General features: G+C 70.4%; 199 protein-coding genes and 2 pseudogenes (2 of these 201 cut by a window edge). 120 read left to right on the top strand and 81 right to left on the bottom strand.

The genetic code is table 11. From position 1 onward, the window contains the following. From HNR07_RS20190 to HNR07_RS20160, 7 genes are all read right to left on the bottom strand, one after another. On the bottom strand, positions 1–1,053 hold the start of the coding sequence (locus HNR07_RS20190; RefSeq protein WP_184366334.1) for a ThuA domain-containing protein. 3,288 nt of this gene lie to the left of the window's left edge; the window shows 1,053 of its 4,341 coding nt (coding positions 1–1,053); its start codon is at positions 1,051–1,053; its stop codon lies off the left edge, out of view. Positions 1,054–1,224: 171 nt separating this feature from the next. Continuing rightward, on the bottom strand, positions 1,225–2,109 hold the full coding sequence (locus HNR07_RS20185; protein ID WP_184366333.1) for a sugar phosphate isomerase/epimerase family protein: 885 nt from the start codon (positions 2,107–2,109) through the stop codon (positions 1,225–1,227). Beyond that, positions 2,110–3,330 carry a substrate-binding domain-containing protein gene (locus HNR07_RS20180; protein WP_184366332.1) on the bottom strand — a complete coding sequence of 407 codons (1,221 nt, stop codon included), beginning with the start codon at positions 3,328–3,330 and terminating at the stop codon, positions 2,110–2,112. A gap of 5 nt (positions 3,331–3,335) precedes the next feature. Beyond that, the gene (locus HNR07_RS20175) at positions 3,336–4,406 is read right to left on the bottom strand and encodes an ABC transporter permease (protein ID WP_184366331.1); all 1,071 of its coding nucleotides are present in this window, start codon (positions 4,404–4,406) and stop codon (positions 3,336–3,338) included. Continuing rightward, entirely contained in the window at positions 4,403–5,512 is a 1,110-nt protein-coding gene (locus HNR07_RS20170) for an ABC transporter permease (protein ID WP_184366330.1), read from the bottom strand. Before HNR07_RS20170 ends, HNR07_RS20175 begins: the two co-directional genes overlap by 4 nt. Further along, entirely contained in the window at positions 5,509–7,134 is a 1,626-nt protein-coding gene (locus HNR07_RS20165; protein WP_184366329.1) for a sugar ABC transporter ATP-binding protein, read from the bottom strand. The genes HNR07_RS20170 and HNR07_RS20165 overlap by 4 nt, the downstream gene beginning before the upstream one ends. Then, positions 7,131–8,333 (bottom strand): Gfo/Idh/MocA family protein, encoded by a 1,203-nt coding sequence (locus HNR07_RS20160; protein WP_184372366.1) that lies wholly within the window; start codon positions 8,331–8,333, stop codon positions 7,131–7,133. Before HNR07_RS20160 ends, HNR07_RS20165 begins: the two co-directional genes overlap by 4 nt. Positions 8,334–8,448: 115 nt before the next feature. Between HNR07_RS20160 and HNR07_RS20155 the strand changes: the two genes are divergently transcribed. Next, entirely contained in the window at positions 8,449–9,681 is a 1,233-nt protein-coding gene (locus tag HNR07_RS20155; protein WP_184366328.1) for an ROK family transcriptional regulator, read from the top strand. A gap of 47 nt (positions 9,682–9,728) precedes the next feature. On the opposite strand, the gene HNR07_RS20150 is transcribed toward HNR07_RS20155, so the two are convergent. Both HNR07_RS20150 and HNR07_RS20145 read right to left on the bottom strand, forming a co-directional pair. Further along, positions 9,729–10,868, bottom strand: a complete 1,140-nt coding sequence (locus HNR07_RS20150; RefSeq protein WP_184366327.1) for a DUF4365 domain-containing protein — start codon at positions 10,866–10,868, stop codon at positions 9,729–9,731. A gap of 159 nt (positions 10,869–11,027) precedes the next feature. Beyond that, positions 11,028–11,660: a DUF6069 family protein gene (locus tag HNR07_RS20145; RefSeq protein WP_184366326.1), complete on the bottom strand. Its 633-nt coding sequence runs from the start codon at positions 11,658–11,660 to the stop codon at positions 11,028–11,030. Positions 11,661–11,750: 90 nt separating this feature from the next. On the opposite strand from HNR07_RS20145, the gene alr reads away from it, so the two are divergent. From alr to tsaD, 5 genes are all read left to right on the top strand, one after another. Further along, complete coding sequence (gene alr / locus HNR07_RS20140) at positions 11,751–12,878, top strand: alanine racemase (RefSeq protein WP_184366325.1); 1,128 nt, start codon at positions 11,751–11,753, stop codon at positions 12,876–12,878. 114 nt (positions 12,879–12,992) lie between these two features. Then, positions 12,993–13,505, top strand: coding sequence for a tRNA (adenosine(37)-N6)-threonylcarbamoyltransferase complex ATPase subunit type 1 TsaE (tsaE, locus tag HNR07_RS20135; protein ID WP_184366324.1), 513 nt, complete (start codon positions 12,993–12,995; stop codon positions 13,503–13,505). Between the two features lie 13 nt (positions 13,506–13,518). Beyond that, positions 13,519–14,214, top strand: coding sequence for a tRNA (adenosine(37)-N6)-threonylcarbamoyltransferase complex dimerization subunit type 1 TsaB (gene tsaB, locus HNR07_RS20130; protein WP_184366323.1), 696 nt, complete (start codon positions 13,519–13,521; stop codon positions 14,212–14,214). Beyond that, positions 14,211–14,726: a ribosomal protein S18-alanine N-acetyltransferase gene (gene rimI / locus HNR07_RS20125; protein ID WP_184372363.1), complete on the top strand. Its 516-nt coding sequence runs from the start codon at positions 14,211–14,213 to the stop codon at positions 14,724–14,726. Before tsaB ends, rimI begins: the two co-directional genes overlap by 4 nt. Beyond that, positions 14,723–15,754, top strand: a complete 1,032-nt coding sequence (gene tsaD / locus HNR07_RS20120; RefSeq protein ID WP_184366322.1) for a tRNA (adenosine(37)-N6)-threonylcarbamoyltransferase complex transferase subunit TsaD — start codon at positions 14,723–14,725, stop codon at positions 15,752–15,754. The genes rimI and tsaD overlap by 4 nt, the downstream gene beginning before the upstream one ends. Positions 15,755–15,814: 60 nt before the next feature. Here tsaD and HNR07_RS20115 read toward each other — a convergent pair whose 3' ends face one another. Together HNR07_RS20115 and HNR07_RS20110 are read right to left on the bottom strand one after the other, a co-directional pair. Further along, on the bottom strand, positions 15,815–17,032 hold the full coding sequence (locus HNR07_RS20115) for a hypothetical protein (protein ID WP_184366321.1): 1,218 nt from the start codon (positions 17,030–17,032) through the stop codon (positions 15,815–15,817). Between the two features lie 101 nt (positions 17,033–17,133). Continuing rightward, on the bottom strand, positions 17,134–17,886 hold the full coding sequence (locus HNR07_RS20110; protein WP_184366320.1) for a hypothetical protein: 753 nt from the start codon (positions 17,884–17,886) through the stop codon (positions 17,134–17,136). A 273-nt stretch (positions 17,887–18,159) separates the two neighbouring features. Here HNR07_RS20110 and HNR07_RS20105 point away from each other — a divergent pair, with 273 nt between their 5' ends. The 3 genes from HNR07_RS20105 to HNR07_RS20095 all read left to right on the top strand — a co-directional run bounded on the left by HNR07_RS20105 (position 18,160) and on the right by HNR07_RS20095 (position 20,449). Continuing rightward, on the top strand, positions 18,160–19,116 hold the full coding sequence (locus HNR07_RS20105) for a zinc-binding dehydrogenase (RefSeq protein WP_184366319.1): 957 nt from the start codon (positions 18,160–18,162) through the stop codon (positions 19,114–19,116). A gap of 139 nt (positions 19,117–19,255) precedes the next feature. Next, positions 19,256–19,651: a hypothetical protein gene (locus HNR07_RS20100; RefSeq protein ID WP_184366318.1), complete on the top strand. Its 396-nt coding sequence runs from the start codon at positions 19,256–19,258 to the stop codon at positions 19,649–19,651. A gap of 36 nt (positions 19,652–19,687) precedes the next feature. Next, positions 19,688–20,449: a hypothetical protein gene (locus HNR07_RS20095; RefSeq protein ID WP_184366317.1), complete on the top strand. Its 762-nt coding sequence runs from the start codon at positions 19,688–19,690 to the stop codon at positions 20,447–20,449. Positions 20,450–20,591: 142 nt separating this feature from the next. Here HNR07_RS20095 and HNR07_RS20090 read toward each other — a convergent pair whose 3' ends face one another. Together HNR07_RS20090 and HNR07_RS20085 are read right to left on the bottom strand one after the other, a co-directional pair. Next, positions 20,592–22,739 carry an apolipoprotein A-IV repeat region-like domain-containing protein gene (locus HNR07_RS20090; RefSeq protein ID WP_184366316.1) on the bottom strand — a complete coding sequence of 716 codons (2,148 nt, stop codon included), beginning with the start codon at positions 22,737–22,739 and terminating at the stop codon, positions 20,592–20,594. A 338-nt stretch (positions 22,740–23,077) separates the two neighbouring features. Beyond that, positions 23,078–24,379 (bottom strand): class I SAM-dependent methyltransferase, encoded by a 1,302-nt coding sequence (locus HNR07_RS20085; RefSeq protein WP_184366315.1) that lies wholly within the window; start codon positions 24,377–24,379, stop codon positions 23,078–23,080. 226 nt (positions 24,380–24,605) lie between these two features. On the opposite strand from HNR07_RS20085, the gene groES reads away from it, so the two are divergent. From groES to HNR07_RS20055, 6 genes are all read left to right on the top strand, one after another. Further along, on the top strand, positions 24,606–24,914 hold the full coding sequence (gene groES, locus HNR07_RS20080; RefSeq protein ID WP_017582507.1) for a co-chaperone GroES: 309 nt from the start codon (positions 24,606–24,608) through the stop codon (positions 24,912–24,914). A 118-nt stretch (positions 24,915–25,032) separates the two neighbouring features. Continuing rightward, entirely contained in the window at positions 25,033–26,643 is a 1,611-nt protein-coding gene (groL, locus tag HNR07_RS20075; RefSeq protein ID WP_184366314.1) for a chaperonin GroEL, read from the top strand. 218 nt (positions 26,644–26,861) lie between these two features. Continuing rightward, positions 26,862–27,521: an RNA polymerase sigma factor ShbA gene (shbA, locus tag HNR07_RS20070; RefSeq protein ID WP_083926815.1), complete on the top strand. Its 660-nt coding sequence runs from the start codon at positions 26,862–26,864 to the stop codon at positions 27,519–27,521. A gap of 286 nt (positions 27,522–27,807) precedes the next feature. Beyond that, positions 27,808–29,298 carry an IMP dehydrogenase gene (guaB, locus tag HNR07_RS20065; RefSeq protein ID WP_184366313.1) on the top strand — a complete coding sequence of 497 codons (1,491 nt, stop codon included), beginning with the start codon at positions 27,808–27,810 and terminating at the stop codon, positions 29,296–29,298. Positions 29,299–29,533: 235 nt separating this feature from the next. Then, positions 29,534–30,640, top strand: coding sequence for a GuaB3 family IMP dehydrogenase-related protein (locus HNR07_RS20060; RefSeq protein ID WP_184372360.1), 1,107 nt, complete (start codon positions 29,534–29,536; stop codon positions 30,638–30,640). A 179-nt stretch (positions 30,641–30,819) separates the two neighbouring features. Next, positions 30,820–31,716: a lytic transglycosylase domain-containing protein gene (locus HNR07_RS20055; RefSeq protein ID WP_184366312.1), complete on the top strand. Its 897-nt coding sequence runs from the start codon at positions 30,820–30,822 to the stop codon at positions 31,714–31,716. 10 nt (positions 31,717–31,726) lie between these two features. Here HNR07_RS20055 and HNR07_RS20050 read toward each other — a convergent pair whose 3' ends face one another. The 4 genes from HNR07_RS20050 to HNR07_RS20035 all read right to left on the bottom strand — a co-directional run bounded on the left by HNR07_RS20050 (position 31,727) and on the right by HNR07_RS20035 (position 33,419). Continuing rightward, positions 31,727–32,086, bottom strand: coding sequence for a SpoIIAA family protein (locus HNR07_RS20050; protein ID WP_184366311.1), 360 nt, complete (start codon positions 32,084–32,086; stop codon positions 31,727–31,729). Positions 32,087–32,187: 101 nt separating this feature from the next. Continuing rightward, on the bottom strand, positions 32,188–32,571 hold the full coding sequence (locus tag HNR07_RS20045; RefSeq protein ID WP_184366310.1) for a SpoIIAA family protein: 384 nt from the start codon (positions 32,569–32,571) through the stop codon (positions 32,188–32,190). 53 nt (positions 32,572–32,624) lie between these two features. After that, positions 32,625–32,948, bottom strand: coding sequence for a SpoIIAA family protein (locus tag HNR07_RS20040; protein ID WP_221318882.1), 324 nt, complete (start codon positions 32,946–32,948; stop codon positions 32,625–32,627). 183 nt (positions 32,949–33,131) lie between these two features. After that, positions 33,132–33,419, bottom strand: a complete 288-nt coding sequence (locus tag HNR07_RS20035) for a hypothetical protein (RefSeq protein ID WP_184366308.1) — start codon at positions 33,417–33,419, stop codon at positions 33,132–33,134. A 623-nt stretch (positions 33,420–34,042) separates the two neighbouring features. Between HNR07_RS20035 and HNR07_RS20025 the strand changes: the two genes are divergently transcribed. After that, positions 34,043–37,519: a LamG domain-containing protein gene (locus HNR07_RS20025; RefSeq protein WP_184366307.1), complete on the top strand. Its 3,477-nt coding sequence runs from the start codon at positions 34,043–34,045 to the stop codon at positions 37,517–37,519. An 81-nt stretch (positions 37,520–37,600) separates the two neighbouring features. After that, on the top strand, positions 37,601–43,303 hold the full coding sequence (locus HNR07_RS35920) for an RHS repeat-associated core domain-containing protein (protein ID WP_312893908.1): 5,703 nt from the start codon (positions 37,601–37,603) through the stop codon (positions 43,301–43,303). An 8-nt stretch (positions 43,304–43,311) separates the two neighbouring features. On the opposite strand, the gene HNR07_RS20015 is transcribed toward HNR07_RS35920, so the two are convergent. The 4 genes and pseudogenes from HNR07_RS20015 to HNR07_RS20000 all read right to left on the bottom strand — a co-directional run bounded on the left by HNR07_RS20015 (position 43,312) and on the right by HNR07_RS20000 (position 45,894). Then, positions 43,312–44,108 (bottom strand): IS5 family transposase gene (locus HNR07_RS20015; protein ID WP_246420400.1). Its coding sequence is split into 2 segments (ribosomal slippage): positions 43,312–43,772 and positions 43,772–44,108, totalling 798 coding nucleotides; the frame shifts between segments, so codons are not numbered across the junction. An 85-nt stretch (positions 44,109–44,193) separates the two neighbouring features. After that, positions 44,194–44,592: pseudogene (locus HNR07_RS20010) on the bottom strand (DUF5753 domain-containing protein); the annotation flags it as partial. Positions 44,593–44,641: 49 nt separating this feature from the next. Further along, positions 44,642–45,034 carry a DUF397 domain-containing protein gene (locus tag HNR07_RS20005; protein WP_184366305.1) on the bottom strand — a complete coding sequence of 131 codons (393 nt, stop codon included), beginning with the start codon at positions 45,032–45,034 and terminating at the stop codon, positions 44,642–44,644. Further along, positions 45,031–45,894: a helix-turn-helix domain-containing protein gene (locus tag HNR07_RS20000; RefSeq protein WP_017582520.1), complete on the bottom strand. Its 864-nt coding sequence runs from the start codon at positions 45,892–45,894 to the stop codon at positions 45,031–45,033. Before HNR07_RS20000 ends, HNR07_RS20005 begins: the two co-directional genes overlap by 4 nt. 338 nt (positions 45,895–46,232) lie before the next feature. Between HNR07_RS20000 and HNR07_RS19995 the strand changes: the two genes are divergently transcribed. The 7 genes from HNR07_RS19995 (at position 46,233) to HNR07_RS19965 (ending at position 54,847) form a co-directional block, all read left to right on the top strand. Then, a complete protein-coding gene (locus tag HNR07_RS19995) occupies positions 46,233–46,643 on the top strand; it encodes an ATP-binding protein (RefSeq protein ID WP_184366304.1) in 411 nt (136 codons plus the stop codon). Between the two features lie 227 nt (positions 46,644–46,870). Next, positions 46,871–47,131 carry a hypothetical protein gene (locus tag HNR07_RS19990; RefSeq protein WP_239646170.1) on the top strand — a complete coding sequence of 87 codons (261 nt, stop codon included), beginning with the start codon at positions 46,871–46,873 and terminating at the stop codon, positions 47,129–47,131. A 161-nt stretch (positions 47,132–47,292) separates the two neighbouring features. After that, positions 47,293–49,026 (top strand): glycerol-3-phosphate dehydrogenase, encoded by a 1,734-nt coding sequence (gene glpD / locus HNR07_RS19985; protein ID WP_184366303.1) that lies wholly within the window; start codon positions 47,293–47,295, stop codon positions 49,024–49,026. A gap of 155 nt (positions 49,027–49,181) precedes the next feature. Next, entirely contained in the window at positions 49,182–49,874 is a 693-nt protein-coding gene (locus tag HNR07_RS19980) for a response regulator transcription factor (protein ID WP_184366302.1), read from the top strand. A gap of 73 nt (positions 49,875–49,947) precedes the next feature. Further along, positions 49,948–51,414 carry a sensor histidine kinase gene (locus HNR07_RS19975; RefSeq protein WP_184366301.1) on the top strand — a complete coding sequence of 489 codons (1,467 nt, stop codon included), beginning with the start codon at positions 49,948–49,950 and terminating at the stop codon, positions 51,412–51,414. Between the two features lie 57 nt (positions 51,415–51,471). Then, positions 51,472–52,167: a TetR/AcrR family transcriptional regulator gene (locus tag HNR07_RS19970; RefSeq protein WP_184366300.1), complete on the top strand. Its 696-nt coding sequence runs from the start codon at positions 51,472–51,474 to the stop codon at positions 52,165–52,167. Positions 52,168–52,252: 85 nt separating this feature from the next. Further along, entirely contained in the window at positions 52,253–54,847 is a 2,595-nt protein-coding gene (locus HNR07_RS19965) for an MMPL family transporter (RefSeq protein WP_184366299.1), read from the top strand. A gap of 111 nt (positions 54,848–54,958) precedes the next feature. Here HNR07_RS19965 and HNR07_RS19960 read toward each other — a convergent pair whose 3' ends face one another. Then, positions 54,959–55,990, bottom strand: a complete 1,032-nt coding sequence (locus HNR07_RS19960) for a TAXI family TRAP transporter solute-binding subunit (protein ID WP_184366298.1) — start codon at positions 55,988–55,990, stop codon at positions 54,959–54,961. 218 nt (positions 55,991–56,208) lie between these two features. Between HNR07_RS19960 and HNR07_RS19955 the strand changes: the two genes are divergently transcribed. The 11 genes from HNR07_RS19955 to guaA all read left to right on the top strand — a co-directional run bounded on the left by HNR07_RS19955 (position 56,209) and on the right by guaA (position 73,601). Then, positions 56,209–57,252, top strand: a complete 1,044-nt coding sequence (locus HNR07_RS19955; RefSeq protein WP_184366297.1) for a TAXI family TRAP transporter solute-binding subunit — start codon at positions 56,209–56,211, stop codon at positions 57,250–57,252. Positions 57,253–57,265: 13 nt separating this feature from the next. Then, a complete protein-coding gene (locus tag HNR07_RS19950; RefSeq protein ID WP_184366296.1) occupies positions 57,266–57,811 on the top strand; it encodes a DUF1850 domain-containing protein in 546 nt (181 codons plus the stop codon). 47 nt (positions 57,812–57,858) lie between these two features. Then, on the top strand, positions 57,859–60,072 hold the full coding sequence (locus HNR07_RS19945; protein ID WP_184366295.1) for a TRAP transporter permease: 2,214 nt from the start codon (positions 57,859–57,861) through the stop codon (positions 60,070–60,072). Between the two features lie 84 nt (positions 60,073–60,156). After that, a complete protein-coding gene (locus tag HNR07_RS19940; protein WP_184366294.1) occupies positions 60,157–61,176 on the top strand; it encodes a hypothetical protein in 1,020 nt (339 codons plus the stop codon). A 48-nt stretch (positions 61,177–61,224) separates the two neighbouring features. After that, on the top strand, positions 61,225–61,704 hold the full coding sequence (locus HNR07_RS19935; RefSeq protein ID WP_184366293.1) for a hypothetical protein: 480 nt from the start codon (positions 61,225–61,227) through the stop codon (positions 61,702–61,704). Positions 61,705–61,727: 23 nt separating this feature from the next. After that, entirely contained in the window at positions 61,728–63,260 is a 1,533-nt protein-coding gene (locus HNR07_RS19930) for a 3' terminal RNA ribose 2'-O-methyltransferase Hen1 (RefSeq protein WP_184366292.1), read from the top strand. Beyond that, the gene (locus HNR07_RS19925) at positions 63,257–65,851 is read left to right on the top strand and encodes a polynucleotide kinase-phosphatase (protein WP_184366291.1); all 2,595 of its coding nucleotides are present in this window, start codon (positions 63,257–63,259) and stop codon (positions 65,849–65,851) included. Before HNR07_RS19930 ends, HNR07_RS19925 begins: the two co-directional genes overlap by 4 nt. A 179-nt stretch (positions 65,852–66,030) precedes the next feature. After that, a complete protein-coding gene (locus tag HNR07_RS19920) occupies positions 66,031–68,004 on the top strand; it encodes an elongation factor G (RefSeq protein ID WP_184366290.1) in 1,974 nt (657 codons plus the stop codon). 247 nt (positions 68,005–68,251) lie between these two features. Continuing rightward, positions 68,252–70,729, top strand: a complete 2,478-nt coding sequence (locus HNR07_RS19915) for an endonuclease/exonuclease/phosphatase family protein (RefSeq protein WP_184366289.1) — start codon at positions 68,252–68,254, stop codon at positions 70,727–70,729. 165 nt (positions 70,730–70,894) lie between these two features. Continuing rightward, positions 70,895–71,908, top strand: a complete 1,014-nt coding sequence (gene galE / locus HNR07_RS19910; protein WP_184366288.1) for a UDP-glucose 4-epimerase GalE — start codon at positions 70,895–70,897, stop codon at positions 71,906–71,908. A gap of 112 nt (positions 71,909–72,020) precedes the next feature. Next, positions 72,021–73,601: a glutamine-hydrolyzing GMP synthase gene (gene guaA, locus HNR07_RS19905; RefSeq protein ID WP_184366287.1), complete on the top strand. Its 1,581-nt coding sequence runs from the start codon at positions 72,021–72,023 to the stop codon at positions 73,599–73,601. A gap of 122 nt (positions 73,602–73,723) precedes the next feature. Here the strand turns inward: guaA and HNR07_RS19900 are convergent, their stop codons facing one another. Beyond that, positions 73,724–75,634: a serine/threonine-protein kinase gene (locus HNR07_RS19900; RefSeq protein WP_184366286.1), complete on the bottom strand. Its 1,911-nt coding sequence runs from the start codon at positions 75,632–75,634 to the stop codon at positions 73,724–73,726. A 259-nt stretch (positions 75,635–75,893) separates the two neighbouring features. On the opposite strand from HNR07_RS19900, the gene HNR07_RS19895 reads away from it, so the two are divergent. From HNR07_RS19895 to HNR07_RS19885, 3 genes are all read left to right on the top strand, one after another. Beyond that, entirely contained in the window at positions 75,894–76,844 is a 951-nt protein-coding gene (locus tag HNR07_RS19895) for a 4-(cytidine 5'-diphospho)-2-C-methyl-D-erythritol kinase (protein ID WP_184366285.1), read from the top strand. Between the two features lie 96 nt (positions 76,845–76,940). Beyond that, positions 76,941–77,651, top strand: coding sequence for a thiamine pyrophosphate-dependent enzyme (locus tag HNR07_RS19890; protein WP_184366284.1), 711 nt, complete (start codon positions 76,941–76,943; stop codon positions 77,649–77,651). Between the two features lie 14 nt (positions 77,652–77,665). Then, a complete protein-coding gene (locus HNR07_RS19885) occupies positions 77,666–78,565 on the top strand; it encodes a transketolase family protein (RefSeq protein WP_184366283.1) in 900 nt (299 codons plus the stop codon). 159 nt (positions 78,566–78,724) lie between these two features. On the opposite strand, the gene HNR07_RS19880 is transcribed toward HNR07_RS19885, so the two are convergent. Then, complete coding sequence (locus HNR07_RS19880; RefSeq protein WP_184366282.1) at positions 78,725–79,234, bottom strand: lamin tail domain-containing protein; 510 nt, start codon at positions 79,232–79,234, stop codon at positions 78,725–78,727. 210 nt (positions 79,235–79,444) lie between these two features. On the opposite strand from HNR07_RS19880, the gene HNR07_RS19875 reads away from it, so the two are divergent. Then, entirely contained in the window at positions 79,445–81,229 is a 1,785-nt protein-coding gene (locus HNR07_RS19875) for an ABC-F family ATP-binding cassette domain-containing protein (protein WP_184366281.1), read from the top strand. A gap of 9 nt (positions 81,230–81,238) precedes the next feature. Here the strand turns inward: HNR07_RS19875 and HNR07_RS19870 are convergent, their stop codons facing one another. Beyond that, the gene (locus tag HNR07_RS19870) at positions 81,239–82,039 is read right to left on the bottom strand and encodes a S41 family peptidase (protein ID WP_184366280.1); all 801 of its coding nucleotides are present in this window, start codon (positions 82,037–82,039) and stop codon (positions 81,239–81,241) included. 245 nt (positions 82,040–82,284) lie between these two features. Here HNR07_RS19870 and HNR07_RS19865 point away from each other — a divergent pair, with 245 nt between their 5' ends. Then, positions 82,285–82,770 carry a glutathione peroxidase gene (locus HNR07_RS19865; protein WP_184366279.1) on the top strand — a complete coding sequence of 162 codons (486 nt, stop codon included), beginning with the start codon at positions 82,285–82,287 and terminating at the stop codon, positions 82,768–82,770. Between the two features lie 106 nt (positions 82,771–82,876). Here the strand turns inward: HNR07_RS19865 and HNR07_RS19860 are convergent, their stop codons facing one another. Then, the gene (locus HNR07_RS19860) at positions 82,877–84,049 is read right to left on the bottom strand and encodes an epoxide hydrolase family protein (RefSeq protein ID WP_184366278.1); all 1,173 of its coding nucleotides are present in this window, start codon (positions 84,047–84,049) and stop codon (positions 82,877–82,879) included. 82 nt (positions 84,050–84,131) lie between these two features. Here HNR07_RS19860 and HNR07_RS19855 point away from each other — a divergent pair, with 82 nt between their 5' ends. Next, positions 84,132–84,707 carry a CGNR zinc finger domain-containing protein gene (locus tag HNR07_RS19855; protein WP_184366277.1) on the top strand — a complete coding sequence of 192 codons (576 nt, stop codon included), beginning with the start codon at positions 84,132–84,134 and terminating at the stop codon, positions 84,705–84,707. A 352-nt stretch (positions 84,708–85,059) separates the two neighbouring features. Here HNR07_RS19855 and HNR07_RS19850 read toward each other — a convergent pair whose 3' ends face one another. The 4 genes from HNR07_RS19850 to HNR07_RS19835 form a co-directional block, all read right to left on the bottom strand. Beyond that, positions 85,060–86,025, bottom strand: a complete 966-nt coding sequence (locus HNR07_RS19850; protein WP_184366276.1) for a GDSL-type esterase/lipase family protein — start codon at positions 86,023–86,025, stop codon at positions 85,060–85,062. A gap of 99 nt (positions 86,026–86,124) precedes the next feature. Beyond that, positions 86,125–86,634, bottom strand: coding sequence for a MarR family winged helix-turn-helix transcriptional regulator (locus HNR07_RS19845; RefSeq protein WP_184366275.1), 510 nt, complete (start codon positions 86,632–86,634; stop codon positions 86,125–86,127). Between the two features lie 129 nt (positions 86,635–86,763). Then, positions 86,764–87,420: a TetR/AcrR family transcriptional regulator gene (locus tag HNR07_RS19840; RefSeq protein ID WP_184366274.1), complete on the bottom strand. Its 657-nt coding sequence runs from the start codon at positions 87,418–87,420 to the stop codon at positions 86,764–86,766. Positions 87,421–87,434: 14 nt separating this feature from the next. Then, positions 87,435–88,421 (bottom strand): acyl-CoA desaturase, encoded by a 987-nt coding sequence (locus HNR07_RS19835; protein WP_184366273.1) that lies wholly within the window; start codon positions 88,419–88,421, stop codon positions 87,435–87,437. Between the two features lie 490 nt (positions 88,422–88,911). On the opposite strand from HNR07_RS19835, the gene glmU reads away from it, so the two are divergent. From glmU to pth, 4 genes are all read left to right on the top strand, one after another. Beyond that, positions 88,912–90,378, top strand: coding sequence for a bifunctional UDP-N-acetylglucosamine diphosphorylase/glucosamine-1-phosphate N-acetyltransferase GlmU (gene glmU, locus HNR07_RS19830; RefSeq protein WP_184366272.1), 1,467 nt, complete (start codon positions 88,912–88,914; stop codon positions 90,376–90,378). A 17-nt stretch (positions 90,379–90,395) separates the two neighbouring features. After that, on the top strand, positions 90,396–91,364 hold the full coding sequence (locus HNR07_RS19825) for a ribose-phosphate diphosphokinase (RefSeq protein WP_184366271.1): 969 nt from the start codon (positions 90,396–90,398) through the stop codon (positions 91,362–91,364). 414 nt (positions 91,365–91,778) lie between these two features. Then, positions 91,779–92,378: a 50S ribosomal protein L25/general stress protein Ctc gene (locus HNR07_RS19820; protein ID WP_184366270.1), complete on the top strand. Its 600-nt coding sequence runs from the start codon at positions 91,779–91,781 to the stop codon at positions 92,376–92,378. A gap of 101 nt (positions 92,379–92,479) precedes the next feature. Further along, the gene (gene pth / locus HNR07_RS19815; RefSeq protein ID WP_184366269.1) at positions 92,480–93,148 is read left to right on the top strand and encodes an aminoacyl-tRNA hydrolase; all 669 of its coding nucleotides are present in this window, start codon (positions 92,480–92,482) and stop codon (positions 93,146–93,148) included. A 56-nt stretch (positions 93,149–93,204) separates the two neighbouring features. Here pth and HNR07_RS19810 read toward each other — a convergent pair whose 3' ends face one another. Next, positions 93,205–94,317: an endo-1,4-beta-xylanase gene (locus tag HNR07_RS19810; protein WP_184366268.1), complete on the bottom strand. Its 1,113-nt coding sequence runs from the start codon at positions 94,315–94,317 to the stop codon at positions 93,205–93,207. A gap of 145 nt (positions 94,318–94,462) precedes the next feature. Between HNR07_RS19810 and HNR07_RS19805 the strand changes: the two genes are divergently transcribed. Then, positions 94,463–95,479 carry a LacI family DNA-binding transcriptional regulator gene (locus tag HNR07_RS19805; protein WP_184366267.1) on the top strand — a complete coding sequence of 339 codons (1,017 nt, stop codon included), beginning with the start codon at positions 94,463–94,465 and terminating at the stop codon, positions 95,477–95,479. Here the strand turns inward: HNR07_RS19805 and HNR07_RS19800 are convergent. Continuing rightward, positions 95,476–96,033, bottom strand: coding sequence for a TetR/AcrR family transcriptional regulator (locus HNR07_RS19800; protein ID WP_184366266.1), 558 nt, complete (start codon positions 96,031–96,033; stop codon positions 95,476–95,478). The genes HNR07_RS19805 and HNR07_RS19800 overlap by 4 nt on opposite strands. Before the next feature lie 74 nt (positions 96,034–96,107). On the opposite strand from HNR07_RS19800, the gene HNR07_RS19795 reads away from it, so the two are divergent. From HNR07_RS19795 to HNR07_RS19740, 12 genes are all read left to right on the top strand, one after another. Then, on the top strand, positions 96,108–97,082 hold the full coding sequence (locus HNR07_RS19795; protein ID WP_184366265.1) for a DsbA family oxidoreductase: 975 nt from the start codon (positions 96,108–96,110) through the stop codon (positions 97,080–97,082). Between the two features lie 338 nt (positions 97,083–97,420). Further along, the gene (locus HNR07_RS19790; protein ID WP_184366264.1) at positions 97,421–98,947 is read left to right on the top strand and encodes a sugar transferase; all 1,527 of its coding nucleotides are present in this window, start codon (positions 97,421–97,423) and stop codon (positions 98,945–98,947) included. 3 nt (positions 98,948–98,950) lie between these two features. Further along, positions 98,951–99,742 carry a 3'(2'),5'-bisphosphate nucleotidase CysQ gene (locus HNR07_RS19785; RefSeq protein WP_184366263.1) on the top strand — a complete coding sequence of 264 codons (792 nt, stop codon included), beginning with the start codon at positions 98,951–98,953 and terminating at the stop codon, positions 99,740–99,742. A gap of 61 nt (positions 99,743–99,803) precedes the next feature. Beyond that, the gene (gene cysD / locus HNR07_RS19780; protein WP_184366262.1) at positions 99,804–100,736 is read left to right on the top strand and encodes a sulfate adenylyltransferase subunit CysD; all 933 of its coding nucleotides are present in this window, start codon (positions 99,804–99,806) and stop codon (positions 100,734–100,736) included. 77 nt (positions 100,737–100,813) lie between these two features. After that, positions 100,814–102,082 (top strand): sulfate adenylyltransferase subunit CysN, encoded by a 1,269-nt coding sequence (cysN, locus tag HNR07_RS19775; RefSeq protein WP_184366261.1) that lies wholly within the window; start codon positions 100,814–100,816, stop codon positions 102,080–102,082. A 465-nt stretch (positions 102,083–102,547) separates the two neighbouring features. After that, a complete protein-coding gene (locus HNR07_RS19770) occupies positions 102,548–103,708 on the top strand; it encodes a S8 family peptidase (protein WP_184366260.1) in 1,161 nt (386 codons plus the stop codon). Between the two features lie 147 nt (positions 103,709–103,855). Further along, positions 103,856–105,241 (top strand): IS30 family transposase, encoded by a 1,386-nt coding sequence (locus HNR07_RS19765; RefSeq protein WP_449406846.1) that lies wholly within the window; start codon positions 103,856–103,858, stop codon positions 105,239–105,241. A 149-nt stretch (positions 105,242–105,390) separates the two neighbouring features. Beyond that, positions 105,391–106,299: a sulfotransferase gene (locus tag HNR07_RS19760; RefSeq protein WP_312894072.1), complete on the top strand. Its 909-nt coding sequence runs from the start codon at positions 105,391–105,393 to the stop codon at positions 106,297–106,299. A 137-nt stretch (positions 106,300–106,436) separates the two neighbouring features. Further along, the gene (locus HNR07_RS19755) at positions 106,437–107,564 is read left to right on the top strand and encodes a glycoside hydrolase family 26 protein (RefSeq protein ID WP_312893903.1); all 1,128 of its coding nucleotides are present in this window, start codon (positions 106,437–106,439) and stop codon (positions 107,562–107,564) included. A 136-nt stretch (positions 107,565–107,700) separates the two neighbouring features. Continuing rightward, the gene (locus tag HNR07_RS19750; RefSeq protein WP_184366259.1) at positions 107,701–108,312 is read left to right on the top strand and encodes a TetR/AcrR family transcriptional regulator; all 612 of its coding nucleotides are present in this window, start codon (positions 107,701–107,703) and stop codon (positions 108,310–108,312) included. Beyond that, positions 108,305–109,234, top strand: coding sequence for an ABC transporter ATP-binding protein (locus HNR07_RS19745; RefSeq protein ID WP_184366258.1), 930 nt, complete (start codon positions 108,305–108,307; stop codon positions 109,232–109,234). The genes HNR07_RS19750 and HNR07_RS19745 overlap by 8 nt, the downstream gene beginning before the upstream one ends. Next, on the top strand, positions 109,231–110,028 hold the full coding sequence (locus tag HNR07_RS19740) for an ABC transporter permease (RefSeq protein ID WP_184366257.1): 798 nt from the start codon (positions 109,231–109,233) through the stop codon (positions 110,026–110,028). The genes HNR07_RS19745 and HNR07_RS19740 overlap by 4 nt, the downstream gene beginning before the upstream one ends. Before the next feature lie 29 nt (positions 110,029–110,057). Here HNR07_RS19740 and HNR07_RS19735 read toward each other — a convergent pair whose 3' ends face one another. From HNR07_RS19735 to HNR07_RS19700, 8 genes are all read right to left on the bottom strand, one after another. After that, on the bottom strand, positions 110,058–111,599 hold the full coding sequence (locus HNR07_RS19735; RefSeq protein WP_184366256.1) for a glycosyltransferase: 1,542 nt from the start codon (positions 111,597–111,599) through the stop codon (positions 110,058–110,060). Further along, positions 111,596–112,054 carry a glycosyltransferase family 28 protein gene (locus HNR07_RS19730; RefSeq protein ID WP_184366255.1) on the bottom strand — a complete coding sequence of 153 codons (459 nt, stop codon included), beginning with the start codon at positions 112,052–112,054 and terminating at the stop codon, positions 111,596–111,598. Before HNR07_RS19730 ends, HNR07_RS19735 begins: the two co-directional genes overlap by 4 nt. A gap of 89 nt (positions 112,055–112,143) precedes the next feature. Next, entirely contained in the window at positions 112,144–113,682 is a 1,539-nt protein-coding gene (locus HNR07_RS19725) for a lipopolysaccharide biosynthesis protein (RefSeq protein WP_184366254.1), read from the bottom strand. Next, the gene (locus HNR07_RS19720; RefSeq protein ID WP_184366253.1) at positions 113,652–114,527 is read right to left on the bottom strand and encodes a sulfotransferase family protein; all 876 of its coding nucleotides are present in this window, start codon (positions 114,525–114,527) and stop codon (positions 113,652–113,654) included. The genes HNR07_RS19725 and HNR07_RS19720 overlap by 31 nt, the downstream gene beginning before the upstream one ends. 91 nt (positions 114,528–114,618) lie before the next feature. Continuing rightward, positions 114,619–115,845, bottom strand: coding sequence for a phosphotransferase (locus HNR07_RS19715; protein ID WP_184366252.1), 1,227 nt, complete (start codon positions 115,843–115,845; stop codon positions 114,619–114,621). Beyond that, complete coding sequence (locus HNR07_RS19710) at positions 115,842–117,215, bottom strand: O-antigen ligase family protein (RefSeq protein ID WP_184366251.1); 1,374 nt, start codon at positions 117,213–117,215, stop codon at positions 115,842–115,844. The genes HNR07_RS19715 and HNR07_RS19710 overlap by 4 nt, the downstream gene beginning before the upstream one ends. A gap of 47 nt (positions 117,216–117,262) precedes the next feature. After that, positions 117,263–118,969 (bottom strand): chain length determinant family protein, encoded by a 1,707-nt coding sequence (locus tag HNR07_RS19705; RefSeq protein WP_184366250.1) that lies wholly within the window; start codon positions 118,967–118,969, stop codon positions 117,263–117,265. Between the two features lie 242 nt (positions 118,970–119,211). Beyond that, complete coding sequence (locus HNR07_RS19700; RefSeq protein WP_184366249.1) at positions 119,212–119,604, bottom strand: DUF4190 domain-containing protein; 393 nt, start codon at positions 119,602–119,604, stop codon at positions 119,212–119,214. 331 nt (positions 119,605–119,935) lie between these two features. Here HNR07_RS19700 and purN point away from each other — a divergent pair, with 331 nt between their 5' ends. Genes purN through HNR07_RS19685 form a run of 3 tightly spaced genes read left to right on the top strand, consistent with a single transcriptional unit; the run spans position 119,936 to position 123,011 of the window. Beyond that, complete coding sequence (purN, locus tag HNR07_RS19695; protein WP_017584062.1) at positions 119,936–120,547, top strand: phosphoribosylglycinamide formyltransferase; 612 nt, start codon at positions 119,936–119,938, stop codon at positions 120,545–120,547. Then, a complete protein-coding gene (gene purH / locus HNR07_RS19690) occupies positions 120,544–122,112 on the top strand; it encodes a bifunctional phosphoribosylaminoimidazolecarboxamide formyltransferase/IMP cyclohydrolase (RefSeq protein ID WP_184366248.1) in 1,569 nt (522 codons plus the stop codon). Before purN ends, purH begins: the two co-directional genes overlap by 4 nt. Before the next feature lie 38 nt (positions 122,113–122,150). Further along, the gene (locus HNR07_RS19685; RefSeq protein WP_184366247.1) at positions 122,151–123,011 is read left to right on the top strand and encodes a bifunctional methylenetetrahydrofolate dehydrogenase/methenyltetrahydrofolate cyclohydrolase; all 861 of its coding nucleotides are present in this window, start codon (positions 122,151–122,153) and stop codon (positions 123,009–123,011) included. 98 nt (positions 123,012–123,109) lie between these two features. Here the strand turns inward: HNR07_RS19685 and HNR07_RS19680 are convergent, their stop codons facing one another. Beyond that, entirely contained in the window at positions 123,110–123,259 is a 150-nt protein-coding gene (locus tag HNR07_RS19680; protein ID WP_184366246.1) for a hypothetical protein, read from the bottom strand. An 812-nt stretch (positions 123,260–124,071) separates the two neighbouring features. Further along, on the bottom strand, positions 124,072–124,677 hold the full coding sequence (locus HNR07_RS19675; RefSeq protein ID WP_184366245.1) for an FHA domain-containing protein: 606 nt from the start codon (positions 124,675–124,677) through the stop codon (positions 124,072–124,074). Positions 124,678–125,204: 527 nt separating this feature from the next. On the opposite strand from HNR07_RS19675, the gene HNR07_RS19670 reads away from it, so the two are divergent. Together HNR07_RS19670 and HNR07_RS19665 are read left to right on the top strand one after the other, a co-directional pair. Continuing rightward, complete coding sequence (locus tag HNR07_RS19670) at positions 125,205–125,576, top strand: DUF3017 domain-containing protein (RefSeq protein ID WP_184366244.1); 372 nt, start codon at positions 125,205–125,207, stop codon at positions 125,574–125,576. Positions 125,577–125,758: 182 nt separating this feature from the next. Then, positions 125,759–126,976 carry an NADP-dependent isocitrate dehydrogenase gene (locus HNR07_RS19665; RefSeq protein ID WP_184366243.1) on the top strand — a complete coding sequence of 406 codons (1,218 nt, stop codon included), beginning with the start codon at positions 125,759–125,761 and terminating at the stop codon, positions 126,974–126,976. A 584-nt stretch (positions 126,977–127,560) separates the two neighbouring features. On the opposite strand, the gene HNR07_RS19660 is transcribed toward HNR07_RS19665, so the two are convergent. Beyond that, positions 127,561–128,814 carry an LCP family protein gene (locus tag HNR07_RS19660; RefSeq protein ID WP_184366242.1) on the bottom strand — a complete coding sequence of 418 codons (1,254 nt, stop codon included), beginning with the start codon at positions 128,812–128,814 and terminating at the stop codon, positions 127,561–127,563. A gap of 192 nt (positions 128,815–129,006) precedes the next feature. Then, entirely contained in the window at positions 129,007–130,125 is a 1,119-nt protein-coding gene (locus tag HNR07_RS19655) for a galactokinase (protein ID WP_184366241.1), read from the bottom strand. A gap of 147 nt (positions 130,126–130,272) precedes the next feature. On the opposite strand from HNR07_RS19655, the gene HNR07_RS19650 reads away from it, so the two are divergent. The 5 genes from HNR07_RS19650 to HNR07_RS19630 all read left to right on the top strand — a co-directional run bounded on the left by HNR07_RS19650 (position 130,273) and on the right by HNR07_RS19630 (position 135,908). Continuing rightward, complete coding sequence (locus HNR07_RS19650; RefSeq protein ID WP_184366240.1) at positions 130,273–131,391, top strand: YihY/virulence factor BrkB family protein; 1,119 nt, start codon at positions 130,273–130,275, stop codon at positions 131,389–131,391. A gap of 206 nt (positions 131,392–131,597) precedes the next feature. Beyond that, positions 131,598–132,770, top strand: coding sequence for a glutamate--cysteine ligase (locus HNR07_RS19645; protein WP_184366239.1), 1,173 nt, complete (start codon positions 131,598–131,600; stop codon positions 132,768–132,770). Between the two features lie 27 nt (positions 132,771–132,797). Further along, a complete protein-coding gene (locus tag HNR07_RS19640) occupies positions 132,798–134,033 on the top strand; it encodes a M20 family metallopeptidase (protein WP_184366238.1) in 1,236 nt (411 codons plus the stop codon). A 142-nt stretch (positions 134,034–134,175) separates the two neighbouring features. After that, positions 134,176–135,273 carry an adenosine deaminase gene (locus tag HNR07_RS19635; protein ID WP_184366237.1) on the top strand — a complete coding sequence of 366 codons (1,098 nt, stop codon included), beginning with the start codon at positions 134,176–134,178 and terminating at the stop codon, positions 135,271–135,273. Continuing rightward, positions 135,273–135,908, top strand: a complete 636-nt coding sequence (locus HNR07_RS19630) for a PH domain-containing protein (RefSeq protein ID WP_184366236.1) — start codon at positions 135,273–135,275, stop codon at positions 135,906–135,908. The genes HNR07_RS19635 and HNR07_RS19630 overlap by 1 nt, the downstream gene beginning before the upstream one ends. Positions 135,909–136,455: 547 nt before the next feature. Here HNR07_RS19630 and HNR07_RS19625 read toward each other — a convergent pair. Beyond that, complete coding sequence (locus HNR07_RS19625; protein ID WP_184366235.1) at positions 136,456–137,289, bottom strand: purine-nucleoside phosphorylase; 834 nt, start codon at positions 137,287–137,289, stop codon at positions 136,456–136,458. Between the two features lie 323 nt (positions 137,290–137,612). On the opposite strand from HNR07_RS19625, the gene HNR07_RS19620 reads away from it, so the two are divergent. The 3 genes from HNR07_RS19620 (at position 137,613) to HNR07_RS19610 (ending at position 140,094) form a co-directional block, all read left to right on the top strand. Further along, positions 137,613–138,995: an NAD(P)H-quinone dehydrogenase gene (locus tag HNR07_RS19620; protein WP_017584075.1), complete on the top strand. Its 1,383-nt coding sequence runs from the start codon at positions 137,613–137,615 to the stop codon at positions 138,993–138,995. Positions 138,996–139,124: 129 nt separating this feature from the next. Then, positions 139,125–139,421: a TFIIB-type zinc ribbon-containing protein gene (locus HNR07_RS19615; RefSeq protein ID WP_312893901.1), complete on the top strand. Its 297-nt coding sequence runs from the start codon at positions 139,125–139,127 to the stop codon at positions 139,419–139,421. Positions 139,422–139,437: 16 nt separating this feature from the next. Continuing rightward, positions 139,438–140,094, top strand: coding sequence for an AAA family ATPase (locus HNR07_RS19610; RefSeq protein WP_184366233.1), 657 nt, complete (start codon positions 139,438–139,440; stop codon positions 140,092–140,094). 88 nt (positions 140,095–140,182) lie between these two features. On the opposite strand, the gene HNR07_RS19605 is transcribed toward HNR07_RS19610, so the two are convergent. Both HNR07_RS19605 and HNR07_RS19600 read right to left on the bottom strand, forming a co-directional pair. After that, positions 140,183–141,427 (bottom strand): chemotaxis protein CheA, encoded by a 1,245-nt coding sequence (locus HNR07_RS19605; protein ID WP_184372348.1) that lies wholly within the window; start codon positions 141,425–141,427, stop codon positions 140,183–140,185. Positions 141,428–141,626: 199 nt separating this feature from the next. Next, positions 141,627–143,087, bottom strand: a complete 1,461-nt coding sequence (locus HNR07_RS19600; protein ID WP_184366232.1) for a dicarboxylate/amino acid:cation symporter — start codon at positions 143,085–143,087, stop codon at positions 141,627–141,629. 532 nt (positions 143,088–143,619) lie between these two features. Here HNR07_RS19600 and HNR07_RS19595 point away from each other — a divergent pair. Next, entirely contained in the window at positions 143,620–144,231 is a 612-nt protein-coding gene (locus tag HNR07_RS19595) for a Uma2 family endonuclease (RefSeq protein WP_184372345.1), read from the top strand. Positions 144,232–144,283: 52 nt separating this feature from the next. On the opposite strand, the gene HNR07_RS19590 is transcribed toward HNR07_RS19595, so the two are convergent. The 3 genes from HNR07_RS19590 to HNR07_RS19580 form a co-directional block, all read right to left on the bottom strand. Beyond that, positions 144,284–146,050 (bottom strand): acetyl/propionyl/methylcrotonyl-CoA carboxylase subunit alpha, encoded by a 1,767-nt coding sequence (locus HNR07_RS19590; RefSeq protein WP_184366231.1) that lies wholly within the window; start codon positions 146,048–146,050, stop codon positions 144,284–144,286. A gap of 88 nt (positions 146,051–146,138) precedes the next feature. Then, positions 146,139–146,378, bottom strand: coding sequence for an acyl-CoA carboxylase subunit epsilon (locus HNR07_RS19585; protein ID WP_184366230.1), 240 nt, complete (start codon positions 146,376–146,378; stop codon positions 146,139–146,141). Then, entirely contained in the window at positions 146,375–147,985 is a 1,611-nt protein-coding gene (locus HNR07_RS19580) for an acyl-CoA carboxylase subunit beta (RefSeq protein ID WP_184366229.1), read from the bottom strand. Before HNR07_RS19580 ends, HNR07_RS19585 begins: the two co-directional genes overlap by 4 nt. A 263-nt stretch (positions 147,986–148,248) precedes the next feature. On the opposite strand from HNR07_RS19580, the gene HNR07_RS19575 reads away from it, so the two are divergent. Further along, positions 148,249–150,894: a phosphoenolpyruvate carboxylase gene (locus HNR07_RS19575; protein ID WP_221318874.1), complete on the top strand. Its 2,646-nt coding sequence runs from the start codon at positions 148,249–148,251 to the stop codon at positions 150,892–150,894. A 64-nt stretch (positions 150,895–150,958) separates the two neighbouring features. On the opposite strand, the gene HNR07_RS35915 is transcribed toward HNR07_RS19575, so the two are convergent. Together HNR07_RS35915 and HNR07_RS35910 are read right to left on the bottom strand one after the other, a co-directional pair. Next, complete coding sequence (locus HNR07_RS35915; RefSeq protein WP_312893898.1) at positions 150,959–151,258, bottom strand: Uma2 family endonuclease; 300 nt, start codon at positions 151,256–151,258, stop codon at positions 150,959–150,961. 137 nt (positions 151,259–151,395) lie between these two features. Beyond that, on the bottom strand, positions 151,396–151,566 hold the full coding sequence (locus HNR07_RS35910; protein ID WP_312893897.1) for a hypothetical protein: 171 nt from the start codon (positions 151,564–151,566) through the stop codon (positions 151,396–151,398). 126 nt (positions 151,567–151,692) lie between these two features. Between HNR07_RS35910 and HNR07_RS19565 the strand changes: the two genes are divergently transcribed. The 4 genes from HNR07_RS19565 to HNR07_RS19550 all read left to right on the top strand — a co-directional run bounded on the left by HNR07_RS19565 (position 151,693) and on the right by HNR07_RS19550 (position 154,917). After that, positions 151,693–152,523 (top strand): biotin--[acetyl-CoA-carboxylase] ligase, encoded by an 831-nt coding sequence (locus HNR07_RS19565; protein WP_184366228.1) that lies wholly within the window; start codon positions 151,693–151,695, stop codon positions 152,521–152,523. Positions 152,524–152,595: 72 nt separating this feature from the next. Beyond that, positions 152,596–153,117 carry a PH domain-containing protein gene (locus HNR07_RS19560; RefSeq protein WP_184366227.1) on the top strand — a complete coding sequence of 174 codons (522 nt, stop codon included), beginning with the start codon at positions 152,596–152,598 and terminating at the stop codon, positions 153,115–153,117. Between the two features lie 109 nt (positions 153,118–153,226). Beyond that, positions 153,227–154,210 carry an adenylate/guanylate cyclase domain-containing protein gene (locus HNR07_RS19555; protein WP_017582799.1) on the top strand — a complete coding sequence of 328 codons (984 nt, stop codon included), beginning with the start codon at positions 153,227–153,229 and terminating at the stop codon, positions 154,208–154,210. 71 nt (positions 154,211–154,281) lie between these two features. Continuing rightward, positions 154,282–154,917, top strand: coding sequence for an MBL fold metallo-hydrolase (locus tag HNR07_RS19550; RefSeq protein WP_184366226.1), 636 nt, complete (start codon positions 154,282–154,284; stop codon positions 154,915–154,917). An 80-nt stretch (positions 154,918–154,997) separates the two neighbouring features. Here HNR07_RS19550 and HNR07_RS19545 read toward each other — a convergent pair whose 3' ends face one another. From HNR07_RS19545 to HNR07_RS19520, 6 genes are all read right to left on the bottom strand, one after another. Further along, on the bottom strand, positions 154,998–156,116 hold the full coding sequence (locus HNR07_RS19545; protein WP_184366225.1) for a DNA alkylation repair protein: 1,119 nt from the start codon (positions 156,114–156,116) through the stop codon (positions 154,998–155,000). Positions 156,117–156,332: 216 nt separating this feature from the next. Then, on the bottom strand, positions 156,333–157,124 hold the full coding sequence (locus HNR07_RS19540; RefSeq protein ID WP_184366224.1) for a succinate dehydrogenase/fumarate reductase iron-sulfur subunit: 792 nt from the start codon (positions 157,122–157,124) through the stop codon (positions 156,333–156,335). Beyond that, positions 157,121–159,094, bottom strand: coding sequence for a fumarate reductase/succinate dehydrogenase flavoprotein subunit (locus tag HNR07_RS19535; RefSeq protein ID WP_184366223.1), 1,974 nt, complete (start codon positions 159,092–159,094; stop codon positions 157,121–157,123). Before HNR07_RS19535 ends, HNR07_RS19540 begins: the two co-directional genes overlap by 4 nt. Positions 159,095–159,173: 79 nt before the next feature. Beyond that, positions 159,174–160,019 carry a hypothetical protein gene (locus HNR07_RS19530; protein ID WP_425572596.1) on the bottom strand — a complete coding sequence of 282 codons (846 nt, stop codon included), beginning with the start codon at positions 160,017–160,019 and terminating at the stop codon, positions 159,174–159,176. A 203-nt stretch (positions 160,020–160,222) separates the two neighbouring features. Then, complete coding sequence (locus HNR07_RS19525) at positions 160,223–162,052, bottom strand: glycosyltransferase family 1 protein (RefSeq protein ID WP_184372339.1); 1,830 nt, start codon at positions 162,050–162,052, stop codon at positions 160,223–160,225. 231 nt (positions 162,053–162,283) lie between these two features. Further along, positions 162,284–163,273 carry a LysR family transcriptional regulator gene (locus HNR07_RS19520; RefSeq protein WP_184366221.1) on the bottom strand — a complete coding sequence of 330 codons (990 nt, stop codon included), beginning with the start codon at positions 163,271–163,273 and terminating at the stop codon, positions 162,284–162,286. A 131-nt stretch (positions 163,274–163,404) separates the two neighbouring features. Between HNR07_RS19520 and HNR07_RS19515 the strand changes: the two genes are divergently transcribed. From HNR07_RS19515 to HNR07_RS19505, 3 genes are read left to right on the top strand one after another with little or no spacing between them, the layout of a single operon-like run. Next, on the top strand, positions 163,405–164,055 hold the full coding sequence (locus HNR07_RS19515) for a succinate dehydrogenase cytochrome b subunit (RefSeq protein ID WP_312894071.1): 651 nt from the start codon (positions 163,405–163,407) through the stop codon (positions 164,053–164,055). Further along, on the top strand, positions 164,056–166,002 hold the full coding sequence (locus tag HNR07_RS19510; RefSeq protein WP_184366219.1) for a fumarate reductase/succinate dehydrogenase flavoprotein subunit: 1,947 nt from the start codon (positions 164,056–164,058) through the stop codon (positions 166,000–166,002). Then, entirely contained in the window at positions 165,999–166,745 is a 747-nt protein-coding gene (locus tag HNR07_RS19505) for a succinate dehydrogenase/fumarate reductase iron-sulfur subunit (RefSeq protein ID WP_184366218.1), read from the top strand. Before HNR07_RS19510 ends, HNR07_RS19505 begins: the two co-directional genes overlap by 4 nt. A gap of 68 nt (positions 166,746–166,813) precedes the next feature. Here HNR07_RS19505 and HNR07_RS19500 read toward each other — a convergent pair whose 3' ends face one another. From HNR07_RS19500 to HNR07_RS19475, 6 genes are all read right to left on the bottom strand, one after another. Continuing rightward, on the bottom strand, positions 166,814–167,389 hold the full coding sequence (locus HNR07_RS19500) for an AAA family ATPase (protein ID WP_184366217.1): 576 nt from the start codon (positions 167,387–167,389) through the stop codon (positions 166,814–166,816). A gap of 46 nt (positions 167,390–167,435) precedes the next feature. Further along, complete coding sequence (locus HNR07_RS19495) at positions 167,436–168,071, bottom strand: GNAT family N-acetyltransferase (RefSeq protein WP_184366216.1); 636 nt, start codon at positions 168,069–168,071, stop codon at positions 167,436–167,438. Between the two features lie 88 nt (positions 168,072–168,159). After that, positions 168,160–168,795 carry a GNAT family N-acetyltransferase gene (locus HNR07_RS19490; protein ID WP_184366215.1) on the bottom strand — a complete coding sequence of 212 codons (636 nt, stop codon included), beginning with the start codon at positions 168,793–168,795 and terminating at the stop codon, positions 168,160–168,162. 52 nt (positions 168,796–168,847) lie between these two features. Continuing rightward, a complete protein-coding gene (locus HNR07_RS19485; protein WP_184366214.1) occupies positions 168,848–169,582 on the bottom strand; it encodes a TrmH family RNA methyltransferase in 735 nt (244 codons plus the stop codon). A gap of 43 nt (positions 169,583–169,625) precedes the next feature. Beyond that, complete coding sequence (locus HNR07_RS19480; RefSeq protein WP_184366213.1) at positions 169,626–170,024, bottom strand: hypothetical protein; 399 nt, start codon at positions 170,022–170,024, stop codon at positions 169,626–169,628. A gap of 50 nt (positions 170,025–170,074) precedes the next feature. Next, positions 170,075–170,452, bottom strand: coding sequence for a DUF3054 domain-containing protein (locus HNR07_RS19475; protein ID WP_184366212.1), 378 nt, complete (start codon positions 170,450–170,452; stop codon positions 170,075–170,077). 166 nt (positions 170,453–170,618) lie between these two features. Between HNR07_RS19475 and HNR07_RS19470 the strand changes: the two genes are divergently transcribed. The 5 genes from HNR07_RS19470 (at position 170,619) to HNR07_RS19450 (ending at position 179,251) form a co-directional block, all read left to right on the top strand. Beyond that, the gene (locus HNR07_RS19470) at positions 170,619–170,936 is read left to right on the top strand and encodes a hypothetical protein (RefSeq protein WP_376769931.1); all 318 of its coding nucleotides are present in this window, start codon (positions 170,619–170,621) and stop codon (positions 170,934–170,936) included. A 38-nt stretch (positions 170,937–170,974) separates the two neighbouring features. Then, on the top strand, positions 170,975–172,765 hold the full coding sequence (locus HNR07_RS19465) for a protein kinase family protein (protein ID WP_184366211.1): 1,791 nt from the start codon (positions 170,975–170,977) through the stop codon (positions 172,763–172,765). Between the two features lie 41 nt (positions 172,766–172,806). Then, positions 172,807–174,609: a serine/threonine-protein kinase gene (locus HNR07_RS19460; protein WP_246420393.1), complete on the top strand. Its 1,803-nt coding sequence runs from the start codon at positions 172,807–172,809 to the stop codon at positions 174,607–174,609. Between the two features lie 89 nt (positions 174,610–174,698). Continuing rightward, positions 174,699–176,591 (top strand): serine/threonine-protein kinase, encoded by a 1,893-nt coding sequence (locus HNR07_RS19455; RefSeq protein ID WP_184366210.1) that lies wholly within the window; start codon positions 174,699–174,701, stop codon positions 176,589–176,591. A gap of 494 nt (positions 176,592–177,085) precedes the next feature. Continuing rightward, positions 177,086–179,251 (top strand): serine/threonine-protein kinase, encoded by a 2,166-nt coding sequence (locus HNR07_RS19450; RefSeq protein ID WP_184366209.1) that lies wholly within the window; start codon positions 177,086–177,088, stop codon positions 179,249–179,251. A gap of 89 nt (positions 179,252–179,340) precedes the next feature. Here the strand turns inward: HNR07_RS19450 and HNR07_RS19445 are convergent, their stop codons facing one another. Further along, positions 179,341–181,548 carry a S9 family peptidase gene (locus HNR07_RS19445; RefSeq protein ID WP_184366208.1) on the bottom strand — a complete coding sequence of 736 codons (2,208 nt, stop codon included), beginning with the start codon at positions 181,546–181,548 and terminating at the stop codon, positions 179,341–179,343. Between the two features lie 162 nt (positions 181,549–181,710). Here HNR07_RS19445 and mshB point away from each other — a divergent pair, with 162 nt between their 5' ends. Both mshB and HNR07_RS19435 read left to right on the top strand, forming a co-directional pair. Next, on the top strand, positions 181,711–182,577 hold the full coding sequence (mshB, locus tag HNR07_RS19440; protein WP_184366207.1) for an N-acetyl-1-D-myo-inositol-2-amino-2-deoxy-alpha-D-glucopyranoside deacetylase: 867 nt from the start codon (positions 181,711–181,713) through the stop codon (positions 182,575–182,577). A gap of 51 nt (positions 182,578–182,628) precedes the next feature. Next, entirely contained in the window at positions 182,629–183,102 is a 474-nt protein-coding gene (locus HNR07_RS19435) for a hypothetical protein (protein WP_312893895.1), read from the top strand. A gap of 13 nt (positions 183,103–183,115) precedes the next feature. Here HNR07_RS19435 and HNR07_RS19430 read toward each other — a convergent pair whose 3' ends face one another. From HNR07_RS19430 to HNR07_RS19420, 3 genes are all read right to left on the bottom strand, one after another. Continuing rightward, positions 183,116–184,147 (bottom strand): site-2 protease family protein, encoded by a 1,032-nt coding sequence (locus tag HNR07_RS19430; RefSeq protein WP_184366206.1) that lies wholly within the window; start codon positions 184,145–184,147, stop codon positions 183,116–183,118. Positions 184,148–184,218: 71 nt separating this feature from the next. Further along, entirely contained in the window at positions 184,219–185,580 is a 1,362-nt protein-coding gene (locus HNR07_RS19425) for a hypothetical protein (RefSeq protein ID WP_184366205.1), read from the bottom strand. Positions 185,581–185,895: 315 nt separating this feature from the next. Further along, the gene (locus tag HNR07_RS19420; protein WP_184366204.1) at positions 185,896–186,153 is read right to left on the bottom strand and encodes a putative acetyltransferase; all 258 of its coding nucleotides are present in this window, start codon (positions 186,151–186,153) and stop codon (positions 185,896–185,898) included. A gap of 183 nt (positions 186,154–186,336) precedes the next feature. On the opposite strand from HNR07_RS19420, the gene fdxA reads away from it, so the two are divergent. Continuing rightward, positions 186,337–186,657 carry a ferredoxin gene (fdxA, locus tag HNR07_RS19415; RefSeq protein ID WP_014908468.1) on the top strand — a complete coding sequence of 107 codons (321 nt, stop codon included), beginning with the start codon at positions 186,337–186,339 and terminating at the stop codon, positions 186,655–186,657. Between the two features lie 200 nt (positions 186,658–186,857). Next, positions 186,858–187,967, top strand: a complete 1,110-nt coding sequence (gene dapC / locus HNR07_RS19410) for a succinyldiaminopimelate transaminase (RefSeq protein WP_184366203.1) — start codon at positions 186,858–186,860, stop codon at positions 187,965–187,967. Positions 187,968–188,050: 83 nt separating this feature from the next. On the opposite strand, the gene HNR07_RS19405 is transcribed toward dapC, so the two are convergent. After that, positions 188,051–188,938 (bottom strand): hypothetical protein, encoded by an 888-nt coding sequence (locus HNR07_RS19405; protein WP_184366202.1) that lies wholly within the window; start codon positions 188,936–188,938, stop codon positions 188,051–188,053. Positions 188,939–189,148: 210 nt separating this feature from the next. On the opposite strand from HNR07_RS19405, the gene HNR07_RS19400 reads away from it, so the two are divergent. The 3 genes from HNR07_RS19400 (at position 189,149) to HNR07_RS19390 (ending at position 192,070) form a co-directional block, all read left to right on the top strand. Beyond that, complete coding sequence (locus tag HNR07_RS19400; RefSeq protein ID WP_184366201.1) at positions 189,149–189,985, top strand: 2,3,4,5-tetrahydropyridine-2,6-dicarboxylate N-succinyltransferase; 837 nt, start codon at positions 189,149–189,151, stop codon at positions 189,983–189,985. Positions 189,986–190,117: 132 nt separating this feature from the next. Then, positions 190,118–191,182 (top strand): succinyl-diaminopimelate desuccinylase, encoded by a 1,065-nt coding sequence (gene dapE, locus HNR07_RS19395; RefSeq protein WP_184366200.1) that lies wholly within the window; start codon positions 190,118–190,120, stop codon positions 191,180–191,182. Between the two features lie 111 nt (positions 191,183–191,293). Next, a complete protein-coding gene (locus HNR07_RS19390; RefSeq protein ID WP_184366199.1) occupies positions 191,294–192,070 on the top strand; it encodes an LOG family protein in 777 nt (258 codons plus the stop codon). Positions 192,071–192,089: 19 nt separating this feature from the next. Here the strand turns inward: HNR07_RS19390 and HNR07_RS19385 are convergent, their stop codons facing one another. Beyond that, the gene (locus HNR07_RS19385) at positions 192,090–192,482 is read right to left on the bottom strand and encodes a hypothetical protein (RefSeq protein WP_184366198.1); all 393 of its coding nucleotides are present in this window, start codon (positions 192,480–192,482) and stop codon (positions 192,090–192,092) included. 78 nt (positions 192,483–192,560) lie between these two features. Between HNR07_RS19385 and HNR07_RS19380 the strand changes: the two genes are divergently transcribed. From HNR07_RS19380 to HNR07_RS19365, 4 genes are all read left to right on the top strand, one after another. Continuing rightward, positions 192,561–193,088 (top strand): hypothetical protein, encoded by a 528-nt coding sequence (locus tag HNR07_RS19380; protein WP_184366197.1) that lies wholly within the window; start codon positions 192,561–192,563, stop codon positions 193,086–193,088. 186 nt (positions 193,089–193,274) lie between these two features. Next, the gene (locus HNR07_RS19375; protein ID WP_184366196.1) at positions 193,275–193,859 is read left to right on the top strand and encodes a hypothetical protein; all 585 of its coding nucleotides are present in this window, start codon (positions 193,275–193,277) and stop codon (positions 193,857–193,859) included. 384 nt (positions 193,860–194,243) lie between these two features. Then, the gene (locus HNR07_RS19370; RefSeq protein WP_014909697.1) at positions 194,244–194,411 is read left to right on the top strand and encodes a DUF3117 domain-containing protein; all 168 of its coding nucleotides are present in this window, start codon (positions 194,244–194,246) and stop codon (positions 194,409–194,411) included. Positions 194,412–194,522: 111 nt separating this feature from the next. Next, positions 194,523–196,013 (top strand): leucyl aminopeptidase, encoded by a 1,491-nt coding sequence (locus HNR07_RS19365; RefSeq protein ID WP_184366195.1) that lies wholly within the window; start codon positions 194,523–194,525, stop codon positions 196,011–196,013. 88 nt (positions 196,014–196,101) lie between these two features. Here HNR07_RS19365 and HNR07_RS19360 read toward each other — a convergent pair whose 3' ends face one another. Further along, a complete protein-coding gene (locus tag HNR07_RS19360; protein WP_184372330.1) occupies positions 196,102–196,692 on the bottom strand; it encodes an O-methyltransferase in 591 nt (196 codons plus the stop codon). Between the two features lie 353 nt (positions 196,693–197,045). On the opposite strand from HNR07_RS19360, the gene sigE reads away from it, so the two are divergent. From sigE to HNR07_RS19340, 4 genes are all read left to right on the top strand, one after another. Beyond that, a complete protein-coding gene (gene sigE, locus HNR07_RS19355) occupies positions 197,046–197,678 on the top strand; it encodes an RNA polymerase sigma factor SigE (protein WP_184366194.1) in 633 nt (210 codons plus the stop codon). 2 nt (positions 197,679–197,680) lie between these two features. Next, positions 197,681–198,451, top strand: a complete 771-nt coding sequence (locus HNR07_RS19350; RefSeq protein ID WP_184366193.1) for an anti-sigma factor family protein — start codon at positions 197,681–197,683, stop codon at positions 198,449–198,451. After that, complete coding sequence (locus HNR07_RS19345; RefSeq protein ID WP_184366192.1) at positions 198,448–199,539, top strand: transcriptional regulator; 1,092 nt, start codon at positions 198,448–198,450, stop codon at positions 199,537–199,539. Before HNR07_RS19350 ends, HNR07_RS19345 begins: the two co-directional genes overlap by 4 nt. A gap of 306 nt (positions 199,540–199,845) precedes the next feature. Further along, positions 199,846–201,234 (top strand): S1C family serine protease, encoded by a 1,389-nt coding sequence (locus HNR07_RS19340; RefSeq protein ID WP_246420391.1) that lies wholly within the window; start codon positions 199,846–199,848, stop codon positions 201,232–201,234. A 128-nt stretch (positions 201,235–201,362) separates the two neighbouring features. Here HNR07_RS19340 and HNR07_RS19335 read toward each other — a convergent pair whose 3' ends face one another. Then, positions 201,363–202,502, bottom strand: coding sequence for an Mrp/NBP35 family ATP-binding protein (locus tag HNR07_RS19335; protein WP_184366191.1), 1,140 nt, complete (start codon positions 202,500–202,502; stop codon positions 201,363–201,365). A gap of 437 nt (positions 202,503–202,939) precedes the next feature. On the opposite strand from HNR07_RS19335, the gene HNR07_RS19330 reads away from it, so the two are divergent. Continuing rightward, positions 202,940–203,941 carry a CPBP family intramembrane glutamic endopeptidase gene (locus HNR07_RS19330; protein ID WP_184372324.1) on the top strand — a complete coding sequence of 334 codons (1,002 nt, stop codon included), beginning with the start codon at positions 202,940–202,942 and terminating at the stop codon, positions 203,939–203,941. On the opposite strand, the gene HNR07_RS19325 is transcribed toward HNR07_RS19330, so the two are convergent. Beyond that, positions 203,935–204,435 (bottom strand): GtrA family protein, encoded by a 501-nt coding sequence (locus tag HNR07_RS19325; RefSeq protein WP_184366190.1) that lies wholly within the window; start codon positions 204,433–204,435, stop codon positions 203,935–203,937. The genes HNR07_RS19330 and HNR07_RS19325 overlap by 7 nt on opposite strands. A gap of 195 nt (positions 204,436–204,630) precedes the next feature. Between HNR07_RS19325 and HNR07_RS19320 the strand changes: the two genes are divergently transcribed. Both HNR07_RS19320 and purE read left to right on the top strand, forming a co-directional pair. Continuing rightward, positions 204,631–205,788, top strand: coding sequence for a 5-(carboxyamino)imidazole ribonucleotide synthase (locus tag HNR07_RS19320; protein ID WP_184366189.1), 1,158 nt, complete (start codon positions 204,631–204,633; stop codon positions 205,786–205,788). Then, a complete protein-coding gene (purE, locus tag HNR07_RS19315) occupies positions 205,785–206,318 on the top strand; it encodes a 5-(carboxyamino)imidazole ribonucleotide mutase (protein ID WP_184366188.1) in 534 nt (177 codons plus the stop codon). Before HNR07_RS19320 ends, purE begins: the two co-directional genes overlap by 4 nt. Before the next feature lie 18 nt (positions 206,319–206,336). Here the strand turns inward: purE and HNR07_RS19310 are convergent, their stop codons facing one another. After that, the gene (locus HNR07_RS19310; protein ID WP_184366187.1) at positions 206,337–206,909 is read right to left on the bottom strand and encodes a TetR/AcrR family transcriptional regulator; all 573 of its coding nucleotides are present in this window, start codon (positions 206,907–206,909) and stop codon (positions 206,337–206,339) included. Positions 206,910–207,301: 392 nt separating this feature from the next. Between HNR07_RS19310 and HNR07_RS19305 the strand changes: the two genes are divergently transcribed. Beyond that, positions 207,302–208,966, top strand: a complete 1,665-nt coding sequence (locus HNR07_RS19305) for a transposase (RefSeq protein WP_184366186.1) — start codon at positions 207,302–207,304, stop codon at positions 208,964–208,966. A 393-nt stretch (positions 208,967–209,359) separates the two neighbouring features. Here HNR07_RS19305 and HNR07_RS19300 read toward each other — a convergent pair whose 3' ends face one another. The 4 genes from HNR07_RS19300 to HNR07_RS19285 form a co-directional block, all read right to left on the bottom strand. Further along, positions 209,360–210,058 (bottom strand): TNT domain-containing protein, encoded by a 699-nt coding sequence (locus HNR07_RS19300; protein WP_184366185.1) that lies wholly within the window; start codon positions 210,056–210,058, stop codon positions 209,360–209,362. 107 nt (positions 210,059–210,165) lie between these two features. Then, entirely contained in the window at positions 210,166–211,497 is a 1,332-nt protein-coding gene (locus HNR07_RS19295) for a UDP-glucose dehydrogenase family protein (protein ID WP_184366184.1), read from the bottom strand. A gap of 267 nt (positions 211,498–211,764) precedes the next feature. After that, positions 211,765–212,460 carry a YIP1 family protein gene (locus HNR07_RS19290; protein WP_184366183.1) on the bottom strand — a complete coding sequence of 232 codons (696 nt, stop codon included), beginning with the start codon at positions 212,458–212,460 and terminating at the stop codon, positions 211,765–211,767. 35 nt (positions 212,461–212,495) lie between these two features. Beyond that, complete coding sequence (locus HNR07_RS19285; RefSeq protein WP_184366182.1) at positions 212,496–214,001, bottom strand: LCP family protein; 1,506 nt, start codon at positions 213,999–214,001, stop codon at positions 212,496–212,498. Between the two features lie 294 nt (positions 214,002–214,295). On the opposite strand from HNR07_RS19285, the gene HNR07_RS19280 reads away from it, so the two are divergent. The 3 genes from HNR07_RS19280 to HNR07_RS19270 all read left to right on the top strand — a co-directional run bounded on the left by HNR07_RS19280 (position 214,296) and on the right by HNR07_RS19270 (position 216,909). Next, positions 214,296–214,538, top strand: coding sequence for a TM2 domain-containing protein (locus HNR07_RS19280; RefSeq protein ID WP_184366181.1), 243 nt, complete (start codon positions 214,296–214,298; stop codon positions 214,536–214,538). Between the two features lie 159 nt (positions 214,539–214,697). Next, positions 214,698–215,705, top strand: a complete 1,008-nt coding sequence (locus tag HNR07_RS19275; protein ID WP_184366180.1) for a glycosyltransferase family 2 protein — start codon at positions 214,698–214,700, stop codon at positions 215,703–215,705. 106 nt (positions 215,706–215,811) lie between these two features. Beyond that, a complete protein-coding gene (locus tag HNR07_RS19270; RefSeq protein ID WP_184366179.1) occupies positions 215,812–216,909 on the top strand; it encodes a DUF4429 domain-containing protein in 1,098 nt (365 codons plus the stop codon). A 12-nt stretch (positions 216,910–216,921) separates the two neighbouring features. Here the strand turns inward: HNR07_RS19270 and HNR07_RS19265 are convergent, their stop codons facing one another. Together HNR07_RS19265 and HNR07_RS19260 are read right to left on the bottom strand one after the other, a co-directional pair. Then, a complete protein-coding gene (locus HNR07_RS19265) occupies positions 216,922–217,695 on the bottom strand; it encodes a glycerophosphodiester phosphodiesterase (protein WP_184366178.1) in 774 nt (257 codons plus the stop codon). Then, the gene (locus tag HNR07_RS19260) at positions 217,692–218,444 is read right to left on the bottom strand and encodes an IspD/TarI family cytidylyltransferase (protein WP_184366177.1); all 753 of its coding nucleotides are present in this window, start codon (positions 218,442–218,444) and stop codon (positions 217,692–217,694) included. The genes HNR07_RS19265 and HNR07_RS19260 overlap by 4 nt, the downstream gene beginning before the upstream one ends. Positions 218,445–218,790: 346 nt before the next feature. Here HNR07_RS19260 and HNR07_RS19255 point away from each other — a divergent pair, with 346 nt between their 5' ends. The 8 genes and pseudogenes from HNR07_RS19255 (at position 218,791) to HNR07_RS19220 (ending at position 225,991) form a co-directional block, all read left to right on the top strand. Then, positions 218,791–219,636 carry an ABC transporter permease gene (locus HNR07_RS19255; RefSeq protein WP_184366176.1) on the top strand — a complete coding sequence of 282 codons (846 nt, stop codon included), beginning with the start codon at positions 218,791–218,793 and terminating at the stop codon, positions 219,634–219,636. A gap of 197 nt (positions 219,637–219,833) precedes the next feature. Then, positions 219,834–220,601: pseudogene (locus HNR07_RS19250) on the top strand (ABC transporter ATP-binding protein); the annotation flags it as partial. 230 nt (positions 220,602–220,831) lie between these two features. Beyond that, positions 220,832–221,569 (top strand): hypothetical protein, encoded by a 738-nt coding sequence (locus HNR07_RS19245; RefSeq protein ID WP_184366174.1) that lies wholly within the window; start codon positions 220,832–220,834, stop codon positions 221,567–221,569. Then, positions 221,566–222,297 carry a DUF5941 domain-containing protein gene (locus tag HNR07_RS19240; RefSeq protein WP_184366173.1) on the top strand — a complete coding sequence of 244 codons (732 nt, stop codon included), beginning with the start codon at positions 221,566–221,568 and terminating at the stop codon, positions 222,295–222,297. The genes HNR07_RS19245 and HNR07_RS19240 overlap by 4 nt, the downstream gene beginning before the upstream one ends. 33 nt (positions 222,298–222,330) lie before the next feature. After that, positions 222,331–223,062 carry a phosphocholine cytidylyltransferase family protein gene (locus HNR07_RS19235; RefSeq protein WP_184366172.1) on the top strand — a complete coding sequence of 244 codons (732 nt, stop codon included), beginning with the start codon at positions 222,331–222,333 and terminating at the stop codon, positions 223,060–223,062. Between the two features lie 5 nt (positions 223,063–223,067). Then, on the top strand, positions 223,068–224,117 hold the full coding sequence (locus tag HNR07_RS19230; protein WP_184372321.1) for an iron-containing alcohol dehydrogenase family protein: 1,050 nt from the start codon (positions 223,068–223,070) through the stop codon (positions 224,115–224,117). Beyond that, positions 224,095–224,865 (top strand): CDP-alcohol phosphatidyltransferase family protein, encoded by a 771-nt coding sequence (locus HNR07_RS19225; protein ID WP_184366171.1) that lies wholly within the window; start codon positions 224,095–224,097, stop codon positions 224,863–224,865. Before HNR07_RS19230 ends, HNR07_RS19225 begins: the two co-directional genes overlap by 23 nt. Positions 224,866–225,160: 295 nt before the next feature. Beyond that, a complete protein-coding gene (locus HNR07_RS19220) occupies positions 225,161–225,991 on the top strand; it encodes a glycosyltransferase (RefSeq protein ID WP_184372318.1) in 831 nt (276 codons plus the stop codon). A 199-nt stretch (positions 225,992–226,190) separates the two neighbouring features. Here the strand turns inward: HNR07_RS19220 and HNR07_RS19215 are convergent, their stop codons facing one another. Beyond that, entirely contained in the window at positions 226,191–226,688 is a 498-nt protein-coding gene (locus tag HNR07_RS19215; RefSeq protein ID WP_184366170.1) for a MarR family transcriptional regulator, read from the bottom strand. 169 nt (positions 226,689–226,857) lie between these two features. Between HNR07_RS19215 and HNR07_RS19210 the strand changes: the two genes are divergently transcribed. From HNR07_RS19210 to HNR07_RS19190, 5 genes are all read left to right on the top strand, one after another. Continuing rightward, entirely contained in the window at positions 226,858–228,024 is a 1,167-nt protein-coding gene (locus tag HNR07_RS19210) for a PP2C family protein-serine/threonine phosphatase (protein WP_184372315.1), read from the top strand. A gap of 91 nt (positions 228,025–228,115) precedes the next feature. Further along, positions 228,116–228,991 carry an STAS domain-containing protein gene (locus HNR07_RS19205; RefSeq protein ID WP_184366169.1) on the top strand — a complete coding sequence of 292 codons (876 nt, stop codon included), beginning with the start codon at positions 228,116–228,118 and terminating at the stop codon, positions 228,989–228,991. A gap of 21 nt (positions 228,992–229,012) precedes the next feature. Then, positions 229,013–229,429 (top strand): STAS domain-containing protein, encoded by a 417-nt coding sequence (locus HNR07_RS19200; RefSeq protein WP_184366168.1) that lies wholly within the window; start codon positions 229,013–229,015, stop codon positions 229,427–229,429. After that, positions 229,426–229,863, top strand: coding sequence for an anti-sigma regulatory factor (locus tag HNR07_RS19195; RefSeq protein ID WP_312893892.1), 438 nt, complete (start codon positions 229,426–229,428; stop codon positions 229,861–229,863). The genes HNR07_RS19200 and HNR07_RS19195 overlap by 4 nt, the downstream gene beginning before the upstream one ends. Next, on the top strand, positions 229,860–230,686 hold the 5' portion of the coding sequence (locus HNR07_RS19190) for a SpoIIE family protein phosphatase (protein WP_184366166.1). The gene runs 220 nt beyond the window's last position; the window shows 827 of its 1,047 coding nt (coding positions 1–827); it begins with the start codon at positions 229,860–229,862; its stop codon lies off the right edge, out of view. The genes HNR07_RS19195 and HNR07_RS19190 overlap by 4 nt, the downstream gene beginning before the upstream one ends.

Here is a 230,686-nt window from a genome sequence, read left to right as displayed (position 1 = left end):
GTAGTACAGGTACACCCACCCGTTCTCCGCGAAGTCCGGGTCGAGCGCGATGCCCTGGAGCCCGTCCTCGTCGTGGTCGTAGACCGGCAGGTCCGCCAGCGCGTTGGTGCTGTACGTCTCAGGGGACCACAGGGATACCTGGCCGTCGCGGGAGGTGTGCATGACCCGGCCGTCCGGGAGCACCGCCATGCCCATGGGCTCGCCGACGTTCTCCTCGCCCTGGGCGAGCGTGACCTTCTCGAAGTTGTCCCACTGGGTCGCGCCGCAGTCGCCCTCGGCCTGTCCCGCGGCCCACCGCAGACCGCCGAGCAGGTGGTCGGCGAACTCCGGTTCGGAGTAGGACTCGATGGTGTGGCCGCCGCCGGTGTACCAGGACCGGCCGCCGTCGTAGACCTGGCACCAGGCGATCGGGTGGTCGAAGCCCATCTGGCCGGCCGGGTCGACCTGGTCCTCGTAGGAGGCCTCGTTCAGCCCCGCCAGGACGTGCACGTCACCGCGCGGGCTGGCGTCGAAGTCGTACCACTCGTCCTCCCGCACCCAGCTGGCCGGGAGCATCTCGGTGGAGGGGTGGGCCCGGTCGTTGACCATCACCTGGGCTTCCTGGATGCCGGGCGGGTGGCTGGCGAAGTAGGCGCCGACCAGGTCGCCGTACCACTCCCAGCCGTAGTGCGTGTCGGAGGCGGAGTGCACACCGGCGTAGCCGCCGCCGTCTCGCACGTACTCCTGGAACGCGGCCTGCTGGTCCTCGTCCAGCACGTCGCCGGTGGTGGAGAGCCACACGACCGCGTCGAAGCGGGCGAGGTCCTCCGGGTTGAAGATGTCGGCGTCCTCGGTGTGCTCGGTCTCGAAACCGTGCTCCTCGGCGAGCGCCTCGTAGAGGGCGACGCCGTAGGGGATGGAGTCGTGTCGGAAGCCGGTGGTCTTGGAGAAGATGAGCGCGGTGAACGTGTCCTGTTCAACCGTGTCGGCCTGTGCCGGGACCGACGTCAGCCCGAGGGCCAACGCGATGCTCGCCGTTATGGCGCCCAGCGCTCGTAGGGGTCTCTTGATCACGGGAAACCTCACCTGGGGGTGGGGGGTCGATGAGTCCGTGCGGCGTGCCGGCGCCGACGGCAGGGACGGGAACGTTCGCGTGACCGGCGGGGGCCGGGTAGCGGGTGCGAACCGTCTGGGGGTACCTGCTATCGAGTTCGGAAGCGGGGAGTGGCCGCCTCATCGGTGTGATCAATCCACGGCGGCTCCTTTCTTCTGGGGCAAGGAGGGGGCGAGCGAGCGTAGGAAGGACAGGCCGTCCACCGCGATCGCGTCCTGCGAGGCGGCCAGGGGCCGCCACACGGACGCGGCCGTGGCGATGCTGGCATTATCGGCCGTGAACGACTCGATAACCAAGGGGCCCGAGTAACCTGATTTGCCCAATGAGGTGACTATTCGTAACCAGTCCAGGTGATCGGCGCCGGGGGCGCCTCGGTCGTTCGCACAAACCTGGACGTGGTGAACCCTTCCGGCGGCCCGCTCGATCGCGGCCGCCACATCACGCTCCTCGATGTTCATGTGGTAGACGTCCAGCGCCAGCCCGCAGTGCTCCGCGGGCAGGTCCGCCAGCGCCTCCAAGGCCTGGTCCACCGTGTTGAGCACGCTGGTCTCGTACCGGTTCAGCGGCTCCACGGCGATGCGGACCCCCGCGGCCGAGGCGTGGTCGACCACGGGGGCGAGCGCCTCGGTGAGCTCCGAACGGAGCCCCGCCCGCTCGGACGGGGACATCCGCCACGTACGCCCGACCGAGGCGTAGGCCGGGCCCGCCACGACGGTGGAACCGGCCGTCGCCGCGGCGTCCACGACCCGCCTCAGGTAGTCCTGGGTGGCCGCGCGGGTGGCCGGATCGGTCGCGACCAGCTCCCGACCCGGCCCCATCACCAGCACGGTGCTGGCGGCCAGACCCAGCCCGTCCAACAGGGTCCGGGCGCGCCGGGGGTCCCAGTCGCCGACGTTCTCCACCGGGAGTTCGAGCACGTCGAACCCCCAGTCGGCCACGCGCGGCGCGATCCGCTCCAGTGAGGCGTCGGTGAGCGGCGACGTCCACACCCAGGTGTTGACCCCCAGCGCGCGCATCTAGCGGTCCGTCCAGGCCTCGGGGAAGCCCGGCAGGTCCTCGCCGCCGAACTTCGCGTAGTGCAGGGACGGCATGTCCGAGTTGAGGTCCAGGTAGTCGCCGAGCTCGTCCTGACGGATCGGGTTCTGCGGCAGCACCCACTCGGAGGGCACCTCCTCACCGGCCAGGATCATGCCCGCGGCGATCACCGGGGTGCGCCACTGGAAGTTGGAGTAGACCGGGGCGATCGCCGTCAGGTCCTCCTCCTCCCACTTGCGCATGAAGCTCAGCTCGTCCTCACCGGCGATCACCGGGTAGGGCTGACCGGCGTCCTCGAAGGCCTCCAGGCCGGCGACGGCGCCGTCACCGGCGTCCATCCAGATGCCGTCCACGCTGCCGCGCTGCAGGTGCTGGGAGACCAGGTCCTTGATCGCGGCCCCGTCGCCCCCGGTGAACTCGAAGCCGAGGACCTCCAGCTCGCTGTCGCCGAAGATCTGCTGGGCGGCGGCCCAGCGGTGCTCCAGCACGTCCACACCGGGCAGGATGCGCAGCGCCAGCACCGTCGAGCCCGGCTCCAGGTTCTCGACCAGGAAGTCGGCCGCGTCGGCGCCGTAGGCGTAACCGCCGATCGGGTGGATGAACGTGACCATGCAGTCGGAGTTCACCCCGCGGTCGAAGACGATCACCGGGACGCCGCTGTCGCAGGCGGTCTCCACCGCCGGGGTCAGGGTGGCGGTGGTGGACGGCGAGATGATGATGGCGTCGCAGTCACCGGCGTCCACGAACGCCTGGATGTCGGAGATCTGCTGGTTGTCGTCGTCGGCCGCGTCCGAGACCCGGAAGCCGCCGATCCGGCCCTCGTCGACCAGCGCCTCCACCTGCTGCTCCATGGTGATGAAGCCGGTGACGCGCCAGGGGTTGGACACCGACGCGTTGGAGAAGCAGACGGTGGCGTCCTCCGGGTCGTCGATGGCGAAGTCGGAGGTGTCGATCCAGTCCGGCTCGATCGCCTGCAGCCAGGGCTCCTCGTCGGAGCCCTCGGGGGTGATGTCGCGCTGGGCGAGCTGGGCGTCGAACTCCGCTTGGTCGAACCACTCGGCGTCCGGGGTCAGGGAGCCGTTCCCCTCCCCGTTCCCGCCGTCGGCGGCGTCCGGACCGCCCTCGGGGGCGTCGGTGGTACAGGCGGTGAGCATCAGGGCGAGGCTGGCGGCGCCAGCCAGGAGTACGCGTGTGCCGCGCATGGGGGTTACCTCCTGGAACTTTCGAGCGGTGGCTCGGTCGGGTGGGCCGGTCGCCGTCGCAGGCGCTCCGGTAGTCGTAGGTCGCCGCGGCGCGAGGCGTAGGCGACGGCCGCGATGATGATGAGCCCCTGCGCCGTCGGCTGGATGGTCGACGGCAGGTACAGCTGGTTGAACAGGGTGAAGAGCGCCTCCACGGTGAGGGCGCCGAGCACGGCGGCCACCACGGTGCCGCGGCCGCCGCCCAGCACCACGCCGCCGAGCACGACGGCGGTGATGGCGGTGAACTCCAGCCCCTGCCCGACCTGGGCGGTGACCCCCGCGAAGCCGCCGATGAGGATCGCGGCGACGGTGGCCATCAGGGAGGAGCCGACGAAGGCCAGGGTGCGTACCCGCCACACCCGGACCCCGGAGAAGGCGGCGGCGGTGTCGTTGTCGCCGGTCGCCATCAGGGAGCGCCCGTAGGGCGAGCGCATCAGCGCGATCGCCCCGACGGTGAGGACCGCGGCGATGACCAGCGCCCAGGGCAGCTGGCCGAGCACCGGGACGCCGTCGAGTCCGTGTCGGCCGAACACGCGGAAGTTCTCCGACAGGGCCCCGGTGGGCGCGCCCCCGGTCCAGTAGCGCACGGCACCGAAGAGGATCAGCATCGTGCCGAGCGTGGTGATGATCGACGGCACCTTCAGCAGCGTGGTGACCAGGCCGTTGACCACGCCGACCAGCAGACCGAAGAGCAGCATCAGACCGATCACCGGGAAGGTCATCGCCTCGTCGCCGTCGATGAGGCGGGCGGCGATCACCACCTGTGCGCCCACCAGGGAGCCGACCGAGAGGTCGAACTCGCCGGAGACGATCACCAGGTACTGGCCGATCGCGAGGATCACCAGCGGGGCGGCCTTCTTCGCGAAGGCCATCAGCGGCGGACCCTCGAAGAACGACGGGTTCTGGGTGGCGATGACCGCGAAGATCAGCACCAGCAGCACCGTGACGGTACCGGTCCCGCCGCGCAGCGGGGAGAGGAGGTCGGTGGCGCGGTTGCGCGGGGAGCGCTGGTCGGGAAGGCGGGTTTCGGTGGTCATCGCTTACCTCCCCGGACCAGTGGTTCGGGCGCGGGCGGGAGTGGTGGCGGTTCCGGTGGATCCCCGGGGCCGGAGGAGGCGGGCGGGGTACCGCCGGAGGGGAAGCGGACCCGGACGGCGGTCCGGGAGAGCTGGCCGCGGGCGTAGATGGCCACGGCGGCGATCACGATCGTGCCGCGCAGCACGTCCTTGACGAACGGGTCGACGCCCAGGGTGTTGAACACGGTGTCCAGCGTCGCCAGGATGAACACCCCGGCGACGGTCCCGGCGACCCCGCCGCGACCGCCCAGCAGGTAGGTGCCGCCGAGCACGACCGCCGCGATGGCCTCCAGCTCGTAGCCGTTGTTGTAGACCAGAGTGTTGCCGGTGCCGAAGCGCGAGGCCAGCAGCAGACCGGCCATCCCGGCCATCACCGAGCACAGTACGTGCGCGGTGATCACCGGCAGCTCGGGCCGCACCCCGGACAGGCGCGCCACCTCGGCGTCACCGCCCACGGCGTACATGTGGAAGCCCATCCGGGTGCGCCGCAGGTACAGCACGGCGAGCACGGCCAGGACCAGCATGACCAGGGTGGAGACCGGTAGCACGCCGATCCGGGAGAGACCGAACATCTGGAACTGGGCCGGGATCGACCCGGTCGGCCCCTGGAACTGGGTGTCCAGGTAGCCCTTGATGATCAGGCCGGTGCCCAGGGTGGCGATGAAGGGGTTGACCCGCAGTTTGGTGACCACGAGCCCGTTGGCCAGGCCGATCAGCGCGGCCGCGCCCAGGGTGACGGTGACCCCGAGCACGATCCTGGAGGGGTCCCCGGCCATGGTGGTCCCCGCGATCACCGTGGACAGCGCGGCGACGTAGCCGACCGACAGGTCCAGGGAGCGGCACAGGATGACCAGGGTCATCCCGATGGCGAGGAAGCCGAGCAGGCTGCTGCGGGTGAACAGGTCGACCGTGTTGGCGGCGGTGAAGAGGTTGCCGCCCTGGACGGCCACGAAGACCGAGCTGACCAGCAGGACGCCCACCAGGGCCAGGTAGACCAGGCCGGTGGTGCCCAGCCTGGAGCCCAGGCTCCGGGTGGCGGTGCGTGAGGCGGTGGCGACCCGGGTCACGGCGCGGCCTCCTCGTGGTGGGGGCGGGCGCCGCCGTTGCCGTTGTCGCTGTCGTCGGTGGGGGCGGGGGCCTGGGCGGCCGCCGCGGTGATCCGCGGGTCCGCCACGGCGGAGTCGTCGTGCGCGCGCTCGGGCGGCGCGCCGGTGGCCAGGGCCATCACGGTCTCCTCACTGGAACCGCCGGGGAGCTCTCCGGCCACGCGGCCGTCGTCGAGCACCACCAGGCGGTCGGACATCCCGATCAGTTCGGGGAGCTCGGAGCTGATCAGGACGATCGCCACACCGGCCGCGGCGAGTTCGCGGATCAGCGTGTAGACGGCCTGTTTGGCGCCGACGTCGATCCCGCGCGTGGGCTCGTCGAGCACCATCACCCCGGGGTCGGTGGCCAGCCACTTGGCCAGGACCACCTTCTGCTGGTTGCCGCCGGAGAGGTAGCGCACCTCCTGCTGGTGGCCGCCGCGGGCGACCAGCTCCAGGGAGGAGAGGATGCCGGGGACGCGCTGGGCCCGCTGACGGGAACCGAAGGGCAGCACGGCGTCCAGGACCAGGCGGCTGTTGGCCAGGATCGACTGGTTCAGGGACAGCCCCTGCGCCTTGCGGTCCTCGGTGACCAGGGCCAGCCCGGCGCGGACCGCCTGGCGGGGCGAGCGCACCTCGACCCGCTCGCCGTCCACGCGCACCTCGCCCCGGGTGAAGCGGTCGATCCCGAAGAGCGCGTGCGCGATCTCGGTGCGGCCGCTGCCCTGGAGCCCGGCCAGCCCGACGATCTCGCCGCCGCGCACCCGCAGGTCGATCCCGTCCAGCTGGGTGTTGCCGCCGCCGGAGACCGCCAGGCGGACCTCGCCCACGTGCTCGCCGTGGGGTTCGAGGTGGTCGGGGAAGACCGCGGAGACCGGGCGCCCCACCATCTTGCGGACCAGTTCGGCCGGGCTGGTCTCCTCGGCGGCCACGGTGTCCACCAGGTGCCCGTCCTTGAGCACGGTGATGGTGTCCGCGAGGTCGAAGATCTCCTTGAGCCGGTGTGAGACGTAGAGGATGCCGACCCCGCGCTCGCGCAGGCGCCCGATGATCCGGTAGAGCACCTCGACCTCGTGGTCGGCCAGCGCGGCGGTGGGCTCGTCCATGGAGATGACCCGGGCGTCGTGGGAGAGCGCCTTGACGATCTCCACCACCTGCTGCTCGGCCACGGACAGGTTGCGGACCTTGGACCAGGGGGCGATGCCCTCCAGCCCGAGGTCGGCCAGGAGCTCGGCGGTGGCCCTGTCCATGGCGCGGTCGTCGACCAGGCCGCGGCGGCGGGTCTCCCGGCCGAGGAACACGTTCTGCGCGACCGTGCGCTCGGGCAGGAGGTTGAACTCCTGGAAGACCGTGGCCACCCCGGCGCGCTGCGCCCGCACGGGGTGCTCGAAGGAGACCTCCTGGCCGGCGAGTTCGATCCGGCCGGTGTCGGGGCGGTGCACCCCGGCCAGCACCTTCATCAGGGTGGACTTGCCCGCGCCGTTCTCGCCGACCAGGGCGTGCAGCTCCCCGGCGCGCAGGTCCAGCTCGACCCCGTGCAGGACCCGCACACCCAGGAAGGACTTGCTGATGCCGGTCATCCTGAGCAGGGGTTCGGCGGTCATGCCCCGTCCACCCCCGTGATGGGCGCCCGCGCGGCGCAGGCTTCGGATACGGGGCCCTCGTGTGCGGGCACGTCGACCCAGCGGCGCTCCCGGGCCGAGGCCAGCACGGACTCGGCCAGGACGGCGGCCCGCAGGCCGTCGGCGAAGACCGGCAGCCCTTCGGGTGCCCCGCCCGCGACGGCGGCCCCGGTGTCCGTGACCAGCGCGTTGAAGCAGTCCTGGTAGCCCTGCGGGTGGCCGACCGGGAGGGTGACCATCCTGGAGGCGTCGGGGCTGAGCGCGGGGTCGTCCCGGGAGATGATCCCGGTGCGGCCGCGCCCGCCCGCCCAGAGGGTCTCGGGGTGTTCCTGGTCGAAGCGCAGGGAGCCCTCGGTGCCGGAGACCTCCAGCACCAGCTGGTTCTTGCGGCCGGGGGAGACCTGGCTGATCACCGCGCTGCCGACCGCTCCGCCCGCGGTGGCGAACTGGAAGGTGACCAGGTCCTCGGTGGTGACGGCGCGGCCGCCGTTCTCGCCGCGGCTGTCGTTGATCCGGGAGGTCTGCGCGCTGACCGCGGTGATGCGGTCGCCGGTGACGAACTCCAGCATGTCGCACCAGTGCGAACCGATGTCACCGAAGGCCCGGGTGGGTCCGCCGACCCGCGGGTCGACCCGCCAGTTGTCCTCCTCGGGGTAGAGCAGCCAGTCCTGGAGGTAGCCGCCGTGGGCGAGGCTGACCTTGCCGATGGCGCCCGCGGCTACCTGGGCGCGGGCCTCGCGGGCCATGGGGTGGAAGCGGTAGACGAAGGGGACGACCGCGACCCGGTCGGCCTCGCGTGCGGCCGTGGTGAGGTCGCGTGCGGTTTCGGCGTCGGTGGCCAGCGGCTTCTCACAGACCACGTGCTTTCCGGCGGCCAGGGCGGCCAGACTCAGCGGGGCGTGCATGTGGTTGGGGGTGCACACGTGCACCACGTCCACGTCGGGGCGGTGGATGAGTTCGAGGGCGTCGTCGTGTGCTCGGGCGATGCGGTGGGCGGCGCGGAACTGTTCGGCCTTGGCGGGGGAGGATCCGGCGACGCCGACGACCTCGCCGCCGCCGGCGCGGACGGCGTGGGTGTGGACCCGTCCCATGAAGCCGGTGCCGATCACCGCCGCGCGGTAGGCCTCGGGGGTGGCCGGTCCGGATGATGAGGCCTCGCCCAGACTTGTGACCTTCTTCACTGACATGTCCGAGACGTTACGTCTGACTTATGTCGAGCGTCAAGCATAAGTTGCCGGATCTGGACAAAATAGATGAAGGGAGAACGATCAATAGATCCTGTGCTTCACTGGTCCCATGACGGAAGACGCGCTGACGGCCCCGAGCGGACCGGGGGCGACACCCCTGCGAAACCCGGCCGCCACCACAGCCGCGCCAGGTGCCGGAACCCTGCTCCGGCTGCTGCGCGACGGCCGCCCACGAACCCGCTCCGAACTGGCCGCCGTCACCGGTCTGGCCCGCTCCACGGTCACCCAGCGCGTGGACGCGCTCCTGGCCAGCGGCCTGATCGGCCCGGCAGGCGAGGCCGTCTCCACCGGCGGACGGCCGCCCACGACCTTCTCGTTCCGGCCCGGCGCCCGTGTGGTCCTGGCCGCCGACCTCGGCGCCACCCACGCCCGGCTGGCCCTCACCGACATGTCGGGGACCGTGCTCGCCGAGGACCGCGCCGACATCGACATCGCGACCGGCCCCGAACCCGTCCTGGACTGGGTGGTGGACCACGGTCGCACCCTGCTGGAGTCCGTCGGCCGCCACACCCGGGATCTCCTCGGCGTCGGCGTGGGCCTGCCCGGCCCGGTCCAGCACTCCACGGGGCGCGCGGTCAACCCGCCGATCATGCCCGGCTGGGACCACTTCGACGTCTCCGGCTACGTGGACAGCCGGATCGCGCGGCCCGTGCTCGTGGACAACGACGTCAACATCATGGCCGTCGGCGAACACCACGTCGCCTGGCCCGGTGCCAGCCACCTGCTCTTCGTCAAGGTCGCCACCGGCATCGGCTGCGGGATCATCAGCGAGGGCAGCGTCTACCGCGGCGCCCAGGGGGCGGCTGGCGACATGGGGCACATCTACGTCCCCAGCGGCGCCGACAGGCCCTGCCGCTGCGGCAACACCGGCTGCCTGGAAGCGGTGGCCAGCGGACACGCCCTCGCCGAGGCCCTCACCGCCCAGGGCGTCCCGGCCACGGGCGCCCGCGACGTGGTCGAACTGTCCCGCAACGGCTCCGTGCCCGCCCTACGCGCCCTGCGCCAGGCGGGCCGCGACATCGGCGAGGTCCTGGCCGCCTCGGTGAACATGTTCAACCCGTCGGTGATCGTCATCGGCGGCGCGCTCGCCCAGGCCGGGGACCACCTGCTCGCGGGGGTCCGCGAGATCATCTACCAGCGGTCACTGCCGCTGGCCACGGAGAACCTCAGCATCGTCTCGTCCAAGGCGGGCGAGAGCGCGGGCGTGATCGGCGCGGCCGTCATGGTCATCGAGCACTGCCTGAGCCCCGAACACGTCGAGACCCTGGTCATGGGCGGCTGACCAGGGTCGGAACCAGGAACGCCGGAGCGCTGTCGAGGCGCCGGGTCTCACTGCTTGCCGGGTTCGGGGATCGTCCAGACGATCCTCACATGATCCTCGGCAGGGCCTCCGACGAGAATTCTGTCGACCAGGTAGATGACCAGCAAGCGTCGGCCCTCGTCGGACATCTCGTCCACGTTCGACCGGGCGACGTCCATGACCTCGCGCACGACTTCGGGGTCGGACTCCAGGACCTCCAGGTCCCGCATGAGCTCAGCGGACAGGGTCTGGTCGCGCAGCACCTTCACGGAGCGCTCGACCAGACCGGGTTCGGCCTCGATCCGCTCCAGGATCCGCTCGAAGACGAGTCCGTCGAGGACCTCGGCCCCGATATCGCCGTGCTCGCCCTCCTCTTCGATGTCCCCTTCGCCCTCTTTCTCGGAGGCGGCCAGCAGGCTCGCCGCCTCGGTGGCCTGGAAACACGCCAGGAGCCACATGATCTCGGACGGGTCGAGGATGAGGTCGCCGAAAGCCGGTACCCTTCCGCCGACGAGGGTGAGGGAACCAGGGGTGACGTACTGGGGCTCCCAGTCGAGGTCGCTGTGGAGCAAAGTCGCGCCGTGCTCTCCGAGTCTTCGCCAGAAGACGAGAACCTCGTCGTGCTCGTTGACGAAGTGCATCACCACGTCCGAGGGGGCGAACTCCACTCCGGCCATCTCGCCCAGCCGGGTGTGGATCGCCCGCATGCCCCGGAACCGCCCCACGTAGTCGCGGACCTCGGTGACGAAGGCGTCGAGTGTGCTGGCGTCCAACCGCGCGTTGGCACTGATGCCGATGGTGGCCCGCTCCTCGCCCTCGCGGCGGGCACGGCGGAGTTGCGCCGTGGCATTGGCCCAGTACAGGCCATATGTGTCGGGGTCGTACACCACGCACAGTACCGGGATGTTGCCCTCGGCCCAGGTGTCCGAGTGCTGTCGGACCGGAACGGCGTACCCGTTCGCCCGCTTCCAGCTGGTCCCGCCTTTCACCTGGATCTTGACCACGTCGCCGGTGGTCTGGCCGTCCTCGCTGAAGGTGACGTACAGGTCCTCGCCGAAGTCGTTCTGCCCGTCGATCTCCTGGACGATGTGGTCGTGTTCCTCGAACAGGGCGCGCACCGCGTTGACCGCGGCCCGGCCGACCTTGCGGCCCTCCGGAATGCCTGCCAATTCATCCTCCGCGAGCCGTTTCCGGGTGTTCGTGGTGAAGTCTTCCATCCGGTACAGACAGAGCGGGGCGCCAGGGAGCAGTTCAGGCACGCGAAGGGGGCGGGGTCCCTCTCGGGTCCCCGCCCCCTGGTGTGTCCTGGTGTGCTCTCGGGTGCCTGGTCACTCGTCGCGGGTGCCGTAGCGGGCACGTTCCTCCTCCGCCCTCTGGGCCTCTGCGCGGCCGCGGGCGGCGTCGTACTCGGCGTCCTCCTCCATCGCGCGGTAGCGCGCGGGGTCGTACTCCCGCTGGCTGACGTCGGGCAGGACGCCCTCGTGGCGCAGGGCCCGGCCCGGACGGTGGTCCGGGGTGGCCGGGACCCGGCTGATCACCGCGGTGCGGCCGACCCCGCGCAGCAGCGAGACGATGGCGATACCGCAGACCAGGTTGATCAGGCCCGTGGCGATCTGACTGGAGAGCTCGGCGCCCTGGGTGAAGGGGGTCACCGCCGCGATGGCGGTGGCCAGGCCGACGATCCAGCCGAAGAACGAGAGCGCCCGGGGCGCGGACAGCAGCAACAGGTGCAGCAGCGCCGTCGCCAGGAGCGCGACCACACCCGCCAGGAGCGCGTAACCGACCGTTCCGGCGTCGCCCAGGTGTCCGGCCTCCTCCGGTGCCAGCACCGGGATGCCGAAGACCCCTCGGACGACCAGCGTTCCGGCGAAGATGACCAGGGCGGCGACGACCGCCGTGGCCAGGCCACCGGACCAGAGCCGGGTCACGTTGACGGCCCGTTCACTTCCGTTTTCGTTCATACCGATATCCCCAAAATAGGGCGCGAATTCGGTCGTAGCCCACATACCCGCAGCTCCGAAGCGGTAACCCACGCGTGGAACACTGTGGGCATGGCTCCTTTCGCGCACGCGCGAGTCAATCTCGACGCGATCACCTCCAACGCCCGGCTGCTCCGAGAGCGGGCCGGGGGGACGCCCCTCATGGGCGTGGTCAAGGCCGACGGTTACGGCCACGGCATGCTGCCCGCCGCGCACGCCCTCATCGAGGGCGGGGCCACGTGGCTGGGGACCGCGTTCATCAAGGAGGGGCTGGAGCTGCGCCGGGCCGGGATCACCGTGCCCGTGCTGTCCTGGATCATCCCGCCCGGTGAGCCGGTGGGCGAGGCGATCGGGGCCGACATCGACCTCGGGGTCAGCGACCTCGGCGTCCTGCGGGAGATCGTCGCCGAGGCCCGCCGTCTCGGCCGTCTCGCCCGGGTGCAGCTCAAGGCCGACACCGGCCTGCACCGCGGCGGGGTCAACCGGGCCGACTGGGAGTCGGTGGTCGGGGCCGCCGCGCGCGCCGAGGAGGAAGGGGTGCTGAAGGTCAGCGGGGTGTGGTCGCACTTCGCCTGCGCCGACGAGCCCGGACACCCCTCGATCCAGGCGCAGCTGGACGTCTTCCACGAGGCGCTGGAGATCGCGGAGAAGGCGGGACTCACCCCCGAGGTCCGGCACATCGCCAACTCGGCCGCGCTGCTCACCCTGCCCGAAGCGCGGTTCGATCTGGTCCGCGGCGGAATCGCGAGTTACGGTCTCTGTCCGATTCCCGGTTTTGACGTGCCCGGATTGCGCCCCGCGATGACCCTCGAATCGAAGGTCGCCCTCACCAAGCGCGTCCCCGCGGGCAGCGGCGTCTCCTACGGGCACCGGTACTTCACCCGGAGCGAGACCACGCTGGCCCTGGTGCCGCTGGGCTACGCCGACGGGGTCCCCCGGGCCGCCACCAACAAGGGCCCCGTCCTGCTGGGAGGCACGCCACGCGTCATCGCGGGAACAGTCTGCATGGACCAGTTCGTTGTGGATGTGGGAGACGACCCGGTGGAGGCGGGGGAGTACGCGGTACTGTTCGGCGACCCGGGCGAGTACCAGGCCGTCCCCACCGCGGAGGACTGGGCCGAGGTCCTGGACACCATCCCGTACGAGATCGTCACGCGGGTCGGCGTCCGGGTGCCCCGCGAGTACGTCGGCGGGGCCTGACGCTCTCCCCGATACCGGTCACGAACCCGCTTCACCCGGCCTAACCTGGGTGAAGAGGTACCTTCGGCGCGCTCAGTCGCCGACCGGACCACAACACAGACTATTGCGAGAGCGATGACAGACACCACAGCCACCACCACAGGCGCGTCCCGCGTCCACGCGGTCACCGCCGCGACGGACGAGGCCATGCGCGTTCTGGGCCGTGACCTCGCCGCCCTCTCCCGCCCCGGGGACCTGCTCATCCTCTCCGGGCCGCTGGGCGCGGGCAAGACCACCTTCACCCAGGGCCTCGGACAGGGCCTGGGCGTACGCGGATCGGTCACCTCGCCCACGTTCATCATCTCCAGGATCCACCCCTCCCTGACCGGCGGTCCCGCACTCGTACACGTGGACGCCTACCGGCTGGGCGGTCCGGACGAGATCGACGACATCGACCTGGACATGACCCTCCCCGAGTCCGTCACCGTCGTCGAGTGGGGCGAGGGAGTGGCCGAAGGGCTCTCCGAGGACCGGCTGGAGATCCGGATCGAGCGCCACCCCGACGACACCCGCACCGTCCACCTGCGCCCGGTCGGCGCCCGGTGGGCCGACATCGACCTGCCCGGCACCGCCGCCGGGAACGGATAGGCGGAGAACTCCCGTGCTGCTCCTGGCCTTCGACACAGCGACCCCGGCGGTCACCGCCGCCATCGGGGAGACCAACCCCGACGGCGCCTTCACGCTGCGCGCCAGCGCGAGTTCGGTGGACGCCCGACGCCACGGCGAACTGCTCACCCCGGCCATCCAGGGCCTGCTCGACGAGGCGGACCTGGACCTGGGCGACCTCGACCACATCGCGGTCGGAACCGGCCCCGGCCCCTACACCGGCCTGCGGGTCGGCCTGGCCACCGGGCACGCCCTCGCCGACGCCCTGGGCATCCCCTGCCACGGGGTCACCACCCTGGACGCGCTGGCCTTCGCCACCAAGCGGACCGGACCGTTCCTGGGGATGACCGACGCCCGCCGCAAGGAGGTGTTCTGGGCGCGCTACGAGGACCACCTCACCCGGGTGGGCGAGGTCCGCGTCGACCGGCCCGCCGAGATCGACACCGAAGGGCTGCCGCTGGTCGGCGACGGCGCCCGGATGTACGCCGAGCTGCTGGGCGCCGACCCGGACGCCGCGCCCGGCACCGGGGCCTTCGAGCCGCTCCACCCGGACGCGGCCGCCATGGCCGAGCTCGCCCTGCTGCGCCTGCACCGCGGTGAGCGGCTGCCCGAACCCGCTCCGCTCTACCTGCGCCGCCCCGACGCGGTCGAGCCCGGCGCCCCGAAGAAGGTCCGCCAGTGGGTGAAGTGACCACGCGGGCGCACCTGCGCCAGATGACCGTTGACGACGTGCCGGCCGTCCTGGAACTGGAACGCGCCCTGTTCCCGCTCGACGCCTGGAGCGAGGGCATGCTCCGCGACGAGCTCGCCGAGACCGCCACCCGCCACTACGTGGTGGCGGAGTCGACCGAAACCGACCCCCCGGCCGGGGCCGAAGCCGGGTCCGGCGCCGGGGGCTCGATCCTCGGCTACGCCGGGCTGCGGTTCGTCCCGCCCGAGGGTGACGTGCAGACCATGGCCGTCGCCGAGCCGGCCTGGGGCAGGGGCATCGGCCGGGCACTGCTCACCGAACTCCTCGCCCAGGCCGAGGCGCGCGGAGTCACCCACGTGTTCCTGGAGGTGCGCTCGGACAACCCGCGCGCCCAGGACCTGTACACACGCTTCGGCTTCGAGGCGATCGGCGTGCGCCGGGGCTACTACAAGGGGGCGGACGCGATCGTCATGCGCCGCGTCGCGGATGGAGAAGGGGAGGGCCAGCGATGAGTGAGCCGTTGATCCTGGGGATCGAGACGTCCTGTGACGAGACCGGCGTGGCGCTGGTCCGCGGCTGTGAGCTGCTCGGCGACTCGGTCGCCTCCAGCGTCGACCAGCACGTGCGCTTCGGCGGCGTGGTGCCCGAGGTGGCCAGCCGCGCCCACCTGGAGGCCATGACGCCCACCGTCCGCCGCGCCCTGGACAACGCCGGGGTGAAGCTCGCGGACGTCGACGCCGTCGCGGTCACCGCCGGTCCCGGTCTGGCCGGCGCGCTCCTGGTGGGAGTCTCCGCCGCCAAGGCCTACGCGATGGCGCTCGGCAAACCGCTGTACGGGGTCAACCACCTGGTCGGGCACGTCGCCGTGGACCAGTTGGAGCACGGGCCGCTGCCCAAGCCCTCGATCGCCCTCCTGGTCTCCGGCGGCCACACCTCGCTGCTGCTGGTCAACGACCTGGCCACCGACGTGACCTCGCTCGGCGACACCGTCGACGACGCCGCCGGTGAGGCCTACGACAAGGTCGCGCGGCTGTTGGAGCTGCCCTACCCGGGCGGTCCGCCCATCGACCAGGCCGCCCAGCGGGGCAACCCGAAGTCGATCCGCTTCCCGCGCGGCAAGTGGGGCGACGGCACCTACGACTTCTCCTTCTCCGGGCTCAAGACCGCCGTGGCCCGCCACGTCGAGGACTCCGAACGCCGGGGCGACCCGCTGGTGGTGGCCGACATCGCCGCCGCCTTCCAGGAGTCGGTGGTGGACGTGCTCACCCGCAAGGCGGTCGACGCCTGCGTGGAGCACGGGGTGAGCACCCTGGTGATCAGCGGCGGAGTGGCGGCCAACTCGGCCCTGCGCGCCCTGGCCCAGCAGCGCTGCCAGGAGGCGGGCATCGAACTCCGCGTCCCGCGTCCGCGCCTGTGCACGGACAACGGTGCGATGATCGCCGCCCTGGGCGCCGAGGTGGTCGCCGCCGGGCTGCCGCCCTCAGCGCTGGACCTGGCCACGGACACCTCGCTGCCGGTGGAGTCCCCGCTGGCCGTGTAGCCGTACCGCTGTCCTGAGCCCCGCCGCCCGCCGCCGGGATCCGGCAGCGGGCGGCGGGGCTCAGGCTTGGCCGGTGAGCGGTAGGAAGTCGTAGAGGCCCAGACCGCGCAGGTCCATGGGCAGCGACTTCAGCCCGGAGACGGCGAGCTCGGCGGTCATCTCCCCGCTGGCGGCGTCGTAGGTCTGGAGGGTGGCGTCGTCCTCGTCATCGAAGCTCCGGAAGAAGAGGTGCAGCTCCTCTCCCGACCAGGCCGTGTGCACCTCGTCGGACCCCGCTGCCCGGGGGTCGACGGTGAAGTGCTCGGTTGCCTCGCCGGTCGCGGTGTCGAAGCGGTACACCTGGCCGTTGCCGTCGACGTAGTACAGGAGGCCGCCGATCAGGCGGGTCCTGCGGTCCCCGTAGCGAATCGCCCGCTCCGCGCTGGGCAGGCGGGCCTTCCCCGCGGGCGGCTCGATCCCGTCGTGGTACGTGAAGTAGTCGTCGTAGTAGGTGGCGACCGGGTGGTGCTCCACCGAGCCGTCGGAGAGGTCCACGTCGGTCAGCCGCAGCCCGATCTCCTGCTCATCGATCCCTTCGGCCAGCTTGGAGTACCCCAGCTGGTAGACGTGTCCGTCGTGGACCGTGAGCCCTCCCATGTGCGTGTCGTCCTCGTGCACGGTCCATTCCGCGAGGGGCTCGGGGGTGATCTCGGCTTCCAGCCGTACGGAGGAGACCGTGAGGGAGTGCTCCTCGCCCTCCCACACGTCGGGGACCCCGGTGAGATAGAGGGTGCCGTCCGGGGCCGTGCCCGCCTGCCGGACCTCCGAGCGCACGCTGGCGGTACCCAGGGTTTCCCCGTCGTACCAGTTGACCGAGGACGTGTAGCCGCTCCCGTCATCCCCCGTGTTGAACACGGTGTACAGGGTCCCGTCCGGTAGCGATCCGCCGATGACGGCGCCGTACTCCTCGTTCTCGCGGTCGAACAGCGCGGCTCCGGGGCCGACGATCCGGCTGCTGTGGACCTCGTGGAACATCAGGTCGGTTCCGTTGTAGGCCATGGACTCGTACTGCATGCCCTCGGTCGCCACGTGCTCGATTCCGCCGTCCTCGTCGACGAAGACCACGTAGCCCTTGGTCAGGGAGCTCCAGAAGCCGCTGGAGTAGTACAGGACGGCCACCTTGCCGTCGAGGTAGTCCGCGCGGTCCAGGTCGGGCCCGGTACAGCCGGTCAGGGACAGGGCGAGCGCTCCGCAGCACAGCAGGGGCAGCGGTGTGCGCAGGGGGTGGCGGCGAGACAAGGAGGGCTCCGGAGTGTGGGGCGAAGAGCCGCGGGCCCCGGGGTTCGGGGCCCGCGCCATCGGACTGGATCAGCAAGGCCGGGAACAGGCGAACCCTCGGGTCACCACTTGAGGGTCTTGTAGCTCACCGTGTGGCTGGAGTTCCGGATGTCCCTGGGGTAGACCCCGGCTCCCTTGTCGGAGTCGATGTCCAGCCCGGACTTGAGCAGGTAGGCGCTCCACACGAGCTTGGAGCAGTTCTTGGCCCCGGTGTGCCCGGTCTTGCGGTTGGTGGCGAAGTTGGCCGAGTACTTGTCCTTGCCGACCCGACTGTTCGCCCAGTCGGCGGCCGAGTCGCGCTTCGCCTGCGTGGTCTTGACGTACTGCATCACCGCGTTCTTGTAGACGAGGCGGTTCCTGTGGTGGATCTTCTGCACCTTCGTGCCCGGGATCGATTCCACGATGTAGGTCTTGGAGTGGAAGATGCCGACGTGCCCGGTCTTGATGGTGTTCGGGGTGTAGAAGAGGTCTCCCTTGCGCGTGGCGGCGGGAAGTTTGTTGGCCCCCTTGCCCACCGACATCGTGCCCATCTCACCCCCGGGAAGACCCGCCTCGGCGGCCTCCTCCTCGGCGAGCACCTCCTGGTGGCGGAGTTCGGCGAGGACGATCTCCGAGGCCTCCTCCTCGGTGAGGCCGTCTTCGGCGGCGAAGTCGGAGATCGCCTCGGCCATTTCCTCCGCCGAGACTCCCGGCTGGAGTTCGACGATCTCGGTCAGGTTCTGTTCCGAGACGGTCGCGACGTCGGCCCAGGCGGCGGAGGAGCTGGCTACCACGAGGGCGAGGGCCAGTCCGGCGGAGAAGAGTGCTCTCTTCACTGTGTTGTCTCTCGATCTGTTCGAGCGAGTGGGGAAGGTCCGAGAAACCGCGGCAGAGTTCTGCCCCGTGCTCCTCGACGCGGTGCGCTTGGAGGTTATGGGGGGTCGTTCGTGGGCCGCCAGGCGCGCGGAACCGGTTCGGGCCGCGTTCCCGGGGCTTCGGGGCGCTGAGCATCATCGGGACGCGACGGTTCTGTTTAGGGGTGTCCGAAGCAGGCCACTTCTGCCCGGCTGCACTAGAACGGGGCTCGGTTTCTGTGGTTGGGTACGGGTATGTTCGCCATCACCGCAGCACGCATCTCCTTCGACGACCCCCTGTCCGGGCTGGAGGCGGGTGAGCGGCCCGACCCCGAGCCCCGCGAGGGCTGGACGACCGTCCGGGTGAAGGCCGCCTCGCTCAACCACCACGACCTGTGGAGCCTGCGCGGCATCGCGCTGGGCCAGGACAGGCTGCCGATGATCCTGGGCGGGGACGCCGCCGGGATCGACGAGGACGGCAACGAGGTCATCGTGCACGGCGTGGTGACCGAACCCGCGGCGCCGGGGCGCTCACCGCGGTTCTCCCTGCTCTCGGAGATCCACGACGGCACCCTCGCCGAGAAGGTGCTGGTGCCCAGGGAGAACCTGCTGCCCAAGCCCCCGGAGCTCTCCTTCGAGGAGGCCGCCTGCCTGCCCACCGCCTGGCTGACCGCGTACAGCATGCTCTTCGGCAAGGCCGACCTGCGGCCGGGCTCCACCGTCCTGGTGCAGGGCGCCGGGGGAGGGGTCTCGGCGGCGCTGATCGCCCTTGCCGCCCGGGTCGGCCACCGGGTGTACGTCACCAGCCGTAGCGAGGACAAGCGCGCCAGGGCCCTGGAACTGGGCGCCTACGCCGCGGTGCCCTCCGGGGAGCGTCTGCCCGAGCGGGTGGACGCGGTCTTCGACTCGGTCGGCCAGGCCACCTGGAAGCACTCGGTCCGCTCGCTCAAGCCGGGCGGCGCCATCATCACCTGCGGCGCGACCAGCGGTGACGCCTCCCCCGCCGAGCTCACCCGGGTGTTCTTCCTGCAGTTGCGGGTGCTGGGCTCCACGATGGGCACCAAGGAGGAACTGGCCGCCCTCACCGAGATGTGCGTGCGCACCGGTCTGCGCCCCCGCATCGACCGTGTGCTGCCACTCAAGGACGCCCACGAGGCCTTCCGCGTGATGGCCGCTGGGGAGCAGTTCGGCAAGATCGTGCTGGTGCCCTGAGCCCTGCCTCGACCCGTGGCGGCGCCGGCCCCCGGTACCGCCACGGCCTTTGCTTGGCCACATCCGGCCACGGTCGGAACCAATCGCGGCCGGCACCCGACTCATGCTCGGTATCTCAGGTGAGCGAAAGGGGAGCACCGTGTCGGAACGGGCCCAGGTGGCGGCGGACACGGCGGCGGCGGACAGCGGGGGACAGCAGTCCGAGAACGCCGCGGCCTACCTGCGTGAACTGCCGCAGGACTTCAAGGAGGCCGTGGCCAAGGCGAAGGGCCTGCTCAAACACGATCCCACGATCGCGGGCTGGGACGGCTTCGGCGAGGAGCACGAGACCCACATGGAGAGCGTCAGACGGCACGCGGCGACGCTCGCGGGCAACATCCGCAGCGGTGCGGGGCGGATCGACGAGACGGACGAGGAAGCCGAGGCGGGTTTCGGGGGACAGCGGCGCGAGACCTACCGGGACGGGTTCCAGCACCTCAACCCCAACATCCAGGTGAACCGGACGACCAGCGGCGGCGCGAACAGCCCGTACTAGCCGGGGCCCGTGCCAGCTGAAGCAGAGGGGGAGCGGGTGAGGCGCCGTGTCGCTGCTGAACCACACGGAGCGCGAGTTCGACTCGGCGAAACCCACGGCGCGGCCAAGGAGGAGTTCGAGGCCCCGCACGCCAAGATCAGCGGGCGCTCCGAGGGCTACAGGCCGATCCCCGAGCCCGTGGGCGACGACTTCAGCGATCTGATCGGCGGTGGTCTGCGGGAGCTCGCGGAGAAGAACCAGGCCTTCTGGCAGGACGCACCCATGGCCTGTACGCACGCATTCGGGGGTGCTCGGCAAAGCCGTCACGGACGTGACTGGTACGAGCGGGAGATCGCCAAGCTCAAGACCCAGCTGACCAGTGCCCTGAACACCGTTCCCGCCATGGGCCAGGGCGACTTCGCCCCGGTCAGGGGTGCCCGACAGCCCCCTTCGTCACCAAGGCGCGCGCCCTGTGGACCACGTTCGAGGCGCGCTGCGAGGAGACCGAGGACGTCGACGAGGCCCGTAAGGGGGCCAACGACACGGTGCAGACCGGCTACAACATCCTGCTCGCCAGCACCGTGCAGACCGCGGGGGCAAGTCGACGCCCGCAGGTCTCGCCCCGGAGACCTTCCTCCGGGTGATGGAGCAGCCGGTCAGGGACTGCGCCTCGGGGAGATCGACAGGAAGATCGACTTCGACTACATCGAGGACACGGACGGGCACCTGCTCGGAAACGAGTCGAACATCCGCGACCACGCCAACGGCTGCATCCGGGACTTCCAGGAGCGGTACGAGGAAGGGCTGGACGAGAAGTGACAGGAGAAGTAGGGCGGTAACGGTTCACCCGCCGGGACACACGGGAGCCCGGAGCGGTGGGTTGGTTCGGTTCCACCCCGCTGCTCCGGGCCCCTGGGCTCATCCGGCCGTTCCTCGCACGGGCGGGTGAGGCGGCGCGTGGCTACTCGTCGTCATCGTCGTCGCGGCGGCGCTTCTTCTTGCCCTCGCGGCCCGGGCGCAGCAGCGCCTCGGCCAGGGCGAGCACCGTCTCCTCCAGGGAGGAGAACCGCTTGGTGATGTCGTCGTGCGAGTTCTCGACCGCCTCGGTGACGGTCTCCTCGAACTCGTGGCGGTCCGGGCGCTGCTTCAGCTCGCGCAGGACCGGCTCGACCGCCGAGGTGACGTGCGAGTCGATCTCGTCGAGCTTGCCGGAGTGGTCCAGCTGCGGACGGTCCACCAGCTCGGTGAGGCGGCGGTGCAGCTCGCTGACCTCCATGGTCTGCGGCAGCTGGTTGAGGCGCTGGTTGAGCGCCTCCAGGCGGTCGTCGATGGCCTCCATGCGGCCGTCGACACCCTCGAAGTGGCCGTTGACGCCCTCGAACTGGCCCTCGACGCCGTTGACGCGGCCGTCGATCCCGTCCAGGCGGCCGTTGAGGCCGTCGATCCGGCCGTCGACGCGGTCGATCTTGCCCTCGACGCTCTCGAAGCTCCCCTCGAAGTGGCCCTCGAAGGAGTCGAACCGGTCGGTGAGGCGGCCGAGCTCGTGGTCGACCTTGCCGGTGATCTGCGACAGGTGGTTGTCCACCTTGCCGTTGAGCCCCTCGCGGTGGCGCTCCAGCCTCTCGTCCAGCGCGGTCCGGTGGGTCTCGGCCTGGTCGGTGAGCGCCTCGGTCAGCGTCTGGTGCCGCTCCTCGGCCTCACCGGCCAGCTTGGCGTTGTCCTCCTGGACGAAGGCGCGCAGTTCGGCGAGGTCCGCGGCGACCTTCTCGGCGTCCTCGGCGATCCGGGCGGAGAGGGCGTCGGTGCGCTTGGCCACCGACTCGCGCAGGCCGTCGGCGGTGGCCTCGGCGTGCTCGCGGGTCTCGGTTCGGCCCAGTTCGATCTGCTCGTCGAGCTCGGCCAGGCGCTGGCGCAGGTGCGAACGCAGGTCGTTCAGGGACTTGTCGTGGTTCTCCCGCAGTTTGGCGAGCGAACCGGTGACGTCGGCGACGGCCGCGGTGGCCTCCGCGTGGTTCTCCTCGGCCAGGGTGCTCAGCTGGCCGAAGCTCTCGGTGACCTTGCCGGTGAGCGCCTCGTGGCGCTCCTCGGTGGTGCTGGAGAGGTCCTTCAGCTCCTGGGTGAGGGCGGCGTGGCGCTCACCGGAGGCTGTGGCGAGGGTGCCCAGCTCGTCGGCCAGGGCCGTGGTGCGCTCGCCCAGCTCGCCGGTGTTCTCCTGAAGCTTGGCCAGCAGCGTCTCGTGCTGCTGCGCGGTGCGCTCCTCGACGAAGCCGCGCAGTTCGGCCGTGCGCTCTTCGAGGGAGGCGGTGACCTCCTCGCCGAGCTTGGTGCTCGCGGCCTCCAGGGATTCGCGGCCCTCCTCGACCGCGGTCTCCAGGGCCTCCCGGTTCTGCTGCCCGGCGGTCTCCAGGACCTCCCTGCTCTCCTTGACCGCGGTCTCGAGCGTGCCGCGGCTCTGCTCGATCGCCTCGGCCAGCTCGTCCTTGCCCTCGGTCAGGGTGGTGCGGACCAGGGTGGACAGCTCCTCGTGGCGCTCGCCCAGGGTGGAGTCCAGGGCGGACAGCGAGGCCTCGATGGCCTCGGTCCTCGCGTTGAGGTTCTCCAGGGCCGTGTCCAGGGCGTCCAGGCGGGTCCCGACGGTCTCGCCCAGCGCGGTGACGCGCTCGCCGACCTCGGTGATCTGCTCGGCGGTCCGGTTGCCGGTCTCGGCCATCCGCTGCAGGCGGGTGAGAGCGGTGTCCAGGTGCCCGGCGACACGGTGGGTGTCGGCCCGCAGGGAGGGCATGTCCGACAGCGGCTTGACCTGCTGTCCGACCACCTCTATGTGCTCGGCGAGGGCTTCGGCCCACTCCGGCGGCCTGGCGAGGAAGTCGTCGATCCGGCCGTCGACCGCGGTGATCGACTCGGCGAGGGCGGTGAGCTCCCGCTCGCGCAGCTCGCGGAGCAGCCACTCCATGCCCTCGAGACGCTGGCGCATCTCCTCGCTGACGGCGCCCTGGGACTTCTGTTCGGAGACGTGCTCCTGGGCGGCCTGGGAGAGCAGGTCACGCATCCGGTCGGAGACACCGGCCTGACCTCCCGCGTTGAGGAAGTTGTGATTGGTCTGTTCCACCGAGGTGCTCCTTATGGTTCTGGCGCTCCCGCCCGCCTCGTCGCACGGTGAGTCGCGGAAGGGGGCGGGTTCTCGATGGTCCCCGGGCGGGCGGCGTTCCGCGCCAATTGTGTCCCACTGTGATTGAAGTGTGACTATGCGTATACACAGGGGGTGTGAGCCGGGGCCTGGCCGAACCGCGGGGGCGGATCAAACAAGCACGGCCTTCCGGGGATGCCCATGAGAAGGGAAAGAATTCAGCGGCGCCAGTTTAACGACATCACCCGGTGTGACCCTAGGGGTCCTCGAAAGTTATCGGCGTGGGAGGTAACGATACGGTCTGCGCCCCGCGGGCGCGCTCAGGCCGTCCGGGGCGCCTCGACCTCGCGGCAGAGCAGGGAGAAGGGCCTTTCGCCGATCCGGGTGAGCACGACGGTCACCGATTCCGGTCCGCGGGCCCGCAGGTCCCGGCGGAGTTTCTCGGTGTCCACCGCCGAACCGCGTTTCTTGATCGTTACCGTTCCCGCCTTCCGCGCGCGTACGGCCGCACGCAGCCGCTTCAGGGAGAACGGTGCGAACTCCAGGACCTCCAGCACCCGCCACAGCGGTGAGCGCTCGGCCCGGTCCGAGGTGAAGTAGGCGATGCGCTCGTCCAGCAGGGCGCCGTCCACCCTGGCCGCCGCCTCCGCCACCAGGTGGGAGCGGACCACGGCCGGGTCCGGGTCGTACAGGTAGCGCCGGGCGGCGGCGACCGGCGCGGGGCCCAGGTCCGGCTCCTCGTCCAGATGCGCGACCGGACCCTCGCTCGCCAGCAGGCCCGCGCGCTCGTGCAGCACCGTCGCGCGCCGCGCCGCCGAGGAACCCCCGGCCCCGAAGCCCAGGGTGCCGAACCACAGCGCGGTCTCCTTCAACTCGCCGTCCACCGAGATCCACTCGGCCGAGGCGGCGGGGGACAGGACCTCGTGCGGAATGCCCGGAGCCGCCTTCAGGCAGGCCGCCTCGGCCCGCTCCGCCAGCCGGGTCGCCACGTCCCACGGCGGCGAGTAGGCGGCCGGGTCGAACACCCGGCCCCGGCCGCCGCGCCGGGCCGGATCGCAGAACAGCAGCGGGTAGTCGCCCGCCGTCACCTCGTTCACGTCGCCCTCGCGGACGCGCGCGTGCCCGGACAGCCCCAGCGCCTCGATGTTGGCGCGGGCCACCGCCACGGTCAGCGGGTCGGCGTCCACGCCCTCCACCGAGACGCCGCGTCCGGCCAGCGCCAGCAGGTCAGCGCCGACCCCGCAGCACAGATCCCCCGCACTCGCGCGGCCTCCGCCGCCGCTCACGGCAACAGAGCCGGGCAGGTGCCGGGCGGTCCGCTCCGCGCGGTACTCGGCCACGGTCCGCCGGGTCGACTGCTCCAGGCCGTTCGGGGTGAAGAACATTCGCTCGGCGTTCTCCCCGAATTTGGCCCGGCCCCGCTCGCGCAGGCTTACCTGGGTCATCACCGCGTTGACCAGCTCGGACACCGGAAGGTCGGGGTCGAGTGCGGCCACCTTCGGGTTCTCGCGCAGCTGGGAGGCGGTGACCAGGGGGTCCTTGGCCGCCGCAGTGGGGTCCACCTCCGCGAGGACCTCCCGCCCCGCTTCGGTGAGCAGCGCCGAGAAGGCGGGTACGCGCATGGAACCTCCAGCTGTGGGCACGACGGAGTGGTGGGCCCTCCCCGTGGCCGGGGGCCTCATCACATTTCCATTCTGGCACTCTCGGGGGTAGAGTGCTAAACGCGACGAGGCCGGTCTGGCACCCGCGACGACAGGCCGCCGCGGTCGCCCCTTTTACGCAGTTGGTCCGTGCCTTCGCACGGGCTGACGTCAGTGACACCGAGACTTTGAAGGGGGAGGTCACACAGTGTCGACCGCCACCAAGACCGTGCTGAAGCCGCTCGAGGACCGCGTCGTGGTCAAGACCCTGGAGGCCGAGCAGACCACTGCCTCCGGTCTGGTCATTCCGGACACCGCCAAGGAGAAGCCCCAGGAGGGCGAGATCCTGGCCGTGGGTCCCGGTCGCCTCGACGACAACGGCAAGCGCGTTGCCCTCGACGTCAACGTCGGTGACGTCGTCCTGTACAGCAAGTACGGCGGCACCGAGGTCAAGTACGACGGCCAGGAGTACCTGGTGCTCTCCGCCCGCGACCTCCTCGCGGTCGTCGAGAAGTAGTTCGCGGCCAAGAGCCTTCAGGCGAAAAGCCATCAGCATCCCGCACCGGTCGGCCCTCGAAGCCGGGCGGGGCGGGATGCTCGTTTTTGACCCGAGCCGTTAGAGGAAGCACTCACACATGCCGAAGATCCTTGAGTTCGAGGACGACGCCCGCCGTTCCCTCGAGCGGGGCGTCAACCGCCTCGCCGACGCCGTGAAGGTGACGTTGGGCCCGCGCGGCCGCAACGTCGTCATCGACAAGAAGTTCGGCGCCCCCACCATCACGAACGACGGCGTGACCGTCGCCCGTGAGATCGAGCTGGACGAGCCCTACGAGAACCTGGGCGCACAGCTGGTCAAGGAGGTCGCCACCAAGACCAACGACGCCGCGGGTGACGGCACCACCACCGCCACCGTGCTGGCCCAGGCGCTGGTCCGCGAGGGCATCCGCAGCGTCGCCGCCGGCGCGTCCCCGATGTCCCTCAAGCGGGGCATCGACGCCGCGGCCGGCAAGGTCTCCGAGATCCTGCTCAGCCGCGCCGTGCCGATCAAGGAGCGCGCGGACATCGCCTACGTGGCGACCAACTCCGCCCAGGACGCCCAGATCGGCGACCTGATCGCCGAGGCCTTCGACAAGGTCGGCAAGGACGGCGTCATCACGGTGGAGGAGTCCCCGACCTTCGGTCTGGACCTCGACTTCACCGAGGGCCTGCAGTTCGACAAGGGCTACATCTCGCCCTACTTCGTCACTGACGGGGACCGCCAGGAGGCCGTCCTCGAGGACGCCCAGATCCTCATCAGCCAGGGCAAGATCGGCAACCTGAACGAGCTGTTGCCGCTGCTCGAGCAGATCGTGCAGAACAAGAAGCCGCTGCTGATCATCGCCGAGGACGTCGAGGGCGACGCCCTGGGCGCACTGGTGCTGAACAAGATGCGCGGCACCCTCAACGTCGCCGCGGTCAAGGCGCCCGGCTTCGGCGAGCGCCGCAAGGCCATGCTCCAGGACATCGCCGTGCTGACCGGCGGCCAGGTCATCTCCGAGGAGGTCGGCCTGACCCTGGAGAACGCCGACCTGTCCGCGCTGGGCACCGCCCGTCGCATCACCATCACCAAGGACACCACCACCGTCGTCGACGGCGGCGGCGACCAGTCCGAGGTCGAGGACCGCGTCCGCCAGATCCGCAAGGAGATCGAGGCGAGCGACTCCGACTGGGACCGCGAGAAGCTCCAGGAGCGCCTGGCCAAGCTCGCGGGCGGCGTCTCGGTGCTGAGCGTGGGCGCGGCCACCGAGGTCGAGCTCAAGGAGAAGAAGCACCGTCTCGAGGACGCCATCTCGGCGACCCGTGCGGCCATCGAGGAGGGCATCGTGGCCGGTGGCGGCGCCTCCCTGGTGCACGCTTCGACCGCTCTGGACGACCTCGGCATGACCGGTGACGAGGCCACCGGTGTCTCCATCGTGCGCCGCGCGCTGGTCGAGCCGGCCCGGTGGATCGCGGAGAACGCTGGCGCCGAGGGCTACGTGGTCACGCACCGCGTCTCCGAGATGGAGGTCGGCCACGGCTACAACGCCGCCACCGGCGCCTACGGCGACCTGACCGCCGAGGGCATCATCGACCCGGTGAAGGTCTCCCGCTCGGCCGTCCAGAACGCCGCTTCCATCGCGGGCATGCTGCTGACCACCGAGGTGCTGGTCGCGGACAAGCCCGAGGAGGCCGAGGACGACGGCCACGGCCACGGCCACGCGCACTAGCGGCGTCGGTTCGTACCGCCGCCCGGCCGGTTTCCTGGTCAGGTAGTGCTTGGTTCGGGGGTGGGGCGCCTGAGCGCTCCGCCCCCGCTCACTACCACGGGAGAGCCGTTTCACACCCGCACCTACGTACCGGTTTCGGGCTATTTTTCCAAAATGTGACCATTCCGTAGTTGCTGATTGGAGTGGTTGGGTCCCCAACAGCGGGCATCATTCGTAACGTGACGGATGCAGGCGCCCGGGGGGGCGTTACCGCGCAGCGGACAGGTACGCCAGGTGCGCCCGGAGGGCGTGAGGAGGCGGACCCCGCTACGCGAGACACGGGGTTGAACCATCTGGGGTCTCTCGCCGTCCAGGGCGACGACGGGGCCATGGACTCGCTGCTGCGCGAGGTCAGACCCATGGTGGTGCGCTACTGCCGTACCCGCCTGGCCCGGGTCTCCGGGCTGGCGCACTACTCGGACGACGTGGCGCAGGAAGTATGCATCGCCCTGCTCACGGCGATCCCCCGCTACCAGGACCGGGGCAGGCCCTTCGCCTCCTTCGTGTTCGGCATCGCCGCGCACAAGGTCGCGGACACCCTGCGCGTGGCCGGCCGGGTGGAGACGGTCCCCACCGACACCGTGCCCGAACCCCCGGACGACGGCCCGGGCCCCGAGGAGTCCGCGGTACGCGTGATCGAGGCGCAACGGGCCAGAGAACTCCTCGACGAACTACCCGAACAGCAGCGCAGGCTGCTGGTCATGCGGGTGATCACAGGACTTACAGCAGACGAGACGGGACATCTCCTTGGTATGTCGGCAGGTGCGGTACGGGTTGCCCAGCACCGAGCTATTGCTCGGCTTCGGAAGGTGGCCCTGGCGAACCGCGTCCTCCCATGAGCACGGCCGCGGCCCCCGCCCGGGGCGCCGCTCGTGTCCGGCACGACCCCGCCGCCGGGGCTACTGCCGCTACCCCGGCTGACCCCTCCGGTTGACCCGGACCGCGCCCACACCCGTGGGAGCGGTCCCGTCCGCCTGCCCTCGCCCGCCCCCTTGATCGCTTCGTGACCGAGGTGACGGGGCGAACATCTCATTCCACGGGGCGGGCCGTCGGCGACGACCTAGGATGAGACGACACGCGGGGGCGAACCGCGCAGGTGTTGCCGGGAACAGCGGAGGTTGTGTCATGAGCCAGGACTACAGCGACTACGGGGACAAACTGCTCCCGCCGGGGCTGACCTACGACGACGTCCTGCTGGTACCGGCCTACTCGGACTTGCAGCCGGGCGAGGTGGACACCACCACCAAGCTCTCGCGCAACATCAGCCTCAGCATCCCGCTGCTCTCCGCCGCTATGGACACCGTCACCGAGGCCCGCATGGCCGTGGCGATGGCCCGCCAGGGCGGCGCCGGCGTGCTGCACCGCAACCTCTCCGCTGAGGACCAGGCGGCCCAGATCGACCTCGTGAAGCGCTCCGAGGCCGGAATGGTCACCGACCCGGTCACCTGTAAGCCCGAGGACGACCTCGCCGAGGTGGAGCGCCTGTGCGCCCACTACCGCATCTCCGGTGTCCCGGTCACCGACGGCCAGGGCTCCCTGGTCGGCATCGTCACCAACCGCGACATGCGGTTCGAGACCGACCGCTCCCGGCTGGTCCGCGACGTCATGACCACCGAGAACCTGGTCACCGCACCCGTCGGTGTCAGCCGCGAGCAGGCCTTCGAGCTGCTGCGCAGGCACAAGGTCGAGAAGCTGCCCCTGGTCGACGGCCAGAACCGCCTGCGCGGGCTGATCACCGTCAAGGACTTCATCAAGAGCGAGCAGTTCCCCAACGCCACCAAGGACGCCGACGGCCGTCTCGTGGTCGGCGGCGCGGTCGGCGTGGGCACCGAGGCCGAGGAGCGCGCCAAGCAGCTCATCGACGCCGGGGTGGACTTCATCGTCGTCGACACCGCGCACGGCCACTCCTCCGGCCTCGCCGACATGGTCGCCAAGCTCAAGGCCAACTCCCGCGCGGACATCGTCGCGGGCAACGTCGCCACCCGTGCCGGGGCCCAGCTGCTCATCGACGCCGGTGCCGACGCCGTCAAGGTCGGCGTGGGCCCGGGCTCCATCTGCACCACCCGTGTCGTCGCCGGTGTGGGCGCCCCGCAGCTCACCGCCATCCTCGAGGCGGGCAAGGCCTGCGGTCCCGCGGACGTCCCGCTGATCGCCGACGGCGGCCTCCAGTACTCCGGTGAGATCGCCAAGGCCATCGTGGCCGGTGCCAGCACCGTGATGCTCGGCAGCCTCCTCGCCGGTGTCGAGGAGAGCCCGGGCGAGCTCATCTTCATCAACGGCAAGCAGTTCAAGGCCTACCGCGGCATGGGCTCGCTGGGCGCGATGCGCGGCCGCTCCTTCTCCAAGGACCGCTACGCCCAGGCGGACGTCGCCTCCGAGGACAAGCTGGTCCCCGAGGGCATCGAGGGCCAGGTGCCGTTCCGCGGCCCGCTCTCCGCCGTGGCCCACCAGCTGGTCGGCGGCCTGCACCAGTCCATGTGGTACGCGGGCAGCCGCACCGTGCCGGAGCTGCGCGAACGCGGCCAGCTGATGCGCATCACCAGCGCCGGTCTGCGCGAGAGCCACCCGCACGACATCAAGATGACGGTGGAAGCGCCGAACTACAACGCGCGCTGACGCAGCCGCCCCACCCCGCGTGATCTTGCTACCAGGGGCAAGTTCGGCGCCCAAATCGCTTCTGGTAGCAAGATCATCTCCGGGGAGGGGAGCGAAATCCTTCCGGGGCCGTGGACCGGGGGCCTGGCGCCGCCGCCGACGGCCTGGTCGCGGACCGATAGACTCGCGTCCGCGGTCATGCGCCGGTCGACCGACCGGCGCCGCACGTCAGAGGGGAAGCGAAGAGTTGGCTCAGGTGGAGATCGGGCTGGGCAAGAACGGGCGTCGTGCCTACGAACTCGACGAGATCGGGATCGTGCCCGCGCGACGGACCCGCGACCCGGAGGAGGTGTCGATCGCCTGGCAGATCGACGCCTACCGGTTCGAGACGCCCCTGGTCGTCAGCCCCATGGACAGTGTCGCCTCGCCCCAGACGGTCGTCGCGGTCGGTGAGCAGGGCGGCCTCGGCGTCCTGGACCTCGAGGGTCTGTGGACCCGCTACGAGGACCCGGAGCCGCTGCTCCAGGAGATTCGCGAACTCGACAAGGTCGCCGCGACCAGGCGTCTGCAGGAGATCTACGCGGCGCCGATCCAGGAGGAGCTGATCGGCCGCCGGATCGAGGAGATCCGCGACGCGGGCCTGGTCACGGCCGCGCGGCTGTCGCCGCAGCGCACCGCCCAGTACCACAAGGCGGTCGTGGACGCCGGGGTGGACATCTTCGTCATCCGCGGCACCACGGTCTCGGCCGAGCACGTCTCCGGGCGGGCCGAGCCGCTCAACCTCAAGCAGTTCATCTACGACCTCGACGTCCCCGTCGTGGTCGGCGGCTGCGCCACCTACACCGCGGCCCTGCACCTGATGCGCACCGGCGCCGCCGGTGTGCTGGTCGGTTTCGGCGGCGGCTCCGGCCACACCACCCGCTCGGTGCTGGGTGTGGCGGTCCCGATGGCCAGCGCCATCGGCGACGTCGCCGCGGCCCGCCGCGACTACCTCGACGAGTCCGGCGGCCGCTACGTGCACGTCATCGCCGACGGCGGCATGACCGGCAGCGGTGACATCGCCAAGGCCCTGGCCTGCGGCGCCGACGCCGTCATGGTCGGCTCGCCGCTGGCCCGTGCCGCCGAGGCGCCCGGCGGCGGCTACCACTGGGGCAGCGAGGCCCACCACAACGAGCTGCCGCGCGGCGAGCGGGTCGAGGTGGGCACGATCGGCGACCTGAAGTCGATCCTGCACGGCCCGGCCTCCACCAGCGACGGTTCCATGAACCTCATGGGCGCCCTGCGCCGGACCATGGCGACCTCGGGTTACACGGACCTGAAGGAGTTCCAGCGCGTCGAGGTCGTGGTGAACCCGCACCGCTAGCCGTACGTACCACGCGGTACCGAGGGCGTCCCGGTTGACCGGGGCGCCCTTTGCGCTGCCCGGACAGCTGCTCGAGACCTATTGCCTCAGGGGGGTGCGATCGAGTGGCGACGGTGTGCGACTATGGGGCGTGTTTTGTTGTCCCGTGATCCGACGGTGACTTTCTCTTGGAGGACTGCATGGGTGACAGCGAGTCCGGTGCCCCCGGGCACCGTCGGCGTCGCCGACGCGGACCGGCGGTGGCGGTCAGCCTGACCCTGGTCGTGTGTCTCCTGGTGACGGCGGGGGTCGTGGTCCTGGTCGGGCGGGTGTCCAGCGCGCTCAACAGCTGGGAGCCGCCGAGCGCCGCCGTCGTGGACCCCGGGGACGGGAGCATCGCCACCCCGCCGCACGACGAGCTCACCGGCCCGCCCGCGCTGAGCGGGGTCCAGGCCCAGGGGAACGAGGACGAGAGCGGGAACGAACCGGCCGAGGCCGCCGCGGGCGCGGACGAGCGCTCCCAGCCCGCCGGGGCGCTGCGGCCCAGCGACGAGTGGCTAGACGAGGTCTCCGAGAGCAGCGGTGTACCGCGCCGGGCCCTGGAGGGTTACGCCAGCGCCCAGCTGGTGGTCAACGCCGACCAGCCCGGATGTCAGCTCTCGTGGCCCACGCTGGCGGGAATCGGGTACGTGGAGTCCCGCCACGGTACCTACGCGGGCGGTGAGATCGGCCCGGACGGCAACACGACCGTGGACATCATCGGGATCCCGCTGGACGGCACCAACAACACCCAGGCCATCCCGGACACCGACGGCGGCGAGTTGGACGGCGACACCGAGTGGGACCGGGCGATCGGTCCGATGCAGTTCATCCCCAGTACCTGGGAGCGGTGGGGCGAGTCCCTGGAGGGCGGCAGCCCGGATCCGCACAACATCGACGACGCGGCGCTCTCGGCCGCCCGCTACCTGTGCGCCGACGGCCGCGACCTGATCACGGAGCAGGACTGGGAGGCGGCGATCCTGTCGTACAACCGCTCCGGTTCCTACGTCGCCGACGTCCTGGCCTACGCGCACGCCTACGCCGACGCGTCCGCCTGACCGGAAGGGCTCAGCTCCCTCCGACCCAGGCCCACGCGGCCTCCTCGTCGCTGTGGTCGAAGTGCCGCAGCTCCATGTCGACGACCTTGTCCGTGGCCTCGGTGAGGAACTCGGCGAGCCGGTGGTCACCGACGACGGCGTAGCGGTCGATGTCCCCGAAGTGGTCCTTGGCGAACCTCAGACGTTCGGTGAGGGCGGCGGTCGCGTTCTCGGGCCACCCCCTCATCCGGACGAGGAGACGGATCCTGCCGTGCTCGCCGACCGCCTCGCGCAGCTGGCCGAGTATCTCCCGAACCTCCTCCTCGGTGACGGAATCTCCGATCTCATAGGCGACGACGTTCCCCTGGCCGCGTTCCAAACGCTGGTACATGTCTCCCCCGAAACGTATCTGCGGCTTTCCCCGGGGCCTACCCGAGGAGGGCGCCTCCACGCGGCCGGAGAACTCCCGGACGGCGGCCGTCGCCACCGGGATCACCCCGGGTCCTCGTCAGCGGGTCCGGAGGCGCCCGCCCAGGCCCAGGCGGAGTCCTCCTGATCGAGATCGAAGAAGCGCAGGTCCATGTCGACGAAGGCGTCCGCCAGCGAGGTGAGGGAAGCGAGCGCGTGCTCGTCTGCCACCAACGCGTAGCGTTCGATGCCGGGAAGCTGTTCGCGGGCGAGCCGCAGGCGCCCGCCCACCGTCGGGTTCTCGGTGGTGGGCCAGTCCCGGATCCGGATCAGGAGGCGTACCGCGCCGTATCGGTCGATGGCGGAACGAACCTCTTCGAGGAGATCCCGGAAGGAGTCCTCGGAGACTGTGCCCTCGACCTCGAATCCGAGTACGTTCTCGTGACTGGGTTCCAACCGCGTGTACATGGTCGCTCCCTACTCTGTGTTCCTGCCTCCCCGACGGTGGACTGCCTGGTGCCTCAAGCCTCCACCCACACCCAGGCGACGTCCTCGCCGTCGGGCGGAAAGTGTTTGATGTCGGTGCCGGTCAACTTGTCCGCCGCCCTGACCAGCCACTCCAGTCCCCGGTGTTCGCCGACCACCGCCAGGCGTTCGATACCGCCCAGGTGGTCCCTGACGAAGCGGAACCGGTCGTCGTTCGCGGAGATCTCGGTGCCCGGCAGCCCCGGCATCCGGAGCAGCAGCCGTACGCTTCCGTGCGCGGAGACGGCGGCGCTCACCTCGTGGGAGAGCTCCGCGTACTCGCCGCCGTCGAGGGCGCCCTCGATCTCGTAACCCAGCACTGGTCCGCGGCTTCTGTCCAACCGCCGGTACATGGTCGCTCCCGCAACGCCGACAACGGAACTCCTGGTTGGCTACCCGTTCGCGAACGCCCCAAGCCTTCGGCGCGGCGGCCTGCTTCCTCGGGTCGGACCCTAGAGCCCGGCCCCTTCCCGCCGCCGGGCCTCCTGCTGACGCTGGGCGCCCTACTGGGAGCGCACGTCCTGGCGGGCCAGGGCGTTGCCCGGCGCGAGCCGGGTCACCGGGGGTTCGCTGCTGGTGGTCCTCGGCATCTCACGTTTCCAGGAACTGGGCGCGCTGTCCTGGGGGAGCGGGGTGCGGTCGCGCTCGGTCTCGCGGTCCTTGGCCTGCTGCTCCTGGCGGAGCGCCGCAGCACCGACCCCCTGCTCACACTCCGGCTGCTCACCACGCGTTCCCTGGTGGTCAGCGCGGTGCTGATCTTCGTGGTCATGGGGGTGGTGAACACGCTGCACTTCGTCTACACCACCCACGTCCAGGACGGGCTCGGGCTCAGCCCGATGGCGGCCGGGCTGGAGTTCCTGCCGCAGGGCCTGGCGGCCGTGCTCGGTTCGGCCCTGCTGCCCCCGCTGCTGAACCGCTGGGGTGCTCGGCGCACGCTGCCGCCTTCGTCGCGCTGGCCGCGCGGCGGAGGTAAGGCGACACCCGGTGGGACCGGGGAATCGGTCCGATGCAGTTCATCCCCAGTACCTGGGAGCGTTGGGGCGAGTCCCTGGAGGGCGGCGGCCCGGATCTGGAACGCCCCCAGTGGACGGACGCACCTGGGTGTGTGCAGTGCGGCTGACGGTGCTGATGATTGCGTGTCCGCCCACACAAAGAGCGTCTTGCCATTCGGGAACAAGATGTAGTCCGAGTAACAAACAATCACAAATCGCCCATAATTTATGTTGTCGCATTGTTGCCACGGATCTGTTTAGCCCGAGGTCAAAGCCCCTCTGATGGCTCTCGGGAGCCTTGTTGAACTGGGGATATGCAGGTTGCCTCAAGTCGCGTCCTGTGGATACCGTCGCTCCTCCCCGACACACCGAGCCCAGCTTGCTGGGTGCGGCGCATCCCCGAAACGCGAACAGGTCCACCCATGCGTCACCCCTTGACCCGTGCGACGACGATCGTGACTGCCAGTGCCCTGGCCCTGTCGCTACTCGCTGCTCCCCCTGTGGCCGCTGAGCCCGATCTGCCAGATCCCGCCAGCTCCGAGGAGCAACAGGAGCTGGACGCTCTGGCTTTGGCGGAGCAGACCGGTGAGCCGGTGGAGATCCCCGGGCTCACGGATGAGAAGACCCAGCACTTCGCCCACCCCGACGGGTCCCTGACCGCGGAGATCTCCGCGATCCCGGCCCGGGTGCGCTCCGAGGGCGGTTGGGTGGATGTGGACACCACCCTGGTCCAGACAGAGGACGGGCTGGTGCGGCCCAAGGCGGCGAGCATGGACATCGCCTTCTCCGGCGGTGGCGATGACGCGATGGCCCATATCGGGATCGGCTCCAACAGCGTCGCCCTGGGCTGGGTGAACGACCTCCCCGAACCCGTGATCGATGGCAATCAGGCCACCTATACCGACGTGCTTCCGGACGTGGACCTGGTCCTGACCGCCGGAGCCGAGGGTTTCACCCAGGTCCTGGTCGTACACACCCCAGAGGCAGCCCAGCACTCCGAGCTGGCCGAACTCGACCTGTCACTGTCCACTAACGGTGTGACCATGACCGCCGACGAGCACGGCAACCTCGACGCGACCGGCGACGCAGGTGGCCAGAGCGTCTTCTCCGCTCCGGCCCCGCTGATGTGGGACTCCTCCGGAGACGAAGAAACGGACCCCCTGGTGTCGGCCCCGGCTGGAGCACGGGCCCAACAGATGGAGACCTCGGTGGAGGTGGACCGGCTCCGGCTGGTACCCGACCAGGACATGCTCTCCGACGAAGCCACCCAATATCCGGTCCACATTGACCCCTCGGTGAGCGCGAGCCGCCCCAACTGGGCCTACGTCGACGCCACCTATCCGAATGCCGCCAACTTCAACCCCTCGACCTCTGCCGGGGTGGGCCACTACTCCGGGCCTGAAGGGACCTTCACCCGGCGCTCGTTCTTCCAGTTCACGGTGATGGCCCGCACCAACCACCCGAACACCATCATCAACTCCGCGACGTTGCGCACCGAGGTGGACTGGGCCTACACCTGCGGTAGCACCGCGCACATCGAGTTGCAGCGGGTGTCGGCGTTCAACCGCAACACCACCTGGAACAACCAGCCCGCCACCCGGGGCGGGGTGCTGGACACCCAGAACGTCACCGACGGCTGGGCGGCCTGCCCTTCCGAGCGTGGGACGGAGTTCGACGCCACATCCGCCTACCGGTGGGGGGTCAACAACAACGCCTCGCACATCTACCTGCGTTTGAAGGGGAGCAACGAAACCAGCAGCAGCGCCTGGCGCCGTTTCGACACCAGCGACAACCCGCCGGTGCTGGTGGTGGACTACAACCACCCGCCCGAGCGGCCAGTGACCTCTACCATCTCGGACTCGCTGGGCGGGGCGTGCCAAACCGACCGCACGCAGCCTCGGTTGATCAACGAGACCACGGTCAGGTTCAACGCTCAGATCCGGGACCGGGACTCCTACTGGGTGGGTCAGCAGGTCAAGTCCCAGTTCGAGTGGAAGCTCACCGGGGTGGACGAACGGTTGGGAACCGCCGACTCGGCCTATGTGACCGTGGGCAAATGGCCGGGCGGTTCCTACCGGCCGGTGACAGCGCGAGATCTCCCCGAAGGCGAGTTGATCGCCTACCGGGTACGCGGCCATGACCGCTCCCACTGGGGCCCCTGGTCTTCGTGGTGCTTCATTGAGGCCGACACCACCAAACCCGACTCCGGCCCCGGGGTGACCTCGGACGATTACCCGGCCGGGGACACCGCCCATGGCTCGGTGGGGCGTTCGGGGGAGTTCACCTTCGCCAACAACGGCGTCGAGCAGGCCACCTCCTACCACTACAGCGTCAACGACGCCACGTGTGCCACCGAGCTCGAGCTCGATGCACCGGGGGCGTCGGTGACGGTGCCCATCACGCCGACCCGCGATGGGCCGAACCTGATTCATGCGCGGATCACCGACGCCTTCGGCAACTCTTCCGAATGCGGCCTGGTGTACACCTTCACCGTCGCTCCGCCCGCCGGTCCGGTCTCCTACTTCCCGCTGGACGAAGGCCAAGGCACCACCGCCACCGACGTGATGGAGGCGGGTCGCACCGCGAGTGCCTCGGGCGGCATCGACTGGACCCGCGGCCGGGTCGGCCATCCCAACGCGGACTCCTACCGGTTGGAGGGAACCGCGGTGGATCTCGGCGGTGACAGCCTGTTGAACACCGCTGATCCGGTCATCGACACCACCGGCTCGTTCGCGGTCTCGGCCTGGGTGTACCTGGACGAGATCCCCGAAGGCAACGCCACCGCCGTTTCCCAGGCCGGTGAGTTCCAGTCCGGCTTCCACCTGGGCTACCAGGGGCACAGCACCCAGGCCTGGACCTTCAAGATGGCCCCGCACGACGACGGGCCCACCTCTGGTGCGTCCGGGTGGACCTACGCCAACGCCAGCGACCCGGTCGAACTCGGGGTGTGGACCCACCTGCTGGGCACCTACAGCCCCGACACCGGCGAGCTCGCCCTGTACGTCGACGGGGTGGAGCAATCCCGGGTCCAGCACCCCACGGCATGGAAAGCCGAGGGCGGCCTGGTCATCGGAGGCGGACAGCACCAGGGAAACCTGACCTACCACTGGCCCGGCGGTATCGACGACGTGCGCGTGTGGGACCGCTCGGTCCTGGACGATGCGGTGTACGAGGACGGCGAAGTGCACCCCGAGGTGTGGGAGCTGGCCAACCGTCCCGCCGCGCTGGAAGGGCGTTGGAAGCTGGACGAGACCGAGGGAACAGTCGCAGCCGATGCCTCCGACCACGGGTTGGACGCCACGCTGGAGGCCGACCCGCTCACCGCGTGGAACCAGGCCATGAACGATGTCACCTTCGCTCCCGGCGTCAGCCTGGACATGGACCACAAGGAACACCTGCACACCGACGGTCCCGCGGTGCGCACGGACCGCAGCTACAGCGTGGCGGCCTGGGTGCGGTTGGACGAGGTCGGTCATAACGCGGCCACGGTGGCCCAGAACGGCACCGACCACAGTGCGTTCTATCTCAGCTACCAGTACACCTTCGACTGGGACAACTGGGTGATGAAGCTGCCGCCCGAAGACCGGACCGGGGCCAGCGGTTGGCACCGTTCCCTGTCCGAGCAGGCACCCGAGTTCGGCCGGTGGACGCACCTTGCGGCCACCTACGACCACACCCGGCGTGAGGCCACGCTGTATGTGGACGGGACGGCCCAAGAACCGGTGGCGGTGCCTGACGCCTGGCACGCGAACGGACCGGTGGTGATCGGCGGTTCCCAGTTCGAGTCGAACTTCAACGGTCAGTGGGCCGGTGACATCAGCGACGTCCACCTGTATCAGGGCGTGCTGACCGAGGCCGATATCAGCGACGTCATGTTGGGATACCTGCCCATGTCCTGACGCCTCACCAACCTTCGCTGTTCCCTGAGCCCTTTTGATCTGCCCGGCAGGAGTACATCTGCCGGGCGGGAGGAATCCCCTGTGTCTGACATCCCCCAGACCCCCTCGCCCCGTCGTGGCCGCAAGTCCCTCGTCTCCTTCGTTTCGCTGGTGCTGGTGACCGGGCTGGTCTCGGCGCTTCCCGCCTCCGCTCTGGGCTACAACACCCGCCCGGACGTAGATCTGGGCGAGTCGGTGGATGGAAACCCGGCATCGGTCCCGGTGATCGAGGCCGATGCCGCTGTGGCCGAGGCCGCGGTGACCGCACTGGACCAGGCCGATTGGCCCGAGCCCGCCAAGGTGGTTCTCGACGGGACCGATTTGGCACCCCGGGCCCTCAGCGGCAGCGCTGAGGAAGAGCCGGTGCGGGTGGAAGGCGTGGAAGCCGAGGAGTTCGAGTCTTGGACCTCCCCGTTGCCGGAGGAGAGCGACGAGGCAACAGAGCCTGAAGAGGCCGGGGACGAGCAGGGCCAGGGGACAACCAGCGAGCGCCGGGTCCCGGCCGATCCCCGGGCCGAAGAGGCAGACGAAGAGCCCGGAAGCCCCGAGGGCGAGGCCACGGAGGAGCCTGCCGACACCGAGGCGGAGATCCCCGAGGCCGAGCCGCGGAGTCCGGAGCCCGCGCAGGACAGTGAAACCGAAGCGGCCGAGGACACTGGCCTTGAGGATGTCCCCGAGGAACAGGAAGAGAGGGAGCCTGCCGGGCCGGTGGGCTCCGCTGAGGTCGAGGTGCTTGACCGGGCCGAGGCCGCCGAGCTGGGGCTGTCCGGTCTGGCGTTGCGCGCCACCCGCACCGACGGCGAGGACGAAGCCGGTCCGGTGCGGGTGGAGGTGGACTACTCCGGTTTCGCCTCCGCCTACGGCGCCGACTACGGTTCCAGACTGGACTTGGTTGCGCTCAGCGAGTGTGAGGGCGAAGAAGGCGCGGGGTGCTGGTCCACCCACGAGCTGGATGCGGACAACGACACCACCACCCAGACCTTGACCGCCCTGGCCCCCGCTACTGGTAGCGGGATGCTGTTGGCTGCGGTGGCCTCCGGGGACAGCGAAGAGGGGACCGGGGACTACTCGGCCACCCCGCTCAGCCCTTCCTCCACCTGGAACGTGGGTATCCAGTCCGGGGGGTTCTCCTGGAACTACCCGATCCAGACCCCCAACGTGGCCGGTGGCCTGGCCCCCGAGATCAGCCTGGGTTACTCCTCCCAGTCGGTGGACGGGCGCACCTCGGGCACCAACAACCAGACCTCCTGGATCGGTGAAGGGTTCGACTACCACCCCGGCTACATCGAACGCCGCTACCAGACCTGCCAGGAAGACGGCGACGACACCAAGATCCCCGACCAGTGCTGGTCCCACCACAACGCCACCCTGAACCTGGGCGGCCGGGCCACCGAACTGGTCTACGACGACGGTGAGTGGACCCCCAAGAGCGACGACGGCGCCAAGATCGAACGCCTGACCGGTGCCAGCAACGGCGACAACGACGGTGAGCACTGGAAGGTCACCACCGTCGACGGCACCCAGTACCACTTCGGCCTCAACCAGCTGCCCGGCCACTCCTCGGGCGATGAGACCACCAACTCGGCCTGGACCGTCCCGGTCTTCGGCAACGACCCGGGCGAACCTTGCTACGACTCCGACCTTGACGAGGCCTGGTGCGACCAGGCCTGGCGGTGGAACCTGGACTACGTCGTTGATGTGCAGGGCAACGCCCTGGCCCACTACTACCAGGCCGAGACCAACCACTACGGCCTCAACTTCGACTCCGACCCGGTCGAATACGACCGCGGCGGCTACCTCAAGCGCACCGCCTACGGGCTGCGTGATGACGACGCTCAGGCCACCGCCCCGGCCCAGGTGCTCTACACCGTGGGCGAGCGCTGCGTGGACACCGGCTTCGGGTGCTCTGAGGACGATCGGGACGAGGACAACGCCGAGTACTGGCCCGACACCCCCCTGGACCAGGACTGTGAGAAGGACTGCGCCGGGCAGCACTCCCCGACGTTCTGGACCACCAAGAAGCTGAACAAGATCACCACCCAGCTCCACGACGGCGAGAAGTACACCACCGTGGACTCCTGGGAGCTGGAGCACTCCTTCCCCGCCCCGGGGGACGGCACCGACCCGGCCCTGTGGCTGGACTCCATCACCCACACCGGCCACACCGGCGGCGACTCCGAGACCAAACCGGCCATTACCTTCGCCGGCACCCCGATGCCCAACCGCATCGACTCCACCACCGACGGCCTGGCGCCGATGAACAAGTGGCGCATCACCGCCGTCTACACCGAGACCGGCGCCCAGGTGGACGTGTCCTACGCCGCCCCCGACTGCGAGGAAGGCAAGGAACCCGAGGCGCACACCAACACCCAGCGGTGTTACCCGGTGGTGCGCTCCCACCGTCCCGGGGCCGATGACATCACCGACTGGTTCGCCAAGTACGTGGTCACCGACCTGGTCGAGGTCGACCTGGTCGGCGGAGCCCCGGACGTGATCACCAGCTACGACTACGTCGGAGACCCGGCCTGGGCGTACATGGACGACGACGGATTCGTCGACGAGGACCGACGCACCTGGTCGCAGTGGCGCGGCTTCGACCGGGTGATCGAACGCTCCGGTCACCCGGATGAGACCCGCACCGAGGTCGAGCACCTGTTCTACCAGGGCATGCACGGCGACCACCAACCCTCCGGCACCCGTACCGCCAAGGTGGTCGACTCCACCGGTACTAGCGTCAACGACGATCCGGTCTTCAACGGCCAGACCCGCGAAACCATCGTCCGCGACGGCGTGGACGGGGACGTGGTCTCCAAGACCATCACCACCCCCTGGAAGAAGCGCACCGCCTCCACCTCCCACGACTGGGACCTGGAAGCCCACCTGACCAACACCAAACAGGTGGATGCCTACACTGCCCTGGCCGATGGGTCCTTCCGGCAGACCCGCACAGTCAACACCTTCGACGACTACGGCATGGTCACCTCGGTCCACGACCACGGCGACGTGGACGACGAGGGTGACGATTGGTGCACCAGGACCACCTACGCCCGCAACACCGGGCTGCACCTGCTCAACCCCATCGCACGCACTCAGACCGTGACCGCGGCCTGTGGGCAGGACGCCTCCTACCCCGACGACGTGGTCAAGGACGAGCGCACCCTCTTTGACGGCGGCGATTTCGGGGAAACACCCACCCAGGCCCGCCCCACCCAGACCCAGCGCATCGCCGACTACGACGACGGCCAACCGGTCTACCAGACCATCAGCGAAACCACCTTCGATCAGTTCGGACGCGCCCTTGAGGTGACCGATGCCGAGGGCAACACCACCACGACCGTCTACACCTCCGCGGTCACCGGTGGCCCCAACACCAAGGTGGAGACCACCAACGCCCTGGGGCACACCAGCACGGTCGAGTACGACGAGCGCTCCCAGCCGGTGGCCGAAACCGATGCCAACGGCAACCGCACCGAGTTGGCCTACGACCCGTTGGGCCGCATGACTGACGTGTGGCTGGCCGACCGGCCCCGCGACCGCGGCTTCTCCCCCTCGATGCGGTTCGAATACGCCCTGTCCAAGGACGAACCCACCGTCGTCACCACGCACACGCTGAACGCCTCCGGTGGTTACACCACCAGTCACCAGATCCTGGACGGGCTGCTCCGCGAACGCCAGAGCCAAGCCCCGGCCCCGGGTGGCGGCCGGGTGCTGACCGATGTGTTCTATGACAGCCGGGGTAACACCGTCATCTCCCGCGAGCCCTACTTCAACGAGGACGAGCCGGGCGGGGAGCTGTTCGTGGTGGCCAACCACGACGAGATCCCCCGCTGGATGCGCACCGTCTATGACGGGGCTGGTCGGACCACCGACAAAGTCCAGATGTCACGCGGGGTGGAGCAGTTCCGCACCACCACGCAGCACCAGGGCGACCGTACGTTGGTGAGCGAGCCCGAGGGCGGCACCGGCACCACTGTTATCACCGACGTGCGTGGCAACACCGTCGAGGTGCGCAAGCACCACGGGCCCGCTGCGGAGGGCGACTTCGACTCGACCTTCTACACCTACACCGCCCGCACCGAGCTGGAGACGGTCACCGATCCGGGCGGCAACACCTGGACCTACGACTACGACCTACGCGGCCGCAAGGTCTCCGAGACCGACCCCGACACCGGGGTGAGCCATCTGGGCTATGACGACATGGACCGCCTGGTGCAGACCACCGACGCCCGGGGCCAGAGCCTGGTCACCGTCCATGATGAACTGGGCCGTCAGACCGAGCTGCGCGACGGTGACGGTGATCTGCGGGCCGAGTGGACCTTCGACACCGTGGCCATCGGCCAGCCCACAGCTTCAACCCGGTATGAGGACGGGCAGGCTTACACCACCCGTGTGCTGGGCTATGACCCGGTCAACCGGCCCCGCGCCCACCAGATCAACATTCCCTCCGGGGAGGGCGAGCTCGCGGGCAACTACCTGTTCCGCACCACCTACTACCCCGACGGCAGCGTCCGGGCCACGGACATGCCCGCCGCCGGGGCGTTGCGCGCTGAACCGGTCACCTACGGCTATGACGAGTTGGGCAATCCCACCACACTCTCGGGTGGTGACCACATCGTCACCGAGACCGTCTACTCCAAGGTCGGCAACCTGGTCCAACGCGAGTTCCACCGCGGGGTGTTGGGTGCCAACCGCACCTGGCAGAGCTTCGACTTTGATGAGAAGACCAACCGGCTGGCCTACGCCAGCGTCGTCCCCCAAGCCGGGGAAGGTTCGCTCTCGACCCAGACCTACGGCTACGACGACCGCGGCAACCTGCTCTCGATCAACGACGAGCCCACCGACTCCGAACGTGCCTCCGATGTGCAGTGCTTCGACTACGACCACCTGCGCCGCCTGACCCAGGCCTGGACACCTGACGCCACGGGTGAGCAGGCTTGCACCAGTGAGCCGCAGGTGAGCGAGCTGGGCGGGGCGGCCCCGTACTGGCACGAGTTCACCTACGACGCCATCGGCAACCGCGTCCAGGAGGTTCAGCACGGCCCGGGTGGCGGTATTACCCGTGACTACACGACCCCCGATGAAGGCCAGGGTCCGGCGCACGCCGTCACCCAGGTAGCCGAGGCCGGGAGCACGGGTAACAGCATCCACTCCTACGACTACGACGAGGCTGGCAACATGGTCTCGCGGAACAGCGGCGAGCATGACCAGAGTCTGGAGTGGGGCCCTGAAGGTGAGCTGACCAAGGTCACGGGTGGTTTGTCTACGACCGAGTACGTCTACGATGCCAACGGCGAACGCTTGCTGCGCCGCGCCAACGGGGCCACCACCCTGTACCTTCCGGGGATGGAGGTGACCTGGGATCCGGCCGAGGGAACCGAGGAAGCCACCCGCTACTTCACCCACGCGGGTGAGACCGTGGCGGTGCGTGAGAACGACGGCCGCCTGCACTGGATCACCTCCGACCACCACGGCACAGGCGAGATGAGCATCGCCGCCACCGGCGACGAGGTAACCCAACGCAGGATGACGGTGTTCGGTCAGGACCGCGGCACCACGGGCACGTGGCCGGGGGAGCGCGGGTTCGTCGATGGGATGATCGATGCGTCCACTGGTCTGACCCAACTCGGAGCACGCTCGTATGACGCGGACCTGGGCCGGTTCATCTCGGTCGATCCGCTGATGGATCTGGTTGACGCCCAGTCCATGAACGGGTATGCGTACGCGAACAACAGTCCCGCTACTTAGAACTCGTCTCATTTGGTGAGTCTGCGGAAGCAAATCAACGCGCAGGCGATGCCGGCGAACGCGAGGAAGTGCTCAGCCTTGCGCTCATAGCGGCGGTGCAGCCGGCGGCATCCGGCCAGCCAGGCCATGGTGCGTTCGACCTGCCAACGGTGCCGCCCCAACCGCTTCGAGAATTCCACGCCCTTGCGGGCCAGACGATGGATGATCCCGCGTTCGCGCAGCCATCGGCGCAGGTGGTTGTAGTCGTAGCCCTTGTCGCCGTGGAGCTTTCCGGGTTTGCGCCGCCTGCGGCCTCGCCTGGACCTGATGGGCGGTATCGCACGAATCAGCGGTTGCAGGGCTTGGCTGTCGTGCAGGTTCGCACCCGAGATCGCCATGGAAATCGGAAGCCCGGCCCGATCGGTGATCAAGTGGATCTTGGCGCCCTTCTTGCCCCGATCGACAGGATTCGGACCTGTCAGGTCCCCCCTTTGAGAGCACGCATGTTCACCGAGTCGATCGCGCACCGCGACCAGTCGAGTTCACCGCGGGAGCCGAGTTCGTCCAGGACCAGGCGGTGCGGCTTCGCCCACACGCGGGCCCGGCTCCACTCGGTGAAACGCCGGTGTGCGGTGGGCCCGGAGGGTCCGAAGACCGGTGGAAGCTGGGCCCAAGTGCAGCCGGTGGTCGCCACGAAGATGATCGCGGCCAAGACCTCACGGTCGCCGTGTCTGCGCCGCCCACCACCTTGAGGCCGGGTGGGTGCCTCGGGCACCACCCGCTGGAACAGCTCCCACAGTCCGTCCGGCACCAAACGCTCAATCATCGACACCGGGCCAGGTTATCGAGAATCCAAATGAGATGAGCTCTTACGCCAGTTGTTCCACCCGTTCTCCACGGTCATCTCTTCCCTACTTGTACTTTTCGTCCAGCAATCGCTGAATGAGCTTTCGGGTCTCTTGCTGTTCCAGCGCAGCCCCCTGCACCTTGTGAAACAACCCCTGGTAGTAGGAGGTTTCGGACTCCTGCTCCAGGAACAGGCCACCGATGGCGTACTCGATGTAGACCGCGTCGCCTGAGTTGACCCCTTCGATGAGGTCGGGGAACCGGAGTAGAACGAAGTTCCCCTCGGTCGCGGCGTGAGCTCCGGCAGTGAACGGCACACAACGCAAGTCCACGTTGGGTAGATCAGCCGTCTCCATGAGGTGGATGAGCTGATCTCTCGTCACCTCGGTCCCACCGATCACGCGATGGAGAGCGGACTCATTGAAGACTGCTGAGAAGCGGAGCGGGTTGTCACCGGTGAGACGTTGCTGCCGACGGACCCGAGCGGTGGTGAGGGCTGACCGTTGGTTGTGCTCAGTTGGTGGGGGTGGCGCTGCGGAGTTCTCCGGCTTGGGCGCCGAGCTGGAAGGCGTCCCATTCGGCCTTGTCGTAGACGATGATGGGGGCCTGTGGGTTGGTGGCCTCGGTCAGGGTGAACCCGCCCTCAGGAGTGAAGGCCGCGGTGACCTCGCCGAAGGAGGTCTTCTCGCCTTGGGCGATGCGTGCGCAGAATTCATCCCAGTCGGCGCTGGGGAAGGCCAGGGTGGGGCTGGCCTCGCCGAGTTCGTGCTTGCCGACGATGGTCCAGGGTCCGAACCGCTTGATGCCGACGCAGGAGCCCTGGCCGCCGGAGAACGACGACTTGACGAACGGCAGCTGAGTGATTTCAGCGAGGCTGGGGCGGGAGCCGTTCTGGTGGCGGGTCATGATGGCAGCTCCTCCATGAGCTTTTCGATGTAGCGTGCGGACGCAGCTGTGGGAGTGGCGACATCCACGATGTGGTTCCACAGCTGTTTGTGGCGGCGGATCTCGCGCGGTTTGTCCAGGTACAGGTTCCCGCCCTGGCCTTCGATGTAGATCATCGAGGGCTCGTCCGTCTCGAACTCCAGGATGCTGAACGGGCCGCTCAGGCCCGCGTGCGCACCCACGCTCTCCGGGATGACCTGAACGTTCACGTTGGGTTTGCGAGTGACCGTCAGCAGGTGTTCGAGCTGTGCCCGGTGGACCTGTGGTCCGCCGACCTGTCTGCGTAGGGCGGCTTCGTCCATGAGTACCCACAGGTTCAGCGGGTCGGGGTCGCGGTCCAGGATTCGCTGTCGTCGGGTGCGGAACTCGACAAGGCGTTCGACGTCCTCGGGGGCGTCCTGGGGGTTGGTGGCCGCGAGCAGGGAGCGCATGTGGTCCTGGGTTTGGAGCAGACCCTGGACGAGGTGCGTCTCGTAGACGTAGATGCTGGTGGCGTCCTCTTCGCGCCCGACGTAGATGTCGAACTTGGGCGGCATGACGCTCTCGAAGTCGCTGGTCCAGTGTCGCGACTTCGCGTCCGCTGAGAGCTGGCGTATGAGTTCGCGCTCCTGGGAGTCCTCGACGCCGAAGAGCTCGAAGAGGCGATCGAGTTCCAGCTTGCTGGGGACCGCATGGCCTCCCTCCATGCGGAAGACCTTCGGGTCACCACAGCCGAGTTCGTTCGCGACCTGCTTGCCGGTGAGTCCGGCAGTTGTGCGCTGCTCCTTCAGCCAGAGCCCCAGCTTGCGCTTGCTCCCTGCTGGGCCGCGTGTTCGCGCCACGTTCCTCCCCGTTCCAGCTCTTCGGCGGTTGGGCAACCCGTGCTTGTCGCCGCCCTGATGCTATCGGTAGTTCGCCTGAGAAGCTTTCTAAAAAAGATTTTTGAGAACGCTTGCGAGCGAAGCTTCCCCTGGGCATGATCGTTTGTATCGAAGGAGCGATGGTTCGGCTACACACCGTTTCCAGGGGCAGAGGGTCGAGTGTGTGGTGGGTGGTTCTGGGCTGCCTTCGATGACTGTTCGCGGACTCATCTGAGGAGGGCGTTATGGGTGTTGGTCGGAAAGTTGGGCCTCGGCGACCTGGTGGTGGGGTGGGGCTGTCGTCGGCGGCGTTTTGCTACATGGACGGGAACGAGCAGGCCATCGCGAAGGTGCGGGCGTGGCTGACCCGGGACGAGCGGCTGCGTGGTGAGAAGGGGTTCTGGGTGGCGCTGGTCGGCAGTGAGCTGGCCACCAACGCCGTTCGCCACTCGGCGAGCTGTGAGAAGTACGGGCGGATCGGGGTCTCGATGGAGTTCCTGGGCCACACGACCGTGCTGCTGGGGGTGCTGGACCAGGGCCGTAAGTGGGGTGGGCCCAGGTTGCGGCCCCGGGTGATCGAACCGGAGTCCGGAGAACCGTGCCCGGGTGGGCGCGGGTTGTGGCTGGTGGACCAGGTCGCCGAGTACTGGTGGTGGGAGGGGCGGCCCGACCAGCCGTTGTACATGCGGGCGATGATCCGCCTCGACCGGGAACCCGACCTGGACGGCTAGGGAACACGGGTGCGGATCGCGGCTCAGGCCAGCGCGGCGGGAAGCGCAGCTTCGGTGCACAGGGGCCATTGACACCCGCGCGCACGCTTTCGGCGATCGACGCACCCCCAGAAACGATCGACGCACCCCCAGAAAGCGGTGCGCCCCCAGAAAGCACAGTGCCCGGGTCGGTGCACCAATCACCGGCCCGGGCTGATCGACCACCTGAACGAAGCAGGAGGAAGACCATGCAGAACTCTAGTGGAGGAAGGCACCGCAAGCCCCGTCAGACGATGGCCTCGCGGTTGTGGTGGGTGTTCGCCTCAGCGGTGGCGTGGGCGCTGTGCCAGGTGATCGGCGCTCCGACCAGAACCGCGCCGATCAGGCCCCAGCTCCCTCCGGCCCCTCGGCGGTTGGAGTTGGCGGGCAGTGGCAGGAACTCGGGGGAGTGGGGCCACCCGAACGAAGCAGCCGGTGCCCTGGTCCGGCCCTACCTGCTGAGGGGGTAAGCGGGATCGCCGCCGCCTTCCTGGCCCCGGCGGTCTGGCGGAGGTAAATCGGCGGTATCGCGTGTGGCAACGCACAGCTCCTTCGGGCTCCGGTTAGCCTGGGGCCCCACCGGACCGGGTATGCGCCTTGGTGGGACACCGATCGAGAGGGAGGACCACCGATGGCAACCACCTGGTTGGGGCCGCAGGGGCGCACCGAGGCGCTCGCTTCGATGGCCGATGAGGAGCTGGACGTCCTCGTGGTGGGCGGCGGGATCGTGGGCGCGGGGATCGCGCTCGACGCGGTCTCGCGCGGGCTCTCCACGGGGCTGATCGAGGCGCGCGACTTCGCCTCGGGGACCTCCAGCAGATCCAGCAAACTCATCCACGGCGGGCTCCGCTACCTGGAGCAGTTCGACTTCGAGCTGGTTCGCGAGGCTCTGCACGAGCGCGGGCTGCTGCTCACCACCATCGCCCCGCACCTGGTCCGCCCGGTGCCGTTCCTCTTCCCGTTCGAGCACCACTGGGAACGCTTCTACATCGGCGCGGGCGTCACCCTCTACGACACCCTGGCGCTCACCTCGCGCAACAACCGCGGACTGCCCTCGCACCGGCACCTGTCCAGGTCCGGGGCGCTCAAGGTGTTCCCGGCGCTCAAGCGCAGCGCGCTGGCCGGGGCGGTCCAGTACTGGGACTGCCAGGTCGACGACGCCCGCCTGGTCACCACCGTCCTGCGCACCGCCGCCGGATTGGGCGCCAACATCGCCTCCCGGGTGCAGGCCGTGGAGTTCCTGCGCGAGGGCGAGCACGTGGTCGGCGCGACCGCGGCCGACCTGGAGACCGGGGACAGGAAGCAGATCCGCGCCCGCCAGGTGGTCAACGCCGCCGGGGTGTGGACCGACGACATCCAGGAGATGGTGGGCGGGCGCGGGCAGATCCACGTGAGCGCCTCCAAGGGCGTGCACCTGGTGGTGCCCCGGGACCGCATCCAGGCCTCCTCCGGGATGATCCTGCAGACCGAGAAGAGCGTGCTGTTCGTGATCCCGTGGGGCCGCCACTGGATCATCGGCACCACCGACACCCCCTGGGACCTGGACAAGGAGAACCCGGCGGCCTCCCGGGCCGACATCGACTACGTCCTGGACCACGTCAACCAGGTGCTGCGCACGCCCCTGGGCCGCGACGACGTGGAGGGCGTCTACGCCGGGCTGCGGCCGCTGCTGTCGGGGGAGTCGGAGGAGACCTCCAAGCTGTCCCGCGAGCACACCGTCGCCCACCCGGTGCCCGGGCTGGTGCTCATCGCGGGCGGCAAGTACACCACCTACCGGGTCATGGCCAAGGACGCGGTGGACGCGGTGGCGCACGGGCTGGGCGGGGCGGTCCCGGACTCGGTCACCGACAAGCTGCCGCTGGTGGGCGCGGACGGGTACGCGGCGCTGTACAACCAGCGGCACCGGCTGGCCCGCGACTCGGGGCTGCACGTCTCCCGTGTCACGCACCTGCTGCGCCGGTTCGGCTCGTCCGTGCACGACGTCCTGGACCTGATCAGGGAGCGGCCCGACCTGGGGCAGCCGCTGGCCGGCGGCGAGGACTACCTGCGGGCGGAGGTCGTCTACGCGGTGGCGGCGGAGGGCGCCCGCCACCTGGAGGACGTCCTGTCCCGGCGGACCCGCATCTCCTTCGAGACCTGGGACCGGGGGATCGCCGCGGCCGAGGCGGCGGCCGAGCTCATGGCGGAGCCCCTGGACTGGAACGAGGAGCAGGTCAAGCGCGAGGTGGAGTACTACCGCAAGGGCATCGAGGCCGAACGCGCAGCCCAGGAGCAGGACACCGACCAGGAGGCCGACGCCGTCCAGCACGGTGCCCCGGAGATCGTTCCGGACCTGCGCGTGGGGCGGCCGGGAGACCACCCCTGAAGGGGGTCCCGTGAGCATGACCACCTGACGGGGTCGCTCGGCGGCCGCGGGCAGGGCCGCTGAGCACTGACGACTTCGGTGTGGCCTGGGGCACATTGTCCGGTTAGGGTGCGTGTTAACCCCCTTTTACGTACACCCTTCAAAGGACACCGGTCATGATCAAGGTGCTGCTCGTCGAGGACGACGTCCGCCTCGCGGACGCCCTCGCCGGGGCGCTGGAGGCGCACGGCTACGAGGTCGACCAGGCGAGGACCGCGGGGGGTGCCCTGGCCGCACCCTCCGCGGACATCGTCCTGCTCGACCTCGGGCTGCCCGACATGGACGGCATCGAACTGTGCCAGCGGATCCGGGAGCGCCAGGACTTCGGTGACACCGCGATCATCATGGTCACCGCCCGGCGGCAGCAGCGCGAGCGCATCCTCGGGCTGCGCTCCGGCGCCGACGACTACGTGGTCAAACCACTGGTCATCGAGGAGCTGTGCGCCCGGATGGAGGCGGTGCTGCGCCGCACCACCAGGCGGGTCGACACCGTCCTGCGGACCGGGCCGATCGAGGCGGACCTGGCCACCCGCTCCGTGCTCTGCGAGGGCCGACCGGTCGAACTCACCCGAAAGGAGTTCGACCTGCTCGTGGTCCTGCTCAGGGAGGCGGGCGCGGTGGTCTCCCGGGAGGACCTGCTGCTCAAGGTCTGGCAGACCGCCTGGCCGGGCACCCTGCGCACCCTTGAGGTGCACATCGGAACCCTGCGTTCCAAACTGGGCCTGCCCCGGCTGATCCAGACCGTGCGCGGGGTCGGCTACCGGCTGGTGGCCACCGAGAACGCTGGTGTACCGGCGTCGCGGGCATGAGAGCGTTCGGCCGCCCGGAAGGCTCCGCGGCGGGCCCGGGGGCGGTCACCGCGGCGGCGGAAGGGGGCCGGTGATGCACCGGCGCGTGGTGACCGTGTACGTCACCCTGCTGGTCGCCGCCTGCCTGGCGCTCGCCCTCCCCCTGTGCCAGAGCATCGCCGCCCGGGGCACCTCCGACATGCTCCTGGACCGGATCAACGACACCGCCCGCTTCGCCGGGCTGGCCGAACCCGGGGTGCTGACCGGGACCGAGGACACCCTGTCCGGGCTGACCGGCGAGCTCACCGTCTACGAGCAGGTGTACGGGATCACCGCCGTGGTGGTGGACCGCGACGGCGAGGTGGTGGCCTCCTCCCGGCCCGAGCTCACCCTCGCCGACCTGGACCCCTCCGGCTGGCCGGGCAGCGCCGAGGAGGTCCCCGGTCCGGTCCGCACCGCGCTGGCCGGGAACCGGATGGGCGCGGACAGCGTGGTCTGGCCCTGGCAGGAGGGGCCGCTGATCGTCGCCGAGCCCATCGGCAGCTCCGGCGAGGTGGTCGGGGCCGCCGTCACCGCCTCGCCCACCGACGCCCTGCGCCGCGCCACCCTCGCGCAGTGGTCCGTGGCCCTGCTGGTGGTGGCCGCCCTGATGGTGGCGGGCATCGCGGTGGCCGGGCCGCTCACCCGCTGGATCCTGCGCCCCGTCCACGATCTCGACGAAGCCACCCGGGCGGTGAGCGGCGGCAGCCTGGACGCCCGGGTGCGCACCGCGGCCGGGCCCGCGGAACTGCGCAGGCTCGGCGAGTCCTTCAACCAGATGGCCGACACCATCACCTCCATGCTGGAGAGCCAGCGCACCTTCGTGGCCTACGCCGGGCACCAGGTGCGCAACCCGCTGGCCGCGCTGCGCCTGCGGGTGGGCAGCCTGTCCCGGTACCTGGGGTCCGAGGGCGCACAGGAGCACCGGCTGGCCCTGGACGAGGTGGACCGGCTCTCCCGGATCTGCGACAGCCTGCTCACCCTGGCCCAGGCAGAGGACGCCGAGCACTCCACCGTGTGGGAGGACGCCCGGGAGGTGGCCGAGCAGCGGGTGGACGCCTGGCGGCCGATCGCCGAACGCGCCCGCGCCGCCCTGGAGTGCTCGGGTGCCCGGACCGCGCCGGTGCGCTGCGTGGAGGGCACCCTGGACCAGGCCCTGGACGCGCTCATCGACAACGCCCTGAAGTTCGGCGGGGAGGGCGTGCGCATCACGGTGCACGTGGGGGAACCGGTCAGGGAGGGGGAGGACGGCGGGCACCTGGACGTGCACGTGGTGGACGACGGGCCCGGGCTGCCCGAGGAGCAGCTGGCTCAGGCCACCCGGCCCTTCTGGCGCGACGGCGGGGGGTCGGGCGGTACCGGGCTCGGCCTGTCCATCGTGGTCACCCTGCTCGAGCTCCAGGGTGCGAAGCTGTCCCTGAGCCCCAGGGAACCGACCGGGATCGACGCGCGACTGCGGCTGCGGCTCCAACGGGACCAGCCGGACCAACAGCGGGCGGACCTTCGGGACGAACCGGTGTGACTAGGTGTACTCAGTGCGTCGTTGCACTAAGTGCACGCACTTGCCTAGGCTGAATCCATGGCAGAACAGCGGCGCACGCCCGCGACCGACCGGCGCGAAGCGCTCAAGGCCCGGCACCGGCGTGCCATCGTCGACGCCGCGGCGGAACTCATGACCGAGATCGGCGGCACCGACTTCACCGTCGACCAGCTCGCCGCCCGGGCAGACGTCTCCCGGCGCACCGTCTTCAACCACTTCAAGACGCTGGACGACATCACCCTCGAGGTGTTCCGGGAGATGCTCGGGGCCGTCCTCGACAACGTCGACGCCAACCTCGCCTCGGCGGGCGAGGGGGCCCTGATGTTCGACCGGCTCGCCGCCGCCCTGCGCGCCACCGACCTGGTCACCCCGATCGCCGAGTTCACCCGGATCTTCGAGAGCGAGGGCTGCGGCCCCGCCCAGATCTTCGACCTCGGCGATCACCGGCCGAACCCGCGTCAGGCCGTGCTCTTCGAGCGGGCCATCTCCGACCTGGGCGGCCGGATCGCCGCCACCACCCTGCACCACCACCCCTCGGCCGACCCCTTCGAGGTCGACCTGATGTGCGGTGCGCTCGTGGGCGGGTCACTGGCCGTGGTCCGCCGCTGGGCCCTGGCCACCGGTGGGACCGACACCGCCGAGTCGCGCCGGGTCTGGGCCGAGCTGCTCGACCGCATGATCGGCACCTACCGCACCGGCTTCGGCGCCCTCGGCTCCGACACCGGCACCTCCTGAGCTAACACCTCCCGGGCGCGCGCCCCCGAAGGGGCGCCGACCCAGCCGGTCCGCTCACCACACCCATCTCTCCTGCGGAAGAACCATGGCTGAACTTCTCTACAGACTCGGGCGTGCCTGCGCACGGCGCGCCCGCACCGTCATCGCGATCTGGCTGGCCCTGCTTGTGGCGTCAGCCGGAGCCTTCTTCCTCTTCTCCGGAGAGCTGGAGGACGGCTTCTCCATCCCCGGCACCGCCACCGACGAGGTGAACCAGCGCCTCAAGGCCGAGTTCGACGGCATGGGCGGCGGCGCGGGCACCATCGTCCTGCGGACCGAGGACGGCTCCGCCTTCACCGACGAGCAGCGCGCGGACATCGCCGAGCTCGTCGAGGAGGCCGCCGGGGTCAACGGGGTCGAGGAGGCCGTCGACCCGTTCGCCACCGAGGCGGAGCGCGCCGAACAGGCCGAGCTCCTCGAGGACGGCCGCGAACAGATCGACAGCGCCCGCGCCGAGATCGAGGACGGCCAGGAACAGCTGGACGAGGGCCGCGCCCAGGCCGAGGCCGCAGGGATGCTCGACCAGCTCGAGGAGGGCTTCGACGGCCAGCAGGCCGAGATCGACGCGGGGCTGGAGGCCCTGGAGCCCGAGGAGGAGCAGCTCGCACAGGGCGAGGCCATGCTGGAGATGGCCGCCGGGATCGGCACGGTCTCCGAGGACGAGACCACCGCCCTGGTGATGATCGCCTTCACCGAGGCCCAGGAGGAGGTCTCCCAGGAGACCAAGGACTCCGTCATCTCCGTCTTCGCGGACAACCCGGTGCCCGGCACCACCGTCGACTTCGCCGACGACATCGCCATGGAGCTGCCCAGCCTGGTCAGCAAGGCCGAGGTGATCGGTGTGATCGTCGCGGGCATCGTCCTGCTGGTCATGCTCGGCACCCTCATCGGCGCCGGACTACCGATCCTCACCGCCCTCGTCGGCGTGGGTATCGCGACCCTGATCACCATGTCCCTGTCCGGGGTCCTCGCGATCGCCGACATCACCCCGATCCTGGGCCTCATGCTCGGCCTGGCCGTGGGCATCGACTACGCCCTGTTCATCGTCAACCGGCACCGCCGCCAGCTCAAGGAGGGCGTCGGCCTCGACGAGTCCGTGGGCCTGGCCAACGGAACGGCCGGAAACGCCGTGGTGTTCGCGGGCGCCACCGTGCTCATCGCACTGCTGGGCCTGAACCTGACCGGCATCGGCTTCCTCGGCCTCATGGGCACCGTAGGAGCGTTGGCCATCGCCGTGGCCGTGCTCATCGCGGTCACCCTCATCCCGGCGCTGCTGGCCCTGGTGGGGCCGCGCATCCTGTCCAAGCGCGAACGCGCCCGAATCGACGCCGACCCGACCGACCTCCCGGACAAGACCGCCAAGGCCAAGGCCGAGGCCGCCGCCAGCGGTCGCATGCCCCGGAAGCGGGCGCCCGCGAAGTCGCAGAAGCAGGACGAGCCCCAGCCGATGGGCAACGGCCGGGCGCTCCTGCGGGCCGCCGTCGCCGTCATCGTCCTCGGCGTCATCGCCCTGCCCGCCCTCGACCTGCGCCAGGGCCTGCCGGACGGTTCCTCGCAGCCGGTGGACTCCACCCAGTACGCCGCCTACACCGCCATCACCGACCACTTCGGTGAAGGCCAGAACGGCCCCCTGCTGGTCACCGCCGACATCCCCGGCGGCCCCGACGACGAGTCGGCCCAGGACAACGCCGAGCAGTACCAGTACGAGGTCGCCGACGCCGTCCACGCCCTCGATGACGTCGACGCTATCGCGCCCATCGGTGTCTCCGACGACGGAACCCTGGCCATCTTCCAGGTCAAGCCGGTCGAAGGGCCCTCCAGCGAGTCCACCGAGGAACTCGTGCACACCCTGCGCGCCATGGAGCCGGTCCAGGGCGAGCCCCCGCTCGGCGTCGCCGGTATGGCCAGCGGCAACATCGACATCTCCGAACAGATCGCCAGCGCCCTGCCGGTCTACCTGACGGTGGTCGTGGGTCTGGCCCTGGTCATCCTGCTGCTGGTGTTCCGGTCGATCTTCGTCCCGGTCGTGGCCACGCTCGGGTTCATCCTGTCCTACTTCGCCGCCCTCGGCGGTGTGGTCGCCGTCTACCAGTGGGGCTGGTTCGGCGGTCTCCTCGGACTGGGCGACCCGGGCCCGGTACTGAGCTTCCTGCCCACGATCGTGGTCGGCATCCTGTTCGGCCTGGCCATGGACTACATGCTCTTCATCGGCACCGGCATGCGCGAGGCCTACGTGCACGGCGCCCCCGCCCGGCTCGCCGTGGCGCAGGGCTTCCGGGCCGGGCGTTCGGTGGTCACCGCCGCCGCGATCATCATGATCTCGGTGTTCGGCGGGTTCATCTTCTCCGAGATGACGATGATCAGCTCGATCGGTTTCGCGCTCGCCTTCGGTGTCCTGCTCGACGCGTTCGTGGTGCGCATGCTGCTCGTGCCCGCCGTGATGCACCTGGCCGGGGACGCCGCCTGGTGGCTGCCCGCGTGGCTGGACCGGATCCTGCCCGACATCGACGTCGAGGGCGCGAAGCTGGAGCGCGCCCACACCGGAGCCGCTGACTCCGGTCGGAGCGCCGGGGCCGAAGGCTCCGCTGGCACGGTGCCCGGTTCCGTGCCGGAGCCCGACGTCACCAGCGGCCAGCGCTGACCCGCTCACTCGGTGAACCGCTGACTCACTGACTCACTGAAGAGGCGCTGACCAGTACCAGGGCCCGGTGGGGCCGCTCGCCGGAGCATCTCCGGGAGCGCCCCGCCGGGCTCAGTCGTGTCCGGACGGCGGCCGGTCGTTCGCGTACTTGACCGACTGGTAGTACCGGGCCGCGCCCGGATGGAGGGGGACCGGCAGCGTGGCGATCGCCGAACGAGGATGCAGGTGCAGCGCCACCGGGTGGATCTCGACCAGTTCGGCCTGTGACTCGAAGAGCAGCCGGGTGAACGCCTCGACTCGTTCCTCGGGCATCCGGCTGTTGACCACCAGCAGACTCGGCACCCCGATCGTGCGCACCGCCGGGACTTCCTCGTAGGTCCCGGCCGGGACCGGGAGCTCGGAGAAGTACTCCCCGTACTCCTCGACCAGCCCCGGGACGTGGCCGGACAGGTCCAGCAACCGGATCGGCAACCGCTCTGCCAGGTCACCGACCGCGTGGGTCGGCAGGCCGCCGGACCAGAAGAACGCGTCGATCCGCCCGTTCTCCAAGGCCAGGGCCGAGCTGCCGATGGACAGCTGGAGCCGCCTCACCCCCGCGGGGTGCGACGCGGGGTCCTGGCCCTCGGCGACCGGTTCGAGACCGGCCTGGTCCAGGAGGCGGTCGGCCATCATCTCGGTGCCCGACCCCATCGCGCCCACCGAGACCGTGCCCCCGGCCAGGTCGGAGACGCTCTGGTAGGGCGAGTCCGCCCGCACCACCACGTGGGTGTGGTTGTCGTAGAGGCGGGCCACGGCCGAGATCGGCAGCGGGCCGTCGAAGGGTTCCGCACCGCTCACCGCCAGCGCGGCCACGTCGGCGAGGGTGAAGGCGACGTCCATCGACCCGTCGGCCACCAGCAGGTTGTTCTCCACGCTGGCGGCGGTGGTCAGCGCGGTGATCTCGGTTTCCGGCCGGGCCCCGGCGACCTCCGCCAGCCCGGTTCCGTAGACGTGGTAGACGCCGCCCGCGCCACCGGTGCCGATGGACAGCCGCAGGGGCTCCGAGGGCGGGGGATAGGCCCACGTGAGCGCCGCGACGGCGAGGAAGCCGGCGGTCAGGGATCGGGCCAGGGACCAGAGACGTTGAGGGGCGGTCCACGTCATGGTCGAACAATAGCAACGAGGCGGCAATCTCGGGTGAACCTCAGGAGAGCCTCAAATACCTCCCCGGGGGCTACGGGTTTGCGGTGGATGACAGTTACGTTGCTCACACCCGTAGGTGTCGGAACGCTGCCGGAACCCCGAATCCGGGGAGCTGACCAGCGGATGCCGCCGACCCCTGCGTTCCTGACTCTGAGGCACCCGAGAGGACCCCCACGACCATGCGCCGCACACTGTTGCCCCTGGCCGCCGTCTCCGCCAGCGTCCTGCTGCTGGCCGCCTGCGGGGAACAGCCCGCCGAACAGGCGGCTGAGGAGACCGGCCTCGGCGAGGGCCCGGTCCAGAACAACCTCAGCATCGTCACCGGTGGCACCACCGGTGTCTACTACCCGATCGGCGGTGCCCTGCGCGGCATCATCGGCGACAACCTCGAAGGCCAGACCGCCTCGGTCGAGGCCACCGGCGCCTCCGTGGAGAACATCCGCCTGCTCGGTGCGGGCGACAGCCACCTGGCGATCGTCCAGGGCGACGCCGCCGACCAGGGCTTCACCGGAACCGCCGACTTCGAGGGCTCCCCGGTCGAGACCTACGCGCTCGCGGTGCTGTACCCGAACGTCTTCCACGCCGTGACCCTGGCCGGTATCGCCGAGTCCAACGGCTTCGAGTGCTTCTCGGACGTGGTGGACCACCGCTACTCCGTCGGTGACATCGGCAGCGGCAACGAGGCCACCACCAACCAGGTCTTCGAGTCGCTGGAGATCGCCTCCAGCGACCTGGAGATCCAGCAGCTGGGCTACGCCGAGACCGCCAACGCCCTGACCAACAACCAGCTCGACGCCGGCTCGTGGGTCGTCGGGCAGGGCCACTCGGGCATCACCGAGCTCGGTACCACCGAGGACATCGCGCTCATCGAGATGTGCGACGACGAGCGCGACGCGGTCGTCAGCGGCTACGGCGGCTACACCGAGCACGTCATCCCGGGCGGCACCTACCCGGGTGTCGAGGACGACGTGGCCACCATCGCCGTGTGGAACGCCCTGGTCGTGCCGGGCAGCTTCAACGAGGAGCAGGCCTACGAGATCACCAAGGCCATGTTCGAGAACATCGACGAGGTCGTCGGCGTGTACGCCCCGGGCGAGGAGTACCTGGTCCCGGAGACCATCGAGAACAGCCCGGTCCCGGTCCACCCGGGCGCCGTCCGCTTCTACGAGGAGCAGGGCGTGGACATCCCCGCGGACCGGCTCCCCGAGAGCGCCGACGAGTAGGGCGCCCGACCCGATGGATCCGTCCACCGCGGTCAGGAGACGGGCGGGTACGGCCCTGGCCGCCGTCCTCGCCGCCGTCCTCGTCGCCGGAGCGCTGCTGCCCCTGTGGCCGGCGCTCCGGCTGAGCGTCGACGACGAGCGCCTGGGCCACCTGCCCCTGGCCGAGGGCGAACAGTTCACCCTCTCCTACGTTCACTCGATCGACCACCTGCCGATCGAGGAGAACCTCCGGGTCCGCGACGGTGAGCTGGTCGTCGACTCCACCCGGCTGCGCCAGTTCGGTGCTGGCATGGGCCACATCCCCGGTGAGGGGACCGGCCGGGCCGACGGCGAGTGGTGGGTCATCGAGGACATGAACCGCCCGATCGGTCCGGAGGTCGCGATCCGGGTGGGCACGGCCGCGGTCGACCACCGGCTGAGCACCCCCGACACCGAGGTCCGGCTCTCGCCGTGCCTGACCTCCCGACGGGTGGTCGTCGAACCCGTCCGGATCTCCACGCTCCGTCTGCTGCTGGCCGGTGACCCGCAGCCGTACTGCGACGAACCCTCCCCGGGCTGACCCGTGTCAGACCGACGGTCCGCCCCATCCGAACCCGAGGAAGAACCATGACCGCTGAGAAGACCTCAGACGAGAGGCCCGCGGAGAACCCCGAGGTCGGGTTCGGCAAGGGCGGCCGCAAGACCGGCACCTCCGCCGACGTGCTGCCCGACGTCGACGGGCTCGGCCGGGACGTCCCGCCGCTGTGGCGCAGGATCGCCGCCGAGCGCTGGGGCGAGGGCCGCACCGGGCTCGTCATGGGCGGGCTCATCCTCTTCCTGGGCGTGGCCCTGACCCTCTTCCAGCTCTACATCGCCCTGCGCTCCGGACTGGACGCCCGCCAACAGCGCATCATCCACCTCATGCTGGTGATGCTGCTGGTCTTCATCGTGATGCGGCCCTTCGCGCCGGGCGGGCTCCTCACCCGGCTGATCGCCTCCGCCATCGGGCTGTTCGTCCGCTCCGGCACCCGGGAACAGAGGCTGGAGTCCGCGGGCCGGACCGTCCGGGGCATAGGGCACGCGCTCGACCTGGTCGCCTTCTCCGCCGTCCTGCTGACCAGCCTCTACGTGCTCGTCTTCCAGGCGGACCTGGCCCGCCGGGTGGGCACCTACACCGAGACCGACTACATCATCAGCCTGGTCGCCATCCTGGTCCTGCTGGAGGCCACCCGCCGCGCGGTGGGGGCGGTCATGGCCGTCCTGGTGAGCTCCTTCCTGCTCTACGCCTACTACGGGCCCTACATCTCCGGCCAGTTCGGCCACTCCGGGTACACCCGCGAGCGCATCGCCACCTACACCTTCCTGAACAACGACGGCATCTTCGGGCTCACCCTCGGCGTGGTCGTGACGTTCGTGTTCGTGTTCATCCTGTTCGGCTCACTGCTGTCCAAGACCGGCGGCGGCAACTTCTTCGTGGGACTGGCCTACGTCTTCACCGGCAGGATGGTCGGCGGCCCCGCCAAGGGCGCGGTGCTGGGCAGCGCCCTGATGGGTTCGATCTCCGGCAGCGCCATCGCCAACGTGGTCACCAGCGGGCCCTTCACCATCCCGCTGATGAAGAAGGTCGGCTACAAGAAGCACGACGCGGCCGGGGTGGAGGCGGCCGCCTCCACCGGCGGCCAGGTGCTGCCGCCGATCATGGGCGCGGGCGCGTTCCTGATGGCCGAGCGCCTGAACATCCCCTACGCGGACATCGTCAAGGTCGCGATCATCCCCGCACTGATGTACTTCGCGCTGATGTTCCTGTTCGTGGACATCCTGGCCCGCAAACACAACATCGGCGGCATGGGCCGGGACGAGGTGCCCGCCCTCGCCGTCGTGATGCGGGCGGGCTGGCACTTCCTGGCCCCGCTGGTCCTGCTGATCGTGCTGCTGCTGAACTACGTGTCGCCCAGCCAGGCCGGCCTGGCCGCCTGCGGCGCCCTGCTGGTCGTGGCCATGCTGAGGGCCAGCAGCCGCCTGAGCTTCCAGGACTTCCTGGAGGTGTTCGTGATGGCCGCCCGCAGCACGCTGCCGGTGTCCGTGGCGTGCGCTGCCGCGGGCATCATCGTCGGCATGGTCGGCCTCACCGGCCTGGGCCTGGTCTTCTCCGACGTGCTGGTCAACGCCTTCGCCGGGAACCTCCTGATGACCCTGGTGATGGTCGCGCTGGCCTCCCTCATCCTGGGTGTCGGCCTGCCGGTGACCGCGTCCTACGTCGTGCTGGTCATCCTGGCCGGTCCGGCGCTGGAGCAGCTCGGGCTGGCGCTGATCGTGGCGCACATGATCGTGTACTGGCTCAGCCAGGACTCCAACGTCACCCCGCCGGTGGCCCTGGCCGCCTTCGCCGCGGCCGGTATCGCCAACTCCAGTCCGATGCGCTCGGGCGTGTCCGCGTGGAAGTTCGCCAAGGGCCTCTACCTGATCCCGCTCCTGATGGCCTACTCGGCGCTGATGGAGCTGGACGGGCCGGTCCTGAACCTGGTGACGGCCATCGTCACGGGCTCGCTGGCCCTGGCAGCGGGGGCGATGGCGATCGAGGGCTTCTTCCTGCGCCGCACCCTGCTGGGCGAGCGCATCGCCCTGGGCGCGTCCGCGGCCCTGATCCTGATCGCCCCCGAGTGGACCGGCTGGACCCAGGCGCTGCTGTCCGTGCACGTCCCCTCGGACTGGTTCGTCATCGCCGGAACGGTGGCGTGCACGGTGCTCATCACCCTCCAGGTGGTCAACCACCGCCGCGACCGGGCCAGGGGCCTGGTCGCCCCGGTTGGTCAGCCGCAGCCGCAGGCCGCCCGCGAGTAGGGTTGCGCGCGCAGGCGTGCGGGGTGCGGCGACCGAGTGCCGCCGCACCCCGCCTTCGGTATTGAGTGCCCTAGCCTGACTGACATGTGGCGATTCGGATGGAACCCCGGGCGGACCCTGCGCGGTGCCGACCTGGAGGCGGTGCTGGTGTCGGCGGCCTACGGCACGGACCCCCTGCTACGCGCAGGATGCGAGGCGGTACGCGAGGGCGACGTCGAGGCGGGCGCGACCCTGCTCGTGGAGACCAGGGGGGACCCGGAGGCCCGCGCCTACCGGGCCGAGGCGTTGGGGCGGGCCGCCGCGAATCGCCCCGACGAGGTCGCCGCGCTGGTCGAGGCGGGCGCCGACCCCGCCGACACGATGCTGTGGCTGGGCCACACGCTGCTGGCCCGGGCGATGGCCCTGCCCTCCGGCGGCACCGGTCAGGCCGACCGCAAGGCCTTCGAGGCCGCCCTGCACGAGGCCCGGGTCCCGTTGGAGGAGGCGGCCCGGGCCAACCCCGAGGACGCCGCGCCCTGGTCCGCCCTCCAGACGGTGGCGATGGGGCTCGGCGACCGCGAGGAGCGCGAACGCGCCTGGTCCGAGGCGAGCGCGCGGGCGCCGCACCTCTTTCCCGCGCACATGACCCGGGTGCGGGCGCTGGCCCCCAGCCGCGGCGGTTCGGCCGAGGAGATGTTCGCCGCCGCCGGGGCAGCGGCCGACACCGCCCCCGAGGGCAGCCCGCTGCCGGCCGTGCTCGCCCTGGCGCACGCCGAGTACCTGCGCGGGGAGCAGCGCCGACTGGTCCGCGAGGGCAACAGCGCCTACATCACCTCGATGGCCCTGGGCCGCCTGCACGGTGAGGCCGTGCGCGAGCTGTTCGAACTCGCCCAGGGGTGGGCGTCGGCGGCCGTCCCGCACGTGCGCGAGGTCCAGGCCCACCACCTCTTCGGCTGGGCCTTCCACCGGGCGGGGGAGCAGGACCTGGCCCGCTGGCACCTGGGGATGGTCGGCCGCTACGTCTGCGACGTCCCGTGGTCGTTCTTCGGCTCGGCGCGGACCGAGGCAGCCCTGGCCATGGCCGAACTGGGCGTGGACCCCAGCCTCGCCGAACAGGGCGGCTGAGTAGGCCTACTCATGTGCGGCGGGCGGAGTTGGCCGAGAGTGGGGAACATGAGCTACTCATCCCTCCGCGAAGAGGAACCCCGCACCCTCACCTGCATCCAGCGACTGCCCCGCGTGCTGGGGGCCGTCGCGGTGGCCGCCACGATCACGGGCCTTGTCCAGTGGTTCGCCCTGAGCAACGCCTCGTTGACGGTCCAGGGGCCGGGGGAGGAGATCGGCAACACCATCCTCATGCTGGTGGGATTCGTCGGGCACATCCTGCTGATCCCCCTCCTGTTCGGTGTGTTCGCCCGGTGGTTCGGGGTGGGGCCGGTACTGAGCTCCACCCTGCTCGGCTTCCCCGTCTTCCTTCTGATGCTGTGGCTGATCTCTGGTCTTGCCTACACGGCGCGCATCAGTTGGGGGATGGACCCGCTCCTGCTCGAGGTCGTCGGATTCTCCGGGATTCACCTGGTCGCCGCGCTCCTCTCCTTCGGAGTTCTCGCGCTCGTGCTCCGTGAAGAGCGCAAAAACACTGGTCCCCGCTGATCGGGGTCCGACACAATGCACGGGTGCTACTGACGATCACCACCACGGCCAGGCCGGCGACGGACCTCGGACACCTGCTGCACAAGCACCCCGACAAGGCGCAGAGTTTCGAGCAGTCCTTCGGCACGGCGCATGTCTTCTACCCGGAGGCCACCGAGGAACGCTGCACGGCGGCGCTCCTGCTCGACGTGGACCCGCAGGCGCTGCTGCGCTCGCGGACGTCGGTGAGCACCCCCGACTTCGCCCTCGCGCAGTACGTGAACGACCGCCCCTACGCCTCCTCCTCGCTGTTCACGGTGGCGCTGGGCAGGGTGCTGCGGACCGCGATCCGCGGTGCGAGCGAGCTCCGCCCCGAGCTGGCCCGCACCCCCATCCCGCTGGTCCTGCACCTGCCCGCGGTGCCCTGCCGCCCCGGTCCCCAGAAGGCCCGGGAACTCTTCGAACCGCTGGGCTGGACAGTCGAGGCCGAGCCGGTCCCGCTCGACCCCGGGCTACCCGGATGGGGTGCCTCGCACTACCTGTCGCTCACCCTGACCGGCACCCTGCGGCTGTCCGAGGCGCTCAGCCACCTGTACGTGCTGCTGCCCGCCATGGAGGGCGGCCACAAGCACTACTGGGTGGACTCCACCGAGATCGACAAGCTGCTCCGTGCGGGCGGCGCACCGGTCGACGGGACCGAGAACGAGGAGGGGGAGGGCGCGGGCTGGCTGGCCGGGCACCCCGAGCGCGGGTGGATCACCCGGCGCTACCTCGCCCGCCGGGAGCGGTACGTGCGCACCGCCCTGGCCCGCCTGGCCGAGTCCGAGGACCGAGTCGAAACCGAGGACGGGGCCGGGGCCGGCGAAGCGAACGGAACCGCCGGGGTCCCCACCGACCCGGCCGTGGAGGAGCGCGAACCCTCGCTGGCCGAGCAGCGCGCGGGCGCGATCATGGCGGTTCTGGCGGCCGAGCGGGCCACCAGCGTCATCGACCTGGGCTGCGGCGGCGGGACGCTGTTGGAGCGGCTGGTCCGCGACCGCACCCTGGAGCGGATCACCGGGGTGGACGTCCACCTGGCCAGCCTGGAGATCGCCCACCGCAAGCTCTGCAAGGGCTGCCACCCGGACGGCGGCAGGCGCCACCGGCCGCTGTTCGCCGGCCACACCGCGGGCCGCGGTGACCAGGCCGCCCACAAGTCCCGGCCCGAGTTGCTGCTCGGCTCCGTGGTCTACCGGGACCGGCGCTTCCACGGCCACGACGTGGCGGTGCTCATGGAGGTCGTCGAGCACCTGGACCCCTCCCGGCTGTCCGCCATGGAGAACGTGGTCTTCGGCGACGCCGCACCCCGGGTCGTCGTGGTCACCACGCCCAACATCGAGTACAACCGCCACTACGAAGGGCTGGCCGAGGGTGCGTTCCGGCACGCCGACCACCGCTTCGAGTGGACCCGCGCCGAGTTCGCCGCCTGGGCCGACCGGGTCGCCGCCGAACACGGCTACACCGTCCGCTATCTGCCGGTCGGGCCGGAGCACCCCGAGACCGGGGCCCCGACCCAGATGGGAGTCTTCACCAAATGACCGAGCCGAACGACGAGGCGACCCGCGAGCCCCGCGTGCTCGGCGTGCCCCGAATGGGGCTCGTCCTGCTGGTCGGGGTCTCCGGTTCCGGCAAGTCCACCTTCGCCGCCAAGCACTTCAGGCCCACCCAGGTGATCGGCTCCGACTTCTGCCGGGGCATGGTCAGCGACGACGAGAACGACCAGACCGCCACCTCCGACGCCTTCGCCCTGCTGAACACCATCGTGGACATCCGGCTTCGGCGCGGCCTGCTCACCGTCGTGGACGCCACCAACGTCCAGCGCAAGGCCCGCGAGCAGCTGATCCGCATCGCCAAGGACAACAACGTCCTGACCACCGCGATCGTGCTCGACGTGCCCGAGGCGGTGGCCCGCGAACGCAACCGCGACCGCACCGACCGCGACTTCGGCGACCACGTCATCCGCCGCCAGCGCCGCGACCTCAAGGACGGCATCAAGAGGATGACCCGCGAGGGCATCCGCAAGATGTTCGTCCTCCAGGGACAGGAGGAGATCGACGACGTCCGCATCGAGCTGGAGCGCCCCTGGCCGGACCGCACCGAGCTCACCGGCCCCTTCGACATCGTCGGTGACATCCACGGCTGCCGCTCCGAGCTGGAGTCCCTGCTGGCGGAGCTCGGCTACGAACTGCGCCGCGACGACCAGGGCCGCCCGGTCGGCGCCCGGCACCCCGAGGGCCGCACGGCGGTGTTCGTCGGTGACCTCGTGGACCGGGGCCCCGACAGCCCCGGCGTGCTGCGCCTGGTCATGGGCATGGTCGCCGACGGCGACGCCCTCTGCGTGCCCGGAAACCACGAGAACAAGCTGGTCCGCTACCTCAAGAGCGGCAAGGCCACGCTCACCCACGGCCTCGCCGAGACCGTGGAGCAGCTGGGCCGCGAGACCGAGGAGTTCCGCAAGGAGGTCCTGGAGTTCTGCGACGGCCTGGTCAGCCACCTGATGCTGGACGGCGGCAACCTGGTCGTGGCGCACGCCGGGCTCAAGGAGGAGTACCACGGGCGCGCCTCCGGGCGGGTCCGCTCCTTCGCCCTGTACGGCGAGACCACCGGAGAGACCGACGAGTTCGGCCTCCCCGTCCGGCTGCCCTGGGCCCGCGACTACCGAGGCAAGGCCATGGTGGTCTACGGGCACGTGCCCACCAACAAGGCCGAATGGCTCAACCGCACCATCTGCCTGGACACCGGCTGCGTTTTCGGCGGCAAGCTCACCGCGCTGCGCTACCCCGAGCGGGAGATCGTGGACGTGGACGCCGAACGCACCTGGTACGAGCCCGCACGGCCCCTGGTGGAGAACCCGCCGGAGGCCGACGACCGGGGCACCGGCCAGGCCATCGACATCAACGACGTCGGCGTGGGCGACTTCCACGCCGGGCTGTTCGTCGAGACCCGCTACGGCACCGTGCGCGCCGACACCGAGAGCACCATGGCCGCCCTGGAGGTGATGAGCCGCTTCTCGGTGGACCCCCGGTGGTTGGTCTACCTGCCGCCGACCATGGCCCCCGCGCCGACCGCCGCCGACCCGGAACTGCTGGAACACCCCGACGAGGCCTTCGCCTCCTACCGGGCCTCCGGCATCGGGCAGGTGATCTGCGAGGAGAAGCACATGGGCTCACGGGCGGTCGCCGTGCTCTGCCGCGACGAGGCCGCCGCCGAACGCCGCTTCGTCCCGGGCGAACTCGGCACCGTCTACACCCGCACCGGGCGGGCCTTCTTCAAGGACCCGCAGGTCCAGGCCGAGGTGGTCAGCAGGCTGCGCCAGGCCGTCACCGACGCCGGACTGTGGGACAAGCTCGGCACGGACTGGGTGGCCCTGGACGGCGAACTGCTGCCCTGGTCGGCCAAGGCGGGCCCGCTCATCCGGGAGCAGTACGCGTCCGTGGGCGCCGCCGCCCGCGCCTCGCTGCCCGCGGCCTCGGCCGCCCTGGCCGCGGCGGCCGAACGGGGGATCGACGTCGGCGCACTGGCCGCCACCATCGCCCGGCGCACCGAGCAGACGGAGGCGTTCAGCCGGGTGTACCGCCGCTACACCTGGCAGACCGAGGGCGCCGACGGGCTGCGCTACGCCCCGTTCGCCCTCCTGGCCTCCGAGGGCCGGGAGTACGGCGAGGCCGACCACCTCTGGCACATGGGCGTCGCCGAACAGCTCGCACAGACCGGCGGGATCGTCCAAGCCACCCGCTACCGGGTCGTGGACACCACCGACCCCGACGCCTGCGCTGCCGCGTCCGCGTGGTGGCGGGAGATGGTCGACCAGGGCGGTGAGGGCATGGTGGTCAAGCCGCTGCTGGGGATGCGCGCCAAGGCCCGCAAGGGCCTGGCCCAGCCGGGGCTGAAGGTGCGCGGCCCGGAGTACCTGCGGATCATCTACGGGGCGGACTACACCGACCCGGAACGGATCGCGGTGCTCAAGGACCGCAAGCTCGGCCGCAAGAACGGACTGGCCATGCGCGAGCACAAGCTCGGCCTGGAGGCCCTGACCCGGCAGGCGGCCGGTGAGCCGCTGTGGCGGGTGCACGAGCCGGTCTTCGCGGTCCTGGCCCTGGAGACCGAACCGGTCGACCCCAGGCTGTAGTCGCCGGCCTGAGCGTGACACGGGGGCGGGCCGCGCGGGAAAAAATCCCTTGCTCGGCCCGCCCCCGGTCTGCATCATCATCCTGACCAGTACCGACGTCAGAGAGGTCAACGGCATGCGGCGTTCCCACGGAAGTTCTCAGACCACCTTCCGGACCGAGACCCTCCTGGGAACCGCATTTGACCACCACACTCAACGTCGGGATCCTCGCGCACGTCGACGCGGGTAAGACCAGCCTCACCGAGCGTCTGCTCTATGACGCCGGTGCCGTCGACCGGCTCGGCAGCGTCGACTCCGGTGACACTCGGACCGACACCGGCCGGATCGAACGCGAACGCGGCATCACCGTGCGTACCGCCGTCGCGCCCTTCCGGGTCGGCGACACCCGGGTCAACCTGATCGACACCCCCGGACACGCCGACTTCGTCGCCGAGGTCGAGCGCGCCCTCTCGGTGCTCGACGGGGCCGTCCTGGTGCTCTCCGCCGTGGAGGGCGTCCAGGCCCATACCCGTCTGCTCATGCGCGTCCTGCGCGAGATGCGCCTACCGGTGCTCCTGTTCGTCAACAAGGTCGACCGGGGCGGTGCCGACCCCGAGCGCGTCCTCGCCCAGATCCGCCGCCTCACCGGCCGAGCCCTGGCCCTGGACAGCGTGCGGGACCCGGGCACCCCAGGGGCGCGCACGGTACCGCTCGCCTGGGACAGCCCCGAGTTGGCCGCCCGTGCGTCCGAATTGCTCGCCGAGGAGGACGACGCACTGCTGGCCGCGCTGGTCGACGACCGGCCGCCACCGCTGGGCACAGCCCTGCGGGAGAGGGTCCGCGACCAGGTCGGGCGCGGGCTCCTGTATCCGGTGCTCTCGGGCTCGGCGATCACAGGAGAGGGCGTTGACCTGCTTTCCCGGGCCCTCACCGGACTGCTGCCCGCCGCACGGGAGAGCGGCTCCGGGGAACCGCGCGGGACGGTGTTCGCGATCGAGCGTTCGGCATCCGGGGAGAAGACCGGGTACCTGCGGCTGCACTCGGGGGTCCTGCGCGTGCGGGACCGGGTGCTGTTCGCGCGGTCCGACCCCGAGGACGGCGACCCCCACCAGGGGCGCATCACCCACCTGGAGGTGGTCGGTGCCGAAGGCGAGCGCGGACGTGCGCTCACCGCGGGCGGGATCGGGCGGATCCGCGGTCTGCCCGAAATGCGGGTCGGTGACCGGCTCGGGGCGTCGACCGCACCGGTGAACCTGGTCCGCCCGGCCCTGGAATCGATCGTGCGCCCGGTCGGCGAGGGCTGCGAACACCGGCTGCACGCCGCGCTGCGCGCGCTCGGGGACCAGGACCCGCTGATCCGGCTGCGTACCGTGCCGGGCGGTGGCCTTTCGGTCCTGCTCCACGGTGAGGTGCAGAAGGAGGTCGTCGCCGACACCCTGGCCACCGAGTTCGGGGTCGAGGCGGTTTTCGAACCCAGCAGCGTCGTGCACACCGAACACCCGACCGGCACCGGCACGGCGGTGGAGGAAATCGACTTCGAGCGTGAGCTCGCCGGGCCGATCGCGGTCGGGTTGCGGGTGGACCCGGGGGAGCGCGGCAGCGGTGTGGTGTTCCGCCGGGAGACGGAGTTGGGCGCGCTGCTCGCGGCCCAGGACCGCGCCGTCGAGGAGACCGTGCGTGACACCCTCGGCCAGGGGCTGTACGGATGGCCGGTAACCGACTGCGTCGTGACCCTCGTGCACAGCGGTTACGTCCCACCGGTACCCGTCGCGCTCTTCCGGCTGCTCACCCCGGTGGTGCTGATGCGCGCACTCGACGCCGCCGGGACCCGCGTGCACGAACCCGTGCACGCGTTCGAGGCCGACGTCCCCGGGGACGTGCTGGGCGCGGCCGTCTCCCACCTGCACGGGTGCGGGGCGCGGGTATCCGGCACGGAGCGGACCGCCGGAGGATGGCGGATCAGCGGTGACATTCCCGTGCGCGGGATCGACGCCTTCCGGTCCCGGCTGCCGGGGATCTCCCGGGGCGAGGGGGTGTGGTGGACCCGGTCAGCGGGGGACCGCCCGGTGCGGAGAAACGCGCCCCGCCGGGCCCGCACCGACGGCAACCCGCTGAACCTGAACGAGTACCTGGTCCATCTGGGCAACGCGGGCCGCGCGGGGACCGGAGGGTAGCGGCATCGGGGCTAGACCGGACTGGACCAGTGGGCCTGGCGGGACGGACTCACGGCCGGGGCTTTGGAGGATCACACCGAGGTCAGTGCCCTCAGTTGTCGTGGGATCACAACAATCGGGCACCGGGTCGTCTTCTTTTCACGTGCCCTCCTTCATGTGGACACCCGTGGCAGTCATGATGTGGCCGCGTCCGAACCCCCTGAGAACCCCCGAAATCCCCGACCACACCGGAGAAAACGGAGCAGGCGTGTCCCCAACACCGTCCAGACCCACATCCCCCACTCCGGCCGACCCGGCCCCGCCGCGGCGCTCCCTCGCTTCGGCATCGGCGGTCGCGGCGGTGGCCCTGGGCGCGAGCCTCATCGCGCCGGTGCCCGCCCTGGCAGCCGCTGAACACCCCGTGATCAGCGAGGTCTACGGCGGTGGCGGCAACAGCGGGGCTGAGCTGCGGCACGACTTCGTCGAGCTGGGCAACCCCACCGAAGCCGACGTCGACCTGTCCGGGTGGAGCGTGCAGTACCTGCCGGCGCAGCCCGGCGCGTCCACCCGGGTCCAGGTGACCCCGCTCAGCGGCAGCGTCCCCACCGGCGAGCACTACCTGATCCGCCAGGCGGCGGGCGCGGGCGGTACCACCGAGCTGCCCGAACCGGACGACGCCGGGAACACGAACATGTCGGCCTCCGCCGGGATCGTGCTCCTGGTGGAGGGCACCGACCCGGTCGAGTGCCGCACCGCCGCTACCTGCGCCGAGGACGAGTCGATCATCGACGTCGTCGGCTACGGCAACGCCGCGGTCTTCGCCGGGTCGCCCACCGCCGGTACCAGCAACACCACCTCGACCTCCCGCGACGCCGCGTTCACCGACACCGGGAACAACTCCGCCGACTTCTCCACCGGCGAGCCGACCCCCACCAACAGCGCGGGCGAGACGGTCGAGGGCCCCGGCGGCGGCGACCCCGAGGATCCGGTCGAACCCGGTGAGCTGCGCATCCACGACGTTCAGGGGACCAGCCACACCTCACCCCACGTGGGCGAGGAGGTCTCCGGCCTGCCCGGTGTGGTCACCGCGGTCAACGCCTTCGGCAGCGCTCGGGGCTTCTGGTTCCAGGACACCGAGGGCGACGGCGACCCGCGCACCAGTGAGGCGCTCTTCGTCTTCACCGGCTCCACCACCCCTGACGTCGCGGTCGGCGACGAGATCCTGGCCGCCGGACGGGTCAGCGAGTACCGCCCCCAGGCAGGCGCCCAGACCATCACCCAGCTCGACCGGGCCCGCTGGACCACCCTCAGCCGGGACAACGACCTGCCCGAGGCGGTCCTGCTGGAGGCCGACACCCTCCCTGAGGCCTACGCCCCGGATCACGGCGGTGACATCACCGAGCTCGAACTCCAGCCGGACAAGTACGCCCTGGACTTCTGGGCCGCTCACGAGCACATGATCGTCCGGGTGGAGGACGCGCCCGTCGTCGGAGCCACCGACGGCTACGACGCCCTGTGGGTGACCACCAAGCCCGACCGGAACCGCACCGCCAACGGCGGGGTGCGCTACGGCTCCTACGACGACCCCAACAGCGGCCGGGTGAAGATCGAGTCGCTGCTGGACCGGGAGGTGCGCCCCTTCCCGGAGGCGAACGTCGGCGACACCCTCGCCGGGGTCACCGAGGGCCCGGTCTACTACAGCCGGTTCGGCGGCTACGTGGTCCGCGCCACCACCCTCGGCGAGCACGTGTCCGGTGACCTGGAGCGCGTGCCGGTCCGCGACACCGCACGGCACGAGATCAGCGTCGCCACCTACAACGTCGAGAACCTCGGCGGCACGGACGACCAGGCCAAGTTCGACGCCCTGGCCGAGGGCATCGCCGACTACCTCGCGGCGCCGGACATCGTCGGCCTGGAGGAGATCCAGGACAACAACGGTCCCGTCGACGACGGGACCGTGGACGCCGACGTCACCCTCGACCGGCTCGTGGCCGCAGTCGCGGCCGCGGGCGGGCCCGAATACGAGTGGCGCCAGATCAGCCCGGAGGACGGCCGGGACGGCGGCCAGCCCGGCGGCAACATCCGCAACGCCTTCCTCTTCAACCCGGACCGCGTCCAGTTCGTGGACGTCGGGGGCGGCGACGCCACCACCCCCGTCGAGGTCGTCGAGGGTGAGCGCGGGGCCGAACTGTCCGTCTCCCCGGGCCGCATCGCCCCCCAGGAGGCGGCCTGGAACTCCAGCCGCAAGCCGCTGGTCGGCCACTTCCGCGCCCTCAACCGCGACGTTTACGTGGTGACCAACCACTTCAACGCCAAGGGCGGGGACCAGCCCCTGCACGGCGTCAACCAGCCGCCGAACCGGGTCACCGAGACCCAGCGCCACCAGCAGGCCACCCTGGTCCGCGAGTTCGCCGACGATCTCCTCGCGGTGGACCCCGAGGCCAACCTGGTGGTGATGGGTGACCTGAACGACTTCCAGTTCTCGACGACCCTGGACATCCTCACCGGCGACGGCACCCTCACCAACCCGATGGTGGACCTGCTGGAGCCGGACCAGCGCTACAACTACGTCTTCGACGGCAACTCCCAGGCGCTCGACCACATCCTGGTCAACGGCGTACTGGCCGGGCGGGTCGACTACGAGATCGTGCGGATCAACTCCGAGTTCCACGACCAGGTCAGCGACCACGACCCCCAGGTCCTGCGGATCGACACGCGCCGCAGCACCTCTCCGGGCCGCGGTTAGCAACGGACGCACCACCCGATGGGTGAACGGGGCGGGCACCGGATCCAGTGCCCGCCCCGTTCGCCCGTACCGGCTGTGCCCCGACACGTCGGGCGGGTCGCTCGTCGGGGCCGCCACGGCCCATATCCTGGGAGGGACCGCAGCGCCCACCTCAGGAAGCGATCGATGAACGTACTGCTCACCGGCGGCGCCGGGTACATCGGCACGCACACCGCTGTCGAGCTGATCGAGGCCGGGCACGGGGTCGTGGTCGTCGACTCCCTCGTCAACAGCCACGAGGAGGCCCTGCGCCGCGTGGAGCGGATCACCGGTCGCACGCTCGCCTTCCACAAGGCGGACTGCACCGACCCCGAGGCGATGCGCGCGGTCTTCGCGGCGCACGACATCGACGCCGTCATCCACCTGGCCGGGCTCAAGGCCGTGGGCGAGTCCGTCGAGCAGCCCCTGCGTTACTACCGCAACAACCTCGACGCCCTGCTGACCCTCTGCGAGGCCATGGACGAGGCCGGGGTGCGCGACCTCGTGCTCAGCTCCTCCGCCACCGTCTACGGCGACCCCGAGACCGTGCCGATCACCGAGGACGCGCGGCTGACCACCACCAACCCCTACGGCAGCACCAAGCTGTTCGCCGAGCGGATCCTGGACGACCTGGCCGCCGCCGACCCGAGCTGGCGGATCATCTCCCTGCGCTACTTCAACCCGATCGGCGCGCACCCCAGCGGCCTGATCGGCGAGGACCCCCAGGGCGTCCCGAACAACCTCTTCCCCTACATCGCGCAGGTGGCGGCCGGGCGGCGCGAGCGGCTGAACGTGTTCGGCGACGACTACGACACCCCCGACGGCACCGGTGTACGCGACTACCTGCACGTGGTGGACCTGGCGAAGGGCCATCTCGCCGCCGTGGACCATCTGGCCGACGCCTCAGGACACCGCGTCTACAACCTCGGTACCGGCCAGGGAACCTCGGTCATGGAGGGCCTGCGCGCCTTCGAACGCGCCACCGGCTCGCCCATCCCGCACGCGGTGATCGAGCGCCGCCCCGGTGACATCGCCGTCTGCTACGCCGACCCGGGCGCCGCCACCCGCGACCTCGGCTGGAAGGCCGAGCTGACCGTGGACGACGCCTGCCGGGACGCCTGGCGCTGGCAGTCCGCCAACCCGAACGGCTTCGCGGGCTGAGAAGCGGCCGCCCGGCCGGGTGCCGGGCGGCACACCCGTCGGTGCCTTCCGACCGTGGTGAACGGCCTAGACTGGACGGACATCCACATTTTTCTGCGGAAGGTCCTCCGTCGTGTCCGTTGGTGCTGACAGCACGTTCGACACCGTCCTCGTCGTCGACTTCGGTGCGCAGTACGCGCAGCTGATCGCGCGACGGGTCCGGGAATGCCACGTGCACAGCGAGATCGTGCCCTCGACCATGCCGGTCGAGGAGATGCTCGCCAAGAAACCCAAGGCCATCATCCTCTCCGGCGGCCCCTCCTCGGTGTACGCCGACGGGGCCCCGGCCGTGGGGGCCGAGCTGTTCGAGACCGGGGTCCCGACCTTCGGTATCTGCTACGGCTTCCAGGCCATGACGCGCGCCCTGGGCGGGGTCGTCGACAAGACCGACCTGAGCGAGTTCGGCCGCACCGAGCTGACCGCCAACATTGACTCCGTGCTGTTCGAGGGCCTGCCCGAGGGCCTGAGCGTGTGGATGTCGCACGGCGACTCCGTGGTCCAGGCCCCGGCCGGGTTCAAGAGCACCGCCAGCACCGCGGGCGCCCCGGTCGCCGCCTTCGAGGACACCGAGCGCCGCCTGTTCGGCGTGCAGTTCCACCCCGAGGTCATGCACACCGAGCACGGCCAGGACCTGCTGCGCCGCTTCCTCTACGAGGGCGCGGGCTGCCGTCCCACCTGGACGATGGTGAACATCGTCGAGGAGCAGCTGGAGCGCATCCGCGAGCAGATCGGCGACAAGCGCGTCATCTGCGCGCTGAGCGGCGGCGTGGACTCCGCCGTGGCCGGTGCCCTCGTGCAGCGCGCCGTCGGTGACCAGCTCACCTGCGTGTTCGTGGACCACGGCCTGCTCCGCAAGGGCGAGGCCGACCAGGTCGAGAAGGACTTCGTCGCGATCACCGGCGCCAAGCTGAAGGTCGTCGACGCCGAGGAGCGCTTCCTGGGCGCGCTGGCCGGGGTCACCGACCCCGAGGAGAAGCGCAAGATCATCGGCCGCGAGTTCATCCGCATCTTCGAGCAGGCGGCCCGCGAGGTCGTCGCCGAGAGCGGCGACGACGGTTCCGAGGTCGAGTTCCTGGTCCAGGGCACCCTGTACCCGGACGTCGTCGAGTCCGGCGGCGGCACCGGCACCGCCAACATCAAGTCGCACCACAACGTGGGCGGCCTGCCCGACGACCTCCAGTTCACCCTGGTGGAGCCGCTGCGCGAGCTGTTCAAGGACGAGGTGCGCAAGGTCGGCGAGGAGCTGGGCCTGCCGCCCGAGATGGTGTGGCGCCAGCCCTTCCCCGGCCCCGGCCTGGGCATCCGGATCATCGGCGAGGTCAACCGGGAGCGCCTGGAGATCCTGCGTGAGGCCGACGCCATCGCCCGCGAGGAGCTCACCCGCGCCGGTCTGGACCGCGACATCTGGCAGTGCCCGGTGGTGCTGCTCGCCGACGTCCGCTCGGTGGGCGTCCAGGGCGACGGCCGCACCTACGGCCACCCCGTGGTGCTGCGCCCGGTCAGCAGCGAGGACGCGATGACGGCCGACTGGTCGCGCGTGCCCTACGACGTGCTCGCCCGCATCTCCAACCGGATCACCAACGAGGTCCGCGAGATCAACCGGGTGGCGCTGGACGTGACCAGCAAGCCCCCGGGCACCATCGAGTGGGAGTAGGCACGAGCGGGAGTAGTCCGGGCGGGAGCGCCGCGAGGCTATCCCCCGAAACGGCGGGGCCCGGCACACACGATCGCGTGTGCCGGGCCCCGCCGTTTCGGTGCGCAGAGGCAGTCTTCCGCTCAGTCCGTGGAGCCCTCGAAGACGTCGATGACGGTCGGCTGCTCGTCGGGGGAATGGGTGAGGAGCAGCTGAGCGGCTTCCTGGCTGGTCCTGATGCTGAACACCAGGTCGCCCCGGACCCGCTGCCCGGCCTGGATGGGCGACCACAGGTCGGCCCGCTCCTCGGCCGCGCTGGGGGTCTCGGCGCTGACCCGTTCCTCGTTCGTGGTCACCAGCCGCTGTTCGCTGGAGCTGAACATGATCTCGGTGTCGCCCAGGTTCTCCAGGTCCAGGTCGGCCACGCAGTACAGGCCGCCCGTGATGCGCGAACGCCCCAGAATGTTGTCGACGCAGGAGAAGTCGTTGATCGTGTACTCGACCGCCCCGTCGGGCGAGCGAGCACCGTTCTCGGCGGGCTCCGACTCGTTCGGTTCCCCGTCGCCGAGGCCGTCGTCGGGCAGGGCCGGGCCGGGCAGGGAGGTGCCCTGGTCGGGGTTGCCCTGCGAGCCGCCCGAATCATCCGAGCCGCCGAAGCTTCTGTTGGCGATCAGGACGATCAGGAGCACCACCACCAGTGTGATGCCGATGCCGCCCAGGACCAGGCCCCAGAAGAGTCCGCCCCGCCCGCCGGGTGCGGCGGGGCGGTGCGGCGGCGGGGGCACCGGGGGCACGTACGGCTGCGGCCCCCGCTGCTGCTCGGCGGGCGGCGAAACCATCGGGATGGGTCCGGTCGCGGCGGGGTGCTGCGCGGGCGGCGGCCCGGCCGGGGCGTGGCGCTGCTGCTGGCCGTGGACACCCGGGTGCGGACCGACCTGGGGGCCTCCAGGAGGTCCGGCCGTGTGTCCTGGGGAGGGGTGGCCCGGGGGCGGTCCGTGCGGAGCACGGGCGAAGTTGCCGGTCTGGTGGGCGGGCGGCGGCATCTGCTGCGGAGGGGCCTGGTAGTGGCCGGGCACCGGGTGCCGCACACCGGTCATGGTCTGGTGCGCCGGGTGGGGCATCCCGGGCGGCCCGGGGGGACCGGGCGGCATCGGAGGCAGGTTGGGCCGCCAGGACTGGTGCAGGGCGTGCGAGACCATGTCGTTGGGGTTGGAGGTGTCCTCGCCGCCCGCGAGCTCCAGGAGCAGGTCCTGCGCGGTCGGGCGGCGGCCCGGCTCCTTGGCCAGGGCGCGCGTCACCAGGCGGTCCAGCGGGCTGTCGAGGTTGCCGATCTGCGGCTCGGCGAACAGCACCCGCTTGCCCAGCGTCATCGCGTCGCCGTTGCCGAAGGGGTGCGTGCCGTTGCCGGCGAAGGCCACCAGACAACCCCAGGCGAAGATGTCCGCCGAGGTGGTGACCTGTTCCTCCAGTAGCTGCTCGGGCGCCATCCAGCCGGGGCTGCCCATCACGATGCCGGTCTGGGTGTGGTTGGTCGCGGTGTTCATCGCACGCGCGATACCGAAGTCGATCACCCGGGGGCCGGACAGCGACAGCAGGACGTTGGCGGGTTTGAGGTCGCGGTGGACCAGGCCCGTGCGGTGGATGGCCGCGAGCGCCGCGGCCACGCCCAGCGCGAAGCCGTGCAGCGTGGAGGAGTCCAGCGGGCCGTGCTCGGCTATGTGCTCGGCCAGGGCCGTGCCCGCGATGTACTCGGTGACCATGTAGGGACGGTTCTCAAACGTCCCGTGGTCGAGCACCTTGGCGGTGCAGAAGGAAGCGACCTTGCGGGCGTTCTCCATCTCATCGCGGAAGCGCGCCCGGGTCTGCTCGTCGAAGGCGAGCTCCGGACGGATGACCTTGATGGCTACCTGGTTGTTCTTCTCCGGCGTACTGCCCAGGTAGACGGTTCCCATGCCGCCACTACCCAGCTTCCCGGACAGCACGTAGGGACCGATGGTGGCCGGATCTCCGGCGGCCAGCGGTTCCAGGTTCTTCGGGAGCCCATCCGACGGCAAGCGACCCTCCCCGACGGTGTCCAAACTCCGCCTTGCCCCAAGGTAGCGGTGTTTGTGCCCTGATTCCCACTCGCGGACCGAATTGGGCCGTTCTGGGGTTGGGCGGTAACTGACATGACATTGGTGACGAGCCCTGAAGCGTGCGGCCCCGCTCTCCGGGGCGCGGGTGTCCACGCCGGTCGAAAGCGGTGAACACGGAAGGCCCCGTTCGGGGGTCTGTGTTCACGCAAGGTGGGGGTTCCTTTACGATTGGGGACTCGTGACCGTTGATACCACCGTAACCGTGCGGGTCCCCGCGAAGGTGAACCTCCAGTTGGCGGTGGGGCCCAGACGCGAGGACGGATTCCACGCCCTCGTGAACGTGTTCCACGCCGTCTCGCTGTTCGATGAGGTTACCGTCAAGGCGGCGTCTCCGCGTCAGCCGCGTGCCCTCGCGGCGTTGACCGCCACCGGCCAGTCGGAATCGCACCTGGCCAGAGTGCCGCTGGACGAAACCAACCTCGCGGCTCGCGCCGCGGCCCTCCTCGCCGAGGAGACGGGTTCCGGCTTCCCCGTGGACATCCACCTGGACAAGCACATCCCGGTGGCCGGCGGTATGGCCGGGGGCAGCGCGGACGCCGCGGCGGCCCTGGTGGCCTGTGACCGGCTGTGGGGCTGCGGACTGTCCCGTGAGCGCCTCTTGGACCTCGCCGCCCGGCTGGGCAGCGACGTGGCGTTCGGGCTGGTCGGCGACACCGCGGTGGGCACCGGACGCGGTGAGCTCCTCGATCCGATGGCCAGTCCCGCCCGCTACCGCTGGGTGTTCGCGCTCTCCACACGCGGCCTGTCCACGGCCGACGTCTTCGGCGAGTACGACCGGCTGCGCCCGGACGCTCCGGACCCGCGGTTGGACCCCGCCCTGGAGAAGGCGCTGGCCGACGGGGACGCCGAGGCGCTGGGCCGCTCGTTGAGCAACGACCTCCAGCCCGCCGCGCTGTCCCTGCTGCCCGAGCTCCAGCGGACCCTGGACGCGGGCCGCTCAGCGGGGGCGATCGGTGCCCTGGTCTCCGGTTCCGGCCCCACCTGCGCCTTCCTGATCGGCGGCGGCGGAGAGGACGCGGCCGTCGTGGCCGAGCGCGAGGCCGGCGTGGTCGCCGCGCTGCGGGCCACGGGGCTGTGCGAGCAGGTCGTCGCGGCGGACGGCGATGTTCCGGGAACCACCGTCCTCTGACCCCGATGCTGTGATGTAAATCACTAAATCTGATGCCCCGATCGCGGGGGTTTCGCCCATTGACCTCAACCATGGTTGAGGAAGAACACTGGTGGCATGACTACGACAGCCACCTTCTCCAGGTACGCCGACCTTCCGGCGCTCATCGGGCTGATGGAGGGGGACGAGAAGCACAACGGCGCTTCCAACTCCACCCTCGACGTGCTCTGGGTGCTCTACGACCGGGTCCTCGACGTCACCCCCGGCACCGCCGAGGACCCTGCCCGGGACCGCTTCCTCCTCTCCAAGGGGCACGGCCCGGCCGCCTTCTACGCCGTACTCGCCGCCAAGGGCTTCCTCGACGTGACCACCCTGCGCGGCTGGACGAGCTTCGACTCCCCGCTGGGTCACCACCCCGACCGGGTCCTGGTCCCCGGTGCGGAGATCGGCAGCGGTTCCCTCGGCCACGGCCTGCCCCTGGCCCTGGGCACCGCTCTGGGCCTGCGCGCACAGGGCATCCGCAAGCCCGACGGCACCGGACCCCGCGTGGTGGTGCTGGTCGGCGACGGTGAACTCGACGAAGGCAGCAACCACGAGGCCATCGCCGCCGCGGCACGCCTGGGCTCCGACAACCTCACCGTCGTGGTCATCGACAACGCCTCCGCGAGCCACGGCTGGCCCGGCGGGATCGGCCGCCGCTTCGAGGTCGAGGGCTGGGAGACCCGCGAGGTCGGCGGCCGGGACCACGACGCGCTGCACGACGCCTTCACCCGAACCCGCACCGGGCGGCCGCTGGCGGTCATCGCCCGCGTCCGCAACGGAAACTGAAAGCGAGCCCGGCCATGCGTGACACCTTCGCCGCCACCGTCAACGCCGCCCTCGACGACGACCCCCGGGCCGCCGTCGTCCTCGCGGCCATCTCCGCGGGCATGTTCCGCCGCTCCGCCGTCCGCCACCCCGGCCGGGTGATCGACCTCGGCATCCGGGAACAGGCGATGATCGGCGTCGCCGGGGGACTCGCGCTCACCGGCATGCGCCCGATCGTGCACAGCTACGCGCCGTTCCTGATCGAACGGCCCTTCGAACAGATCAAGATCTCCCTGGCCCACCAGGACGTCGGCGCGATCCTGGTGAGCATCGGCGCGTCCTACGACGCCTCGGAGGAGGGCCGCACCCACCAGGCGCCCGGGGACGTGACGCTCCTGGACACCCTCCCGGGCTGGACCGTGCACGTGCCCGGCCACCCCGACGAGGTCCGGGACATGCTGCGGCAGGCCATCCCCGGCGACGACCGCGTGTACCTCCGCCTGTCCGGCACCACCAACCGCGCACCCCTGCCGGTCGGTCCGCGACTCAACGTCCTGCGCACCGGCTCACCACGCTCCGCCGGGGTTGTGGTCGCGGTCGGCCCGATGCTGGACCGCACCCTGGAAGCCACCGCCGACCTCGACGTCACCGTCGCCCACACCACCACGGTGCGACCCTTCGACCGCGAGGGCCTCAGCGCCCTGACCGCCGCCGCGGGCAACGCCGACGTGCTCCTGGTCGAGCCCTACCTGCGGGGTACCTCCGCCCACGAGGTCTCCGAGGCCCTGTCCGACCGCCGCCACCGCCAGCGCTCCCTGGGCGTGGCCCGCGACACCGAACTCCGCGCGTACGGGACCCCCGCCGAGCACGCCCGCGCCCACGGGCTGGACACCGAGGGAATCGCCAAGGCCGCCAGGGACTTCTTCCTGGTGTAGGACTCGTGTCCGGAGCCCGTCCGCGGGCTCCCCGGAGGGGGCCCCTCCCAGAACCCGCCCGGGGCCTTGCGTGGTGCGGCCCCGGGCGTTCCCCGCCCGCCGCCCCGTGGTCCGGCGGGCGTCACTCCTCCAACGGGATCGTTCCTCCGGCAGGAGTCCCTAGCAGGAGTACGTCCTCCCGTCCGCGGCCTTGCCCCAGTTGCAGGTGCTCAGCGTGCCGGCGGCCTTGTTGTCGTCCTTGCTGCCCGGCGTCTTCAGCCTCAGGTCGGGGTTGCGGCCGGTGCCGTCGTTGGGCAGCACGTGCCGCGCGTAGCCCCGGTAGACGTGGTGCTTGCCGTTGGCGTCGCGGTGGTTCGTGCCGGAGCCGGTGTGCACGTAGACGACCGCCCCGGCCGGGAGGTTGTACGAGGGCAGGGCCCGGCCGTAGGTGTTCGAGGTGATGTCCGGGACGTAGCCCTTGAGGTTGACGGTCTTGTTCGTCACGTTCTTGACGATGAAGTACTCGCCGTTGAGGTTGGTCTGCTTGTTGTCCTTGACGTCGGCTCCCTTGGCGTTGGGCCGCACGTGGGTGATCATCAGTGCCCCGGTGGTCGACGCCGCGTGGGCCGGGACGGGCACCAGGAACGCGGCCAGCAGTGCTGCCGCCAGAGCGGCACGGATGGAGCGCATGGGCTCCCCTTTCGGTTCGCATCCGTCCTGCGATGCGAGCCTCCAGGGGAGGGGGCTCGTAAGCGGGGGCGCCGAGGACAGAGCAGAAGATTAGCCCCCCTTGGCGCCGTTGTGCGGCGAAAAACAATGATTCGCGAAAAGTGTCGCCTAGTTGCCCCGGGGCGGGCAGCCGGTCCGGGCACCGTCGCCCCGGCGGCACAATGGAGGGTGATGACGAATCTGGTCAACCTTCAGGACGTGTCCCTGGCCTACGGGCCGCTCGTACTCCTCGACAAGGTGTCCCTTGGCGTGGACGAGGGCGAACGCATCGGTGTGGTGGGCCGCAACGGCGGCGGCAAGTCCACCATGATCTCCGTGCTGGCCGGGCACACCGAGCCCGACTCCGGCCGCGTCGTGCACAACCGCGGGCTGCGGGTCGGCTTCCTGCACCAGCGCGACGACTTCCCCGACAGCACCGTCGGCGAGTTCGTGCTGGGCGACCGGGCCGAGCACGAGTGGGCGGGCGACGCGCGCATCCGCGACATCCTGCGCGGCCTGCTGGGCGGCTGGGACCTGAACCTGCCCATGTCGGGACTGTCCGGTGGTGAGCGCCGCCGTTCCGGGCTGGCGCGCCTGCTGGTCGACGACCACGACCTCATCATCCTGGACGAGCCCACCAACCACCTCGACATCGAGGGCATCGCCTGGCTCGCCGAGCACCTGGGCCGGCGCCCCGAGGCGCTCGTGGTCGTGACACACGACCGCTGGTTCCTGGACGCCGTGACCACCCGCACCTGGGAGGTCGGCCGCGGCACGGTCGAGCGCTACGAGGGCGGGTACGCCGCCTATGTGCTGGCCAAGGCCGAACGCGACCGCCAGGCGGCCGCCGAGGAGGACCGCCGCCAGAACCTCATGCGCAAGGAGCTGGCCTGGCTGCGCCGGGGAGCACCCGCGCGCACCTCCAAGCCCAAGTTCCGGATCGAGGCGGCCAACCAGCTCATCGCCAATGAGCCGCCCGCCCGCGACACCGTCGAGCTGGTCCGCTTCGCCAGCTCCCGCCTGGGCAAGACCGTCATCGACCTCAAGAAGGTCTCGGTGGCGATCCCCGACCGCGTCCTCCTGGACGAGCTCACCTGGCAGCTCGGCCCGGGCGACCGGGTCGGCCTGGTCGGCGTGAACGGCGCGGGCAAGTCCACCCTGCTGAAGATCCTCGCCGAGGAGAAGGAACCCGACTCGGGCACCGTGCGCACCGGCCGGACCGTCAAGCTCGCGCACCTGTCCCAGAACATCGCCGAGCTCGACCCCGCCATGCGCCCGCTTCAGGCGGTCATGGACGTGCGCGAGCACATCACCATCGGCAAGCGCGACTACACCGCCAGCCAGATGCTGGAGAAGTTCGGTTTCCGCGGCGAGCGCCAGTGGACGCCCATCGGCGACCTGTCCGGTGGTGAGAAGCGCCGGCTTCAGCTGCTGCGCCTGCTCATGGACGAGCCCAACGTGCTGCTGCTGGACGAGCCCACCAACGACCTCGACATCGAGACCCTCACCGAGCTCGAGGACCTCCTCGACGGCTGGCCCGGCTCCCTCGTGCTGGTCAGCCACGACCGGTACTTCCTGGAGCGCATCACCGACCGCGTGCTCGCCCTGATGGGTGACGGCACGCTCGCCTTCCTGCCCAACGGGGTCGACGAGTACCTGGAGCGCCGGGCGGCCACCGCCGACGAGGTCACCGTGCCCCTTGGCGCCTCCGAGGCGGCCGCAGCCGAGGCAGCCCCGGCCGCTGCTCCCGCGATCTCCCAGGCCGATCGTCGCGCCGCGCAGAAGGAGATGCAGCGGGTCGAGCGCCGTATGGACAAGATCGCCAAGCGCGAGGCCCAGCTGCACGAGCAGATGGCGGCCGCCGCCGAGGACTACACCAAGCTCGCCGAACTCGACGCCGAGGCCAAGACCCTCGCCGCCGAGAAGGACGAGTTGGAGATGGTCTGGCTGGAACAGGCCGAACTCATCGGCGACTGACCCTCCCGGTCAGCGCGCCAGCCGGGTGAGGGCCGCCGCCAGGGCCTCCCCGGCGGCGGTCTCCAGGTCCGGGACCACCCCGGCGCCCTCCCAGTTGGTCCCGCTGACCGGATGCCCGGGTCGTCCGGTCGGCACCGTCACCTCCAGGTGCGGGTGGATCCGGAAACCCTCCCGGGGGTGGGCGCCGCCCCCGGTGCGTTCACCGACGACCGTTGCCCGCCCGTGCCGCTGCAGGTCGTAGGCGAGCTCTTCGGCGCCGGAGAACGTGGTGGCGCCGGTCAGTACCGCCAGCGGCTTCTCCCCGCCGAACACCGGTCCCGGCACGAACGGTGTCCAGGACTGTCTGGGCGGCGTCCCGTCGCCGAAGTGCATCGTGTGCAGATGAGTGGGCTCGTCGAACAGGTGCGCGCAGACGAACGCCACCGTCGCCGGGTCTCCGCCCCGGTTCTGCCTCAGATCGATGATGAGCGCCTCCGCGTCGGCCACCAGCCGCAGCGCGGCGCTCAGCTGGTCGGCCGCCATCGACAGCGGGTAGAGCAGCGGCCGCAGCTCCAGGAATCCGACGTTGCCGTCCAACCGCTCCACCCGCGCGACCCCGCCGAACCGCTCCCGTGCCTCCCGCGCCATCGCCTCCATCAGACCGGCGTCGCCCGGCAGCGCGGGGATTGCCTCGACGCGGTGCTTCAGCCGCAGGTGCAGATCGCCGTTGAGCGACTGGAGGTCCCCGGCCACCAGCTCAGCCAGCACGGACGGATCCCGCGCCTCTCGGTACTCACCTGCTGCTCGCCCTTCGGCGAGCAGCAGCCGCATGCGGTGGGGCCCCGGGCGACCCGCAGCTCGCCCTGCGCCACCTGAGGCTCACCCCGGAACAGGTCGAACGGATCCACGACACACTGCTCACCCTGGTCGAGGAGACCGAAGGGGCGGAGGAGGGCCAGCCGCGCTACGGGCTGCTGGTCAGCTTCTGCCAGCAGCCCTCCACACCTACGCCCGAGTAGGCAGCCCGTAGGCTGCTCACAGGGCGCGCACCGTACCGAACCGCAGGAGGAGACCCCATGGCCGACCTGGACCAGATCCCGGTGACCCTGATCGACGGCCGCGAAACCACTTTCGGCGAGTGGTCCGGCCAGGTGCGGCTGGTGGTGAACGTGGCCTCCCGCTGCGGACTCACCCCTCAGTACGAAGCGCTGGAGGAGTTGCACAAGCGCTACTCCGACCGCGGGTTCACCGTCCTCGGCTTCCCCAGCAACCAGTTCCTCCAGGAGTTCGGCGGCGAGGAGAAGATCGCCGAGTACTGCTCGATGACCTGGGGCGTCACCTTCCCGATGATGAGCAAGGTCAAGCTCAACGGTCGCGGACAGCACCCCCTCTACGCCGAACTCGCCGAGGTCCCCGACGCCGAGGGCAAGGCCGGAAAGGTCAAGTGGAACTTCGAGAAGTTCCTGGTACTGCCCGACAACACCGTCCACCGCTTCCGCCCCACCACGGTCCCGGACGCCCCCGAGATCGTCGAACTCATCGAGAAGTCCCTGCCCGAATAACCGGTGCCGGGGCCACCAGAAGCAGCGGCCCGCCCAGCGTCCGCGCCTACCCGCGAGGCCTCGGCCGTGAGGCGTTCCGGGAGGGAAGTTCCCGCGTCCGGCCCGTTCACCTATGCACGGCGAGGACCGCGGCGAGGCCCTCCCTCAGATCCCTGACGAAGAACTCGGGAACCTCCAGTGACGGGAAGTGTCCCCCTCGTTCCGGCGTCCTCCAGCGGACGATCTGCCGGAACCGCTCCTGTGCCCAGGGGCGCGGGTACTTCTCGATGTCGCGGGGATAGGTAGTGATCGCTGACGGCACGTCGACCCGGAGTTCGGGGTCGAGTGAGTGGTGGCTCTCGTAGTAGATGCGGGCCGACGACGCACCGGTCCGCGTCAGCCAGTACAGGGTGACGTTGTCGAGAACCCTGTCTCTGGAGACCGTCTCGAACGGGCTGTCCTCGGTGTCCGTCCACTCGGCGAACTTGTCCAGGATCCAGGCGAGAAGCCCGACCGGTGAGTCGACGAGTGAGTAGCCGATGGTCTGCGGCCGGGTCGCCTGCTGTTTCGCGTACGCCCCGCGGTCGCGCCAGAAATCGCGGGTCTCCTCCGCCCACCTGCGCTCGGCCTCCGTCAGCCCGTCCGTCGTCAATCCGGGAGGTGCCTGCGCCAACGTCGTGTGAATGCCGAGCACGTGCTCCGGGAACCTGCCGCCGAGGATCGTGGTGACCACGCCTCCCCAGTCGCCGCCGTGCGCCACAAACCTGCGGTACCCGAGCCTCCCCATCAGTTCCACCCAGGCAGCCGCGATCCTTTCGGTGCCCCAGCCGGTGACGGTCGGCTTGTCGCTGTAACCGAAGCCCGGCAGTGACGGGACGACGACGTGGAACGCCGGTGCGTCCCCGTCCTCCGGATCCGCCAGCTCGTCCACCACGTCGATGAACTCGGCGATGCTGCCCGGCCAGCCGTGCGTCATGACCAGCGGAGTGGCGTCCGCGCGCCGGGACCGGCGGTGCAGGAAGTGGATGCCCACACCGTCAATGGTCGTGCGGAACTGGCCGATCCGGTTGAGGCGCTCCTCGAACGACCGCCAGTCGTACTCAGTGCGCCAGTAGTCCACGAGATCGACGAGGTCGGCCAGAGGCACGCCCTGATCCCACCGCTTCGGACCGGGCGCTGCGCGATGGACCGTCTCGGCCTCCGGCAGTCGCGCCGCGGCCAGTCGTGCGCGCAGGTCGTCCAGGTCGGCGTCGCTGGTGTGGGCTTCGAACGCGTGCACGTCGTTGTTCGGGCGGGACATGAGACCTCCTGGCCATCAAGGAACCGGCTAAGACGGTTCTAACACGGCCTTCTCCCGGGAGACAACCGGCTAAGGTGGTTCCATGCGTTCCGGCTTCCCTGACTTCCGCCTCGGCAGCGTGCTGGCGACCAGCTTCACGGCGACCCTGACGGAGCGTCAGGGCAACGCCGTGGAGCGCATCCCCACGCCGCAACGACTCGTCGACTGGCTGGCGGTGAACGGCCTAGCCGTGGCGTCCTGCACTCCCGCCCAGCTCGACCTGGCACGGGAGCTGCGGGAGTCGATTCACGCCGCCGCGACAGCGGCCGCGACCCAGGACGCCCTCCCCGCGTCCGCTGTCCGGGTCATCAACGACCGCAGCGCGCGGGGCCGGGCCTCGGCCGTCCTGACGCCTGAGGGCAGGCGGCGATGGCAGCTCAGCTCGGACTCCTCGGTGGAGGACGCCCTCAGCGTGATCGCCGCCGACGCGGTCAGCGTCATCGCGGGCGAACGAGACGGAAGGCTGGCCCTGTGCGCGTCACCGACCTGCCGGGCCGCCTTCTTCGACACCAGCCAGAGCCGCACCCGCAAATGGTGTGACATGAACACCTGCGGCAATCGCCAGAAGAAGGCGCGCTTCAACGCCAACCGGCGCGGGAAACCCAGCACGGCCGAGTGATCGCCACCCCGGGGCGGCCTCCCTCGACGCGACCGGCCGCCACTCTGACTTCCGCGCAGGCAGGGCGAAGCTCCGCTGGACGCTGATCCACATCGGCCCGCTTCGCTACGACGGCGGATGGCGGTGGTCGGGTGCCTGTTTCGGCCCTCTCTCCCGCGTGATCTTGCTACCAGGGGCAACTTCGGCGCCGATTTCGCTCCTGGTAGCAAGATCACGCGGGAGGTGGGGGTTTCGGGTGCTGTGCCTCCGTGCCCGCCCCGAGCCGCTGGGGGAGCGGACCGGGCTCCGGGCCCCGATAGGGCGGGTCCCGGCCGTTCACCGGCCGGGACCCGTAGGAAACAGGCGCGCAGCTCTAGCGGAGCTCTCCCGAGAAGACCTCGGCGATGGCCTGGGCCCCGGCCAGGTTGGTGTGGATGTCCGGGCCCCGCGCCACGTTGCACATCCACGTGAGGTCGCAGATCCGCTGGAGGTTGACCGGCATCCCGGTGTCGCTGCCGGCGGGCACCTCGGTGTTGGCGCCCTCGAAGACGGTGTCCACGTCGGCCACGTCGATCCCGGCGGCCCGGTAGGAGGCGGTCAGCGACTCGTTGACCTCGCCCAGGATCTCCACGGTCCGGGCGGCCAGGCCCTCGTCGGCGTCCTCGGAGGGCACGGCCTCCGCGCCGTCCTCCGCTTCCCCGTCCCCCGCTTCCCCGTCCTCGTCCTCCGTTGCCTCGGCCTCAGGCTCCTCCAGCAGGGCCAGCGCCAGGAACGGGTTGTAGTAGGTCATCGCGATGATCTGGGTGTCCGGGCCCGCGGCCTCGGTCAGCCGTTCGGCGATCAGCGGGACCTCGGTCTCCAGCCGCTCCAGGCCGTCCGCCACGCACTCCTCGTTCACGCCGATGTCCTCGACGCTGAGTTCGTCCTGCCCGCCGGTGCCGTCCACGCAGTTGGTGAAGTTGTTGCCGCCGATGGTGAGGGTGACCAGGTCGACCCGGTCCCCGTGCTCCCGGAGGAACTCCTCGGCCTGTTCGAGCTGGGACCCCGCCTCGTAGCGGGTGTCGCAGCCCGCGATACCGCCCTCGATGAAGGTCGTGGTGTCCTCGCCGCCGCAGCCCATGCGCTCGTGCTGGAGCGTGGAGTCGGCGTCCTTCAGCTCGCGGTACAGGACGTCCGTGTAGCCCTCGGCGGTCTCCTGCGCCCGGCCGTCCTCGTCGGGCTGTACGCCCACCGTCAGGGAGTCGCCCAGGGACAGGTAGAAGCTCTGCGTCGTGGTCGGTTCCGCGTCGCCGCCTCCGGAGCAGCCCGCGACCACCACGGCCGCGGCGACCGCGGCCATCCACCGGATTCTCAAAGTGCTCTCCAACCAAGACCCGTACTGGAAATGAATCGCGCCCAGTTGGCGGGTCCCGGTGAGCAGACGGATACCGCCGGGTAACTACCCTTGCGGACCCGAGGGGGCCTTGTCGAGGGGGGCCAGGAGGCATCTCAGTAACGATGCCAGCTGCTCGCGCTCGGCGGCCGGCATCGGGGCCAGGAGGGTCTCCTCGTAGCTCAGCAGCGAGGCCAGGGCGGCGTCGATGCGCTCGGCCCCCTTGTCGGTGAGCCGGACCAGGACGCCGCGCTTGTCGGCGGGGTCGGGGCGGCGGCGTACGAGTTCGGCGGCGGCCAGTCGGTCCACCCGGTTGGTCATGGTCCCGGAGGTGACCAGGGTGGCGCGCAGCAGGCGCCCGGGGCTCAGCTCGTAGGGCGGCCCGGACCGGCGCAGCTCGGCCAGGACGTCGAACTCCCAGGGTTCCAGCGCGTGCTCGGTGAAGACGGTGCGGCGGGCACGGTCCAGGTGGCGGGAGAGCCGGGACACCCGGCTGAACACCTCAAGGGGTGTCACGTCAACGTCCGGCCGCTCGGATCGCCACGCCTCGATCAGCCCATCCACCTCATCGCGCATGGCACCACCATATCTCTTGACATCAAGATAGTGGGGCGGGTATGCGACGCATACCCGCCCCACCAATGATCAGGGACGACATCCCCTCCTGTGGGCAGTGCCACACGTGGCACCCCCGCAGGGGCGAAGTCAGCCGGAACGCCGCTTGCGCGTGTCCAGCCTCGGTTTCGCTTCCAGGGCCGAGAGCCCGTTCCAGGCCAGGTTGACCAGGTGGGCCGCGACCACCTCGCGCTTGGGCTTGCGGACCTCCAGCCACCACTGGCCGGTCAGCGCCCACATGCCCACCAGGGCCTGCGCGTACATGGGGGCGAGTCCCGGGTCGTAACCCCGTTCGGCGAACTCGTCGGCCATGATGTGCTCGACCTGGCTGGCGATGTCGTTGATCAGACTCGCGAAGCTGCCGGTTCCGGACGCCACGTGCGAGTCGCGGGTGAGTACCCGGAACCCGACGCTGTCCTCCTCGACGTAGCGCAGCAGGGCCAGAGCTGCCTTCTCGATCTTGCTTCGGGCGTGGTCGGCGGTGAGGGCCTCGCCCATCATGTCCAGGAGAGTGCGCATCTCCCGGTCCACGACGACGGCGTAGATGCCCTCCTTCCCGCCGAAGTGTTCGTAGACCACGGGCTTGGACACCCCGGCCCGTGCGGCGATCTCCTCAACGGAGGTCGCGTCGAACCCTCGTTCGGCGAACAGCTCCCGGCCGATCTCCAACAGCTGTTGCCGACGCTCCTTGCCCGTCATGCGCTTGCGGCGCACGCGGGTCCTCTGCTCGCTGTCGGCTGCTCCCATGATGGTTACTGATCCTAGACCTTGACCCGCTTGGCGGCGAGTCGTTCGTTGTTGGGCCAGCGGACCTTGGTGGCCCAGCCGAACTTCTCGAAGATCCAGATGAGTCGGGCGGAGATGTCGATCTGGCCCTTGAGCACGCCGTGGCGGGCGCAGGTCGGGTCGGCGTGGTGCAGGTTGTGCCAGGACTCACCGAAGGACGGGATGGCCAGCCACCACACGTTGCGGGAGCGGTCGCGCACCTCGAAGTTCTCCTCGCCGATGGTGTGGCAGATGGAGTTGATCGACCAGGTGACGTGGTGCAGCAGCGCCACGCGGACCAGGCTCGCCCAGAAGAACGCGGTGACCGCGCCCCACCAGGACATGGTGATCAGACCGCCGATGGCGGCGGGGGCGAACAGCGAGAACATCACGATCGGCAGGAACAGCCTGTCGACGAGGACGACGTCCTTGTCCTTGAGCAGGTCCGGGGTGAAGCGGCGCGGGGAGGTCTTCTTCTCGTCCAGGTACATCCACGCCATGTGCGCGTAGTACATGCCCTTGGCCACGGACTTCCAGTCGTCGCCGAAGCGCCACGGCGAGTGCGGGTCGCCCTCGGCGTCCGCGTACTTGTGGTGGCGGCGGTGGTCGGCCACCCACTTGATGACGCTGCCCTCGATGGCCATGGAGCCGGCGATCGCCAGCGCGATCCGCAGCGGGCGCTTGGCCTTGAAGGAGCCGTGGGTGAAGTGGCGGTGGAAGCCGACGGTGATGCCCAGGCCGCTGATCGCGTAGAAGACCGTCGCGATGGCGATGTCGACCAGCGACAGGCCCCAGCCCCAGAAGAAGGGCACCGAGGCGAGCAGCGCGATCAGCGGGATGAACACGAACGCGAAGACGGTGTAGCGCTCGGCCTTGCCCCTCAGCTCGGGCTCGTACTCGGGGATCACCTCGCGCTTGGGCGCGGCGGTGGTCTCTGCGGCTTTGACGATGCCTTCGGTCGGCACCTCAGGGGCAGCTGTCATGGGTCTTGCACACCTCGTCACGGAGAACGTCGTCACCGGTCAGGACGGCGTCACCGGTGCCAGGGCACCCGTCGAGACGGCCCAACCTATTCCTACGTAACCGTAACCTACGACCTCGTAGGTTTGGCAAGCCCCCGGTTGAAGGCGCTATGTTGGTGTCGATCGTTCGGGCGAAGCCGTCCGAGTCGTTCCCGGATGATGTAATCGGCAGCATGTGGGGTTTTGGTCCCCATCGTCCAGGTTCGAGCCCTGGTCCGGGAGCAGTCCTTTCCACCGCCCACCCCTTCGCGGGGTTCGCGGGCGCGCCCGCGTCGCGCGGGTGCAGCGCAGGTGTAGCGCAGGTCACGTGGCTGATGGTTGCCCGTGACGCGCATGTATCCTTCCCATGTCGGCCGCTGGTCATCCGACGGCCGCCCGCGCGGCATGCGGGTCGCGCCGCCGCAGGGTGAGCCGACGTTCATATGCCAGCTATCTCGAGGGGTCTCCTCCAGTGAGCGTGAACCGTCCGGCTGCCGCGATCATCCTCGCGGCGGGTGAAGGCACCCGTATGAAGTCCAAACTTCCCAAGGTGCTCCACGAACTCAACGGTCGCAGCATGCTCGGCCACGTGCTCTACGCATCCCGAGAACTCGACCCCCAGAACACGGTCGTGGTCGTCGGCCACGCCCGTGACCAGGTGCGATCCCACCTGGAAGACGTCGCCCCCGAGGCGGTCACCGCGGTGCAGGAAGAACAGAACGGCACCGGCCACGCCGTGCGCATGGCGGTCGAGGACCTCGCCGCCAAGGGCATCGAGCTGTCCGGCACCGTCGTCCTCACCTGCGGCGACACCCCCCTCCTGCGCGGCACAACCCTCGCCGCGCTGGTCGCGGCGCACGAGAAGGAGGGCAACGCGGTCACCGTGCTGTCCGCCCGCGTGCCCGACCCCCACGGCTACGGGCGCATCGTCCGCGACGCCCACGGCAGCTTCACCGAGATCGTCGAACACGCCGACGCCACGCCCGAGCAGCACCGCGTCGACGAGATCAACTCCGGCATGTACGCCTTCGACGGCGCCCTCCTGAGCCAGGTCGTCCAGCGCCTGTCCACGGACAACGCCAAGGGTGAGGAGTACATCACCGACGCCGTCGCGCTGCTGCGCGGCGACGGGCACCGGGTGGACGCCTGGATCGCCGAGGACTGGAACGAGGTCCAGGGCGTCAACAACCGCGTCCAGCTCTCCGAGGCCCGGCGGATCCTCAACGACCGCCTGCTCACCGAGCACATGCTCTCCGGTGTCACCATCGTCGACCCCGCGACGACCTGGGTGGACGCCCAGGTCAGCATCGGCGCCGACACCGTGCTCCATCCCAACAGCCGCCTCCACGGCACCACCGAGATCGGCGAGGACGCCCAGGTCGGCCCCGGCGCCGACCTGCGCGACACCCTCGTCGGTGACGGCGCGAAGGTCCGCGAGACCACCGCGGACGGGGCCGAGATCGGTCCCGGGGCCACCGTCGGCCCCTACACCTACCTGCGGCCGGGCACCCGCCTGGCCGAGCGGACCAAGGCCGGAGCCTTCGTCGAGGTCAAGAACTCGAACGTCGGAACCGGCTCCAAGATCCCGCACCTGACCTACGTCGGGGACGCGGACATCGGTGTGGACAGCAACATCGGCTGCTCCTCGGTGTTCGTCAACTACGACGGGGTCAACAAGTCCCGGAGCACCATCGGCGACCACGTCCGCATCGGCAGCGACAACACCATCGTCGCTCCCGTGCGGGTCGGTGACGGCGCCTACTCCGGGGCCGGGACCGTGGTCCGTGACGACGTCCCGCCGGGGGCCCTCGCCGTGTCCGAGGGAAACCGGCAGCGTAACGTCGAGGGCTGGACGCGGCGCAAGCGTCCGGGAACTCCGTCCGCGGAAGCGGCGGAGCAGGCGGAGCGGCACAGAGCCGACGACGCGAAAAAGCAGTGACTGTGGGGGAGAAACACGTGACCGGCATGAAGGCCACCGGCCAGAAACAACTGATGCTGTTCTCGGGGCGTACGCACCCGGCACTGGCCGAGGAGGTCGCGAAGGAGCTGGGGATCGAGGTGTGCCCCACCCGGTTCGACACCTTCGCCAACGGCGAGATCTTCATGCGGTACCTGGAGTCGGTGCGCGGCAGTGACGCGTTCGTCATCCAGAGCCACGCCGACCCGGTCAACGAGTCCATCATGGAGCAGTTGATCATGGTGGACGCGCTCAAGCGCGCCTCCGCCAAGCGGATCACCGTGGTGACACCGATCCTGGGCTACGCCCGCCAGGACAAGAAGCACCGGGGTCGCGAGCCCATCTCCTCGCGCCTGGTGACCGACCTGTTCCGGACCGCGGGCGCGGACCGGATGATGGCGGTGGACCTGCACACCGACCAGATCCAGGGCTTCTTCGACGGCCCGGTTGACCACCTCTTCGCGTTGCCGATCCTGGCCGACCACGTCGCCAGCCAGGTCGACCACTCCGAGATCACGGTGGTCTCCCCGGACGCCGGCCGCGTGCGCACCGCCGACCGCTGGGCCGACCGCCTGGGCGCGCCCCTGGCGATCATCCACAAGCGCCGTGACCCGGACGTCGCCAACCAGGTGAAGGTCCACGAGGTCGTCGGTGAGGTCAAGGGCCGCGTGTGCGTCCTGGTCGACGACATGATCGACACCGGCGGCACCATCGTGAAGGCCTCCGAGGCCCTCTTCGAGCAGGGCGCCAAGAAGGTCATCGTCGCCGCCACGCACGGTGTGCTCTCCGGCCCCGCGGCCGAGCGCCTGCAGAACTCGCGGATCTCCGAGGTGGTCATCACCAACACGTTGCCGGTGCCGGAGGAGCGCTCCTTCGAGAAGCTCACGCAGCTCTCGATCGCCCCGCTGGTCGCCCGCGCGATCAACGAGGTCTTCACCGACGGCTCGGTCACGAGCCTGTTCGACTAGCTTCACCGGTTTCATCAGCCGTATCAGCAGTACCTCCGGCCCGACCGGAGTCCGCTGAGGTCCCCTCAGCAGCCCCCCAGGCGCCGTGTGTGCCCACCGGCGGGACCGCAAGGCCCCGCCGGTGGGGCATGTACGGAGTCGTCACCAGAGCCAGTAGACTTGACCGAGTGTCCCCGTGCCCGGGTGGATTCCTGCTGTGTATCCGCCTGGAACCAACACGGGCAGGGGTGCGCGACGAGCGTTCCCGGGCCGAACCGGTCCGGTGACGGCTCGCCGGGCACGCCTGGAACCAGGGCGGTCGAGTCCCCGGCAAGCTGGGCGACCCCGCCGTCATTCTCCGCCGAAGGCGAGAATCGTTCGTACTACTGGAGTCGTGTTCCCCGTGCTGCGGGGTTGAACCCGAGGAGTTTTGTCGTGTCCGAGGTACGTATCGCTGCCGAGCCCCGCACGGAATTCGGCAAGGGCGCCTCCCGTCGCGCCCGCCGCGCGGGTAAGGTGCCGGCCGTCCTCTACGGCCACGGCACCGAGCCCCGCCACCTGAACCTGCCGGGCCACGATCTCATGCTCGCCCTGAAGACCCCGAACGTCCTGATTCGCCTCGAAGGCCTGGACAAGGACAACCTTGCCCTGCCCAAGAGCGTGCAGCGCGACGCCATCAAGGGCTTCCTGGAGCACATCGACCTGCTGGTCGTCTCCAAGGGTGAGAAGGTCGAGGTCGAGATCAACGTCTCCCTCACCGGTGAGGTCAAGGCTCCCGGCGTGCTCAACCAGGAGCTCGTCACCGTGACCGTCGAGGCTGAGGCCACCCACATCCCGAACGGTGTCGAGTTCGACATCGAGGGTCTGGAGATCGGCGCCACCCCGACCGCCGCCGACCTGAAGCTGCCCGAGGGCGTCACCCTGGTGACCGACCCCGAGTCGCTCCTGCTCACCGTCTCCGCGCCGCGCGTGGAGGAGGAGCCGGAGACCAGCGGCGAGGCTTCCGAGAGCGCTGAGGCTGCCGCCGCCGAGTAAGGCGCGGTGCCACACCACACATCACCGAGCGCGCGGTTCCCCTTCCCAGGGGCCGCGCGCTCGGCGTGTGCGGGGTCGCCGGCTCGATAGTGTCGGTCGGCATGTGGAGTTTTCTGAGCAGGTTGGGATTCCGGAAGAGCCCGGGTTCCGGTGAGAGCCCGGGTTTCAGGGAGAGCAGGGACGAGGACATGGCTGAGGCCGAGCGCTGGCTGGTCGTGGGGCTGGGCAACCCCGGCCCCAAGTACGCGGGCAACCGGCACAACGCCGGGTTCATGGTGGTGGACGCCATGGCCGCGGACCAGGGCGAGCGCTGGAAGGTGCACAAGGCGCACGCCGAGGTCGCCGAGACCCGGATCGACGGCGTCTCTGTGGTCCTGGCCAAGCCGCGCACCTTCATGAACCTGTCCGGCGGGCCGATCGCCGGGCTGGCCCGGTTCTACAAGGTGCCCATGGAGCGGATCATCGTCGTGCACGACGAGATGGACATCGACTTCGGGGCCCTCAAACTGAAGAAGGGCGGCGGCTCCGGCGGCCACAACGGGCTGAAGTCGGCCACCGCCTCCCTCTCCGGTCCCGACTACCTGCGGGTCCGCTTCGGTGTGGGCCGTCCCCCCGGGCGGATGGACCCGGCCGCCTACGTCCTGCGCGACTTCTCCTCCACCGAGAGCCCCGAGCTGGACCTGAACGTGGGGCGCGCCGCCGACGCGGTCCGCACCATCCTCACCGACGGCCTGGGCAAGGCGCAGAACATCTTCCACACCGCGGCCTGACCCGCCCCGGGCCCGGACGCGGGCATCCGGGCCCCGGACGGATCCGCCAGCAGGGATCAGGACGCCGCCAGGAGGGTCTCCCGGAGCGCGTCGTAGGCGGGCTTGGTCGTGTAGTCGTCCCAGTAGATGGTGGCGCCGCCCTCACCCGGGAAGGTGTTGGGCACCCAGGAGTAGCGGTCGGGGAAGCCCCAGACGGTGAACGATTCGCAGCTGCTGACGTTCAGGCAGGCCTCCAGGGCGCGGGCGTAGTAGTCGGCCTGCTCCTCCAGTTGCTGCTCGGTGGGCTCGCCGCCGTCGGGGAGCTGCATGCGCACGTCCACCTCGGTCAGCGCCGTGGCCAGGCCGAGGGCCTCGAAGCGCTCCAGGTTCTGCTGGAGACTGGACGGGAATCCGTACTGGAGCGCGAGGTGGGTCTGCGCGGAGAAGCCGTGCACCGGCACACCCTCCGCCAGCAGTTCCCGGGTCAGCTCGTAGTAGGCGTTGCTCTTGGCGTTGACGTCCTCGACGTTGTAGTCGTTGAAGTAGAGCTCCGCCGAGGGGTCGGCCGCGTGCGCCCAGCGGAACGCGTCACCGACGATCTCCACCCCCAGCTCACGGATCCAGATGTTGTCCCCGGTGCGCAGGTTGCCGCCGTCGTCGAAGATCTCGTTGGCCACGTCCCACTGCTGGATCTGTCCCGCGTAGCGGCCGACCACGGTCTCGACGTGGTCCTGGAGGATCGCGCGCAGCTCTTCGGGGGAGTAGTTGCCGTTCTCCAGCCAGTCGGGGTTCTGGCTGTGCCACAGGAGGGTGTGCCCGCGTACGTCCTGCCCGTTGGCCTGGGCGAACTCGACGATGGCGTCGGCGTCCTCGAAGGCGTACTCGTCCGGACCCGGGCGCAGGTGGTCCCACTTCATCTGGTTCTCCGCGGACACCGAGCTGAACTGCTCGGCCAGGAGCTGCCGGTAGGTCTGGTCCCCGGTGAAGGGGTCGGGGTAGTCCTCGTCCTGGTGGTGTCCGCCGCCCGCGACGGCGCTGCCGATCACGAAGCCGCTGGGGGCCGCGTCGCGGAGGGTGGTGTCCTGTCGGTGGGCGGTTTCCGGCCGGATGTCGGCCGACGCGACGCCGGTCGCGGGCAGGGTCAGAGCCAATGCGGTGAGCACGGCTGCGGAGAGTCGAATCTGTCTCATAGCGGGGGCTCCAGACTCAGTTTTCCGGTTAAGTTCCGGAAACTTCCGAAACTTGTTGGAAATGGACAGTAAATTCTGTCGGAGGGAGCGTCAAGACCCCTTGTCGCGAAGATCTCGTAGTCTGGTGCTGGACCAAGGAGGTTCAGTGGGCGCTACCCCCTCACGAGAGGTCACCATCTCCGTCATCGCGGCGGAGGCGGGTGTCTCCGCGCCGACGGTCTCGCGCGTTCTCAACGGCCGGGGCGACGTCGCACCGGCCACCCGGGAGCGGATCGAGACCCTGCTGCGCACGCACGGCTACCGCCGCCGCGGTTCCCGTCCCAGGGAACGGGTCGGCCTGCTCGACCTGGTCTTCAACGATCTCGACAGTCCGTGGGCGGTCGAGATCATCCGGGGCGTGGAGGACGCCGCCCACCAGTCGGGTACCGGGGTGGTCGTCTCGGCCATACACAACCGGCCCAAGGCGGCCCGCCAGTGGCTGGACAACGTCCGCGCGCGGGTCAGCGACGGCGCGATCCTGGTCACCACCGACCTGGACCCCGAACTCAACGGCCAGTTGCGCGACCTGGACGTGCCCGCTGTGGTGATCGACGCGGTGGGCGTACCCGAACTGGTCACGCCGACGGTCGGCGCCACCAACTGGGCCGGTGGTCTCAGCGCCACCGAGTACCTGATCCAGCTCGGCCACCGGCGCATCGGTTTCGTGGAGGGTCGGCCCGAGCTCTGGTGCAGCCGGGCCAGGCTCGACGGCTACCGCGCGGGCCTGGAGACGGCGGGTCTGAGCGTGGACCCGGCCCTGGTCGCACCGGCCGAGTTCACCTACGAGTCCGGCTTCCGGGCCGGTCAGCGCCTCTTCGCGGGGGAGGACCACCCCACCGCGGTGTTCGTCTCCAGCGACCAGATGGCTCTGGGCGTCTACGAGGCGTTGCGCCAGCGGGGCCTGAGCGTGCCCGACGACGTCAGCGTGGTCGGTTTCGACGACCTTCCGGAAGCCCGCTGGTCCTCACCGCCGCTGACCACGGTGCGCCAGCCGCTGGCCGACATGGGCCGTCTCGCGGTGCGCACGGTGCACAGGCTCGTCCAGAACGAGACCATCGAGAGCTCCCGGGTGGAACTGGCCACCGAACTCATCGTTCGCCACAGCACCGCTCCGCCGCCCTAGGGCGCGGGGACCAGCAGGCGCCAGGCGGCGTGGGCGTGGTCCGCGGGGGCCCTGTCCTCGGTGCAGGCGACGGCGACCACCCCGACCAGGGCGCCCGCGAGATAGGCGGCGTGGGTGGTGACCGGGACGTCGTCGAAGCCGGGTGGCCGGGCCCCGGCGCTGAAGCGGTCGGTGAGGGCCTCGGTGAGCCGTTGGCGCAGCAGGTTCGAGAAGCGGGCGCTGCCCTGCGCGGAGAGCATTCGCTGGTAGAGCACGGCGTTGGCCGCGACGTGGGTGAACAGGTCGACCAACGGCTCGGGGGCCCGGTCCCGGGGCTGGTCGAGCGGGCAGAGGGCGGCGCAGCGGGCCACGTGGCTGAGGGCGCCGTCCATCGCGTCGGCGACCAGGGCGTCCAGGTCGGCGTAGTGCTGGTAGGCCGTGGCCCGGTTGATCCCGGCCTGCCTGGCCACGGCGGCCATGGTCACGGAGCCGAGCTCCCGTTCGGCGGCGAGGAACAGCAGGGCGGCGCGCAGCCGGTCGCGGGTGCGTTGGACTCGGGGGTCATCGGGATTCACGGGACCAGGGTACGACATCTGTCGCTTAAGCAACATGTGTTGATTAAGCGACAGGTGTCGTTTACTCTGTTCGCATGAGGATCGAGATCTGGGCGGACGTGGTCTGCCCCTGGATGTACATCGGTAAGCGACGCCTGGAGCGCGCGCTGGCCGAGCGGTCCGGCGAGCCGGTCGAGGTCGTGTGGCGGCCCTACCGGGTCGACCCCACGGCGCCCGCCGTGTCCGAGCCGGTCGAGGAGTTCCTGCGCGACCCCTTCGTCGAGGTCGCGCCGGAGGCCTGCGGCCCCGTCCGGGACGGGGACGGCGAGCTGGTCCAGATGTCGGAGCTGGCCGCCGCCGAGGGGCTCGGCGACCGCTGGGGTGCGGCCTGGCGGGCCGACAGCCACGACGCCCACCGGCTGCTCGCCCTGGCCGCGGCCGAGGGCCCCGCGGTCCAGGACGCCGTTGCCGAAGGCGTACTGCGCGCCCACTTCGTGGAAGGCCGTGACATCGCCGACCCCGGGGTGCTGGCGGGCATCGCCACCGAGGCCGGGTTCGCCCGGGGCGGGGAGCTGCTGGCCGGTGGCGGCGGTGCGGAGCTGGTCCGTGAACTCCTGCTGTGGGGGCAGGCCGAGGGCGTACGTACCTCGCCGACCTTCGTGGCCAACGGCATGGCGCTCACCGGGGCCCAGCCGCCCGAGCTGATCGCCGAGTTCCTGGACGAGGCGGCCGGGCGGGAGCCGAGGCGGATCCCGGAGGAGGTGGAGCGGCTGCGTCGGGCCGAGGCGCTGCTCGAGCTCGCCAACCCGCTGGGCGCGCTCGAACTGCTCGGGCCGCTGACCGAGACCTACGCCGCCGACCGCGGCGTGCGCTTCCTGGCTGCCCGTGCCTACTACCGTTCCGCCCAGCTGAACCGGGCGCGGAGCACTCTTGAGGCGCTGCTCGAGGAGAGCGCGGACGACGCCTACGCCCACCTTCTGCTGGGGCGCACGCTCCAGCGCCAGGGGGAGCGGGAGCTGGCCGAGCCGCACCTGCGGCTCGCGGCGGTCATGGACCCCTCGCTGGCCTGACGCTCTGGGTGCCGACCCGGCGCCCCCGGTGCTGGGTCCGTGCCGCGTCACGTTTCGTGCAGGGTTTCGGTCCAGGCACTATCTGGCCGGGTCCTGTCCCTAAGGGGCAGGGTCCGGCCGGTCTCAGGAAAGACACGTTCTCGGCTGGATCGGGACTTCTTCCCCAACAGGCCGCAACCTACGGCGACTTTTCCACTACTTTTGGTTACTGTTCGGGTTGGCGGTACGAGTTCCGCCCCCGAAGCGCGCCCCGCTCACACCCTCCGCGTGAGTCCCATGACGCCAGGGGCGATTACTCATAGTGAGTACAGGAATCCGTACGTGGTCTTGGGGGATACGTGGTGACAACCAGCGGGACCGTTCAGGGGAAACCCGCCGCGCATCGGCGGGAACGTCCGAAAGGGCCGGAAGGAGCAGCCGCCCACCCGCCCCGGCGGGTCCTGGTGAACACCGGCCCCCGGGCCGACGCCTGGTTGCGCCCCTACGTCCTCGGGCTGGTCGGGCTGGACCTGGCAGGTGCCCTCACAGCGACCCTGGCCGGGACCGCGGTCCGCTTCCACGGCTCCCTGGCCGCCGCCACAACCGTCCCCTACCTGGTCATCTCCCTGCTCCTGCCGCTGGTCTGGGTCCTCTTCGTCTGCCTCGGCGGCGGCTACGAACGCCGCTTCCTCGGGGTGGGCACAGAGGAGTACCGCCGGGTCGCGGTCGCCGGAGCGGTCCTGGCCGCCACCGTCGCGGTCGGCGCCTACGCCGTGAAGTTCGACCTCGCCCGCGGCTACGTGCTGGTCGCGCTGCCCCTGATCGTCCTGCTCAGCCTCGGCCTGCGCTACGCGCGGCGCAAGGCGCTGCACCGGCGCCGCCGTTCGGGGGCGTGCATGAGCGGGGTCGTGGTCGTCGGCTACGGAGTGGCCGCGAGTGACCTCATCCGGCGTTTCCGCGACGAGATCTACCACGGCATGCGCGTGGTGGGCGTCTGCCTGCCCGAACACGAGGCCCACACGGCCGCGATCGAGGGCGTTCCGGTCCTGGGCAGCTTCGCCGACGCGGCCGACGCCGCCGCACTGGTCGGCGCGGACACCGTCGCCGTCCTGGCCTGCCCCGAGATGGACGGCGTGGAGCTGCGCCGCCTGGCCTGGCAGCTGGAGAAGACCGGTACCGACCTCACCGTCGCCTCCGCCCTCATGGAGGTCGCCGGTCCGCGCACCACGATCCGCCCGGTGGCGGGCCTGCCCCTGCTGCACGTGGAGCATCCCGAGCTCGTCGGCGCCCGCCGCCTGGTCAAGGGGGCCTTCGACCGCTGCGCCGCCGCGCTCGCCCTGGTCCTGCTCTCGCCCCTCTTCCTGGTCCTGTGCCTGCTGATCCGATCCGAGGGCGGCGGACCCGCTTTTTTCCGGCAAACGCGCGTTGGCCGGGGTGGGGCCGAGTTCACGGTTTACAAGTTTCGTACGATGGTGGTCGGGGCGGAGGCACTGAAGAGCCTCCTCCAGCCCCGCAACGAGCACGACGGTGTGCTCTTCAAGATGCGTCGGGATCCCAGGGTCACGCCCACGGGGGCGTGGCTGCGCCGCTACTCGCTTGACGAGCTTCCCCAGCTCATCAACGTGGTGCGCGGAGAGATGTCGCTCGTCGGCCCCAGGCCGCCGCTGCCGGAGGAGGTCGCCCAGTACGGGCACGACGTCCGCCGCAGGCTGGTGGTCAAACCGGGGTTGACGGGCCTGTGGCAGGTCAGCGGCCGTTCCGACCTCTCTTGGGAGGAATCGGTCCGTCTGGATCTGCGGTACGTGGAAAACTGGTCGCTGACGCTGGACATCCAGATTCTGTGGAAGACGTGGTCAGCGGTGATCCGTGGGGCGGGAGCATACTAGCCGGTGAAGAGCATCCGAAACGATCATGAGGTGGCCCGGGACCTGGCGAGCGAGGCCGGGCAGCTGCTGCTGCGCCTGCGCGCCCGCCACGGCTTCGACGAGCCCGAGGTCCTGCGCACCCTGGGGGACCGCACCTCGCACGAGTTCCTCTTCTCCGCGCTCGGGCGGCTGCGGCCCAGCGACGAGGTGCTGTCCGAGGAGGGCGCTGACAACCCGGCACGGCTCAAGGCCCGGCGGGTGTGGATCATCGACCCGCTCGACGGGACCCGGGAGTTCTCCGAGCCCGGCCGCACCGACTGGGCCGTGCACGTGGCGCTCTGGGAGAACGGCGACCTGGTCGCCGGTGCGGTGGCGCTGCCCGCCCAGGGCAGCTGCCTGTCCACGGTCGACCCGCCGTGGCTGCCGGAGGAGCGCCCCGAGGGCCAGCGGCTGCGCATCACCGCGAGCCGCACCCGACCGCCCGCGTTCGTGCAGCGCATGGCGACCCAGCTCGGTGCCGAGGTGGTCCCGATGGGGTCGGCCGGCGCGAAGATCTGCGCCGTGCTGCTCGGCATCGCCGACATCTACGTGCACGCGGGCGGGCAGTACGAGTGGGACAGCGCCGCCCCGGTGGCGGTCGCGCGCGCCTCTGGCCTGCACACTTCCCGGATCGACGGTTCAGAGCTGCAATACAACGTAGCCGACCCACTACTCCCCGATGTCCTTGTATGCCGATCGGAATTGTCGGGTATGTTGTTGGCAAGCATCCGCGACGGCGCGGACCTTGACAGCGCCGGTCCGCACGCGGGGGCCTGAACCGAAGGACCCCTCCGCGGTGGAACCGGTCGTGTGTGTCGGTATTTCTAAGGCGGATTCCATGGGTCAGGCGAGTCAGCAGGCGCTCGGGCGTTACCAGCTCTCCCAGCTGGACGTCCTCGAGGCCGAGGCGATCTTCATCATGCGCGAGGTGGCGGCGGAGTTCGAGCGCCCCGTGCTCCTCTTCTCCGGCGGCAAGGACTCCATCGTCATGCTGCGCCTGGCGGAGAAGGCCTTCTGGCCCGGCCCGATCCCGTTCCCCGTCATGCACGTGGACACCGGACACAACTTCGACGAGGTCATCGAGTTCCGGGACCGTCGGGTGGCCCAGGCCGGGGTGCGACTGGTCGTCGCCTCGGTCCAGGAGCAGATCGACGCGGGCAAGGTCACCGAGCCCACCGGCCGCTGGGCCAGTCGCAACCGGCTGCAGACCTCGGCGCTGCTGGAGGCCATCGAGGACAACGGCTTCGACGCCGCGTTCGGCGGCGCCCGCCGCGACGAGGAGAAGGCCCGCGCCAAGGAGCGGGTCTTCTCCTTCCGCGACGAGTTCGGCCAGTGGGACCCCAAGAACCAGCGCCCCGAGCTCTGGAACGTGTTCAACACCCGGATCAACCGGGACGAGCACATCCGGGTCTTCCCGATCTCCAACTGGACCGAGCTCGACGTGTGGGGCTACATCCAGCGGGAGGAGCTGGAGCTGCCCTCGATCTACTTCGCCCACGAGCGGAGCGTGTTCGAGCGCGACGGCATCCTGCTCGCCGACTCCCCGCTCATTCAGCGCGACGAGACCGAGGTGCCCTTCACCGAGACCGTGCGCTATCGCACCGTCGGTGACCTGACCTGCACCGGTGCGGTCAAGTCCACGGCCGTGGAGCTGGACGACATCATCGCCGAGATCGCCGCGACCCGGATCACCGAGCGCGGTCAGACCCGCGCCGACGACCGGGCCAGCGAGGCCGCGATGGAGGACCGCAAGCGCGAGGGCTACTTCTAGCAGCCGCGCCGCCGCCTCCCCACTCCTCACCCGCGGCTCCCCGGCCGTCTCATACTTCGCACATTGGACCAGGCATCATGAGCAACGACATCCTGCGGTTCGCCACGGCGGGCTCCGTGGACGACGGCAAGAGCACCCTGATCGGGCGCCTGCTGTACGACTCCAAGTCCATCTTCGAGGACCAGCTCGACGCCGTGGAGCGCACCAGCGTCGCCCGCGGCGAGGAGCAGACCAACCTCGCGCTGCTCACCGACGGCCTGCGCGCCGAGCGTGAGCAGGGCATCACCATCGACGTGGCGTACCGCTACTTCGCCACCCCCAAGCGCACCTTCATCATCGCTGACACCCCCGGGCACATCCAGTACACCCGGAACATGGTCACCGGCGCCTCCACCGCCGACCTGGCGATCATCCTGGTGGACGCCCGCAAGGGCCTGCAGGAGCAGAGCCGCCGCCACGCCTTCCTCACCACCCTGCTCCAGGTGCCGCACCTGGTGCTCGCGGTGAACAAGATGGACCTGGTCGACTACTCCCAGGACCGTTTCGATGAGATCAAGGCCGAGTTCGCCGAGTTCGCCGCCAAGCTGGACGCGCGCGACCTCACCTTCGTGCCGATCTCCGCCCTGCACGGCGACAACGTGGTGAGCCAGTCCGAGAACATGCCCTGGTACACGGGCGGTTCCCTGCTGCACCACCTGGAGAACGTGCACATCGCCTCGGACCGCAACCTGATCGACGCGCGCTTCCCGGTGCAGTACGTGATCCGGCCGCACAAGTCCGACGACCCGGAGCTGCACGACTACCGGGGCTACGCGGGCCAGCTCGCGGGCGGGGTCCTCAAGCCCGGCGACGAGGTCACGCACCTGCCCTCGGGGCTGTCCACGCGCATCGCCAAGGTCCTCACCGCGGACGGGGAGGTGGCGGAGGCGTTCTCGCCGATGTCGGTCACCCTGCTGCTGGAGGACGAGATCGACATCTCCCGGGGCGACATGATCTGCCGCCCCAACAACACCCCGGCGGTGTCCCAGGACATCGAGGCGATGGTGTGCTGGATGACGGACGCCCGCAAGCTCACGCCGCGCTCCAAGCTCCTCGTCAAACACACGACCCGCACCGCGAAGGTCATGGTCAAGGACCTGCGCTACCGGCTGGACGTGAACTCGCTGCACCGCGACGAGAGCGCTGACCACCTGGCGCTCAACGAGATCGGCCGGGTGCGGCTGCGCTCCACCCAGCCGCTGTTCGTGGACGAGTACGCGAAGAACCGGCAGACGGGCGGGTTCATCCTCATCGACGAGGCCACCAACACCACGGTGGGCGCCGGAATGGTCGTCAAAGCCGACTAGACGTACCCGGTAAAAGCCTAAACATTCCGAGCGGGGCCGCTTTTCGCGGCCCCGTTTCGTGTGTTCCCGACAGGGGTGTCCGAGTGGGGCGGCCCAGACCGGTGCGGGCCTGTTTCTTGCGCTGATGTTTTCCTGATGTAAAGGCTTGATCAGCTTTTTTCTGGGCCTCGGTACCAATGGAGATCCAGCTAAAGCGGTTCCCGAGGGTGCGGAAGTTACCCGGCGTTAGGGGCGTATACAGGCGCTCAGGCCAAGCAGAGTGTAACCCCGAGGCGTGTGAACATGGCGCATTGGCTAGTGGCGCGGAGGGTGATCGTTCAAAAAAAATCCGCTCGCCCTCTGGCATTCAGGGGTCAAGTCTGTCTAAAGTGTGCGAATCGTGCACGGGATCGCAATCGCGCCAATACGCACGGTTATGTCCTGTCGCGTACTCCCAATATGAATACCCCCACAAGGAGGAGCCGCGTGAAGAAGCACCCCACTCGCAGGGTCGCGTTCAGCGCTGTCGCGGTCAGCGCACTCACCATTCCCCTGGCGCTCTCCGGCGCCACCACCGCCGGCGCCCAGGAACTCGCGCCGGTGTACACGACCTCTTCCGCCGCGGGCGGTGACTGGTTCGTCGTCCTCGAGGACACCATCACCACTCAGTCCGTCTCCGCGTCGGCCTTCGGCATCTCCGCCGACCAGGTCAACCACGTCTACGAGGAGACCATCAACGGCTACTCGGCCACGCTGAGCGCGGCCGAGGTCGAGGAGCTGCGCGCGCAGGACGGCGTCGCCTACATCGAGCAGGTCGGCGAGGCCCACACCATGGTCCCGTGGGGCCTGGACCGGATCGACCAGGAGGACCTGCCCCTGGACGGGTCCTACACGACCGAGTCCGACGGCAGCGGCACCTCCGTCTACGTCATCGACACCGGGATCGACGACTCCCACCCCGAGTTCGGTGACCGGGCCTCGGTCGGCTTCGACGCCACCGGCGGTGACGGCGGCGACCGCCAGGGCCACGGCACGCACGTGGCGGGCACCGTGGGCGCCGACGGCTACGGTGTGGCTCCGGGCGCCGACCTGATCGGCGTCAAGGTGCTCGGCGACGACGGCTCGGGCTCCTACGACGACGTCATCGCGGGCATCGAGTGGGTGGCCGAGAACTCCGCGGACAACGCGGTCGCCAACCTGTCCCTGGGCGGCCCGGCCTCGCAGGCCGTGGACGACGCGGTCAACGCCCTGGCCGACTCCGGTGTGTTCGTGGCCGTCGCCGCGGGCAACGAGGGCCAGGACACGGGCAACGTCTCCCCGGGTGGCGCCGAGGGTGTCGTCGCGGTCGGCGCCTCCGACCGCAACGACGCCACCGCCTCCTTCTCCAACCACGGTCCGGCCGTCGACATCTACGCTCCCGGCGTGGCCGTCGAGTCCACCATCCCCGGTGGCGGCACGGACAGCTTCAGCGGTACCTCGATGGCCAGCCCGCACGTGGCCGGCGCCGCCGCACTGTACAAGAGCACCTTCGGCGATGCCGAGCAGGGCGTCATCCTCGACTGGCTGATCGCGAACGGCGGCGAGGACAAGCTCAGCGGCGTGCCCGGCAACACGGTCAACCTGCTGCTGAACGTCGAGGGCCTGTAGGACCGTCCGGGCTGTGGAGTCCCCGCGCGTCCACACCCTGACGGACTGACCGTCGACCACGAGTGAAACGGCCCCGGGCCGGGAGCGAGCCTCCTTGGGTTCTAGTGGTGGTCGCAACACCCTGACTTTGGGGAGGTTGCGACCACCGTGTCGTTTTCCAAGCAAGAACTGGCCCGGCTGCGGGAGCGGTTCCTGGAGCTGATGACCGAGTCCGGGAACGTCACCGAGGTAGCCCGAAAGCTCGGTATCAACCCCAACACCGCGTTCACCTGGGCACGCAAAGCCGGACTACGCTCCAGGCGCCAGCAGCGCCGCCACCCAGCACGAGACGAGTACCACCGCCTGCGTCAGAGCGCTGTGCCCCGCCGAGAGGCCGCCCGGCGGGTCGGGATCAACGAGCGCACCGCCAAAGACTGGGACCGCGGGGTACGCAAGTCCGGCAACTCAAGGATCTATGCCGATGGCCGCCGGGTGAACTACTCCACCGGACAGACCACCATAGAGCCCATGACCAGCCCCCAACCAGCGTTGGACGCACTCGAACGGCAGGTGCATCCACGCTTTTTGACCCTGCACGAGCGGGAGAGGATCGCTGACCTTCACCGGGCCGGGTGGAGCCTGCGAGCGATCGGCCGCGACCTGGGGCGACCCGCCTCGACGATCAAGCGTGAACTCGACCACCACCGTGGCCAGGACGGCTCCTACGGCGCCTATACGGCCCAACGCCGGGCCATCGCACAGCGGGCGCGTCCCAAACCCGCCAAGCTCGCCTGCCCCGGCCCCTTGCGCGACTACGTCGCCCAAGGGTTGGAGGAACAATGGTCCCCCGAGCAGATCAGCAACCGGATCGTTGAGGACCATCCTGATGACCAGGACATGCGTGTGAGCCACGAAACGATCTACCAGGCGCTCTACGTCCAGGCCCGGGGCGGGCTCAAACGCGAGGTCGCCGCCGCGCTGCGCACCGGACGCATCCGACGCAAGCCCCGCCGTTCCTCCGAGCACAGGCAGAGCCGGTTCGTTGATCCGATGGTGATGATCAGCGAGCGCCCCGCCGAGGTCGAAGACCGTGCTGTTCCAGGGCATTGGGAGGGCGATTTGATCACGGGGGCGCATAACAAGTCCGCGATCATCACCTTGGTCGAGCGGTCGAGCAGGTATGTGATGCTCGGGCACCTGCCCGGCGAGCACACCGCCGAGGCGGTGGGAGGCGTTCTGAGCGCTCTGGTCCAGACGCTGCCCGAGCATCTGCGCGGGTCCTTGACCTGGGACCAGGGCAGCGAGATGGCCGGTCACAGAAGGTTCTCGGTGGATACGGGGGTGCCGGTGTTCTTCTGCGACCCGGCCTCGCCCTGGCAGCGCGGGTCGAACGAGAACACCAACGGGCTGTTGCGCCAGTACTTTCCCAAGGGCACCGATCTGTCGGTGCACGGCCCGCTGGACCTGGAGCACGTGGCTCAGAAGCTGAACGGTCGGCCACGCAAAACGCTCGGCTGGAAAACTCCAGCCGAGCGTTTGCATACACTCGTGTGATCAACGAGGTGTTGCGATGACCCCTTGAATCCACCCTCCCCCCCCGGGGCCGTCTCTGTTCCAGGGCCGTCGACACGGAGCGATGTCACGTTCCGCTAATGCTCAATGACTTCAGGTAATAGCCTGGGCTCGTGGATGGATATCGTCTGGTGTTCGTCGGTGGGATGGGCCGTTCCGGTTCCACCCTGATCGAGCGCCTTCTTGGTGAGCTGCCCGGGTTCTGCTCCGTCGGTGAGATCGTGCACCTGTGGCAGCGGGGTCTGGTGGAGAACGAGCGCTGCGGCTGCGGTCTGGCCTTCGCCGACTGCGGGTTCTGGGCGGAGGTGGGCAAGCGGGCGTTCGGGGGCTGGGAGCGCCTGGACGTCCAGCGGGTGCTGCGGCTCAAGCACGGCGTCGACCGGACCCGCTACCTGCCGGGGCTGCTCAACGGATCGTCGGGGGAGGGCCCCCTCTCGGCCCGCACCGCGCGCTACACGGACCTCTATCACCGGCTCTACTCGGCGGTCGCGCAGGTCAGCGGTGCCCGGGTGATCGTGGACGCCAGTAAGCACGCCTCCCTGGCGGCCTGCCTGCGCTGGCGGTACGGCGCCCGGATGCGCCTGCTGCACGTGGTGCGCGACCCCCGGGCGGTGGCGCACTCCTGGGGCAAGCGGGTGGCGCGCCCGGACGCGTCGCCGGGAAGTTCCGAGCCGGAGATGGCGCGCTACTCGGCGGGCCGTTCGGCGGTGCAGTGGATGACCCAGAACTCCACGCTGGACGCGCTGGCCCGGCAGGGGGTCCCGACCCTGCGGGTGCGCTACGAGGATTTCGTGGCCGACCCGGAGGCCGAGTTCGGTCGCGTGGCCGTCTTCGCCGGACACGCCGGAACGCCGCTCACCCTGGGTGAGGGCGGGGTGGAGCTGTCCGAGGGCCACGCGGTCTCAGGAAACCCGATGCGCTTCAGGACCGGCCCGGTGGGCGTCCGGGCCGATCACGCCTGGCGGGAGGGGATGGCTCCGTGGCGCCGAGGCCTGGTCGCCGCGATCACCTCCCCCACGCGCGGACGCTACGGCTACTGAGGGCACGGTCCCACTGGGGGTTTTGCGTACTGCTGTCCGCTAGGCGAACGACAGGGTGTTGCGCGGGCAAAACATGACGTATGGTCATCATGTGAGCACTCTGTGTTGCATTCGGGTGGGCTAGGGGGCGGTTGGCCGTGAACAGCGGACCGGTACGGGGGATGGCGGCGGCGGGGGCTCTGCTCCTCGCCCTGGGGCTCGCGGGGGTGGGCGACGCGCCCTCCGACGCCGCGACGCCGGCGGAGAGCCGACCGCCCGAGAGTCAGCCGATCCACCGGTCGGCACCGCTCCTCGGGATGCCCTCCTCCCGGGAGATCCACTGCACCGTCTCCGACATCCTCGAACCCTCCTGCGGGGTCTGGTGGGGGGCCAGCCCCTACGGCGACGACGTGCGCGCGCTGGAGTCCGCGGTGGGCCGGGACATGGACATCGTCTACACCTGGCGCGGCATCGACCAGCCGAACGTCCCCGGCGACCGCGAACTGCGGATGATCGCCGAGGGCCGCTTCGTGCACACCAACATCGAGGCCCGCCGCTTCACCCGGCCCGGGCACCCGGACATCTCCTACCGCAGCATCCTCAGCGGCGAGTTCGACTCCTCGCTGCGCTCCCAGGCGCGGGCCATCGCGGAGCTGGAGGTGCCCTACTTCGTCACCTTCGACCACGAGGCCGACGGCAAGAACCGCTACAACAAGCGCGGCACCCCCGCCCAGTTCGTGCGCTCCTGGCGGCACATCGTCGACTTGTACCGCTCCGAGGGCGCGGACAACGTCATCTGGGTGTGGAACGTGACCGGCTGGCCCGGCAACGTGAACCGCCTCCCCGGCCTGTGGCCCGGCAACGACTACGTCGACTGGATCAGCTGGGAGGCGTACAACATGACCGGCTGCGACAAGATGAACAACTGGACCCACGTCGACTCCTTCGAGGACGCGCTCGCCCCCACCTACGAATGGATCCAGGAGGAGGGGCCCAAACACGGGATCGACCCGACCAAACCGGTCATGATCGGTGAGATGGGCACCACCGACATCGGTCCCCGGGAGACCCTGAAGTGGTACGCGGACGTCCCGGACGTCCTCAAGCGCTATGAGCGCGTGCGCGCGGTGAAGCTGTGGGACAGCAAGGTCGGCGACGGCTGCGACTTCCGGATCCAGGCCAACGAGTACGCCCGGCGCGGCTTCGAACTGGCCGGACAGGACCCCTACGTGAACCTGCCCGACCGGGTCCGCCGCCTCGCCGAGTACGCCGCCACCCGCGACTGAGTCCGCCTTCCACGGCTGCGTCCGCCGCCTGTTCCGAGGGCCGCCCCGACGTCACCGCCGGGGCGGCCCTCTCGCGTGTGCTGTCCGGGCGAGGCCACCCCTTCGCTTTATTGACCACTAGTGCTAATCTTTGACCATGCGTTCAAAAGAAGCGGCGACGTTCACCCAGGCCGCACGCCGAGAACAGATGATCCAGGCGACCATCGAGACCGTCGCCGAGGTCGGCTTCCACAAGGCCTCGCTGGCCCGCATCGCCGAACGGATGGGGATCGCCAAGGGCGGGATCATCTACCACTTCTCCAGCCGCGACGAGCTCATCCGGGCCGCGCTCCAGGAGGTCTTCGACCGGCTCACCCGGCACATGCTCGAACAGGTCGAGCGCGCGGTCAGCCTGCGGGAGGCCGTCTGGATCTACGTGGTCACCCTGGTCGGCTACCTGGACGCGCACCGCGACGAGGTCCGGCTGATCTCCGAGGGGTTCGCCGCCACCCAGAACGCCGAGAGCGCAGAGGAACAGGTCCAGACGCGGTGGAGCGGGCTGGCCGACATCCTCGACCAGGCCGTCGCGGAGACCGGGCGCCCCGGGGTCGACACCAAGGTCCTCGCCATCACCGTCAGCGGCGGGATCGACGCCCTGGTCGGCGAGGCGCTGCGCGACCCCGGCTTCGACCTCCGGGCGGCGGGGGAGCGGCTGGCGGAGATGGTCGACCACCTCATAGAACCGGAAGGGGAGTTCCCGGATGAGTGACCGGGCGACAGTCATCGAGGTCCGCGGCCTCCACAAGTCCTTCGGCGGCACCCGCGCGGTCCGCGGGGTCGACCTGGAGATCCGTGAAGGGGAGATCTTCGGGGTGGTGGGGCCCAACGGCTCGGGCAAGACCACCACCGTCGAGTGCGTCACCGGACTCCAACGCCCCGATCAAGGCCGGGTCCGTGTCCTGGGTCTGGACCCCGAACGCGACCGTGCGCTGGTGCGCCGCCTGGTCGGCGTCCAGCTCCAGCAGAGCCAGCTCTCCGAGCGCGTCACGGTGCGCGAGGCCCTGCGGCTCTTCGCCACCTTCTACGCCGACCCGGCCGACCCCGAAGAGCTCATGGACACCTTCGGGCTGCGGGAGAAGGCCGACCAGCAGTTCACCAAGCTCTCCGGCGGCCAGAAGCAGCGCCTGTCCATCGCGCTGGCCCTGGTGGGCAACCCCCGCGTGGTCGTGCTCGACGAACTCAGCACCGGACTGGACCCGGCCGCCCGCCGCGACACCTGGGCGGCGGTGGCCGCCCTGCGCGAGCGCGGGGTGACGGCCGTGCTGGTCACCCACTTCATGGACGAGGCCGAGTACCTGTGCGACCGGGTCGCCGTGCTCGTCGGGGGGAGCGTGGTCGCCCTGGACACCCCCGAGGCGCTGGTCGCCTCGGTGAGCACCACCCGGGTCCGGTTCCGGGCCCGCAACACCGACGTCGGGGCCCTTCGCGAGCTCCCCGGGGTGAGGGAGGCGACCGCCGAGGGGGACGCCCTCGACCTCACCGGGACCGGAGCCAACCTGGCCTTCACGGTCTCCGCCGAGCTCGGCCGCCAGGGGATCACCCCGGCCGAGTTCACCGTGCACAACAGCGGCCTGGAGGACGTCATGCTCGCGCTGCGCACCCACAACCAGGACCGGGAGGCCCGCACATGAGCCCGCCTGCCCGTACCGCCTCGGTGGCCGTGCCGCCGCGCGCCCCGGTCGCACACATGGTGCTGGCGATCTGCGCCAGCGAGATGCGCGCCGCCGGGCGCGACCGCCTGCTCATGGTGTTCACGCTGCTGACGCCGTTGCTGATCATGCTGCTATTCGCGCAGCTGCCCGACATGTTCGACCACGACCCCGCCCACGGTGGCCTGCGCGCGGTGGACGCGGTAATGGCGCCCGTCGCCCTCGGCGTCGCCCTGATGGCCATCTCGCTGGTGATCGTCCCCACGACCCTGGCCGCCGCCCGCGAGCATCGCTACCTGCGTCGGATCTCCGCCACCCCGGCCCCGCCCGGCGCGCTGCTGCTCGCCCACACCCTGGTCGGTGCGGTCAACATGGTCGGCGCTTGCGCGGTGATCCTCGGCGTCGGATGGCTCGTCTACGACCTGCGGATGCCGGTCGCCCCGGGCTGGTTCGTGCTCGGCCTGCTCTTGGCCGCGATGGCGCTGCTGGCGCTGTCCGCACTGATCGGCGGGCTGGTCCCCAACGCCACCTGGGCCAACGCCCTGGGCGCGGTGGTGCTGGTTCCCGGCATGTTCCTCAGCGGGGTCCTCTTCCCCGCCGAGGACATGCCCGCCTCGCTCCAGCGGGTCACGGACGTCCTGCCCTCCGGCGCCGCCCTGCACGTCCTGCGCGAGGCCTGGACCGGCCAGCCACCACAGCCCCTCCACCTGCTGGTGTTGGTCGCCACCACAGTGCTGCTGTGGCCGCTGGCCATCCGTTTCTTCCGCTGGAGCTGACCCGGACCGAACCCCTCCTGCCGGTGTGCCTACACCCCCTTGCCGCGCAGGTGGAGCAGGCGCAGGATCCAACCGGCCGGAACGCCGCACACCACCAGGAGGGCCAGGTAGGACCGGCCCTCCAGAGGCCGGTTGCGCAGGGTCCGCCCGATCCACCGCAGCGCCTGCCCGCGCCGCTTGGCGGCCGCCTCGGCGAAGGCGATCTGGCCCGCGATCCTCGCGTAGCCGCGCGGTACCAGGGCGAACTCCGGGTAGCGCTCCAGCAGCCAGCGCAGCGCGGTGGAGATGGTGTGCCAGCGCTCCGAGAAGAAGGACTTGCGGTGCCACAGCACCCGCACGCCGGGCTCGGGGACGTTGCGGATCGGGGCGCGCCTGGCCAGCCGTAGCAGCAGCTCGTAGTCCTCGGCGTAGCTGCCGGGGATCTCCTCGCTCACCGTTCCGCAGCCGTCGATCATGGCCGAACGCCGGATCAGGAAGGTGGACGGGTGCAGCTCGGTCAGCCGCGACTTCAGCAGGTCGGCGAAGGTGACGCTGGTCCGGTCCAGGATCCGCTCGGACTCGACCCGGTCGTAGACCACCTGGATACCGCAGCACACCATGTCGGTGCCGGGTTCGGCGCGCATGATCTCCACCTGGGCGCGGAGCTTCTCGGGAAGCCAGGTGTCGTCGTCGTCGCAGAAGGCCACGAGCTCGGTGTCGGCGCCCAGCACGCCGGTGTTGCGCGCCCCGGCCAGCCCCGGGGTGAGCGTGTTGGTCACCACCCGGACCGGGCGGTCGCCCTCGGTGTGGGCGAGCGAGGGGTCGGGCTGATCGTTGTCGTAGACCACGATGGTGGTGATCCGCCCGGGGTAGTCCTGCTCGACGATCGCACGCAGGGTGCGGCGCAGCAGCTCGGGCCGGTCACGGGTGGGCACGACCACCGTCACCGCCGGCCAGGTGCCGTTCGGCGTCCTGGTCGCCGCGGTGGTCTCTGCCCCCGTCGCGGAGCCCTCCCGGGCACTGTCCACCGTGGCCTCGTCCGTCTCGTGGGTGAGCAGGTCGATCAGTTGACCGGCGCGCAGGGCCGCGCGTTCGGTTCCGTCGTCGGCGCCCGGGTCCACCCGGAAGTCCTCGGGTGAGGCCAGGGCCTTGTCGATGAACGCGTGCAGCTGCTGGGCGGTGGTGCAGGCGCGCACCCGGCCCGCCTCCTCCACCCGCTTGACGAACAGCAGCTGGTGGTTGTCCACGTGCTCGCCCAGCTCGGGGTCCCGGGCGACCACGACCGGCAGGTGCCCGGCGGCCCGCGCCTGCGTGATGGTCCCGGGGCCGCCGTGCGTGACCACGACGGCGGCCGAGCGCATCGCCTCGGAGAGCTCCTCGCCGGGCAGGAACGGGGTGCCCGAGGCCCTGGCCGGGGCCTGGCTGTTCCCGTGCTGGACCAGTACCCGCAGGTCCGGGCGGCGGCGGGCGTAGTCGTCGGTCCAGCGCACCAGACGGTCGAAGGCGTGGTGGTCGGTGCCGAGGCTGACGACCACGTCGGGGTGGTCGCTGCCGCCGGGGCGGCGCGTGGGGCGGGTGGTCTGTTCGGTCACAGCAGCGGTCCTACGGTAATGGCGGTCGGCATGAACGAGCGCTGTTCCTCCCACTGGGCGAGGAACAGGCGGGTGAAGGGCTTGCAGAGCCGGGCGGTGAGGGTGGGGGTGTCGATGCGGTCGTAGACCTCGATGTAGACGGTGGGTATCCGCATCAGCCAGGCCAGGACGAAGAACGGCAGGGCCACCCCGGCACCGGTGCTGACCACGGCGGCGGGACGCCGCGCGCGCATCACCCGCAGGGCCAGGACCGTGTTGCGCAACAGGTTGCCGACGTGGCGCGTGGTGGGGTGGTGGGCCCAGCGCACCGACTCGTCGGCCAGCGAGGACTCGGCGTCGGGGGTGCGGAAGGTGACCCACACGCGTTCCCTGCCCTGCCACCAGGGGCGCAGGGAGCGGAGCTGGGTGAGGTGGCCCCCGCTGGAGGCCACCAGGAGAACCGGTCGGTCAGGCATTCAGTCATCAGTCCATTGCTCTGGGTGTTCAATCGTGAGCGCGGGGAGCCCGGCGGGGAAGGCGACGCGCGGTGACGGCCGGAGTTCGGTCACCTCCGGAGTTGAAGGTGCGCGCGGGTGTGCCAGACCGTGTACAGGTGACCGCCCACGCCCGCTCCCGCGGCGGCGGCCAGGGCCGGGAGCCCGCCGCCGGTCACCGCGTCCAGCAGCAGCGGCAGGGCGGCGAACCACACCAGCGCGCTGCCGGTCGCGATCAGCACGGGACGGCTGAAGGGGTGCAGCAGGACCAGGGAGCGCAGCTGCCACAGGGGGAGGAACTTGCGGATCAGGACGGCGGCCACCAGGGCCGCCGCCGCGCCCGCCGCGCCGTGCGAGGGCACCAGCAGCACGCACACCACCACGTTGACCAGAAGCGACATCACGTTGTTGAGCAGGTTCAGCCCGGTGCGCCCGGTCATGGTGAGGATGAGGTCGCCCATCCCCAGCACCTGGGCGGCCAGCTGGCCCGCGCACACGATGACCAGCGCCGTCGCCCCGGTCGAGTACTCGGCACCGAACAGCTTCATCACCTCGGGCGCGAACACCAGCGCGGACAGGTACAGCGGCCAGGTCAGGCAGACCAGCCAGGACGTCCCCGCCTGGTAGAGCGCGCGCACGGCCGCGTGGTCGCGGGCGGCCAGGAGCTCGGCGAACCGGGGCTGGGCCGCGTACAGCACGGCCTGGGTGCCGAACTGCCCGACGACCATGATCCGGGTGGCCGCGGTGAAGACGGCCGCGCCGGTCAGTCCGTTGAGCAGGGCCACCATCACCACACCGCCGCGCTGCACACCCATCTGGGCGACCCCGCCCAGGGCGCGGGGCAGCGAGAACGACCAGAACCCGGCAGAGGTGACCCGCTCCTCCCCGGCGGGAGTACCGGCGGGCGCGTCCGCGGGTTCGCGCGGCTCCTCGGGGACCGACCGGCGCACGATCCGGCCCAGCCAGAACCAGGCCAGCACCGCGGCGGGCAGGTAGGGCCCGGCCCAGGCCAGGGCGAGCAGCCCGGCCGAACCGCTGAGCGCGATCATCGCCACCAGGCCCAGCTGCGCCAGCGGGCGGCCCACCTTGTCGACCAGGACGGTCACCGACATGTCGTGGTGGGCGCGGGTGGCCGCCAACGCGGAGTCGGTGAGCACCGCGAACGGCAGGAAGAGCGCCAGGATCCGCAGGTAGGCGGTGGCTTCCTCCGGACCCAGGGCGTCCGCCAGAGGTCGGGCGAAGACCACCAGCAGCACCGAGACCAGGCAGGCCGCCAGCATGGCGGGGCCCAGCGCCAGCCGCAGCAGCGCCGGGACCCCGCCTTGGCGGCCGAAGACCCGCATCCGGGCGATGAAGTACACCAGCCCGTCCGGGGCGCCGAGGTTGGCCACCGCCGCCATGATCAGGAACACCGACGTCGCCGAGAACAGCAGCCCGGCCGTCTCCTGCGAGAACGCCCGGGTGATCGCGATGATCAGCGCGAGGTTGAGCGCCGCGCTCACCACCGCGCCCGCCATGTTGACCACCCCGCCGCGCAGGACCCGGCGCAGGCCGCTGTCCGGTCGGGCCTCGGTCGGGGTCACCGGCACCACGAGGGGGTGCGGCCCCACCAGGCGGCGAGGCGGGCGTCGCTGTCCGCGAACCGCGAGGTGAGTTCGGCGCGCAGGGACTCCGGCAGCACCGAGCGCTTACGGGCGTTGTGCCGCCCCAGGGTGGTCCGCGGGTCCGGCGGCAGGCCGAGGAAGCGCATGATCCCCTCCAGCGCCGCGGGGCCTCCGCCGAACAGGTCCGCGTAGTCCACCACGTGCATGCGCTCGCGTCCCACGGCCCGCTCCATCCGGACCAGCTGGTCGACGTAGCGCCCCCGGGCCACGTAGCCGTGGTGCTGGTGGGAGTGCGAGTGGTGGGCGGGGTCCGCCACCAGCCGCTCCTCGGTCCCGGACAGCCGTTTGTCCTCCAGGTCGAGCGCGCGCCCGAACGGTTCGGTCTCGAAACCCCGCGCGGTCTCGTGGGCGTGCGCGGAGTAGGCCCGCTCGACCGGGTCGCGCAGGATCACCACGATCCGCGCCTGGGGCAGGTCCCGGGCGATCCGCTCGGCGGCCAGCGGGTGGAACAGGTAGTAGGGGCTGGACTCGAAGACCCGGACCGGGGGCCGCCCCCACCGCGCGCGCAGGGTGGCACGCAGCGGGAAGTGCGAGCGGTACCAGGTGAGCCCGTGCTGGTACCCGGTGTCGAAGTAGTGGACCCCCTTGCGCAGCACCGGGCCGGTCGCCGCCGGGTGCTGGGACAGGGCCTTGAACAGCGAGGTGGTGCCGGAGCGCTGGGCCCCGCAGATGAGGAAGTCGGGCAGGGCGCGGGCGGAGCCGGTCAGCCCGCCCAGACCGTCGGCGAGGGGGAGCAGGGCGCGCCTGGCCGGGGCGGCCAGACGGTTCAGGGGCGAGGTGGCCCGGGGCATCGCGAGCTCCTTCGAAGTGCGTCTGCGGGATCCCCTTCGTGGCGGGGACCCGGTGGGTTGCGGTGTGCGGCGGAACGGCCCGGCGCGGCGTTCAGCCGGTGACGTGGGTGGCCTCGTGGGCCGCCCTCTCCTGAAGCCCCTCCAGCGCGGGCAGCAGCCAGTCGTCGACGGCGGCGAAACCGCCGCCGTTCTCGGCCTGGCGGTCCTGGAGGTAGCGGGTGGCGAGATCGATCAGGTACAGCGCCATCACGGTGGAGACGACGTGCTCCCGCAGACCGCTCTCGGCCATCAGCGGGTCGCGCAGCAGCCGGGAACCGCTGTCCAGCCAGCGGTGTACGCCCGGGTGGACCCCGGCCTGCACGGCCTCGTTGAGGTCGTAGTGCAGGGCGTCGAACCCCGCGGGCGCGTCCATGGCGAGCCGCTCCCAGTCCCACACGAAGGCCCTGCGCGCGGTGCTGGCGATGTTCCACCTGGTCAGGTCCCCGTGCCAGGCGCCGAAGGGCAGCGACACGTCCGGGAGGCGGTGCAGTGCGGCGCGCAGCGGAGCGGCCTCGGGGCGGGTGCCGAGTTTGGCGATGCGCTCGTCCAGGGCCCTGCGGTAGGGGCTCGCCGAGAGTCTGCGCTCGCGCACCCGCGCCAGTCCCACGATCTGGGTGACGCAGCGCAGCAGCTGGTGCCGGGTGGGCCGGTCCGTCTGGTCGCCGACCGGCAGCGCCTCCTGTACGAGCAGCGGGTGGCCGTTCCATTCGCCGTCGTAGAGCAGCCGCGGCACGGTCACGTCCCGCAGCCGGGCTTCGGCGAGGTGGCGCAGGGCCCGGGTCTCGGCGTGGACCAGACGGGAGGTGAGGTCGTTGATGGCGACCTTGGCGTAGCCGATGGTGCGCCCGCCCGGGGTGAGCAGCAGCAGGACCGGCTTGCGGTTGGCGCGCGGCGGTCCCACGTGGATCGCGATGGACAGCTCGCGGTCCAGGGCGGTGGCGAGCGCGTGCTCGATCCCCGGTCCCGCGCCCACGTACAGCCGGTCGCGCAGCAGCAGCGGAGCGATCCCGGTGGCGAACGCCCCGGTCAGCAGCAGGGTTCGCAGCCGCTCGCGCAGGGAGTGGCCCTGGGCGAAGGAGGTGATGCCGCGGGTGGCCGCCGAGCGGTTGTGCGCGGGCAGGATCACCCTCGGGTTGTGCGCGTTGGGCACCGGAAGGTACTGGTTGCCCCGGTTGCGTCGGGCGGTCCGCCGCAACGCCCCGTCGCCGGGCCCGAGCAGGCCCCCGCAGGGCCACAGCACGGCCGCGAGGTCGGTCAGATAGGTGGTCTCGCTGTTCACCAGGCACCCCCGCCGGTGCGCGCGGTCACCCGACGGCCGAGCACCGGTTCCTCGACGCGCCAGAGCAGGGCGACGGCGATCATGGTGACGGCGAGGGGGGACATCAGCGCGACGTAGAAGAACATGTACCAGAACAGAAGCAGGACGGTCAGCAGGGCGCCCTGCCCGACCGCCGTCGACGCGGCCCGGTAGCGCCAGGCCACCGCCGCGAAGAACGCGAAGAGCAGGAAGGCGCCGACCCAACCGCTCGAGATGAGGGTGATCCACAGCTGACCGGCGTTGCCGATCACGTGCTGTCCGCAGCCCGGGCACTCGGCCGTGGGGCCGATCGCGATGGAGTCGGAGCTGCCCAGCGACTCCCGGGTGGTGCCCCAGCCGTTGATCGGGGACAGGTTCGCGGCCTCGACGGAGGCGGAGTTGGTCGCCGCCCGCCCGTCGTCGCTGTGCGGGTTGTCCGCCCGGGCCCGCACGACGTCGGCCAGCGGCGACAGCACCAGCGCGATCAGCAGGGCCACCACGGCCAGCGCCCCGGTACTGACCAGGACCACCCGGCCCCGGCGCAGCGCCTGGGCCGCGCCGAAGGCCAGCGAGAGCGCGAGTCCGGCCCACAGCGCGCGGTTCAGCGAGTACACGACCGGGACCACGGACAGCGCGACCGCGGCCAGGGCACCCAGACGGATCCAGCCCGAACCCTGGACCGCCCAGCCCACCACCACCCAGATCAGCAGCAGGGACAGCATGTAGCCCCAGACGTTGGTGTACTCCCAGGGGGCCTTGGGCCGAGCCGAGTCGATCCCGCCGAAGACGTCCATGATCTGCGCGGACGCCGGATGGATCAGGGTGTGCATGTAGGGATCGTCGGCCAGGGAACCCGGGACCAGGTACTCCAGCGGCGCGGTGAACTCGAACCGGGGCGCGAACATCCCGAGGTAGCCCCCGGCCACCGTGACCAGGCACAGCACCGCCAGGGCCCACACCACCAGCCGGGCCGGCAGCTCCCGCTCGGTCAGGTTGCCGACGTACAGCAGCAGCACGGTCAGCACCAGGTAGTTGACCACCCGCAGCAGCGCGCCCGCGTAGCCGCCGCTGTCCGGGACCGTCCCGGGCATCTCCAGCGGGACCAGGGCCAGGCCCAGGACCGTCCAGACGACGAACAGCCCCCACAGCCAGAAGTAGGGCGGCACCCGCAGCCCCGCGGTCCGGTGCCGGCGCACCAGCTCGGCCAGCATGGGCACGGCGAACAGCCAGTAGGCGAACTGCCCCATGCCCAGCGCCCACCACAGCGGGTATCCGGCCAGCAGCCAGATCAGCGGCCAGCCGGTGACCGCGGCCCCCCGCCGGGGCGGGACCGCCCAGGAGCCGTCGGACACGTGCCAACCCCGCGGGGAGGTACCCCGGAAGGCCTTCCCCGGGCCGGTCAACGCCGCGACCCGACGGGCACCTCGGCGTGGTTCGGCTTGGAGGTCCTCCCGGCAGCGGAGTCGGACCCGGCCTCGGCCTCACTGGGGAGCCGGGGCGCGGGCGGCACGGGCAGCGGGGCCGACGGGGCGGGGCCGGGGTCCGGCTGGCGCGGGACGGTGATCGCCCCCGGAACGGTGACCCCGAAGCGCTCCCCGGCGGTGACCGTCCCGGTCAGGTCCGCGCGGCGGCTCCGGCCCAGCTCCACCACGGGCAGCAGGACGTCGGCGGAGGCGGCCAGGGCGTGGGCGTCGGCGCGCTCGCTGACGGCGGCGGTGGCGATCACCACGAACTCCGCGTGCGGGCGCAGCAGCTCCACCAGCTCGGCGGCGCCGCCCTGGATCGGGGCGGTGGTACCGGGCCTCCCGTGGCCCAGCACCCGCAGGCGGGGGACGTCGGCGGGGCGGACCTCCAGCTGGGTGGGGTCCTCACCGTCCACCAGGACTTCGGCCAGGCCCGGGCCCTCGGCCAGCCCGAGGAGTTCGGCGGCGGTGCCGGTGCGCGGGTCCGCGCAGACCAGCAGGGTCTCGGAGCCGGTCCGGGCCAGTGCGGCGGCCAGGTTCACGGCGGCGGCGGTGCCCGCGCGCCCCGGGGTGGTCCCGGCGACCACGACCACGTGGCCGGGGGCGGGCGCGTCGGGGTCGGCTTCACCGCCGGGGGCCGTGGCCGGGGGCTGGTGGGCCAGGCGCGCGCGGACCAGGTGCGCGAATCCGTTGGCGCGCTGGCCGTCGGGCTCGGCGTCGGTGAGCAGACCGGGGGAGCGGTCAGGGGAGCGACCGGTGCGCTTGCCCGGCGCGGACAGGTCCAGCAGTACCGGCACCGTGCCGATCCGGGCGGTGTCCTCGGTGTCGTGCAGGCGCGGGTCCAGGCGGTCGCGGACCAGGGCGGCCAGGAGCCCGGCGATCAGGCCGAGGGTCGCGCCCGCGACCAGCCACAGCGGAGGAAGCGGGGAGGAGGGGGATTCGGGCAGGCCGGCGGGGGTGATGACCTGGCCGGGGGAGACCGTCTCGTGGAGTGCGCTCAGCGGGCTGATGCCGTTGCCCAGGTCACCGATCTCCTGGCGCAGCGCGTCGGCCTGGGCGTCGGCGCTGACCCGCTCCGCCCCCTGCGCGGCGGCGTTCTCGGCGGCCAGGTCGGACAGCCGTTCGTAGAGCCCTTCCTGCTCCTCCCGCAGGGCCGCCAACCGGCCGCTGATGACGGACCGAGCCTGCTCGCCCCGGTTCTCCAGGTAGGAGGCGGCCAGGGCGTCGGCGCCCTCCTGGGCCGCCTCGGGGGAGCGGGCGGAGTAGTGGAGTTCGAGGATGTTGCTGTTGGAGGGGACGGTGACGTCGATCCGCTCGCGCAGGTCGGCGGGGGCGGGGTCGCCCGGGAGCGCCTCGGCCATCTGGGCGGTGACCCGTTCGGAGAGCACCACCTGGGCCTCGCTGTCGAGGTTGACGTCGCCGGTCAGGCGCCCGGACCGCTCCCCGGTGAACTCGGCCATCCCGGTCGGGTGGACCTGCACGGCCGCGACGGAGGTGTAGGTCGACGGAACGGCGAGCACCCCGGCGGTGGCGAGGACCAGCCCGCCGAGCACCCCGGCGCCCACCAGACGCCAGCGGCGCCTCAGCAGTGCGGTGTACTCCTTCAGTTCCGGTCCGGACGAGCCGGGGACGTCGGTGTCCATCGGGTCCTCTCCACGCAGACATGGCAGCACTTTTAGTGAACGATTGCATACTAAGTGTAATCCCTTTGGCTGTGCCTGGTGGTTTGAGAAACAACCCTTTTCCCTGGGAGGGCTGTCCGGAAACCGGCGATCACGTGTGAGGCCGTACCGGGCACGCCGAAGGGGGCGGCGGGATCCCTCCCGCCGCCCCCTCGCCCAGCGTGTCGAAGCTCCTGTGCCGGCTCGGGCCGACCGTGCGGCTCCTAGGCTCCGATGACCACCGGGGGCAGGCCGGTGCCCGACTCCCAGGCGGTGTCGCACTCCTTCTGGGTGGACACCGTGTGCGCTCTCGCGGAGCAGTCGCGGAACTCGGCGACCTCGTCCTGGTAGACCAACAGCACCGTGATCATGATCGAGGACACCACGATCCCGATCATGCCCAGGGCCACACTCGGCAGCGCGCCCGGAGCCTGTGAACGGTGCGTACGCGCGGCGCGCCGGGCACGGAAACCCTGGACCACGCCGAACACGGACAGCACGACACCGTAGGGCGGGAACAACAGGCCCGCCAGGCCGAGGAACAGTCCCCACAGGCCTCCTCGTTCGACCTTGGGCGGCTGGCCGTCGGCACGGGGCTCCGGGCTGTTGTCGGTCACGGGTTCACTCCTTCGGGGACGCCCTCGCGCGGTGGGGCGCCGTGGTCCGCTCTGCCTGGAGCGGAACGGGTGGTGTTGGTGGCGCGGGGCCGCACCCTCCTGGTGAGGCCTTCCGGGGGAGACGGGCAAGGTCCGGTCCGCGTGAGGTAGACGCTACCCGGCCCGATAGGGTGGGAACGCGGACGGGCCGAGTAGGCCCAGGCCTGGCGTCTGTACCAGGCGTACGCGAAACCCGGATGCTGCGCCGTCCCCCGGCGCCCCCGGGAGCGGGGACCCAAATCCCCGCGCCGTTCTTCTACACATGAGGGAGAAGCACGCTTTGTCCGCGCGAGTGGTGGTTCTCATATCGGGGACGGGCAGCAACATGGCCGCCCTGATGGAAGCCGCGAAGGACCCCGGCTACGGGGCCGAGATCGTCGCAGTGGGAACGGACCGCGAGGGAACTCGCGGTGTCGAGGTCGCCCGGGCGGCCGGTGTACCCACGTTCGTCGTACCTTTCCGTTCCTTCTCCGACCGGTCGGCCTGGGACACGGCCATGTCCGACCGGATCGCCGAACACGAACCCGACCTGGTGGTCTCCGCCGGGTTCATGCGCATCCTCGGACCCGCGGTGATCGGCCGCCACCAGGCGGTCAACATCCACCCGGCGCTGCTGCCCTCGTTCCCCGGCGCGCACGCCGTGCGTGACGCGCTCGCCCACGGTGTCCGCATCACCGGCACCACCATCCACTTCCTCGACGAGGGCGTCGACTCCGGTCCGATCATCGACCAGGTCGCGGTACCCGTCGAGGACGGCGACGACGAGTCCAGCCTCCACGAGCGGATCAAGGTCGTGGAGCGGCGCATGCTGGTCGACACGGTCGGCCGCCTCGCCCGCGAGGGCTGGAGCATCGACGGCAGGCACGTGCGGTTCGGCCGCACCGACATGAAGGAGAACCGGTGACCCAGCAGGGCATCAGGCGTGCGTTGATCAGCGTGTACGACAAGACCGGCCTGGAGGCGCTGGGCATCGGCCTGGCCGAGGCCGGGGTGGAGATCGTCTCCACCGGCTCCACCGCGGCCCGCCTCACCGAGGCCGGGATCCCGGTCACCCCCGTCGAGGACGTCACGGGCTTCCCCGAGATCATGGAGGGCCGGGTCAAGACCCTGCACCCCTCCGTGCACGCGGGCCTGCTCGCCGACCGCGACAACCCCGACCACGTCGCCAAGATCGACGAGCTGGGCATCGCCCCCTTCGACCTGGTCGTGGTCAACCTCTACCCCTTCTCCGACACCGTCGCCTCCGGTGCCTCCGAGGCCGACTGCATCGAGAAGATCGACATCGGCGGCCCCGCGATGGTGCGCGCCTCGGCCAAGAACCACGGCAGCGTGGCGATCGTGGTCGACCCCGCCGGTTACGACGCCACCCTCGAGGCCGTCCGGGACGGCGGCTTCACCCTGGAGCAGCGCAAGCGCCTGGCCGGGCTGGCCTTCCAGCACACCGCGGCCTACGACGCCGCCGTGGCGGACTGGTTCGCCGGTGCCTACGCCCCCGACGCCGAGGCCGAGTCCACCGGCTGGCCCGCCTTCCGCGCCCGCGTGTACGACCGCGAGGCCGCGCTCCGCTACGGCGAGAACCCGCACCAGAAGGCCGCGCTGTACACCAAAGCGGGCTCGGCGGGCGGCGGCCTGGCCGGTGCCGAGCAGCTGCACGGCAAGGCCATGTCCTACAACAACTACGTCGACTCCGACGCCGCCCTGCGCGCGGCCTACGACTTCGACGAGCCGTGCGTGGCCATCATCAAGCACGCCAACCCGTGCGGTATCGCCGTGGGTGCGGACAACGCCGAGGCCCACCGCAAGGCGCACGCCAGCGACCCGGTCTCCGCGTTCGGCGGCGTGATCGCCACCAACCGCGAGGTCGGCGCCGAGCTGGCCGCGCAGATCGCCGAGATCTTCACCGAGGTCGTCGTCGCCCCCGGCTTCACCGCCGAAGCGGTCGAGACGCTCGCCAAGAAGAAGAACATCCGCCTGCTGGTCGTCACCGACCCGGACCAGGGCCCGCGCGTGGAGACCCGCCAGATCAGCGGCGGCCTCCTGGTCCAGGAGACCGACGTCATCGACGCCGAGGGCGACGACCCCGCCACCTGGACGCTGGCCACCGGCGAGGCCGCCGACGAGGCCGTCCTCGCCGACCTGGCCTTCGCCTGGAAGGCCGTGCGCGCGGTCAAGTCCAACGCCATCCTGCTGGCCGCCGACGGCGCCACCGTGGGCGTGGGCATGGGCCAGGTCAACAGGGTCGACTCCGCCGGACTCGCGGTCTCCCGGGCCGGTGAGCGGGTCAAGGGCTCGGTGGCCGCCAGCGACGCCTTCTTCCCGTTCGCCGACGGCCTGGAGATCCTGACCAAGGCCGGGGTGCGCGCCGTCGTCCAGCCCGGTGGTTCGGTCCGCGACGCCGAGGTCATCGCCGCCGCCGAGGCCGCAGGGGTCACCATGTACCTCACCGGCACCCGCCACTTCTTCCACTGATCCGGCTTCCATCAACCCCTGCCAGCGAGGAGCAACGCATGAGCGCGATCGTTCTGGACGGAAAGGCCACCGCCAAGGCCATCAAGGAGGAACTGGCGGAGCGGGTGGACAAGCTGCGGGCCAAGGGGATCACCCCGGGCCTGGGTACCGTCCTGGTCGGTGACGATCCGGGCAGCCACACCTACGTGCGCGGCAAGCACCGCGACTGCGCCCAGGTGGGCATCGCGAGCATCCGCCGCGACCTGCCCGCCGACGCCACCCAGGAGCAGGTGGAGCAGGCCGTCCACGAGCTCAACGAGGACCCGGCCTGCACCGGCTACATCGTGCAGCTTCCGCTGCCCAAGGGCATGGACGAGAACCGGGTGCTCGGGTTGATCGATCCGGACAAGGACGCCGACGGCCTCCAGCCGGTCAACCTGGGCAAGCTCGTCCTGATGGAGAAGGCTCCGCTGCCGTGCACCCCGCGCGGCATCGTGGAGCTGCTCAACCGCTACGACGTGCCGATCAAGGGCGCGGAGGTCGTCGTGGTCGGCCGCGGAGTCACCGTGGGCCGTCCTCTCGGGCTGCTGCTGACCCGCCGCTCGGAGAACGCCACCGTCACCCTGTGCCACACCGGCACCCGTGACCTGGCCGAGCACACCCGCAAGGCCGACATCATCGTCGCCGGCGCGGGCGTGCCGGGCCTGATCACCAAGGACATGGTCAAGCCGGGCGCCGCGGTACTGGACGTGGGTGTGTCGCGCACCGACGACGGCCTGGTCGGCGACGTCGCCCTGGACGTCCCCGAGGTCGCGGGACACATGTCCCCCAACCCCGGCGGCGTGGGCCCGATGACCCGCGCCATGCTCCTGGTCAACGTGGTCGAGGCCGCCGAACGCCAGGCCGGTCCGCTGGTCTGACCGCCTGATCCTCCCGGTGCCCGGGTCCGCTCCTCACCGAGCGGGCCCGGGCACCGCGCGTCTTCGGGGAAGGCGTGGGACCCCCGGGCGTGGCCGGGTTACCGCCGTTTCCACCACGGGCGGTCGGCCTCGTCGCGCTCCCGCTGCTCCTTGGCCTCGCGGGCCTTGCGGACGGCGTCGAGCGCCGACTCGCTTCCGCTGGCGTGCCCGGCCCCCTGGTGCCGGTGCCGCTCCTCGACCGCGCGCATGTCATGGGCCGCCCGCCGGGCGGCCCAGTCCGCCGACGAGGCTCCGGAACGCGGCCCGGGCCCCTGGTTCGGCGGAGCGGGCGAGGGGTTACGAGGCTGATTGCCGGCCCCGTCGGGACCGAGGAGGCCGCCGAACAGGGACGAGAGCGAGGGAGGTTCCGCCGCCGGTCGGGGCTGGCCGGAGGTCGGGGCCGGTCGCTGATCCCGGCCGGGCGGCTGGGGCCAGGCCGAGGGCGCGGCCTCCTGGACCCCTACGTTCGCCGGTGCCCGCTGATCCGAGCTCGGTGGCTGCGGCCATGCGCCGGGTGCGGCCGTGGGGGTTTCCGTCAGCGCCGGGGACCGCTGCTCCTGCGGTGGTTGGGGCCAGTCGGTCGGTGCGGCTGCTGGGGACTGCTGCTCCTGCGGTGGTTGGGGCCAGTCGGTCGGTGCGGCTGCTGGGGACTGCTGCTCCTGCGGTGGTTGGGGCCAGTCGGTCGGCGCGGCTGCCGTGGGCCCGGCGGTTGCCGGGGGCTGTGGCCATCCGGTGGGCGCAGTCGTCCGGGCACCTGCCGGTGCAGGTGTGTCCTGACCCGTCCTGTCGGCTCCCAACCCGCCCGGCAGGCGGTTCTGTCCGATGCTTTCGGGGTCGTCCGGCGTCAGGTCTTCCACCTGTGGGCTCCTTCGTGGGAGGGGCGTCGCTCCGGGGGCGGGAGCGGGCGCACTCGAGGCACACTCGGTGTCCACCCAACCACGTGCGGGCCCGTGCGAATCCGCGCCGGGGGTAGCTGACCGCCCTCGGCGGTTCCGCCGGGTGCGGCTGGCGCGCGGCGCGTTCAGCTGGCGCGTCGGGAGGAGCCGGTGACGGGCATGGGGCGGACCAGGCCCAGGGCGACCACCTCGTTGGCCAGGCGGGTGCGGCGGTTCTGCCCCTCGGGGATGCGGAACTTCTGGTAGAGCCGCAGCAGGTGCTGTTTGACCGCGGCCTCGGTGACCACCAGGGCCTCGGCGATGTCTCGGGCGGTGGCGGGTGCGACGAAGGCCTCTTCGGACAGGGCGGGCTGGCACAGGGCGGTGAGCACGTCCAGTTCGCGGCGGGTGAGTTCGGGGGCGGCGCCGCGGCGGAGCTCGATGTCCGGGCTGAGCTGCTCGCTGGGCAGACCGCCGATCCGGCAGCGCGCGTTACCGAAGCTCACGACGTCGCCTTCCTCGAGCACGCGGCGGGCGATGGGACGGCCGTTGACGCGGGTGCCGTTGCGGGACAGGCCCAGGTCCACGACGTAGACGTAGGGTCCCCGGCGGACCAGTTCGGCGTGCAGCTGGGACACGCTGGGGTCGTTCAGCCGTATGTCGGCGCCCTCACCGCGGCCGATCGTGGTGACTTCCTCGGGGAGCGGGCGGACGTCCCCGGTCTCCTCCAGCCGAAGATAGGGACCGTCCACGGTGACTCCTCCCGGGCTGATGGGGCGCGGTCGGTGGGGGTGCGGTCGGCGGTGGGGGAGGTGCGGCTGTCGGGGGCTGGCCGTTCGGTCGACACGTCGAGTGGGCTTCATGGGGGTGGTCCTCGCTCACCGGTGCACTCATCTCCACCTTGGTTACCCGGCTGATACGTGTTCTACGCGCTTACTCCGGAGTTAGGCGGACAAGACGCGGAAATACGGCTCTGTGACCGAACCGGAAGTAGGAAACGGTCACGGGCGTCCCCCAGGGAGACAAGTCCGTTTCCGTGAGGCCTGGGGCTTCGGCTGTGCCGTTCACTACAATGAGCGGGGTCTCTCCAGGATGACGGTGCCCCTGTTCGTGCGGGGCGGCCGGAGTCACCAGGAACATGAGCCACACTGGAGTGCTGTTCGGTTTCGGACAGCGCTCTCCCGACGGGTGGCCGGTCTGTGCCAGACGCCCGGGGAGAGGCCGTCAGAACGAGCCGCGCGGCGGTCAAGCAATTCGGAAGCGAACAGGTCGGGACGCGGTGGACGACGCGGAGAAGACTGAGGTGGCGGAGTCGGACGGGAAGACCCCGGACGGTGACCCGGACAAGGCGTCGGGCAGTGTGCCCGAAGGCCGCAGGAAGGTGCCGTACTGGCTTTCCCAGGTGCCCTATGCCCTGGTCCTGTCAGCGCTGGCGGCGGGGATCGTGGTCGTGGCCGCGGCCTACTTCAAGCGCGGCCCGGCGATCATCGCGGCCGCGCTGCTGCTCGCGGCCACCTTCAGGCTGTTCCTGCCCAAGGACTGGATCGGCCTGCTGGCGGTACGTCGGCGCTGGGTCGATCTGCTCACTCTGGTCTCCCTCGCACTCCTCCTGATCGTGTTGGCCTGGGTGGCGCCGCAACTCTCCGCCTAGGCGTCGAATAAGCTTGATGTCGAGATACTGCGACACCGACAAGCACCGCCTCCCCGGGCAGCACGGACACCGGGCGGGATCAGGGGATTGCCGCGCGCGCGGAGACGGGACCGGCCACGAACCGGCCCCGGTTCTCGGCCGCACGAGGCGGTAGCGAAGACTGAAGGGACAGCCACACAGCCATGGCCAAGATCAAGGTCGAAAACCCCGTAGTCGAGCTCGACGGCGACGAGATGACCCGGATCATCTGGTCCTTCATCAAGGACCGTCTGATCCTTCCCTACCTCGACATCGACCTCAAGTACTACGACCTGGGCATCGAAGAGCGCGACCGTACCGATGACCAGGTCACCGTCGACGCCGCGCACGCCATCAAGAAGTACGGCGTCGGCGTCAAGTGCGCCACCATCACCCCCGACGAGGCCCGCGTCGAGGAGTTCGGTCTCAAGAAGATGTGGCGGTCGCCCAACGGCACCATCCGCAACATCCTCGGCGGCGTCGTCTTCCGTGAGCCCATCATCTGTGAGAACGTGCCGCGGCTGGTGCCGGGCTGGACCAAGCCGGTCATCATCGGCCGTCACGCCCACGGCGACCAGTACAAGGCCACCGACTTCAAGGTGCCCGGCCCCGGTACGGTCACCATGACCTACACCCCGGCCGACGGCAGCCAGCCGGTCGAGTTCGAGGTCGCGGAGTTCCCCGAAGAGGGCGGCGTCGCGATGGGCATGTACAACTACCGCAAGTCCATCGAGGACTTCGCGCGGGCCAGCCTGAACTACGGCCTGGACCGGAACTACCCGGTCTACATGTCCACCAAGAACACCATCCTCAAGGCCTACGACGGCATGTTCAAGGACGTGTTCGAGGAGATCTTCGAGGCCGAGTTCAAGGAGAAGTTCGCCGCCGCGGGCATCACCTACGAGCACCGCCTGATCGACGACATGGTCGCCGCCGCGCTCAAGTGGGACGGCGGCTACGTCTGGGCCTGCAAGAACTACGACGGTGACGTCCAGTCCGACACCGTCGCGCAGGGCTACGGCTCGCTCGGTCTGATGACCTCGGTCCTGCGTACCGCGGACGGCAGCACCGTCGAGGCCGAGGCCGCCCACGGCACCGTGACCCGTCACTACCGCCAGCACCAGCAGGGCAAGCCCACCTCGACCAACCCGATCGCCTCCATCTACGCGTGGACCCGTGGTCTGGAGCACCGGGGCAAGCTGGACAACACCCCGGCGGTCGTCGAGTTCGCGCAGACCCTCGAGGACGTCGTCATCAAGACCGTCGAGGGCGGTCAGATGACCAAGGACCTCGCCCTGCTGGTCGGCTCCGAGCAGGAGTGGCTGACCACGGAGGAGTTCCTCGCCGCTCTGGACGAGAACCTGAGCAAGCGTCTGGCCTAGGTCCCCGCGCCCGGCCGGGGTCCTCGAACCCTGGCCGGGGGCTCGCCCCGGCGGTCATGAGCCGACGGCCGGAGTGAGACCTTGACCACGCCCGGGCGTCCCCGTGAGGGGGCGTCCGGGTTCTTTCGCCTCCGGGGGCCGCTGACCGGAGTGAGAAGCACGAAAGGCGCTGTTCGCGGGGGTTCGGGGCTTCGGTCCGACGGAAGTTCCCCGGCGTGTTTCTCGTGTTCGGCCCCCATCGCGGGGCCAGTGGTGGGAGGATGGCGGAGCCGGAGAGGGTCCTCCCGGGATGGGTGCGACGTAGGACACGTGAACACGATTCGCACCTTTCGCGAACTTTGACCTATTGTGGAGACACGCCGGTGAGAACCGGCAGGCCAGAGCGGGTTTCGAGCCCCTCGGCCACCACGAGCCGACGTGCCGGCCGTGCGCCCGCTGGGGGGTAGGCGCGCACAGTACGGAACGTCACGAAGAAGGGCCCGTCACTCCGGTGACGGGCCCTTCGCTCGTTCCAGGGGGCTCCGGGGCCCTGGTTCTCGGCGGCAGGGGTTCTCGGGGACCGCCCGAGGGGATCGCGGGAGGGATCAGTCCTGCATGGCTTCCTCGGGGATGGGCTCGCCCTCGCGCATGGCCGCGAACATCTGCTCCGACCTGGCCTCGTCCCACAACACGACCGAACCCACGCCGTCCAGCGTCGGAGTGCTCCCGACCGGCACGGCGGTGGTCGCGGTGCCGCCGCGCATCGCCATCAGCATGCTGGCCAGGTGACGCAGCTTGTCGCCCTCGTCCACCATGAACGTGTCGGTGCCCGCGACCACCAGCGGCACGGACTTGAAGGGGTTGAACATCGTGGAGGGGGCGCTGGCCTCCTGGATCAGCGCGGAGAAGAACTCGCGCTGGCGCTGGATGCGGTCCAGGTCCGCGCGCGGGGTGGCGCGGGTGCGCACGTAGCCCAGCGCGGTGCCGCCGTCCATCTCCTGGCAGCCCGCCTCGATGTCCAGGCCCGCCTTCGGGTCCACCATCGGCTCCTCCGGGCACAGCTCCACACCGCCGACCGCGTCGACCAGGTCGACGAAGCCGCCCATGCCGATCTCCACGTAGTGGTCGATCCGCACGCCCGAGGCCTGCTCGAAGCTCTGCACGAGCGGGCCCGGACCACCGCAGACCTCCTCGCCGTCCTCGCCGGTGCCGCACACGGAGTCGGCGAAGGCGGTGTTGATCTTGTTGTCCGCGTAGCCGGGGATGGCCAGGGGGACGTAGGAGTCGCGCGGCACGCTGACGATCGTGGGATCGCCGTCGCGGGGCATGTACAGCACCATGAGCGTGTCGGTACGGCGGCCCTCGGCGCGGCCGGTGGCCAGCTCCCGGATCTGGTCGTCGTCCAGGCCCTCACGGCTGTCGGAGCCGACGATCATGTAGGTGGTCCCGGGCTGCCGGTCCGGGCGTCCCTCGTAGTCCTGGAGGGCGTCGACCCGCTCCAGCCGCGAGTCCGCCCAGAGGTAGAAGCCTCCGGGGATCACCAGGAGCAGGACCAGCACGATGACCAGCGTGTTCCGGGCCGTCTTCTTGCGGCGCTCCCGCGCGCGGCGCTGGTGGCCGCGGCCGTCGTACTCCCGCCCGGCGCTGTGGGTGCGGCGCTTCGGGGGACGGTGCGGGGGCACCTGGTCGGCCGGGGGGATCCGCCGGGTCTCGCCCACGACCCGCTGCTCGGACTCACGGGAGCGGTAGAGCTTCTCGAACTCGTCCGGCTTGCCGGGGCCGCCGCCGCGTCGGAACACACCCCCTCTGTTGTGTTCACCGGTCGAGCCGGGCTCTCCCCGGTGCCGTCGATCAGCCATCGAATCGCCTATCTGCTCCGCGCCGCGTGTCCTGTGCGTGTGTCTTATGTCCCTTGTGATCGCTGACAGAGTAGTCGGGTTCGCTCCGATCTCCTCCGGCGCCCGTGGGCCGTCACTCCGGAAGCCCGCGGGCCAAGGGTTCTCGGCGGGGGGGCTCAGCGGGAGGGGAGGGGCCCGGGGGAGAGGGGGAGCTCAGCGCAGGCGGGACGCTCCGCCGGACGGCAGCGCGGCCCGCATGCGGGGTTCGGGCCACCCCTTCGCCGCGAAAGCGCTCCGTACCGCCGCGGTCAGGTCGTCCACCCGCTCCTCGGCGACCAGCGCGAAGGCGGTCCCCGCCCACCCGGTCATCCGGCTGCCCCGGGCCCCGGCGAGCGCCGCGGTCTCCACGGCCAGGTCGACGGAGGGCAACGGAAGGCCGAAGCGGCGCAGGGACAGGTGCGAGGCGGACAGGATCGGCCCGGTCTCCGCCGCGCGCTCCGTGCGCAGCAGCCCGACCGCGGCGTTGAGCCGGTGCACCTCGGTGACGGCGTACTCCACCCGGCTGCGCAGGACGGGGTTCTGCAGGCGGCGCAGCGCCCCGGGCAGGTCCTGGACGGCGCGCAGCGGGCCCAGGAGGTCCTGGGCCCGGTCCAGCTCGGCGGCGCGGACCGGGCGCGGGTCCCGCCGGGGGAGCGCCCCGGTCTCCAGCACCACCAACCGCAGTTCCGCCGCGGCGAGGTCGAACGGCAGCACGGTGGTCCGGCCGCTGGCCAGGTTCACCCGGACGGCGTGCCCGGCGCGGGCGTCCAGGGCCACGCTCTGGTCGACGGTGCTCCCGGTGGGGCGGTCGGCCCCGGCAAGATCGGCCAGCGCCAGGGACACCGCCGCGCCGACCGCCGCCGAGTGGCCCAGGGAGGCGTGTTCGGGCAGGTCGGAGCCGAGGAGCACCCGAAGCCCGCTCCCCGCCCCCAGGAGGCCCTTCTCGCGCGCGTGGGCCACGGCCCCGACCACCGCGAGGGCTGGCCGACCCCGATCGCTCAGCGGGCCGCTGGGCGTCGCCACCTGCACCCGCCCGTCCGGTGCGGTGCCGACCGCCGCCGTCACCCCCCAGGGCAGCGCCGCGTACAGGGCCGCTCCGCCGCTGGCCGCGGTGTGCTCGCCCATGAGCGCGAGCCGCCCCGGCGCGTGCCACAGACCCTCGGGGGCCGCCCCGAAGAGTTCCGCGTACGCCGAGCGCAGGGCTTCGTCGTCGGGCGCCTCCGGCCAGTCCCCGACCGGACCACCGGTCCGTGTCCCCAGCACCGCGCGCACCCGCGCCCCGATGACCCCCACGTGCCGTCCCCCGTCTTCTCGCGGTCTCCCCGGTGAACACCGATCTCAAGTTTGCCGTCACTTCGGTACCCGCCGGGCGTGGGGTTTTCCTCAGGCGGTATCGGCGAAGCTAGGGTTACGGACTCATTGGTGTGACGGGGGTTGGTTATGGCCGGAGTGCTCGACCGGGCCAAGGACGCGGCCCAGCACTACCAGAACGTGGCGATGGACGGTTTCTGGGAGCTGCGGCGCCGCCGTCCGTTCTTCGACCACCTGGTGCGGGCCGGTGAGCGGTACTCCGACCGCAACGGCACCCAGTTGGCGGGCGCGGTCACCTACTTCGCGTTCCTGTCCTTCTTCCCGCTGCTGGCGCTGGCCTTCGCGGTCGTCGGTTTCCTGGCGGCCCGGCAGGTGGAGCTCACCGCCTACCTGGAGGAGGCGCTGGACGAGGTGCTGCCCGGGCTCTCCCAGCAGCTGCCCATGGACCAGATCGCGGACGCCCGGGTGGGCGCGAGCGTGCTGGGCCTGCTGGGTCTGCTGTACGCGGGCCTGAACTCGGTCGCGGCGCTGCGCGAGGCCCTGCACACGATCTGGCTGAAGAGCCTCAGACAGGGACCCAACCTCGTACTGCGCAAGCTGGTCGACCTGGTAGTCATGATCGGGCTGGGAACGGCCCTGCTGTTCACCGTCGCCTTCACCAGCGTCATGCAGACCGCCACGGTCTGGCTGCTGTCCCTGGTGGGCCTGGAAGGCTCTCTGGTGGCCAACCTGTCGCTGCGTGCCCTGGCCCTGGTCATCGCGATCGCCGTGAACATGTGCCTGTTCCTCCTGGTCTTCGCCCTGCTCTCGGGGGCGGGTCGGCCGACGGGCATGATGTGGAAGGGCGCGCTGCTGGGCGCGGTGGGCTTCGAAGTCCTCAAGAACCTCGCCGCGCAGCTGCTGGCGGGCACGCTCACCAACCCGGTCTACGCGTCCTTCGCGGTGCTGGTCGGTCTGCTCGTGTGGATCAACCTGGTGATGCGCGTGGTCATGTTCAGCGCCGCCTGGACGGCCACCTGGCTGCCGGTGATACCGCCCTACACCGGATCCCTGCCGCTGCCGGAGGAGAACGGGATGGACTGGACGCGTCCGACCCCCGTCCTGCGCCCGCGCGAGGAGGACCTGGCCGAGCAGCGCCTGGCCCGCCGGGTACTCGCCCTGGGCCTGGCGCTGGTGGGGGCTGTGACCGCGGCGGCGGCCGCGGCGTTCGCCCTCCGGGACCGGCCGAGGCCCCCGAGCGTCGGTTGAAGGACCGACCGGCCGCCGCAGCGGCGTTCGCCCCGGGACAGCCGGCCCGTGAAGTGAAACGCGACCGGAAAGAATTCGTTTTTTACTGAGGGTTCCTTCCGTATGCGCGCGGTGTGGGGTGGGTAGTCCTCCCCTGTCCCGGATGGACGGTTTCGCCGGGACGGCGGTGCGTCGGCCACAACGGCCGTCCCATACCTGGAGGGCAGATGGGAATCGCATTCACAACGTCCGAACGAGCGACGCTCGGCGTCGAGTGGGAACTCCAACTCGTCGACCGCGGCAGTCGCCATCTAAGGCAGGAGGCGCGGCAACTCCTCGCCGCACTCCCCGATCTCAGCAGTGAGGCGACGGTCCCCCCGCTGCGGCACGAACTGATGCAGTCCCAGGTGGAGGTGGTGACCGGGATCTGCGAGACGGTGGAGGAGGCCAAGGGTGATCTCGGTCGCAGCGTCGCCCGGATGCGCGAGGTGCTCGAACCCCGCGGCGCCACCCTGACCTGTTCGGGAACCCACCCGATAGACGACTGGCGCGACCAGGAACTCAGCCCCGGAAAGCGCTACGGCGAGCTGGTCGACCAGATGCAGTGGCTGGCCCGACGCATCCTGACCTGCGGCGTTCACGTCCACGTGGGGGTGCGCGGCCAGGAGAAGGCCATTCCGATCGTGAACGCGCTCGCGAACTATCTGCCACATTTCCTTGCTTTGAGTGCTTCTAGCCCTTTTTGGGGTGGTCACGACACCGGACTGGCCTCCGCGCGCTCGATTGTCTTCGGTGCGCTCCCCACCTCGGGGCCGCCGCCGAACCTGCCAGGTTGGACCGCTTTCGAGGAATACCTCGAAACCCTTCTCCGGGCAGGTACCATCGCCTCTATCAAGGAAGTGTGGTGGGACATCCGTCCGCACCCGGATTTCGGCACCATAGAGATCCGGATGTTCGACGGCATTCCCACCTTGCGCGAGGTGGGAATGGCCGCCGCTCTCTCCCAGAGTCTGGTGGAGATGTTCGATCACCAGCTCGACCGCGGGTACAGCTTGCCCAGCCCGCCGTCCTGGGTGGTGAAGGACAACAAGTGGCGGGCCACCCGCTACGGACTCGACGCTCGAGTCATCACGGACTCGCACGGAACCACAGTTCCGATCCGTGACGACCTCTACGAGCTGGTCCGCGAGCTGGCTCCGGTCGCGGCCCGCCTGGGCTGCGCGGAGGACCTGGACCTGATCTCCGAGATCCTGGACAAGGGCGCCTCCTACGAGCGCCAGCGGGCGGTCGTCGCCGAAGGCGGATCGCTCGAAGACGTCGTGGACATGCTCTCCGCCGAGTTCGAAGGCGATTCCACCCGCGCGACGGTCGGCGTCGGCGATGGAGCCGGTGCGCGGTAAGACGTGTAACGAAGAGGGGACCCTCGCATGCAGGGACGTGACCTGCCGGAACAGTTGACCGCTTTTCTGGCGCGCCATGAGCGGGAGCTCACGGGCTTTCGACGGGACCTGCACATGCACCCGGAGCTCGCCTTCGCCGAGCACCGCACCACGGGCCGGCTGGCCGAACGGCTGCGCCAGGTCGGACTGCAACCCCGTACCCTCCCCCAGGGCACCGGTCTGATCTGCGACATCGGCGACGGCCCCGGCGCCACGGTCGCCCTGCGCGCCGACATCGACGCGCTCCCCCTCACCGACGAAAAAGACGTTCCCTACCGTTCCACCGTCCCCGGCGTCGCGCACGCCTGCGGACACGACGTGCACACCACGGTCCTGCTGGCCACGGGGATCTTCCTCGCCCAGCAGGACCGCGCCGGTGCCCTGCCGGGCCGCGTCCGGCTCCTCTTCCAGCCCGCCGAGGAGCTTCCCGGCGGGGCGGTGGAGGTCGTCAAGGCCGGCGGCATGGACGGCGTGGACCGCATCTTCGCCCTGCACTGCGACCCCCGGCAGGTCGTGGGCAGGGTGGGCCTGCGCACCGGCGGCATCACCGCCGCCTGCGACCAGATCATGGTGCGCCTGTCCGGGCCGGGCGGGCACACCGCCCGCCCGCACCTGACCTCCGACCTCGTCTACGCGCTCGGCAAGATCGTCACCGAACTACCCGCCGCGCTCTCCCGCCGCATCGACCCCCGGGCCGGGTTCAGCCTGGTGTGGGGCCGGATCAGCGCGGGCTCGGCGCCCAACGTCATTCCGGACGACGCCGTCGCCGAGGGCACCGTGCGCTGCCTGGACGACGAGGCCTGGCACGCCGCCCCGGACATCCTCAAGGGACTGGTGGAGTCGGTCGCCTCCGCCTACGGCGCCGACGCCGAGGTCACCTACCGCCGGGGTGTTCCGCCCACCATCAACGAGGCGCGCAGCGTGGACATCATGCGCGAGGCCGCCACGTCGGCCCTGGGGTCCGACGCCGTCGGGCCGACCCCGCAGAGCCTGGGCGGGGAGGACTTCGCCTGGTACCTGGAGCACGCACCCGGCGCGCTGGCCCGGCTGGGCACCCACTCCCCGGACTGGAGCGGGCCCATGCTGGACCTGCACCGGGGCAGCTTCGACGTGGACGAGCGCGCGATCGGGGTGGGCACCCGCCTGATGGCGACCACCGCCCTCACCGCGCTGTGGGAGCACGCCCCCGAGGGCATGCGGGTGGACAGCGAGGCCCTGGCCTGATCGCGGTCCCGCCCTGATCGCCGTTCCAGCCCGATCGTCCGCGTGGCCGGGGCCCGGCGCTGACCGGCGGCTTCTGCCGGATTTTCGGTAACTTCGTGTCGCCGTGTCGGGGGCCATCACCGCCCGGTGGCATTCTGGATAGATGAACCAGCCACTCACAGTCGAACAGATCCGGCGGGCACCGAAGGTGCTCCTGCACGACCACCTCGACGGCGGCCTGCGCCCGTCCACGGTCGTCGAACTGGCCCAGGAGGCCGGGTACAAGGGCCTGCCCACCTACGATCCGGCCGAGCTCGGGCGTTGGTTCCGGGACGCCTCCGACTCCGGGTCGCTGGAGCGCTACCTGGAGACCTTCGCGCACACCACCGCGGTCATGCAGAGCCGTGACGCCCTGGTGCGGGTCGCCGCCGAGGCCGCCGAGGACCTGGCCGCCGACGGTGTGGTCTACGCCGAGCAGCGCTACGCCCCCGAACAGCACCTGGAGGGCGGGCTCACCCTGGAGGAGGTCGTCGAGGCCGTCCAGGAAGGGCTCGAACTGGGGGAGAAGCGCGCGGCGGACTCGGGCCGCAGCATCCGCACCGGGCAGCTGGTGACCGCCATGCGGCACGCGGCCCGTTCCTCGGAGATCGCCGAGCTCGCGGTCCGCTACCGCGACGCCGGGGTGTCCGGATTCGACATCGCCGGCGCGGAGGCGGGCAACCCGCCCACCCGTCACCTGGACGCCTTCGAGTACCTGCGCCGGGAGAACTTCCACTTCACCATCCACGCCGGTGAGGCCTTCGGCCTGCCCTCCATCTGGGAGGCGCTCCAGTGGTGCGGCTGCGACCGCCTCGGCCACGGTGTGCGCATCGTCGACGACATCACCACCAACGAGAACGGCGTGCCGCGGCTGGGCCGCCTCGCCCAGTACGTGCGCGACAAGCGCGTCCCGTTGGAGATGTGCCCCAGCTCCAACGTGCAGACCGGTGCCGCCGACTCCATCGCCGAGCACCCGATCAAGCTCCTGCACGACCTGCGCTTCCGGGTCACGGTCAACACGGACAACCGCCTCCAGAGCGGGGTCACCCTGTCGGAGGAGTTCGCCAAGCTGAGCGAGGCCTTCGGCTACGACTGGGACGACCTCCAGTGGTTCACGGTCAACGCCATGAAGTCGGCCTTCCTGCCCTTCGACGAGCGGCTGGCACTGATCAACGGGATCATCAAGCCCGGGTTCGCGCAGTTGAAGTGGGCGACCCACTGATGGCCGGATCCGACGGCGCGCCCACCACGCACTACTCCACCTCCTCCCGGGTGATGGCGATCGGGTGGGTGGTCATCGCGGTCCTGCTCCTGCTGGACGTGGTGCTGCGCGGTCAGGACCGGATGGCCTGGATCGCCGGGGCCGTTCTGGTCCTGAGCATCGCCGTCGTCTACGTCGTGTGGCTGCGCCCTCGGGTGGTCTCCACGGAGCGGGGCATCCGGATGGTCAACCCGCTGCGCGAGACCTTCGTGCCGTGGGCGGCCGTGCAGTGGGTGGACGTGGTCGACGTGCTGCGGGTGCACACCCCCGAGCAGGTGCTGCGCTCCTGGCCCCTGCGCGAGACCAAGCGGGCCAAGGTCCGCGAGAACATGCGCCGGGAGTCGGGCTACCTGGACCCCGACGACGACAGGGATCCGACCCAGATGCGCCCAGTGGACCTGGCCGCCCGCGACCTGCGCCGGGACGCGGAGCGGTACAAGGCGCGTCCGCTGAGCGGCCCCATCAAGGAGGTCCGTGAGGAGGGCCCGGCCGCGCTGGGCGCCGAGGACCGCCCGCAGACGATGGTGCCGGTCGAGGTCGTCGTCGTCCTGGCGGTGCCCCTCCTGCTGCTCGGGGCCGTGTTCCTCCTGGCCTGAGTTCTGCTGGCCCGTGTTCTTGCCGGGCGGGACGCTTCTCCCCGGACCGGACCCGGTTCCCGCGCGGTGCGCGGGGGCCGGGTTCTTCGTTTTCGGGGCGTGGGGTTGACGAGCCCCCCGGGATTCTGGTTAGGTTAGGCATGCCTAAGGGAGAATGTTCCGGGTGGGCGGGCTTCGCGCGGATGGCCACCCACCCGGATCTTCCTCCAAAGGCGACGCGCGCGGTTCAACTGAATATCGGGAAGAGAAGGTGTCGTCAGCGCTAGTCCAACGGGGTCTGCGGGGATCCTGAGCGCACGACGGCACCGGGGAAAGCACCGCCTTCGACCGGACCTGCGGCCGGTACCGTCCATCCCATGGCCTCGGGATGTACGCTCGCCACGCCGGTACCGGACACGCCGGGGCCGGTCGAAGGCGCCCCAACCCCTCTCGCTTGTCCCATCCGGGCAAGCACGCCTCTCCAGTCTCCAAGCGCACACGAAAGCCCGGCGGTCGCCGCCGGGCTTCGTGCTGTGCGGGAGGCTTTTCCTGTCGGAGCCCTCGGCGCTCAGGCCGCGGCGATCACCCGGTTCAGCAGTTCACCGAGCCGGCGCGCTCGCTGGGTGACGATCTCCAGGGCGCGATCCTCCTCGAAGGGGTCCAGCACCGCGCCCACCGCGTCGTTGCTGACCATGGACAGCCCCAGCACCTCGGCGCCCATCTCCACCGCGGCGATGGTCTCCAGCGCGATCGAGCGCCCGACCACGTCCGCGCCCGCCTGGCGCAGCACCTTCAGCTCGGCCGGGGTCTGCAGCTGCGGACCCGTGGTGGACACGTACACGCCCTCGGCCAGGGAGGCGTCCACCCCGTGGATGATCTGGCGCAGCCGCTCGCTGTAGGCCTGGGTCAGGTCGACGAAGTCGGCACCGGCCAGCGGGGACTGCGAGGTGAGGTTGACGTGGTCGCGCAGTACCACCGGCTGTCCCGGCTGGTAGTCGGTGCGCAGCGATCCCGCCGACCCGGTCAGTACCGCGATCCGGGCCCCCGCGGCGATCCCGGTCCGCACCGCGTGCGTGGCGACCATCGGGCCGAAGCCCTCGTAGACGTGGACGCGGCCCATGAACACGACCACGCGTTTCTCACCCACCCACATGCTGCGGACCTTGCCGCTGTGCCCTTCGGCGCCGGGTGCCACGAAGCCGGGCAGCTCGGTCGCGTCGAATTCGATGTCGGGCGTGCCCAGTGTGTCCACCGCGCCCGCCCAGCCGGAGCCGAGCACCACCAGGGCATCGAAACTGTCTGCTCCGGCCCGGGACAGGAGTTCCTTCGCGGCGGAGTCCGCCAGTCGTTTCGCCTCGCCGGTGGTCTGGGGCGGCTGGGGCGGCTGCTCTGATTCGCTCACAAGTCGGATGCTACCCCTGTGTAGCCAAATTGTTCCGGAACGCAACGCAGAGTGTTCGGAGGGCGGAATGTGCACGTCACCTTGGGTGACCTCGGCGACCTGAATCACGTGTCCTTCGTCGCATCGGCCGAGGTCAGGTAGGGGTCCGGTAGGCCACTCCCCGGGGAGACAAGGCGTTTCGGCCGGGGTGGCTGCGGTTTTCGACAGTGGACATGGCCGACAATGGGGTGAAGCGATAAAACCAGGTGGTGCCCTGCCATGCCCGAATATCGCCCCGGACCGGGAACGGGTGTGCCGCATCGCCCGCAGAGGGAGGAAGCAGCGTGACGAAGGTCGTGATCATCGGTGGCGGGCCCGGGGGCTATGAGCCGGCGCTGGTCGCCGCGCAGCTCGGCGCGGACGTGACTGTGGTGGAGCGCGACGGCATCGGCGGCGCCTGCGTCCTCACCGACTGCGTCCCCTCCAAGAGCCTCATCGCCACCTCCACCCGGACCACGTACGTACGCGAGTCCGCCAGCCTGGGCATCCACGTGCCCGAGGCGGAGGACAACAAGGCCGCTGTCGAGGTCGACATCGACCAGATCAACGCGCGGATCAAACGCCTGGCCCAGGCCCAGTCCGACGACACCCGCGCCCGCCTGATCAAGGAGGGCGTCGAGGTCGTCATCGGGGAGGCCCGCCTGGTCGACCCGCACATCGTCGCCGTCGGCGAACGCCGCATCCGCGCCGACGTCGTCCTCATCGCCACCGGCGCCCACCCCCGCGAGCTGCCCACCGCCAAGCCCGACGGAGAGCGCATCCTGACCTGGCGCCACCTCTACGAGCTGGAGGAGCTGCCCGAGGAACTGATCGTGGTCGGCTCCGGTGTCACCGGCGCCGAGTTCGCCAGCGCCTACCAGGCCCTGGGGTCGAACGTGACCCTCGTCTCCTCGCGCAACCTGGTCATGCCCACGCAGGACTCCGACGCCGCCGAGGTGCTGGAGGAGGTCTTCGCCCGCCGCGGCATGACCATCCTCAACCAGACCCGCGCCGAGTCGGTCGTGCGCACCGAGGACGGTGTCCGGGTCACCCTCTCCGACGGCCGGACCGTCGACGGCAGCCACTGTCTGATGACCGTCGGCATGATCCCCAACACCGAGGGCCTGGGCCTGGAGGAGGCCGGGGTCCGGCTGGGCAAGGGCGGGTTCGTCGAGGTAGACCGCGTCTCCCGGACCACCGTCCCCGGCGTCTACGCCGCGGGTGACTGCACCGGCGTGAACATGCTGGCTTCCGTGGCCGCCATGCAGGGCCGGATCGCCATGTGGCACGCGCTCGGCGAGGCCGTGTCCCCGCTGCAGCTGTCCACCGTCGCCTCCACCGTGTTCACCCACCCCGAACTGGCCGCCGTGGGAGCCAGCGAGGACGACGTGCGCAGCGGCCGCATCGACGGCCGTACCGTCACCCTGCCGCTGAACACCAACCCGCGCGCCAAGATGAACGAGGTCAAGGACGGCTTCGTCAAGCTCATCTGCCGCCAGCACACCGGCATCGTCCTGGGCGGCGTCATCGTCGGCCCGCGCGCCAGCGAGCTCATCCTGGGCGTGTCCATCGCGGTCCAGCAGCGCCTGACCGTCGACGACATCGCGCACACCTTCTCGGTGTACCCGTCGCTGTCCGGCAGCGTCACCGAGGCCGCGCGCTCCCTCATGCTCGCCTCCCCGGAGTAGCGGGCCGAGGTGTTCCGGGCCGCCGCCGTGTGGCAGTGCAGGACACACGGAGGGCGGCCCCGGCGCGGCCGCCAGGCAGGAGGCCGGCTCCTTACCGGTTCTTGACGGCGACCGGCGTACTTTTCCGGTGTGATCTGTCCGAAGTGCCAAAACCAGATGCGTACCTTCGACCGCCAGGGCGTCCACATCGAACGGTGTGACGGCTGCCAGGGGATCTTCCTGGACCGTGGTGAACTGGAGCGCGTCGTCGCCGCGGAACAGCGCCACTACGGGGCCGTCCCTCCAGACCCCCAGGCGCCGCCGCCCTACCCGGGGCAGCCGCAGCGCGCCTACCCCGACTCCCCGCCCGGCTACGGCGGCTATCGGGACTCGCCCCGCCCCTACCGCCGTCGACGCAAGGGCTTCCTGGAACAGCTCTTCGACTGATCGGAGCCGAGCAGCCGTGCACCCGCTGATCTGTACGCGCTGCGGGGAGTGGGACGGGGACCCGGACGCCGGTGGCGGGGAGCACCTGCTGCGCTGCGCCTCCTGCGGTCGTACCCGCCCCTTCCTGCGGCTTCCGCTCCTGTGCGTTACCGGTCCCAGCGGCACCGGGAAGTCCACTGTGGCCCGGGAGCTCCTGGGTCGCCTGGGGCAGCGTTTCGTCGTGCTCGAACAGGACCTGCTCTGGGTGGGCGGACTGCGCGACCCCGCCGACGACCACAGACTGTTCCGCTCCACCTGGCTGCGTACCGCCGCCATGGTGCAGCAGAGCGGGCGGCCGGTCGTGCTGTGCGGGACCGTTGCCCCGCCGGAACTGGAGCACCTGCCCGAGCGCGCGCTCTTCGCCGGGGTGCACTACCTCGCCCTGACCTGTGAGCCCGGTGTCCTCACCGCCCGGCTACGGGCCCGCCCGGCCTGGCGCGGCTGGGACGAGGAGCGGATCATCGAGACGTTGGAACACCAGGACTGGCTGCGCACCGAGGCGAGTCGGCTGCGGCCTCCCGTCACCCTGCTCGACACCACCGGGTCCGCTCCGGGGCAGACCGCTGCGGCCGTCCACCGCTGGGCCGAGCGCCTCTGGCCGGACGGCGCCCTGGAGGACGCGGCCGCCAGCTGACGGCAAAGGGCTCCGGGAGGAAGCCTCCCGGAGCCCTGGTGTCCCGCTCCGTGCGTTCTGCTCGTGCGTCCTGGTCCGCGCGGACCGGCTAGAAGTCGAAGCCGCCGAAGTCCCCGAAGTCTCCGCCGCCGTCGAAGTCGCCGCCCGCGTCGCCCATGTCCTCACCGGCGCCCATCATGCCGCCGCCCATCATCGACCCCATCATGGAGCCCATCATCATGCCGGTGAACATGCCCATCATCATGTTCATGCCGAAGTAGCCGCCGGCGTAGGGCGAGTAGGCCGGACCCGCGTCGTAGTACGGGCGGCGCTCACCGTCGACCTCGACCATGCGCACGTCCGGCTGGCCGCCGGTGCGCACCGCCTGGGCGCAGACCGGGCACGCGGTCACCGACCGGGGCGAGCCGCCGGGCGGGGCCCAGGTGACGTCCTCGCTGGACGGGCCGTGCTGCGGGTTGAAGAAACAGGGACCGCGCCGCGCGGGCACCGGGTCGCCGTTCATCCGGGCCCGGGTGGCGGTCATGTAGTAGCGGCCGTCCTCCAGGGCGCCGGTCACCATCTTGACCTGTTCGGGTTCCTGGATGGTGTCCAGCAGGGACTTGGCCTGGTCGTAGGAGTCCATGGCCCGCGAGTAGTCGCTGCGGGTCGCCTCGTCCACCTTGGACAGGTCGATCTCCAGGCGGGCGACGTCCTCACCGAGGCGGACGACGTCCTCGGTGGCCATCTGCTTGATCTCCTCGAGCTGCTTCGCCTTCTCGGCCTCGCGCTTCTTGCGGCTGTTGTAGACGTACCAGCCGCCGGCCGCGACGATGATCGCGAGGATGGCGAGCAGCACCAGGCCGGAACCGCCGCCCCCGGCCGGGGCCTCACTGGCGGTCTCGGTGGTCTCGACGGCGTCGGGCATCGCCACGAGGGTGTCGATCGGGTTCGGGGTGTCTCCGCCCTCACGGAGCGACAGCTCCCTGATCGCGTCGGTGTTCTCCAGGTTGGGTGAGGTGACGTAGAAGTTCTCGCTTCCGCCCAGCACGCCGTAGGCCCCGTCGCCGACCTCGGCCATGACCGGTTCCATCACGGCGTTCACCCCGGCCTGGGAGGTGGCGACCTCCGAGGGCAGGAAGACGTAGTAGACGGGTGTGTCGGAGCCCGCGGCGGCGGCCTCCAGAGCGGCCTCGTCCGCGGCCGGGACCCCGTCGATCGACGGATCGATGAAGACCCCGTCGTTCTCCAGCTCCGCGACGATGTCCTGTGTCTGGGGTGCTTCGGTCTGGGTGTCGGCTGCGGCCGGAACCGCTGCGGCGGTGACCATCCCCGCCGCGAGTCCGGCGGCCAGCACTGTGGGTGTTACCAAGCGGCGCAACATATCGTTCCTCTCGCCTCCCTTAACCACAGGGACGAACAGGAGCCCCGAACAGTTCCCGAGGCCAGCCCTTGTGTCCAGTGTCTCCCGGCTGTCCCGGCGACGGGTTGGTGACACGAAGGGGCCCGCCGAGCGGACTCGGCGGGCCCCTCATGGGAGCGGTGCGGGCGAGCGGCTAGCGCTTGGCGCCCGATCCGGCGAGGTCGGCGTCGTTGTCCGTGCCCTCACGGCTTTCCCCGGCCTCGGCGGTCGCACGCTCGGCGGCGATCTCCTCGGCGGAGGCGGTGCCCGGCTCGTCCAGCGGGACGAAACCGGTCGAGCCGCGCGGCGCGTGGTAACGGGTGACGTCGAGGATGCCCTCGCGCTTGGCCACGATCGCCGGGACCAGTGCCTGACCGGCCACGTTCGTGGCGGTACGGCCCATGTCCAGGATCGGGTCGACGGCCAGCAGCAGGCCCACGCCCTCCAGGGGCAGGCCCAGGGTGGACAGGGTCAGGGTCAGCATGACGGTCGCGCCGGTGGTGCCCGCGGTGGCCGCGGAACCGATCACCGAGACGAAGACGATCAGCAGGTAGTCGGTGATCCCCAGGTCGATACCGAAGAACTGGGCGACGAAGATCGCCGAGATCGCCGGGTAGATCGCGGCGCAGCCGTCCATCTTGGTGGTGGCGCCGAACGGGACCGCGAAGGCGGAGTAGTGGCGGGGCACACCGAGGTTCTGCTCGGCGACGCGCTGGGTGACGGGCAGGGTGCCCAGCGAGGAGCGCGAAACGAAACCGAGCTGGACGGCGGGCCACACACCGGTGAAGTACTTGAGCGGGGAGAGCCCGTTGAGGCGGGCGACCACCGGGTAGACGACGAACAGCACCAGGGCCAGGCCGAGGTAGATGGCGACGGTGAACTGCCCGAGTGCGCCGATGGTCGTCCAGCCGTAGCTGTAGACCGCGTTGCCCAGCAGGCCGACGGTGCCGATCGGGGCCAGGCGGATGACCCACCACAGGGCCTTGAGCACGACCTCCAGGGTGGAGGCGGTGAACTTGATGAAGGGCTCGGCGGCCTTGCCGACCTTCACCGCGGCGATGCCCAGGACCACGGCGATCACGATGAGCTGGAGCACGTTGAACGACAGCGACGTGGTGAGGGTGCCGTCGTCGGCGGCGGAGGTGTTCGCGGCCAGGCCGAGGAAGTTGGCCGGGACGATGCTCTCGATGAAGGCCAGCCAGGAGCCGGTGGTGGAGGGCTCAGCCGCGGTGGCCTCGTCCACGGCGCTGTTCAGGCCGGGGCGCAGGGTCAGGCCGATGGCGATCGCGATGGCCACCGAGACCAGCGCCGTGGCCGCGAACCACAGCAGCGTCTTCCACGCCAGCCGTGCGGCGTTGGCGACGTTGCGCAGGTTGGCGATGGAGGAGATGACGGCGAGGACGATCAGCGGCGGCACGATGGTGCGCAGCAGGGCCACGAAGGTCGAGCCGATGGTTTGGAGGGTGACCGCGAGCCAGTTCGGCTCGTCGTCACCGACGGGGCCGATCTGGAGGGCGACGACACCGAGGACGATGCCGAGCACCAGGCCGAGGAGAACCTGGGCGGCGAACGGGAAACGCAGTTTGCGTCTGGGAGCTGTGGTCTGCTCGGACACGGAAGGAAGACTCCAGAGATGGGTGGCCGGGCGCACGCGTGCGACGTCACGGGTCGGCGCGGCGGGCCGCGGGTGCTCGGCACAGGGGAAGGGCGGGCATCACCGGGAGAGGTGACCTGGGAAGGGTGAGCGGCGCGCTGCCCGGCGGAAGGCGCGGGCGCGCGTGGACCTAGCTACACGCGTGACTGTTGAAGCGGCACAGGTCGATGTGCCACCTTCGCGTCAGTCCCCAGATGTTCGTCACGATCGAGAACAATAGCCCGGTTTCCTTACCTTTTCCATACACAACTGGTCGCCTCGTGCGGAACAGCTGGTCGGAGTGCCTACTGCGCTGGGTCTTCCCGCTTCCGGGGGCGATGAGGATCACCCCCGGGAGGCGGGGGGAGAGGCCGGAGTCAACGGGCGCGGTCGGGGAAACACCCACGGGTGCCGGGTGGGGCGGAGTGGGACAATCCGTGGAAAGCACCGTTACGGGGTGACAGTGGTGGCCACTGTGGGCGACGAGCACGATCCGACTACCGGAGGCAGTGACGTGTCCGCTCCCACCGTGCCAGAGAAGTCGGTCTCCTCCAGGGCGGACCAGTGGTCCCTGATCCAGCCGCCGCCGGAGGGGTGTACCGCTGACGACCTGGACCGTAGGCCCGATCTTCCGCCGCACACCGAACTCATCGACGGAAGCCTGGTTCTGGTGAGCCCCCAGAAACTGTTCCCTATGCTCGTCCTCAAACTGTTGGAGCGTGAACTCGACCGGCAGGTCCCCGAACACCTGCTGGTGGCGCGGGAGTTCTCGGTCAAACTGGCCAAGAGACAGCGCCCGGAACCAGACCTGCTGTTGGTGCGAACCGATGCCCTCGACGAGTTCGACCAGACCTGGGTTCTTCCCTCGGCGGTGCAGTTGGCCGTGGAGGTCGTCTCGCCGGAGTCGGAGATCCGGGACAGGGAGCGTAAACCAGAGCTCTACGCCCGTGCTGGCATCCCGCACTTCTGGCGCGTGGAACAGGACGGGGACGAAGCGGTGGCCTACGTCCATGGATTGGATCCGGCCAGCGGTCGCTACGGCAGGCCCTCGATCCACCGTGGAGTTCTCAAGACCACGGTGCCCGTCGACACCGAGATCGACCTGGCCGGTCTCCGCGGTCGATGAATGAGGGGCACCGCCCTTCAGCGGTGCCCCTGCGCCGGGAACGAATGTGTGGTCAGGCGTCCTTGATGTCGCAGACCACGGCGCCGTTGCCCACGGTCTCGCCCGGGGCGACCTTCAACCCGGTCACGGTCCCGGCCCGGTGCGCGGTCAGCGGCTGCTCCATCTTCATCGCCTCGATCACCACCACCGTCTCGCCCTCGGCCACGGTCTGGCCCTCGGCGGCCACGACCTTGACCACGGTGCCCTGCATCGGCGAGACCAGCGAGTCCCCGCTGGCCGAGGCCGCGCCACCGCTCTTACGGGCGGCGCGCTTCTTCTTCCCACCGCTGTTCCCGGCAGCGGGGGCCGCCGCGACACCCAGGGAGGCGGGCAGGACCACGTCGATGCGCTTACCGCCCACCTCCACCGTCACGGTCTCGCGCTCGGCCGGCTCGGCGGCGCCGGCCTGGCCCGCCCAGGGGGCGATCTGGTTGTCGAACTCGGTCTCGATCCACCGGGTGTAGACCCCGAACGGCTGGGCGGGGTCGGTGGGGGCGAACGCCGGGTCCTCCACGACGGTCTGGTGGAAGGGGATCACCGTGGGCATCCCGCCGACCTCGAACTCGGCCAGCGCCCGCTTGGAGCGCTGGAGCGCCTCGGTACGGGTGCGGCCGGTCACGATCAGCTTGGCGACCATCGAGTCGAAGGCCTGGGGGACGGTGAACCCCGCCTCACAGCCGGTGTCCACCCGCACACCCGGCCCGCCGGGCAGGGTGAAGGAGGTGATGGTGCCGGGGGCGGGCATGAAGCCGCGTCCGGCGTCCTCGGCGTTGATCCGGAACTCGAAGGAGTGCCCGCGAACCTGGGGGTCGGTGTAGCCCAGTTCCTGGCCGTCGGCGATGCGGAACATCTCACGGACCAGGTCGATCCCGGTGACCTCCTCGGACACGGGGTGCTCGACCTGCAGGCGGGTGTTGACCTCCAGGAAGGAGATGGTGCCGTCCACGCCGACCAGGAACTCGCAGGTGCCCGCGCCCACATAGCCCGCCTCCTTGAGGATGGCCTTGGAGGAGGCGTACAGCCGCTGCGTCTGATCGTCGGACAGGAAGGGGGCGGGGGCCTCCTCCACCAGTTTCTGGTGGCGGCGCTGCAGCGAGCAGTCGCGGGTGGAGACCACCACGACGTTGCCGTGGGAGTCGGCCAGGCACTGGGTCTCCACGTGGCGGGGCTTGTCCAGGTAGCGTTCCACGAAGCACTCGCCCCGACCGAACGCGGTGACCGCCTCGCGTGCCGCCGACTCGTAGGCGTCGGGTACCTCCTCCAGGGTGTGGGCGACCTTGAGCCCGCGCCCGCCGCCGCCGAAGGCGGCCTTGATCGCGATCGGCAGTCCGTGCTGCTCGGCGAAGGCCACGACCTCCTCGGCGGAGGTGACCGGGTCGGGGGTGCCCGCGACCAGGGGGGCGCCGACCTTCTGCGCGATGTGGCGGGCCTGCACCTTGTCGCCGAGTGCGGTGATCGCCGCTGGTGGCGGGCCGATCCAGGTGAGCCCGGCGTCGATGACGGCCTGGGCGAAGTCGGCGTTCTCGGCCAGGAACCCGTACCCGGGGTGCACGGCGTCCGCACCGGACTCCGCGGCGATGGTCAGGAGTTTGTCGATGTCGAGGTAGGAGTCGGCCGGGGTGGAGCCGCCCAGGCTGTGGGCCTGGTCGGCGACCTTGACGTGCAGGGCGTGCAGGTCGGGTTCGGCGTAGACGGCGACGCTGGTGATCCCGGCGTCGCGGCAGGCGCGGGCGATGCGCACGGCGATCTCGCCGCGGTTGGCGATCAGAACTTTACGCACGGTGGAAATCCTCCAGCTGGAGCGTGGAGCGGCGTCACGCGCCGACCGCTCGACGAAGAGTCTAGAAAACGGGAGAGCACGGCAGAGGTCACCTCGTGCTCATGCGCCAGGCGCTGGGGCCGGGACGCAACGGGGCGCGCATACCGCAGGAACGGTCCCGCCACCCGGAGACGGGACGCTCGGGCCCGGGCGCCTCGGCGGCGGCCCGGGCCGCCGCCGCACGGGCCGTGAGCACGGCGGTGAGCACGGCGAGCTCCTCCTCGGTGGGCTCACCGCGCACCACGGCCAGGTGCGGCGCGTTCTCACGCGGGTCGGTCGGCGCGCTCACAGCGGGATGTTCCCGTGCTTCTTGGGCGGCAGCTGCTTGCGCTTGTTGCGCAGCGCCTTCAGCGCCTTGGTGACCTGCACCCGGGTCTCGGAGGGCAGGATGACCCCGTCCACGTAGCCGCGTTCGGCCGCCGAGTACGGGTTCAGCAGGGTGTCCTCGTACTCGCCGACCAGTCGGGACCGCTCGGCCTCGACGTCGTCGGCCGCAGCGAGTGTGCGCCGGTGCAGGATGTTCACCGCGCCCTGGGCCCCCATGACCGCGATCTGCGCGGTGGGCCAGGCCAGGTTGACGTCGGCGCCCAGGTGCTTGGAGCCCATCACGTCGTAGGCGCCGCCGAAGGCCTTGCGGGTGATGACGGTGATCAGCGGGACCGTGGCCTCGGCGTAGGCGTACAGGAGCTTGGCGCCTCGGCGGATGATGCCGTCCCACTCCTGGTCGGTGCCGGGCAGGAAGCCGGGCACGTCCACGAAGGTCAGTACCGGGACGTTGAAGGCGTCGCAGGTGCGGACGAACCGCGCGGCCTTCTCGGAGGCGTCGATGTCCAGGCAGCCCGCGAAGCTCATCGGCTGGTTGGCGACGATGCCCACGGACCGGCCGTCCACCCGGCCGTAGCCCACCACGATGTTGGTGGCGAACTGGCCGTGTACCTCGAGGAAGTCGCCGTCGTCCAGGACGGACTCGATGACCTGCTTGATGTCGTAGGGCTGGTTGGCCGAGTCCGGGATGAACGCGTCCAGGGCCAGGTCGGTGTCGGTGAGCTCGTCGCCCGGGTCGTCCTCGGGGGCCACGAGCGGCGCCTCCTCGAGGTTGTTGTCCGGCAGGTGCGACAGCAGCGCCTTCACGTAGTCGATGGCGTCCTGCTCGTCGGCGCCCCGGTAGTGCGCCACCCCCGACTTGCTGGCGTGGGTGTTGGCGCCGCCGAGCTCCTCCATGGAGACGTCCTCGCCGGTGACGGTCTTGATGACGTCGGGGCCGGTGATGAACATCTGGGAGGTCTCGTCGACCATCACCACGAAGTCGGTGAGGGCCGGGGAGTAGACGTGTCCGCCCGCGGTGGCGCCCATGATCAGGGAGATCTGCGGGATGACACCGGAGGCGTGGGTGTTGCGTTTGAAGATCTCCGCGTACAGGCCGAGCGCCACCACACCCTCCTGGATGCGCGCGCCGCCGCCCTCGTTGATGCCCACCACGGGGCAGCCGTTGGTGAGGGCGTGGTCGAGGACCTTACAGATCTTCTCACCATAGACCTCGCCCAGTGATCCGCCGAAGACGGTGACGTCCTGGCTGAACACGGCGACGGGGCGGCCGTCGACGGTCCCGTGGCCGGTCACGACGCCGTCCCCGTAGGGGCGGTTGGCGTCCAGGCCGAAGTTGGTCGAGCGGTGCCGGGCCAGCGCGTCGAACTCGACGAACGAACCCGGATCGAGCAGCGCGTCGATCCGCTCGCGTGCGGTCATCTTGCCTTTGGCGTGCTGCTTCTCGACGGCTCGCTCGGACCCGGCGTGCACGGCTTCGTACCTGCGTCGCCGCAGGTCGTCGAGCTTGCCGGCGGTCGTGTGGATGTCGATCTCAGCCGCGGACAGCGGTTCAGGGGCTTCGGTGGCCATAACAGCTCAGGTTAGCTCCGGGGGTCTCACGCGCCTTCACGCGGCCTGGGTTACTCGTCAGTAGGTTTACTCATGTATGGCCCGGACGTCCAGTCGCGATCCGGTAGGAAGCCCGGGTGTAAAAGGCGCTCCGAAACGCCGGATTACCGTGAGTCAATGTGAATTGTCCACGCCAGGCCACAATTGTTAACGCTCGGGCATAACCACGGTAAATCCACCCCCGCACGCACGCCGCCAGGGACGATCTCGGTAAGGTCGGCCCCATGACAGCGGTAAGCGCAGAACGTGACAGTGCCCGGCAGGAAGTCCCCGAACAGCTCAGGAATGACGTCAAGCTGCTCGGCGAGATGCTCGGAACGGTCCTCGCCGAAAGCGGCGGTGAGGACCTGCTCGCCGATGTCGAGAAACTCCGGCACGCGGTGATCGGCGCCCGCGACGGCTCCGTCACCACCGAGGAGATCACCGAGATCGTCGCCGCCTGGCCCCTGGAACGCGCCAAGCAGGTCGCCCGCGCCTTCACGGTCTACTTCCATCTGGCCAACCTGGCCGAGGAACACCAGCGGATGCGCGCCCTGCGCGAACGCGACGACGCCGCCAACCCCTCCCGCGAGTCCCTGGCCGCCGCCGTGCGCGCCATCCGCGAGACCGGCGGCGGCGAGGAGCGCCTGGCCGAACTGGTCGCGGGCATGGAGTTCCATCCGGTGCTCACCGCCCACCCCACCGAGGCCCGCCGCCGCGCCGTCTCCACCTCCATCCTGCGGATCAGCGCCCAGCTGGACGCCTGGCACACCTCCCACGAGGGCAGCAGCGCCGCCGCCGAGGCGCACCGCCGCCTCCTGGAGGAGATCGACCTGCTCTGGCGCACCTCGCAGTTGCGCTACACCAAGCTGGACCCGCTCGACGAGGTGCGCACCGCCCTGGCCGCCTTCGACGAGACGATCTTCGCGATCATCCCGGAGGTCTACCGGACCCTGGACACCGCCATCGACCCCGAGGGAACCGGCACCCGTCCGCCCAGCGCCGCGCCCTTCGTGCGCTACGGCACCTGGATCGGCGGCGACCGCGACGGCAACCCCTTCGTCACCCACGAGGTCACCCGCGAGGCCGTGACCATCCAGTCCGAGCACATCCTGCGCGGCCTGGAGGCCACCTGCGGCAAGCTCGCCCGCACCCTCACCGCCTACTCCAACCTCACCCCGGCCAGCCCCGCGCTGCTGGACACGGTCTCCCAGGCCAGGGCCGGACACCCCGCCCTGATGGGCGAGATCACCCAGCGCTCACCCAACGAACCCCACCGCCAGCTCCTGCTCCTGGCCACCGCACGCCTGCGCGCCACCCGTGAACGCGACGCCGACCTCGCCTACGCGGGTGCCGACGAGTTCCTCGCCGACCTGCGCCTGGTCCAGGACTCCCTGGCCGCCGCGGGCGCCAACCGGCAGGCCTACGGCGAACTCCAGCACCTGATCTGGCAGACCGAGACCTTCGGCTTCCACCTGGCCGAACTGGAGATCCGCCAGCACAGCGAGGTCCACGCCGCCGCGCTCGCCGAAGTCGAGGCGGGCGGCCCCCTCTCGGAGCGCACCGAGGAGGTCCTCAACACCATCCGGACCGTCTCCTGGATCCAGGAGCGCTTCGGCGTGGAGGCCTGCCGCCGCTACATCGTCAGCTTCACCCGCTCTGCCGCCGACATCGAGGCCGTCTACAAGCTGGCCACTCACGCCCTGCCACCCAAGCGCGTACCGGTCCTGGACGTCATCCCGCTCTTCGAGACCGGCGCCGACCTCGAGGCCTCGCCCGGAGTCCTGGCCGGGATGCTCGAACTCCCGCCGGTCCGCCAGCGCCTGGCCGACAACGACCGCCGCGTGGAGGTCATGCTCGGCTACAGCGACTCCGCCAAGGACGTGGGCCCGGTCAGCGCCACCCTGCGGCTGTACGACGCCCAGGCCCGGCTGTCCGCGTGGGCCGGGGAGAACGACGTGGTCCTCACCCTCTTCCACGGCCGGGGCGGCTCCCTCGGCCGTGGCGGCGGCCCGGCCAGCCGCGCCCTGCTCGCCCAGGCGCCGGGTTCGGTCGGCGGTCGCTTCAAGGTCACCGAACAGGGCGAGGTCATCTTCGCCCGCTACGGCCAGGCCGCCATCGGCCGCCGCCACATCGAACAGGTCGGCCACGCCGTCCTGATGGCCTCCACCGACACCGTCCAGGAACGCGAACGCGCCGCCGCCGAGCGCTACCGCCCCTACGCGGACACCGTCGCGACCGCGGCCCAGGAGACCTACCTGTCGCTGATCAACACCGAGGACTTCGCGGTGTGGTTCTCCCGGGTCAGCCCCCTGGAGGAACTCGGCGAACTCCGTCTGGGCTCCCGCCCCTCCCGCCGCGGCGCCGCCAAGGGCCTCGGGGACCTGCGCGCCATCCCGTGGGTGTTCGCCTGGACCCAGACCCGGGTCAACCTCCCGGGCTGGTACGGCCTGGGCACCGGCCTGGCCGCCGTCGACGACCTGTCCGTCCTCCAGTCCGCCTACCAGGAGTGGCCGCTGTTCGCCTCGCTGCTGGACAACGCGGAGATGAGCCTGGCCAAGACCGACCGCACCATCGCCGAGCGCTACCTGGCCCTGGGCGGGCGGCCCGAGCTCACCGAGACGGTCCTGGGCGAGTACGACCGCACCCGCGAACTCGTCCTCGAGGTGACCGGCCACGACCGCCTCCTGGAGAACCGCGCGATCCTCTCCCGCGCCGTGGACCTGCGCAACCCGTACGTGGACGCGCTCAGCCACCTCCAGCTCCGCGCCCTGGAAGCCCTGCGCGGCGAGGAGTCGCACTCCCTGTCCGACCAGGACAGCCAGCACCTGGAGCGACTGCTCCTGCTCTCGGTCAACGGAGTCGCAGCGGGGTTGCAGAACACCGGCTGACCCCTGCCTGTTGAACCTCGGGCCCCGCACCTGCCGCAGGCGCGGGGCCCGACTCGTGGATGAGTCAGACGGGGAACGCGCCGGTGTCGATCAAGAGGCCGAAGGGTGAGGGGAGCTCGATCCCTTCGCCGAAGGGGACACGGAGACTACGGGTGTAGCGCCCGCCTTCAGGAGCCGAGAACAGGGTTACCTCACCCTTGGCGCTCTCCGGGTCCCAGCGGTCCACCAGGAGGTAAAGGGGAACCTCCGTATGTGCGTAGCCCCAGAGTTTGGGCTTGCGATCCTTCTGTGCCGTGCTCTTGGAAGTCACCTCAACCACGAGGATCGCATCCTTGATCAGCTGCTCAGGGTCAGAGCTCAGCACTGACTAGGGCAACACCATCAGGTCAGGTATGTACAGGCCACTGCGGAGTGGTATTCGCACACCGATGTTCTGGTAAACCTCTGCTCCACCGATTCCGCTTCCCTCATGGTGGCACTCCAGAACGAGCCACTTGTGGATCAGGGCCACGATGTGGCCGTGTTCGAGGGAGGGGGAGTCATGATCTTGATGTCGCCTTCGATGATCTCGGCCCGCCAGCCTTCGGGCAGGTCGAGTTCTTCCCAGGCGCGCAGCACGACTTCCCAGTGGGACGGCTCGTGCTGGGCCGTCCTTGTTGCTGCGATGGTCAACTGTCGCACCTCCGGCTACTCAAAGTAGCTAGACATGATCACCGATGTGCTGGAATCAGCTTAACCGGGGTGGAACCGGCTTGGCGGGTTGTCCACAGAGGATTTCGGGGCTGTTGTAATGGGCCTATGACCAGCGAAGCCCACACCGCGCTCCTCCCTCTGAACCAGTCCGCGATCGCGGCCTCCGTCATCCGTCCCGGCGGGCTGTGGCGCGGCGTCGACGTGGTGCCCGAGGCCGGGTCCACCAACACCGACCTTATCGCCCGCTCCAAGGATGGAGCGCCCGAGGGCACCGTCCTGGTCACCGAGCACCAGACCGCGGGCAAGGGCCGTCTGGGGCGCGGGTTCACCACACCGGCCCGTGTGGCGCTCACCTTCTCCGTGCTGGTGCGGCCCTCCGTGCCCTCCGACCGGCTGGGCTGGGTCTCCCCGATGATGGGGCTGGCCGCCGTCGCCGCCGTGCGCGAGGTGACCGGGGTCAAGGCCGCGCTCAAGTGGCCCAACGACGTCCTCGTGCCGGGGGAGGAACGGGACGGCAAGCTGGCCGGGATCCTCGCCGAGGCCGACTTCTCCGACGCCGACCAACTGGGGATCGTGGTGGGTATGGGGCTGAACGTCGCCCAGACCCGCGAGCAGCTCCCCGTGGAGAACGCGACCTCACTCCGCGCCGAGGGGGCTCCCGGGATCAGCCGGGACGAACTCCTCGCCACGGTTCTGGCCGAGTTCGAGGAACGCTACGCCGCGTGGACCGCGTCAGCGGGCGACGCCGAGGTCAGCGGGCTGGCCGCCGAGTACCGGGACGTCTGCCTCACCCTCGGACGGCCCGTCCGGGTCCACCTGCCCGGAGACCGCCTCCTGGAAGGCACCGCGACCGGGGTTGACGCCCAAGCAAGGCTCCTGGTCGGGGAGCGGGCGCTCAGCGCCGGGGACGTCGTGCACGTCCGCCCCGGCCGATGAGCGCGAACCACTCGTCCGCAGGAGCATTCCAGCCACTCCCGGACCCGGTCGGCGTGTGCCATTATCACCGTTATGGCTATCGCGGACCGTTATCTCTCCGACGACGAGGAACTCGTCTACGTCGCACGGCAGCACTGGACTCTCCTCGCCGGTGAGTTCGTCGCGCTGCTGCTCATCATCGGTGTCGTCGGCGCCGCCCTGTTCTTCATACCCTGGAACGAGGACTGGAGCCTGATCGCCGGAGGAGTCGTGGTGGCCGTCGGCGTCGTCGCCGCGCTCGCCTTCTGGTTCGTCCCCATGCTCAAGTGGGCGACCACCGTCTACATCCTCACCAACCGGCGGCTGATGATGCGGGACGGCATCATCTCCAAGCAGGGCCGGGACATGCCGCTGACCAGGGTGAACGATGTTTCCTTCAACATCACGCTCTGGGAACGGATCATGCGGTACGGAACGTTGTCCATTCAGTCGGCATCAGAGCAGGAGGGCATGGTCCTCCAGCGGGTGCCCAGACCCCAGTGGTTCCAGTCGGAGATCTACCGCCAGGTCAACGCGGCCCAGCGGCCGGACTACCCGACCGGCCCCCAGGGTTGACCCCAGGCCTCCGGCGTAAGCTGGAGGCGCATCCAGCACCGCGCCTTCGGGCCGGTGGCAAAGAGATTGCTCCCCGCTCCGGCGGGGAAGGTCCCGTGAAAGAGAACGTATGCCGTCGCGTCCTGACCCGAAAGCGATCGAGTCCGTCCTGCTCGGTGGTGAGGCGGTCTACACCAGGGAACAGGCGGTCGAGCTCGCCGGAGCCGATCCCGAGCTTGCCGGCCGCGTCTGGCGCGCCCTGGGCTTTCCCACCCTGGGTGACGACTCGGTCATCTTCGCCGAGAGCGACGTCGAGGCGTTGCGTATCACCGACTCCCTGCTCAAGGAGGGCATCCTCGACGAGGAGGGCGTGGTCCGCTTCGCCCGCGCCATGGGGCAGACCATGGCCCGCCTGGCCGACTGGCAGACCAGCATCCTGAGCACCCTCATGTTCCAGGACGGCAACGAGGCCGCCAACCCTCTGATGAACCAGGTCAAGGAGCTCCTGCCGGACGTGGAGCGCCTCCTCCTGCACATCTGGCGCCGCCAGCTCGCCGCCTCCACCGCGCGCACGCTCGCCGTGATGTCCAACGGCAACGACATCGTCCCGAACTACTACCCGCTGATCGTGGGCTTCGCCGACCTGGTCTCCTTCACCACGCTCAGCCGCGAACTCGACGAGGTCGAACTCGCCGGGGTCGTGGAGGGTTTCGAAGCCACCGCCGCCGACATCGTCGCCTCCGGCGGAGGCCGCGTGGTCAAGACCCTCGGCGACGAGGTGCTCTACGTCGCGGACTCGCCCCTCCAGGCGGCGGACATCGCCCTGCGGCTGGCCTCCGGAGTGAAGACCCACGTCGAGGTCCCCGACGTCCGTGTCGGCGTGGCCTACGGCCCGGTGCTCACCCTGCACGGGGACGTCTTCGGCACCACGGTCAACCGCTCCAGCCGCCTCACCTCCTTCGCCCGCCCCGGCACGGTCCTCATCGACGACGCGCTCGCTGAGAGCCTCGCCGAAGAAGAAGGGCTCCAAGTCGTCAAGGTCCGGGCCCGGCACGCGCACGGCCTCGGCCTCATCCAGCCCTACGCCCTGCGCCGCGACTTCGACGCCGGCTAAAAGCGTGTGCGTGCACATCCGTCGGGATAGGCTCAGAAGCCCTGTCCCGCCAGACGTCAGGTGGTGAGCCTGTGAGTTCCCTGTCCCCCGTCCAGCGGCTGCGTACCTCGGGAATCTTCAGCGTCGAGGGCGCCGAGTCCAACGTCGAGAACAACGTGTGGATCATCGGCAACGACGAGAGCGCCGTGGTGATCGACGCCGCCCACGACCACGAGCGCATCGCCCGGGGCCTGGGCGACCGCGAACTGATGGCGATCGTGTGCACGCACGGCCACAGCGACCACGTCAACGCCGCCGTCGCCCTGGCCGACCTCACCGACTGCCCGATCCTGCTCCACCCCGACGACGCCGAACTCTGGCACCAGGTCCACCCCTACCGCGAACCCGACGCCCCGCTCCTGCACGGCGAGGTCCTGCGCGCCGGAGACACGGAGCTCAACGTCCTGCACACTCCGGGCCACACCCCCGGCGGCGTCTCCTTCTACGCCCCCGACCTCGGCGTGGTCTTCAGCGGCGACACCCTCTTTCCCGACGGCCCGGGCGCCACCGGCCAGCCCGCCTCGGACTTCCCGACGATCATCGCCTCCATCCGCGACCAACTCGCCACCCTGCCCGGCGACACCGTCGTCCACCCCGGCCACGGCGAGTCCACCACCATCGCCGAAGCCGCGGCCCACCTCGACGAGTGGACCAGCCGGGGGTTCTGAGCCCGGCCCAGCCCTCCCCGACGCGCAGCGGGGCATCCTGTGTCCGTGCCGAGGAAGGGCACCCGCCGCGATCGGACCGGTCAGACGCGTAGCTCGAACGCTTCCGCCGCCTTCACCAGGCCGTTCACCTGGATCTCCACGAGGTGTTCCCCCGGGTAGTAGGAGCGTGTGCTGATCGGGCGGACCGGGTGTTTCCTCTCCAGGGTCCGCCGCTCCCCGGCGCGCAGTTCGACCTTCGCCCATTTGAACACCTTCGGGCTCCGGCTGCCGTTGGCGCGCACGTGGTGCACCACGTAGTCCACGACCACCGTGTGCGGCCGCCCGTCCGTGTTGACCAGGTCCACCCGGACCAACAGGGGCCCGCCCAGGTCGAGCACCTCCGGAGTGAGGGCCAGCCCCTTCACCTCCACGTGTTCGCCGCCGGTGGCCCCCAGCAGCGCCAGCGCCCGCTGGTCGCCCTGTTTCACCAGGGTGCGCAGCGCGTGCCGGACCGTCCACGCGGTCTCCGGGGTCGGGCTCTCGCGCGTCCAACGCTCGGCCGTGTCCAGCACCAGGCCGGGATGGTCTCGGGAGACGTCGTTGAGGTTGTTGGCGACCGAGGTGCGCACGTACTTGGACGGGTCGCTGCGCAGGAGCTCCAGGACCTCCAGCACCGGGGCGGGGTCGGCGACGAACTTCGGGAGCCTGCGGGCCCAGGGCAGCCGGGGGCGGATGCCCTCGCTGGCGAACCGGCGGATGTCGTGGTCGTCGTGGACGGCGCAGGAGCGCATCATCGCCATCGCCGCCTCGTAGTGCGCCGACACGAAGGGTCGGACGGCGAACTCGCACGTGTGGTGCCGGGTGAGTTCGGGCATCGCGGCCAGAGAGGCTTCGGGGTGATCCACCCCGAACTCCTCCACGAACCGGGTCACGGCCATCAGGTAGAACCCGTCCGCGTATCCCTTGTCCTCGTCGGTGAGGGCGGACATACAGGCACGGAGCACGTCGAGGGCGTCGGGGTAGTGCTCGGGGAGCCTTGCGCGCAGGCCTTCGGCCATCACCAGGGCCCGGTCCTTGAGCTCCAGCGGGCCGACCCGGGCGCCGATCTGCGCGCCGTAGCCGTCCACGTCGAAACCGGGGTGGACCACACGGATCCGTTCTCCGAGGTAACGTGCGCTCTCCGCATTGAAATGCCGCTTGAAGCCGGTGTCCTCGGCCATGTCCCGCTTCCTTCGTTCATGCCCCGGATCGGTGCCGCGCCGGGGCTGGGGGTGGGCGGCACCGGCGTCGGGACGGTCAAGCTATCCGCCCCCTACGACGAAGTCGAGAAAACGTAGAAGCAGGCAGCAAAGGCGTGAAGCGAGCTTTGTGGGCCTTGGGTGGGAAAAGGCGGCGGATCTGTCGTCCCCGCCGCCCACCGCTCACCTGCTGGACCCTCAGTCCCCGTCCTGCGGGCGGCGGGTGTTCGGGGCCATCGGGGTGTCCTTCGGGCGCGTGCCGATCTTCGAACCCAGCCACACCAGCGGGTCGTACTTGCGGTCCACCACGCGTTCCTTCAGCGGGATGAGCGCGTTGTCGGTGATGCGGATCCCTTCGGGGCAGACTTCCGTGCAGCACTTGGTGATGTTGCAGTAGCCCATCCCGAACTCCTCCTGGGCGATCTTGCGCCGGTCCGCGGTGTCCTCGGGGTGCATCTCCAGCTCGGCGACCCGCATGAGGAACCGCGGCCCGGAGAAGTGTTCCTTGTTCTCCTCGTGGTCGCGGATCACGTGGCAGACGTTGTTGCACAGGAAGCACTCGATGCACTTGCGGAACTCCTGCGAGCGCTCCACGTCCACCTGGCGCATCCGGAAGTCACCCGGCTCCGTCTTCGGATCCGGGGTGAACGACGGGATCTCCCGGGCCTTGTCGTAGTTGTACGACACGTCGCACACCAGGTCCCGCACGACCGGGAAGGTGCGCATCGGGGTCACCGTGATGACCTCGTCCTCGTCGAACACGCTCATCCGGGTCATACAGGACAGGCGGGGCCGCCCGTTGATCTCCACCGAGCACGAGCCGCACTTGCCCGCCTTGCAGTTCCACCGGACCGCCATGTCGGGGGCCTGGGTGGCCTGGAGGCGGTGCAGCACGTCCAGGACGACCTCGCCCTCGTTCACCTCCACCCGGTACTCGGTGAGTTCTCCGTCGGCCGCGCCGCGCCACACCCGGAACGTCCGTTCACTCATGACGTGCCCTCCTCGGGTCCTTCTTCGGGGGGTTCTTCCCCGTCGGCGCTCCGGCCTCCCGGCAGCTCCGCCTCGGTCAGGTACTTCGCCAGCTCGTCCCGGTCGAAGAGGGCGAGCATCTCCTCGGGAATGTCCGCGACCGGGCGCCGCTCCAGCTCGATCCGGCCGTCGACGGCCCGCGCGGACAGGTTCACCTTCCGCCACTCGGCCGACATCTCCGGGTAGTCGTCGCGCGTGTGCCCGCCCCTCGACTCGGTGCGCTCCAACGCCGCCCGGGCCACGGCCTCGGACACCAGGAGCATGTTGGGCAGGGCCAGTGCCAGGTGCCAGCCAGGGTTGTACACCCGGTCCCCGGGGGCGCTGAGCACCTCCACCCGCTCGGACAGCTCCTTCAACCGCTCCAGGGCCTGTTCCACCTCCGGCCCCTTGCGAATGATCCCGACCAGGTCGTTCATGGTGTCCTGGAGTTCGGAGTGGATCGTGTACGGGTTCTCCCCCTCACCCTGTTTGAGCGGAGCCAGCGACGAACTCACCGTCTCGGCGGCCGCCCGGTCCACTACCCCGGATTCCGGCTCGGCGCTACCGGTCCCGTCACCGAGCGCGTCCACGTAAGCGGCCGCGCCCAGCCCGGCCCGCCGCCCGAAGACCAGCAGGTCCGACAGCGAGTTGCCGCCCAGCCGGTTGGACCCGTGCATGCCTCCCGCCACCTCACCGGCGGCGAACAGGCCGGGCACGTCCGAGGCCGCGGTGTCGGCGTCCACCCGCACCCCGCCCATCACGTAGTGGCAGGTGGGGCCCACCTCCATGGGCTCGGCGGTGATGTCCACGTCCGCCAGTTCCTTGAACTGGTGGTGCATGGACGGCAGCCGCCGCCGGATCTCCTCGGCGGGCAGCCGCGAGGACACGTCCAGGAACACGCCCCCGTGCGGGGAGCCCCGCCCCTCCTTCACCTCGCTGTTGATGGCCCGTGCCACCTCGTCGCGGGGCAGCAGCTCCGGCGGCCTTCTGTGGTGGGCGGGGTCGTCGTACCAGCCGTCCGCCTCGGCCTCGGTCTCCGCGTACTGCGAGCGGAAGACGTCGGGCACGTAGTCGAACATGAACCGTTCGCCCTTGGAGTTGCGCAGCACGCCGCCGTCACCGCGCACGGATTCGGTGACCAGGATGCCCTTCACCGAGGGCGGCCAGACCATCCCGGTGGGGTGGAACTGGACGAACTCCATGTTGATCAGCGAGGCCCCGGCGCGCAGTGCCAGGGCGTGCCCGTCTCCCGTGTACTCCCAGGAGTTCGAGGTGGTGCGGAAGGCCTTGCCGATGCCGCCGGTGGCGAGGATGACGGCGGGCGCCTCGAACAGCACGAACCCGCCGTCCACCCTGCGGTAGCCGAAGGCCCCGACGATCCTTCCCGCGTCTCCGTCCTCCCTGATCAGGCTGGTCACGGCGGTCTCCGCGAAGACCCTCAGCCGGGCGTCCGGGTCGCCGTACTCCGCCGCGTCGGCCTGCTGTAGCGCCACGATCCGCTGTTGCAGCGTGCGGATGAGCTCCAGGCCGGTGCGGTCGCCCACGTGCGCGAGCCGCGGGTACTCGTGTCCGCCGAAGTTGCGCTGGCTGATCCGCCCGTCCGCGGTGCGGTCGAACAGCGCGCCCCAGTACTCCAGTTCCAGGATGCGTTCGGGCGCCTCCTTGGCGTGGAGTTCGGCCATCCGGGGGTCGTTGAGGAACTTGCCGCCGCGCAGGGTGTCGCGGAAGTGGACCTTCCAGGAGTCGGCCTCGTTGGTGTTGCCCAGGGCGGCCGCGGCGCCGCCCTCGGCCATCACCGTGTGCGCCTTGCCGAAGAGCGACTTCGAGATGATCGCGGTGCGTTTGCCCTGCTCGCGTGCGGCGATCGCGGCCCGGAGCCCGGCGCCGCCCGCTCCGATCACCACGACGTCGTAGTCGTACCGGGTGATCCCGTTCTCTGCTGTGGGGGGCATGGGATGTGTCTTCCTTCCCCGATGCTCGTGTGGGTTGCCGTGCCCAGTCCAGACGCGGTGTTCTGTCGAGACGCGGTGCTCAGTTGAGGATGCGCAGGTCGGTGATGGTGCCGCTGGCGACCAGGGCGATGTAGGCGTCGGTGGCCATCAGCGACGCGATGCTCAGCCAGCCGAACAGCATGTGCCGGTCGTTCAGCGTGGAGATCCGGGTCCAGAACCAGTACCGGACCGGACTCCGGCTGAAGCTGCGCAGGCGGCCGCCCATGATGTGCCGGCACGAGTGGCAGCCGAAGGTGTACGCCCACAGCAGCAGCACGTTGGTGAGCATGATGAGGTTGCCGACCCCGATACCGAACCCGCCCTCCGTCCCGTGGAAGAAGGGCACGAGCATGTCCCACGTATTGATCAGGACGATGGCCCCGGCGGCGTAGAAGAAGTAGCGGTGGCCGTTCTGCGGGAGCATCAGCGGACGCGTCTCGCCGGTGTAGCTGCTGTGCGGCTCTCGCACCGCGCAGGCCGTGGGTGCCTGCCAGACGGAGCGGTAGTAGGCCTTGCGGTAGTAGTAGCAGGTCACCCGGAACAGCAGCAGGATCGGCAGGCTGATCAGGGCGTAGGGGAGGAACGGGGGGAACTCCCACGGCACGCGCCCGAGGAGCGAGGCGTCCGGGACGCACTGCGCGGCCAGGCAGGGGGAGTAGAAGGGCGTCAGGTAGTGGTGTTCCTGGACCCAGTAATGGTCCTGCTGGAACACCCGGACCGCCCCGTAGACCAGAAAGGTGGCCAGGCCCAACGTCGTCAGGGTCGGGCCCAGCCACCATCGGTCGGTGCGGAGCGTGCGCTGCCTCAGCCGCGCCCGGCCACCGCCGGGGCCGCCACCGGGGCGCTCGTCGTGTGCAGAGGTCGTAGAGGTCACCGTGGTCTCCACCTCCTGTGGAGAGCGGCGGGCCGGGGAGACGGGGCGCGGACCCGTGCCTCCGGTGGCCGTGACCGCTCCCGGGTGCTGGATTGCTGCGGGAAGCAGCAGCGAACCGGTCTGTTACGCAACGCTAAGCCGCTGTGATCACGGTCACGTTCCGGCCTCCGGGTAACCTCGGGGAAATTAATGTGATCTATGCCACTCTCCATGGTTCAGGGGATCAACAGAGCCCCTGCTTCCCCTGCTGTTCCACTGATTCCGTTGGCCCCTGACGTCCCTGACGTTCCCGGCGCCTCCAGGAACTCCGCCGGAACGCGCACCCCCAGCCCCGCCAACCTCCGCAGGTGCGTCTGGTGGCTGAAGCGCTCACGCAGCACCTCGTGCCCGCGCCGCACCTGCCGGGAGTACCGGTCCTCGTCGCCCATCAGCGCCTCGACCGCCTCCCGGACCCCCGCCGGATCGGTGTAGAGGGCCGCGTCCCCGAACACCGGCCGGAACGACTCCGGCAGCAGGGTCGGCAGGCCCACGGCCATCGCCTCCAGCGGGGACCGGCCGAACGGCTCCAGGTGCCCCTCCCCGGTGAAGTAGACGTACGCGTCCAGGCCGTGCAGGAACGCGCGCACGTCCACCGTGTCGAAGCCGTGCACGGTCCAGTGGTCCGGCAGCGCGCCCAGCACGTGTTCGGGAACCTTCGCCCCGCCCAGCACGTGGGTCTCCCAGCCCGGCAGCGCCGGATACGCGGCGGCCAGCACCGACGCCCTGTCCGGCCACTTGTCCCGGTGGTCCCGTGAGTGCCGACCGAGCAGCACCCGGCCGTCCGCCGCGCGCCGGGACGGGCGGCGCCAGGCGTCCAGGTCGATGATGTTGGTCCAGTCCTCCTCGGCCAGCGGGATCCCGGCCATCTCCGCGGCGTGGTGCCGGACCATCGCCTCACGCACCCGCGGACTGATCGGGTGCCAGGTGTGCTCTCCGAGCAGGCTCGTGAACCCTTCCACGCAGCGGCCCACGTCCCACGCCTCGTTGCCCTCGATCCCTACCCCGTACCGCCGGTTCGGAGTCTGGTTGAGGACGACGATTCGCCGCGCCGCCTCCACCGAGGGCAGGACATCCATCGGTCGCTGCCCGATCAGCGGGAACCTGACCACGAGCAGGTCACAGGTGACCCGCTCATCAGGGGCGACGAATCGGACCCGTTCGTTGTCCACGGCCGCCAGAATCTTGGGGTTGACCCCGCGGGACTGGTCCTCACGCAGCACGGGGTGGTGCACCAGGCCGGTGCTCAGCCCCGCGTTCCGCTGCGCGTCGATCTCCTGGAGGTTGCTGCCGGTGGTGCCGCCGGGAAGCCGGAAGTCCGACATCAGTACCACGTCGAAGTGCCGTGCTGTCCGCGGGGCCCGGATACGCGCGGTCAGCAGCGAGGGAACCCCCGAAGCGCCACGCGCCGCACGCGGGGCCGCCAGATCGGCCAGGTGGGCGTGGTCCCGTGCGCTGTCAGGTGTGCCCGTGGCGCGGTGCCAGTTGGACAGGGTCTTGTGTGCCTCGGCCCGAACTTCCGGGCTGGCCTCGGGGGCGGCGCCCAGCACACGCAGCCGGTCCAGTCCCTGGGAGCTGTACCCGGTCCAGAGCAGGTCCTGCGCGTCGGCCAGGCGTCGCTCCGCCGGGGTGGGGGAGGTCTCCTCGCGATCCCGCTCCCGGGCCCGTTTCCGCTCCAGCCTGGCCAGGCCCTCCACGGTCCGGTCCGCGCAGGCGTCGGCCGCCTCCTGGATGGTCTGCCGGATCCGCGCGTCGCGCTCGCGAGCGATACTCGCCTCGTCGTGGCGGTCACGGGTCATCTCGTCGAGCCTGCCGTACACCTGCCCCAGCTCCTCGGACAGGCGGTGGCGCTGCCTCTCCACCAGGGTCGCCACGCCCAGGGCCAGGACGGCCAGTCCGGCGAAGACCAGGGCCAGGGCCAGCCGGGGCGGGCTGAGGGCGACGGCGGCGGTGGCCGCGGCGACGGCGACCAGTACGACCTGCTTACGGGAAAACGACCTGAGTCTCATCACGCGACCACGTTCCGCATAGGGGATGGGTGCCTCCCGCACGGGACCGGTGGGGGAGGGCCGGTGGCGGCGGTTGGGTTCAAGGGTCACCCAGGCGGGGGTCGCGGCGAAGCAACCGCGGTACGGGGGAGGGTCGATGACAGAGCCGTGCGAAGTAGGGGAAGTCGGACCAGTCCGTCAGGCCGGAAGCCAGCGGCCCCTCGGGCCCTCGGCCCGGGGCAGTCCGTCGGATCAGTCCCGTTCCCCTGGTCCCCCACGGAGGCCGTGTCCCGGATCGCCCGCGTCCGCGGCGGAGATGAGCACCTCCAGATCCGGCCCCAGGTCCTCCGGCGACATCGTCAGCAGGTATTCGTTCAGGTGGCGGCGGAAGGCCTCCGCCGAATGCGACGGCTCCACGTCCTTGCGCCGGGCCAGCGCCACCGTGCGCAGCAGCCGCGGCCGGGCCAGCGGGGTGCCGCGCAGGCCGGGGCGGTTGCGCAGCACCATGCTCGGCACCACCGCCAACCCCAGGCCCGCCTCCACGAACCGCAGCACCGCGTCCATCTCGCCGCCCTCCACGGCCAGGTCCGGCTCGAACCCCGCGGCGCGGCAGGCGCGCAGGGTGGCCTCGCGGACGTCGTAGCCCCGCCGGAACATCACCAGCGGGCGGTTCTCCAGCTCGGTGATGCGGATGGACGCCCGACCGTTCGGTGAGGGGCGCGAGGTCGGACTCGCCACCACCAGGTTCTCCCGCAGGATCGGGGTGGTCGAGAAGTCCGGGTCGCTGCTGTGCAGTGGCAGGATGATCAGCGCCAGGTCCAGCTCGCCCCGGCCCAGATCCCGGATGAGGTCGCGCGAACCGCTCTCCTCCACGTGGAGTTCGATCCCGGGGAACCGGGTATGGAAGTTCGCGAGCACGTCGGCCAGCAGCCCCGCGCACAGCGACGGCGTCGCCCCCAGCCGGACCCGGCCGCGGCGGATCCCGGCGAGCTCCGCGACCTCGCGGCGGGCTGTCTCCAGGTCGGTCAGGATGCGCTGGGCCAACGGAAGTAAGGCCTCACCCGCTGGTGTGAGTGTGATGTTTCCCCGAGCACGACTGAATAACGGGGCGCCCAACTCACGTTCAAGGCTGCGGATCTGTTTGCTCAAACTCGGCTGGGCGACGCGAGAAAGCTCGGCTGCACGGGTGAAATGGCGCGTGCGGGCCACAGCGACGAAGTAGGCGAGCTGCTGGAACTGCATGCTTCATAGCCTAAGGCTATGGACACCAGGGTCCTGATGACTTGGACGTCGGACTTAACCCCAATTTAAAGTTGCAGGCTGTGGCGAACAGTACCTTGACCAAGAAGCGGTCTACGGCCTACGGGTCCACGGTGGCGCTCAAGTCAGCAATGGCTGCCTCCGGTGCGATCCTCGTGCTGTATTTGATCGTGCACATGTACGGCAACCTGAAGGTCTTCTCGGGCCAGGCCGCCTTCGACGGCTATGCCCACGCACTCCGTGAGATCGGGTCCCCGATCCTGCCCGAGAGCGGCTTTCTGTGGATCTTCCGCATGGTGCTCCTCGCGAGCATCCTGATCCACATCTACTCCGCCGCGGTTCTCACGATCCGCGCACGCAAGGCCCGCGAGCAGCGTTACGTGGTGAAGAAGCGCGTGCAGCGCACCTACGCCTCCTACACCATGCGTTGGGGCGGTGTGCTGATCGCGCTCTTCGTGGTCTTCCACATCCTGCACCTGACGACGAACGACATCGCGCCGGGCGGCAAGTCCGACAGCCCCTACGAGCGGCTCGTGAACGGGTTCCAGCCCGAGTTCTGGTACGTGACCCTGTTCTACGTCCTGGCCGTCATCGCGGTGGGCTTCCACCTGCGGCACGGCATCTGGAGCGGCATGGCCACCCTGGGCGTCAACAAGGCCAGTCGCCAGGGCAAGATCAACGCCGTCGCGGTGGCGCTCGCGGTGATCGTGACCGTCGGTTTCCTGCTGCCGCCCCTGGCAGTCACCTTTGGACTGGTGAATTAAATGTCTGAGAACGACCTCTACATCGAGGGCGCCCCGCTCCGCGACGAGAAGGCGCCCGAGGGCCCGATCAACGAGCGCTGGGACAAGCGCCGTTTCTCGGCCAAGCTGGTCAACCCCGCGAACCGGCGCAAGCTCTCCGTGATCATCGTCGGTACCGGTCTGGCCGGTGCCGCCGCCGCGGCGACCATGGGCGAGGCCGGCTACAACGTCATCTCGTTCTGCTACCAGGACAGCCCCCGTCGCGCGCACTCCATCGCCGCGCAGGGCGGCATCAACGCCGCGAAGAACTACCGCAACGACGGCGACAGCATCCACCGCCTGTTCTACGACACGGTCAAGGGCGGCGACTTCCGCTCCCGTGAGTCGAACGTCTACCGTCTGGCCCAGACCAGCGTCGAGATCATCGACCAGTGTGTGGCCCAGGGCGTGCCGTTCGCCCGTGAGTACGGCGGCCTGCTCGACAACCGCTCCTTCGGCGGCGTGCAGGTCTCCCGTACGTTCTACGCGCGCGGCCAGACGGGCCAGCAGCTGCTGATCGGCGCCTACCAGGCGCAGGAGCGGCAGATCGCGGCGGGCACCGTTCAGATGAACACCCGCCACGAGATGCTCGAGGTCATCGTCGTGGACGGCAAGGCGCGCGGCATCATCGCCCGCGACATGGTCACCGGCGAGATCGAGACGCACTTCGCCGACGCGGTGGTCCTGGCCACCGGCGGTTACGGCAACGTCTTCTTCCTGTCGACCAACGCCATGGGCTCCAACGTCACCGCCGCGTGGCGTGCCCACCGCAAGGGCGCGCACTTCGCGAACCCCTGCTACACGCAGATCCACCCGACCTGCATCCCGGTCAGCGGCGACTACCAGTCCAAGCTGACCCTGATGAGCGAGTCGCTCCGTAACGACGGTCGGATCTGGGTGCCCAAGGAGGGCGGCGACGCGCGTGACCCGCGTCAGATCCCCGAGGACGAGCGCGACTACTACCTGGAGCGCATCTACCCGTCGTTCGGCAACCTGGTGCCGCGTGACATCGCGTCCCGCGCCGCCAAGAACGTCTGCGACGAGGGCCGCGGCGTCGGCCCCGGCGGTCTGGGCGTCTACCTCGACTTCGCTGACGCGATCGAGCGGCTGGGCCGGGACGCCGTCGAGGCCAAGTACGGCAACCTGTTCGACATGTACCAGCGCATCACCGGCGAGAACCCGTACGAGGTTCCGATGCGCATCTACCCGGCGGTGCACTACACCATGGGTGGCCTGTGGGTCGACTACGACCTGCAGAGCACCATCCCGGGCCTGTTCGTGACCGGTGAGGCCAACTTCTCCGACCACGGCGCCAACCGCCTGGGCGCCAGCGCGCTGATGCAGGGTCTGGCGGACGGCTACTTCGTCCTGCCGAACACCATCAACGACTACCTGGCGGACGGCCCCTTCGAGAAGCTGGACGAGAGCCACCCCGAGGCCGTCAAGGCCAAGGAGGAGGTCACCTCCCGCATCGACAAGCTGCTCTCCATCAACGGTTCCCGCACCGTCGACTCCTTCCACAAGGAGCTCGGCCACATCATGTGGGACTACTGCGGCATGGAGCGCAACGAGGAGGGCCTGCGCAAGGCCATCGAGCTCATCCGTGAGCTGCGCGCCGAGTTCTGGCGCGACGTCAAGGTGCTGGGCACGAACGAGGAGCTCAACCAGGCTCTGGAGAAGGCCAACCGCGTGGCCGACTTCCTGGAGCTGGGCGAGCTCATGTGCATCGACGCCCTGCACCGCCGCGAGTCCTGCGGCGGCCACTTCCGTTCGGAGAGCCAGACCGAGGACGGCGAGGCCCTGCGCCACGACGACGAGTTCGCCTACGTCGCCGCCTGGGAGTTCGGTGGCGCTGACAGCAAGCCCGTGCTCCACAAGGAAGCCCTGGAGTACGAGTACGTCGAGATGAAGCAGCGGAGCTACAAGTGAACATCACCCTGCGCGTTTGGCGCCAGAAGGGCCGTGACGACGAAGGCCGGATGGTCACGTACAAGCTCACGGACGTCTCCGAGGACATGTCGTTCCTCGAGATGCTCGACGTTCTCAACGAGAAGCTCACTCTCGAGAACGAGGACCCGGTCGCGTTCGACCACGACTGCCGCGAGGGCATCTGCGGTGCCTGCGGCGTCGTGATCGACGGCGAGGCCCACGGTCCGGAGGTCACCACCACCTGCCAGCTGCACATGCGCAGCTTCAACGACGGCGACACCATCACGGTGGAGCCGTGGCGAGCCAAGGCCTTCCCGGTCGTGAAGGACCTGGTCGTGGACCGCGGTTCGTTCGACCGCATCATCCAGGCGGGCGGCTTCATCAGCGCCCCCACGGGTACCGCGCCGGACGCCCACGCCAACCCGATCCCGAAGCCGGACGCCGACCGCGCCTTCGACGCCGCGACCTGCATCGGCTGCGGCGCCTGCGTGGCGGCCTGCCCGAACGCCTCGGGCATGCTGTTCACCGCCGCGAAGGTCACCCACCTCGGCATGCTCCCGCAGGGGCAGCCGGAGCGGGCCTCGCGTGTGGTGAAGATGATCAACCAGCACGACCACGAGGACTTCGGCGGCTGCACCAACATCGGTGAGTGCGCGGCGGTCTGCCCCAAGGGCATCCCGCTGGACACCATCTCGCAGCTCAACCGCGACCTGCTGGGCTCCCTCAGCAAGGGCGTCGGTTAACCGGGCTCCGGTTGTACTGACTGAGCGCACGAGCGGGCCGTATCCCTTCGGGGTGCGGCCCGCTCGCCTTATTCGGCGAGGCGACGCGGGAGTTCGGAGTCCTCGTCCGTGATCCGCTGTGCGATCGCCCGGACCCGGACCGTGCGCAGGTGGGCCAGGGCCTTCTCCACGTTGGGCTCCAGGGCCTCCGCCGAGTCCAGGACCAGGCGCTCCTCGCGCCACGAACCCAGACCCGCCCGGCGCGCGGCCAGCGAGTCCCAGCCGGGTTCGGGGAAGCCGGGCAGGTCGCGCCGTCTGCTCTGCAGCCTGCGGCGGTGCAGGTCGGGGTCGGAGCAGACCACCTCGATCCAGGCCAGGGGGACGCCCTGGCGCTCGGCCAGCCCGCTCCACTGGGCGCGGGCCTCCTCGGCGTCGTTGACGGCGTCGACGATCACGGTCTGGCTCAGGGCCAGGATGCCGGCGGCCATCGCCTCCACCACGACGTAGGCGGCCAGTCCGGTCGGCTGTGCGCGGTCCACACCCGCGCTCCACAGGGCGGCCTCGACGGGGTCGACCGACAGTACGGGTGCGGGGAGCCGCCGACCGAGCTCCTCGGCGACGGTGCTCTTGCCCGAGCCGGGCAGCCCGGCCATCACGATCAGCATGGCCCTCAGCCTTCCAGGGGGTACCGACGGGGACGTTCCCCAACGGTCACACGGCGGGGCGGAGCATGCAGTAGGTGGAGGGGAGGCCCGGGTCGTTGATCGCCCGCATCACCCGGAAGTCGTACTTCTCGTAGTAGCCGATGTTGGCCGGGTTCATGGTCTCCAGGTAGACCGGTACGCCGTCGGCGTCCGCCTGGGCCAGGCCCTCGCGGAGCAGGCGGGAACCCACGCCGGCGCCGCGGGCCGCGGGGTCGGTGCCGAGCACGGCCAGGTACCAGTGCGGCTCCTCCGGAGCCGACGCCTTCAGTTCCGCGAAGTACCTGAGGACCTCGGGAAGCCGGTTCACGCCCACGAGCGAGGCCAGGTGCGGCAGCGCCCGCAGCGTGAAGGCAAGGCCTTCACCGTCTCCTGCCGGAGGGGCCCACAGAGCCGCACCGCGCACCACCCGGCGGCCGGCCTCCTCGGCCTCGAACACGCTGGTGTGTCCCCTCGGCACGTATCCGAACCCTGCCATCAGGGCGCTCATCCGGACCGACCGGGCCATGCGCAGACTCGGTTCCGGAAACAGCCACCGGAACAGCGGGTCCTCGCAGAAGGCCCTGCCGAGGACCCGGGCCACCCCCGGGACGTCGTCCATGGCGGCGGTACGGACCGACTTGATGGTGGTGGCCGTGGGGGTCATCTGTGCAGTCTCCCTCTTCCCCGGGGTCGTCACCGCCCATGCTAGATCACGGGAAAGTCACGGGTGGGGTCCTTGGGGAAAGCAGGGTTCAGGAAGCCGGGCGCAGCAGGAAGTAGCTGGTTCCGATGCCCTCGTGCGGGACCTCGTGCACGCAGCGGAACCCGAAGCGCTCGTAGAAGCCGACGCTCTTGTCGTTGAGGGTCTGGGTGAACACCGGAAGCCCCTGCGAGTCGGCCTCGTCCAGACCGGCGGTGAGCAGCCCGCCGGCCACCCCGGTGCCCGCCACGCTCGGGTCCACGCCCAGTGCGGCCAGGTACAGGTGCTGCTCCTGCGGGCTGGCCATCTTCCACTCGGCGAAGATCCGGACGAACGCGGCCAGGCGGGCGCGGCCGATCAGCGCGCCCCAGTGCGGCCAGGTGCGCAGCGACACCAGCGGGCCCTCGGGGTTGCTGTTCGGCGGGGCCCACAGCGCGGCGGCGCGGGTGACCGGGGCGGATTCGGTGCTCTCGGCGAGCTCGGCGACCCGCACGTCACCCGAGGGCGTGTAGCCGAACCCGACAGCCAGGGCGAAGAACCTCCGGACCTTGGCCATGCGGAGCTCGTCGTCGGGGAAGAGCCACCGGAAGAGCGGATCGTCGTGGAGCGCACGGCTGAGGACCCGGGCCACATCGGGGACGTCCTCGACGGTGGTGGTACGGGCGACGGAGGTGACGATCGGGCTCATCCTGGCTACTTCCTGGTAGGGGGCGTCTGGTCCATCGTAGATCACAAGACAATCACGGCTGCGGGGCGGTAGCCCCGTCGGGTACCGGTTGGTCGAACACGTGCGCCCGTACCCAGGCGTGCATGGCCACGGCGGCGGCCGCGCCCGCGTTGATCGACCGGGTCGACCCGAACTGGGCGATGGACAGCACCGCCGTGCACACCCGGCGCACCTCCTCGGACAGTCCGGGGCCCTCCTGCCCGAACACCAGCACGGCGTTGCGGGGCAGCGGATGGGTCTCCAACGGGACCGCCCCGGGCAGGTTGTCCACCCCGACCAGCACGAGGTCGCGCTCGGCGGCCCACGCCACCAGCGACTCCGTGTCCGGATGGTGGAAAACGTGCTGGTACCGGTCGGTCACCATGGCGCCCCGACGGTTCCACCGGCGCTTACCCACGATGTGCACGGCCGCGCAGCCGAAGGCGTTGGCGGTGCGCACGACGGATCCGATGTTGAAATCGTGCGACCAGTTCTCCACCGCCACGTGGAACTCGTGCCGGACCGTGTCGAGGTCGGCGACGATCGCCTCGCGCCGCCAGTACCGGTACTGGTCGACGACGTTGCGGCGGTCGCCGTTGGCCAGCAGTTCGGGGTCGTAGTGGTCGCCCTCGGGCCAGGGCCCCGACCACGGGCCCACCCCGACCTCCCGCGTCCCGTCCTCCCCTGAGGAGGGTTCGACGGGGACCGGGGCGGTCTCGGAAAGGGCGGCCTCGGGAAGGATGGCCTCAGGGGCGCGCTGCTCGTTCATCACTTCCAGCTTACGAACCGCCCGCCGCCGCCCGATCCGCCGGCTACAGGTGGATGCCCCCGTGGAAGTCGCGGCCCTGGACGACCTTGGCCGAGTCGCTCACGTTGCCGTTGATCTGGTTGACGACGGTGCTGCCGCCCTCCTGGTTGATCTCGTTCACCCCGGAACGGAGCTCCTCCAGGAGCCGGCCGATCTCCGGGTCCTCGTGCGCGGCCCGGTCCAGGTGCATGGAGACGACGTCCATGGCCTCGGCGTCGTGCTCGTCCAGCCGGAGGTCGTCCAGCGCCTCCTGGGCCTCGGGGTCCGAGCGGAAGTGTCGGGTGACCGCCTTGTACAGGGACCTGAAGGTCGAGACCACACCGTCCCCGAGGCCCTCGCCGAGCTTGGTGGCGGAGGCGGTGGCGAGGGCGGCGACGATGGCGGTGGTGACGGGATCGGCCACGGGGGTCTCCTCGGGAGCTCAGGGCGTGCTTACGCACCCAGTCTTCCCCCTCAGGACACTTTCTGTCGCTTCCGCCGGGAGAGCGGCAGGGCCACGGCCCGCCAGCCGAGCATGGTCGCGGCGAGGAACAGTGAGGTCACCAGCACGAAGGAGAGCGGCGCGCCCTCCCCGCTGAGCAGGCGCAACGGCATCGCTCCCACGATCGTCACCGCCCACACCAGGACCCCGGTCGGCCAGATCCGGCCAGGGGAGCGCCAGGCCAGGGTGACGACCCAGCCGAGGGCCAGAGCAGCCACGAACGGCCACGCGGTCGCGGCCACGGCGGCCGGGGCCAGACCGGTCGCGTGGTCGGCCTTGCCCACCACGACGAACACGAGTACGCAGAGCAGGTCGGCCGCCAAGGCCAGCACCGGGGTGTACGAACGCATATCCCCAGGCTAGACCCGGCTTTCGTGCTGGTCCGTGTGGGTCCGCCCGACGGCGGGGCACAAACGGAGGGTGACGGCGCGAACCGCCCGCGGAATCGGGGCATCTGAGTCCCTGGGTCACCCCCGATCCGCTTCGTCCCCCGCCCCCGAACCCGGAACCCCCTCCATGCCCACATCCCCTGATCCCCCGGCTGGCGTCCTGGCACTCGACCCGTCCGACCCGCGTCACCTCGGTCCGTTCCGCCTGGTGGGGCGGCTGGGCGCGGGTGGTATGGGCGTGGTGTACGCGGGACTGGACGACCGGCACCGCCGGGTAGCGGTCAAGTGCGTGCACCGGTCCCACGCCGCGGACCGCGAGTTCCGGGCCCGGTTCGCCCGCGAGGTGACCGTCACGACGACCCGGGACCACGCCTTCGAGGAGAGGGAGATCCATATCCCCGACGAATCGGAGATCCTCCCCGACCGCCCCACCCCTGGCGCGTGAACCCCACCCCCGCACGACCCGAGAACAGGAAGCCCGCCATGTCCGCCGAGACCAGTGCCCGCTTCGACCGTGACTTCCTGCCGCCGGGGGTCGCGCCCCCGGCCAAGGGCGACCCAGACCGGCTGGGCGCCTACCGGATCGTCGGCCGGATCAGCCGGGACGCCGCGGGCACCGTGCTGCTCGGGGTGGACGGTGACGGGGCCAGCGCCGCGGTCCGTCTGATACCCGAGGCGCTAGCCGACGCCCCGGACGTGCGTTCCCGGATGGCCGCGGAGGTCGGTCGCCTCGTCCGGGTCCGGGCGCTGTGCACCGCCGCCTACCGGGGCGCGGACGTCCGGGCGGCCGCGCCCTGGCTGGCCACCGCCTACGTGCCCGGCCGGACCCTGGCCGCGCACGTCGGCGAGCACGGTCCGCTGACCGGCGGTACGCTCACCGCTCTGGCCGCGGGGCTGGCCGAGTCCCTGGCCGCCGGGCACGCCGCCGGGGCCACGCACCTGGCCCTGGACCCGGCAGCGGTGATCCTGGCCCCGGGGGGACCGAAGGTGGTGGACTTCGGGATCGCCCGGGTCACCGGGAAACCGGTCTCCGCCCCGCGCTGGGCCGCGCCCGAACAGGGCTCTGCCGAAGGCGCCGCCGCCACCGGGATCACCGGCTACGCCGACGTGCACGCCTGGGGTGCTCTGGTGCGCTTCGCCGCCACCGGCTGGGAGCCCTCCGGGGACACCGCGACCGCCCCCGAACTCGGTGCCGTCCCCGCGCACCTGGCACCGCTGGTCCGGCGTGCCCTGGCCGCCGAACCGGGGGAGCGGCCCACCGCGCTCGAACTCCTCCGGGAGCTCACGGCGGGCGAGGGGGAGGACCCGGCCGAGGCGCTGCCCGCGCTCCTGTCCGCCGAGTGGACCGGGATCACCGCCCCCGAACCCCGGCGGGTGCGCCGCGTCCGCAGACCCGCGGTGCTCGCCGCAACCGCGGCCGTGCTGGCCGTAGCCCTGCTCGGCGGCTGGGCACTGGTCCGCCCCGGAGCCGACGACGACCCGGCTGACACCGCGGCGGCCGGGGACAGCGTGCAGGAGGACGTGGCGGAAGAACCCTCCGGCCCGACCGTCGCCGAGGACCCGGAGGACATCGACGCGGTGGTCACCGAGGCGATCGACCTTGCCCTGGGAGCCTCCAGCTTCACCGCCTACGAGCAATTCGCCTCCAACAGTCCCGGCGACTTGATGCCGACCCGTTACCTGTACAGCGAGGACCCGCGACCGGCCATGAGCCGGACCATGTATCTCGGGCCCCACGGGCAGGGTGTGCTCGCCCTGGGGCCGGAACTGAACGAGTTCGTGTACTTCACCGACAGGCCGACGGAGACGTACACCGGGACCGTCAAGGAGTACTTCCTGGACCCGGGCCCCGGCAGCGACCGGCTGAGGGAACCCCGGAAGGAATGGGAGGAGATGCTCCTCACCATGGAGGTGGTCCTGGCCGAGGACGCGCGGGTCTCCTACGAGGGCCAGGGCACGTTCGACGACGAGTACATCCCCCGGGAACTGATGGGTGAGGAGGACCCCCTCGAACGCGGTGGGCACCACTACACCGGGACGTTGGCGCACGTTTTTCCGGTACACCTGTTTTCCGAACCCGTGGAGGCGGAGTTCGAGCTTTGGATCTCCGCGGAGGGCCACCCGGTACGGCTCTCCTTGGAGGCTGTCCCCGGGGACATCACCGACGGCGGCGAAGCCCTTCGCGTCGCCCACCGGATGGACTACTTCCAGTTCGACCAGCCCGTGGACGTCGGGATCCCCGACGAGTCCGAAATCCACCCCGAGCGGCCCTGACCCGTCTCTGGCCCCTTCCTGACTGAGAGACCTTCCCCCGAATGAACCCTTCCACCGAACCCCCGGCTTCCGGGCGCCCCGCATCCCACCTCCCGGTCTCCGAACCCCAGTCTCCTCCCGGCGTGCTTCCCCTGGCCGCCGACGACCCTCGCCACCTCGGATCGTTCCGCCTGCTCGGGCGCCTTGGCTCCGGTGGCATGGGTGTGGTGTACGCGGCGCTGGACGGACGCGGTCGGCGGGCGGCGGTCAAGTGCGTGCACCGCTCCCACACCGCCGACCGGGAGTTTCGGGACCGGTTCGCCCGTGAGGTGAAGATGGTCCGCCGGGTGCGCGCGCGTGCGCTCCCGGCCTTCCTCAGCGCTGATACCAGGGCTGACCCGCCCTGGTTGGCCACCGAGTACGTGCCCGGCCTCACCCTCGACGAGCACGTGCGCCGGTACGGGCCCCTCCGCGGCCCGGCGCTGGCCCTCTTCGCCGCAGGGGTGGCCGAGGCGCTCGCGGCGATCCACGCCGCCGGTGTGGTGCACCGTGACCTGAAGCCGGGCAACGTGATCCTGTCCCCTGAGGGGCCGAAGGTGTTGGACTTCGGGATCGCCCGCGCGGTGGAGGAGACCGCGCTGACCCGTACCGGCGGCCTGGTCGGCACGCCCGGGTGGATCTCGCCCGAGCAGTACCGCGGCGCGCAGGCCACCGACCGCTCGGACGTTTTCGCCTGGGGCGGTCTGGTCGCCTACGCGGCAACCGGGGCCGGTCCCTTCGGTACGGCCGCCTCTGATGTGGTGGTCTCGCGTGTGCTGTCGGCCCAGCCGTCCCTGGAGGCGCTCCCCGCCGGGCTGCGCGAGACGGTGGGGCGGTCCCTGGCCAAGGACCCCGCGCACCGCCCCGACGCCGCCGGGCTCCTGAACGACCCGGCCCTGGCCGCGCACGGGTCCGGGACAGCAGCCGGGCCCGGGACCGGCGCGCCGTCTCCCGCCCCGGCGGACGATCCCTGGCGGCTGTACGCCCCGCCCCGCCGTTCCTGGGCCCGGCGCTACCGTGGACGCCTGGCCGTCGGCGCGGCCGGGTGCGTGCTCGCCCTGGTCGCCGCGGGCGGGGTCTGGGCGGTGGCTGACGGGCGGATCGGCGGTGGGCCTCCGGGTGACCTCTCCGACGGCGGGACGGACACCACCGTGACCACAGCCGACGGAGTGCCTGCCGACGACGTCCCCGAGGAGTACCGGGACCTCTACGAGAACGGAGCCGTGACCGTGGTTCCCGACACGGACGCCGGTGACGTCCTCGTCCGCTCCCTGGAGGACGGCGAGGCAGGGCAGACCCTGGATCAGGTGCGGTTCGACATGGGGGAGCACTCCTGGCTCCAGTCCCAGACCCTCATCGTCAACGTCACCGCCGAGTACCTGCCGGACTTCGGCTCGCTCCAGGTGTACAGCCACGAGTTCGCGCGGGTCCGGTTCATCGAGCCCGGTGCGGAGTACATGCAGGCCACCGTCGCGAACAGCGGCGGAAGCCTCGCCACGCTCTCCCCGGAGGAACCCACGGCGGAGTTCGAACTGACCTTCGTGGGCGGGGCTGAGATCGGCCGCGGTTCGGCGGGTGACCACGACATGGCCGTCTTCTACACCCCCGCCGAGGCGGTCTCCACCCCGGATCCGGAGGTCGGTTACCCGGGCGGGATCTGTTACCACTGGCGGGGTTGGGCGTTGGGCGAGGACTTCTTCACGCCCGACCCGGTCGAGGCCACCCCCGTCGACGCGACCCTCACCGACGGCTCCCCGCTGAACCACTGTGTCTACGAACCCAACCTGCGCCAGCTTTGGGACGGTGAGGGCACCCGTCCCGAGTAACCCCCGAACCCCGGCACCCCTGACACCTGAACCCGGCCCCTGGCCTTCCCCCGGCCCGATCCCTTCCCCCTCCTGAACAGGAAACCACGATGACCAGCAACACCCCCTTTGATCGCGAGCATTTGCCTCCTGGTGTGGACCCGCCCGGGAGTGGTGATCCCGAGCGCCTTGGTGAGTACCGGGTGGTCGGGCGGATCGGTGCCGGTGGCATGGGTGCGGTCTACGCAGGGCTCACCGATGCCGGGCAGGCCGCGGCGGTCAAGGTGGTCCATTCCCAGTTCGCCGCCGATCCGGATTTTCGGGCCCGGTTCGCCCGTGAGGTCGGCCTGGTCTCGCGGGTTCGGGCCACCTGTGCTCCGGCCTTCCTGGGCGCTGACGTCACCGCCGCCACCCCGTGGATGGCCACTGAGTACGTGCCTGGTCTGACCCTTCGTCAGTACGTCAAGAAGCACGGGCCGCTGTCCGGTGGCATGCTCACCGCGCTCGCGGTCGGTCTGGCCGAGGCGCTGACCGCGATCCACGGTGCCGGTGTGGTGCATCGCGATCTCAAACCGGGGAACGTGATCCTGGCCCCGGACGGGCCCAAGGTGTTGGACTTCGGGATCGCCCGTGCCGCGGACGGGACCGTGCTCACCGCCACCGGTGGTCTGCACGGCACCCCGGGGTGGGTGGCGCCCGAGCGGTATGAGGGTGTCGACGCCACTGGCTACACCGACATGTTCGCCTGGGGTGGTCTGGTCGTGGTGGCGGCGACTGGCCGGGATCCTTTCGGTGGTGGGGCCGTGGACGGGATCATCCACCGCAGCAGGCATGAGGAGCCGGACCTGGAAGGTGTCCCGGAGCATCTGCTGGGGCTGGTGCGCCGCGCGCTCGCCAAGGACCCGCGGGAACGTCCTCGGGCGGATGAGGCCCTGGCGGAGCTGACCCGTGGTTGGTCGGCGACCCGAATCATGCCGGGCGGGGGGCTGTCACCCACCCTGGTGGCGGAGCAGGGGCGGAGCACGGACTCCACCCGGATCGTGCCCGAGCTGTTGGCCACCGAGTGGACGGCGGTGGCCGACCCGGGTGTGCGCCGGGTGCGCCGGTCACGCCGGGGTCTGTGGCTGTCGGTCGCGGCGGCTGTGCTGGTGGTCGCGCTTGCCGGTGGCCTGGTCTACTCGGACCGGATCCCCTGGGTGGCCGGTTCCGCCGAGGACGAAGGAGGGAACGAGGCGGCGGAGGAGACCGACGAGCCCAGCGGCCCGCTGGTCCAGACCAACCCCGAGGACGCCGAGGCCGTGGTCGCCGAGACCATCGAACTGATGCTGGCCGCGTCGGACTACGTGTACCGGCACGAGAACGTGGTCGATCGGGAGGGCGGCGATCCGGTGGTCTACACCGTCGAGTACACCGAGGATCCGGTCCGGGTCATCCAGAACAAGAGTTATGGTCCCTTCGGGACCTCGGTCACCCTGCGCCAGGGGGAGGAGCTGGAGGAGAGGATCAACGGCTGGATCGACCACCCGGCACCCGGTACCGCCCCTGTCATCCAGTACTTCGCGGACGAGCCCGGGAGCGAGAGCGACAACGACCTGAGAGAGGGCCTCACTCGGGACCTGGAGTGGATCCTGGAGCCGGGATCCGAGTCCGAGGTGGCCTACCAGGGGCGTAGCCGGGTCCCCTACGAGTCGGAGTTCTGGGACACCCCCAGCTACGGTCTGACGTTCGAGGCGACCGAAGGGCACCTCTACAGCGGAACCTACGTCGAAGAGGCACAGAACGAGGACATGGCGGCCGTGGCCGTCTCCTTCGACCTGTGGCTGGACGACGAGGGGTACCCGCTGCGCATGGGCGGGGCCGGATCCTATGTTTACCTGGAGCACCCTGAGGACGACCCGGGGACCACCTTCACGGTGACCCGCGACTACACCTTCAACGAGCCCAGGGACATCTACATCCCGGAGGAGTCGGAGATCCTGCCCGAGTGGCCCGGCGTCAACTAGCCGGGCCCTGGGCCGTCCGGCCCGCGGTCGCCGGTCCCGGCCTCCTCGGGGGCGGACGCCGGGGCCCGGGCGGTACCGGGGCGGCGTACGAGCCCCGCCTCGGATCTGTTCGCCTGAGCCGAGACGGTCGCCTACGCCGCGACCGGGAAGCCGCCCTTCGGGCAGCGCGTGCACGAACGGTTCGTCTGTCGTGTCCTCTCCGACTCACCGGCCCAGGAGGGGATACCGGAAGGACCGCGAGGGCTGGGAGGTCGGCGTGGTCGTTTTCGACCGGCCCGTGGAGATCGGGGTCCCCGACGAAGCCGAGATTCCTCCCGGGTGAATTCCATCCTGACCTGCGCCCCCTGTTTACCGGTCTCGGGGCCGTCGCGGTTCTCCGATGCCGGGGAGAACTTCTGCGGTGACGGAGGGCTCACACCGGGCGAACACATGGAACTCCGTATCGACCCAGCCCTCCATCGCCCCCAGCATCCCCACCATCGGGAAAGGCAATGATGAGCACGTCCCCCACTCCGGCCGAGGGGCCCGTCCCCCCGCCGCACCCTGACCTCGCAGGGGAGCCGGGCCACACACCGGGCTCGCCATCCGGTCCCGGTCTGCCGCCCGGGCTTGCCCCGCTGACCGAGAGTGATCCCCACCAGATCGGCATCTTCCGGCTGGTGGGCCGGATCGGGGCCGGTGGCATGGGCGTGGTGTACGCGGCCTTGGACCCCGGTGGCACCTGTATCGCGCTCAAGACCGTGCACGCGAAGTACGCGGACCGGCCCGGCCATCGGGAGGCGTTCGCGCGCGAGGTGCAGATGCTGCGCCGGGCTGATGGGATCAGTACGGCCCGCCTCCACGGTGCGGATCCGTCGGCGCCGGTGCCGTGGTTGGCCTTCGATTATGTGCCCGGCCGGGATCTGAACCGGCATGTGCGGGAGTTCGGGCCGCTGTCCGGGGACATGCTGCGCACGTTCGCGCTGGGTATGGCCGAGGGACTGGCTACCTTGCACTCGGCGGGGATCGCGCACCGCGACATCAAGCCGGGCAACGTCATCCTGGCTCCGGACGGGCCCAAGATCGTGGACTTCGGGATCGCGGTCGAGATCGGCACCGACCCGGAGCAGGACGCCTCGGCTTCTTATGGCACTCCGGGTTGGTCGGCGCCTGAGCGTTATGCGGGTGCGGCCGCTGATCCGGCGGCGGACGTGTTCGCCTGGGGCGGCCTGGTGACCCTGGCCGCCACTGGCCGGGCGCCCTTCGGTGCGGGGAGCCCGGTCGAGCTGGCCGCACGCGTCCAATCCGGTGACCACGACGTCGAGGGCGTCCCCGAGGACCTGCTGTCCCTGGTGGAGCGGGCGCTGTCGGTGTCCGCTCCTGACCGGCCCTCCGCTGTCGACCTTCTGACCGAACTGCTGCCGCCTGTCACGGTGGAGACCGAACTCCACGCCGGGGCGGTCCCCGACCGCACCCGTACGCAGCGGGTGCTGCGCGGGATGCTGGCCGATTACTGGCGCGGTGTGGATTCCGCCGGGCACGATCCGGCCCGTTGGGCTGCCGCGCTGGGTACCGCTTCGGCGGTGGGCCTGGGTGTGGTCGGCGCGGGCACGCTGGGGTCAGGTGTCGCGGGTTCCGGAGCGGCGGGTGCCGGGGCAGCTGGTGCAGGGGCTGCTTCGGGGATGGCCACTGCCGGTACCGCCGGTGGCGCCGTGAGTGCGACCGGCGGAGTGACCAGCATGGCCGCTGGTGCTGGTGCTGGTGCTGGTGCCGGGGCTGCGGGTAGCGGTGGGGTGCTCGGTGCCCTGACCGGGGTCAAGGGGGCCGTGGCCGTTCTGGGCGCGTTGACACTGGTCGGCGGGGCCGCAGCGACTGGAGCCTGGTACCTCCGGGACGACGCCCCGGTCGAGCAGACGGTGGCCGCCGAGGAACCCGAGGAGGACGACCGCCTCGCGGTCGACAGAGACCCGGAGGACATCGAAGCCGTGGTGACAGAGGCCATCGACATCGCGCTGGAGGCCTCCAGCTTCACCACCTACGAAATCTTCTTCACCAACGACGTCGGTCACGACCCGTCAACCCAGTACCGGTACACGGAGGATCCGCAACCGGCCCTGTCCCGGCACTGGTTCGTCGGCCCCACCGCGGGAGGCACACTCGCTCTGGGGCCGAACCTGGATGAGACCGTGCGCATCAACACTGTTCAGGGGCCGACGTTCAGCGACCACGAGTTCACGTACCACCGCCCCGGGCCCGACGCCGAACCCGCTGAGAGCGCCCGAGCGGAGTGGGAAACACTGCTCCGCCTCATGGAGGAGCTCCTGTCCGGGGACGCCGAGGTTACCTACGAGGGGCAGAGCACGGTCCTCGAAGCGGGAGAGGAATCGTATTACCCCGGGGAACTCGTGGGCGACGTCGACCCGCAAGAGCGGGGTGGACACCACTACACCGGAACCCTCACCCACGAGATGGGCTGGACCGGAACCGTGCAGGCGACGGACTTCGAACTCTGGATCTCCGATCAGGGGGAGCCGGTGCGATTGGCGTTGACGGCTCCGGACGAGGAGGGGCGCACCGCTGAGTTCGGTGAGCTTCTGACCTTCTACCACCACATCGATTTCTTCCGGTTCAACGAACCCGTGGAGGTCTACGTCCCCGAGGAGTCCGAGATCCAGCCCTGATCCACCTGCTGGTTCCCACCGTCCTTGACCCGTTCGCGCGGGTCCCGGTGCCTTCTCCGGCGCCGGGACCCGTGTTGCGTCACCTACGGCTACGCGCCCCTGAGGTTCTCCTTGAGGAAGTCCACCTGCAACAGCAGCAGGTTCTCCGCCGTGACCGGGTCCGACGGGCTGTGGGTCACGCCCGCCAGCGGCAGCACCGTGTGCGGGCGGCCCGCGGCCAGCAGGGCCTCGGACATCCGCTGGGTGTGCGCGAAGACCACGTTGTCGTCGATCAGGCCGTGGATCAGCATCAGCGGTCGTTCCAGCTTGTCGGCGTCCGCCATCAGCGACGAGCTGGCGTACACCTGCGCCTGCTCCTGCGGGGTTCCCAGGTAGCGCTCGGTGTAGTGCGTGTCGTACAGCGACCAGTCGATCACCGGGGCGCCGGCGACCGCCGCGTGGAACACGTCCGGGCGGCGCAGCACCGCCAGCGCCGCGAGGTAGCCGCCGAACGACCACCCGTGGATGCCGACCCGGGTCAGGTCCAGGCAGCCGAACCGCTCCGCCGCGTCCTCCAGCGCCGCCACCTGGTCCTCCAGGACCGGCTCTGCGAGGTCGTGGTGGACCGCCTGCTCGTAGGCCAGGCCCACACCCGGGGTGCCGCGCCCGTCCGCGATCAGAACCGCGAAGCCCTGCTCCGCGAACCACTGGGAGGACAGGAAGGCGCCGCGCGCGTTGAGCACCCGCTGGGCGTGCGGGCCGCCGTACGGGGCCATCAGCACCGGCAGCGGGTCCTCGCCCTCCCGGTACCAGGACGGCAGGACCAGGGCGGTCGGGATCTTGCGCTCCCCGGCCAGCCAGGTCCTCACGCGCACGTCCGGGAGTTCCGGCGTCTCGGCGAGGCTCTCCACCTCACCGTGGGTTCGGCGGGTCTCGGTACTGGCGTTGCGGACCACCAGGGTCCGCACGCCGGTGAAGTCCAGCGAGCGGTGCTGCACCACCAGGGTGTCGCCGCGCAGCCGGCCGGCGCGCACACCGCCGTGTCCGTCGTCGGCACCGCCCGACTCACCGAACCCGTCCGGCAGCTCCAGCGGGGCGCAGGTGCCCTGCCGGGTGTCGGCCAGCCACAGGGACACGTCCCCGGCCCGGCCGGCGGGGGAGCCGGAGAACAGCACCCGGTCGCCGTCCACGTCCACCACACCGCGCACGTACACGTCGGCGCCGCTCACGGCGCGCTCGCCCACGTACACCCGGCGCTCGCCCCCGGCACCGTCGCGGCCGATCCACACCAGTTCGCCCGACGCGGTGAAGGCGGGCACGCCCGGCATGATCTCCACCCACACGCCGTCGCTCTCGGTGCGGGTCTGCGAGACCAGCCCGGTCGCGGGGTCGGCGCTGAACAGGGTGAGGGTGCGCTGGTCGCGGCTCTGCGCGGTGAACACCAGGACCGGGTTGCCGTCCGGGCCGCTGGTCCAGTCCACGGTGGGCAGGTACGGCAGGGCCTCGCGGTCCCACTCGATCGGCGTGGGCTCGGTTCGGCCGCCCCGCCGGTACTCCGTGGCCGAGGGCACCGACAGTACGGCCAGCCGTACGTCCGGGTTGGCGGTACCGGCCGCCGGGTAGCGCAGCGGCTGCGGCTCCTGGCCGGGCTGGTTCGGGTCGCCGACGAACCAGCGGTTCACCTCCGACTCGTCCACCCTGCTGACCGCCAGCGAACGGCCGTCCGGCGCCCACCAGAAACCGCGCACCCGGTGCATCTCCTCGGCGGAGACCAGGTCGGCCAGACCCCAGGTGACGTTCTCGCCGTCCGGCTCCACGAGCACGCGGTCCCGGTCCGGGTCGTCCTCGTCGGCGATGTCGATCACCCTGACCGCACCCTTGTGTACGTAGGCCACCCGGTCGCCGGCCGGGTCGATCCTCGGGTCCACGGCCGGGCTGGCCACCGGGAGCTCGCGCGGGGCGGTGTCGTCGCCGATCAGGTCCACGTAGAACACCCGGCCGGACAGTGTGAACACCGCGCGGGTGAAGGCGTCGTCCACGGTGTAGGAGACGATGCCGCCGCCGTGCTCGCGCATCCGCTCGCGGCGGGCCCGTTCCTCCGGGGGCAGGTTCTCGTCGTCGGCGCCGAGGGCCCTGGGGTCGGCGAGCACCGAAGCGGTGCCCGTGTCGGCGGAGTACGACCACAGACAGGTCGCCTTGTCGGTACCGCTGCGTCCGCGCAGGAAGGTGACGCGTTCCCCGTCCGGGGAGATTTGGAACGCGCGCGGGACTCCGATCGTGAAGCGCTGGGTTCGGGCCTGTTGGCGAGGAAAGCTCATACGCCGATTGTGTCCCATTCCACCCACCTGCCGCTCCCCGGTGCCGCGCTGGTCGCCCGCCTGTCGAACGCTCCCCGCCCGCGCCCGCCCTTCCGCCGTTCCGGCAGGGTGATTCGGGTGTTTGGGCAGGGAAAAGCGCATCCGGACGGTATTGTTCGCTGCGTGATGGACAGGCGACTGATGATGGTGCACGCGCACCCGGACGACGAGAGCATCGTCACCGGTGCGACGCTGGCGAAGTACGCGGCTGAGGGGGCCGGAGTCACCCTGGTGACCTGCACGCTGGGCGAGGAGGGCGAGGTCATCCCGGACGATCTCGCCCACCTGACCTCCGACCGCGAGGACACGCTGGGCGAGTATCGGATCGGGGAGCTCGACAAGGCCTGCCTGGCCCTGGGCGTGCACGACCACCGCTTCCTCGGCGGCCCCGGGCACTACCGGGACTCCGGGATGATGGGCGGCCCCACCAACGAGCACCCCGACGCGTTCTGGGGCGCTGACGTGGAGGAGGCGGCCAGGAGCCTGGCCGAGATCATCCGCGAGGTCCGTCCGCACGTGCTGGTCAGCTATGACGAGCACGGCGGCTACGGTCACCCGGACCACATCCAGACCCACCGCGTCACCCGTCGGGCCTGCGCCAAGGCCAACGAGCGGGCCATGCCCGGCACGCCGTGGCAGGTCGGCAAGCTCTACGCGATCGCCCAGCCGGTCTCCCGGATCGAGGAGTCCATCGCGCGGCTCAACGAGGAGGCGGGCCCCTTCACCCCGCCCGAGGAGGTGTCCGACATCGCGCGGGGAACCCCCGACGCGATCGTCACCACCCGGATCGACGCCACCGACCACTGGGCGGCCAAGGCCCTGGCCATGCGGGCGCACGCCACCCAGATCACCGTGGACGGGGAGCGGTTCGCGCTGTCCAACGACATCGCCCAGGAGATCGACGCCGTCGAGTACTACACCCTGCTGATGGGCCCGCCGCCCAAAGCGGGGGAGGACGGCTACGAGACGGACCTCTTCGCCGGACTGTGAGCCCAGGGGCTGTGACGCCGTCCCCTCCGGGAGCGCCTACCCTCGTCTTCCGTGACCACTCCTGAAACGGCCGCAGCGCCGCACAACAGCCCGAACCCGTTCGCGTCCGCGGCGATGACCGTGCTCTCCTTCGCGGTCCTGCTCTTCGCGGGAGCGGCCGTGGGGCTGATGTCCGGGTTCTCGATGGGCTGGGTCTCCCACTTCTGGGATCTGGGTCCGATCACGCAGGCCGGGGGAGTGGCCGCGGTGGTGGTCTACCTGGTGGCGCTGTACGCGCTGTGCCGTCTCGCCGGCTGGGGCAGCCGCCGCCAGTCCGGAGCCCTGGGCTTCGCACTCGGTTTCGTCGCGATCCTCCTGGCGATGATCGGCTACACCGTCGGCGGCAGCATCGTGATCTCCGGCAAGCTGGTGAACTACGTCTTCCTGTTCGGCTCCATGGTCGCCCTGGCCGCCGGGGTGGTGCGCAGCGTCGTGCTGCCGCCGCGCACCACACACCGGGCCCAGCCGCAGGTCTCGGGCGCCTAGCCGGTTCTTGCGCCTACTCCCAGAACTGGAGCAGCAGCTTGCCGAGGAACATCATCCCGGTGGCGTTGTCGTTGGGCAGGAGCAGCTCGGACATCGAGTAGACGGCGCTCTCGAACAGGTCCCGAACTACCGGCAGCCACAGCACCGCGAACACCGCGATGGAGCAGAACAGCCCGTTGACCTTGGTGAACGCGGTCCACTTGGCGCCGCGGAAGGCGGCCAGGACGTGGTATCCGTCCAGGCCGGGTACCGGTAGGAGGTTGACGATCGCGCTGGTGAGGTTGGCGAAGACGAGGAAGGCCATCGCGGCGATCGCCCAGTTCACGCTGTCCTGGCCGGGCGGCACCAGCAGGGTGACGGTGGCCGCCAGCACGGCCGCCAGCAGCAGGCTGGCCAGCGGACCGGCCAGTGCCACCGCGATCCGGCGGCCGCGGCTCGGAATCCGCTCCCAGTCCACGTACGTGGGCGGTCCGTTCAGGCCGAACCCGCCCAGCCCCAGGTACACCACCGGAAGCACCAGACCGCCGAAGGCCTCCCGGTAGGCGAAGGGGTTGAGCCTCAGGTAGGCGCTGCCGCGAAGGGAGCGGTCACCGGCGAGGTAGGCGGTCAGGGCGTGCGCGAACTCGTGCACGGCCACCGAGACGATCCACCCGATCAGGATCAGCAGCGGCGGGATCAGCGGGGTGACCGCCGTTCCCTCATCGGCCCAGTCCAGCTCCACGGCGCGCCAGGACAGCCAGCCCGCGAACCCGGCCAGGCCCAGCAGCAGCACGAAGATCGGGCTGGGCAGGAAGTCCGCCCAGCTCTCGGCCCGCTCCTCCTCGGCCTTCTCCTCCTCGTCCTTGCCTTCCGGGGCCTTGGCCGACTGGGCCTCGGAGCCGGCCTCGTGCTCGGTCTCGGCGCCGACCCCAGCGGCGTTCAGGGCGTCGTCGGGCATCTGCTCCCACGGGTCGGCGGCGCGCTCCTGGCCGGAGTCCGCGTTCTCGGGGTCCGGAACGGTCGCGTCGTCGGATTCCGCCTGCTGGGGCGGCTCGGGCGTGGGCATGGTGCTCCTGCTGGTCGCGGGTGGTTCGCGATCCAGGTTAGGCCCTGACGCGCACCCCTTCGCAGCGGGGCTCAGACCACCGCGCGCGGCGCCACAGCGGACTTGTGCAGGCAGGCCACCGCGAAGGCCCGACCGGCGGGGGTGAGCTCCCGGCGGCCGTCACTGTCGTCCCCGGTGACCAGGCCGAGCGCCTCCAGCAGCCAGCCGACCGCCATCACCATCGCGCGCACCTGGTCCGAGGAGGTCTCGGCGGTGCGCCGGTGCGCGGCCGCGTGCCGACCGGCGGCCACCGGCGGTTCGACCGGGCGCCACCCGGACTCGGTGAGCACCTGCTCGGCCGCCTCGGCGTCGGAGATCCCGCGCCGGGCGTGCGAGCCCAGCCCCTGCGGGGAGCGGGCCAGCAGCATGCCGAGCAGGGTCTCGGCGGCGGCCTGCTGGATGCCGCCGGTCCGGCACAGGGTCTCCGTGGCGGCCTGCCAGAGGGCGTCGGGATCCTCGCGCAGCTGCTGTCCCCGGCGGGTGAGTTCGAGTCTGCGGCCGGACCGGCGCACGGCGCGCATGATGCGCAGCACCTGGTGCAGGGCGATGATCTGGGTGGCGTCGGTCTCACTGCGCGGGGGTTCGGGGGTCGTGGACCAGCCGAAGTCCTCGCACATCTGCCGGACCACACCGGGGGAGATGTACCCGATCTGGGTGAGGGCGATCCCGTCCGCGGCCAGGTCCAGCAGCCTTTGCAGGGGCGCCATCGCGGCCTCCGAACCGCGCGGGACGTCCGCCCCGGCGATCACCTGGCCCACCAGCGGCCACAGCCGCTGCCGGTGCGGGTGCGAAGACGAGGACATCCAGGCGCGGACCCGTTCCTCGCGGACCCGGTCCAGGTGGCTCAGCCCGCGGTGGTCGGGCTGGGTGAGGAAGGAGCGGGCGAACCGCTCCTGGGCGGGGCGCCAGCCGCGCTTGCCTGGCCGGATGTCGCCGAGGGAGATGGCCAGTTCCAGGGCGGCCGCGGTCTCCCGGCGGGCGTGCAGCTCGACGTCGCCGACGGCGGTGCCCCAGGTGAGCTCGGGCAGGTCCGGGGGCTCCACACCGGACTCCCACATGAGCCGCTCGTACATGGCCAGGCCCGCGGTGTGGTCGGAGTCGTAGAGGGCGAGCAGGGTGGCGGTCTCGGGCGCCGAACAGACCCCGGCGTACCGGTACAGCCTGAGCAGCTGGAAGAGGTGGCACAGGGAACGCACCGTGAACAGGGAGTCGTCGGCGGAGTTCTGGAAGCGCATGGGCAGCTCGTACCAGCAGAAACGCTGCACGGAGTGCTGGTTGAGCTGCTGGATCTCACCGTCGGGGGCGAGGGTGTCCAGAGCCAGCCGTGCCATGTCGGCAGCCCGCTCGTCCCGCCGGGCCAGCTCGGCGAGTGCGGACGCGACCGCCTCCCTCATGATGGGCGTCACCTCCCCGCGTACCTCGTGCCCGGTCCGTCCGAGGGGTGGGACGGCCGGGCCCGGTGCTTCGTTGTCCGCCCGAGGTCACGGTTGGGGGACCACCGCGCCGGGGCTGAGCCTCTCCTACCCCGGAAAGGCCGAAGAATGCCAGCTTGCGGGTGCTCATGGGCACCCCTTCGCGACCCGCTGGGCGGGTCGTGTTCGTCAGGTGGGCCGCTGTCGGCCCGTCTTGGCTGTTCGGAGGGCGGACGCATGTGCGCACACCCTGCCCGTGTGCCCCGTGCTTCCTTCTTGTGCTTCCCTCGTGCCTCCTCAGGGCGCCTGTGGGGGGCGCCCGCCGCGCCGCCGCGGGGGAACCGGGGGAACGACCCTGCTCGCGACGATGTCGGCCTCACGGACCTCCACCGTCGAGTCGTCCCTCCTGCGCAGTGTGAGCACGCCTTCGGCCCAGGACTCCACGACTCCGACGATATCGGTGAACCCGCCCCCGGGGTGGGTGATTCGCACGGATACCCGCTCGCCCAGGTCATCCGGCGCGATCCTGTGGACCAGTCGTCCCCGCAACTGCATGAAATCCGGCCCCCGAGTGTGCGATGGGTGTTCTCCAACGCCATACTAGGAGTACGACATCTGTGCCAATTGCTTGCAGAGCCCGGACCGGAGCCGACGCCCGCACGTCGGAACGGGTTCCGGAGATCTCTGAAGGTCCCCGCCTCCCCTGCGGGTAAGCGGGGGTGAGACAAGGAGTACGACGTGACCTACGTCATCGCGCAGCCCTGTGTTGATGTGCTGGACAAGGCGTGCATTGACGAGTGCCCCGTGGACTGCATCTACGAGGGCGACCGCATGCTCTACATCCACCCGGACGAGTGCGTGGACTGCGGCGCGTGCGAGCCGGTCTGCCCGGTGGAGGCCATCTACTACGAGGACGACCTGCCCGAGCAGTGGTCCGAGTTCTACAAGGCGAACGTCGACTTCTTCGACGACCTCGGCTCTCCCGGTGGCGCTTCCAAGGTCGGCAAGATCGACCGCGACCACCCGATCGTCGCCAAGCTGCCCCCGCAGGCCGAGTAGCGGCGGTCCGCCACCGCATCCCCTTGGCGCAGAGGTTGCGTGGGTGTGAGGCCGAACAAGCGTGACGTGTCGCGCCGACCCCCGGCCGGGGGTCGGCGCGACTCTGTTGTGTGGGGCCCTCGCACGTTCCCGGCAGCGCCCTGCCCGAGCAGGCAGTAATCAGGACGGCCAAGCAGTGATTCAGAATGGAGTGCGCACCGATGGGTGAACGTCGACCGGTGACCGATCGGCTCCCGACCTTCCCGTGGGACCGTCTGACGCCGTACAAGAAGACGGCCTCGGCCCACCCCGACGGCATCGTCGACCTGTCCGTGGGCACCCCCGTCGACCCGGTATCCGACAATCTCCGCAAGGCCCTCGCGGACGCCGCGAACTCGCCCGGCTACCCGCTCACCTGGGGCACGCCCGAGCTGCGCGCGTCCATCCAGGGCTGGCTGGAGCGCCGCCACGGCGTGCGCCTCACCGACGGCGCGGTACTGCCCACCGTCGGCTCCAAGGAGCTGGTGGCCTGGCTGCCGACCCTGCTCGGCCTGGGCGCGGGCGACACCGTGGTCCACCCCGAACTGGCCTACCCGACCTACGACGTCGGCGCGCGTATCGCCGGGGCCGCCCCGGTGCCCTCCGACGGCCTCGCCTCGCTCGGTCCGGCCGACGTCAAGCTGGTGTGGGTGAACTCGCCCGGCAATCCGACCGGCCGTGTGCTGGGCGTGGACCACCTGCGCAAGGTCGTGGCCTGGGCGCGCGAGCGGGGCGCGATCGTCGCCTCCGACGAGTGCTACCTCGACCTCGGCTGGGACGGCGCGGAGCCCGTGTCGATCCTGCACCCGGACGTGTGCGGTGACTCCCACGAGAACCTGCTGGCCGTGCACTCGCTGTCCAAGCGCTCGAATCTCGCCGGGTACCGCGCCGCCTTCGTCGCGGGCGACCCCGACCTGGTCTGCGAACTCCTCGCGGTGCGCAAGCACGCGGGCATGATCGTGCCCGCCCCGGTGCAGGCAGCCATGAAGGCCGCCCTGGACGACGACGCGCACGCCGCCGAGCAGAAGGAGCGCTACCGGGCCCGCCGCGCCAAACTGCGCGCCGCCTTCGAACAGGCGGGTTGGAACATCGAGCACTCTGAGGCGGGCCTGTACCTGTGGGCCAGCCACCCCGACCACGACTCCTGGGGCGCCGTGGGCGCTCTGGCCGAGCGTGGCATGTTGGTCGCCCCGGGCACGTTCTACGGAACGGCGGGCGACCGCCACGTGCGCGTGGCCTTCACCGCCACCGACGAGCGCGTGGAGACCGCCGTCAAGCGCCTGTCCGAGTAACCCAGGGGCATGGGCGGCCGGGTCCGAGCAGGACCGGACCCGGCCGCACCCGTTCCGGGGCCGCGCAGGGCCCGGTTCCGGCTCTACCTCAGCACCACGCGGCCGCCGGTGTGGTCGCCCTCGTCCTCCAGTTCGGCCCAGGCCTCGTCCCGGTCCATGCCCTCGGAGGCCTCCCAGCGCTGGTCCTCGTAGGTCACCGACGTGATCCCGTACTCCTCGGCGTGCACCACGGCCCACAGAGCCATCGCCCACCCCAGGTCGCCGGTCCGGTCGGCCTGGTCCGGGTCCACCGGAAGCTCTGCCGGGTCGGTGCCGAACACCCGTGCCATCTCCTCCTGGGCGCCCGCGACGTCGGCGTCCCCGGCCCGCATCGAGTCCAGGACCTCCTCCTCGAACCAGCAGGTCACCGCGGGCCCGCTACGTCCGGTGAAGACTTCGGCCATCCGGGCGGACAGGCCCTCGTGCTGGTCGTAGGCGAACCCCTCGGCACTGCGCTGGACCGCCTGGGCGGCCTCGTAGACCGGCCGCTCCTCCCAGTTGTCGACCTCGACGAGCCTGTCGTAGAACGCCCTGCTGGCGAAGACCGGGTCCAGGATCTCGTCCGGTTCGCCCCATTCCTGTGAGGGGCGCTGCTGGAACAGGCCCAGGGAGTCCCGGTCGCCGTAGTCCACGTTGTAGAAGGTGGACTCCTGCCACACCGTGGCGTACGCCACGGTCACCGCGTGCTCGGGCAGGTCGCGGCTGAAGGCCACCCCGCCCACGGTGCCCGCGTTCACGGCCTGGGCGATCTCCATCTCGTAGCGCCCGTCGGTCAGCCCCAGACGGCAGCCGGGGTCGGGGCGTTCACGGGTGTCCAGGGGCTCGAACGTGGTCAGCACGTAGTAGCCCCCGGCGACGAACAGGCCGCAGACGAAGGTGAGGATGAGGAGGATCTTGGCGAACGCGGAGAACTTCCGGCGTCTACTGGGCACGGGCGCACCAAGGGTCGATGACAGGTGGACCGCACCGTGTCCGGGCCCGAGGGGAGGACCGGGTCGGTGCGAGTGGCGTGCCGGGCTCCTGTCGGAGGCGGTCCCGGACGAGCCTCGGCGAAATTGTAGTCGGCACTACGAACCCTCATGGGAACCGTGAGGGCGGGGCGTCGACCATCCACCCTCGCGGAGCGGCTAACGTGGGTTCACATGACCAGCTCGTACACCAGTCCGCTGCCCGACCAGATCGACGAACTCTGGGAGCAGCGCTCCGAACTGACCCCCGGCCACACCGAGGCGCGTGAGATCATCACCGGCGCCATCGACCAGATCGACGAGGGCAAGGCCCGCGTGGCCTTCGTCGACCCCGCCACGGACGACGTGGTGGTCGACGAGCGCGCCAAGCGCTCCATCCTCCTCGGCTTCAAGGTCCTGGACATGAAGGAGTCGCAGGTCGGCGACTTCTACCACCACGACCGCATGCCGCTGAAGACCCGCTTCGACGGTGTCCGCGTCGTCGCGGGCGCCATCGCCCGCTGGGGTTCCTTCCTGGCCCCGGGCGTCGTGCTCATGCCGTCCTTCACCAACATCGGCGCCTACGTCGGTTCCGGCACCATGGTCGACACCTGGGCCACCGTCGGTTCCTGTGCGCAGGTCGGCGAGAACGTCCACCTGTCCGGTGGCGTGGGCGTCGGCGGCGTCCTGGAGCCCCCGCAGGCCTCCCCGGTGATCATCGAGGACGAGGCCTTCCTCGGCTCGCGCAGTATGGTCGTCGAGGGCGCCCGCGTCCGCAAGGGCGCCAAGCTCGGTGCGGGCACCATCCTCACCTCTTCCACGCGCGTCTTCGACGCCGAGACCGGTGAGGAACTGCCCCGCGGCGAGGCCCCGGCATGGTCGGTGTGCGTCACCGCCAACCGGACCAAGAGCTTCCCCGGTGGCGACTTCGGTATGCCGGTGCTGCTGGTGCTCAAGCGTCTGGAGGAGGGGCAGGAGCACGACAAGCTCGCCCTGAACGACCTCCTGCGCGAGCACGGCGTCAACGCCTAGGGGATCACAGGACAACGAGCGGGGCGTCCTCCCAGCGGGGGAGGGCGCCCCCTTCGCCTGTTCTAGGGTGGCGAGGTGTTGCGTGCGCGCACGCACAGCCACCCACACACCTCACCGAAACGGGGCGACACCATGCTGGACCTGACCTCGGACGTGGCGGATCTGACCGCCGCCCTCGTGGACACCCGTTCCGAGAGCGGTGACGAGAAGGCCCTCGCCGACGCGGTCGAGAGTGCCCTGTCGGCACTGCCACACCTGACCCTCACGCGCGACGGCGACGCCGTCGTGGCCCGCACGGAACTGGGCCGTGACCGCCGCGTGGTGATCGCCGGGCACCTCGACACCGTGCCGATCGTCGAGAACGTCCCCTCGCACGTGGACGGCGACCGTCTCTACGGCTGCGGCACCTCCGACATGAAGGCGGGCGTGGCCGTCCAGCTCAAGCTGGCCGCGCTGGTCACCGAGCCGGTCCACGACGTCACCTACGTCTTCTACGACAACGAGGAGGTCGACGCCGTCCGCAACGGCCTCCTGCGCCTGAGCCGCAACCACCCGGAGTGGCTGGCCGGGGACTTCGCGATCCTGATGGAGCCCACGGACGGGGTGATCGAGGGCGGCTGCCAGGGCACGATGCGCGTGGACGTGAAGGCGTACGGCAAGCGCGCCCACAGCGCGCGCTCGTGGAAGGGCGAGAACGCCATCCACAAGGCGGGCGCGATCCTGGACGTCCTGCGCGCCTACACGCCCCGTCGGCCCGAGGTGGAGGGCCTGACCTTCCACGAGGGCCTGAACGCGGTGTTCGTCGAGGGCGGCGTGGCCGGGAACGTCATCCCGGACGAGTGCGTGGTGCGGGTGAACTACCGCTACGCCCCGGACCTGACCCCGGCTGACGCCGAGGCCCACCTGCGCGAGGTGTTCGAGGGCTTCGAGGTCGAGGTCACCGACTCCTCCGCCCCGGCCCGCCCCGGTCTGGACGACCCGTCCGCGGCGGCGTTCGTCACCGCCGTCGGCGAGGGCCGGGCCCGCGCCAAGCTGGGCTGGACCGACGTCTCGCGCTTCTCCGAACTGGGCGTGCCCGCGGTCAACTACGGCCCCGGCGACCCGATGCTCGCCCACACGCGGGACGAGTACGCGAGGATCCCGCAGATCCGCGAGGCCGAGGAGCGCATGGCCGCCTGGCTCACCGGCCTGCGCTGATCAGCTCTGACCTGCTCTGAGCTGCGCTGACCTGGCCTGACCGCTACCGGTCACCAGCGCGTCACGCGTCGTTGGGGTGTGAGATCGCCGCGGGTGGATAGCTTTACGGGCATGACGGAAGAAGAAGACGTGCGTCGCGCCGGCCCGCTCACCTACCGTGGCCGCGCGATCCCCGACACCACGACCGACCAGCGGCTCCTCGACCGGCGGGGGCCCTCCGACTGGGTGCACACCGACCCCTGGCGGGTGCTGCGCATCCAGTCGGAGTTCGTGGAGGGCTTCGGGCTGCTGTCCGAGCTCCCCTCCGCGGTGAGCGTCTTCGGGTCGGCGCGGATCAGGCCCGGGACCGAGTACTACGAACTGGGCGTCGAGGTCGGCGCCAAGCTCGCCGCCGCCGGGTACGCCACCATCACCGGCGGCGGGCCCGGGATGATGGAGGCGGCGAACAAGGGTGCCCAGCAGGCGGGCGGGCTGTCCGTCGGGCTCGGCATCGAGCTGCCGTTCGAGCAGTCGCTCAACCCCTACATCGACATGGGGATGACCTTCCGGTACTTCTTCGTCCGCAAGACGATGTTCGTGAAGTACTCGCAGGCCTTCGTGGTGCTGCCCGGCGGGTTCGGCACGCTCGACGAGCTGTTCGAGGCGATCACCCTGGTCCAGACCAAGAAGATCACCCGCTTCCCGGTGGTGCTGATCGGCACCGAGTTCTGGGGCGGTCTGCGCCAGTGGGTGGAGTCGAGCCTGCTCAAGCACGGGCTGATCGCGGACACGGACATGGAGCTGCTCCACGTCACCGACGACCCGGACGAGGCCGTGCGCATCGTCCAGCAGGCGCACCTGCACATCGAGAACAAGTTCGAGCGCTCCGAGCCCGGCCCCTCCAGCTAGCTCGGCGTTGGACACCGAGTTAGGCGAGCCCCCGGCGCACGGCCGCGGGCGGGCGCTCGCCGCGCACCGACGCGACCATGTCCAGCGCCCGGCGGACCCGCTCCGGGTGGGCCGTGACGAACACACTCGCGCCCGCCCAGGCGTACACGGTGGCCAGAGCCACCTCCTCGGCGGCCTCGACCGGGACGGCGCCCGCGATCCCGGGCGGGGCCGGGGGCAGGTCCGTGCGCGGCTCCTGCCCGGCCGGCCGCGTGCAGCGGACCAGAACGGTGTGCCCCTCGGCGACCAGGTCCGACACCCGGGCCGCGGGCGGGCGGTGGCCCGCGTCCACGGTCCAGGAACCCTCGGGGGGCGACGCGGGCGCCGCCGCGGAGCCGTACTCGGGAACGGAGTCCGGGGTCAGGACTCGCAAGCGCGGATTCGACACCCGCCGAGTCTCCCACGCCCCGCCACTCCCGGGGGAGGGCGGCGGTGTGGCACGATCGGAGCCGTGCCTATCTTCATCATGGTCCTGGTCGCCGCGGCCGCGCTCGCCGTGCTCGTGGGCGTGGTCTACGTCGTGCTCGGCAAGGGTGGCCAGCTCGCCCGGTTCGAGGCCGACTTCCCCCCGCTGAACCTGCCCGAGGGGCGCCCGGTGGGCTCCCGTGACCTGGGCGGACTCCTGCTTCCCCTGTCCATGTGGGGCTACCACGTGCGCGCGGTCGACGAGCTGCTGGTCCGGCTCACCGGAACCCTGCGCGAGCGTGAGGAGCGGATCGAGGACCTGGAGTGGCGGTTGGCCCGCCTGGACCCGTCCTACGTCCCCCGGGGCACCGGCCCCCGACCCGGCTCGTACCTGCCGGGGGAGGGCGAGCTGCCCGCCGACCAGCCCGCCTCCGCCTCGAAGGTCGGGTCCGTCGAGGGAGCCGAGCCCTCCGCCGGCCTCCCTTCCGAGTCCGCCGCGGATCCCTCAGCCGAAACCTCACCCCGGGCCGGCGACGCCACGGTCGGTGGCGGTAAACGCGACGACCAGGCCTGATCCCGCTTCGCCCGATCGGCGACTCCCCCGCCGGTGCCCGGCGCGCCCGGACCCCCTATGCCGTGCATCACATCCGATGTGTCGTTCTTGGTCGGATGTGGTGCGTTCAGTTGCTCTATTCTCGGTCGCTGTACATGCGTACCCCCGCTCCGCCGGAGCGGGTGGACCGTCGTGAGGATGGCGAGGATGGACACAGCAGCCGAACTCCGAGCGGGCGCAGAGGACGGGCAGGGGAAGTCCGCCACCCCGGTGCGTCAGATGTCCCTGTGGCCACCGCCCCGCGCGACCAGGTACCGGGACAAGCGCCGCCGTCAGTTCACCAAGGTGACCGTGGCCGCGGCCGTCCTCCTGCTGCTCGGCGGCGGGGGCTTCGCGGCCTGGGCCTACCTGGATGGTTCCGGCGACGACGCCGTCACCACCGCGCCCGACCCCGACGCGTTCGTCGGATCGTGGTCGGGGTCGATGAGCCAGGTCGACACCGATGGCGAACCCGTCGCCGAATGGGAGGCCGAGGTGCGGATCGAGGAGGGCGCCGAACGCGGTAGCACCGTCTGGAGTACCTTCTCCTGCTCCGGAACGCTGGAGCTGTCGGCGCGCGACGGCGACCGGCTGGTGTACTCCTACACCGAGATCTCCGACCCGGAAGACCGTTGCGTCGACGAGTCGGAACTAACCCTCTGGCCTGTTTCGGACGGCGGGGGCCTCAACGCGGAATGGTCCTCCGTGACCCGTGAGGGAACCAGGATGGTTTCCACCGGGACCCTGGACTGAGCGCAGAAAGGGGACGAAAGTCCCAGGTGGAGCCTTCGTTCCGGCTGTCGGTCGACTTCCTGGTTTGACCCGCTGTCCCGCGGCAATAGTCCGTGCGGCCGCTCTCGCACCGCACAGGTTTCGGTCGAGACCGATATAACCTTACTGACCAACGATTCCTTGCTGCGGGAACGCACGGAGGAGGCCCGGCTGTCGCCCGGCGCACACCCATGGGTCAACCTCCGAGATAATGGGCGAAGAGTGATGCACGTCCCTTAAGTCACACGGGCGCGTCTCACGCGGAACCGGCCCACGGCTCCGAAGCCGAACCGTTCATGCGGATCGGTGTCGGTGCTGTGGGTCGGCCCCGGCCATCTGCGAGGAACACCTAGAAAGGGGAATGGCATGGCGGCGATGAAGCCGAGGACCAGCGATGGGCCGATGGAGGTCACCAAGGAGGGTCGCGGCATCATCATGCGGGTCCCGCTCGAGGGCGGCGGCCGTCTCGTTGTGGAGCTCACTCCGGACGAGGCGACCGAGCTCCGGGACGCGCTCCAGGGTGTCGTCGGATAACCGGATACGACCCGTCCCCCACCTGGGCCGGAACGCCCTGACGACCCCCGAGGTTCCACACCTCCCACCTGCGTGAACCTCCCGCAATGAGTGAACGATTGTGAGCGGCCTGTGCCATTCGCCACGGAGATCCACCCCGTACCGGGGACCCTCGCCGAATCCACCGCGGACCTGCTGGTCCTCCCCGTACTCACGGGCGAGGAAGGCCCCGAGGCGGTCGAAGGAGTCGCCGACGGCGGACTGACACAGGTCCTTCCCTCCCAGCTCGCGGACCTGTTCGCGCACTACGCGCTCACCGGCAAGCCCGGTGAGCTCGCCCAGTTCCCGGTGTCCCGGGACGGGGGCCTGGTCCGTCTGGCCCTTCTCGGAGTCGGTTCGGGCAGCCCCGACGATCTCCGGAAGGCGGGCGCCGCCCTCTCCCGGGCCGCACGGGGCAAGGAGCGCGTCGCCCTCGCCTGGCCCGGCTCGGACGCCGCGGCGGCCACGGCCTTCGCCGAGGGCGCCCTGCTCGCCTCCTACACCTTCACGCTCAAGAGCGCCGAGGCCCCGGCGGACCAGCGGCCCGCACCCGTCATCGACGTCGTCGGTGACCCCGCGGCCCTGACCGAACTCCTCGCCCTGGGCAGCACCCTGGCCACGGCCACCGCCCTGGCCCGGGACCTGATCAACACCCCCTCGTTGACCAAGGACCCGGAGTGGATGGCCGCCCGGGCGCGTGAGGCGGCAGCGGGCTCCGGCCTGACCGTGCGCGTGTGGGACGAGAAGGACCTGGAGAACGAGGGCTTCGGTGCGATCCTCGCGGTCGGCCAGGGCTCGTCCCGGCCGCCTCGGCTGGTCCAGCTGTCCTACGCCCCGGAGAACCCCACCGGGCACGTCGTGCTGGTCGGGAAGGGCATCACCTTCGACACCGGTGGTCTCTCGCTCAAGCCCAACGACAACATGAAGCTCATGAAGACCGACATGAGCGGCTCGGCCATCGTGCTGGCCGTCCTGTCGGCGCTGGCCTCCGTGGGAGCGAACGTCCGGGTCACCGGTCTGCTCGCGCTGGCGGAGAACGCCTTCTCGGGTGACGCCACCCGTATCGGCGACGTCCTGACCACCTACACCGGCAAGACCGTCGAGGTGCTCAACTCCGACGCCGAGGGACGTCTGGTCCTGGCCGACGCGATGGGCTACGCCAGCACCGAGCTCGCCCCGGACGTCCTGGTCGACGTCGCCACCCTGACCGGCGCCGCAAAGCTGGCACTGGGCACCGGGATCGGCGCGCTCTACAGCACCGACGACTCCCTCGCGGCCGAGATCGAGGCCGCCGGCGAGGAGGCGGGCGAGCCGCTGTGGCGGATGCCGCTCACCGAGGACTACGTCCCCACCACCAAGTCCCGGGTGGCGGACCTGGCCAACATCGGCACCCGCGGCAAGGACTTCGGTCCGGCCGGGGCCACCGACGCGGCGCTGTTCCTGCGCGAGTTCGCCGGCGGCCTGCCCTGGGCCCACCTGGACATCGCCGGTCCGGGCCGGTCCATGCAGGAGAGCGGCCTGCTCACCAAGGGCGGTACCGCCTTCGCCACCCGAACCCTGCTGCGCTGGCTCGCCCGGAAGTAGGTATTCGGGTCGCAGGGACGACCAGCGGGCCCGGGCGGAAGACCTCTTCCCTCCGGGCCCCCGGCGTGTCTGCGTCGGCCCGTGGCGTTCAGGGGCGGATGGCGGTGAGCAGCCCTTCGCCCACCGGTACCAGCAGCGGGATGAAGGACTCGTCCTCGCGCACCCGCTGCATGAGCTCGCGCACCGCGATCTCCGCCGGGCCGGGGACCCGCAGCGGGCCGTCCGGTTCGTCCGAGCCCACCATGACGTTGTTGAACACCACGACCCCGCCCGGGCGCAGCAGCCGCAGCGCCTCCTCCAGATAGGCCGGGTAGGAGACCTGGTCCGCGTCGACGGACACCATGTCGTAGCCGCCGTCGGTCAGCCGGGGCAGCACCTCCAGCGCCGTACCGCGGATCAGCCGGGCCCGGCCCGCGCCGAAACCGGCTCGGGCGAAGGCCGAACGCGCGTAGTCCTGGTAGGCGGCGTTGACGTCCACCGTCGTCAGGATCCCCTCCGGCACCATCCCCCGCAGCAGCCAGATCCCCGACGTCCCGCAGCCGGTGCCCACCTCCACCACCGAACGGGCACCGATGGCGGCGCTGAGGAACCGCAGCGCCGCCCCCGTCGCGGCGTCCACGGGCGGTGCGGCGGCACGCACCCCCGCGTCGTAGGCGTCCGCCAGAGGTCCGTCGCCCATGGCGGACTGTTCGAACCGAGCCTGCTCGGTCCGGACCCACATGGTCCGGGCGACGCTCTCTTCTGCGCTGATGACGGCCTCCCAAGTCCTGCTGAATGTTGTGGCCAGGTGCTCTGACCGGGGGATCGTCACCCACCGTAGAATGGTGGTCGCGGCCAGGTATGTCCCTGCGCAAAAGACTAGCCTGATCCGGCCGGAACTCCGAGTGTGGCGGCGGGAACTTAATCGGCGTCTCCCGGCGTTGAACCGGGATGAACGCACGTTGATCGCCACGAAGTAAACTCCCCCCGAACCAACCCCCGTGGAGCGGATCGGCTTCGAGGCGAGACCAGCGGGACGAAGGGAGCAGCGCGGTGCCAGAGACCGGCCCTGCCGTTGAGTTCGAGGCATGGGAACCCCCGAGCTGGGAAGAGGTCGTGCGCGTCCACTCGCCGCGGGTCTACCGGCTGGCCTATCGCCTCACCGGGAACAAGCACGACGCCGAGGACCTCACCCAGGAGGTCTTCATCCGTGTGTTCCGCTCCCTCGCCAACTACACCCCCGGAACCTTCGAGGGGTGGCTGCACCGCATCACCACCAACCTCTTCCTCGACATGGCCCGGCGCAAGGCCCGCATCCGTTTCGAGGGGCTGGCCGACAACGCCGACGAACGCCTGGAGGGCCGCGAGCCCTCGCCCGCCCAGCGCTACGACGACCGGCACTTCGACGCCGACATCCAGAGCGCGCTGGACGCCCTGCCCGCCGAGTTCCGCGCGCCCGTCGTGCTGTGCGACATCGAAGGGCTCTCCTACGAGGAGATCGCGGCCACGCTCGACGTCAAGCTCGGCACCGTACGCAGCCGCATCCACCGGGGCAGGGCCCAGCTCCGTCGCGCCCTGGAGCACCGCAGGTCCCTGGCGGCCCAGGACCCGAACGGCGGTCAGGGCGGTGCCCAGGGCATGGCCCGGGGTGGCGGAACCGACCTGATGCACGGGGAGGCGGAGTGAGCATGGACCACCTCGGAGAGCGCCTCTCGGCGCTCATCGACGGGGAGTTGGGCGCCGCCGAACACGAGCGCGCCCTCATCCACCTGGCCAAGTGCGAGTCGTGCCGTTTCGAGGCCGACATGATGCGCCGGCTCAAGCGCAGACTCACAGGGCTCGGCGAACCCGAGCCCGACATGGACTTCATGGGGCGCCTGATGTCCCAGCCCGGCCTGGGCGGGCTGGGCGGCACGGGCGGCGGTCCCGGTGATCGGGGTGATCGCGGCCCCTCGGACCCGACCTCGGGCAGCCCTTTCGGATCGAGCCCCCCGCTGGGGCACTCCCGACCCCTCGGCGGGTACCCCACGGGCGGACCCCTGATGGCCGAGCAGGCCGACCGGCACTCCGGGAACCGCTCGCTCCGGACGGACGGGAACCGGTCCACCGCGCCCACGAGCCAGCCGCGGACCCAGCCGGAGCGGTACGTCCCGGCCCGACCCGAACGCCGGGACGGCGGCGACCGGTTCTCCGGCCTGCTGCCGTACTTCTCCGGCGGGCGCTACGCGGTCGCGGGCCTGGCGGTGGCGACGGCGCTCCTGGGGAGCGCGTTCGTCGTGGGGGCTGAGGGCGAGGACACCCCGGTGGTCGAACCCCACCTGGCCGACTTCGCGGTCGAGCACGCGGTGACCAGCCGTCAGATCCCGGTGGTGGACCCGCTGCCCGCGCACCAGGCACCGTTCGAACCCCTGCCCGTCGCGGCCGAGCACTCCTCGGCCCCGACCGAAACGACCCGGTGAGGTCGGAAGGCCCCTCTTCCGGTCCGCACTCCGGACCCGCGTCCGCCGTCATCGCCGCGCTGCTGTGCGTCCTCGTACTGACCGGCGCCGTGCATCCGGAGGCCACCTCGGTCCCGGCCGAGGGCGAGGACGACGGCATGGCCGTACTGCAGCGCTCCGCCGCCTCGCACAACGAGGTGGCCTACACCGCCGTGCGCGAGGTGCGCGGACCGCAGAGCGCGGGCCGGGGCGGGGTCGACGTACGCGTGGTCAACCGACCGGGCGCGGGCCTGGCCATGTCCCCGCTGGACGGGGAGGAACAGGCCGGAGAGGAACGGGCCTTCGTCGTGCTGGCCTCCTCCGCCCTGGACTCCCTCGACGGGCGACTGCTGGACGTGCTCGAGGACACCTACCACGTGGTGGACGCGGGCCCCGACGCCCTCGACGGCCGCCCGGCTCACCTGGTGGAGGTACTGCGCGCGGACTCCACCGTCGCCGGGCGCTTCTGGGTGGACACCGAGACCGACCTCCTCCTGGGCCACACGGTGTACGACCTCGCGGGGGAGGAGGCGTTCAGCAGCCACCTCACCGAGCTCAGCCTGGAGGAGGGTTCCTGGCCGGACGAGGTCCTCGGGGGCTCGCCCTGGGGTGACGCCCTGGACAGCGCGGAGCGCCGCGAACTTCGCGAGGCGGGCTGGGTGCTGCCCGAACACCTCACCTGGAACCTCCGGCTGGTCGACACCCGCTCCAAGCACTACGGGGGCGAGCCGGTCGTGCACGCCGTCTACTCGGACGGGCTCTCGCAGGTGTCGGTCTTCACTCAACGTGGCAAGCTGGGAACAGAACATCCCTCCACACTTCATAACGGATATGCCGGAACCGGAACCGGGACGGGGGGAGGAGGCGTCACAACAGGGCACGACACGATCTTCGGCGGAGACGTGGGTCAGTACCAGAGCGTGTGGCAGGCGAACGGATTCGTCTACACGGTCCTGGCCGACGCCCCCGCGGACCTGGCCTCCTCGGCAGTGGCGGCGTTGCCGGGCCCCGAGGACTCGGGCTTCTGGGCCAGGGTGCTGCGGGGTCTGTCCCGGCTGGGCCTCCTGTAAGGGGTCGGCCCGGGTGGCGGAGCGTGTGCCGAGCCGAAAGCCAAGCGACATACGGAGCAGGTCTTGAGTCAGGACAACGACCGTTCGGAACCCGCGCAGGGGCCTCCCCCCTCGCCGAGCGGTGGAGGACCTCAGCGAGGTGTGCCGGGCACACCCGCCCAGGGGCAGGCGCCTGCGGAACCACCACGGCGACCCACCGGTGAGTGGATCGCCCCGCCCCACACCGGGGGAGGCCAGCCTCCCCAGTCAGAACGTCCCGTGAACCAGGGCACCACCCACGGTTCGCCCCCCGGCAGCGGAGACCCCATGAACCCCAACCGGCCCTCTTCTCCGGAGGACCCCACCGGCTACCACCAGGGCGTCGGCGGTTCCAGCCAACCTCAGCAAGGGCAGCAGCCCCAGTACGGTCAGCAGGCGCAGCAACCTCAGCAGCCCCAGTACGGCCAGGCCGCCCAGCAGGGTCAGGCCGCCCAGCAGGGTCAGGCCGCCCAGCAGACCACCCAGCAGGCGTCCCAGAGCCACGGGCACTTCGCCTCGCCGCCCGGGACCCAGGCCCAGTACACCCAGCCCGCGCCGGGGCAGGGGACGGGCTCCCGCCGGCGCGGGGTCCCCGCCTGGATCGCGCTGAGCGGCATGCTCGTCGTCGCCCTCATCGCGGGCGGTGCGGGCGGGCTCGCCGGTGGCCTGATCAGCTCCTCCGGGGAACAGGCCGCCCCGGCCCCCGATCCGGGTCCGACCATCAACGAACCCCCGTCCGAAGCGCCCGAGCGCGCCCCCGACACCATCGCGGGGGTGGCCCAGCGGGTGAGCCCGAGCGTGGTCTCCCTGCGCAGCGCGGGTGGCCGGATCGGAGCGAGCGGTTCGGGTTTCGTCATCGACGGCGACTACGTGGTCACCAACGAACACGTCTCCACGCCGCTCGAGGAGGACGGGATCATCATCGAGTACAGCGACGGCAAGTTCAGCCTGGCCACGGTGATCGGCTCCGACCCCACGTCCGACCTGGCCGTCCTGGAGCTGGAGGACCCCAACGACGTCGAGCCGCTGGAGTTCGGCAACTCCGACGAAGCGGTCGTCGGCGACGAGGTCATCGCGATCGGCGCGCCCCTGGGTCTGGCCGGAACCGTCACCCAGGGCATCATCAGCGCCATGGACCGTCCGGTCAGCTCCGACGAGGGCCAGAGCCAGTTCTTCGCCATCCAGACCGACGCCGCGATCAACCCCGGCAACTCCGGCGGGCCCCTCGTGGACATCCAGGGCCGGGTCATCGGGGTCAACTCGATGATCGTCACCATGGGCGGCGGCTTCATGGGCGAACAGCCCGGCGGCAACATCGGCCTGGGCTTCGCGATCCCCGCCACGGAGGCCGAGCAGGTCGTCAAGCGGATGATCGGCACCGAAGACGCGGAGATCACCGGCCCCGCCGACCTCGGTGTCACCTACGACGGTGAGAGCCCGGTCATCGGCGCGGTCATCGCCGAGGACGACGACGCGGTCGAGCCGGGCGGCCCCGCCGACGCGGCCGGACTGCGGCCGGGTGACGTGATCGTCAGCTTCGACGGCCGCAGGGTCAACTCCCACGGTGAACTCCAGGCGATGGTGCGCGACCGCTCGCCCGGCGAGGAAATCGAGCTGGAGTACGAGCGCGACGGCGAACGGGAGACCGCCACCGTCACCCTCGGATCGGGCGAGTGAGCGGCCGGGCGCCCGGCCGGCCGGCAAGCTAGCTGCGGGCAACACGACGGCCCCCGGGTCCAGGGTGAATCCCAGGACCCGGGGGCCGTACGCGTGTCTTCCAGCCGACCTACGGAGCGGTCGGTTCGTCAGCGACCGGCGGGGGAGATGCCCAGCTGCATCCCGGCCAGCCCGCGGGGCTTGCCGACCAGCTTCTCGGCGATCGAGACGAGCACCTTGCTGGCCTCTGCGTCGGGGTGGGTCAGGACCAGCGGCTGGCCCTCGTCGCCGCCCTCGCGCAGACGGGTGTCCAGCGGCACCTGTCCCATGAGCGGGATCTCCGCGCCCAGGGTCTTGGTCAGGGCGTCGGCGACCTTCTGGCCACCGCCCTGGCCGAAGAGGTAGACGGGGTCGCCGCCGTCCTCCGGCTGGTAGTAGGACATGTTCTCGATGACGCCGGCGATGCGCTGGTGCGTCTGGGCGGTGATGGCGCCCGCGCGCTCGGCGACCTCGGCGGCTGCCTGCTGCGGAGTGGTGACCACGAGCAGCTCGGCGCCCGGGAGCATCTGCGCGACGGAGATCGCGATGTCGCCGGTGCCCGGGGGCAGGTCCATCAGCAGGACGTCCAGGTCACCCCAGAAGACGTCGGAGAGGAACTGCTGGAGGGCGCGGTGCAGCATCGGGCCGCGCCACACCACCGGGGTGTTGCCCTCGGTGAACATGCCCACCGAGATGACCTTGATGTCGTGCGCGGTCGGCGGGAGGATCATGTCCTCGACCTTGGTCGGGAAGTCCGACGCACCGAGCATGCGAGGCACCGAGTGGCCGTAGATGTCGGCGTCGACGACACCGACCTTGTGGCCCTGGGCCGCGAGCGCGGCGGCGAGGTTCACGGTGACGGAAGACTTGCCGACACCGCCCTTGCCCGAGGCGACCGCGTAGACCTTGGTGAGCGAGTTCGGCTTGGCGAAGGGGATTTCCTTCTCCGCCTGGCCGCCGCGGAGCTTGGTCTGGAGCTCCTTGCGCTGCTCCTCGTTCATGACGTCGAGTTCGACGGTGACCTTCGTGACGCCGGCGACCTTGGTCACCGCTCCCGTCACGTCCTTTTCGATGCGGCCCTTCATCGGGCAGCCGGCAACCGTGAGGTAGATACCGACGTGCACGGCACCGTCGTCGGCGATGTCGACGCTCTTGACCATGCCGAGGTCGGTGATGGGTCGGTGGATCTCCGGGTCTTGCACCGTGGCCAGGGCTTCGTGGACCTGCTCGGTGGTGGGTGTGGAGGACATGTACTCAATCGTAGGTCAGCGGGACGGGGTACTTGGCCTGTGGTGTCGCTTGCAGGACCACCCGCAGGACCACCTGTTCCAACAGGTGGGCCGGGGCCCGCTATTCCGTTGTCTCAGTGCCCACCGGGCTCCCGCCCGTTCTTCCAGGGGCCCGTGGAGCGGTTGTTCCGTACCGTGACCAGGCGATAACGGCGTGGCCTTAACGCAGGCAATACATGCCCGGATAGTAGTCTCGGCGCACGATGGGAAATGTGCCGCCACCGCCTGGTTCGTCCTGGCCCGCCGCGCCTGAAGGGCCGGAGGGGCAGGCTTGTGGTGGCTACGCCCAGGAGCAGACCTGGGCCTGGCCGCTCGGCGGCGCGAGGCAGACCCCGCCCGGCGGACACCCGGCGCTGACCCCGGACCCGTCGGTGTGGGCTTGGCCACCCCCGCGCCCGGTGCGCTCCAAGCAGTTCGCCTGCGCGGAGCTCCCCGGGGGTGAGTCCTATCACAGGCTCGCCCGGACCCCGCTGTTCCGGTGGTGGGTCCCGCCACTGGCGGTGCTGGTCTTCGCGGTCCTGCTCTTCTTCCTGTGGGTCGGAGTCATGCTCGTCATGACGATCGTCGCGATCCTCGGCGGCAGCGGCCTGGCCCCGGACTCGGTCCGGGTGGGTGAGATCGCCGGGTTGGCCTTCGGACTGGCGGCGATAGCGCTGCTGATCCCCGTCACCCTCTTCGTGGTCCGCGTGGTGCAGTGGCGCCGGGCCGGATCACTCATCTCGGTCGAGGGCCGCGTGCGCTGGCGCTGGCTGGCCCGGTGCGTGTTCACCGCGGCGGTCCCCGTCACGGCGGGCACCGGACTGCTCCTGCTGGTGTCCGGCAGGCCCCCCGCCGACGGCCCGGGCGCGGTCAACTACGGCAGTGTCGAGGTCCTCGCGGCCGCGCTGCTCGTGATCGCCCTGCTGGTGCCGCTCCAGTCCGCGGCCGAGGAGATGACCGTGCGCGGGCTGACCATGCAGCTCGTGGGTTCGCTCGGCTCGCCCTCCGGGGACAGCGCCTTCTCCCGGGTGCTGCGCTCCCCGTGGCCCGCCGTCCTGGCGGGCGGGACCCTGTTCGCCGCCCTGTACGCCTCCACCCACCCGGGCAACCTGTGGACCACCGTGTCCCTGGCGGTCTTCGGCCTGGCCATGGCCTGGCTGACCTGGCGCACCGGCGGCCTGGAGGCCGCCATCGGCCTGCACGTGGTCAACAGCCTGGTCCAGTTCACCCTGTGCGCGGTGCAGGGCCGCCTGTCCGAGGTCGGCACGGGTGTCGTGATCGGCGGCGGACTGCCGCTGGGCACCAACACCCCGATGACTCTGGCGCTGACCACCGCCCAGGTCGGCCTCTACCTGCTCCTGGTCACCGGCCTGGCCCGCCGCGGCGGTGTCAGCCGACGCAGCCCGCTCACCCGTCACTGAGCCCGCGGAGCCCTGCCGTCCTCGGGAAGGGCGCTGTCCCGCGGGCGGGTGCTCACGGCTTCCGGTTGGGGCGGGAACACCCAGGTGCGGTAGGCGAAGAACCGGAACAGCGTGCCCAGGGCCACGCCCACCACGTTGCCGGAGACGTTCTGCGCGAGGGGGCCGTCCAGGCCGAGCACGTACAGGGAGAAGGCCTGACAGCCCACCTGGACGAGCATGCCCACGCCGTTCATCACCAGGAACAGGAAGGTCTCCCGGCCGTAGCCGGTGCGCGCCCGGTCGCCGAAGGTCCAGAACCGGTTGCCGACGAACGCCACCGCGATCGCGCACAGGGTGCCCAGCACCTGTCCGGCCATCACCTGCACGCCGTTGGCCCACAGCAGGTTGGTCACGACGAGCTGAACGACATAGGCGGCGGCGCCGACGGAACCGAACTTGCCGACCTCGGCGGCCAGCTTGGCCAACCGGGGACGCCGGGTAGCGAGATCACGCATGGCCTGTGCCTTCCTGCTCCTGCGGGGGTCGCGGCGGTGGGGATGGCACCTGGGGGCCCGGTGACCGCACGCCCTAGACTCTAACCGGGGGCTTCGACAGACACCCCGGCCGCGGGTTCCGAGCCGAACGGCCAGGTTCCGCCGTACGCGGATCCGCCCCGCATCCGCGGTTGACGAGCATTGAGTTGAGGAACTGTGAGCGAGCGTAACCGCATCGTCCCCCGCGTGGGAATGATCGGCGGAGGTCAACTCTCCCGGATGACCCACCAGGCGGGCATCGGGCTGGGAGTGGACTTCTCCGTCCTGGCAGCCGACCCCACCGACAGCGCGGCCCTGGTGGCGGGCGACGTCACCCTGGGCGATGACCGCGGCCTCGACGACGTCCTGGCCTTCGCCAAGGCGCACGACGTGGTCACCTTCGACCACGAGCACGTACCCGAGCCGGTCCTGCGGGCCGTGGAGGAGGCGGGCGGGCTGCTTCGTCCGGGCCGCGACGCCCTCCGCTTCGCCCAGGACAAACTGCGTATGCGTACCCGCATGGCCGAGTTGGACGCCCCCTCCCCGCGCTGGCGGGCGGTGACCACCCTCGACCACGTCGCCTCCTTCGCGGAGGAGGCCGGGTGGCCGGTCGTGCTCAAGGCCTCCCGCGGCGGCTACGACGGCAAGGGCGTGTGGGTCGTGGACGGCCCCGAGGAGGCTGGCGAGGTCGTGGACCGCGCCGCCGCGGAGGAGGTGCCGCTCTTGGTCGAGGAGAAGGTGGCCTTCAGCCGCGAACTCGCCGTGCAGGTGGCCCGTTCCCCGCACGGGCAGGTCGCCGTGTACCCGGTCGTGGAGACCGTGCAGCGCGGCGGGATCTGCCACGAGGTGATCGCCCCCGCCCCGGACCTGTCCGAGGCCAAGGCCCTGCGTGCCCAGCAGCTGGCCATCGAGATCGCCCAGGCCCTGGACGTGACCGGTGTGCTGGCGGTGGAGCTGTTCGAGACCGCCGAGGACGTGGTCGTCAACGAGCTGGCCATGCGCCCGCACAACTCCGGCCACTGGAGCATCGAGGGCGCGCGCACGTCCCAGTTCGAGCAGCACCTGCGCGCGGTTCTGAACCTGCCCCTGGGGTCACCGCGTACCAACGCCCCCTACACCGTCATGGCCAACCTGCTGGGCGGCGAGGACCCCGACGTCTACCGCCGCTACCTGCACGTCATGGCCAAGGACCCCGAGGTGAAGGTGCACTTCTACGGCAAGGGCGTGCGCCCGGGCCGCAAGATCGGGCACGTCACCGTGATGGGCGACGACTACCGGGACCTCCTGGAGCGCGCCCGCGACGCCGCCAGCTACCTACGAGGAGACCAGAAGTGACCGACAGCAAGCCCGTGGTGGGCATCGTGATGGGGTCCGACTCCGACTGGCCGGTGATGCGCGAGGCGGCCGAGGCGCTCAAGGAGTTCGACGTCCCCTTCGAGGCCGATGTGGTCTCCGCGCACCGGATGCCGCACGAGATGATCTCCTACGGTGCCGAGGCGGCCGGCCGCGGTCTCAAGGCGATCATCGCGGGCGCGGGCGGCGCCGCCCACCTGCCCGGGATGCTGGCCTCGGTCACCACCCTGCCGGTGATCGGGGTCCCGGTGCCGCTCAAGTACCTGGACGGTATGGACTCCCTGCTGTCCATCGTGCAGATGCCCGCCGGGGTCCCGGTGGCCACGGTCGCGGTGGGCGCGGCCCGCAACGCCGGGCTGCTGGCCGTGCGCCAGCTCGCCGCGCACGACCCGGAGCTGGCCGAGCGCGTGGCCAAGTTCCAGGAGGAGCTCAAGGAGCAGGCGCACGCCAAGGGCGAGCGTCTCCGCCGCGAGGTGTCCGACAGTGGTTCGGCGATGGGCTTCGGCTTCTAGCGTCCGAGCCCCGGCGCCTCAGGTGCCGGGGCTCACCAGCGCTCGCAGGCCCTCCATCGCCTGATCCACGGTGGGCAGGGAGTCCGGGGCGACGATGTACTGCTGCACGTACCCGGTGACGATGTTGTAGATCATCGAGCCCAGCCCGGCGACGGTGCCCGGGTCGACCTGGTCGGAGGGCACGTCCAGGATCAATGCGGCCAGCTCCCGGCGCGCCTCCTGGTGCCCTTCCGTGAGCGCCGTCCGGATGTCCTCGTTGAAGGGTGACTGGGCGTAGGCCTCGACCCCCGCCACCATGAGGTCCCGCTGCTCGGGGATGCTCTCGAAGAGCACGGTGACCAACAGGCGGATCCGTTCCTCGGGGCTCCCGGTCGCGGTTTCCCGCACGGCCCTTTCGAAGACGTTCCCCCACTCTCTGGTCGCCTCGATCACCGCGGTGTTCATAAGGTTGTCCTTGGACCCGAAGTGGTACCCGATGGACGCCAGGTGCGCACCCGAGGCGGCGGCGATGTCCCGGGCGGTGGTCTTGCTGTAGCCCTTTTCGATCAGGCACTTCTTCGCGCCGGCCAGCAGGTCCTCGCGTTGGCTCATGGCGCACACCCTAGCATTTTGACGTACGTACATTCGCCCGGACGAAAAAGCAGCAGTGAGGGAAGCAGTCTCCCCGGGCCTGCGCGCCTCGGATCGCGTGTCTCGGCCGGTCGCGCGTGCCATCGGACACCCGGTGGTGAGGGTGGGGGCAGTGCTGTGGTGCCGGCTCTGGGCAGGCCGCGGTGTCCGTAACCCGTGCCTGAGGCTGCCCGCCGCTTCCGAAACCCCCTGATCCCCGATGATCTTGCTACCAGGAGCAAGTTCGGCGCTCTCGGGTTTCGTGGTTTTTGGAGAAGTGTCCGCTCGTGAGTGCTTTGGTGTGAACCTGGACAACCACCCGCCCCGCACACGACAAAGGGAGCATCAACCAGTCACCGCAAAGAGGCTCGCTGATGCTCCCACACCCCACCCTACCGCCCTGCCTGCAACGGCTCCTCACCCACTTTTGGCCCCACTTCACCCGACCCACCTTCACCACCTTCACCGCCCTGATCACCGGCCTGATCACCCACACCGGACCCCGCACCGTGTGCGGCATACTCACCGGCTCCGGCCTGGCCCGCCACTGGCACCACGACCGCGCCCACGCCTTCTTCTCCCGCCGCAAATGGGACCCCCACCACCTGGGCCTGACCATGGCCCACCTCATCACCCAGGCCTTCACCCACCCCGGCCAGGACCTGACCCTGGTCATCGATGACACCCTGATCAAACGGTGGGGCCGCCGCGTCTGGGGCCGGTTGCGCCAACACGACGGAGCCCGACCCAAAAACAACCCCCTGGCCTGGGGTGTGTGCTTCGTGGTCACCGCCCTGGCCGTCCGTCTGCCCGGCAGGACCACAGCCCTGGCCCTACCCGTGCTGACCGCGTGCTGGCGACCCTCAACCACCAAACGAAGCCCCGGCAAAGCAGGCCACAACGGCCCGATGCCCCACCCCCAGACCGCACACACCTCCAGCACTGCCGCCACCGCCCGCGTCCTGGACAGCGCCCGCACCCGCCACGCTCAGGCCCACCATGGTCTGCAGCTGCGCCTGGACAAGGAAGCCGCCCTACCGGCGGGACACCGCCTGCCCGGCCCCGACCCCGCACCCGCCCTCAAAGAGCGCCTGAACCGGTGCGCCCGGGAACTAGCCACCGCCCAACACGCCCATGAGCAGGCCCTAGCCCAGGTACTGCAAGCCACCACCCCCACCAGCGGCGGCCCAGCCGGCCCCGCCGACCAGACCGATACCGCCCAGCAACCCACCAAGACCGAGACCGCGATCGCTCTGGCCACCCGCCTGGCCCACCAGTTTCCCGACCGCACCCTGCACGTGGTGGCCGACTCCGCCTACCACAGCCCAGCACTAAGAGCCCTGCCCACCACCATGACCTGGACTTTTCGTCTGGCGGCCACCGCGGTCCTGCACCAGGTTCCCCCACCCGCACCGGCGGGCACCCCCACCCGGCCCGGGCGGCCCCGCTACGCGGGCCCCCGGTTGGGCACCCCCGAACAGATCGCCGCCACCGCCCACTTCGTCGCTTCCGGCAACGGCACCGGCCAGGAGATGGCCGTCATCGACTGCCGGTGGGTGCGCTCCCTGGGCCCCACACCCCTGCGCCTGATTTTGGTGCGCAACCCGCACAGCCCCCAACCCTACGAGGTGGCGTTGTTGAGCACCGATACCACCAGCCCCGCTGAAGAGATCGTGCGGCGCTATGCCGACCGGTGGCCGATCGAGGTGTGTTTCCAGGACAGTCGTGCCCATCTGGGGTTGGAGCAGGCCCAAAACCGCACCCGCGCCGCGGTGGAGCGCACGGTCCCCTTCCAGCTGCTGGCTTACAGCCTGGTGGTGGTCTGGTATCGGTGGCACGGCCAGGGGCAAGCGGACGTGGCTGCCCGCCGCTATCACCAGCCCTGGTATCGGTCCAAGACCGATCCGGCCTTCTCAGACATGATCGCCGCGCTCAGAAGGCAGGTGATCGAACACCGAATATCGTGCAGGGTGCCTGATCGGGGGTTGGGTGGGTTAATCCGAGAGATCGTCGGGGACTGGTTCGACATCGCAGCGTGAGCCGGGCCCACCCGAACCGGACACCTCTGCAAAAACCACGAAACCCGAGGGCGCTGATTTCGCTCCTGGTAGCAAGATCATCTGTTGAAACAGGGACCGAAACCGGGCTCGGGGGTGGCGGGGCGCGGTTGTGGTTCGCAGCCCTGGCGGAGATCGTGGTGCCGCGACCCTCCTCGGACGCGGAAGACGTACCCGCGAAGTAGCGTCCGAGCCATGGCGGAAGTGTTGTTGCACAGCGGTGAAAGCGGCCGCCGGTTCATCCGGGTCGGGGACGCGGTCCGGTGACCGCCCTGTCCCTGGACACTCGCCGGGGAGGGCGTCCAGGGACAGGGCGCGTGGGTTCGGGAGGGCCTCCTCTACGAGCTGGCGGGCCGGGTGCGCTGGCGCCGAGCGCTAGGCGCTCAACCGGTATCCCTCGGGGAGGACGCACTCCTCGGTGGGGCGTTGGTCGAGGTAGCCCCAGTCGAGGAGGTCGTTGACCGGGACGTGGCCGTCGCCCTCGGCCTCGGGGACTGCCTCGGCTGGGACCAGGAGCTGTTCACCGCCGCCCGGCTGTTCGAAGTGCGGGGCGATCGGCCCCACCCACGCGGTGACCGGTTGGGTGACCTCGTAGCAGTTGTAGTTGTGCTCGGGCCCGTCCGGCCAGGTGTTCAGGGAGTTCGGCGGGAGCGCTCGTGCGGAGTAGGGGGCGCCCGCCGGGGCCAGGAACGAACCCCACGGGGAGCCGAAGCGGTCCAGCATCCAGCCCCGGGGGAGTTCCTGGAGCTCCTTCAGGGGCTGGCCGTCGGCCACCGCGAAGCCGTCGTGTTCCGGGTAGTCCCAGCCGCCGTCAGCGGTCCACCAGCGGTCCAGGAACTCGGTCGGGGAGAGGCCGCCGAGGCGGTCGTACCCCTCGACCAGGCTGCCGACGGGGCCTTCTTCGGGCAGGTCGGCCGGGCCGAGGCGGGAGTCGCCGCACAGGTAGCGCTCCATGTCCTCCGCGGTGGGCGGTGGGACCAGGACCGGGCACTCCGAGACCGGCTCGGCGGTGGCCGGGCTCGCGGTCAGGAGCAGGGCGAGGGCGGTGCCGACCAGCATGGGGAACTTCCGCATGGGACTCCATTCGGTATCACTCAGAGTGAGGGTATTGATACTTAGTGGAGTTAATCATGGATGCCCAACAACGGCCGCCCCCTGTGGAGCGGCCGTCCGGTGGGAGGCTACTGGCGACCCAGGGCGCGGTAGGTCCAGCCGGACGCGCGCCAGTAGATCGGGTCCAGGGCGTTGCGGCCGTCGACGATGCGTTTCTGGGCGACCACGGCGGCCAGTTCCTCGGGGTTGGCCTCGCGGAACTCCGCCCACTCTGTCAGGAGGAGGACCACGTCCGCGTCGCGGGCGGCCTCCAGCATGGAGTTCGCGTAGTTCAGCTCCGGGTGCGCCTCGCGGGCCCGCTCCAGGGCGGCTGGGTCGTAGACGGTGACGTGCGCGCCCAGGGAGGCGATGGTCGAGGCCACGTCCAGCGCGGGCGAGTCCCGGATGTCGTCGGAGTTCGGCTTGAACGCCGCGCCCAGCACGGTGACGGTGCATCCGGCGAAGTTGCCGCCGATCAGTTGGCGGGCGATGTCGATCGTGCGCGCCCGACGGCGCTGGTTGATCGCGTCCACCTCGCGCAGGAAGGACAGCGCGGGCTCCACGCCCAGTTCGTCGGCGCGGGCCATGAACGCCCGGATGTCCTTGGGCAGGCAGCCGCCGCCGAAGCCCAGGCCGGGGCCGAGGAACTTGCCGCCGATGCGGTCGTCGTAGGACAGCGCCTCGGCGAGCTGGATGACGTCGGCGCCAGCGACCTCGGACACCTCGGCCATGGCGTTGATGAAGGAGATCTTCGTGGCCAGGAAGGCGTTGGCCGAGACCTTGACCAGCTCGGCGGTCTGCAGGTCGGTGACCAGGAACGGGATGCCCTCGTCCACCTGCTGCTGCCAGAGCGCGCGGACCGCCTTCTCCACCCGGGGCGAGTCGGTGCCGAGCACGATGCGGTTGGGCCGCAGGGTGTCCTCCACCCCGAAGCCCTCGCGCAGGAACTCCGGGCTCCAGCCGAGCTCGGCCTCCTCGCCGACGGGCGCCAGGGCGCAGAGCCGGGCGGCCAGGGTGGCGGCGGTGCCCACCGGGACGGTGGAGCGGCCCACGACCACGGTCGGCCGGGTCAGGTACGGGGCGAGGTTGTCGATCGCCGAGTTGACGTACTTCAGGTCCGCGGCTCCGGACTCGTCCCGCTGCGGGGTGCCCACACAGATCAGGTGCAGGTCGGCGAAGGCGGCGACCTGGGCGAAGTCGGTGGTGAAGTGCAGCCGACCGGTCCGGAGGTTCTCGGTCAGCAGCTCGGCGAGCCCGGGCTCGTAGAAGGGGACCTTGCCGGAGCGGAGCAGGTCGATCTTGGCCTCGTCGACGTCGAGGCCCATGACCTCGTAGCCCATCTCGGCCAGACAGGCGGCCGTGGTGGCGCCGAGGTAGCCGGTTCCGATGACGGATACCCGCATGCGTTCCGCTTCGACCACTGGTGTTCCTTCCTCGTTTCCGCACGCGCCTCGTCTGCTGGTGTGCCCGCTCATGACGGCTCACATCCCACAGGAGGGCAGAAAACGGACATGGTTCGGCCGACGGGTCGTCCGTGGGGGGACGGTGCATCACCCTACGCGTCGGGGTCTGGCGCGTGACCGAACAACACGTGAACAGTCAGGCGCACAGATTACCGGCGGGTGGGAGCCGGTACGTACCGGGGAGGAGCGTTTGCGCGAACACGCGGCAGGCGCCCGACCGTGACTTCAGTACCTGCCGTCGCCGAACGACCGGGTGTGGTCGGGGTCCTCGTCCAGCGGGGTCCACACGGCACCGGTCTCCCCGCGGCGAAACGGTGTCGTGGTTTTGTTCGGATCGTCATACTCGCGGATCGGTGAGGTGGGCGGGGGGACGTCCGGGACGGTGTCGCCCACCGGGCCGCCGTCGTTCCAGGGCTGATCCGGTTCGACCACGGTGTCCTGCCCCGACCGCCCCGCGTAGTCTTCCCGGCTGGTGCTGGCCACCACCCGCTCCCGGACCGGAACACCCGTCGAGCCGAGGTCGTTCGCCGCCCGCCAGCGGGTCGGCGACACCGCCGAACCCAGGAGGAGGACGCCCAGTGGCAGGGCCACGCCGAGCCCCGCGCCGTTCGGGTAGAGGAAGACCTCGTCGTTGATCCAGTACAGGGCCGACTCCACCGAGGCGGGGGAGAGGGCCGGCCACAGGCACAGCGCCGTCAGGAGGGTCCCGGCGGCGCCCGCTGTCAGCGGGGAGAGCCGCGAAGCCACCAGGTAGGCGCCCACTATCCCCACCAGGCACAGCACCACCACGGACAACACGGTTGTCACACTCACATCACCCTGGGTGATCTTTGGGAAGAGGTCGGCCGACCAGGCGATGCCCACCCACAGGGCGGGGGCCAGGGCGATGCCGGCGAGCAGGCCGACCAGGTGGCGGAGCACGCTAACCCTTCCTTGGCGGGGACCACCTCGGGTGGTCACCCGCAGATGTTGTCCTTCGCGGTCGTGGTGGCTGTTTCGGTACCGGCGGAGGGCTCCTCCTCCGGTTCGGGCTCCACGGCCTCGGGGGCTTCGAACGTCGTGTAGTTGAATCCGATCACGAGCTGGAGGCCGTCGTCCAGGGTGCGGTCCTCCACGGTCTCCGACCCAGGCAGGGTCTGGGCCAGGTACTCGGCGGCCCGCTCCTGACCCGGACCGTACCTGACCTCCGTGCGGGCCACGTCCCGGCTGCTCCAGTTCTCCGCGCCGTCGGTGACGTCGAACCCGGCCGTGGCCAGCTGGTTGTCCAGCCGCGCCCCCAGACCCGGGGTGGCAGTGCCGTTGAACACCCGCAGGCTGATGTCGCCCGGAACCGGCTCGGCCTCCCCACCGTCGTCCTCGGCCTCGGGCTCCGGCTCCACCAACGGGCGGTCGGCGTTGACCGCCGCGAACATCTCCCGCGCCGCGGGCTCGTCCCACAGCAGGGCGACGTCGCCGCGCGGGGTCCAGTGATTCATGTCGGCGATGGGCACCTGGGCGAAGGTGACCTCTCCGAGGTCGAGGTCGCGCATCTGATAGGCGAGGTCGTTGATGGTGCTGGTGTCCAGTCCCTCGTCCACCGTCACCGAGGAGAGCGCGCTGTCCAGGAACGCGGTCAGCTTGGTCGGGTTCGAGAGCGTCTCGGTGCTCATCGCCCGGTCGAGCATGGCCGACAGCACCTGCTGCTGGCGGTCGATCCGGTCCAGGTCGCCGCGGGCGGTGGCCCGGGTCCGGGAGAAGGCCAGCGCCTCCTTGCCGTCCACCCGGTGCGTACCGGCCTCCATGTCCAAGTGCGCCTTGGGGTCGTTGATCGCCTCGGGCAGGCACACGTCGATCCCGTCCAGGGCGTCGACCACGTCCACGAACCCGTTGAAGTCCACCTCGACGTAGTGGTCGATGCGCACGTCCGTGACCGACTCCACGGTCTGGACCGCTAGCCGGGGGCCGCCGTAGGCGTAGGCGGCGTTGATCTTGTCATCACCCTCGCCGGGTATGTCCACCCACAGGTCGCGGGGAAGGCCGATCACGGTGACGTGGTCGCGCTCGTGGTTGAGCCGCACCAGCATGATGGCGTCCGAACGCTGCCCCGGGGTGGAGCCCACACTGAGCGCGTTCTGGTCCTCCTTGCTCATCTCGCCCCGGCTGTCGGAGCCGATGACGAGGAAGGTCAGCCCTCCGGTCTCCGCCGGGCGGTCGCCGTCGGACAGCCCGCCGAACACGTCGAACCGGTTCAGGGAGCCCGACATCCACCCCGTGATCGCCCACGAGGTGCCCGAGGCGAGCAGGACCAGCACCGAGAGCACGCTCATCAGCAGCAGGCCGTTGCGGTGGCGGCGCACCCGCGGGCTGGGCACGGTGACCCGGCCGGACCTGGGGGAGCGCCGATCACCGGGTGGTACGGGCTGTGAGCGTTCGCGTCGGAACTCGCCCGTCGTCCTGCGCCGTCCGGCGTCGTCGTCGCTCATCGGCGTCCCCGTCCCACCCGTTCAGCGGTGTCCTTGGTACCTAGGTTGTCACCCGATCGGCCGAAGGGCGCGGGATGTCAACCCTCGGCGTGTTGCCCCCGATATGTTTCGAGCCGGGAACGACCGCGTTGGTTCCGGGAAATCATGTAAACCGCTCTGACCTGCCCGGCGTCATGCATGTCGCCCCATACGGGGTGGAAGTACCGGTCTTCTCTCGCACGTGTCCCCGGCTGTCAGGGGACCGGTACGTCCGTTACCCCCAACTCCCTCCTCATGTCCCTGGAGTCAAACGAAATGAACGCGTACCCGCAGCACCCCGAGGCCCTGTCCCCCAAGGACTGGCTCACCACCGTCCTGCTCAGCTTCTTCCTCGGCGGTCTGGGCGTCCACCGCTTCTACACCGGTAAGACCGGAACCGGCGTCCTGATGATCCTCACTTGCGGTGGTCTCGGCATCTGGGCCCTGATCGACTTCATCATGGTCGTCACGGGCAACTTCAAGGACTCGGACGGCCTGCCGATCAAGAACAGGTCCTGATCCCTGGGTGTGACGGCGGAGCCGAGCGGTCCGGATCCCCGGGCCGCGTGCAGTACCGTTGAGCGCGCGTCAAGCCCCCGCGGCACCTTCATGCGTTGCCACCCTGAAGGCCCCGGGGAGCCGGCGCAGTCCCGACAGTCTTGACCTTGGGAAGTGCCCGTGTCCTGGCCGCCTGTCTCCGTCGTCATGCCCGTACTGAACGAAGAGCGCCACCTCGCCGCAGCGGTGGAGCACGTCCTCGCCCAGGAGTACCCGGGCGAGCTCGAGGTCGTTCTGGGCGTCGGACCCTCCTCGGACCGCACCCGCGAGGTCGCCGACGGCCTCGCCGCCGCCGATCCCCGGGTCAAGGTGGTGGACAACCCCACCGGCAAGACCCCCGCCGGACTGAACGCCGCCATCGGCGCCTCCTCGCACGACATCGTCGCCCGCGTCGACGGCCACGCGATGATGCCCTCCGACTACCTCAGGGTGGCGGTGGAGACCCTCGACGAGACCGGGGCCGACAACGTCGGCGGCATCATGGCCGCCGAGGGCACCACTCCCTGGGAGAAGGCCGTGGCCGCCGCCATGACCTCCAAGGTGGGCGTGGGCAACGCCCGCTTCCACACCGGCGGTGAGGGCGGTCCCGCCGACACCGTCTACCTCGGCGTCTTCCGCCGCTCGGCCCTGGAGCGGGTCGGCGGTTACGACGAGGCCTTCCTGCGCGCGCAGGACTGGGAGATGAACCACCGCATCCGCACCACCGGCGGCACCGTCTGGTTCCAGCCCCGGATGCGGGTCTCCTACCGTCCGCGCCGCAACATCAAGCTGTTGGCCAAGCAGTACTTCCACTACGGTCGCTGGCGGCGCGTGGTCGCCCGCCAGCACAAGGGCACGATCAACCTGCGCTACCTGGCCCCGCCGGTGGCCGTGGCCGGGATCACCGTCGGTCTGGTCGGCGGAGCGTTCTTCTGGCCGCTGTGGCTGGTGCCCGGCGCCTACCTGGCCCTGATCACCGCCGCGTCGGTGCCGCTCACCCGCGGCCTGCCCGCTTCCTCGCGGCCGCTCATCCCGGTCGCGCTGGCCACCATGCACATGTCGTGGGGCGTCGGCTTCATCACCAGCCCGCCCGGGCTCGGCGCGGACTCCCGCACCGCCCGATCGAACAGCGGCTCCAAGACCGCCTGACCCGAATCCCGCCGCCCCGAGCGGCCACATGCGGACGGCGTCCGCCCTCGAACGGGGGCGGACGTTCTGCTAGGCAAGGGGACCAAGGAAGACCGGAGAGGGAGACATGGACGAGTTGCGCGGGGACCAGGCCGCCTGGGTGTTCGACGGTGAGTCGATCTCCATCAGGTACGAGACCAAGGGCTGGTTCAAGAGCCCGCTGCTCAAACTGCTCGGCAGCGTGGAACTCCCGGTCTCCGCGGTCCAGAGCGTGGACTTCCTCCCCGGAGCCGGGCGCAAGAACGGCTGGGTGATGAACCTGCGGATGCGCGACCGGATGGACCCCTACGCCGCCGTCGGGGCGATGCTCGACGAGAAGTCCGAGCCCTTCCGGCTGACCGGTCCGGCCAAGACCGAGCTGGTCGCGGAGTACCTGGCCGACCAGATCACGTTCGCCGCCAGTCAGGCCGGACCGCCCGACCCCGCGACCCCGACGCGCCTGGTGCCCGCCCTGCCCCTGCACATCAGGACCTGTGAGGGCACCGCCCGCCTGGAGGCCGGCCGGCTGACCCTGGTCTGGGGCGGCAGCTACGCGAGCAGCTTCAAGAAGAAGAAACAGCGCCGGGAGTACGACCTCGCCGAGATCACCGGCGTGGAGTGGATGCCCCTGGACGACTGGGGCTGGGGCTTCGTCCGTTTCATCACCCGCGAGAACGCCGAGGGCACCTCGGCCAAACCCAAGAACGACCTCAACCTGTTGCGCGCCGGTGAGGAGGGCAACGAGATCCACCAGGTGCTCCTGCTCGCCGCCGCGGTGACCGCGCACCGCTGGGCGCTGGGCGGGGCCACCAGACCCGCGCTCGCGTCCGGTGCGGACGGCACGGAGGAGGCCCCGCCCGGCTTCGACGACCCGGAGTGGTGGAAGGAGGCGGCCCGCAACACCATGGAGGTCATGCGCGGGCCGCGGTTGACCCTGAACCTGCCCGGTCTGGGGAGCGCCAAGGTCGGTGAGGACGGTCCGGAGGAGCCGGCCGAGGCACAGCGGCCCCCGGAGGCCGAGCCCGCCCCGGCACCCGCACCGCCCGCCGCCCCCGCGGGCGCGGCGGGCGCCGACACCGCGTGGATCTTCGAGCAGATCGAACGGCTCGGCGACCTCCACGCCAAGGGACTGCTCACAGACGAGGAGTTCAGCGCGAAGAAGGCCGAACTACTCGACCGCATCTGAGCGGATCCCGCCTCACCCGGTGCTCCCGGTCGCCTCCTTCAGCGCCGCCACCGCTCCGGGGACGTCGTCCACGACGACGGCGTCCATTCCGGCACGGGCGAACCGAGCGGCGTCCACCGGGGCCGGGCACCAGGAGATCATCTCCAACCCGGCCCGGTGCGCCGTCTCCACCGTGTACTCCAGTTCCCGGCGGCCCGGCCGGGGGTTCTCCCCCGACAATCCCAGCGCCCGGGCGTCCACCGCCACGATCGGGCAGCCCATGCCCACCGCGCCCGGGACCGCCGTGTCCGCCGGGTTGCGCACGTAGGGCATCCACGCCGTCGCGACCCCCGGAGCGCCCTCGCGCACACCCAGCAGTAGACCGGGGTCGAAAGAACAGACGAACATCCGGCGCCGCTTGGCCTCCCGGCGCAGGAACGGCAGGACCAGGGACAGGGTCCGCCGGGCCGGGGCGTCCACCCCGTCCTCCATCACCGTCTTGACGTCCACGTCCAGGCCCAGCTCGGTCGGGATCGCGGCCAACCCCTCCTCCAGACCGGCCAGGCCCGCCGCCCGGCACTGTTCCTCGGTGAGGTCCACGATCGCGCGGCCGTCGTCCAGCGCCGCGTTGTGGAAGAGCACCAGCCGGTCGTCGGCGGTGCGGCGCACGTCGATCTCGATCCAGTCCGCGCCGGTCCGCGCCGCCAGCTCGAAGGAGGCGGGCGTGTTCTCCAGCGCGCCGTCGACCACGCCCCGGCCCGCGCCCCGGTGGCCGATCACCGCGGTGGCCCCGAAGACCGCGCTCATGAGGGCGCACCCGGATCGGCGTGCGCACGCATCCGGCGCAGCAGGGTTTCGGCGACCTCCACGTCACCCGGGTTGGTCACCTTGATGTTGGTCTCCTCACCCGGCACGATCCGCACCTCCTCCTCGGGCAGGTACCGCAGCACCACCCCGCAGTCGTCGGTGGCCACCAACGAGGGATCGGCCATCGCCAGTTCGTAGGCGCGCCGTGCCACACCCAACCGGAAGCCCTGGGGGGTCTGCATCCTGCGCAGCCGGGAACGGTCCGGGGTCTGCGCGATCACCTCGCCACCGGTGCGCCCCGGCGCCACCCGCACCACGGTGTCGGCGCTGGGCACCGCCACACCCACGGCCCCCGCCGAACCGAGCGCCGCCACACAGGCGGCGATCGTCCCCGGGCGCACCAGCGGCCGGGCCGCGTCGTGCAGCAGCGCCAGGTCGGAGTCGGCCGCCCCGGCCATCGCCGACAGCGCCGCGTAGGAGGTGTCCGTCCGGGTCGCCCCGCCCGGAAGCACCCGGGAGACCTTGCCGAAACCGGCCTCGGCGACGATGTCCTCGACCCGCCCCACGTACTCCTCGACCATCAGCACCACGATCTCGTCCACCTCGGGACTGGCCTCGAAGGCCGCGATCGAGTGCTCGATGATGGGCCGACCCTCCAGGGGCAGCAGCTGTTTGGGGGAGGGCGCGCCCATCCGGGCCCCGACCCCTCCGGCCAGAACCGCCGCGATCACCCGCGGACCTGCGGACATTGCTTCCCAACTTTCCTGAGGCGGGATGTCAGTCGCTGACCCTAGCCGAACCGGGTGAAGGCGAGGTGGGCGGGAATGATGCGGATGTGGGGTGCGCGGCACGTGGTTGGCACGGTCTGTCCGATGCAGCGGTAACCTATGGACGCCTGTTTGGCGTGCCCGGTCCATACCTCCTCTGATGCGGTCGTGGAGCCGGGCGCGGTTCATGACATCCCCCGGTCACCCGAAACACCCCCGTTCCGGTCCGGTGAGGGTCCGACCGTGTGACCGCGTAGACGGCTGGTGCGCGCAGGCATTTCGATAGACGCGACAGTCCGGCACATCGTGAACCGGACGATCTCAAACCTTGGAGGTGGCGGTGGCGTCAAGGACGCTGGCCGTCTGGGAGCACCGGAAGGTCGTCGGCCTCCTGGTCCGGCGCGACCTGAAGGTCAAGTACCAGCAGTCCGTGCTGGGTTACGCCTGGACGATGTTGGAACCCCTCGCGCTGACGATGGTGTACTGGTTCGTCTTCGGCATCGTGCTCCAGGCGGACCGGGGCATGCCCAACGACGGGGACGTTCCCGGCGGTTACATCCTTTTCCTGGTGGCGGGCATCCTGCCCTGGACGATCTTCGGGTCGATCCTCGGCGAGGCACCGCGCGCGATGATCACGCACTCGAAGCTGATCACCACGATGAAGGTCCCCCGGGAGATCTTCCCCATGGCCACCGTCAGCACCAAGTTCGTCGAGTACCTGCTGACCTGGCCGGTCCTGCTGATCTTCGTGTTCGCGATGGGCGGTCAGTTCAGCTGGGTGGGCATGTTCTTCTGGCTGCCGCTGGCGATCGTGCTCACCTTCATGTTCGGTCTGGGCGTCACCCTGTTCCTGTCCGCGGTCAACGTGTTGCTCCGCGACGTGGAACGGCTGACGCGTATCCTGACCCGCATCCTGTTCTACGGCTCGGCGATCCTGTTCCCCGCCGCCATGGTGCTCGATTCGGGTGCGCCTGGCTGGGCGAAGACGATCTACGAGCTCAACCCGCTGATGGGTATCTTCCAGATGCACCGCACGGTGTGGTTCTCCGACTACGCGGAACTAACGCCGAGCACTCTCGCGTTGACCTCTGCGGTGGTCGGTTCCATCCTGATGTTCGTCATCGGATACTGGACGTTCCGCCGTCTGGAGACGTCCGTTCTGAAGGAGTTGTGATGGCGTCCACCTACGAGGCCGCGGTCACCAGCGGTCCGATCATCGAGGCCAAGGGCCTCGGTGTGAAGTTCGCCGTGAACCGCCGACGCAAGCGCAGCCTCCGTGAGATGTTCATCCACGGCAGCAAGCGCGACCCCAACGCCGAGGGCAGCGAGTTCTGGCCGCTGCGCGACGTCTCCTTCGACGTCGCCAAGGGCGACTGCGTGGGCATCGTCGGCAAGAACGGCACCGGCAAGTCGACCCTGCTCAAGATGATCGCCGGGGTGCTCATCCCGGACGAGGGCAAGGTCAGCGTGCACGGCAAGGTCGCCCCGCTGCTGGAGCTGCGCGCCGGGTTCAACGACAACCTCACCGGGCGCGAGAACGTGTACCTGGTCGGTTCGCTGCACGGTATGCCAGAGAAGGAGATCGACGCGCGCTTCGACGAGATCGTCGACTTCGCCGAGATCAAGCCGAAGTTCATCGACACCCCGATCCGCCACTACTCCAGCGGTATGAAGGTGCGCCTGGGCTTCGCGCTCATCTCCCAGCTGGAGCACCCCATCATGCTGGTCGACGAGGTGCTCGCGGTGGGCGACAAGGCCTTCAAGCGCAAGAGCTACGAGGCCATCGACCGCATGCTCGCCAACGACCGCACGATGGTGCTGGTCTCGCACAACGAGAAGGACCTGCGCCGCTTCTGCAACCGCGGTCTGTACATCAAGGGCGGCACGCTCGCCCTCGACACCGACATCGACTCCGCCCTGGCCGCGTACAACGAGGACACCAGGGTGGAGATCGAGGAGCGCAAGAAGAAGGACGCGGCCAAGAAGAAGCGGGCCGAGGAGGCGGAGAAGAAGCTCGAGGCGGAGCAGCGGGCCGCCACCTCGGATTCCGCCGAGGGTAAGCCCGTCGACTCCGCCGAGAAGCCTGAGGGCGGCTCCGCTGACAAACCCGACGGCAAGGACGGCGGTCAGGCCGCCTGAGCGGCGCCTACCTGATCTGTGCTGGCCTGATGTGGTCGAAACCACCTGAAGGTTGACGAAAAAGCGCACCCCGGACTGTTCCGGAGGTGCGCTCTTTCGCGTCCGGACCTGTCCGGAACGCCCTTGGAGGGCTGAAAGCGGCATCTCGGCGGCCATGGGCGTGTCAGTGGTTGATTGCGCACAGAGCGTAGGCGACGGTGACTCTCAGTTGAAACTGGGAGGGCACGGGCATGGCTGGCACAGTGGCGCGGGCGACCGCGCGGATGTTGGGGCGCAGGCACGTCACCCGTTCGGGGGTGACCCGGATCAGCGTCCTGCTGGCGGTCGCCGCGGCGGTTTGGTTCAGTCGGGCCGACCTCGTCGGCGCCCTGGCCGGATCCGCGCTGCTCGGGCTGGTCCTGTTCTGCGACGCGGTCCGCTCCCGGATGCGGGCCAACCGCAGGGACGCCCTCACCGTCTGGACGGCCTCCATCGCCGCCCAGCTCCGGGAGTACGCCGTTTACGTCGGCCTCGCCTTCGGGGCGGCCGCCGCCGGGTTCACCAGCGCCTGGGGGTGGGCCGCCGGCGCGCTGATCGCCCTGGCCCTGCGTGACGCGCTCCTGGTGGCCCGCTCGGCCCCCGCGGCGGCCTCGGGCGGCTCGGGGGCGAAGCCGCCCGCCCTGCCCGCGCAGCGTCGCGCTGAGGGCTTCCGGGTGCCGCCGCCCAGGCCGGGCTCCACCGGAAGCGCGGCTGCGACGGCCGCCCCCTCGCTGGCTTCCCCGGTGGCGCCGGAAGCCGACGGGGGCCTCTCTCCGGTGCTCCTGGCCCGGCGGGTCATGGTCTTCGGCCAGCCGATCCGCTTCCTCGTGATCGCCGTCGCCACCGTGGCCGTGGACGCGCGGATCGCCTTCCTCAGCCTGATCGTCGGCTGCGCCGTGGCGATCACCGGGGAGCTGGTCGACCCCTCCTCCCGAGGGGGGCGCCGATGAGCGCGGGGGAGACGGGGGAGGAGCCCCCGGGCACGCGGGAACGCTTCGTACCCACCATCCCCGATCTGCGCCTTCTTCGTGATGACAGTCACATCGGGGTGCTGCTGGGCAGGATCGTTCCAGGACTGGCCCCGCCGCTGCTCACCGCCGTCGCCGCGGCCGTCGTCGTCCTGGTGCTGATCGCGGCTGACGGGGGACAGCCCACAGGCATTACCCTGTTCGCACCGGTCGCTGCCCTGCTACTGTCCGGTCTGGCCTCGGGCCACCCCCACGACGGGCGGTACGACTGGCTCGTACCCCCGATCCTGCGCGTCACCGAGTACAGCTACCTGGCGGTCGTCGGGCTCGCGTCCGGCGTACCCGGTCCCCTGGTGTTCGTACTCTTGATGACGGTCGTCTGCCATCATCGCGACGACGTCGCACGGCCCGCCGTCGGTGTCAGTCGACCGGTGTGGGTGCGGCACGCCGCGCTCGGCTGGGACGGCCGGATGCTCGTCATCGCGGTCGGGGGCGCGTTTTCCGCCCCCACCACCGCCTACGGCATACTCGCCGCGTACCTGGCGGTCTTGCTCGTCCGCGAGGCCGTGCGCACCTGGAGCGCCACACCGGTGACCGACGTGGGCGTCAGCACCGCCACGCAGGGCGACGGCGTCGTCCTGGGGGATCACCCGATCACCCGCCGGGGAGACGGGGGCCGACCGGCCGCCGGAACGAACGGGGAGGCGTGAGAGCCTCCTCGAACTAAGGAGGAACACGCCCTCATGCTCGGAATGGTTCTCGCCGCAGGCGCGGGGCGCCGTTTGCGCCCCTACACCGACACCCTGCCCAAGGCCCTGGTGCCCGTTGACGGCGAGACGACCATCATGGACATCTCGCTGCGCAACCTGGCCGCCGCCGGGCTCACCGACGTCGTCGTCGTGGTCGGTTACCGTGCCGAGGCCGTCGAGGAGCGCAAGGAGGCGCTGGAGAAGCGCCACGGCGTCAAGCTCACCCTCAGCTACAACGACAAGGCCGAGGAGTGGAACAACGCTTACTCCCTGTGGACCGCGCGTGAGTTCTTCTCCGAGGGCGTCCTCCTGGTCAACGGCGACACCGTGCACCCGGTGAGCGTCGAGGAAACGCTACTCGCCGCCCGGGGGCCGGAACTCCTCCTCGCGGTGGACAACGTGAAAACCCTCGCCGACGAGGAGATGAAGGTGACCCTCGACGGCGAGGGCCACCTCAGCACCATCACCAAGCTGATGGACCCGGCCACCGCCGCGGGCGAGTACATCGGCGCCACCCTCATCGAGGGCTCGCTGGCCCCGCGCCTGGCCGACGCCCTCAAGGCCACCTGGGAGCGCGACCCGCAGCTGTACTACGAGGACGGCTACCAGGAGCTCGTCCGCCGCGGAGAGAAGATCTCCGTCGCCCCCATCGGCAAGGTCGACTGGGTCGAGGTCGACAACCACGACGACCTGGCCAAGGCAAGGGAGATCGCGTGCCACTACTAGCCCGAATGCTCCCCTCCCCGCTGGCGATCGACGTTCGCCGGGGAGCCATCGCCTCGCTCGGAACGGTGCTGTCCGACCGCCGGATCGCCACCGAGGGACGCATCGCCGTCGCGGTGGGCCCGGGCCAGGGCGCACAGATCGCCGCTGACCTCGACCTGCCCAACTGCGAGGTCTTCAAGGTCGAGGAAGGCACCGTCGACGCGGCGACCGAACTGGGCAAGAAGCTGCGCTCCGGCGCTTATGAGGCCGTGGCCGGTATCGGCGGCGGCAAGATCATCGACGTCACCAAGTTCGCCGCGACCATGGCGGGCATCCCGATGGTGGCCGTGGCCACGAACCTGGCCCACGACGGCATCGCCTCCCCCGTCAGCTCCCTGGAGCACGAGGGCGGCAAGCCGTCCATCGGCGTCACCATGCCCCTCGCGATCGTCATCGACGTCGACTACGTCCGGGCGGCCCCGCCGCACCTGGTGCGCTCCGGCATCGGTGACGTGGTCAGCAACATCTCGGCCATCGAGGACTGGGAGCTCGCCGGGAAGGTGAACGACGAGCCGATCGACAGCATGGCCGTCACCTTCGCGCGCGTGGCCGCCGAGGCGGTCCTGCACCGCCCCGACTCGATCGAGTCCGAGGGGTTCATCAAGGTCCTGGCCGAGGGCCTGGTGCTGTCCGGCATGGCCATGGTGGTCGCCGGGTCCAGCCGCCCGGCGAGCGGCGCCTGCCACGAGATCCTGCACGCCATCACCCAGCTCTCCCCCGGTACGAGCAACCACGGTGAGCTCGCCGGCCTGGGTGCGCTGTACGCGTCCTACCTGCGGGTCGAGCACCTGGACTGGCCGCAGGCGCGTCTGGAGGAGATCAGGAACTGCCTGATCCGCCACGACCTGCCGATCGTGCCCTCCGACGTCGGTCTCGACGAGGCCTCGTTCGCGCGTGCGGTGGTCCACGCCCCGGGCACCCGCCCGGGCCGGTTCACCATCCTTGAACACCTGAACCTCTCCGAGGACGAGATCGGGCGGAGTGTCGCGCGCTATGTCGAAGCCGTCGGTCGCTGAGGTCCGCGCGGGCGGCCAGCCCGCGGGGATCAAGGAGCGTGTCAACGAGGAGCACTGGGCGGGCCGTCTCTACATGCGGGACATCTCCCCGTACCTGACGACCCTCTTCGTGCGCCTGCGCGTGCCGCCGAACCCCATCACCTACCTGATGATGGTCTTCGGCGTGCTCGCCGGTGTGATCGTGGCCTTCGGCGGACTGTGGTCGGCGATCCTCGCCGCCGTGTTCGTGCAGATCTACCTGCTGCTGGACTGTTCCGACGGCGAGGTGGCCCGCTACACCGGCCGCACCAGCGTGGCCGGGATCTACCTGGACCGCATCGGGCACTACGTGTCCGAGGTCGCCCTGCTGATCGGCCTGGGCATCCGAGCCCAGGGCGAGTTCGAGGCGGGCGGCTGGGTCATCCTGGGCATGACCGCCGCGCTCGGTGTCGTGCTGATCAAGGCCGAGACCGACAACGTCGTGGTGGCCCGGGCCAAGGCGGGCCTGCCGGAGAAGATCTCCGAGGAGGCCATGAAGCCGAAGTCCTCGGGGCTGAGCCTGGCCCGCCGCCTGGCCTCCACGCTGAAGGTGCACCGCCTGATCCAGGCGGTCGAGCTGTCCCTGATCGTGGTGGTGGCGGCCGTGGCCGACCTCTTCCTCGGGGACCTGACGGCCACCCGGATCCTGGTCGTGGCCTGCGCGGGCGTGGCGGTTCTGATGAGCTTCGCGCACTTCGTGAGCGTGCTCGCCTCCCGCCGCCTCGAGTAACGCGATGATGACGTTTTGACGTCTCCTACGGAGCCGTGAGCGATACCCCGTTCACGGCTCCGTACACTTCGCTTTTATCCTTTCGTTAGTCTGTTTCTGCGAAAGTTGACAGGTGTACACCTGTCAGTCGCACGACGTCCACTGAACGGTCGCAACCATGGCCACACCCGTGATCCCTCCCCCGCAAGGCTCCGACGCCTCCGCCACGCGTCCGACCCGCGCGCCAGGAGCCGAACGGAGCAGCTCCCAGGTGCCCGGTACCGGAAAGCCCACCCTGTCCTGCGTCCTGCTCACCATGGGCAACCGCCCGGCCGAGCTGCGCCGCGCGATCACCAGCGTGTTCGAGCAGGAGGGCGCGGACGTCGAGGTCGTCGTCGTGGGTAACGGCGCCGACCTGCCCGAGCTGCCGGAGGGCGTCACCACGGTGCGCCTGCCGGAGAACGTGGGCATCCCCGCGGGCCGCAACGAGGGCGTGCGGGCGACCAGCGGCGACATCGTCCTGTTCCTGGACGACGACGGCTGGTACCGGTCCAAGGACCTGGCCAGGCACGTGCGCGAACGCTTCGCCGCCGAACCGGCCCTGGGCGCGCTGTCGTTCCGCATCGCCGACCCCGACGGCGGCCCCGACCAGCGCCGCCACGTACCGCGGCTGCGCGTGGGCGACTCCCGCAAGTCCAGTGTGGTCACCACCTTCCTCGGCGGCGCCAGCGCCGTCCGCCGGACCGCCTTCGACGAGGGCGGCGGCCTGCCCGGCGAGTTCTTCTACGCCCACGAGGAGACCGACCTCGCCTGGCGCATCATGGACTCCGGGTACACCATCGAGTACGACGCCGACGCGGTGATGTACCACCCGGCCGTCGCGCCGACCCGGCACGAGGACTTCTACCGGCTCAACGCCCGCAACCGGGTGTGGCTGGCCCGCCGCAACCTCCCGTGGCCGCTGGCCTTCGCCTACCTGGGCACCTGGGTCGGCCTCACGGTGCTGCGCGAGCGCGACCGCGCCGCCCTCAGGTCCTGGTTCTCCGGTTTCCGCGAGGGCTGGCGCGAGGACGCGGGTCCGCGTACCCCCATCAGCTGGAAGACCGCCTGGCGGATGACCCGGGCCGGTCGCCCCCCGATCATCTGACCGGCCTTCGCTCCGGGGTCCCGGCGAGGGGCGCGTGCCGCCTGGCACGCGCCCCTCGCGCGCGTACGGCAGCCGACTCGGCGCGCATCGTTTCGGTGTGTATGTAGATACCCTCCCGGCACGTCACACAAATTGTTGCTTCTTGACAATAGTTGACGTAGTCGGCATTGTTTTCGAGGGAGCGCGCGAGCGGGGTGGCCTACGCTGAGCGGAAGCCGCGCTGCTCGCGCTCGACTCCTCCGGCGCCGCTGTCCAGACGGTCCGCCGCCTCCTGGAAGGCGGTGAGGCCCTCCATCAGCATCGCCCGTTTCCTCGGGGGCATACGGGCGACCACGGCGTGGAGCTCGCGCTCCCGCCGGGCCCGGAGGTCCCGGAGGTATGAGCGCCCGCTCTCGGTCAGCCAGACCCGCAGTTCGCGACGGCTGTTGGGACTGGCGGTCCTGTTCACGAAGCCGACCGCCTCCAAGCGGTCACACAGCCTGCTGACAGACGGAGGGGTGGAGCCCAGACGATCGGTGACGGTCCGCAGGTTCACGCCGTCCTCGTTATCGAGGATGAACAGGACCTTGAGCTGGGACGCCGATACCGGAGCGGTCGCGACCTCGCGCCCCCGCCCCCACAGCACCTCGACCAACTCGGTCGTTTCGGACGCGGCCCGAGTGGCGTCCCATGCCTGGTCCTGAGATTCAGCACTCACTTTCCAGCCTCACCACATCGCGGTTGTGGGTCGAACCCGTGCCCTGGTCGGCAGTCGGGTATCTCCAAGACCATAACGGAACGCCCGGTTCCGTGCCCGCCGACCGTGTCCCGCCCAGAACCCGGCGGACACGCACAGACTCCAGCACAGAAAACACAGGTTGACGACTTTGAACGGATACGAGGCGGTCGTTCGGGCCCTGCAGAAGGCCAGGCCCGACGGACTGCTGACGGCGCTCCGGGGTGCTCTCGGCACGCACTATGAAGCGCTGGCGGTGGACCTGCTGCTGGCCGACTACGGGATGACAGCGCTGTGCTATGTCACTGAGCCGGAGGAGGACCCCCGACAGCACTCACTGTTCAACAGCGCGGACGGCCGGGCCTTCGGCTCCCAGGCGAGGCTGGTGGAGAAGTTCGCCGGCGCCGGTCGGGCGATCGTCCGCCTGCCGGTCAGCGTCAGGGGGGACCGGCTGGGCGTTCTCGTGGTGGAACTCCCCTTCTCCGAGCCGGCGCCCAGCCTCCTCCGCGACCTGGAGCGGATCGCACGGGCCCTGGGGCACGAACTCATCGTCGCCGAGCGGGACACCGATCTCTACCGCGCAGTGCGGCGTCGCGATCGCCTCACCCTCGCCGCCGAGATGCAGTGGGACCTGCTGGCCGGCCGCGCGTACGAATGCCAGGAGTACGGCATAGGGGCCCAGTTGGAGCCCGCCTACGCTATCCGCGGGGACAACTTCGACTGGTCGGCCGGGAGCGACCGGCTCCTGCTCAGCGTCACCAACGGCATGGGTGAGGGCATCGAGGCGTCCCTGCTCACCAGTCTGGCCGTCAACGCTTTGCGCAACGCCAGGCGGGCGGGGGTGCCGCTGGCCGATCAGGCCGCCCTCGCGGACAAGGCCGTCTACGCCCAGCACGGCGGGGAGCGCTACCTGGAAGTGCTCCTGCTCTCCTTCGATCCGGCCACCGGCGAGGTGCAGGTGGTCGACGCCGGTTCGCCCCGCCTGTACGTGCTGCGGGACGACACGGTGACCCGCTACCCCTTCGAGGCCCAGATGCCGCTGGGCATGGCCGAGGACACCGTCTACACCGCGCAGCACTTCTCGGTTCAGCCCGGTGACCGTCTGGTGTTCGTGAGCGACGGGGTGTTCGACGCACACGGGGGCAGCCCCGACCTCTTCGGTGTCCGGGCGCTGGCCCGCTCGATCCTCTCGACCCGACTGCTCCCCGCGGCCTCGGTGCCGCAGGAGGTCCTGCGCAACCTCGCCGACTACCGCCAGGGCGTCAGGAGCGAGGACGACGCCTTGGTCGTGTGCCTCGACTGGAGGGGCAAGGGGTGATCCGCTTCCGCGCGGGGGCAGGCCTCCGGCTGCCCCCGCGCCATTCTGGTAGACAGTTGTCGAACGGCAACCAATCAACGATGGGATCCACATGACCGATGTCCCTCCGGTCGGGAGCGCGTCACGGGCAGTATCACGGCTCCTGCGGGACAGAAACGAGCAGATCGCCCAGCGGTGGGCCGACCTGCCGCTCTTTCAGGCGGTCTTCACCGTCACCCGGGACGAGGCGGTGGAAGCCTGCCATGCGCTCCTGGAATCCCTGGTCCACGTTGTCGAGAGCGGTCGAGTCGGCGATATCGATGCCCCCGGTTTCGGAACGATCCGGCAACAGTTGGCCGCGATGAGCGCCTCGCGGACCCGTTCGGGGCTGTCCATCGGCCAGGTCGACCGCGAGGTCGGTGCCCTGGGAACCGCCCCCGCGGAGATCCTGGTACGCGAGGCCGGAGAGGGCGGGGAGGAGCTGCTCAGCGCCCGGTTGCTGTTGACCGAGCTCCTGTCCACCCTCCGGGTCGTCGTCATCGAGACAACGCTCCAGGAGAACCGCGAGATCGTGGACCGTCAGCGCCAGCAGCTGATGGAGATGACCACCCCCGTCATCAAGCTCTGGGACCGGCTGGTGGCCGTTCCGCTGATCGGCATGCTCGACAGCGCCCGGAGCCAGGTGGTGATGGAGAACCTCCTGGACGCCATCGTCGAGCACAACGCCACCATGGCGATCCTCGACATCACCGGGGTGCCCACGGTCGACTCCCTGGTGGCCCAGCACCTGATGAAGACCGTCGCCTCCGCCCGCCTCATGGGGGCCGACTGCGTGATCTCGGGCATCCGGCCCGCGATCGCCCAGACCATCGTCCAGCTCGGACTCGACCTCGGACCGGTCACCACCCGGGCCACCCTCGCCGACGCGCTGGAACTGGCGCTGGAACGGCAGAGCGACAAGGACCAGGCGTTCGCGCCCCGCCGCTGACAGACCGATCGGACCAGAATCGTGCAGCTTGGAGCATCCCCTGTTCCCGTCCTGGACCTGGGTGGCATCCTGCTCATCAGTATCCAGGGTGAACTCCCGGACAACGCGGCCGTCGACCTACGGACGGACGTGACCCTCGCCTTGTCCGACACCGGGGCCCGTGGTGTCATCATCGACATCTGCGGACTGGACATGGTCGACTCCTTCCTGGCCAGGGTCCTGGCCGAGGTGGCCGCCAGTGCCCGACTGCTGGCGGCCCAGGCGGTGCTCGTGGGAATGCGCCCCAGCGTCGCCATCACCCTGGTCGAGCTCGGGCTCACCCTGCCCGGGCTGGAGACCGCGCGGACCGTCAGCGAGGCGGCCTCCCGCTTCGGGGTCGAGATCCGGCAGACCGGGGACCGGTCCGCCGCCAGGGGCACCGATCGGACCCCGACGTGAGCACCGGTCAGCGCACCGCCCTCAGCCTTCCGGTTCGCAATGACGCGGATCTGATGACTGTGCGCCAGCGGGTGCGCGCCCTGGCACAGGAGCTCGGATTCGGCTTGGTCCAGCAGACCAAGCTGGTGACCGCGGCCAGTGAACTCGCCCGCAACACCCTCGTCCACGGGGGCGGGGGCTCCGTCACCGTTGACAAGGTCTCCGACGGCCGTGGCCGTGACGGGCTCACCCTGACCTTCAGCGACGACGGACCGGGTATCGGTGACGTCGACCTGGCGCTGCGTGACGGCTACTCGACGGCCGGAGGGCTCGGCATGGGGCTGAGCGGGTCCAAACGGCTGGTGCATGAGTTCTCGGTGGAAACCGCACCGGGTGGGGGCGCCACGGTCACCGTAACGCTGTGGTCGGGAACCTCGCCCCATGGACGGCGATGACCAGGGTCTGGGACGTGTCGGTCGGCGACTCCACCCTGGTCCGCCGGGCGAGGGAGGCCGTGGAGGAGGCTGCGGTCGCCGCGGGCCTGAACCCGGCCAGGGCCGGGGACGCCGCACTGACGGCGACGGAACTCGCCACCAACGCGGTCAAGTACGCGGGCGGCGGCCGGATCGTCGCCGAGGTGGCGCGCGACGACTGGGGCAACGCCCGAGCCCTGCAGATCCTCGCGCTGGACCACGGCCCGGGCATCCTCGACGTGGACCGGGCCATGGCCGACGGCTACTCGACCGGTGGTTCGCTCGGAAGCGGGCTGGGTGCCTGCGCCAGGGCCTGCGACCACTTTGAGGTGGACAGCGTCCCCGGCCGGGGCACGCTCGCCCTGGCCCGGATCGCTGCCCCCGAACACCGGGGCCGGTTCTCCGGGCCCGCCGTCACCGGTGGCCTGCACCTGCCCCTGGGCGGCCACCCCGAGTCCGGTGACGGTCTGGCCTTCCGTAGCGGTTCGGGACACCGCACCGTCATGCTCGCCGACGGCCTGGGCCACGGAGCCGCGGCCGCGGAAGCCAGCGATGCCGCGGCGGGCACTGTGCGGCGCCAGGCCGGAGAACCCCCCGAAGCACTGCTGCGACTGCTGCACGCCGAGCTGCGCTCCACCAGGGGCGCCGCCGTGGCCGTGGTCGACATCGACGAGTCGGCCCACCGGCTCACCTTCTGCGGGGTGGGCAACGTCGGTGCCCGGCTGCACAGCAACGGACGCTGGGAGACACTGCTCTCCCAACCCGGCATCGTCGGCGCCTTCGGCCTGCGCACCCCGGTGCCCCA

The organism is Nocardiopsis metallicus (assembly GCF_014201115.1).
Lineage (GTDB): Bacteria > Actinomycetota > Actinomycetes > Streptosporangiales > Streptosporangiaceae > Nocardiopsis > Nocardiopsis metallicus.
Note: the sequence above shows the minus strand (reverse complement) of the source record. Positions and strands in the feature narration are given on the sequence as shown.

What these genes read in the sequence shown, in the direction of transcription:
- HNR07_RS20185 (WP_184366333.1), bottom strand. Translation starts at nt 2,109, where the DNA reads ATGCGCGCGCTGGGGGTCAACACCTGGGTGTGGACGTCGCCGCTCACC.
- HNR07_RS20180 (WP_184366332.1), bottom strand. Translation starts at nt 3,330, where the DNA reads ATGCGCGGCACACGCGTACTCCTGGCTGGCGCCGCCAGCCTCGCCCTG.
- HNR07_RS20175 (WP_184366331.1), bottom strand. Translation starts at nt 4,406, where the DNA reads ATGACCACCGAAACCCGCCTTCCCGACCAGCGCTCCCCGCGCAACCGC.
- HNR07_RS20165 (WP_184366329.1), bottom strand. Translation starts at nt 7,134, where the DNA reads ATGACCGCCGAACCCCTGCTCAGGATGACCGGCATCAGCAAGTCCTTC.
- HNR07_RS20155 (WP_184366328.1), top strand. Translation starts at nt 8,449, where the DNA reads ATGACGGAAGACGCGCTGACGGCCCCGAGCGGACCGGGGGCGACACCC.
- HNR07_RS20145 (WP_184366326.1), bottom strand. Translation starts at nt 11,660, where the DNA reads ATGAACGAAAACGGAAGTGAACGGGCCGTCAACGTGACCCGGCTCTGG.
- alr (WP_184366325.1), top strand. Translation starts at nt 11,751, where the DNA reads ATGGCTCCTTTCGCGCACGCGCGAGTCAATCTCGACGCGATCACCTCC.
- tsaE (WP_184366324.1), top strand. Translation starts at nt 12,993, where the DNA reads ATGACAGACACCACAGCCACCACCACAGGCGCGTCCCGCGTCCACGCG.
- tsaD (WP_184366322.1), top strand. Translation starts at nt 14,723, where the DNA reads ATGAGTGAGCCGTTGATCCTGGGGATCGAGACGTCCTGTGACGAGACC.
- HNR07_RS20105 (WP_184366319.1), top strand. Translation starts at nt 18,160, where the DNA reads ATGTTCGCCATCACCGCAGCACGCATCTCCTTCGACGACCCCCTGTCC.
- HNR07_RS20085 (WP_184366315.1), bottom strand. Translation starts at nt 24,379, where the DNA reads ATGCGCGTACCCGCCTTCTCGGCGCTGCTCACCGAAGCGGGGCGGGAG.
- groL (WP_184366314.1), top strand. Translation starts at nt 25,033, where the DNA reads ATGCCGAAGATCCTTGAGTTCGAGGACGACGCCCGCCGTTCCCTCGAG.
- guaB (WP_184366313.1), top strand. Translation starts at nt 27,808, where the DNA reads ATGAGCCAGGACTACAGCGACTACGGGGACAAACTGCTCCCGCCGGGG.
- HNR07_RS20055 (WP_184366312.1), top strand. Translation starts at nt 30,820, where the DNA reads ATGGGTGACAGCGAGTCCGGTGCCCCCGGGCACCGTCGGCGTCGCCGA.
- HNR07_RS20050 (WP_184366311.1), bottom strand. Translation starts at nt 32,086, where the DNA reads ATGTACCAGCGTTTGGAACGCGGCCAGGGGAACGTCGTCGCCTATGAG.
- HNR07_RS20045 (WP_184366310.1), bottom strand. Translation starts at nt 32,571, where the DNA reads ATGTACACGCGGTTGGAACCCAGTCACGAGAACGTACTCGGATTCGAG.
- HNR07_RS20025 (WP_184366307.1), top strand. Translation starts at nt 34,043, where the DNA reads ATGCGTCACCCCTTGACCCGTGCGACGACGATCGTGACTGCCAGTGCC.
- HNR07_RS20005 (WP_184366305.1), bottom strand. Translation starts at nt 45,034, where the DNA reads ATGACCCGCCACCAGAACGGCTCCCGCCCCAGCCTCGCTGAAATCACT.
- HNR07_RS19995 (WP_184366304.1), top strand. Translation starts at nt 46,233, where the DNA reads ATGGACGGGAACGAGCAGGCCATCGCGAAGGTGCGGGCGTGGCTGACC.
- HNR07_RS19990 (WP_239646170.1), top strand. Translation starts at nt 46,871, where the DNA reads ATGCAGAACTCTAGTGGAGGAAGGCACCGCAAGCCCCGTCAGACGATG.
- glpD (WP_184366303.1), top strand. Translation starts at nt 47,293, where the DNA reads ATGGCAACCACCTGGTTGGGGCCGCAGGGGCGCACCGAGGCGCTCGCT.
- HNR07_RS19980 (WP_184366302.1), top strand. Translation starts at nt 49,182, where the DNA reads ATGATCAAGGTGCTGCTCGTCGAGGACGACGTCCGCCTCGCGGACGCC.
- HNR07_RS19975 (WP_184366301.1), top strand. Translation starts at nt 49,948, where the DNA reads ATGCACCGGCGCGTGGTGACCGTGTACGTCACCCTGCTGGTCGCCGCC.
- HNR07_RS19970 (WP_184366300.1), top strand. Translation starts at nt 51,472, where the DNA reads ATGGCAGAACAGCGGCGCACGCCCGCGACCGACCGGCGCGAAGCGCTC.
- HNR07_RS19965 (WP_184366299.1), top strand. Translation starts at nt 52,253, where the DNA reads ATGGCTGAACTTCTCTACAGACTCGGGCGTGCCTGCGCACGGCGCGCC.
- HNR07_RS19960 (WP_184366298.1), bottom strand. Translation starts at nt 55,990, where the DNA reads ATGACGTGGACCGCCCCTCAACGTCTCTGGTCCCTGGCCCGATCCCTG.
- HNR07_RS19955 (WP_184366297.1), top strand. Translation starts at nt 56,209, where the DNA reads ATGCGCCGCACACTGTTGCCCCTGGCCGCCGTCTCCGCCAGCGTCCTG.
- HNR07_RS19950 (WP_184366296.1), top strand. Translation starts at nt 57,266, where the DNA reads ATGGATCCGTCCACCGCGGTCAGGAGACGGGCGGGTACGGCCCTGGCC.
- HNR07_RS19945 (WP_184366295.1), top strand. Translation starts at nt 57,859, where the DNA reads ATGACCGCTGAGAAGACCTCAGACGAGAGGCCCGCGGAGAACCCCGAG.
- HNR07_RS19940 (WP_184366294.1), top strand. Translation starts at nt 60,157, where the DNA reads ATGTGGCGATTCGGATGGAACCCCGGGCGGACCCTGCGCGGTGCCGAC.
- HNR07_RS19935 (WP_184366293.1), top strand. Translation starts at nt 61,225, where the DNA reads ATGAGCTACTCATCCCTCCGCGAAGAGGAACCCCGCACCCTCACCTGC.
- HNR07_RS19925 (WP_184366291.1), top strand. Translation starts at nt 63,257, where the DNA reads ATGACCGAGCCGAACGACGAGGCGACCCGCGAGCCCCGCGTGCTCGGC.
- galE (WP_184366288.1), top strand. Translation starts at nt 70,895, where the DNA reads ATGAACGTACTGCTCACCGGCGGCGCCGGGTACATCGGCACGCACACC.
- HNR07_RS19890 (WP_184366284.1), top strand. Translation starts at nt 76,941, where the DNA reads ATGACTACGACAGCCACCTTCTCCAGGTACGCCGACCTTCCGGCGCTC.
- HNR07_RS19885 (WP_184366283.1), top strand. Translation starts at nt 77,666, where the DNA reads ATGCGTGACACCTTCGCCGCCACCGTCAACGCCGCCCTCGACGACGAC.
- HNR07_RS19880 (WP_184366282.1), bottom strand. Translation starts at nt 79,234, where the DNA reads ATGCGCTCCATCCGTGCCGCTCTGGCGGCAGCACTGCTGGCCGCGTTC.
- HNR07_RS19875 (WP_184366281.1), top strand. Translation starts at nt 79,445, where the DNA reads ATGACGAATCTGGTCAACCTTCAGGACGTGTCCCTGGCCTACGGGCCG.
- HNR07_RS19870 (WP_184366280.1), bottom strand. Translation starts at nt 82,039, where the DNA reads ATGCGGCTGCTGCTCGCCGAAGGGCGAGCAGCAGGTGAGTACCGAGAG.
- HNR07_RS19865 (WP_184366279.1), top strand. Translation starts at nt 82,285, where the DNA reads ATGGCCGACCTGGACCAGATCCCGGTGACCCTGATCGACGGCCGCGAA.
- HNR07_RS19860 (WP_184366278.1), bottom strand. Translation starts at nt 84,049, where the DNA reads ATGTCCCGCCCGAACAACGACGTGCACGCGTTCGAAGCCCACACCAGC.
- HNR07_RS19855 (WP_184366277.1), top strand. Translation starts at nt 84,132, where the DNA reads ATGCGTTCCGGCTTCCCTGACTTCCGCCTCGGCAGCGTGCTGGCGACC.
- HNR07_RS19850 (WP_184366276.1), bottom strand. Translation starts at nt 86,025, where the DNA reads ATGGCCGCGGTCGCCGCGGCCGTGGTGGTCGCGGGCTGCTCCGGAGGC.
- HNR07_RS19845 (WP_184366275.1), bottom strand. Translation starts at nt 86,634, where the DNA reads ATGCGCGATGAGGTGGATGGGCTGATCGAGGCGTGGCGATCCGAGCGG.
- HNR07_RS19840 (WP_184366274.1), bottom strand. Translation starts at nt 87,420, where the DNA reads ATGGGAGCAGCCGACAGCGAGCAGAGGACCCGCGTGCGCCGCAAGCGC.
- HNR07_RS19835 (WP_184366273.1), bottom strand. Translation starts at nt 88,421, where the DNA reads ATGACAGCTGCCCCTGAGGTGCCGACCGAAGGCATCGTCAAAGCCGCA.
- pth (WP_184366269.1), top strand. Translation starts at nt 92,480, where the DNA reads ATGTGGAGTTTTCTGAGCAGGTTGGGATTCCGGAAGAGCCCGGGTTCC.
- HNR07_RS19810 (WP_184366268.1), bottom strand. Translation starts at nt 94,317, where the DNA reads ATGAGACAGATTCGACTCTCCGCAGCCGTGCTCACCGCATTGGCTCTG.
- HNR07_RS19795 (WP_184366265.1), top strand. Translation starts at nt 96,108, where the DNA reads ATGAGGATCGAGATCTGGGCGGACGTGGTCTGCCCCTGGATGTACATC.
- cysD (WP_184366262.1), top strand. Translation starts at nt 99,804, where the DNA reads ATGGGTCAGGCGAGTCAGCAGGCGCTCGGGCGTTACCAGCTCTCCCAG.
- cysN (WP_184366261.1), top strand. Translation starts at nt 100,814, where the DNA reads ATGAGCAACGACATCCTGCGGTTCGCCACGGCGGGCTCCGTGGACGAC.
- HNR07_RS19750 (WP_184366259.1), top strand. Translation starts at nt 107,701, where the DNA reads ATGCGTTCAAAAGAAGCGGCGACGTTCACCCAGGCCGCACGCCGAGAA.
- HNR07_RS19745 (WP_184366258.1), top strand. Translation starts at nt 108,305, where the DNA reads ATGAGTGACCGGGCGACAGTCATCGAGGTCCGCGGCCTCCACAAGTCC.
- HNR07_RS19740 (WP_184366257.1), top strand. Translation starts at nt 109,231, where the DNA reads ATGAGCCCGCCTGCCCGTACCGCCTCGGTGGCCGTGCCGCCGCGCGCC.
- HNR07_RS19730 (WP_184366255.1), bottom strand. Translation starts at nt 112,054, where the DNA reads ATGCCTGACCGACCGGTTCTCCTGGTGGCCTCCAGCGGGGGCCACCTC.
- HNR07_RS19720 (WP_184366253.1), bottom strand. Translation starts at nt 114,527, where the DNA reads ATGCCCCGGGCCACCTCGCCCCTGAACCGTCTGGCCGCCCCGGCCAGG.
- HNR07_RS19705 (WP_184366250.1), bottom strand. Translation starts at nt 118,969, where the DNA reads ATGGACACCGACGTCCCCGGCTCGTCCGGACCGGAACTGAAGGAGTAC.
- HNR07_RS19685 (WP_184366247.1), top strand. Translation starts at nt 122,151, where the DNA reads ATGAGCGCGATCGTTCTGGACGGAAAGGCCACCGCCAAGGCCATCAAG.
- HNR07_RS19680 (WP_184366246.1), bottom strand. Translation starts at nt 123,259, where the DNA reads ATGCGCGCGGTCGAGGAGCGGCACCGGCACCAGGGGGCCGGGCACGCC.
- HNR07_RS19665 (WP_184366243.1), top strand. Translation starts at nt 125,759, where the DNA reads ATGGCCAAGATCAAGGTCGAAAACCCCGTAGTCGAGCTCGACGGCGAC.
- HNR07_RS19660 (WP_184366242.1), bottom strand. Translation starts at nt 128,814, where the DNA reads ATGGCTGATCGACGGCACCGGGGAGAGCCCGGCTCGACCGGTGAACAC.
- HNR07_RS19650 (WP_184366240.1), top strand. Translation starts at nt 130,273, where the DNA reads ATGGCCGGAGTGCTCGACCGGGCCAAGGACGCGGCCCAGCACTACCAG.
- HNR07_RS19645 (WP_184366239.1), top strand. Translation starts at nt 131,598, where the DNA reads ATGGGAATCGCATTCACAACGTCCGAACGAGCGACGCTCGGCGTCGAG.
- HNR07_RS19640 (WP_184366238.1), top strand. Translation starts at nt 132,798, where the DNA reads ATGCAGGGACGTGACCTGCCGGAACAGTTGACCGCTTTTCTGGCGCGC.
- HNR07_RS19635 (WP_184366237.1), top strand. Translation starts at nt 134,176, where the DNA reads ATGAACCAGCCACTCACAGTCGAACAGATCCGGCGGGCACCGAAGGTG.
- HNR07_RS19630 (WP_184366236.1), top strand. Translation starts at nt 135,273, where the DNA reads ATGGCCGGATCCGACGGCGCGCCCACCACGCACTACTCCACCTCCTCC.
- HNR07_RS19580 (WP_184366229.1), bottom strand. Translation starts at nt 147,985, where the DNA reads ATGGCCACCGAAGCCCCTGAACCGCTGTCCGCGGCTGAGATCGACATC.
- HNR07_RS19575 (WP_221318874.1), top strand. Translation starts at nt 148,249, where the DNA reads ATGACAGCGGTAAGCGCAGAACGTGACAGTGCCCGGCAGGAAGTCCCC.
- HNR07_RS19565 (WP_184366228.1), top strand. Translation starts at nt 151,693, where the DNA reads ATGACCAGCGAAGCCCACACCGCGCTCCTCCCTCTGAACCAGTCCGCG.
- HNR07_RS19560 (WP_184366227.1), top strand. Translation starts at nt 152,596, where the DNA reads ATGGCTATCGCGGACCGTTATCTCTCCGACGACGAGGAACTCGTCTAC.
- HNR07_RS19555 (WP_017582799.1), top strand. Translation starts at nt 153,227, where the DNA reads ATGCCGTCGCGTCCTGACCCGAAAGCGATCGAGTCCGTCCTGCTCGGT.
- HNR07_RS19545 (WP_184366225.1), bottom strand. Translation starts at nt 156,116, where the DNA reads ATGGCCGAGGACACCGGCTTCAAGCGGCATTTCAATGCGGAGAGCGCA.
- HNR07_RS19540 (WP_184366224.1), bottom strand. Translation starts at nt 157,124, where the DNA reads ATGAGTGAACGGACGTTCCGGGTGTGGCGCGGCGCGGCCGACGGAGAA.
- HNR07_RS19535 (WP_184366223.1), bottom strand. Translation starts at nt 159,094, where the DNA reads ATGCCCCCCACAGCAGAGAACGGGATCACCCGGTACGACTACGACGTC.
- HNR07_RS19525 (WP_184372339.1), bottom strand. Translation starts at nt 162,052, where the DNA reads ATGAGACTCAGGTCGTTTTCCCGTAAGCAGGTCGTACTGGTCGCCGTC.
- HNR07_RS19520 (WP_184366221.1), bottom strand. Translation starts at nt 163,273, where the DNA reads ATGCAGTTCCAGCAGCTCGCCTACTTCGTCGCTGTGGCCCGCACGCGC.
- HNR07_RS19510 (WP_184366219.1), top strand. Translation starts at nt 164,056, where the DNA reads ATGTCTGAGAACGACCTCTACATCGAGGGCGCCCCGCTCCGCGACGAG.
- HNR07_RS19500 (WP_184366217.1), bottom strand. Translation starts at nt 167,389, where the DNA reads ATGCTGATCGTGATGGCCGGGCTGCCCGGCTCGGGCAAGAGCACCGTC.
- HNR07_RS19495 (WP_184366216.1), bottom strand. Translation starts at nt 168,071, where the DNA reads ATGACCCCCACGGCCACCACCATCAAGTCGGTCCGTACCGCCGCCATG.
- HNR07_RS19490 (WP_184366215.1), bottom strand. Translation starts at nt 168,795, where the DNA reads ATGAGCCCGATCGTCACCTCCGTCGCCCGTACCACCACCGTCGAGGAC.
- HNR07_RS19485 (WP_184366214.1), bottom strand. Translation starts at nt 169,582, where the DNA reads ATGAACGAGCAGCGCGCCCCTGAGGCCATCCTTCCCGAGGCCGCCCTT.
- HNR07_RS19475 (WP_184366212.1), bottom strand. Translation starts at nt 170,452, where the DNA reads ATGCGTTCGTACACCCCGGTGCTGGCCTTGGCGGCCGACCTGCTCTGC.
- HNR07_RS19470 (WP_376769931.1), top strand. Translation starts at nt 170,619, where the DNA reads ATGCCCACATCCCCTGATCCCCCGGCTGGCGTCCTGGCACTCGACCCG.
- HNR07_RS19465 (WP_184366211.1), top strand. Translation starts at nt 170,975, where the DNA reads ATGTCCGCCGAGACCAGTGCCCGCTTCGACCGTGACTTCCTGCCGCCG.
- HNR07_RS19460 (WP_246420393.1), top strand. Translation starts at nt 172,807, where the DNA reads ATGAACCCTTCCACCGAACCCCCGGCTTCCGGGCGCCCCGCATCCCAC.
- HNR07_RS19455 (WP_184366210.1), top strand. Translation starts at nt 174,699, where the DNA reads ATGACCAGCAACACCCCCTTTGATCGCGAGCATTTGCCTCCTGGTGTG.
- HNR07_RS19450 (WP_184366209.1), top strand. Translation starts at nt 177,086, where the DNA reads ATGAGCACGTCCCCCACTCCGGCCGAGGGGCCCGTCCCCCCGCCGCAC.
- HNR07_RS19445 (WP_184366208.1), bottom strand. Translation starts at nt 181,548, where the DNA reads ATGAGCTTTCCTCGCCAACAGGCCCGAACCCAGCGCTTCACGATCGGA.
- HNR07_RS19430 (WP_184366206.1), bottom strand. Translation starts at nt 184,147, where the DNA reads ATGCCCACGCCCGAGCCGCCCCAGCAGGCGGAATCCGACGACGCGACC.
- HNR07_RS19425 (WP_184366205.1), bottom strand. Translation starts at nt 185,580, where the DNA reads ATGAGGGAGGCGGTCGCGTCCGCACTCGCCGAGCTGGCCCGGCGGGAC.
- HNR07_RS19420 (WP_184366204.1), bottom strand. Translation starts at nt 186,153, where the DNA reads ATGCAGTTGCGGGGACGACTGGTCCACAGGATCGCGCCGGATGACCTG.
- dapC (WP_184366203.1), top strand. Translation starts at nt 186,858, where the DNA reads ATGGGTGAACGTCGACCGGTGACCGATCGGCTCCCGACCTTCCCGTGG.
- HNR07_RS19400 (WP_184366201.1), top strand. Translation starts at nt 189,149, where the DNA reads ATGACCAGCTCGTACACCAGTCCGCTGCCCGACCAGATCGACGAACTC.
- dapE (WP_184366200.1), top strand. Translation starts at nt 190,118, where the DNA reads ATGCTGGACCTGACCTCGGACGTGGCGGATCTGACCGCCGCCCTCGTG.
- HNR07_RS19390 (WP_184366199.1), top strand. Translation starts at nt 191,294, where the DNA reads ATGACGGAAGAAGAAGACGTGCGTCGCGCCGGCCCGCTCACCTACCGT.
- HNR07_RS19375 (WP_184366196.1), top strand. Translation starts at nt 193,275, where the DNA reads ATGGACACAGCAGCCGAACTCCGAGCGGGCGCAGAGGACGGGCAGGGG.
- HNR07_RS19370 (WP_014909697.1), top strand. Translation starts at nt 194,244, where the DNA reads ATGGCGGCGATGAAGCCGAGGACCAGCGATGGGCCGATGGAGGTCACC.
- HNR07_RS19360 (WP_184372330.1), bottom strand. Translation starts at nt 196,692, where the DNA reads ATGGGCGACGGACCTCTGGCGGACGCCTACGACGCGGGGGTGCGTGCC.
- HNR07_RS19350 (WP_184366193.1), top strand. Translation starts at nt 197,681, where the DNA reads ATGGACCACCTCGGAGAGCGCCTCTCGGCGCTCATCGACGGGGAGTTG.
- HNR07_RS19340 (WP_246420391.1), top strand. Translation starts at nt 199,846, where the DNA reads ATGAACCCCAACCGGCCCTCTTCTCCGGAGGACCCCACCGGCTACCAC.
- HNR07_RS19335 (WP_184366191.1), bottom strand. Translation starts at nt 202,502, where the DNA reads ATGTCCTCCACACCCACCACCGAGCAGGTCCACGAAGCCCTGGCCACG.
- HNR07_RS19325 (WP_184366190.1), bottom strand. Translation starts at nt 204,435, where the DNA reads ATGCGTGATCTCGCTACCCGGCGTCCCCGGTTGGCCAAGCTGGCCGCC.
- HNR07_RS19310 (WP_184366187.1), bottom strand. Translation starts at nt 206,909, where the DNA reads ATGAGCCAACGCGAGGACCTGCTGGCCGGCGCGAAGAAGTGCCTGATC.
- HNR07_RS19305 (WP_184366186.1), top strand. Translation starts at nt 207,302, where the DNA reads ATGCTCCCACACCCCACCCTACCGCCCTGCCTGCAACGGCTCCTCACC.
- HNR07_RS19300 (WP_184366185.1), bottom strand. Translation starts at nt 210,058, where the DNA reads ATGCGGAAGTTCCCCATGCTGGTCGGCACCGCCCTCGCCCTGCTCCTG.
- HNR07_RS19285 (WP_184366182.1), bottom strand. Translation starts at nt 214,001, where the DNA reads ATGAGCGACGACGACGCCGGACGGCGCAGGACGACGGGCGAGTTCCGA.
- HNR07_RS19280 (WP_184366181.1), top strand. Translation starts at nt 214,296, where the DNA reads ATGAACGCGTACCCGCAGCACCCCGAGGCCCTGTCCCCCAAGGACTGG.
- HNR07_RS19270 (WP_184366179.1), top strand. Translation starts at nt 215,812, where the DNA reads ATGGACGAGTTGCGCGGGGACCAGGCCGCCTGGGTGTTCGACGGTGAG.
- HNR07_RS19265 (WP_184366178.1), bottom strand. Translation starts at nt 217,695, where the DNA reads ATGAGCGCGGTCTTCGGGGCCACCGCGGTGATCGGCCACCGGGGCGCG.
- HNR07_RS19260 (WP_184366177.1), bottom strand. Translation starts at nt 218,444, where the DNA reads ATGTCCGCAGGTCCGCGGGTGATCGCGGCGGTTCTGGCCGGAGGGGTC.
- HNR07_RS19245 (WP_184366174.1), top strand. Translation starts at nt 220,832, where the DNA reads ATGGCTGGCACAGTGGCGCGGGCGACCGCGCGGATGTTGGGGCGCAGG.
- HNR07_RS19240 (WP_184366173.1), top strand. Translation starts at nt 221,566, where the DNA reads ATGAGCGCGGGGGAGACGGGGGAGGAGCCCCCGGGCACGCGGGAACGC.
- HNR07_RS19235 (WP_184366172.1), top strand. Translation starts at nt 222,331, where the DNA reads ATGCTCGGAATGGTTCTCGCCGCAGGCGCGGGGCGCCGTTTGCGCCCC.
- HNR07_RS19230 (WP_184372321.1), top strand. Translation starts at nt 223,068, where the DNA reads ATGCTCCCCTCCCCGCTGGCGATCGACGTTCGCCGGGGAGCCATCGCC.
- HNR07_RS19225 (WP_184366171.1), top strand. Translation starts at nt 224,095, where the DNA reads ATGTCGAAGCCGTCGGTCGCTGAGGTCCGCGCGGGCGGCCAGCCCGCG.
- HNR07_RS19220 (WP_184372318.1), top strand. Translation starts at nt 225,161, where the DNA reads ATGGGCAACCGCCCGGCCGAGCTGCGCCGCGCGATCACCAGCGTGTTC.
- HNR07_RS19205 (WP_184366169.1), top strand. Translation starts at nt 228,116, where the DNA reads ATGACCGATGTCCCTCCGGTCGGGAGCGCGTCACGGGCAGTATCACGG.